At 66.3% G+C, this 225433-nt stretch carries 195 protein-coding genes, 13 pseudogenes and 1 CRISPR repeat array (2 of these 209 only partly in view); of the genes and pseudogenes, 111 read left to right on the top strand and 97 right to left on the bottom strand.

Going from position 1 to position 225433, the window contains the following annotated elements; genetic code table 11:
- A protein-coding gene (locus P4826_RS12900; protein WP_317700779.1) for an alpha-hydroxy-acid oxidizing protein crosses the window boundary here: on the bottom strand, positions 1-527 show its 5' portion. Its footprint begins 82 nt before the window's first position; 527 of the gene's 609 nt are visible here — the first part of the coding sequence; its start codon is at positions 525-527; its stop codon lies off the left edge, out of view.
- A gap of 127 nt (positions 528-654) precedes the next feature.
- Here P4826_RS12900 and dinG point away from each other — a divergent pair, with 127 nt between their 5' ends.
- The 3 genes from dinG to P4826_RS12885 are packed head-to-tail and all read left to right on the top strand — an operon-like array spanning position 655 to position 3820.
- Positions 655-2835, top strand: a complete 2181-nt coding sequence (gene dinG, locus P4826_RS12895; protein WP_317700778.1) for an ATP-dependent DNA helicase DinG — start codon at positions 655-657, stop codon at positions 2833-2835.
- Positions 2832-3185 carry a zinc ribbon domain-containing protein YjdM gene (locus P4826_RS12890; RefSeq protein WP_317700777.1) on the top strand — a complete coding sequence of 118 codons (354 nt, stop codon included), beginning with the start codon at positions 2832-2834 and terminating at the stop codon, positions 3183-3185. The genes dinG and P4826_RS12890 overlap by 4 nt, the downstream gene beginning before the upstream one ends.
- Positions 3186-3190: 5 nt before the next feature.
- On the top strand, positions 3191-3820 hold the full coding sequence (locus tag P4826_RS12885) for a 3'-5' exonuclease (RefSeq protein WP_317700776.1): 630 nt from the start codon (positions 3191-3193) through the stop codon (positions 3818-3820).
- Positions 3821-3965: 145 nt separating this feature from the next.
- Here P4826_RS12885 and P4826_RS12880 read toward each other — a convergent pair whose 3' ends face one another.
- Positions 3966-5270 (bottom strand): aminotransferase class I/II-fold pyridoxal phosphate-dependent enzyme, encoded by a 1305-nt coding sequence (locus tag P4826_RS12880; protein WP_317700775.1) that lies wholly within the window; start codon positions 5268-5270, stop codon positions 3966-3968.
- A 209-nt stretch (positions 5271-5479) separates the two neighbouring features.
- Between P4826_RS12880 and P4826_RS12875 the strand changes: the two genes are divergently transcribed.
- The 3 genes from P4826_RS12875 to P4826_RS12865 all read left to right on the top strand — a co-directional run bounded on the left by P4826_RS12875 (position 5480) and on the right by P4826_RS12865 (position 10986).
- Entirely contained in the window at positions 5480-5953 is a 474-nt protein-coding gene (locus tag P4826_RS12875) for a C40 family peptidase (protein ID WP_317700774.1), read from the top strand.
- Between the two features lie 36 nt (positions 5954-5989).
- Positions 5990-7096, top strand: a complete 1107-nt coding sequence (locus tag P4826_RS12870; protein WP_317700773.1) for a 3-deoxy-7-phosphoheptulonate synthase — start codon at positions 5990-5992, stop codon at positions 7094-7096.
- 335 nt (positions 7097-7431) lie between these two features.
- Positions 7432-10986 (top strand): bifunctional diguanylate cyclase/phosphodiesterase, encoded by a 3555-nt coding sequence (locus tag P4826_RS12865; RefSeq protein ID WP_317700772.1) that lies wholly within the window; start codon positions 7432-7434, stop codon positions 10984-10986.
- A 221-nt stretch (positions 10987-11207) separates the two neighbouring features.
- Here P4826_RS12865 and P4826_RS12860 read toward each other — a convergent pair whose 3' ends face one another.
- Positions 11208-11825 carry an acyloxyacyl hydrolase gene (locus P4826_RS12860; protein WP_425605169.1) on the bottom strand — a complete coding sequence of 206 codons (618 nt, stop codon included), beginning with the start codon at positions 11823-11825 and terminating at the stop codon, positions 11208-11210.
- 110 nt (positions 11826-11935) lie between these two features.
- Positions 11936-12493, bottom strand: coding sequence for a Spy/CpxP family protein refolding chaperone (locus tag P4826_RS12855; RefSeq protein ID WP_317700771.1), 558 nt, complete (start codon positions 12491-12493; stop codon positions 11936-11938).
- Positions 12494-12690: 197 nt separating this feature from the next.
- Here P4826_RS12855 and P4826_RS12850 point away from each other — a divergent pair, with 197 nt between their 5' ends.
- Positions 12691-13659: a recombination-associated protein RdgC gene (locus tag P4826_RS12850; protein WP_317700770.1), complete on the top strand. Its 969-nt coding sequence runs from the start codon at positions 12691-12693 to the stop codon at positions 13657-13659.
- A gap of 56 nt (positions 13660-13715) precedes the next feature.
- On the opposite strand, the gene P4826_RS12845 is transcribed toward P4826_RS12850, so the two are convergent.
- Positions 13716-15038, bottom strand: coding sequence for a dicarboxylate/amino acid:cation symporter (locus P4826_RS12845; RefSeq protein WP_317700769.1), 1323 nt, complete (start codon positions 15036-15038; stop codon positions 13716-13718).
- 146 nt (positions 15039-15184) lie between these two features.
- Between P4826_RS12845 and P4826_RS12840 the strand changes: the two genes are divergently transcribed.
- Complete coding sequence (locus P4826_RS12840) at positions 15185-17854, top strand: PAS-domain containing protein (protein ID WP_317700768.1); 2670 nt, start codon at positions 15185-15187, stop codon at positions 17852-17854.
- A 163-nt stretch (positions 17855-18017) separates the two neighbouring features.
- Here P4826_RS12840 and P4826_RS12835 read toward each other — a convergent pair whose 3' ends face one another.
- Complete coding sequence (locus P4826_RS12835) at positions 18018-18662, bottom strand: response regulator (RefSeq protein ID WP_317700767.1); 645 nt, start codon at positions 18660-18662, stop codon at positions 18018-18020.
- 55 nt (positions 18663-18717) lie between these two features.
- Here P4826_RS12835 and P4826_RS12830 point away from each other — a divergent pair, with 55 nt between their 5' ends.
- From P4826_RS12830 to P4826_RS12815, 4 genes are all read left to right on the top strand, one after another.
- Positions 18718-19971 (top strand): nucleoside recognition domain-containing protein, encoded by a 1254-nt coding sequence (locus P4826_RS12830; RefSeq protein ID WP_317700766.1) that lies wholly within the window; start codon positions 18718-18720, stop codon positions 19969-19971.
- A gap of 421 nt (positions 19972-20392) precedes the next feature.
- The gene (locus P4826_RS12825) at positions 20393-20677 is read left to right on the top strand and encodes a DUF3297 family protein (RefSeq protein WP_425605168.1); all 285 of its coding nucleotides are present in this window, start codon (positions 20393-20395) and stop codon (positions 20675-20677) included.
- A gap of 45 nt (positions 20678-20722) precedes the next feature.
- Positions 20723-20848 (top strand): PEP-CTERM sorting domain-containing protein, encoded by a 126-nt coding sequence (locus P4826_RS12820; RefSeq protein ID WP_317700764.1) that lies wholly within the window; start codon positions 20723-20725, stop codon positions 20846-20848.
- 313 nt (positions 20849-21161) lie between these two features.
- On the top strand, positions 21162-22127 hold the full coding sequence (locus tag P4826_RS12815) for a PEP-CTERM sorting domain-containing protein (protein ID WP_317700763.1): 966 nt from the start codon (positions 21162-21164) through the stop codon (positions 22125-22127).
- A 54-nt stretch (positions 22128-22181) separates the two neighbouring features.
- Here P4826_RS12815 and P4826_RS12810 read toward each other — a convergent pair whose 3' ends face one another.
- The 4 genes from P4826_RS12810 to P4826_RS12795 form a co-directional block, all read right to left on the bottom strand.
- Positions 22182-22961, bottom strand: coding sequence for an enoyl-CoA hydratase/isomerase family protein (locus tag P4826_RS12810; RefSeq protein ID WP_317700762.1), 780 nt, complete (start codon positions 22959-22961; stop codon positions 22182-22184).
- A 172-nt stretch (positions 22962-23133) separates the two neighbouring features.
- A complete protein-coding gene (locus P4826_RS12805; RefSeq protein ID WP_317700761.1) occupies positions 23134-25014 on the bottom strand; it encodes a beta-galactosidase in 1881 nt (626 codons plus the stop codon).
- Between the two features lie 158 nt (positions 25015-25172).
- Positions 25173-25604 (bottom strand): Cu(I)-responsive transcriptional regulator, encoded by a 432-nt coding sequence (gene cueR / locus P4826_RS12800; protein ID WP_317700760.1) that lies wholly within the window; start codon positions 25602-25604, stop codon positions 25173-25175.
- Positions 25601-25798: a heavy-metal-associated domain-containing protein gene (locus P4826_RS12795; RefSeq protein ID WP_317700759.1), complete on the bottom strand. Its 198-nt coding sequence runs from the start codon at positions 25796-25798 to the stop codon at positions 25601-25603. Before P4826_RS12795 ends, cueR begins: the two co-directional genes overlap by 4 nt.
- Before the next feature lie 144 nt (positions 25799-25942).
- Between P4826_RS12795 and P4826_RS12790 the strand changes: the two genes are divergently transcribed.
- The 7 genes from P4826_RS12790 to P4826_RS12760 all read left to right on the top strand — a co-directional run bounded on the left by P4826_RS12790 (position 25943) and on the right by P4826_RS12760 (position 33974).
- Complete coding sequence (locus P4826_RS12790) at positions 25943-28186, top strand: heavy metal translocating P-type ATPase (RefSeq protein ID WP_317700758.1); 2244 nt, start codon at positions 25943-25945, stop codon at positions 28184-28186.
- 119 nt (positions 28187-28305) lie between these two features.
- Positions 28306-29964 (top strand): methyl-accepting chemotaxis protein, encoded by a 1659-nt coding sequence (locus P4826_RS12785; protein WP_317700757.1) that lies wholly within the window; start codon positions 28306-28308, stop codon positions 29962-29964.
- A 358-nt stretch (positions 29965-30322) separates the two neighbouring features.
- On the top strand, positions 30323-30826 hold the full coding sequence (locus P4826_RS12780; protein ID WP_317700756.1) for a hypothetical protein: 504 nt from the start codon (positions 30323-30325) through the stop codon (positions 30824-30826).
- Between the two features lie 21 nt (positions 30827-30847).
- A complete protein-coding gene (locus tag P4826_RS12775) occupies positions 30848-32011 on the top strand; it encodes a patatin-like phospholipase family protein (RefSeq protein WP_317700755.1) in 1164 nt (387 codons plus the stop codon).
- Positions 32012-32162: 151 nt separating this feature from the next.
- A complete protein-coding gene (locus tag P4826_RS12770) occupies positions 32163-32978 on the top strand; it encodes a 3-hydroxybutyrate dehydrogenase (RefSeq protein WP_317700754.1) in 816 nt (271 codons plus the stop codon).
- 27 nt (positions 32979-33005) lie between these two features.
- Complete coding sequence (locus P4826_RS12765) at positions 33006-33563, top strand: DUF1269 domain-containing protein (RefSeq protein WP_317700753.1); 558 nt, start codon at positions 33006-33008, stop codon at positions 33561-33563.
- A gap of 72 nt (positions 33564-33635) precedes the next feature.
- Positions 33636-33974: an HdeA family protein gene (locus P4826_RS12760; protein ID WP_317700752.1), complete on the top strand. Its 339-nt coding sequence runs from the start codon at positions 33636-33638 to the stop codon at positions 33972-33974.
- 4 nt (positions 33975-33978) lie between these two features.
- Here the strand turns inward: P4826_RS12760 and P4826_RS12755 are convergent, their stop codons facing one another.
- Entirely contained in the window at positions 33979-34680 is a 702-nt protein-coding gene (locus P4826_RS12755; RefSeq protein ID WP_317700751.1) for a response regulator, read from the bottom strand.
- Positions 34681-34743: 63 nt separating this feature from the next.
- Here P4826_RS12755 and P4826_RS12750 point away from each other — a divergent pair, with 63 nt between their 5' ends.
- Positions 34744-36582 (top strand): sensor histidine kinase, encoded by a 1839-nt coding sequence (locus tag P4826_RS12750; protein ID WP_317700750.1) that lies wholly within the window; start codon positions 34744-34746, stop codon positions 36580-36582.
- 34 nt (positions 36583-36616) lie between these two features.
- Here the strand turns inward: P4826_RS12750 and P4826_RS12745 are convergent, their stop codons facing one another.
- The 4 genes from P4826_RS12745 to P4826_RS12730 all read right to left on the bottom strand — a co-directional run bounded on the left by P4826_RS12745 (position 36617) and on the right by P4826_RS12730 (position 39323).
- Positions 36617-37729, bottom strand: coding sequence for an alkene reductase (locus P4826_RS12745; RefSeq protein WP_317700749.1), 1113 nt, complete (start codon positions 37727-37729; stop codon positions 36617-36619).
- Positions 37730-37795: 66 nt separating this feature from the next.
- The gene (gene gstA / locus P4826_RS12740; RefSeq protein ID WP_317700748.1) at positions 37796-38404 is read right to left on the bottom strand and encodes a glutathione transferase GstA; all 609 of its coding nucleotides are present in this window, start codon (positions 38402-38404) and stop codon (positions 37796-37798) included.
- 37 nt (positions 38405-38441) lie between these two features.
- On the bottom strand, positions 38442-38735 hold the full coding sequence (locus tag P4826_RS12735; RefSeq protein WP_317700747.1) for a YkgJ family cysteine cluster protein: 294 nt from the start codon (positions 38733-38735) through the stop codon (positions 38442-38444).
- 9 nt (positions 38736-38744) lie between these two features.
- Positions 38745-39323: an NADPH-dependent FMN reductase gene (locus P4826_RS12730; protein ID WP_317700746.1), complete on the bottom strand. Its 579-nt coding sequence runs from the start codon at positions 39321-39323 to the stop codon at positions 38745-38747.
- 124 nt (positions 39324-39447) lie between these two features.
- On the opposite strand from P4826_RS12730, the gene mnmG reads away from it, so the two are divergent.
- From mnmG to P4826_RS12675, 11 genes are all read left to right on the top strand, one after another.
- Positions 39448-41403 (top strand): tRNA uridine-5-carboxymethylaminomethyl(34) synthesis enzyme MnmG, encoded by a 1956-nt coding sequence (mnmG, locus tag P4826_RS12725; protein WP_317700745.1) that lies wholly within the window; start codon positions 39448-39450, stop codon positions 41401-41403.
- Positions 41400-42056, top strand: coding sequence for a 16S rRNA (guanine(527)-N(7))-methyltransferase RsmG (gene rsmG, locus P4826_RS12720; protein WP_317700744.1), 657 nt, complete (start codon positions 41400-41402; stop codon positions 42054-42056). The genes mnmG and rsmG overlap by 4 nt, the downstream gene beginning before the upstream one ends.
- 38 nt (positions 42057-42094) lie before the next feature.
- Positions 42095-42709 carry a LysE family translocator gene (locus P4826_RS12715; RefSeq protein ID WP_317700743.1) on the top strand — a complete coding sequence of 205 codons (615 nt, stop codon included), beginning with the start codon at positions 42095-42097 and terminating at the stop codon, positions 42707-42709.
- 15 nt (positions 42710-42724) lie between these two features.
- Positions 42725-43495 (top strand): ParA family protein, encoded by a 771-nt coding sequence (locus tag P4826_RS12710; protein ID WP_317700742.1) that lies wholly within the window; start codon positions 42725-42727, stop codon positions 43493-43495.
- Positions 43496-43748: 253 nt separating this feature from the next.
- Positions 43749-47138: an IPTL-CTERM sorting domain-containing protein gene (locus tag P4826_RS12705; RefSeq protein ID WP_317700741.1), complete on the top strand. Its 3390-nt coding sequence runs from the start codon at positions 43749-43751 to the stop codon at positions 47136-47138.
- 163 nt (positions 47139-47301) lie between these two features.
- Positions 47302-47874, top strand: coding sequence for an RBBP9/YdeN family alpha/beta hydrolase (locus P4826_RS12700; RefSeq protein ID WP_317700740.1), 573 nt, complete (start codon positions 47302-47304; stop codon positions 47872-47874).
- Positions 47874-48470, top strand: coding sequence for an exosortase H (xrtH, locus tag P4826_RS12695; RefSeq protein ID WP_317700739.1), 597 nt, complete (start codon positions 47874-47876; stop codon positions 48468-48470). Before P4826_RS12700 ends, xrtH begins: the two co-directional genes overlap by 1 nt.
- A 14-nt stretch (positions 48471-48484) precedes the next feature.
- Positions 48485-49156 carry an exosortase H-associated membrane protein gene (locus P4826_RS12690; protein ID WP_317700738.1) on the top strand — a complete coding sequence of 224 codons (672 nt, stop codon included), beginning with the start codon at positions 48485-48487 and terminating at the stop codon, positions 49154-49156.
- Between the two features lie 24 nt (positions 49157-49180).
- Positions 49181-50101: a ParB/RepB/Spo0J family partition protein gene (locus tag P4826_RS12685; RefSeq protein WP_317700737.1), complete on the top strand. Its 921-nt coding sequence runs from the start codon at positions 49181-49183 to the stop codon at positions 50099-50101.
- A gap of 12 nt (positions 50102-50113) precedes the next feature.
- Positions 50114-50869 carry a class I SAM-dependent methyltransferase gene (locus P4826_RS12680; RefSeq protein WP_317703762.1) on the top strand — a complete coding sequence of 252 codons (756 nt, stop codon included), beginning with the start codon at positions 50114-50116 and terminating at the stop codon, positions 50867-50869.
- Positions 50870-50985: 116 nt separating this feature from the next.
- Entirely contained in the window at positions 50986-52026 is a 1041-nt protein-coding gene (locus P4826_RS12675) for a peptidoglycan-binding protein (protein WP_317700736.1), read from the top strand.
- A 128-nt stretch (positions 52027-52154) separates the two neighbouring features.
- Here P4826_RS12675 and P4826_RS12670 read toward each other — a convergent pair whose 3' ends face one another.
- Positions 52155-53045: an AraC family transcriptional regulator gene (locus tag P4826_RS12670; RefSeq protein ID WP_317700735.1), complete on the bottom strand. Its 891-nt coding sequence runs from the start codon at positions 53043-53045 to the stop codon at positions 52155-52157.
- Positions 53046-53092: 47 nt separating this feature from the next.
- Between P4826_RS12670 and P4826_RS12665 the strand changes: the two genes are divergently transcribed.
- The 3 genes from P4826_RS12665 (at position 53093) to P4826_RS12655 (ending at position 55793) form a co-directional block, all read left to right on the top strand.
- A complete protein-coding gene (locus P4826_RS12665) occupies positions 53093-54352 on the top strand; it encodes an MFS transporter (RefSeq protein WP_317700734.1) in 1260 nt (419 codons plus the stop codon).
- Positions 54353-54421: 69 nt separating this feature from the next.
- Positions 54422-54880: a BON domain-containing protein gene (locus P4826_RS12660; RefSeq protein ID WP_317700733.1), complete on the top strand. Its 459-nt coding sequence runs from the start codon at positions 54422-54424 to the stop codon at positions 54878-54880.
- Between the two features lie 187 nt (positions 54881-55067).
- Positions 55068-55793 carry a hypothetical protein gene (locus tag P4826_RS12655; protein WP_317700732.1) on the top strand — a complete coding sequence of 242 codons (726 nt, stop codon included), beginning with the start codon at positions 55068-55070 and terminating at the stop codon, positions 55791-55793.
- Between the two features lie 21 nt (positions 55794-55814).
- Here the strand turns inward: P4826_RS12655 and P4826_RS12650 are convergent, their stop codons facing one another.
- Positions 55815-57227 (bottom strand): FAD-binding oxidoreductase, encoded by a 1413-nt coding sequence (locus tag P4826_RS12650; protein WP_317700731.1) that lies wholly within the window; start codon positions 57225-57227, stop codon positions 55815-55817.
- 129 nt (positions 57228-57356) lie between these two features.
- Complete coding sequence (locus P4826_RS12645) at positions 57357-57584, bottom strand: hypothetical protein (RefSeq protein WP_317700730.1); 228 nt, start codon at positions 57582-57584, stop codon at positions 57357-57359.
- Positions 57585-57739: 155 nt separating this feature from the next.
- Between P4826_RS12645 and P4826_RS12640 the strand changes: the two genes are divergently transcribed.
- Positions 57740-58309, top strand: coding sequence for a cob(I)yrinic acid a,c-diamide adenosyltransferase (locus tag P4826_RS12640; RefSeq protein WP_317700729.1), 570 nt, complete (start codon positions 57740-57742; stop codon positions 58307-58309).
- Positions 58310-58565: 256 nt separating this feature from the next.
- Here the strand turns inward: P4826_RS12640 and P4826_RS12635 are convergent, their stop codons facing one another.
- Together P4826_RS12635 and scpC are read right to left on the bottom strand one after the other, a co-directional pair.
- The gene (locus P4826_RS12635; RefSeq protein WP_317700728.1) at positions 58566-58988 is read right to left on the bottom strand and encodes a hotdog fold thioesterase; all 423 of its coding nucleotides are present in this window, start codon (positions 58986-58988) and stop codon (positions 58566-58568) included.
- A 63-nt stretch (positions 58989-59051) separates the two neighbouring features.
- A complete protein-coding gene (gene scpC / locus P4826_RS12630) occupies positions 59052-60587 on the bottom strand; it encodes a succinyl-CoA:acetate CoA-transferase ScpC (protein ID WP_317700727.1) in 1536 nt (511 codons plus the stop codon).
- 187 nt (positions 60588-60774) lie between these two features.
- On the opposite strand from scpC, the gene P4826_RS12625 reads away from it, so the two are divergent.
- Entirely contained in the window at positions 60775-61512 is a 738-nt protein-coding gene (locus P4826_RS12625; RefSeq protein WP_317700726.1) for a zf-TFIIB domain-containing protein, read from the top strand.
- A 175-nt stretch (positions 61513-61687) separates the two neighbouring features.
- Here P4826_RS12625 and P4826_RS12620 read toward each other — a convergent pair whose 3' ends face one another.
- Positions 61688-65956, bottom strand: a complete 4269-nt coding sequence (locus tag P4826_RS12620) for an Eco57I restriction-modification methylase domain-containing protein (protein ID WP_317700725.1) — start codon at positions 65954-65956, stop codon at positions 61688-61690.
- 28 nt (positions 65957-65984) lie between these two features.
- On the bottom strand, positions 65985-67271 hold the full coding sequence (locus P4826_RS12615) for a solute carrier family 23 protein (protein ID WP_317700724.1): 1287 nt from the start codon (positions 67269-67271) through the stop codon (positions 65985-65987).
- Between the two features lie 171 nt (positions 67272-67442).
- Here P4826_RS12615 and P4826_RS12610 point away from each other — a divergent pair, with 171 nt between their 5' ends.
- The gene (locus tag P4826_RS12610; RefSeq protein ID WP_317700723.1) at positions 67443-68333 is read left to right on the top strand and encodes a LysR family transcriptional regulator; all 891 of its coding nucleotides are present in this window, start codon (positions 67443-67445) and stop codon (positions 68331-68333) included.
- A 1-nt stretch (position 68334) separates the two neighbouring features.
- On the opposite strand, the gene P4826_RS12605 is transcribed toward P4826_RS12610, so the two are convergent.
- The 3 genes from P4826_RS12605 to ubiM all read right to left on the bottom strand — a co-directional run bounded on the left by P4826_RS12605 (position 68335) and on the right by ubiM (position 71529).
- Positions 68335-69312: a tripartite tricarboxylate transporter substrate binding protein gene (locus tag P4826_RS12605; RefSeq protein WP_317700722.1), complete on the bottom strand. Its 978-nt coding sequence runs from the start codon at positions 69310-69312 to the stop codon at positions 68335-68337.
- Positions 69313-69327: 15 nt separating this feature from the next.
- Complete coding sequence (locus tag P4826_RS12600; RefSeq protein WP_317700721.1) at positions 69328-70185, bottom strand: amidohydrolase family protein; 858 nt, start codon at positions 70183-70185, stop codon at positions 69328-69330.
- Between the two features lie 99 nt (positions 70186-70284).
- A complete protein-coding gene (ubiM, locus tag P4826_RS12595) occupies positions 70285-71529 on the bottom strand; it encodes a 5-demethoxyubiquinol-8 5-hydroxylase UbiM (RefSeq protein WP_317700720.1) in 1245 nt (414 codons plus the stop codon).
- Between the two features lie 212 nt (positions 71530-71741).
- On the opposite strand from ubiM, the gene P4826_RS12590 reads away from it, so the two are divergent.
- Positions 71742-73823: an acetoacetate--CoA ligase gene (locus tag P4826_RS12590; RefSeq protein ID WP_317700719.1), complete on the top strand. Its 2082-nt coding sequence runs from the start codon at positions 71742-71744 to the stop codon at positions 73821-73823.
- 44 nt (positions 73824-73867) lie between these two features.
- Here P4826_RS12590 and P4826_RS12585 read toward each other — a convergent pair whose 3' ends face one another.
- Positions 73868-74782, bottom strand: a complete 915-nt coding sequence (locus P4826_RS12585) for a LysR family transcriptional regulator (protein WP_317700718.1) — start codon at positions 74780-74782, stop codon at positions 73868-73870.
- Between the two features lie 101 nt (positions 74783-74883).
- Here P4826_RS12585 and P4826_RS12580 point away from each other — a divergent pair, with 101 nt between their 5' ends.
- The 8 genes from P4826_RS12580 to minE all read left to right on the top strand — a co-directional run bounded on the left by P4826_RS12580 (position 74884) and on the right by minE (position 81629).
- Positions 74884-75870, top strand: a complete 987-nt coding sequence (locus tag P4826_RS12580; protein ID WP_317700717.1) for a Bug family tripartite tricarboxylate transporter substrate binding protein — start codon at positions 74884-74886, stop codon at positions 75868-75870.
- A 13-nt stretch (positions 75871-75883) separates the two neighbouring features.
- The gene (locus P4826_RS12575; protein WP_317700716.1) at positions 75884-77041 is read left to right on the top strand and encodes an acyl-CoA dehydrogenase family protein; all 1158 of its coding nucleotides are present in this window, start codon (positions 75884-75886) and stop codon (positions 77039-77041) included.
- Between the two features lie 11 nt (positions 77042-77052).
- Positions 77053-78090, top strand: coding sequence for an acyl-CoA dehydrogenase family protein (locus P4826_RS12570; protein WP_317700715.1), 1038 nt, complete (start codon positions 77053-77055; stop codon positions 78088-78090).
- Positions 78091-78195: 105 nt separating this feature from the next.
- Positions 78196-78984 (top strand): crotonase/enoyl-CoA hydratase family protein, encoded by a 789-nt coding sequence (locus P4826_RS12565; RefSeq protein ID WP_317700714.1) that lies wholly within the window; start codon positions 78196-78198, stop codon positions 78982-78984.
- 37 nt (positions 78985-79021) lie between these two features.
- Complete coding sequence (gene pssA, locus P4826_RS12560) at positions 79022-79645, top strand: CDP-diacylglycerol--serine O-phosphatidyltransferase (protein WP_317700713.1); 624 nt, start codon at positions 79022-79024, stop codon at positions 79643-79645.
- A gap of 92 nt (positions 79646-79737) precedes the next feature.
- Positions 79738-80487, top strand: a complete 750-nt coding sequence (minC, locus tag P4826_RS12555) for a septum site-determining protein MinC (protein ID WP_317700712.1) — start codon at positions 79738-79740, stop codon at positions 80485-80487.
- A 56-nt stretch (positions 80488-80543) separates the two neighbouring features.
- Positions 80544-81359, top strand: coding sequence for a septum site-determining protein MinD (minD, locus tag P4826_RS12550; RefSeq protein ID WP_317700711.1), 816 nt, complete (start codon positions 80544-80546; stop codon positions 81357-81359).
- A 6-nt stretch (positions 81360-81365) separates the two neighbouring features.
- Positions 81366-81629, top strand: coding sequence for a cell division topological specificity factor MinE (gene minE / locus P4826_RS12545; RefSeq protein ID WP_317700710.1), 264 nt, complete (start codon positions 81366-81368; stop codon positions 81627-81629).
- A gap of 18 nt (positions 81630-81647) precedes the next feature.
- Here minE and P4826_RS12540 read toward each other — a convergent pair whose 3' ends face one another.
- Entirely contained in the window at positions 81648-82205 is a 558-nt protein-coding gene (locus P4826_RS12540) for a flavin reductase family protein (RefSeq protein WP_425605266.1), read from the bottom strand.
- 93 nt (positions 82206-82298) lie between these two features.
- Between P4826_RS12540 and P4826_RS12535 the strand changes: the two genes are divergently transcribed.
- Complete coding sequence (locus tag P4826_RS12535) at positions 82299-83081, top strand: alpha/beta fold hydrolase (protein WP_317700708.1); 783 nt, start codon at positions 82299-82301, stop codon at positions 83079-83081.
- A gap of 73 nt (positions 83082-83154) precedes the next feature.
- Positions 83155-83790, top strand: coding sequence for a TetR/AcrR family transcriptional regulator (locus P4826_RS12530; RefSeq protein WP_317700707.1), 636 nt, complete (start codon positions 83155-83157; stop codon positions 83788-83790).
- A gap of 159 nt (positions 83791-83949) precedes the next feature.
- Here P4826_RS12530 and P4826_RS12525 read toward each other — a convergent pair whose 3' ends face one another.
- Positions 83950-84372: a universal stress protein gene (locus P4826_RS12525; protein WP_317700706.1), complete on the bottom strand. Its 423-nt coding sequence runs from the start codon at positions 84370-84372 to the stop codon at positions 83950-83952.
- 90 nt (positions 84373-84462) lie between these two features.
- Positions 84463-85308, bottom strand: a complete 846-nt coding sequence (locus P4826_RS12520) for a metallophosphoesterase (protein WP_317700705.1) — start codon at positions 85306-85308, stop codon at positions 84463-84465.
- Between the two features lie 150 nt (positions 85309-85458).
- On the opposite strand from P4826_RS12520, the gene P4826_RS12515 reads away from it, so the two are divergent.
- Positions 85459-85899, top strand: a complete 441-nt coding sequence (locus tag P4826_RS12515) for a hypothetical protein (protein WP_317700704.1) — start codon at positions 85459-85461, stop codon at positions 85897-85899.
- 138 nt (positions 85900-86037) lie between these two features.
- Here P4826_RS12515 and P4826_RS12510 read toward each other — a convergent pair whose 3' ends face one another.
- From P4826_RS12510 to P4826_RS12465, 10 genes are all read right to left on the bottom strand, one after another.
- A complete protein-coding gene (locus tag P4826_RS12510; RefSeq protein ID WP_317700703.1) occupies positions 86038-87903 on the bottom strand; it encodes a phosphoenolpyruvate carboxykinase (GTP) in 1866 nt (621 codons plus the stop codon).
- A 319-nt stretch (positions 87904-88222) separates the two neighbouring features.
- Entirely contained in the window at positions 88223-88381 is a 159-nt protein-coding gene (locus P4826_RS12505) for a hypothetical protein (RefSeq protein WP_317700702.1), read from the bottom strand.
- Between the two features lie 90 nt (positions 88382-88471).
- Complete coding sequence (locus P4826_RS12500) at positions 88472-89671, bottom strand: threonine ammonia-lyase (RefSeq protein ID WP_317700701.1); 1200 nt, start codon at positions 89669-89671, stop codon at positions 88472-88474.
- Between the two features lie 78 nt (positions 89672-89749).
- Positions 89750-91408 carry an isovaleryl-CoA dehydrogenase gene (locus P4826_RS12495; protein WP_317700700.1) on the bottom strand — a complete coding sequence of 553 codons (1659 nt, stop codon included), beginning with the start codon at positions 91406-91408 and terminating at the stop codon, positions 89750-89752.
- A gap of 37 nt (positions 91409-91445) precedes the next feature.
- The gene (gene mgtA, locus P4826_RS12490) at positions 91446-94166 is read right to left on the bottom strand and encodes a magnesium-translocating P-type ATPase (RefSeq protein WP_317700699.1); all 2721 of its coding nucleotides are present in this window, start codon (positions 94164-94166) and stop codon (positions 91446-91448) included.
- Between the two features lie 123 nt (positions 94167-94289).
- Positions 94290-95324, bottom strand: coding sequence for a homocysteine S-methyltransferase family protein (locus tag P4826_RS12485; protein WP_317700698.1), 1035 nt, complete (start codon positions 95322-95324; stop codon positions 94290-94292).
- Positions 95321-96211, bottom strand: a complete 891-nt coding sequence (locus tag P4826_RS12480) for a LysR family transcriptional regulator (RefSeq protein ID WP_317700697.1) — start codon at positions 96209-96211, stop codon at positions 95321-95323. The genes P4826_RS12485 and P4826_RS12480 overlap by 4 nt, the downstream gene beginning before the upstream one ends.
- A 187-nt stretch (positions 96212-96398) precedes the next feature.
- Positions 96399-97562, bottom strand: coding sequence for an acyl-CoA dehydrogenase family protein (locus P4826_RS12475; RefSeq protein ID WP_317700696.1), 1164 nt, complete (start codon positions 97560-97562; stop codon positions 96399-96401).
- Complete coding sequence (locus tag P4826_RS12470) at positions 97559-97942, bottom strand: cupin domain-containing protein (protein WP_317700695.1); 384 nt, start codon at positions 97940-97942, stop codon at positions 97559-97561. The genes P4826_RS12475 and P4826_RS12470 overlap by 4 nt, the downstream gene beginning before the upstream one ends.
- A gap of 9 nt (positions 97943-97951) precedes the next feature.
- Positions 97952-98914, bottom strand: coding sequence for a Bug family tripartite tricarboxylate transporter substrate binding protein (locus P4826_RS12465; RefSeq protein WP_317700694.1), 963 nt, complete (start codon positions 98912-98914; stop codon positions 97952-97954).
- A 215-nt stretch (positions 98915-99129) separates the two neighbouring features.
- Here P4826_RS12465 and recQ point away from each other — a divergent pair, with 215 nt between their 5' ends.
- On the top strand, positions 99130-100986 hold the full coding sequence (recQ, locus tag P4826_RS12460) for a DNA helicase RecQ (protein ID WP_317700693.1): 1857 nt from the start codon (positions 99130-99132) through the stop codon (positions 100984-100986).
- Positions 100987-101178: 192 nt separating this feature from the next.
- Here the strand turns inward: recQ and P4826_RS12455 are convergent, their stop codons facing one another.
- Positions 101179-101925: a fibro-slime domain-containing protein gene (locus P4826_RS12455; RefSeq protein ID WP_317700692.1), complete on the bottom strand. Its 747-nt coding sequence runs from the start codon at positions 101923-101925 to the stop codon at positions 101179-101181.
- A 221-nt stretch (positions 101926-102146) separates the two neighbouring features.
- On the opposite strand from P4826_RS12455, the gene P4826_RS12450 reads away from it, so the two are divergent.
- Positions 102147-102377 carry a Uma2 family endonuclease gene (locus P4826_RS12450; RefSeq protein ID WP_317700691.1) on the top strand — a complete coding sequence of 77 codons (231 nt, stop codon included), beginning with the start codon at positions 102147-102149 and terminating at the stop codon, positions 102375-102377.
- Between the two features lie 19 nt (positions 102378-102396).
- Positions 102397-102735 (top strand): Uma2 family endonuclease, encoded by a 339-nt coding sequence (locus P4826_RS12445; RefSeq protein WP_317700690.1) that lies wholly within the window; start codon positions 102397-102399, stop codon positions 102733-102735.
- Between the two features lie 17 nt (positions 102736-102752).
- Here P4826_RS12445 and P4826_RS12440 read toward each other — a convergent pair whose 3' ends face one another.
- The 7 genes and pseudogenes from P4826_RS12440 to P4826_RS12410 form a co-directional block, all read right to left on the bottom strand.
- Positions 102753-103757 (bottom strand): CBASS cGAMP-activated phospholipase, encoded by a 1005-nt coding sequence (locus tag P4826_RS12440; RefSeq protein ID WP_317700689.1) that lies wholly within the window; start codon positions 103755-103757, stop codon positions 102753-102755.
- Positions 103754-104212, bottom strand: a complete 459-nt coding sequence (locus P4826_RS12435) for a hypothetical protein (RefSeq protein WP_317700688.1) — start codon at positions 104210-104212, stop codon at positions 103754-103756. Before P4826_RS12435 ends, P4826_RS12440 begins: the two co-directional genes overlap by 4 nt.
- Before the next feature lie 103 nt (positions 104213-104315).
- The gene (locus P4826_RS12430) at positions 104316-104684 is read right to left on the bottom strand and encodes a hypothetical protein (protein ID WP_317700687.1); all 369 of its coding nucleotides are present in this window, start codon (positions 104682-104684) and stop codon (positions 104316-104318) included.
- An 80-nt stretch (positions 104685-104764) separates the two neighbouring features.
- Positions 104765-105439 (bottom strand): anaerobic ribonucleoside-triphosphate reductase activating protein, encoded by a 675-nt coding sequence (locus P4826_RS12425; protein ID WP_317700686.1) that lies wholly within the window; start codon positions 105437-105439, stop codon positions 104765-104767.
- Positions 105436-105618, bottom strand: a complete 183-nt coding sequence (gene nrdD / locus P4826_RS12420) for an anaerobic ribonucleoside-triphosphate reductase (RefSeq protein WP_317700685.1) — start codon at positions 105616-105618, stop codon at positions 105436-105438. The genes P4826_RS12425 and nrdD (P4826_RS12420) overlap by 4 nt, the downstream gene beginning before the upstream one ends.
- Positions 105619-105694: 76 nt before the next feature.
- Positions 105695-106824, bottom strand: a pseudogene (nrdD, locus tag P4826_RS12415) (anaerobic ribonucleoside-triphosphate reductase).
- Positions 106825-107067: 243 nt separating this feature from the next.
- On the bottom strand, positions 107068-109374 hold the full coding sequence (locus P4826_RS12410) for a nitric-oxide reductase large subunit (protein WP_317700684.1): 2307 nt from the start codon (positions 109372-109374) through the stop codon (positions 107068-107070).
- Positions 109375-109511: 137 nt separating this feature from the next.
- Here P4826_RS12410 and norR point away from each other — a divergent pair, with 137 nt between their 5' ends.
- A complete protein-coding gene (norR, locus tag P4826_RS12405) occupies positions 109512-111131 on the top strand; it encodes a nitric oxide reductase transcriptional regulator NorR (protein WP_317700683.1) in 1620 nt (539 codons plus the stop codon).
- Positions 111132-111631: 500 nt separating this feature from the next.
- Here norR and P4826_RS12400 read toward each other — a convergent pair whose 3' ends face one another.
- A complete protein-coding gene (locus tag P4826_RS12400) occupies positions 111632-112042 on the bottom strand; it encodes a hypothetical protein (RefSeq protein WP_317700682.1) in 411 nt (136 codons plus the stop codon).
- Between the two features lie 120 nt (positions 112043-112162).
- Positions 112163-112465: an excalibur calcium-binding domain-containing protein gene (locus tag P4826_RS12395; RefSeq protein ID WP_317700681.1), complete on the bottom strand. Its 303-nt coding sequence runs from the start codon at positions 112463-112465 to the stop codon at positions 112163-112165.
- Between the two features lie 144 nt (positions 112466-112609).
- On the opposite strand from P4826_RS12395, the gene P4826_RS12390 reads away from it, so the two are divergent.
- Complete coding sequence (locus tag P4826_RS12390; RefSeq protein ID WP_317700680.1) at positions 112610-113638, top strand: IS110-like element ISPa29 family transposase; 1029 nt, start codon at positions 112610-112612, stop codon at positions 113636-113638.
- Between the two features lie 337 nt (positions 113639-113975).
- On the opposite strand, the gene P4826_RS12385 is transcribed toward P4826_RS12390, so the two are convergent.
- The 5 genes from P4826_RS12385 to P4826_RS12365 all read right to left on the bottom strand — a co-directional run bounded on the left by P4826_RS12385 (position 113976) and on the right by P4826_RS12365 (position 117888).
- Positions 113976-114308 carry a DUF1010 domain-containing protein gene (locus P4826_RS12385; RefSeq protein ID WP_317700679.1) on the bottom strand — a complete coding sequence of 111 codons (333 nt, stop codon included), beginning with the start codon at positions 114306-114308 and terminating at the stop codon, positions 113976-113978.
- 488 nt (positions 114309-114796) lie between these two features.
- Positions 114797-115129 (bottom strand): hypothetical protein, encoded by a 333-nt coding sequence (locus P4826_RS12380; RefSeq protein WP_317700678.1) that lies wholly within the window; start codon positions 115127-115129, stop codon positions 114797-114799.
- A 311-nt stretch (positions 115130-115440) separates the two neighbouring features.
- The gene (locus P4826_RS12375; RefSeq protein ID WP_317700677.1) at positions 115441-116685 is read right to left on the bottom strand and encodes an nSTAND1 domain-containing NTPase; all 1245 of its coding nucleotides are present in this window, start codon (positions 116683-116685) and stop codon (positions 115441-115443) included.
- A 378-nt stretch (positions 116686-117063) separates the two neighbouring features.
- Positions 117064-117618: an aminoglycoside N-acetyltransferase AAC(6')-IIa gene (locus P4826_RS12370; RefSeq protein ID WP_023622803.1), complete on the bottom strand. Its 555-nt coding sequence runs from the start codon at positions 117616-117618 to the stop codon at positions 117064-117066.
- 21 nt (positions 117619-117639) lie between these two features.
- Entirely contained in the window at positions 117640-117888 is a 249-nt protein-coding gene (locus tag P4826_RS12365) for a DUF1010 domain-containing protein (RefSeq protein ID WP_317700676.1), read from the bottom strand.
- 743 nt (positions 117889-118631) lie between these two features.
- Here P4826_RS12365 and P4826_RS12360 point away from each other — a divergent pair.
- The 7 genes from P4826_RS12360 (at position 118632) to P4826_RS12330 (ending at position 126013) form a co-directional block, all read left to right on the top strand.
- Positions 118632-119657, top strand: a complete 1026-nt coding sequence (locus P4826_RS12360) for an integron integrase (protein ID WP_317703761.1) — start codon at positions 118632-118634, stop codon at positions 119655-119657.
- A 30-nt stretch (positions 119658-119687) separates the two neighbouring features.
- The gene (locus tag P4826_RS12355) at positions 119688-121076 is read left to right on the top strand and encodes an L-serine ammonia-lyase (protein ID WP_317700675.1); all 1389 of its coding nucleotides are present in this window, start codon (positions 119688-119690) and stop codon (positions 121074-121076) included.
- A gap of 533 nt (positions 121077-121609) precedes the next feature.
- On the top strand, positions 121610-123178 hold the full coding sequence (locus P4826_RS12350; protein WP_317700674.1) for a class I adenylate-forming enzyme family protein: 1569 nt from the start codon (positions 121610-121612) through the stop codon (positions 123176-123178).
- A 158-nt stretch (positions 123179-123336) separates the two neighbouring features.
- On the top strand, positions 123337-124329 hold the full coding sequence (locus P4826_RS12345; RefSeq protein WP_317700673.1) for a tripartite tricarboxylate transporter substrate binding protein: 993 nt from the start codon (positions 123337-123339) through the stop codon (positions 124327-124329).
- A 123-nt stretch (positions 124330-124452) separates the two neighbouring features.
- Positions 124453-124830: an antitoxin Xre/MbcA/ParS toxin-binding domain-containing protein gene (locus tag P4826_RS12340; RefSeq protein WP_317700672.1), complete on the top strand. Its 378-nt coding sequence runs from the start codon at positions 124453-124455 to the stop codon at positions 124828-124830.
- Positions 124830-125540, top strand: a complete 711-nt coding sequence (locus tag P4826_RS12335) for an RES family NAD+ phosphorylase (RefSeq protein WP_317700671.1) — start codon at positions 124830-124832, stop codon at positions 125538-125540. The genes P4826_RS12340 and P4826_RS12335 overlap by 1 nt, the downstream gene beginning before the upstream one ends.
- A 26-nt stretch (positions 125541-125566) precedes the next feature.
- Positions 125567-126013 (top strand): PaaI family thioesterase, encoded by a 447-nt coding sequence (locus tag P4826_RS12330; RefSeq protein WP_317700670.1) that lies wholly within the window; start codon positions 125567-125569, stop codon positions 126011-126013.
- A 52-nt stretch (positions 126014-126065) separates the two neighbouring features.
- On the opposite strand, the gene P4826_RS12325 is transcribed toward P4826_RS12330, so the two are convergent.
- From P4826_RS12325 to P4826_RS12310, 4 genes are all read right to left on the bottom strand, one after another.
- The gene (locus P4826_RS12325; protein ID WP_317700669.1) at positions 126066-127076 is read right to left on the bottom strand and encodes a Bug family tripartite tricarboxylate transporter substrate binding protein; all 1011 of its coding nucleotides are present in this window, start codon (positions 127074-127076) and stop codon (positions 126066-126068) included.
- 123 nt (positions 127077-127199) lie between these two features.
- Positions 127200-128183, bottom strand: coding sequence for a Bug family tripartite tricarboxylate transporter substrate binding protein (locus P4826_RS12320; protein WP_317700668.1), 984 nt, complete (start codon positions 128181-128183; stop codon positions 127200-127202).
- Between the two features lie 24 nt (positions 128184-128207).
- Positions 128208-129350 (bottom strand): acyl-CoA dehydrogenase family protein, encoded by a 1143-nt coding sequence (locus P4826_RS12315; RefSeq protein WP_317700667.1) that lies wholly within the window; start codon positions 129348-129350, stop codon positions 128208-128210.
- Positions 129351-129651: 301 nt separating this feature from the next.
- Positions 129652-131211 carry an AMP-binding protein gene (locus P4826_RS12310; protein WP_317700666.1) on the bottom strand — a complete coding sequence of 520 codons (1560 nt, stop codon included), beginning with the start codon at positions 131209-131211 and terminating at the stop codon, positions 129652-129654.
- Positions 131212-131420: 209 nt separating this feature from the next.
- Between P4826_RS12310 and P4826_RS12305 the strand changes: the two genes are divergently transcribed.
- The 5 genes from P4826_RS12305 to P4826_RS12285 all read left to right on the top strand — a co-directional run bounded on the left by P4826_RS12305 (position 131421) and on the right by P4826_RS12285 (position 136502).
- Positions 131421-132599 (top strand): thiolase family protein, encoded by a 1179-nt coding sequence (locus P4826_RS12305; RefSeq protein ID WP_317700665.1) that lies wholly within the window; start codon positions 131421-131423, stop codon positions 132597-132599.
- Positions 132600-132747: 148 nt separating this feature from the next.
- The gene (locus tag P4826_RS12300) at positions 132748-133515 is read left to right on the top strand and encodes an SDR family NAD(P)-dependent oxidoreductase (protein ID WP_317700664.1); all 768 of its coding nucleotides are present in this window, start codon (positions 132748-132750) and stop codon (positions 133513-133515) included.
- 252 nt (positions 133516-133767) lie between these two features.
- Positions 133768-134571 carry an SDR family oxidoreductase gene (locus P4826_RS12295; protein WP_317700663.1) on the top strand — a complete coding sequence of 268 codons (804 nt, stop codon included), beginning with the start codon at positions 133768-133770 and terminating at the stop codon, positions 134569-134571.
- Between the two features lie 32 nt (positions 134572-134603).
- Positions 134604-135374, top strand: a complete 771-nt coding sequence (locus P4826_RS12290) for an IclR family transcriptional regulator (protein ID WP_317700662.1) — start codon at positions 134604-134606, stop codon at positions 135372-135374.
- Positions 135375-135386: 12 nt separating this feature from the next.
- Positions 135387-136502, top strand: a complete 1116-nt coding sequence (locus tag P4826_RS12285; RefSeq protein WP_317700661.1) for a CaiB/BaiF CoA transferase family protein — start codon at positions 135387-135389, stop codon at positions 136500-136502.
- 113 nt (positions 136503-136615) lie between these two features.
- Here P4826_RS12285 and P4826_RS12280 read toward each other — a convergent pair whose 3' ends face one another.
- The 9 genes from P4826_RS12280 to P4826_RS12240 form a co-directional block, all read right to left on the bottom strand.
- Complete coding sequence (locus P4826_RS12280) at positions 136616-138025, bottom strand: PEP-CTERM sorting domain-containing protein (protein ID WP_317700660.1); 1410 nt, start codon at positions 138023-138025, stop codon at positions 136616-136618.
- Between the two features lie 221 nt (positions 138026-138246).
- Complete coding sequence (locus P4826_RS12275; protein ID WP_317700659.1) at positions 138247-139437, bottom strand: MFS transporter; 1191 nt, start codon at positions 139435-139437, stop codon at positions 138247-138249.
- 362 nt (positions 139438-139799) lie between these two features.
- Positions 139800-140666 carry an HpcH/HpaI aldolase/citrate lyase family protein gene (locus P4826_RS12270; RefSeq protein WP_317700658.1) on the bottom strand — a complete coding sequence of 289 codons (867 nt, stop codon included), beginning with the start codon at positions 140664-140666 and terminating at the stop codon, positions 139800-139802.
- Between the two features lie 11 nt (positions 140667-140677).
- Positions 140678-141664 (bottom strand): tripartite tricarboxylate transporter substrate binding protein BugD, encoded by a 987-nt coding sequence (locus P4826_RS12265; RefSeq protein WP_317700657.1) that lies wholly within the window; start codon positions 141662-141664, stop codon positions 140678-140680.
- Between the two features lie 49 nt (positions 141665-141713).
- On the bottom strand, positions 141714-143087 hold the full coding sequence (locus P4826_RS12260) for an MmgE/PrpD family protein (protein ID WP_317700656.1): 1374 nt from the start codon (positions 143085-143087) through the stop codon (positions 141714-141716).
- Between the two features lie 184 nt (positions 143088-143271).
- Positions 143272-144453: a CaiB/BaiF CoA transferase family protein gene (locus tag P4826_RS12255; RefSeq protein ID WP_317700655.1), complete on the bottom strand. Its 1182-nt coding sequence runs from the start codon at positions 144451-144453 to the stop codon at positions 143272-143274.
- A 77-nt stretch (positions 144454-144530) separates the two neighbouring features.
- The gene (locus P4826_RS12250) at positions 144531-145697 is read right to left on the bottom strand and encodes an acyl-CoA dehydrogenase family protein (RefSeq protein WP_317700654.1); all 1167 of its coding nucleotides are present in this window, start codon (positions 145695-145697) and stop codon (positions 144531-144533) included.
- A gap of 72 nt (positions 145698-145769) precedes the next feature.
- On the bottom strand, positions 145770-146654 hold the full coding sequence (locus P4826_RS12245) for an HTD2 family dehydratase (protein WP_317700653.1): 885 nt from the start codon (positions 146652-146654) through the stop codon (positions 145770-145772).
- 11 nt (positions 146655-146665) lie between these two features.
- Positions 146666-147679 carry a Bug family tripartite tricarboxylate transporter substrate binding protein gene (locus P4826_RS12240; RefSeq protein ID WP_317700652.1) on the bottom strand — a complete coding sequence of 338 codons (1014 nt, stop codon included), beginning with the start codon at positions 147677-147679 and terminating at the stop codon, positions 146666-146668.
- Positions 147680-147902: 223 nt separating this feature from the next.
- Here P4826_RS12240 and P4826_RS12235 point away from each other — a divergent pair, with 223 nt between their 5' ends.
- The 8 genes from P4826_RS12235 to P4826_RS12200 all read left to right on the top strand — a co-directional run bounded on the left by P4826_RS12235 (position 147903) and on the right by P4826_RS12200 (position 156892).
- The gene (locus P4826_RS12235; protein ID WP_317700651.1) at positions 147903-148820 is read left to right on the top strand and encodes an SDR family NAD(P)-dependent oxidoreductase; all 918 of its coding nucleotides are present in this window, start codon (positions 147903-147905) and stop codon (positions 148818-148820) included.
- A gap of 10 nt (positions 148821-148830) precedes the next feature.
- Positions 148831-149721 (top strand): MaoC family dehydratase, encoded by an 891-nt coding sequence (locus P4826_RS12230; RefSeq protein ID WP_317700650.1) that lies wholly within the window; start codon positions 148831-148833, stop codon positions 149719-149721.
- Between the two features lie 132 nt (positions 149722-149853).
- Positions 149854-150651: an enoyl-CoA hydratase/isomerase family protein gene (locus P4826_RS12225; RefSeq protein WP_317700649.1), complete on the top strand. Its 798-nt coding sequence runs from the start codon at positions 149854-149856 to the stop codon at positions 150649-150651.
- Complete coding sequence (locus P4826_RS12220) at positions 150648-151925, top strand: acetyl-CoA hydrolase/transferase family protein (RefSeq protein ID WP_317700648.1); 1278 nt, start codon at positions 150648-150650, stop codon at positions 151923-151925. The genes P4826_RS12225 and P4826_RS12220 overlap by 4 nt, the downstream gene beginning before the upstream one ends.
- Positions 151926-151997: 72 nt before the next feature.
- A complete protein-coding gene (locus P4826_RS12215; protein WP_317700647.1) occupies positions 151998-153206 on the top strand; it encodes an acetyl-CoA C-acetyltransferase in 1209 nt (402 codons plus the stop codon).
- Between the two features lie 105 nt (positions 153207-153311).
- Positions 153312-154289 (top strand): Bug family tripartite tricarboxylate transporter substrate binding protein, encoded by a 978-nt coding sequence (locus P4826_RS12210; protein WP_317700646.1) that lies wholly within the window; start codon positions 153312-153314, stop codon positions 154287-154289.
- Between the two features lies 1 nt (position 154290).
- A complete protein-coding gene (locus tag P4826_RS12205) occupies positions 154291-155799 on the top strand; it encodes a class I adenylate-forming enzyme family protein (protein WP_317700645.1) in 1509 nt (502 codons plus the stop codon).
- A gap of 106 nt (positions 155800-155905) precedes the next feature.
- Complete coding sequence (locus P4826_RS12200) at positions 155906-156892, top strand: tripartite tricarboxylate transporter substrate binding protein (RefSeq protein WP_317700644.1); 987 nt, start codon at positions 155906-155908, stop codon at positions 156890-156892.
- Positions 156893-156974: 82 nt separating this feature from the next.
- On the opposite strand, the gene P4826_RS12195 is transcribed toward P4826_RS12200, so the two are convergent.
- Both P4826_RS12195 and P4826_RS12190 read right to left on the bottom strand, forming a co-directional pair.
- Positions 156975-158429, bottom strand: a complete 1455-nt coding sequence (locus P4826_RS12195) for an NAD-dependent succinate-semialdehyde dehydrogenase (RefSeq protein ID WP_317700643.1) — start codon at positions 158427-158429, stop codon at positions 156975-156977.
- 33 nt (positions 158430-158462) lie between these two features.
- Positions 158463-159685, bottom strand: a pseudogene (locus tag P4826_RS12190) (ABC transporter substrate-binding protein).
- Positions 159686-159912: 227 nt separating this feature from the next.
- Here P4826_RS12190 and P4826_RS12185 point away from each other — a divergent pair.
- The 11 genes and pseudogenes from P4826_RS12185 to P4826_RS12135 form a co-directional block, all read left to right on the top strand.
- Complete coding sequence (locus P4826_RS12185; RefSeq protein ID WP_317700629.1) at positions 159913-160299, top strand: Zn-ribbon domain-containing OB-fold protein; 387 nt, start codon at positions 159913-159915, stop codon at positions 160297-160299.
- Positions 160296-160637: pseudogene (locus tag P4826_RS12180) on the top strand (thiolase); the annotation flags it as partial. The gene P4826_RS12185 and the pseudogene P4826_RS12180, both read left to right, overlap by 4 nt.
- A pseudogene (locus P4826_RS12175) lies at positions 160609-160944 on the top strand (HNH endonuclease); the annotation flags it as partial. The pseudogenes P4826_RS12180 and P4826_RS12175, both read left to right, overlap by 29 nt.
- A 293-nt stretch (positions 160945-161237) precedes the next feature.
- Positions 161238-161558, top strand: a pseudogene (locus P4826_RS12170) (dihydrolipoyl dehydrogenase); the annotation flags it as partial.
- A gap of 108 nt (positions 161559-161666) precedes the next feature.
- A complete protein-coding gene (locus P4826_RS12165) occupies positions 161667-163214 on the top strand; it encodes an IS91-like element ISCR8/ISPps1 family transposase (RefSeq protein ID WP_008328818.1) in 1548 nt (515 codons plus the stop codon).
- A 165-nt stretch (positions 163215-163379) separates the two neighbouring features.
- Positions 163380-163610, top strand: a complete 231-nt coding sequence (locus P4826_RS12160; RefSeq protein WP_317700642.1) for a hypothetical protein — start codon at positions 163380-163382, stop codon at positions 163608-163610.
- A 14-nt stretch (positions 163611-163624) separates the two neighbouring features.
- Entirely contained in the window at positions 163625-165085 is a 1461-nt protein-coding gene (locus P4826_RS12155; protein ID WP_317700641.1) for a coniferyl aldehyde dehydrogenase, read from the top strand.
- Between the two features lie 57 nt (positions 165086-165142).
- Positions 165143-167119 carry an alkyl/aryl-sulfatase gene (locus tag P4826_RS12150; protein ID WP_317700640.1) on the top strand — a complete coding sequence of 659 codons (1977 nt, stop codon included), beginning with the start codon at positions 165143-165145 and terminating at the stop codon, positions 167117-167119.
- A 16-nt stretch (positions 167120-167135) separates the two neighbouring features.
- The gene (locus P4826_RS12145; RefSeq protein WP_317700639.1) at positions 167136-167714 is read left to right on the top strand and encodes a hypothetical protein; all 579 of its coding nucleotides are present in this window, start codon (positions 167136-167138) and stop codon (positions 167712-167714) included.
- A 12-nt stretch (positions 167715-167726) separates the two neighbouring features.
- Positions 167727-169316, top strand: coding sequence for a GMC family oxidoreductase (locus tag P4826_RS12140; RefSeq protein ID WP_317700638.1), 1590 nt, complete (start codon positions 167727-167729; stop codon positions 169314-169316).
- 89 nt (positions 169317-169405) lie between these two features.
- A pseudogene (locus tag P4826_RS12135) lies at positions 169406-169987 on the top strand (roadblock/LC7 domain-containing protein); the annotation flags it as partial.
- Between the two features lie 416 nt (positions 169988-170403).
- Here the strand turns inward: P4826_RS12135 and P4826_RS12130 are convergent.
- Positions 170404-170697 (bottom strand): annotated as a pseudogene (locus P4826_RS12130) (FAD-dependent oxidoreductase); the annotation flags it as partial.
- 75 nt (positions 170698-170772) lie between these two features.
- Between P4826_RS12130 and P4826_RS12125 the strand changes: the two are divergent.
- Together P4826_RS12125 and P4826_RS12120 are read left to right on the top strand one after the other, a co-directional pair.
- A complete protein-coding gene (locus P4826_RS12125; protein WP_057391498.1) occupies positions 170773-171993 on the top strand; it encodes a sterol desaturase family protein in 1221 nt (406 codons plus the stop codon).
- Positions 171990-172580 carry a hypothetical protein gene (locus tag P4826_RS12120; RefSeq protein WP_057391497.1) on the top strand — a complete coding sequence of 197 codons (591 nt, stop codon included), beginning with the start codon at positions 171990-171992 and terminating at the stop codon, positions 172578-172580. Before P4826_RS12125 ends, P4826_RS12120 begins: the two co-directional genes overlap by 4 nt.
- Here P4826_RS12120 and P4826_RS12115 read toward each other — a convergent pair.
- On the bottom strand, positions 172577-172816 hold the full coding sequence (locus tag P4826_RS12115; protein WP_220805761.1) for a VOC family protein: 240 nt from the start codon (positions 172814-172816) through the stop codon (positions 172577-172579). The two genes, P4826_RS12120 and P4826_RS12115, sit on opposite strands and share 4 nt — an antisense overlap.
- A 167-nt stretch (positions 172817-172983) precedes the next feature.
- Between P4826_RS12115 and P4826_RS12110 the strand changes: the two genes are divergently transcribed.
- The 3 genes and pseudogenes from P4826_RS12110 to P4826_RS12100 all read left to right on the top strand — a co-directional run bounded on the left by P4826_RS12110 (position 172984) and on the right by P4826_RS12100 (position 177646).
- On the top strand, positions 172984-173976 hold the full coding sequence (locus P4826_RS12110; RefSeq protein ID WP_105749641.1) for an IS5 family transposase: 993 nt from the start codon (positions 172984-172986) through the stop codon (positions 173974-173976).
- A 238-nt stretch (positions 173977-174214) separates the two neighbouring features.
- Positions 174215-177126: pseudogene (locus tag P4826_RS12105) on the top strand (Tn3-like element IS1071 family transposase).
- A 187-nt stretch (positions 177127-177313) separates the two neighbouring features.
- Positions 177314-177646, top strand: a complete 333-nt coding sequence (locus tag P4826_RS12100) for a hypothetical protein (protein ID WP_317700637.1) — start codon at positions 177314-177316, stop codon at positions 177644-177646.
- A 77-nt stretch (positions 177647-177723) separates the two neighbouring features.
- Here P4826_RS12100 and P4826_RS12095 read toward each other — a convergent pair whose 3' ends face one another.
- Together P4826_RS12095 and P4826_RS12090 are read right to left on the bottom strand one after the other, a co-directional pair.
- A complete protein-coding gene (locus P4826_RS12095; RefSeq protein ID WP_317700636.1) occupies positions 177724-178728 on the bottom strand; it encodes a hypothetical protein in 1005 nt (334 codons plus the stop codon).
- 169 nt (positions 178729-178897) lie between these two features.
- Positions 178898-179953, bottom strand: a pseudogene (locus P4826_RS12090) (transposase); the annotation flags it as partial.
- Between P4826_RS12090 and P4826_RS12085 the strand changes: the two are divergent.
- Positions 179834-180286 carry a M48 family metalloprotease gene (locus tag P4826_RS12085; RefSeq protein WP_068595586.1) on the top strand — a complete coding sequence of 151 codons (453 nt, stop codon included), beginning with the start codon at positions 179834-179836 and terminating at the stop codon, positions 180284-180286. The pseudogene P4826_RS12090 and the gene P4826_RS12085 sit on opposite strands and share 120 nt — an antisense overlap.
- A gap of 3 nt (positions 180287-180289) precedes the next feature.
- Here the strand turns inward: P4826_RS12085 and P4826_RS12080 are convergent, their stop codons facing one another.
- A complete protein-coding gene (locus P4826_RS12080) occupies positions 180290-181324 on the bottom strand; it encodes an AraC family transcriptional regulator (RefSeq protein WP_054258074.1) in 1035 nt (344 codons plus the stop codon).
- A gap of 86 nt (positions 181325-181410) precedes the next feature.
- On the opposite strand from P4826_RS12080, the gene P4826_RS12075 reads away from it, so the two are divergent.
- From P4826_RS12075 to P4826_RS12065, 3 genes are all read left to right on the top strand, one after another.
- Positions 181411-182322, top strand: coding sequence for a sterol desaturase family protein (locus P4826_RS12075; protein WP_317700635.1), 912 nt, complete (start codon positions 181411-181413; stop codon positions 182320-182322).
- A 90-nt stretch (positions 182323-182412) separates the two neighbouring features.
- Positions 182413-183117 (top strand): SDR family NAD(P)-dependent oxidoreductase, encoded by a 705-nt coding sequence (locus P4826_RS12070; RefSeq protein WP_008645848.1) that lies wholly within the window; start codon positions 182413-182415, stop codon positions 183115-183117.
- Positions 183117-183551, top strand: coding sequence for a nuclear transport factor 2 family protein (locus P4826_RS12065; RefSeq protein ID WP_008645849.1), 435 nt, complete (start codon positions 183117-183119; stop codon positions 183549-183551). The genes P4826_RS12070 and P4826_RS12065 overlap by 1 nt, the downstream gene beginning before the upstream one ends.
- Positions 183552-183657: 106 nt before the next feature.
- Here P4826_RS12065 and P4826_RS12060 read toward each other — a convergent pair whose 3' ends face one another.
- Positions 183658-185199 (bottom strand): ISCR element clade Ia family transposase, encoded by a 1542-nt coding sequence (locus P4826_RS12060; RefSeq protein ID WP_317700634.1) that lies wholly within the window; start codon positions 185197-185199, stop codon positions 183658-183660.
- A gap of 70 nt (positions 185200-185269) precedes the next feature.
- On the opposite strand from P4826_RS12060, the pseudogene P4826_RS12055 reads away from it, so the two are divergent.
- Positions 185270-185833: pseudogene (locus P4826_RS12055) on the top strand (transposase); the annotation flags it as partial.
- A 191-nt stretch (positions 185834-186024) separates the two neighbouring features.
- Here the strand turns inward: P4826_RS12055 and P4826_RS12050 are convergent.
- Positions 186025-186486, bottom strand: a pseudogene (locus tag P4826_RS12050) (sensor histidine kinase N-terminal domain-containing protein); the annotation flags it as partial.
- 61 nt (positions 186487-186547) lie between these two features.
- Complete coding sequence (locus P4826_RS12045; RefSeq protein ID WP_317700633.1) at positions 186548-187231, bottom strand: response regulator transcription factor; 684 nt, start codon at positions 187229-187231, stop codon at positions 186548-186550.
- A gap of 143 nt (positions 187232-187374) precedes the next feature.
- Here P4826_RS12045 and P4826_RS12040 point away from each other — a divergent pair, with 143 nt between their 5' ends.
- Both P4826_RS12040 and P4826_RS12035 read left to right on the top strand, forming a co-directional pair.
- Positions 187375-188418 (top strand): porin, encoded by a 1044-nt coding sequence (locus tag P4826_RS12040; RefSeq protein WP_317700632.1) that lies wholly within the window; start codon positions 187375-187377, stop codon positions 188416-188418.
- Between the two features lie 409 nt (positions 188419-188827).
- A pseudogene (locus P4826_RS12035) lies at positions 188828-190035 on the top strand (transposase); the annotation flags it as partial.
- Between the two features lie 180 nt (positions 190036-190215).
- On the opposite strand, the gene P4826_RS12030 reads toward P4826_RS12035, so the two are convergent.
- Entirely contained in the window at positions 190216-193419 is a 3204-nt protein-coding gene (locus tag P4826_RS12030; protein ID WP_317700631.1) for an aldehyde dehydrogenase family protein, read from the bottom strand.
- A gap of 33 nt (positions 193420-193452) precedes the next feature.
- Positions 193453-194676: an ABC transporter substrate-binding protein gene (locus tag P4826_RS12025; RefSeq protein ID WP_317700630.1), complete on the bottom strand. Its 1224-nt coding sequence runs from the start codon at positions 194674-194676 to the stop codon at positions 193453-193455.
- 227 nt (positions 194677-194903) lie between these two features.
- Between P4826_RS12025 and P4826_RS12020 the strand changes: the two genes are divergently transcribed.
- The 5 genes from P4826_RS12020 (at position 194904) to P4826_RS12000 (ending at position 200697) form a co-directional block, all read left to right on the top strand.
- The gene (locus P4826_RS12020) at positions 194904-195290 is read left to right on the top strand and encodes a Zn-ribbon domain-containing OB-fold protein (RefSeq protein ID WP_317700629.1); all 387 of its coding nucleotides are present in this window, start codon (positions 194904-194906) and stop codon (positions 195288-195290) included.
- Positions 195287-196495: a thiolase gene (locus P4826_RS12015; RefSeq protein WP_317700628.1), complete on the top strand. Its 1209-nt coding sequence runs from the start codon at positions 195287-195289 to the stop codon at positions 196493-196495. The genes P4826_RS12020 and P4826_RS12015 overlap by 4 nt, the downstream gene beginning before the upstream one ends.
- Before the next feature lie 10 nt (positions 196496-196505).
- Positions 196506-197663 carry an acyl-CoA dehydrogenase family protein gene (locus tag P4826_RS12010; protein WP_317700627.1) on the top strand — a complete coding sequence of 386 codons (1158 nt, stop codon included), beginning with the start codon at positions 196506-196508 and terminating at the stop codon, positions 197661-197663.
- Complete coding sequence (locus P4826_RS12005) at positions 197660-198082, top strand: PaaI family thioesterase (RefSeq protein WP_317700626.1); 423 nt, start codon at positions 197660-197662, stop codon at positions 198080-198082. Before P4826_RS12010 ends, P4826_RS12005 begins: the two co-directional genes overlap by 4 nt.
- Before the next feature lie 170 nt (positions 198083-198252).
- The gene (locus P4826_RS12000) at positions 198253-200697 is read left to right on the top strand and encodes a S8 family serine peptidase (protein ID WP_317700625.1); all 2445 of its coding nucleotides are present in this window, start codon (positions 198253-198255) and stop codon (positions 200695-200697) included.
- Between the two features lie 35 nt (positions 200698-200732).
- Here P4826_RS12000 and P4826_RS11995 read toward each other — a convergent pair whose 3' ends face one another.
- Positions 200733-201647: a LysR family transcriptional regulator gene (locus tag P4826_RS11995; protein ID WP_317700624.1), complete on the bottom strand. Its 915-nt coding sequence runs from the start codon at positions 201645-201647 to the stop codon at positions 200733-200735.
- Positions 201648-201771: 124 nt separating this feature from the next.
- On the opposite strand from P4826_RS11995, the gene P4826_RS11990 reads away from it, so the two are divergent.
- Positions 201772-203043 (top strand): CaiB/BaiF CoA transferase family protein, encoded by a 1272-nt coding sequence (locus P4826_RS11990; protein WP_317700623.1) that lies wholly within the window; start codon positions 201772-201774, stop codon positions 203041-203043.
- Between the two features lie 120 nt (positions 203044-203163).
- On the opposite strand, the gene P4826_RS11985 is transcribed toward P4826_RS11990, so the two are convergent.
- Entirely contained in the window at positions 203164-204456 is a 1293-nt protein-coding gene (locus tag P4826_RS11985) for a Glu/Leu/Phe/Val family dehydrogenase (protein WP_317700622.1), read from the bottom strand.
- Between the two features lie 186 nt (positions 204457-204642).
- Here P4826_RS11985 and P4826_RS11980 point away from each other — a divergent pair, with 186 nt between their 5' ends.
- The gene (locus tag P4826_RS11980; RefSeq protein ID WP_317700621.1) at positions 204643-205107 is read left to right on the top strand and encodes a PACE efflux transporter; all 465 of its coding nucleotides are present in this window, start codon (positions 204643-204645) and stop codon (positions 205105-205107) included.
- A 54-nt stretch (positions 205108-205161) separates the two neighbouring features.
- Here the strand turns inward: P4826_RS11980 and ccoG are convergent, their stop codons facing one another.
- Complete coding sequence (gene ccoG, locus P4826_RS11975) at positions 205162-206571, bottom strand: cytochrome c oxidase accessory protein CcoG (RefSeq protein ID WP_317700620.1); 1410 nt, start codon at positions 206569-206571, stop codon at positions 205162-205164.
- A 194-nt stretch (positions 206572-206765) separates the two neighbouring features.
- Between ccoG and P4826_RS11970 the strand changes: the two genes are divergently transcribed.
- Positions 206766-208133, top strand: a complete 1368-nt coding sequence (locus P4826_RS11970) for a sigma-54 interaction domain-containing protein (RefSeq protein WP_317700619.1) — start codon at positions 206766-206768, stop codon at positions 208131-208133.
- On the opposite strand, the gene P4826_RS11965 is transcribed toward P4826_RS11970, so the two are convergent.
- The 11 genes from P4826_RS11965 to P4826_RS11915 form a co-directional block, all read right to left on the bottom strand.
- Entirely contained in the window at positions 208123-208620 is a 498-nt protein-coding gene (locus tag P4826_RS11965) for a hypothetical protein (protein ID WP_317700618.1), read from the bottom strand. The genes P4826_RS11970 and P4826_RS11965 overlap by 11 nt on opposite strands.
- 10 nt (positions 208621-208630) lie before the next feature.
- Complete coding sequence (locus tag P4826_RS11960) at positions 208631-208876, bottom strand: GlsB/YeaQ/YmgE family stress response membrane protein (RefSeq protein WP_317700617.1); 246 nt, start codon at positions 208874-208876, stop codon at positions 208631-208633.
- Between the two features lie 393 nt (positions 208877-209269).
- A complete protein-coding gene (locus tag P4826_RS11955) occupies positions 209270-209974 on the bottom strand; it encodes a macro domain-containing protein (protein ID WP_317700616.1) in 705 nt (234 codons plus the stop codon).
- A 2-nt stretch (positions 209975-209976) separates the two neighbouring features.
- Positions 209977-210666: a DUF4433 domain-containing protein gene (locus P4826_RS11950; protein ID WP_317700615.1), complete on the bottom strand. Its 690-nt coding sequence runs from the start codon at positions 210664-210666 to the stop codon at positions 209977-209979.
- A 48-nt stretch (positions 210667-210714) separates the two neighbouring features.
- A CRISPR array of direct repeats spans positions 210715-213940; the repeat unit is 36 nt; unit sequence GTCTTAATCCCTTTGAATTCAGGGCTGGCTTGGAGC.
- Positions 213941-214103: 163 nt separating this feature from the next.
- A complete protein-coding gene (gene cas2, locus P4826_RS11945; protein WP_317700614.1) occupies positions 214104-214403 on the bottom strand; it encodes a CRISPR-associated endonuclease Cas2 in 300 nt (99 codons plus the stop codon).
- The gene (cas1, locus tag P4826_RS11940) at positions 214400-215425 is read right to left on the bottom strand and encodes a CRISPR-associated endonuclease Cas1 (RefSeq protein ID WP_317700613.1); all 1026 of its coding nucleotides are present in this window, start codon (positions 215423-215425) and stop codon (positions 214400-214402) included. Before cas1 ends, cas2 begins: the two co-directional genes overlap by 4 nt.
- Before the next feature lie 39 nt (positions 215426-215464).
- Positions 215465-215743: a CRISPR-associated endonuclease Cas2 gene (locus P4826_RS11935; RefSeq protein WP_317700612.1), complete on the bottom strand. Its 279-nt coding sequence runs from the start codon at positions 215741-215743 to the stop codon at positions 215465-215467.
- Between the two features lie 372 nt (positions 215744-216115).
- Positions 216116-217360, bottom strand: coding sequence for a CRISPR-associated ring nuclease Csm6 (gene csm6 / locus P4826_RS11930; protein ID WP_317700611.1), 1245 nt, complete (start codon positions 217358-217360; stop codon positions 216116-216118).
- Entirely contained in the window at positions 217357-218511 is a 1155-nt protein-coding gene (locus P4826_RS11925; protein WP_317700610.1) for a Card1-like endonuclease domain-containing protein, read from the bottom strand. The genes csm6 and P4826_RS11925 overlap by 4 nt, the downstream gene beginning before the upstream one ends.
- Positions 218508-218816: a CRISPR-associated protein Csx16 gene (csx16, locus tag P4826_RS11920; RefSeq protein WP_317700609.1), complete on the bottom strand. Its 309-nt coding sequence runs from the start codon at positions 218814-218816 to the stop codon at positions 218508-218510. Before csx16 ends, P4826_RS11925 begins: the two co-directional genes overlap by 4 nt.
- Complete coding sequence (locus P4826_RS11915; RefSeq protein WP_317700608.1) at positions 218813-219076, bottom strand: hypothetical protein; 264 nt, start codon at positions 219074-219076, stop codon at positions 218813-218815. Before P4826_RS11915 ends, csx16 begins: the two co-directional genes overlap by 4 nt.
- A 174-nt stretch (positions 219077-219250) precedes the next feature.
- Between P4826_RS11915 and P4826_RS11910 the strand changes: the two genes are divergently transcribed.
- From P4826_RS11910 to vapC, 4 genes are all read left to right on the top strand, one after another.
- Complete coding sequence (locus tag P4826_RS11910; RefSeq protein WP_317700607.1) at positions 219251-219541, top strand: type II toxin-antitoxin system prevent-host-death family antitoxin; 291 nt, start codon at positions 219251-219253, stop codon at positions 219539-219541.
- The gene (locus P4826_RS11905; RefSeq protein ID WP_317700606.1) at positions 219541-219966 is read left to right on the top strand and encodes a type II toxin-antitoxin system VapC family toxin; all 426 of its coding nucleotides are present in this window, start codon (positions 219541-219543) and stop codon (positions 219964-219966) included. The genes P4826_RS11910 and P4826_RS11905 overlap by 1 nt, the downstream gene beginning before the upstream one ends.
- Before the next feature lie 184 nt (positions 219967-220150).
- Positions 220151-220381 carry an antitoxin gene (locus P4826_RS11900; protein WP_317700605.1) on the top strand — a complete coding sequence of 77 codons (231 nt, stop codon included), beginning with the start codon at positions 220151-220153 and terminating at the stop codon, positions 220379-220381.
- Positions 220382-220795 (top strand): type II toxin-antitoxin system tRNA(fMet)-specific endonuclease VapC, encoded by a 414-nt coding sequence (gene vapC / locus P4826_RS11895; protein WP_317700604.1) that lies wholly within the window; start codon positions 220382-220384, stop codon positions 220793-220795.
- Positions 220796-220906: 111 nt separating this feature from the next.
- Here vapC and P4826_RS11890 read toward each other — a convergent pair.
- The 3 genes and pseudogenes from P4826_RS11890 to P4826_RS11880 all read right to left on the bottom strand — a co-directional run.
- A pseudogene (locus tag P4826_RS11890) lies at positions 220907-221242 on the bottom strand (TA system VapC family ribonuclease toxin); the annotation flags it as partial.
- Position 221243: 1 nt separating this feature from the next.
- Positions 221244-221507, bottom strand: a complete 264-nt coding sequence (locus tag P4826_RS11885) for a hypothetical protein (protein WP_317700603.1) — start codon at positions 221505-221507, stop codon at positions 221244-221246.
- Between the two features lie 41 nt (positions 221508-221548).
- A complete protein-coding gene (locus P4826_RS11880) occupies positions 221549-222697 on the bottom strand; it encodes a hypothetical protein (protein WP_317700602.1) in 1149 nt (382 codons plus the stop codon).
- A 206-nt stretch (positions 222698-222903) separates the two neighbouring features.
- On the opposite strand from P4826_RS11880, the gene P4826_RS11875 reads away from it, so the two are divergent.
- Together P4826_RS11875 and P4826_RS11870 are read left to right on the top strand one after the other, a co-directional pair.
- Positions 222904-223200 (top strand): toxin-antitoxin system TumE family protein, encoded by a 297-nt coding sequence (locus P4826_RS11875; protein ID WP_317700601.1) that lies wholly within the window; start codon positions 222904-222906, stop codon positions 223198-223200.
- Positions 223197-223571, top strand: a complete 375-nt coding sequence (locus tag P4826_RS11870) for an HVO_A0114 family putative DNA-binding protein (protein WP_317700600.1) — start codon at positions 223197-223199, stop codon at positions 223569-223571. Before P4826_RS11875 ends, P4826_RS11870 begins: the two co-directional genes overlap by 4 nt.
- Before the next feature lie 375 nt (positions 223572-223946).
- Here P4826_RS11870 and P4826_RS11865 read toward each other — a convergent pair whose 3' ends face one another.
- Positions 223947-225433: the 3' end of an ATP-binding protein gene (locus tag P4826_RS11865; RefSeq protein ID WP_317700599.1), read on the bottom strand. 2020 nt of this gene lie beyond the right edge of the window; only the last 1487 of its 3507 coding nucleotides appear in the window; its start codon lies off the right edge, out of view — the gene reads right to left on this strand; it ends in the stop codon at positions 223947-223949.

The following is a 225433-nucleotide window of genomic DNA, read 5'->3' as shown; positions in this document are numbered from 1 at the left end:
TCGGGGCAGCCAAGCAGGCCCAGGTTGCGGTCGATCTCCGTGCCCAGGATGTCGATCACACGCGCCACGCCGGCCTGGCCGGCCACGGCCGCGCCATAAAGCATGGCACGCCCCAGAAACACCATGCGCGCGCCCAGGGCCATGGCCTTGAGGATATCGGTGCCACGGCGAAAGCCCCCGTCGATCAGCACCGGAAAGTCGCGCGGCACGGCGGCCAGCACCCGGCCATGGCGTGCGGCGGCCAGATCCTGCTCACAGCGATGGCGGCACATGGCCGTCACGCCCATGGGGGCGATGCCAAACGGGTGGGCATAACTGCGGCCCCACAGCGTGACCCGTTGCGAGCGCTCGGCCACGCCCACCAGCCCCTTGGGGCGAAACTGCACGGCGCGCAGGGCATCGCGGTTGGCCTGCAAGGTCAGGCCATCCTCGGTGCCGCCATTCAGGTAACCGAGCACGGCGCGCGGCAGCAGGGCTTGTGCGCGGCGTTCAAAGTCGGCAACCGACAGCAAGGTGTGCAGCTTCATGACGCGCGATTGTTGCCCGTTTCGGTGCAATGCCCCTGCGGCCGCGGGCAGGCAACGCAATCGACTACCATAACTGGACGAAATCACAGCATCCGGTGCGCCACGGTTGAAGCGCCCGCCCCCATCCATGTCCGCACAAGAATGGGCCGATCAGGCCCTGCAATCCTTTGAGTCGGTGGTTCAGGCCAGCGCCGGCTTTCGCGTGCGCGAGGGCCAGCACCTGATGGCCCGACAGGTGGCCGAGACCTTCGCCCGGGCGCAGCTGGGCAAGCCCGAGGACGATGTCGATGAACCCGAGCGCGCCATCGCCGTCATCCAGGCCGGCACCGGCGTGGGCAAGTCGCTGGCCTACAGCGTGCCGGCGATTGCCATGGCGCTGGCGCGCGGCACGCGGGTATTGATCTCCACGGCCACGGTGGCGCTGCAGGAGCAGCTGGTGCACAAGGATCTGCCGCAGCTTGCGGCGCGCATGGAGCAGCCCTTTGCCTTTGCGCTCGCCAAGGGGCGCGGACGCTATGTCTGCAAGCTGAAGCTGGAGCGCCTGGCCGGCGGCGGCAGCGGCGGCGGCGATGACGATCTGCCCGACGACGACCTGTTCCCCGACGAGGCCGCGCAAGCACGGCACCCGCGCCACGACGCCGAGGCACGCCTGCGCTTCTACGCCAGTCTGGCCGACGCCCTGGCCCAGGGCGGCTGGGACGGCGACCGCGACAGCCTGGACACCCCACCCGAGCCCGAGGTCTGGAGCCCCGTGGCGGCCGAGGCCAGCTCCTGCACCGGCAGACATTGCCCGCTGTTCAACCAGTGCAGCTACTTCGAACGGCGCAAACAGCTGGTGGCGGCCCAGGTCATCGTCGCCAACCATGACCTGCTGCTGTCCTCGATTGGCGCGCGCCTCTTGCCCGAGCTGGACAACTGCCTGCTGGTCATTGACGAGGCGCACCACCTGCCGGCCACGGCGCTCGATCAGTTCGCCTGCGAGATGGATCTGTCGCGCCTGACCTGGCTGGACAAGCTGGCCAGCCGCGCGCTGCGCATAGGCCAGCTGGTGGAGGTGGAAGAGATAGCCGACATCCCCAACCACACCGCACGCCTGCGCGCCGCGCTGCAGGACCTGGCGCGGCTGGTAATGGATGTGTATGGCGAGCAGCTGCGCGCGCCGCTGCCCGGCCGGCGCTCATTCAACTCATCCATGCCCACGCGCGCCCGCGTGAGCGGCGGCCTGCTGCCCGATGCGCTCGTCGGGCCCCTGGGTCAGGCTGCGCACCATGCGGACGGCTTTCTGCAGGCCCTCAGCGCCATCGCCAAGGCGCTCAAGAGCGAGATGCGCGACAAGCCCGACGAGGCGCGCCGCCTGTCCCAGCTGTATGCCCAGATCGGCAGCCTGGCGCCACGGCTGGAGGGCGTGCACGCTTGTGCCCAGTTGCTGCTGCAGGACGCGCCCGAGGGCGCGGTGCCGGCGGCCAAGTGGTTCACGCTGCAGGTCGAGGGCGACTTCATCGTCGTGCGCGCCCACGCCAGCCCGGTGCTGCCCGGCAACACGCTGAAGAACCACCTGTGGTCGGCCGTGCGCGGCGCGGTGCTGACATCGGCCACGCTGACGAGCTGCGGGCATTTCGACTTCTTTTTGCGCGAGTCGGGCCTGCATGGCGACGCCGCCGTGACCATGCTGGCCGTGGCCAGCCCCTTCGACTATGCGCGCCAGGGCCTGCTGGTGGCCACCGAAACACAGGCCGAGCCACGCGACGCCCAGACCTTCACGGCCGAGATGGTGGACGCGCTGCTGTCCGACCTGGCGCTGGTCGAGGCCGGCGCGCTGGTGCTGTTCACCTCGCGCGAGCAGATGCGCCAGGCGGTAGATGCCATGCCGACCGCCATGCGCCCCGTGGTTCTGGTGCAGAACACCCTGCCGCGCCAGCAGCTGCTGGCGCGCCACCGCGAGCGCGTGGCCCAGGGCCTGCCGTCCATCATCTTCGGCATGCAGTCCTTTGGCGAGGGGCTGGACCTGCCGGGCAGCCTGTGCGAATCGCTGTTCATCACCAAACTGCCCTTTGCCCCGCCCGACGACCCGGTGGGCGAGGCGCGCGCCGAATGGCTGCGCGGCGCCGGGCGCGACCCGTTCAGCGAGCTGGTGGTGCCGGCCACCGCCATCCGCCTGGCGCAATGGGTGGGCCGGGCCATCCGCACCGAGGACGACCAGGCCCATGTCTACTGCTACGACAAGCGCCTGGTGCGCACCGGCTATGGCCAGCGCCTGCTGGCCGGGCTGCCGCCGTTTGCGCTGCAGCGGCGACAATCGGCGGCATGAGCCAGCACAGCATTCCACCCTGCCCGCAATGCGGGCTGACCAACACCTACCCCGACGGTACCAGCTACATCTGCCCCGACTGCGCCTTTGAATGGCCCATGCAGGCCGAGGCGGCGCCGGCCGATGCCGAAGACAGCCGCGTGCGCGACGCCAACGGTAACGATCTGGCCGACGGCGACGCCGTGATCCTGGTGAAGGACCTGAAGGTCAAGGGTTCGTCATCGGTGCTCAAGAAGGGCAGCAAGATCAAGGGCATACGCCTGGTGGACGGCGCCGACGGCCACAACGTGGACTGCAAGACCGAGCTGGGCAGCATGCTGCTCAAGTCCGAGTTCCTGAAAAAGGCCTGAACCCCGTGGCCGCACCCATCGCCGTCATCGACTTCGAGACCACCGGCATGGCGCCGGCCCAGGGCGCCCGTGCCACCGAGGTGGCCATCGTGCTCATGGAAGGCGAGCAGGTCGTCGATCGCTTTGACAGCCTGATGCGTACCGGCGTAACCATCCCGCCGTTCATCGAACAGCTCACCGGCATCAGCAATGCCATGTTGGCCACGGCGCCGCCCGCCGAGGCGGTGATGCGCGAGGCGGCGCGCTTTGTAGGCAGCGCGCCCATGGTGGCGCACAACGCTGCGTTTGACAGCAAGTTCTGGCAGTCCGAACTGCAGCACGCCGGCCTGGCCGCGCCCCAGCCCTTTGCCTGCACCGTACTGCTGTCGCGCCGCGTGTTTCCCGACGCGCCCAGCCACAGCCTGGGCCGCATCACCGACCACCTGGGCCTGCCGCGCACCGGCCGCGCCCACCGCGCGCTGGCCGACGCCGAAATGGCCGCCGCCCTGCTGGCACGCATGCAGCGCGAGCTGTGCCAGCGCTTTGGCGTCCCCTGGCCCGATCACGCCCTGCTGATGCAGCTGCAGCGCTGCGCGCGCCAGTCCATCGGCAAGCTGCTGGACAGGCTGTCAACGGGCGCGGCTCACACCTCATAGCTATTGTTTTAATAGCTATTTGCGCTTACCGTACAAGCGATACAGGCCGTTTTTATCTAATTCTTGGCGCCACTCAAACTACTTCCCTCACTGGAGGAAGGTAGCGGCCGAAAGCATAGACAGCGCACCCGCCGCCTGCGGGACATCAGGACACCGCCCGCAGCGCCGCCGCCAGATCGCGCGCGAGGCGCCCCATGTCGCGCAGGCCCAGGGCCGCCAGGTTGATGCGGATCGCCGGGCCACTGCCCAGGCGCAGCGGCGCGCCCGCCTGCACGGCCCAGCCGTGCGCGGCCATGTGCTGCGCCACGGCGGCCTCGTCGGCCACGGGCAGCCATGCATGCAGGCCCTCGCCACGCTCCCAGTCGCCCGCCACGCCGTGGCGGCGCAGCGCCTGGGCCAGCGCCGCACGGCGCGCGGCGTAGCTGCCGGCCATGTGCTGCCAGGAGCCACGCCCCCTGCCCCGGCTGGCCTGGCGCCACAGCTGCGCCACCAGGCCCTGCAGCCAGCGGCTGACGGCACGCGGGCCCAGCGCCTGGTGCGCGCACATGCCCTGCACCAGCCCTGGCGTGCCGCTGACCACGGCCACGCGGCAGTCCGGCCCCAGGCTGCTGGTGACGGACAGCACATGCAGCCACAGCGGCGGCAGCGTGCCGGCCATGGCCAGCGGCGCGGCGCTCAAGGGGCCCCAGTGGTCGTCCAGGATCAGCAGTGTGTGCGGGCAGGCACGCAAGGCGCGGCGCAGCGCCCTCCAGCGCGCCGCCGTCATGGCCACGCCCGTGGGGTGCTGCGCGCGCGGCGTGAGCACCACGGCGGCGCAGTCCCTCAGCACGCCATCGGCCGGCACGCACATGCCCTGCGCATCGACGGCCAGCGCCACCGGCACCAGGCGCAGGCTGTGCAAGAGCGCCAGCAGCGGCGGCCACAGCGGGTCTTCCACACCCACGCGGTCACCGGGACGCGCATGCTGGCGCAGGGCGCGCTCGATGGCGTCGAGCGCGCCCGAGAAACAACCCAGGTCTTCGCCCGGCAGACCCTGGCCCTGCAGCCAGTGCGCGGCCTGAGCCAGCAGCGGTGCATCGCCAGCCACGCCATCCAGGGGTTGGGCCAGCGCCTGCGTCCAGGCCTGGCCACGTAGGCGCGGCAGCAGGGCGGCGTCGACCTGGTCGCCGGCCAGGTCGCGCAGCCCCTCGGGCGCGGCATAGACCGGGGTGGGGGAGGGCGGCGCGCCGGCCACGCGCGTGCCCTTGCGCCCCGCCGTGAGCACGCGGCCGGCGGCGCGCAGCCGCGCATAGGCGGCCGCGACGGTGTTGGGATTCACGCCCAGCTCAACGGCCAGCTGGCGTACCGGGGGCAGGGCAGAGCCGGGTGGCAGGGCGCCGCTGCGCATGGCATGTTCAAGGCTTGTGGCAATGTCTCTGGCATTGCTTCCTTCGACGAACAAAGATGTCATAGGTACATTGTATTGTTTGTACTAGTACGATTTTTTGTACTGCCATGCGCGCGATATGCCGCCGAATCGGTCAAGAAAACTGGCGCCCGTCACAGCCGGAAACAGAAATAGGGCCATACAACCCGAAATGCCGCTGAAAAAGTAGCTGAAAGCCGGGGCCTTGGCGGCGGCTGCACCAACGGCGGTGGCAGGCTGCTAGGCTTGCAGCCATGCGCAAGCTCGTTCCCCCTGTTTTGCTGCTCGCGGCCGGCCTGTTGCTGGCGGGCTGCGGCACGGCGCCCGCCGCGCGCTCCAGCGCCTATGCCCGGCTGTCTGCCGAGCAATCGAGCGACATCGCCATCCACGCCCTGGGCCTGGTGGGTACGCCCTACCGCTTTGGCGGCAACACACCCGAGGGCGGCTTTGACTGCAGCGGCCTGATCGGCTATGTCTACAACAGCCGCGCCGGTGTGGCCCCGCCGCGCACGGTGGCGCTGCTGAGCGGTTTTGGCGCGTCGGTGCCGGAGGACGAGCTGCGCACCGGCGACCTGGTGTTGTTCGGCGGCGGCCGGCCCACGCATGCCGGCATCTATGTGGGCGAAGGGCGCTTCGTGCACGCACCATCGAGCGGTGGCACGGTGCGGCTGGATCATTTGCGCTCGCGCTACTGGGCGCAGCAGTCCGCCAGCTACCGGCGCCCCTGAACGGGCGCGCCGCGCAGGGGCGACAATCGGGCCACCATGACACTCATCGACCGCCCCATCCCCACGCCCAGCACGCACGACACCACGCGCATCGACGACCTGCGCATCAAGGCCGTGCGCCCCCTGATCACACCCGCCATCCTGGAGGAATGGCTGCCCGCGCCCGACGCCGCGCAGGAGCTGGTGGAGGCCAGCCGCCTGCAGCTGTCGCGCGTGCTGCACGGCCAGGACGACCGGCTGATCGTCGTCGTCGGGCCCTGTTCCATCCACGACCATGACCAGGCCATGGAGTACGCGCGGCTGCTGAAGCAAGAGGCAGACGCGCTGGCGCAGGATCTGCTTGTCGTGATGCGCGTGTACTTCGAGAAGCCGCGCACCACCGTGGGCTGGAAGGGCTATATCAACGACCCGCACCTGGACGGCAGCTTTGCCATCAACGAGGGGCTGGAGCGCGCGCGCCTGCTGCTGCTGGACGTGCTGGCGCTGGGCCTGCCCGTGGGCACCGAGTTCCTGGATCTGCTCAGTCCCCAGTACATCAGCGACCTGGTGAGCTGGGCCGCCATCGGCGCGCGCACCACCGAGAGCCAGAGCCACCGCCAGCTGGCCAGCGGCCTGTCCTGCCCGGTGGGCTTCAAGAACGGCACGGACGGCGGCGTGAAGGTGGCCGTGGATGCCATTCAGGCCGCGCAGGCCGAGCATGCCTTCATGGGCATGACCAAGATGGGCCAGGCCGCCATCTTCGAGACGCGCGGCAACCACGATTGCCATGTGATCCTGCGCGGCGGCAAGGCACCCAACTACAGCGCCGCCGACGTGCAATCGACCTGCGAGCTGCTGCAAAAGTCCGGCCAGCAAGCGCAGGTGATGATCGACCTGTCGCACGCCAACAGCAGCAAGCAGCATGCACGCCAGATCGCCGTGGCCGAGGATGTGGCGGCACAGATCGCGGGCGGCGATGCGCGCATCACCGGCGTGATGATCGAAAGCCACCTCGAGGAAGGCCGCCAGGACATCGTGCCCGGCCAGGCGCTCAGGCATGGCGTCTCGGTGACCGATGCCTGCATCAGCTTTGCGCAGACCGTGCCAGTGCTGCGGCAGCTGGCCGCTGCCGTGCGCGCGCGGCGCGAGCGCAACACCCCATAGCGGAGCGGGCGGGGGCGTGGAAATCCGGGGGCCGTGGCAAGCCTGACCCGATGGATACTTTGCTGCAGCAAGGAGTTGGCATGCCTGCTTGTTACAAACACAAGGCGCCCGCCTCGGCGAAACTGCGGGCACCCCATCCTGCAAATGAGGGTTCAGCCCCATGGTGGATTGGCTGTAACCTCAGGTAAACCATGGTTTCCGCCGTCCCCTCACCATGCCCTGCCACACCATGCCGTTGAGCCCACCTGTCCTGCCACCGTCGGCCGCTTGCGCCGCATTGCCTTGACCTAGGGCATGAGCGCAAACCCCTGCCCACTGCCACCCGCCTGCCGCCCATGCAGGGCGGCCAGGGGCGGGGTTTTGCGGGTGCGGGCATGACGCACAGGCCCGACATGGCTGCGGCGGGCGCGCTGACATTTCGCGCCATGACCTCCGCCTTCTGGGATCGGGATCTGCAGTCCGACACCATGCGCTGGAACGACGGCATGGAAAGGCTCTTTGGCGTGCCCCTGGCCAGCCTGCCGCCGGACGGCAGCTCGTGGACGCTGCGCCTGCACCCCGACGACGCGCCACAGGTGCAGCAAAGTCTGCGGCAAGTCATAGCCGGCACTGCTGAGTTCTGGTGCGCCCAGTACCGCTTTCGCCGCCAGGACGGCAGCTACGCCTGGGTGGACGACCGCGGCTTCGTGCTGCGCGACGCCAGCGGCCGTGGCCTGCGCATGGTCGGCGGCATGATCGACATCAGCCTGCACTGGCAGGCCGGGCAGCAGTACCGCAGCCTGTTCACCGAGCACCCGCAGCCGATGTGGGTCTGTGACCAGGGCAGCCTGCGCCTGCTGGCCGTGAACCCGGCCATGGCGCGCCACTATGGCTATGACGAGCAGGAGCTGCTGGGCATGGACATGCGCCTGCTCTGGCCCCAGGCACAGCGCGCCCAGGCCGACAGCGCCCTGGCCATGTGCAGCGACGCGCGCGCCGCGCACACGCTGGCCACGGCAGCTACCACCTGGCGCCACGCACGCAAGGACGGCACGCTGATGGACATGGAGGTATTCGTCGGCGTCACCGATTTCGACGGTCACCCGGCTTGGCAGATACTGGCCCATGACATCACCGAGCGCAGCCGCATAGACGCCGAACTGGCGCGCCTGAGCCGGGCCCAGCGCATGCGCAGTGCCTGCAGCGAGACCCTGCTGCGCGCCAACACCGAGGCCGAGCTGCTGCACGCCGTGTGCGCGGTGGCGGTGCAGGTAGGCGGTTACCGCATGGGCTGGGTGGGCCTGGCGCGTGATGACGAGCGCAAGCGCATAGAACCCGTGGCCCATGCCGGAGGCTCGCCCGAATACCTGGCGCAGCTGCGCCTGAGCTGGTCGCCCGACGAGCCCGGTGGCCAGGGGCCGGCCAGCATCTGCGTGCGCAGCGGCCGCACCGTCGTCCTGCGCGACATGCGCGCCAACCCCACCTTCGACAAGGTGGCCGGGCTGCTGGACGCGCTGGAGTTTCATTCCGCCATCTACCTGCCGCTGCGCGGCGCAGAGCGCAACCTGGGCCTGCTGTGCCTGTATGCCCCCGAGGTGCTGGAGCCGGGTGCGCAGGAGACGCAGCTGCTCGAAGCCATGGCCGCCGACCTGGCCTTTGGCCTGGAAAACCTGCGCACCCGCGCCGAGCAGCAACGCCTGCAGGCCGCCATCGTGAAGGTGGCCAAGGCGGTATCGGCAGGAACGGGCGTGGCCTTCTTCGACCACCTGGCGCAGCATATGGCAGACGCGCTGTCGGCCCAGGTTGCCTGCGTGGTGCGCCTGCAGCCGCCCGTGGATGGCCAGAGCCTGCAGGCCGTGACGCTGTCGCATATCAGCGATGGCGTGGTGCAGCCCACGCTCGAATACGCGCTGTCGGGCACACCCAGCGCGCAATTGCTCACCCAGCCCCTGGTCGTGATCGAAGACCGCGTGGCCCAGCTGTTTCCGCATGACCCCGTGCTGGCACGGTGCAGGGTGCGCAGCTATGTCGGGCGGCAACTCACGGGCAGCGACGGCACGCCCCTGGGCATGATCCTGGTGATGTACCGCAAGCCGTTGCGGCGAGCGCATCTCGTTGACACCGCACTGCAAATCTTCGCGGCCCGCGCCGCTGCCGAACTGCAGCGCCAGGCGGACGACATGCGCATACGCCAGCAGGCATCGCTCTTGAACAAGGCCAGCGACGCCATCATCGTGCGCGACCTGGAGCATCGCATTACCTTCTGGAACGAGGGCGCAGAACGGCTGTACGGCTGGAGCCGCGCAGAGGCATTGGGGCACAACGCCGCCAGCCTGCTCTACCAGGATGCACAGTGCTTCCACCAAGCCAGCGCCCAGGTGCTGCGCAACGGCGAATGGACGGGTGAGCTGCAGCAATATGCGCGCGATGGCCGCGCCATCGAAGTCGAAGGGCGCTGGACCCTGGTGCGCAGCGAACAGGGCGAGGCCGAGGCCATTCTGGCCATCAACTCCAACATCGGCCAGCGCAAGGCCAGCGAACGGGAGATCCAGCGCCTGGCGCTGTTCGATGCCCTTACCGGCCTGCCCAACCGCGCGCATTTCATGCAACGCATGGGCCAGGCCCTGGCCGCGGCCCAGCGCCAGCGCCAGGGTGGGGCGCTGCTGTTCATCGATCTGGACAACTTCAAGCAGCTGAACGACACCCTGGGCCACGACCAGGGCGACCTGCTGCTCAAGAGCGTGGCCCAGCGCCTCAACACCTGCGTGCGTGCCATGGACACGGTGGCGCGGCTGGGCGGAGACGAGTTCGTGGTGTTGCTCGAACAGATAGGTGCCCAGCCCGCAACCCTAGCCGAACATGCGAACAAGGTGGGCGAGAAGATACTGAACGCGCTCTCCCTTCCCTATGCCCTGGCGGGCCACCAGTACCGCAGCACGCCCAGCATAGGCGTGGCCTTGTTCGATGATCAGTCCACCACCGTGGGAGAGCTGCTCAAGCAGGCCGACCTGGCCATGTACCAGGCCAAGATGGCCGGGCGCAGCACGCTGCGCTTTTTCAACCCGGGCATGCAAAAGGCCGTGGACGAGCATGTGGCGTTCGAGGCCGACCTGCGCTCCGCCCTGGCGCAGCAGGAGTTCTCACTGCACTACCAGCCGCAACTCAACGCGCGCGGCCAGATCCTGGGCGTGGAGGCATTGCTACGCTGGACGCAGCCACGGCGCGGCATGGTGTCACCCGCCGAGTTCATACCCGCGGCAGAAGAGACCGGTCTCATCCTGCCACTGGGGCGCTGGGTGCTGCACACCGCCTGCACGCGTCTGGCGGCGTGGCAAAAACAGCCCGATCTGGCGCCTTTGACCATGGCCGTGAACGTCAGCCCGCGCCAGTTTCGCGATGCCGGCTTCGTGGCCGACGTGCTGCGCGTGCTGGCCGTCACCGGCGCCCCGGCGGCGCAGCTCAAGCTGGAGCTGACGGAAAGCCTGCTGGTCGAAGACATGGCCAAGACCATCGCCACCATGGAGGCGCTGCGCGCGCATGGCGTGAGTTTTTCGCTGGACGACTTTGGCACCGGCTATTCCTCGCTCACCTACCTCAAACGCATGCCGCTGGGCCAGCTCAAGATCGACCAGGGCTTTGTGCACGACCTGTTGTCCGACCCGAACGACGCCGCCATCGTGCGCACCATCGTCGCGCTGGCCGACAGCCTGGGGCTGGAGGTGATTGCCGAGGGCGTGGAAACCGAGGAACAGCGCCACTGGCTGGCCCAGGCCGGCTGCCAGGCCTACCAGGGCTATCTATTCAGCAAGCCCTTGCCCGCGCAGGAGGTCGAGCAGCTGATGCAGTCCCATATCAGCGCAAAAAACGCCGCTGGCACCGGCGCCGATGGCCTCCTGGCTTATTCCATATAGGTATTCATCAATACATAGTGGTAGTAGTAGAGCCCGCCATGCGCTGTGGATAAGCCTGTTTTCTGTAATGCCCACAGATAGTTAGGATGCTGCCAAGGGTGTGGCTTCAGGCCGGTGCAAGCGCGCCGCGAATCTGGAACAACTTGCGCCAAGCGCCGCTGGCTGTGGATAAGCCACCATTTGCCAGCCTTTCATGCACAGCCTTGCCCACAGGAGGCAAGTCAAAAATGCCAGGCGTAGCGCAGCTGCAGGATTTCCAGCCCCGGGTTGGGTTTCTTGATGCCGGCGTTGGAGACATGCTGCAGCCGCAGCAGCAGCTCATGCTGGCGTCGTGCCCCAAAGTTGATGCCGATGCCCAGGTGCGAGGCAAAGTTAAAGCGCGTGCTGAACTCTTCCTGTCCCGCCGGGTGGTAGCGTTGATCGGCCAGCGTGACACCTATGCCGGCCTCCCAGAACCAGGCAGAGCTGCCGCCATCGGGCCGCAGGCGCAGGGTGGGCGTGACGCCCAGCACAAGGGTGCCGCCATGCCTTGCGGCACCCTTGAAGAACCAGCGGCTGAGATACAGATCCCAGTGGCCGCGCAGCTCGCCACCCCACAGCGGCATGCGCCATTCGCGCCAGGGCAGGGTCAGACCCAGGGTCAGGGCCTCGGTGTCGTGCTCCGCTATGGCCCCCTGCAGGTAGATGCTGGGCGCGTGCGACAGATCGGTCATGGCCTGCTGTGCAAAGGCGGGCAGGGCGGCAAGCCAGCCCGCTGCAACCAGGGCATGCCAATGGCGCTGGCTGGCGCCGCGGGCGCCACGAAAAGGGGAGGGGTGCGGCAGACAAGGATGGAACATGACGTTTATTCGTTAGTTTGTGCAGGGCAAATGTAACGAATGTAGACCCCCTCCAACCCTGGGCCTTGTAGGCCAGGGCCGCAGCATGCAGCCCTGGCTGTCGCCGTCTATTACTGGCCCATGGATGCGCCAGGGCCAAAGCCATGGTGGTGGCCGTGGCGATGCATGCCCCACCCCTGCTTGGCACCGCGCTGGCCAACCATGCGCGCGCCCTGGTCGTCGAAGGTCTTTTGCTGTGCCGGCGTCAGCTGGGCGTAGAAGGCCTTGACCGCCTCGCCGCGGCGTTCCATCTCGGCGCCACGCTGGGCGTGCATGGCGCGCATGCGGTCTATGCGCTCGGGCGTGGTCAGCTTGTCCATGCCCTGCCAGTCAAGGCGGGCATGGCGCGGCTCGGCATTGGGCTGCATGGACTGCACAAAGCCGTTCCAGGCCGGCTCCTGCGCGGGCGTGAGCTGCAGCTTCTGCTTGAAGGCCTCCAGGCGCTGGCCCATGCGTTCCTTCATGAACTGCTGGCGCTGCTCGGGTGTCATGGCGCGCGGGCGCTGGGCCTGCTCGGCCACCGGGCCGGCACCGGGTGCGGGCTGGGCGAAGGAGGGAGCGGCAATGCCGGCCAGGGCGGCCACCAGGGCGGTGGCGGCCAGGCGTTGGGTGATACGGAAACGGGTCATGGTGAATTCCTTTCTTGCGTGACCAAAACCATGGACGCCAGTGTCCGGCGCCCGTGTAACGCCACCATGTGGGAACACTGCGCCTGTGTAAAGTTCTGCCAGGCCGTGCCGCGCATCTGCAGCATTTTTATGAAGAAAATAGCGCTTTTGCGCTTTACCATCAAGCGTTGACAGCTATCAAATCAGGAATAACCCAAGTGTTCAAGAACCTCATCGTGTACCGCATTGCCCCGGGCTGGCAGGCGGATCTGACCCAGCTGGAGGAGGCCCTGGCCAAGACCCCGTTCCAGGAATGTGGCGCCACGCAGGAAAAGGCCGTTGGCTGGGTGCCGCCGCGCGGCGATGCCCACGGCCCGCTGGCCGAGAGCGTGGGCGGGCAATGGATGCTGCGCTTCATGGCCGAATCCAAGATGCTGCCGGCCACGGTGCTGGCACGCAAGGTCAAGGAGAAGGCCGCGCTCATCGAGCAGCAGACCGGCCGCAAGCCCGGCAAGAAGGAGGCCAAGGAGCTCAAGGACGAGGCCAGGCTGGACCTGCTGCCCATGGCCTTCACCAAGCAGGGCTCGACCTGGGTGTGGCTGGACCGCGAAGCCGGCCTGCTGATGCTGGACACCGGCGCCCAGGGCCGCGCTGACGAGATCACCAGCCTGCTGGTGGAGCAGCTGCCCGGCCTGTCGCTGGCGCTGCTGGACACCCAGACCAGCCCCCAGGCCGCCATGGCCCACTGGCTCAAGAGCCAGGAGCCGCCGGCGGGCTTTTCCATAGACCGCGAATGCGAGCTGAAGAGCGCCGGCGAGGACAAGGCCGTGGTCCGCTACGCGCGCCACCCGCTGGACATCGAGGAGGTGCAGGCGCATATCGAGGCCGGCAAGCTGCCCACCAAACTGGCCATGAGCTGGGACGACCGCGTCAGCTTTGTGCTCACCGAGGGCCTGCAGCTGAAGAAAATCGCCTTCCAGGACACCGTTTTCGAGGGTCAGAAGCAGGACGATGCCGGCTTTGACGCCGACGTGGCGATTGCCACGGGCGAACTCTCCAAGCTCATCCCCGACCTGATCCTGGCCCTGGGCGGGGAAGGGCGCGGCGAGATCGGCGGGGCAGCGACGCCCGTAAACGGCGCCCTGCACGCCCCGACCAGCGGCCCGGACGACGACGCGCCGTTCTGAGGCCGCAAATGACAACGGCCCAGGCGAACCTGGGCCGTTGCTTCAAGCGCGAAGGCTTAACCCGCCAGCGTTTCCTTCATCGGGGCCGCGGCTTCGCCGTCCAGCGCCGCATGCAGGCGCTGGTAATCCAGCCCGTTCTCCCAGCGCGAGACGACCACCGTGGCCACGGCGTTGCCAACGAAGTTGGTGAGAGAGCGGCATTCGCTCATGAAGCGGTCCACGCCGAGGATCAGCGCCATGCCGGCCACCGGCACCTCGGGCACCACGGCCAGGGTGGCGGCCAGGGTGATGAAGCCCGCGCCGGTGACGCCGGCCGCACCCTTGGACGACAGCATGGCCACCAGCAACAGGGCCAGTTGCTGGCCCAGGCTCAGGTCGATGTCGGTGGCCTGGGCGATGAACAGCGCGGCCAGCGTCATGTAGATGTTGGTGCCGTCCAGGTTGAAGGAGTAGCCCGTGGGCACCACCAGACCAACCACCGATTTGCTACAACCGGCCTTCTCCATCTTTTCCATCAGCGAGGGCAGGGCGGATTCCGACGACGATGTGCCCAGCACCAGCAGCAGTTCGGCCTTCAGGTAGCGCATCAGCTTGACCACGGAGAAGCCGCACAGCCGCGCCACCGCGCCCAGGATGATGAGCACGAAGACCAGCGAGGTCAGGTAGAAGGTGGCCACCAGCTCGGCCAGATTCACCAGCGAGCCCAGGCCAAACTTGCCGATGGTGAAGGCCATGGCGCCAAACGCACCGATCGGGGCGGCCTTCATGACGATGTTCACCAGCTTGAACACCGGCTTGGTCAGCGCCTCGAAGAAGTTCAGGGCCGGCTTTCCGGCGTCGCCCGCCATGGCCAGGGCCACGCCGAACAGCACGGCCACGAACAGCACCTGCAGGATGTTGTCGCCGACGAAGGGGCTGACCAGGGTCTTGGGGATGATGTCCATGGCAAAGCCGACCAGGCTCAGGTCATGCGACTTGGCGACGAAGCTGTCCACCGCCTTGGTGTCCAGATCCGCCACGCGGATGTGCATGCCGGCGCCGGGCTGCAGCACGTTCGCCACCACCATGCCGACGATCAGCGCCAGGGTGGAGAAGCACAAAAAGTAGGCCATGGCCTTGCCGAACACGCGGCCCACGGTGCGAAGGTGCGTCATGCCGGCGATGCCGGTGACTATGGTCAGGAAGATCACCGGGGCGATGACCATCTTCACCAGCTTGATGAAGGCGTCGCCCAGCGGCTTGAATTGCGCGCCGTACTGCGGCTCGAAATGCCCCAGCAGCACGCCCAGCACAATGGCCAGCACCACCTGGAAATACAGCTGGCGGTAAAAGGGCAGGCGCTCGGGCGCGGCGGTGTCTTGCAGGGGAATGGCGTGCATGGCGGGTCTTTCGTGGGCCAGAAAATGACGCGCTCGCATGGCGCATCGTTGTGGTGAATTGGACATCGCCAGCTTTCTTTTGCCGATAACCTATTGGTATTAGGCGACGCATCCCGCGCCGGCCCAAGCGCGCACACTCCAGGCCCATGAACCAACGCCGCCAACTGCTGTGGACCGTGCTCGTCGTGCTCGCCGGCATGGCGCTGTGCATGCTGCTGGTCGGCCAGATCGTGCAGCGGCGCGCGCTCAATGAGGAAAGCCAGGATGTGCAGCGCCGGCTGTCGCTCTACGCCCAGGCCCTGGTGCAGCGCATAGACCGCTTTCGCACCCTGCCCGAGGTGCTGGCGCTGGACAGCGAGCTGCGCACCGCGCTGGCGCAACCGCTCACGCCGGCGGCGGTGCAGGCGCTGAACCACAAGCTGGAACAGGCCAACGGCGCCAGCCAGTCCTCCACGCTGACCCTGATTGCCCGCGACGGCCTGGCGCTGGCCGCCAGCAACTGGCGCGACGCGCACAGCAACGTCGGCGAGAACTACCACTTCCGCCCCTATGTGCAGCAGGCGCTGCAGCACGGCCAGGGGCGCTTCTACGGCATAGGCCTGACCACGGGGGAGCCGGGCTACTTCCTGTCCACCGCCATCCGCGACGCGCAGGGGCGCGCCCTGGGCCTGGTGGCCGTGAAGATCGTCTTCACCGAGCTGGAGCGTGAGTGGCGCAATGGGCCCGACATCGTGCTCGCCTCGGACACCCATGGCGTGGTCTTCCTGGCCAGCCGCGACGCCTGGCGCTACCGGCTGCTCAACCCGCTCACGGCGCAGGACCGCGGCGAGCTGGCCGCCACGCGCCAATATGCCGACCAGCCTCTGGCGCCCTTGCTGTACCGCAGCGAGCGCCCGGTAGCCGGCGGCGGCGTGGTGGTGCGCCTGCAAGACCCCGCCGAGCACCGGCCGCTGCTGTGGCAGACCCTGGAGCTACCCGGCAGCGACTGGAGGCTGCACCTGCTGCACGACACCCGCGCCGTGGCCAGCGCCGGCCGCTGGGCCGCCGTGGCCGCTGGCGGCCTGTGGCTGGCCCTGGCGCTGCTGGTGCTGATCCTGCGCCAGCGCCGGCGCCTGGCCCTGCTGCGCCAACGCAGCCGCCAGGAGCTGGAGACCGTCCTGCAACAACACGCCCAAGAGCTGCGCACCGCCCAGGGCGCCATCGTGCAGGCCGCACGCCAGGCCGACACCGGCCTGTCACGCAGCCTGCAACACCTGCCGCAGGGCGTGGTGGTGGTGGACAAGGAGCTGAACCTGGTGGCCTGGAACTCGCGCTACGTCGAGCTGTTTCGCTTCCCCGCGGAGCTGGTGCGCGTGGGCGCCCCGATAGAGGCCCTGCTGCGCTACAACGCGCGCCGCGGCCTGCTTGGGCCGCCGCCGGCCGACGACGCCGTGCAGCGGCGCCTGCGCCACCTGCGCGAGGGCACGCCCTACCTGCACGAAAGCTCCAAGAGCGACGGCCAGGTGCTGGAGATTCGCGGCAACCCGCTGCCCGAGGGCGGCTTTGTCACCAGCTATGCCGACATCACCAGCTACAAGAACGCCGCGCGCGAGCTGCGCTCGCTGGCCGACGCGCTGGAGCTGCGCATCGCCGAGCGCACGCGCGACCTGGACGCCGCCCGGCGCGAGGCCGTGGAGGCCAATCGCTACAAGACGCGCTTCGTCGCCGCCGCCGTGCACGACCTGCTGCAGCCGCTGAACGCGGCGCGCATGTTCAGCTCGCTGTTGCGCGGCCATGCGCTGGATGAGGCCGGGCGCCAGGTGGCCGACAGCATTGACGGCGCGCTGGCCGCGCAGGACGGCATCCTGGCCAGCCTGCTGGACATCTCGCGCATGGAGTCGGGCCAGCTGGAGGTGCGCCTGCGCGACTTCGCGCTCGGGCCGCTGCTGCAGGTGGTGCAGCACAACTTCGGCATCATCGCCAAGAGCCGCGGCCTGCGCCTGGACTGCGTGGGCTCGCGCTACACGGTGCGCAGCGACGAGGCGCTCTTGCGCCGCATCTTGCAAAACCTGCTCTCCAATGCCATCCGCTACACGCCCGGCGGCAAGGTGCTGATCGGCTGCCGGCGCCATGGCGATCAGCTGCGCATCGAGGTGCACGACCAGGGCCCAGGCATACCCGAGAGCCTGCAGCGCGAGATCTTCGAGGAGTTCCGCCGCCTGGGCGAGGGCCATGACGATGACCGCGGCGCCGGCCTGGGCCTGGCCATCGTCGAGCGCCTGGGCCGGCTGCTGGGCCATGAGATCGGCCTGCGCTCGGAGCTCGGGCGCGGCAGCATGTTCTGGGTCAGCGTGCCCATCGTGGCCACCGTGGGCGCCGCGCCATCGCTGGCGCCCACCGAGAGCGAGCCCGCACAGGATCAACCCCTGCAAGGCACCACGGCCTGGTATGTGGACGACGACGCCCCCAGCTGCGCCGCCACCGGCGCGCTTTTGCAGCGCTGGGGCTGCGACGTGCCCCTGGCCGGCGGCCCGCAGGCGGCGCTGGATCTGGCGGCGCCCGGCAACGCGCCGCGCCTGGTGCTGCTGGACGTGCGCATGGGCGCCTTCCACGGCCCGGATCTGTACGGCGACCTGTGCGCGCGCTGGCAGCAGCACCCCCTGGTGGTGCTGGTCACGGCCGAGCGCGATACCGCCCTGCGCCGCCAGGCCGCCGAGCGCGGCTGGGGCTTTCTGCTCAAGCCCGTGCGCCCATCGGCGCTGCGCGCACTCATCAGCCAGATGCTGCTGCGCCAAAGCGAGGCCGAACCGAGCGACACAGGAAAACTACAAAATTAGTAGCTGCCAGCGCTTTACCAACATTCGGTAAAGCCATATTTTGTTGGATACTGGCGCGACCAAAGCCAGGGCCGCCGTGCAAGGGCCGCCCCGCCGCACTGAGCAAAGTCCCCCTTCCCGTAGCGCGCAGCGCGTAGAGGGAAGGGGGAAGCGGCGAAGCTGCTCAGGGGGTTGTTCCTTGTTCCGGCTCCAGGCCCTTGACCAGCACCGCCGCCTGCGTGCGGCTGTAGCAGTCGAGCTTTTTCAATATCGCCGTGACATGCACCTTGACGGTGTTCTCGGCCAGGCCCAGCTCGTGCGCTATCTGCTTGTTCAGCAGGCCATCGGCCAGGCACAGCAGCACGCGAAACTGCTGCGGCGTCAGCTGCGCCAGGCGCGCGGCCAGGGCGGCGTCGGCCTCGGAGCGTTCGGCCGCCATGGCCGGGAACCAGCTGCCGCCGTCCAGCACCGTCTGTATCGCCAGCGCCATGTCCTCGGCCGCGGCCGACTTCGGTATGAAGCCGGCGGCGCCAAACTGCTGGGCGCGCCGGATCACGCGCGGGTGGTCATTGGACGAGATCACCACCACCGGCACCTGCGGATACTCGCCGCGCACATGCAGCAGGGCCGAGAAACCATGCGCACCCGGCATGCTCAGGTCCAGCAGCACCAGCTCTACGTCCGGATGCTCGCTCAGGGCCTGGCCCAGCGTGGCGGCGCTGGCCGCCTCCAGCGTCTGGAACGGCGCAAAACGCTCGCGCAGCAGCCCGATGATGGCCGCGCGGAACAGCGGGTGGTCGTCGGCGACCAGCAGGGTGGCTTGGGACATGGGCCGCAGTCTGCCACGGCCGCCTGCCATGACCCTTGCACTACCATCAAGCTCCATGGCATTGAACTGGGTCTGGACGGGTTTCTTCATCGTGGCCTTTGCCACCGCCGTGGTGCGCTGGCTGCTGGGTGAGGTCGGCATCTTCCAGGCGCTGCTGACGGCGATGTTCGACGGTGCGCGCGCCGGCTTCGAGATCTCGCTCGGCCTGGCCGGCATCATGGCCCTGTGGCTGGGCCTGATGCGGGTGGGCGAGCGCGCCGGCATGGTCGAGCTGCTGGCGCGCCTGGCCGGCCCACTATTGCGCCGCCTGTTCCCCGCCGTGCCCGACGGCCACCCGGCCCAGGGCGCGATGACGCTGAACATCAGCGCCAACCTGCTGGGCCTGGACAACGCCGCCACGCCCCTGGGCCTGAAGGCCATGCAGGAGCTGCAGACGCTGAACCGCGAGCCCTCGGGCACTGTCAGCAACGCCCAGATCATGTTCGTGGTCATGAACACCGCCGGGCTCACCTTGATCCCGACCTCGGTCATCGCCATACGCCAGAGCGTGGCGCTGAAGCAGGGCCTGGGCGCGGGCTTCAACGCGGCCGACATCTTTCTGCCCACGCTGCTGGTCACCTTTGCCTCACTGCTGGCCGGCGTGCTGGCCGTGGCCGTGGCCCAGCGCCTGCCGCTGTGGCGCGCACGCCTGTGGCTGCCGCTGCTGGCCGTCGGCGGCCTTCTGGCGGCGGCCGTGGCCGGCTTGGCGCGGCTGCCGGCTGAACGCGCGGCCCAGGTGGCGGGCACCACGGGCGCGGCGGTGATCCTGGGCGTCGTACTTCTGTTCCTGCTGGCCGGCACCTGGCGCCGCGTGAACATGTACGACGCCTTCATCGACGGCGCCAAGGAAGGCTTTGGCGTGGCGGTGCAGATCATTCCCTATCTGATCGCCATCCTGGTGGCCATTGGGGTGTTCCGCGCTGCTGGCTGCATGGACGCGCTGCTCTCGGCCATAGGTGCGGGCGTGGCGGCTTTGGGCTGGAACACCGACTTCCTGCCGGCCCTGCCCGTGGGGCTGATGAAGGTGCTCTCGGGCGCGGGCGCGCGCGGTTTCATGATCGACGTGCTGCAGGCGCATGGCGTGGACTCCTTCGTCGGCCGCCTGGCGGCCATCATCCAGGGCTCCACCGAGACCACCTTCTACGTGCTGGCCGTGTACTTCGGCAGCGTGGGCGTGAAACACCACCGCCACGCCCTGGCCTGCGCCCTGCTGGCCGACGCCGTGGGCTTGGTGGCGGCCATTGGCGTGGGCTACGCCATGTGGCGCTGAGCCCGGCCCCCTCACTTGCCCCAATCAAGCGCCGACGATGGCGGTTTTTTTTACATGGCGGCCTCGGCCGGATTTCGCCCCCTGGTTGTTCATTGATGTTCTTATAAAAAACTAGTGGTAGTAGTAGAGGCCGGCCCTGCCTGTGGACAAGCCGTTTATTCGTTGTCATATCAATGGTTTGGACTGTCCTGAAGCATGGGGACGGGTATGCGCCGACGGCGTACCCGAAATGGGGACAAACCGGGCGTGACGCCTGCCGCTGTGCATAAGCCGGCGCTTGTACCGGAATGCTCCGCAGACTTATCCACAGCGTGGCTGAGGTACGAGTTTCACATTGAAATATGGCTTTTGCGCCCTGTGGGTAAGCGCAAACAGCTATTGTTTTAGTAGTGAATGTGTGCCGGGAGAAAGATGCGGGACAATGCGGCCCCTGTTCTTTTTGCAAGGCCTTGCCGTGACCGATTCCGCCCAGATCCCCCTGCCCGACCACCTGGCCGTTGACCCGCGCAGCCCGCACCATGTGGCGGCGGTGTTCCAGCAGGACGCCGAGATAGGCATACGCTTCAATGGCAAGGAGCGCTTCGACGTCGAGGAGTACTGCGTCAGCGAGGGCTGGATCAAGGTGCCCGCGGGCAAGACACGCGACCGCAAGGGGCGGCCGTTGCTGATCACGCTCAAGGGCGTGGTGGAGGCGTTCTACAAGTAGGCCGGCCGCAGAGCGGCCGTGATTTGTCGGGATTTTTTACAGCGCGTGAGACTCATCGGTGGTACGGGCGGCTCCATCACCAACCCCGGCACGGTACCCGAACCCTCGACCCTGGCCCTGCTTGGCATCGTCGCGCTCGGCTTGGTGGCACGCCGGCGCATGAGGGCCTGAGGGCAGTCATTGGCACGCAAGACGCCGGCATTAGTCGGCGTTTTTTCTGGCGCCGGCCGCCATGTGGTTCGGTAAGCGACAGCAGCGAGCAACGGCACCGATGCTTTTGGGTGAGCCGTGATTCCAACTACGTTTTGTCAGGTTTTCTTACAAGTGAGGATGCCGCTAAACTTAATTTATCGCCACCTTGTTGATTTTAAATAAGTTTATTTTTAGGCATGATGTTTGCTTAATGTTTCATACAAAGCCTCGTGAGTCTCACGAGGCCACCGAAGCCGATCCTTGATCACGTAGACATCAGAAGTTTGCAGCCATGAAAAAGCCCATGTTGAAGATTGCGCTGGCCGTTGCCGTGGTGCTTGGCGCCGGCTCCATCGCGACCGGATCGGTCATCCTGGCGGGCAGATCCGCACCCGACCAGCGGCTTGCGGCGGCGCCTGAGAAGGCGAGCGCTACGCAGCAGGGGTCGTCAAAGACGCCCGACCGCGAGGCAGGCCGTGGCAAGCGGGCAGTGCCCACGTCGAGCGACCCGGGCACGGTTGCGACCATCGTCGGCCTTGCGCCCGCGCCCTCAGCGCCTGTTGGCAGCGGCGGCGCAAGCCGGGGTGAGGCTACAGGCGCGGGTGCTGCCCGTGTTGTCGGCGCTTCGGGGGCGGGCGCTGCCCCGGCAAGCAGTGGCGGCGCATCGGCTGCCTCGGGCCGCCATGCGCAGCAGGCCGCCAGTGCCATGCCATTGCCTGGCATGCAGCGGTCGCCATCGGGTGCGCCGTCGCCGGCAGCGGGCTCTTCGGCCAAGCCACCGGCAATCAGCGGCCCTGGTGCTTCGCCGGCTGACAAGCCGGCAACCCCCGCAACCGGCACTGGCAGCACGCCTTCCGAGGTTGCCAAGGTGGCTCCTTCCGGCCCTGGCGGCAACACCCCTGGCAATACCCCTGCGAGTACCCCTGGCAGCACCCCTGAAAGCGCACCGCAGAACCCCGGCCCCAGCAACCCGCAAGCCGTCCCGCCGGTGCTGGACCTGGATGCTCCCAAGGGCGACCCGGTGATCACCGCCGACGCCATCCCCCCCGGCAGCGCGCCGGACAACTTCGGCCCCAATGATCTTCCGACCACCCCGCCATCGCTGAACCCGGATGACTCCCTGAGTGACCCGGTGATCCCCGTCGGCGCGCAAGACCCCGTCGCCGGCCCGAAGAACACCGTGGCCGAGCCATCGTCCCTGGCCCTGCTTGGCATCGCCGCCCTGGGCCTGGTGCTGCGCCGGCGCAGGCGGGCCTGAGCGCCATCACCCTGATGTCAAAACGCCGGCAATTGCCGGCGTTTTGACTGGTTCTCATTTTCCGCTGAACTGCGGCCTGCGTTTGGCCAGGAAGGCGTTGATGCCTTCGCGCAGGTCGTGGCTGTGGGCGCAGGCATCAAAGGCGTGGGCCTCGGCCTGCAGCTGGGTGGCCAGGTCATGATCCAGCCCGGCGCGCAGCAGGCGGCGCATATGGCCGTAGGCCAGGGTGGGGCCGCCGGCCAGGCGCTCGGCAAAGGCCTGGGCGGCGGCCTCCAGTTCGGCGGCGGGCAGCACGCGGTTGATGAGGCCCAGGCGCAGCGCCTCGTCGGCGCCGAAGGTTTCGCCCAGCATGGCGATCTCCAGTGCCTGGCGCAGGCCCACCAGGCGCGGCAGCGCCCAGGATGCGCCCAGATCGCAGCTGGTGCCCAGGTTGATGTAGGCTAGGTTGAACTTGGTTTCCTCGGCGGCGAGCACGAAGTCGCACATCAGCATCAGCGACAGGCCGGCGCCGGCGGCCGCGCCATGTACCTGGGCGATCACCGGAGCGTCCAGGTCTTGTAACAGCAGCAGCGCCTGGTTCAGCGGTTCCAGCAGATCCCGCGCGCCCCTCACCGGGTCAGCCTGCAACGTGACCAGGTCGCCACCGGCGACGAAGGCGCGGCCCGCACCCTTGAGCACCACGGCACGCACGCTGTCGTCCTGTGCAATGTCCTGCACGGCTGCCAGCAGCGCCTGGGCCGTGGCCAGATCCAGCGCATTCATGGCCTCGGGACGGTTGAACTGCAGGGTGACTATGGCGTCCTGGCGCGAGGTGAGCAAAGGGGATTGGGTCATGGGGTTTAATATAAAATCTATAGCAATCTACGCTTTACAGAAAAGGATTTAAGGCTAATAAGGCTTAAACCCGCTCAAACATGGGCGCAATACCTTGGTCGCATCCCGATGCGCAGTGTCACCAGGGCGTTGCATCCGCCACAACGGCCGCCGCCGCTGCTGCTGCTCACGCTCAAGGGCGCGGTGCAGGCGTTCTACAGGTGGCCGGCGTGGGGCACAGCATGGCGTTGGTGATTTCGCGCACGAAAATCTGTTGCCACATGGCTTGGGTGGCGTCGTCCACCAGCTGTGGCGTAAAGCCGAATGCCAGCGTGCGCTCACCACGCACCATGATGCCTTGGCGCTTGTTCAGCAGGTCGGTGGCCAGCAGGCGAAAGCCGGGGCGCGGGATCATGGCGGCGTAGCCTGTGTACAGTTTGCGCGCCGATCTCAGGCGCAGGATTTGGCCGTCGGCAGTCATGAAGATGCCGCCGCGCGGCTTCCACGTAACGTGCTCGATGCCGAAAACCTCGTGCATCCAGTCGAAGACGGGTTTGCCGTTCTCATCGAACTCACCCAGGCGCATGTCCTGGACGAGCGTGCCGCCGTTCTTCCAGTATGCTGTGAGCTGTTGCTTGACGGATGCGGGCAGCGCGGCCTGGTGCGGCACCACGATGGCGTTCAGGCGCTGCAGCAGCGGGTCGCCCTCTTGCAGGTTTTTTTCACCAATGACGTGCACCTGCATGCCTGGCTGCTTGCTCAGGAGGTTGTAGGCCTCCAGCAGCGCCTCACGGTGCACGTTGACGCCGCCGCTGCGATCGCCGTGCCATACGTAGTAATTGCTGGTGGCGGCAAGGATGCCCACGGTGAGCTTTTGCGCTGTGTTTGCCGTTGCGGGTGCGGGTGGCTGCACGCGCAGGGTCTGGAGCTTTGCCAGATCCAGCGTGCCCGCGAGGTGTGGGTCGAGCTGGCGTTGCAAGCCACCCACCTCGTAGCCGATCACGTTCGGCTGCGCCAGCGAGGTGGACAGGGTGCGGCTGATGACGGGCAGGAGATCGGCGGACTTTTTCACGCGTTCCCATTGCTCGGCATAGGCGCCCACCATGATGTGCTTGTAGCCCACCGAGGCCATGTAGTTGGCCAGCATGGGCAGCACGCGCGCGTCGGGCGACAGGCTGTAGCCGTCGAAAAAGTTGTAGTCGATGACGGCAATGTCCAGGCAGTCGGCGAGTTGTTCGACCACGCTGGTGGCGTAGATGGCATCGTGCGCGGTGAAGAGTTCGCCAAAGTAGCTCATGGCGCGCCCACCCTGGCTGCGGATGGCGTCGGCGTAGAAGCAGGTGGCATCCTTCAGGCGCGCTTCGCGGAATTGCTTGTGCGTGTGCAGCAGCGGCTCCGTCCTGGGCAGGCCCAGGGCAATGTCGTTGGTGTAGTTGATGACGGGTAGCGGCGCCCCCGTTTGCTGGCGGAATGCTGCCTGCGCGGCGTCGGCGTAGTCGCGCCATTGGTAGCCGGTCTGGCCGTATTTGATTTCATGCTCTTCCTGCAGGCCAATGGCGTAGGCCGTGATCTTGCCGGGATAGCGCTGCGAGAGATGGGCCACGGCATTGCGCACGAACCGGGCCGAGTACTGGCGCACCGTGGGGTTCATGAAGTCGGGCTGCGGCGTGAACTGGCCCGAGAAGTTTTTCATGATCCCTTCGGGCACCTGCTTGTACAGCCAGTCGGGCACGGTGGTGCGGCCGGGAAACTGCTTGCCCGTGGCATCGAAGTAGGTACGCCCACCCATGTCGAGTACGACGATGAGCGACAGCCCGCCCTGGGTGAGCTGGTCGAAGTACGGCTCGTAGGCCGAAAAGTCAAACTGGCCCGGCTGGGCCTCGACATCGGCCCAGGTGAAGTACACCGTGGCGTGGTTGATGCCCCGGGCAGCCAAATCGCTGATGATTTGCGGGTTCTGGCGCAGATCCTGCGGCATGACGATGAGCGTGGCCACCTGCAGCTTGGCCATCGCCGTGCTGGCGAAAAACAGGGCGCACAGCAGTGCTGCGGCTGAGCGGAGAAGACGGTTCATGTACGTTCTTGCGTGGCAAAAGCGTGCATTTGAGCATGGCGGGATAAGGCCGTGGCAGAGCCTGGGAGGCCGGCACGAGGCCGACGGGGCGCAAAAGTATCAGTTAATTTTGGCCTTTTCCCTTATGCATCAAGCGTAAACAGCTATTGTTTTTGGCGTTACTTCGCCGCTAGGTCGTCCAGAATCGGGCAATCAGGCCGCTCGTCCCCATGGCAGCAGCCGACCAGCGCCTGCAGGCTGCGCTGCATGGCCTGCATGGCGGCGATGCGCTCGGACAGGTTGGCTATATGCCTTTGCGCGATCTGCTTGACCTGGGCGCTGGCGCGCGCCTTGTCCTGCCACAGGCCCAGCAGCTGGGCGATTTCTTCCATCGAGAAACCCAGGTCGCGCGCGCGGCGGATGAAGCGCAGGGTGTGCACGTCGGCCTCGCTGTACTGGCGGTAGCCGCTGTCGGTGCGCGCCACGCCATTGAGCAGGCCCAGGCCCTCGTAGTGGCGCACCATGCGCGGCGACACGCCCGCGCGTTCGGCCGCCTGGCCTATGGCGACCGGCCAGCGCTGGGTGGCCCGGGCCGGGGCGGCGGTGGTCATGCGGCGACCTGGTAGCCTTCCTCGCGGATGGCGGTGGCGATTACGTCGCGTGCCTTGTCGCTTTCCACCGTCACCTGGCCCGTGGGCAGGTCTACCTTGACGATGGCCTCTTCGTCGATGTTGCGCACGGCGTGCACCACGGCGCGCTCGCAGTGGCCGCAGGTCATTCCGGTGACGTGAAACTGGTATTGCATGGTGATCCTTTCGGGGGTGGCTATGAATGAGGCCTCATCATGAAGCCTGACATGGTGTCAAAGTCAAGCGCCTCATGATGCCCTTGACTTTGTCATGATGTGAGGGTTTAAGGTGGCAAGCATTGTTGATTACCAGGTGTTGCAATGACCACTGCCTCTCTTTTATCGGCCGCATCGGTCGCTACCCCGGACACGCTGGACCTGGGCGTGGGCGGCATGACCTGCGCCAGCTGCGTGGGCCGCGTGGAGCGCGCCCTGCGCAAGGTGCCGGGCGTGCAGGACGCCACGGTGAACCTGGCGACCGAGCGCGCGCACATCGTCTACGATCCGACCACGGCGCCCGGCATGGACGCCGTGCTGCGCCGCGCCGTGCGCAACGCCGGCTACGAGCCGCGCAGCGCCGCCGAACAGGAGGCGGGCGAGGCGCAGGAGCAGTCGCCCTGGGCCGGCTTCATGCCCGTGGCCGTGGGCTTGCTGCTGTCGGCGCCGCTGGTGCTGCCCATGTTCGGCGATCTGTTCGGCCAGCACTGGATGCTGCCGGCCTGGGCGCAGTTTTTGCTGGCCACGCCGGTGCAGTTCTGGCTGGGCGCGCGCTTTTACAAGGCGGGCTGGCATGCGGCCAAGGCGCTGACCGGCAACATGGACCTGCTGGTGGCCCTGGGCACGAGCGCGGGCTATGGCCTGTCGCTGTGGCTGTGGCTGACGGCCCACCCTGGGCATGAGCCGCACCTGTACTTCGAGGCCTCGGCCGTGGTCATCACCCTGGTGCTGCTGGGCAAATGGCTGGAGGCGCGCGCCAAGCGCCAGACCACGGCGGCGATCCGCGCCCTGCATGCGCTGCGCCCCGAGCTGGCGCACCTGCTGGGCCGTGACGGCGAGGTGGACGTGCCGGTGGCCGAGGTCATGGCCGGCGACCGCCTGGTGGTGCGGCCCGGCGAGCGCATCCCCGTGGACGGGCTGGTGGCCGAGGGCCAGACCCAGGTGGACGAGTCCATGCTGACCGGCGAGCCCCTGCCCGTGCCGCGCGAGGCCGGCGGCCAGCTCACGGGCGGCTCCATCAACGGCGATGGCCGCATCGTTATGCAGGTGACGGCCGTGGGCGGCGAGACGGTGCTGGCGCGCATCATCCGCCTGGTGGAGGACGCCCAGGCCGCCAAGGCGCCGATACAGCGCCTGGTGGACCAGGTGTCTGCCGTGTTCGTGCCCACGGTGATCGCCATCGCCCTGGTCACGCTGCTGGGCTGGCTGTGGGCCGGCGTGGGCGTGGAGACGGCATTGATACGGGCCGTGGCGGTGCTGGTCATCGCTTGCCCCTGCGCGCTCGGCCTGGCGACGCCGGCGGCCATCATGGCCGGCACGGGCGTGGCGGCCAAGCACGGCATCCTGATCAAGGACGCCGAGGCGCTGGAGATCGCGCACCGCGTGCGCACCGTGGCCTTCGACAAGACCGGCACGCTGACCGTGGGCCGGCCCCGGCTGACGGCGTTTCACGTGGAACCAGGCTCGGACGAGGCCGGCGTTCTCGCCGCCGTGGCCGCGGTGCAAAGCGGCAGTGAGCACCCGCTGGCCCGCGCGGTTGTCGCCGCGGCGCAGGAGCGCGGCCTGAGCGTTGGGCAGCCCGAGGGCGTGCGCGCCGTGCCCGGCCGTGGCACCGAGGGCGAGGTCGCGGGCCGCAGCTACCTGGTCGGCAGCCTGCGCTGGATGCAGGAGCTGGGCGTGGACCTCGGCCCGCTGGCCGCCGATGCCACCGCGCTGCAGGGGCAGGGCGCCACCGTGTCCGCCGTCGCCGAGCGGGTAACAGTTGGATTGGCCGCGCGCGCTCTGCTGGCCTTTGGCGACGAGCCCAAGCCGGGCGCGCGCGAGGCCCTGGCCCGGCTCAAGGCCCAGGGCGTGCGCTGCGTGATGATCTCGGGCGATAACCGCGGCGCGGCCGAAGCCATGGCGCGCCGCCTGGGTCTGGATCCCGAGGCCGGCGAAGTCATGGCCGAGGTGCTGCCCGGCGACAAGGCGGCCGTCGTCACGGCCTTGAAGAAAGATGGACAGATCGTGGCCATGGTGGGCGACGGCGTGAACGACGCGCCGGCCCTGGCCGCCGCCGACGTGGGCATGGCCATGGGCAACGGCACGGACGTGGCCATGCACGCCGCCGGCGTGACGCTGATGCGCGGCGACCCGGCGCTGGTGGCAGCGGCGCTGGACATCTCGCACCGCACCGTGGCCAAGATCCGGCAGAACCTGTTCTGGGCCTTTGCCTACAACGTGGCCGGCATACCGCTGGCGGCCCTGGGCTATCTGAGCCCGGTGGTGGCCGGCGCGGCCATGGCGCTGAGCTCGGTGAGCGTGATGACGAATGCCTTGTTGCTCAAGCGCTGGTCGCCAGATAAGTAATCGCCACAAGTAATAATTTGTCAATCAACTGTCAATCTGGCCAATAATCTGCAGCAATTTGTTGCAGATAGGCGCCCCGGCACCGCACCCAGTGCCGCTTGAACGACAGGAAGACAGCAATGGATATGTACGCGCTCATGCGCTGGTTCTCGATTCGCATGCGCATGGTGGGCGCCATTGGCGTGGTGCTGCTGCTGCTGGCGCTGCTGGGTGGGGCGGGCATGCTGGGCATGTTCCGCATCCAGGGGGCAAGCCAGGACTTCGTTGCCCAGCCCCATGCCGCCGTGCGCCTGCTGGGCGAGCTGCGCGGCGAGATGGGCCAGATACGCCAGCTCGAGAAGGACATGATCATCCACTACGAAAAGGTGGATGCCGTGCGCGCCGCGCATGCCCAGTGGCTGGCGGCCCTGGGCCGGGCCAAGGACCTGGCGGCCGGCTTTGAAGGCTTGGGGCTGGCCGGGCCGCAAACCCTGGCCCAGGACATCGCCAGGCTGCTGGACGGCTACCGCGCGCAGTTTGCCCATGTGGCGCGCCAGCTGGAGGAGGGCGGTTACGACTCGGCCACCATTGCCAACCGCATGAGCACCAAGGCCGTGGCGCAGTTTGACGAGGCGGCGCAGAAGCTGCAGGCGCTGGACCAGGCCCTGGGTGCCGAGGCCGATGGCGCCATTGCGCGCCAGGCCGGCATTGCCGAGCAGACCCAGTGGCTGTTCGGCCTGGCGGTGCTGATCACCGTGGTGGTGGTGGTGCCGTCGACGATGCTGAACATGGTCTCCATCTGCCGCCCGCTGGAGGCCGCGCGCGCCCTGGCGCAGTCGATCGCCAGCGGCGACCTGTCGCGGCGCATGGCGGTCGAGGGCCGCGACGAGGCCGCCGACCTGCAGCGCGCGCTGCTGGACATGCAGGCTGGCCTGGGCGCCATCGTGGCCCAGGTGCGCGATGCCGGGGGCAACATCTCGGTGGCCAGCCAGGAGATCGCCAGCGGCAACCAGGATCTGTCGGCACGCACCGAGCAGACCGCCAGCAACGCCCAGCAGGCCGTGGCCGCGCTGTCGCAGCTGACCACCACGGTGCAGCAGACGGCGTCTTCCTCGCAGGTGGCGAGCCAGCTGGTGGCATCGGCCTCGGGCCAGGCCACGCGCGGCGGCCAGGTGGTGCAGCAGGCCGTGGCCAGCATGCGCGACATCGCCGCCTCCAGCCACAAGATCGGCGACATCATCGGCCTGATCGACTCCATCGCCTTCCAGACCAACATCCTGGCGCTGAACGCCGCCGTCGAGGCGGCGCGCGCCGGCGAGCAGGGCCGCGGCTTTGCCGTGGTCGCCGGCGAGGTGCGCTCTCTGGCGCAGCGCAGCGCCCAGGCGGCCAGCGAGATCAAGGGCCTGATCCAGTCCAGCGTGCAGGCCGTGGACGGTGGCGTGCGCCATGTGGAGGACGCCGGCGCCGCCATGCAGGAGATCGTCGGCAGCGTGCAGCGCGTGACCGACATCATTGGCGAGATCAACTCCGCCGCCAGCGAGCAGGCCAGCGGCATAGGCGCGGTGAACGCCTCGGTGGCCGAGATCGACCGCATGACGCAGCAGAACGCCGCCCTGGTGGAAGAATCCGCCGCCGCCGCCGATTCGCTGCGCGAACAGGCAGCGCGGCTGTCGCAGGTGGTGCAGCAGTTCCGGCTGGCGGACGGGGCGCGGGGCGCGGCGGCGCAGCAGCCGGGCGCCATCGCGCTGGCCCCGGCCCAGTCCGGGCAGACCGCACGGCCCCGCCTGGGGATGGCCTGACGACGAATCATGGCGCTGGCCCGGGCCAGCGCAGCAGTCCCCTCTTGGCGCACCCTCGGGTGCGCTTTTTTTACTCCGTAATTCATAGCTGTTGGCGCTTGTTGGACGGGCGCTGGAACCACTTTTTTCTTGACAAAAAACATATCTCAGACTGGGCCGCGAGCCCTCACCCCCACCCTCTCCCAGAGGGAGAGGGAGTAAAGCCGCCGCACAGCGTGCCGGCGCCGAAAGTGACCTGCGCCACCGCCACGGCGTGACCTTTGGCACTGTGCGCGGGCGCGCCCCGGGCCTATCGTGCATTCCATGCCTGGTGACCGATCACGGGCATCCCCTCGGGGGCTTGAACAAGGAGTGCACCATGACTACCGCCAAATACCGCCGCACCCTCAGGCACGTCGCCGCCAGCGCCATGGCCCTGGCCCTGGGCGCCACCATGGCCCTGCCCGGCTGGGCTGCCGGGCCGGCCGCGGCCCCGGCAACATCCGGCCAGGCCAAGGCCGGCCAGCCGGTGATCGTGGAGGAAGACGTCACGCTGTTCGAACTGGTGCCGGGCACGCTGTACCTGAACGGCGGCATTGGCAAGGACGAGCAGGCGCGCATGCACCAGGACGCGCACCACTGGCGGCTGCGCATGACGTTCTCGGACCGGTCGGACAACGAATTCGTCGCCGGCGTGCAGCTCAAGGTCTTTGACAAGGCCGGCCAGTTGGTGCTGCGCCTGAAGGACGCCGGCCCCATGACCTATGTGCAGCTGCCCCAGGGCGACTACCGCGTCACCGCCAGCTACAAGGGCAACCGGCTGGAGCGCATGGTGCATGTGGGCCCCAAGGGCCTGGATGCCAACTTCCACTGGGCTATCTGAAACGCCGTGGGAGTGCTTGACATGCCCCGTCGCACACAGACCGGCCCGGCGCCTTTGAGCGCCCTGGTGCTGCAGGGCGGCGGGGCGCTGGGCGCCTACCAGGCCGGCGCGTTTGAGGCGCTGGATCGCTGGTCGCAAGACCTGGACTGGGTGGCGGGCATCTCGATTGGCGCCATCAACGCGGCGCTGATCGCCGGCAACCCACCCGGGCGGCGCGTGCAGCGCCTGCATGCCTTTTGGGAGCGCGTCAGCCTGATGCTGCCGGTGCGCCCCGATGCGCAGCTGCTCTCGTCCGTGCGCAGCTGGTGGGACGATGCCATGGCCCTGTGGGGCGCCAGCCTGGGCGTGCCGGGCTTTTTCACGCCGCGCCCGCTCATCGCCTGGTGGCCGCAGCCGCCGGCCAGCTGGTATGACACCACGCCGCTGCGCGAGACGCTGCTGGAGCTGGTCGATTTTGGCTACCTCAACAGCGGCGCGATGCGCTTTTCGGTGGGCGCGGTGGACGTGCAAAGCGGCAACTTCACCTATTTCGATAACCGGCGCGAGCGCATCGGCCCCGAGCATGTGATGGCCAGCGGCGCGCTGCCGCCGGGCTTTGGCGCCGTGCCCATAGGCCAGCGCTGGTACTGGGACGGCGGCCTGGTCTCCAACACCCCGCTGACCTATGTGATGAACCAGCTGGAAGGCAGCAGCGAGCGGCCGGTGACGGTGTTCCAGATCGACCTGTTCCGCGCCCGCGGCAAGCTGCCGGAGACGCTGGCCGACACCGAGGAGCGCCAGAAGGACATCCGCTTTTCCAGCCGTACGCGCCTGGTCAGCGACCAGGTGCGTGATCGCCACCTGCTGCACCAGCGCCTGCGCGCGCTTGCCGAGCATCTGCCGCCCGAGCAGCGCGCCAGCGCCGAGGTGCAGGCGCTGCTGGCCGGCACCACAGACGCGCCGATCACGCTGGTGCATGTCATCCACCGGCGCAAGAGCTACGAGACGCAGACCAAGGACTATGAGTTTTCGCGCCTGTCCATGGTCGAGCACTGGCAGGCCGGCAGCGCCGACATGGGCGCCTCGCTGCAGCTGCTGGCGCACAGCGGGCCGGCCCGGCCCGGCGAATTTCGCGTCTTCGACCACGAACCCGACGCCAGCGACGCGCGCACCCTGCCGCCGCTGCACCAGGAGGGCAAGCCATGAACATCAGCCAAGTACGCGCCCAGGCCTGGGCCAGGCTGGCGGACGGCGTGCACCCTGCCCACCCGCCTGGGTGACTATCAAAACAATAGCTGTTTGCGCTTGTCAGGAAAGCGCTAGCGCAGGTTTTCGTTCACAAATACAGGAGAGCACCATGAACAACACAGCAGTACATGCCAGCACCACGCTCAGCCTCAAGGGCAAGACGGCGCTGGTCACCGGCTCGGCCAGCGGCATAGGCAAGCGCATCGCCGAGGTGTTTGCCGACGCCGGCGCCAACATCGTCATTGCCGACCTGAAGCTGCAGGAGGCCCAGGCCACGGCCGCGGCGATTGCGCTGCGCGGCGTGAAGACCCTGGCGGTGGCCATGGACGTGACCGACGAGGCGGCGGTGGACGCCGGCTTCGCGCAGGTGCAAAACGCCCTGGGCGCGGTGGACATCCTGGTGAGCAACGCCGGCATCCAGATCGTCGCGCCCATCGAGGACTTCCAGTTTGCCGACTGGAAGAAGCTGATTGCCGTGCATCTGGACGGCGGCTTTCTCACCTCGCGCGCGGCGGTGCGGCAGATGATCGCCTCGGGCCGTGGCGGCAGCATTTTGTTCATGGGCTCGGTGCACTCCAAGGAGGCCTCCAAGCTCAAGAGTCCCTACGTGGCCGCCAAGCATGGCCTGGAGGGCCTGGCCAAGGTCATCGCCAAGGAGGGCGCGACGCACAACATCCGCAGCAACGTGATCTGCCCGGGCTTTGTGCGCACGCCGCTGGTTGAAAAACAGATCCCCGAGCAGGCGCAGGAGCTGGGCATCAGCGAGGACGCGGTGGTCAAGACCGTGATGCTCAAGGACACCGTGGATGGCGAATTCACCACCGTGGACGACGTGGCCCAGGTGGCCCTGACCTTTGCCGCCTTCCCCAGCAATGCGCTCACCGGCCAGTCGCTGGTGGTGAGCCATGGCTGGTTCATGCAGTGATTGCATCCACAGCGACCGGAGACCGTCATGACTTCATCCAACACTGACACCAAGGCCCTGGGCAACCAGATCGTGCTCGGGCTGTTCGGCATGCACGAGGGCGCCGACGCCGCCGTGCGCCAGCTGGCCGCTGCCGGCATCGCGCTGCCGGCCATCTCCATCATCGGCAAGAACTACCACAGCGAGGAGCAGGCCGCCGGCTTTGTCAACGTCGGCGAGCGCGCCTGGTACTTCGGCAGGTACGGCGCCTTCTGGGGCGGCCTGGCGGGGCTGCTGGTGGGCTCGGGCTTTTTCTTCGTTCCCGTGGTCGGGTCGCTGGTGGTGCTGGGGCCGCTGGCCTCGATGCTGGTTGGCGGCATCGAGGGCGCGGTGCTGGCCGGCGGCGCCTCGGCCCTGGTGGGCGCGCTCACCGGCCTGGGCATACCCAGGAACTCGGTGGTGCGCTACGAGGAGGCCCTGAAGGCCGACGCCTTCCTGGTGTCCGTGCATTGCACCGAGGACGAGGCGCCGCGCGTGCAGCAACTGCTGGCCGAGGCCGGCGGCACCGAGGTGCAAAGCCATGGACTGGCCGGCGCCCAGGCTTGACTATTTAGCGCATCGCGGGGGCGCTAGGTCGCTGTGCAGGCCCCGCTGTTTTCATGCATCAAGGAGTTCGCGATGAAAGTCATTCCCACCCTGTCCGCCCTGGCCCTGGTGTTCGGCGCCGGCATGTCCATGGCCCATGCCGCGGCCCCGGCGGCGGCCCAGCCCGTCGTCAAGACCACTTGCCAGGACTATCTGGCACTGGATGAGACGATCAAGCCCAAGTTCATCTACTACGCCGTCGGCCATGGCGCCAAGGGCAAGCGCGACGCGATCCTGGACATCGAGGGCACGGAGACCATACAGCCCGAGCTCGACGAGTTCTGCAAGCTCAACCTGAGCAAGTCGGCCTACGACCATGTGATGCAGAGCAGCATGGCCTCGGAGAAGGGCAAGGCGAAGGCCAAGAAATAAAGGCTCACTCGTGCCGACCGGCCGCCAGCACGGCCAGCTCGGTGCGGTTGCGCGCATGCAGCTTCTCCATGATGCGGCTGACGTAGTTCTTGATGGTGCCCTCGGCCAGGAACATCTGCGCCGCAATCTCGCGGTTGGGCAGGCCCTCGGCGAGCAGCGTCAAGACGCGCTCTTCCTTGTCCGTCAGCGGCTCCTGTGCCAGGTCAGCGGTCGGTGGCGCGGGCTTGTCCGGCGCCGGCCCGGGCGGCGCGGCCACGGCCTGCGCCAGGGCGCGGAACTGGTTCAGCACCTTGCGCGCCACGGTGGGCGACAGGCGCGATTCGCCGCGGTGCACGGCGCGCACGGTCTCCAGCAGCTCGGCCTCGGTCGCGTCCTTGAGCAGATAGGCCTGGGCGCCGGCCAGCACGGCCTCGAACACGCGCTCGTCGTCGTCAAAGGTGGTCAGCACCACCACCCGCGTCTGCGCCAGCGCCTGGGTGATCTGGCGCGTGGCGGCCACGCCGCCCATGTGCGGCATCTGCAGGTCCATCAGCACCACGTCGGGGTGCAGTGCCAGGGCCAGGTCCAGCGCCTCCTGGCCGTCGGCGGCCTGGCCCACCACGCGGATGCCCGGCTCGGCGCCCAGCATCAGCGCCAGGCCGCGGCGGATGATGGGCTGGTCATCGACCACCAGCAGGCGCAGCGGGGTATCGGTGTCTGGGTTCATGGCCATTGCCTCCTGGCGGCGTGGCTGCCGCACAATGCCTCGATCGGATAGACCTTGTCTCGCATGCGCCGCAGCTTAATCCAGCCCACCGACCCCGATGGCGTGCCGCCGCCGCGCGAGCCCTGGTGGCGGCGCCTGAACCCGTGGCGCCACTTTGCCGCGGCGCTGGGCTGGGCCATGTTCTCGTTGGTGGTCGTGGGTGCGCTGCTGGCCGCCGAATGGGCTGCCAGCGAGGCCGAGCGCCAGGTGGCAGCCGCCGCCAGGGTGCGCCTGCAGCAGACCGCCAACCAGGCCGCCGATGCGCTGCTGACTCAGCTGCAGCTGCGCCTGGCGGCCATGCGCGCCACGGCCGCGCAATGGCCGCTGCAGCCCGAGCGTGGTGCCGACTGGCAGGCGCGGCTGGCCGCGCTGCAGATCCAGCAGCCCGAGCTGGGTTGGCTGGGCGCCATCGACGGCCAGGGCCGCTGGCTGGCGGCCACGGCCGCGTTGCAGGACGCCGACCTGCTGCCGGGCCAGGCTTGGCTGGCACGCGCGCGCCTGGCGCCGGTGGTGGTGCTGCACCGCAGCCATGCACAAGGGGCGCTGGACACGCTGGTGCTGGCCGTGCCCATGATGGCGCGCGAGGGCGCCGCCCCGGGCGTGCTGCTGGCGCAGTTGCCCTGGCTGTGGCTGCAGGCCGAGCTGGATGCGCAGCTGCGCGCCATCGGTGATGGCACGCCGGTGGAGCTGCTGCTGACCGGCCCTGGTGGCCAGGTGCTGGCCGGGCCAGCATCGGCGCGCGCGCTGCCCCCGGGCGGTGACCTGAGCGCCGCCGGCCGCTATCTGCTGGGCCATGCCAGCGCGGCGCCTGCGGCCGATGCCGGGGCAGGGCAGGCCAGCCCCGAGGCCGTCTGGCAGCTGTGGGTGCGCGAGGCGGCCGCGCAGGCGCTGGCGCCGGCACGGCAGACGCACCGGGCGGTGCTGATGGGCGTGCTGGTCGTGGGCCTGCTGGCGGCGCTGGCGGCCGTGGTGGTGGCGCGCTGGCTGCTGCGCCGGCTGGACGCGCTGGCGCGCCAGGCGCAGCAGGTAGGCCAGGGCCGGCGCCAGGCCGTGGACATCCCCACCGGGCGCGATGAGGTGCACGTCATCGGCGTGACGCTGGCCCAGCTGATTGGCCATTGGCAGGACGAGAAGGCCGCGCTGACCCGGCTCAACGCCGATCTGGACGCGCGCGTGGCGGCGCGCACCGCGCGCATCGAGCGGCTGGCGCAGGATGCGCGCCATGCGGCCGTGACGCGCGAGCGCCTGCGCCTGGCGCGCGGCCTGCATGACACGCTGGCGCATTCGCTGATGGCGCTGCTGACGCAGATCCGCCTGATGCGCAAGCTGGGCCCAAGCTGGAGCCGCGAACAGCTGGATGCCGAGCTGGCGGACACCGAAACCCTGGCCGCCAGCGGCCTGGCGGAGGCGCGCGCGGCCATAGGCCAGATGCGCGACGCCGGCGTGCACGACAACGGCCTGGGGCCCGAACTGCAGGCCTTGTTGCAGCGCTTTGCCGAGCGCAGCGCAGCGCAGGTGGAGGCGCATATCGATGCCGCCGCCGCCGACCTGGTGGACGAGCGCGCCGCCATGGTGCTGGCCATGGCGCGCGAGGCGCTGCGCAATGTGGAGCGCCATGCCGGGGCGCATCAGGTGAGCTTGTCGCTGGCGCCCCTGGATGCGCCCGATGCCGGTGGCGACGCCCCCGCGCCCTGGCGGCTGGTGCTGCGCGACGATGGCTGCGGCTTTGACCCCGGCGCTATACCGGATGGCCATTTCGGACTCGTCGGCCTGCGCGAACAGGCCCAGCAGCTGGGCGCCACGCTGCATATAGACAGCGCGCCGGGGCAGGGCTGCCGCGTGCAGCTGGACTTTGCCGGCTGAAGCCGCTCCTACGCGCGCGTGGCAACCGTCGCTGCTACCCGAGGGCGGGGTAGTCGATATAGCCCTTGGCGCCGCCGCCGTAGAAGGTGGTTCGATCCCATTCGTTCAGTGGCTCGTCACGGTGCAGGCGCAGCACCAGGTCGGGGTTGGCAATATAGGCCCGGCCAAAGGCCACCATGTCGGCATGGCCGCTGGCCACGGCCTGCAGGGCCAGGGCGCGGTCATAGCCGTTGTTCACCATCCAGGCGCCGCGCCCGCCGGCATTGCGGTAGGCGGCCTTGAAGGCGGCGTAGTCGAAGGGGCGGTCAGCGATCTCGCGCGGGCCGCCGGTCGAGCCCTCGATCACGTGGAGATAGGCCAGGCCCAGGGGCGCCAGCTGTTGCGCCAGGTGTTCGAACAGTGGTTGCGGATGGCTGTCATAAATGTCGTTGGATGGAGTAACCGGCGACAGGCGTATGCCCACGCGGCCGCCACCCACGGCCTCGACCACGGCGCGCACGACTTCCAGCGTCAGGCGTACACGGTTGGCAATGGCGCCGCCGTAGTCGTCGCGGCGCTGGTTGGCCCCGTCCTTGAGGAACTGGTCCAGCAGATAGCCATTGGCGCCGTGCAGCTCCACGCCGTCAAACCCGGCAGTGTGCACGGCATTGCGCGCCGCGGCGGCATAGTGGTGCACGATGTCGGGCAGCTCTTGGGCCTTCAGCGCGCGCGGGGACGATGTGGGCACAAACTGACCCTGGCCGGTGGCGGCATCCACCACATAGGTCTTGGCCTGGGCGCGCAGGGCCGATGGCGCCACGGGTGCGGCGTTGCCCGGCTGCAGGCTGCAGTGCGACACGCGCCCCACATGCCAGAGCTGGGTGACGATTTTGCCGCCCTGGGCATGCACGGCCTGGGTGACTTTCTTCCAGCCCTGCAGCTGCTCGCTGTCGTACAGGCCTGGCACATCGGAATAGCCCTGGCCCTGCTGGCTGATGGCCGTGGCCTCGGTGATCAACAGACCGGCGCTGGCGCGCTGGGCGTAGTAGGTGACCGCCATGTCGCCCGGCACCGCCTGCGGCGAGCGGTTGCGCGTCAGCGGCGCCATGGCGATGCGGTTGGCCAGATGCAGGTCTCCAGCCCGGATGGGATCAAACAAGGTGGTCATGCGTGTGGCGGCAGAGGGGAAAGACAAAGGCCCCTGTTTCACGTGAAACAGGGGCCGGTGGGGCACTTACTTCAGCAGGCCTTCGGCCTTCATTGCCGCCTGCACGGCTGGGCGGGCGGCAATGCGTTCGCGGTAGGCGACGAGGTTTTTCAGCTGTGAAATGTCCAGGCCGACGTACTGCCCCCAGTTGGTTACGGTGAACAGATAGGCATCGGCCACGCTGAACTGCTCGCCCATCAGATAGGGTTTGCCGGCGAGCTCGCTATCCACCCATTGCAGGCGTGCCAGCAGCCGTTGCTTGACCTGGGGTTTGTAATCCTCGGGCGTGCTGGGCACGAAGAGCGGGCTGAAGCTCTTGTGGATCTCGGTGCCTATGAAGGTCAGCCACTCCTGCAGGCGGTAGCGGCCCAGCGTGCCATGGGCTGGTGCCAGGTTTTTGTGCGGCGCCTGGTCGGCCAGGTATTGCACGATGGCCGGGCCTTCGCGCAGGCGGGTGCCGTCGTCCAGCTCCAGCACCGGCACATAGCCCAGGGGGTTGATGGTGTAGAAATCCGTGCCGTCGGCCAGCTGGTGCGTCTTGGTGCTGGCCAGCACCGGCTCGTAGGCCAGGCCGGCTTCGTGCAGCACGATGTGGGGCGAGAGCGAGCAGGCGCCGGGGGAGTAGTACAGCTTCATTCGGTGGTTCTCCTGTGGTTGACGAAACCTGTCGATCCTATGCCTTGTGCGCCGTCCTTGCAGGGGTAGGCGGATCAGCGGGCAGGGTTAACTGCTCCAGCCGCAGAAGATAGGCCTCGGCTTCCTGGCGTGAGTCGCCGCACATCTGTGCATGCGGGTGCAGCGAACGGCAAACCTCTGGGCGCTCGGGCTGGCCGAAGAGGCGGCAGCGCAGCTGTTCGTCGAGCTGTACGCAGGGTACGCCTGCCGGCTTGCCGTCCGGCATGCCCGGAATCGGCGACGAGATGGACGGCGCGGTGCAGCAGGCGCCGCAGCCGGGGCGGCAGTCCATGACCAAGACTCAATCGGTGAGCCGCCGTGCCGCCCACAGCACCTGCTCCACCACGCCGCGCACCTGCTCGCGCTGGGCTGCGTCGGTGAGCTGGCCATGCTCATCGAAGGCGCTGGCCGCGCGCGCCAGTGCGTAGTTGCGCGGCGCCAGCCAGCAGCCCAGGTTGACCAGCATGGGTGCCAGGTGACTTTGCGAGCGCAGGCCGCCCAGTGCGCCGTTGGAGGCGCTCAGCACCCCCACCACCTTGCCGGCGAAGGGGCGCGTCACATCGGTCCACACCGGGTGGCCGGCCACGGGGCTGGAGGCCCAGTCTATGGTGTTCTTCAGCAGGCCGGTGTAGCTGCCGTTGTATTCGGGCGAGCAGATGATCCAGGCAGGGTGCGCGTCCAGAACTTCCTTGAGCCGGATCACGTCGGCAGGGGTTCCGCGTGCCTCCAGATCGGCGTTGTACATGGGGATGTCCAGCTCCGACAACTCCAGCAAGGTGGCCTCGGCGCCGGCCTCGCGGCCCAGATCGGCGGCGATGCGCGCCAGGCGCCGGTTGAACGATTGTTGGCGGGTGCTGCCCGCGAAGACGAGTAGTTTCATGGGGTGGATTGGAGCACAGCCACCGTGCCGGACTGCGGCGAGGGTTTCACGTGAAACATCGCAACCGGGCAGGGCTGTGGCAAAGATGGGAAAATTGCGGGTTTTCCCGTCACCGAGCCCCCTCATGCTGTACCCCCAGGAATTTGATGTCATCGTCGTCGGCGGTGGCCACGCCGGCACCGAGGCCGCGCTGGCCGCCGCGCGCATGGGCTGCGCCACGCTGCTGCTCACGCACAACATCGAGACACTGGGGCAGATGAGCTGCAACCCCAGCATTGGCGGCATTGGCAAGGGCCATCTGGTGAAAGAGGTGGACGCGCTGGGCGGCGCCATGGCGCTGGCCACCGACGAGGCAGGCATCCAGTTCCGCATCTTGAACAGCAGCAAGGGCCCGGCGGTGCGCGCCACGCGGGCGCAGGCCGACCGCATCCTGTACAAGGCGGCGATTCGCCGCATGCTGGAGAACCAGCCGAAGCTGTGGCTGTTCCAGCAGGCGGTGGACGACTTGATGGTGGAGGGTGACCGTGTGGTGGGCGCCGTCACGCAGATTGGCCTGCAGTTCCGCGCCCGCACCGTGGTGCTGACGGCCGGCACCTTCCTGGACGGCAAGATTCATGTCGGCCTGAACAACTATGCGGCCGGGCGGGCAGGGGATCCGCCGGCCGTCTCCCTGTCGGCGCGGCTCAAAGAGCTGCGGCTGCCCCAGGGGCGCCTCAAGACCGGCACGCCGCCGCGCATCGACGGACGCAGCATCGACTTTGCCCAGTGCGAAGAGCAGCCCGGCGACGGCATGCCCGGTGGCGTGAACGAGGGCCAGGTGCCGGTGTTCAGCTTCATGGGCAGCAGGGCCATGCACCCGCGCCAAGTGCCCTGCTGGATCACGCACACCAACGCGCGCACCCACGAGATCATCAAGAGCGGCTTTGACCGCAGCCCCATGTTCACCGGCAAGATCGAGGGCGTGGGCCCGCGCTATTGCCCCAGCGTGGAGGACAAGATCAACCGCTTTGCCGACAAGGAGAGCCACCAGATCTTCCTGGAGCCCGAGGGGCTGACCACGCACGAGTTCTACCCCAACGGCATCTCCACCAGCCTGCCGTTCGACATCCAGCTGGCGCTGGTGCGCAGCATGAAGGGTTTGGAGAACGCCCATATCCTGCGCCCGGGCTACGCCATCGAGTACGACTACTTTGACCCGCGTGCGCTCAAGAGCAGCTTCGAGACGCGGGCGATCCAGGGCCTGTTTTTTGCCGGCCAGATCAACGGCACCACGGGCTACGAGGAGGCCGCCGCCCAAGGCCTGTTTGCCGGCCTGAATGCCGCCCTGCAATGCCGCGGCCAGGCGCCCTGGCTGCCGGCGCGCGATGAGGCCTACCTGGGCGTGCTGGTCGATGACCTGATCACCAAGGGCGTGACCGAGCCCTACCGCATGTTCACCAGCCGTGCCGAGTTCCGCCTGCAGCTGCGCGAGGACAACGCCGACATGCGCCTGACCGAGGCCGGGCGCCGCATGGGCCTGGTGGACGACGCGCGCTGGGATGCATTCAGCCGCAAACGCGATGCGGTTTCACGTGAAACCGAGCGCCTGAAAGCCACCTGGGTGAACCCGCGCATCCTCGCCGCGGCCGAGTCCGAGCGCGTGCTGGGCAAGGCCATAGAGCATGAGTACAACCTGTTCGACCTGCTGCGCCGCCCGGACGTGGGCTACGCCAGCCTCATGAGCCTGGACGGTGGCAAGTACGCCAGCAGTGCTGTTTCACGTGAAACCCTGGGCGATCTGAGCGCGCCGGTGGTTGAGCAGGTGGAGATTGCCGCCAAGTATTCCGGCTACATAGACCGGCAAAAGGACGAGGTGCAGCGCGCCGCGCATTTCGAGAAGCTGTGCCTGCCCGATGATCTGGACTACATGCAGGTGGCGGCCCTGTCCATTGAGGTGCGCCAGGCGCTGCAGAAGTACCGCCCCGAGACGCTGGGCCAGGCCTCGCGCATTGCGGGCGTGACGCCGGCTGCCATCTCGCTGCTCATGGTGCATCTGAAAAAGGGCGGCTTCAAGGGCTTTGCCACAGAGGTTGCGGCATGAGCGCGGAACTGGGGGAGCGGCTGCACGCCGGCTGCCAGGCTCTGGGCCTGGCGCTTGACGAGACGCAGCGCGTCAAGCTGCTGGACTTCATGGGCCTGCTGCAAAAGTGGAACAAGGTCTACAACCTGACAGCCGTGCGCAACACCGAGGAAATGCTGACGCACCACCTGCTCGACAGCCTGGCCGCCGTGGCGCCGCTGCAGCGCCATCTGGCGGCGGGGCAGGGCGGCGCCGCGCCGCGCCTGTTGGATGTGGGCAGCGGCGGCGGCCTGCCGGGGGTGGTGTTTGCCATCTGCGGCCCGGGCCTGGACGTGAGTTGCGTGGATACCGTGGCCAAGAAGGCGGCCTTCATCCAGCACGCGGCAGCGGCGCTGCAACTGTCAAACCTGCACGGCCTGCATGCCCGGGTGGAAAACCTGGATGGCCCGTTCGACGTTGTGAGCTGCCGCGCCTTCGCCGCGCTGGCGGACTTCACCGCCTGGTCGCGCCAGGCGCTGGCGCCACATGGCGTGTGGCTGGCCATGAAGGGGCGGCACCCGCAGGACGAGATCGACGCGCTGCCCGGTGACGTACAGGTGTTTCACGTGGAACAGCTCACAGTTCCGGGTTTGCAGGCAGAGCGCTGCATCGTCTGGCTGCGACCCGTCGCTTAAACTCGAGCGTTTCCTTCTTCGCTCGCAGCGCTCTTCCCATGTTTGGCATTGCTGACTACGGCGCTTTCGTCGCCGCCATCGTGTTGTTTCTGGCGATTCCCGGGCCGGGCAACCTGGCAATCATCACCTCGACGGCCAAGGGTGGGGTGCGCGCCGGCATGGCTGCATGCTTCGGGGTCATTGCGGCAGACCAGGCACTGATGTGGCTGGCCGTGGCCGGCGTGGCTGGCCTGCTGGCGGCCTACCCGGCGGCGTTTGCGGCCGTGCAATGGCTGGGCGCGGCGTACCTGGGCTGGATGGGCTACAAGATGCTTACCGCCAAGCCCGGCCAGGCGCCGGTCGTGAACATCAAGCCGCGACATTATTTTCGCCAGGGGGCGGTGATCACGCTGCTCAACCCCAAGGCCATCGTGTTCTACATGGCCTTCTTCCCCTTGTTCGTGAACCCGGCGACGCACCGTGGGCTGGTGACCTTCGCCGCCATGGCGGCCACCATCGCCGTACTCACTTTTTTGTATTGCCTGGTGGTGGTGCTGCTGACCCAGCACATGGCCGAGCGCATGCGCGCCAACCCCACGGTGGTGCGCACGCTGGAGAAGCTGGCGGGCGTTTTCCTTATCGGCTTTGGCGTCAAGCTGGCCATCTCCAAGTAAACCGGACGGGACTGCATGGCCAAGATCTTCTGCATTGCCAACCAAAAGGGTGGCGTTGGCAAGACCACTACCTCCGTCAACCTCGCCGCCGGGCTGGCCAAAATCGGCCAGCGCGTGCTGCTGGTGGATCTGGATCCGCAGGGCAATGCCACCATGGGCTCGGGCGTGGACAAGCGCGCGTTGGCGCTCAGCGTGTACGACGTGCTGCTCGAATCCGCCTCCATCAGGGAGGCTGCCGTGCTGGCCGAACAATGCGGCTACCACGTGCTGGGCGCCAACCGCGAACTGGCCGGCGCCGAGGTCGAGCTGGTGCCATTGGAGCACCGTGAAAAGCGCCTCAAGGCGGCGCTGGCCGAGGTGGATCAGGACTACGACTTCGTGCTCATCGACTGCCCGCCGTCGCTATCCATGCTGACGCTCAACGGTCTGTGCAGCGCCAACGGTGTCATCGTGCCCATGCAGTGCGAGTACTTCGCGCTCGAAGGCCTGACGGATCTGGTCAACACCATCAAGCAGGTGCACGCCAACCTGAACCGCGACCTGCAGATCATCGGCCTGCTGCGCGTCATGTTCGACCCGCGCATCACGCTGCAAAGCCAGGTCAGCGCCCAGCTCAAGGACCATTTTGGCGACAAGGTGTTCGACACCGTCATCCCGCGCAACGTGCGCCTGGCCGAGGCGCCGAGCTACGGCCTGCCCGGCGTGGTGTTCGACCCTGGGGCCCGCGGCAGCAAGGCCTTTGTGGACTTTGCCCACGAGATGGTCGAGCGCATTCGGCGGATGTAGCGTTTTTCCTACGGGGAATATAAAAGAATTGTCAATTGCGTTTGCGATTGAAATCACCAGCAGGGATGTTTGGTAAGGTTCGGTAACTAATTTGTCGCCGCGCAAATCGGGCGCTTCGTCCATCAACCTTTCGCTGATCCTGCTGATGTCCATCAAACAAAGTTCTACCAATTGGCGTATGCCCCGCAGGTGGGGTGCATGGTTGGCCGCCCCGTTATTGTGTGCTGCGGGCGGGGTGCATGCGGCCGCCGACATGGTGCTGTCGCAACACACCGTGGCCCCGGATCCCGTGCCTGCCGGTGGCACGGCCACGGTGACCGTGGTGTTGAGAAACAATGGGCCAGATGCCGCCCAGGGCGTGAAGTTGACGGACGTGATTCCGCCGGGCTCGACCTTTGTCAGCATGAGCGCCACGGACAGTGGCGTTTGCACTACTTCGGCACCCTATGAATGTACCTGGGCGGCCGATGTGCCCAATGCCGGGCAGCGCACCGTGACTCTGCGGCTGGTTCTGCCCACTGCCGCAGTGTGGCCCAACAATGCATCGGTTTCAACAACGTCCACCGACAGCAACAACGCCAACAACTCGCTGACGCGCAACATCACGGCCGTGGCCGCCGCTGACCTGCAGGTGACTGCAAGCCACAATGCGGGCGGCGGAGCGGTGGCAGGCACGCCTTATGCCTACACCGTCAACGTAAACAACAATGGCCCCGATGGCCTGCCCGCGGGGCAGTCGCCCAAGGTCACGTTCAGCGTGCCATCCGGATCCACGATTACCGCCATACCCACCGGGGCGGGCTGGGCCTGCTCCATCGCACCCGCGGGCGCCTACCCGCGCAGTTCGGGCACCATCACCTGTGACCGCAATGACGCCTTGCCCACGGGCAACAGTTTCCCCGCCATTACCGTTCCTGCCGTTGGAAACCTGGACGGTACGGTGTCGGCCAGTTTTGGCGTGGGCTCCAACTTCCAGGATGCCGACCTGGCAAACAATACCGCCCTGGTGAACGTGCCCTTCTCAAGCGGCACCGACATGGCCCTTACCAAGAGCGCCAACCCATCCGGTACGGTCGCGGTTGGAGCGCCGGTGGCATTCACGCTGCAGGCAACCCGCCGGGGAGGGGTGAACCCCAGCAACATCGTGGTCACCGACACCTTGCCGGCTGGCCTGACCTATGTCAGCCACAGCGCCGCTGCACCCTGGAACTGCGCATTTGCCGCGCCCACGTTGACCTGTACCTACTCAGGTACTTACACCGGCCAACCATTCTCCAATCTGCCGGCAATCACCTTGAACGCCACGGTTGGCCTGGGTGCCAACAATAACGTGGGCACCGTCACGCTGCCGGCAGGCCAGACGGATCCGGTGTCAGGCAACAACAGCAGCAGCACCGTCACCGTCACGGGCAGCAACGATGCCGACCTGTCGATCAACAAAGCCCCCAGCATCGCGCCGGTACTGCCGGGACAAGCCTACAACTGGGTCATCACCGCACGCAACAATGGCCCGGTCTCCGTTGCGGCTGGCCAGACCATGACGGTGACTGAAGTCATTCCCGCAGGCATGCAACTCAATGCATTGCCAAGCGGGTCGGGTTGGGCCTGCAATTCATCTGGTGGCGCCAGCTTTCCGCAGGCAGGGGGGGTCACGGTGACCTGTACGCGTAGCGGTCCATTGGCTTCGGGCAGCACCTCCTCCATCACCGTACCTGTTCAGCACACGGGTACCGGCTCGTTGACCAACAACGTCTGCGTCGCTTTGACGGGCACCGGGCCTGCCGACCCCAACGTCGTCAATGATTGCGCCAACGTCAACAACACCAGCACCGGCACCAGCGCCGATCTGTCCATCACCAAATCGGCCTCTGGCACAGTGGTTGTCGGCCAGCCGCTGACCTATCGCCTGACGGTGAGCAACGCCGGCCCTAATGCCGCAACCAATGTCACCGTCACCGACGCCCTGAGCAATCTGTTGAGCAGTGCAGGTGCGCCAGGTTTGGCATCCATCTCCCCCAGCCAGGGCAGTTGCACACCGTCAGCACCTGCCAATGTGGGGTCCGCCACTGTTTCGTGCAACCTGGGGGCGCTGGCTTCCGGTGGATCAGCCACGGTGGACATCACCGTGCGCCCCGACAACACCGGCTCCACCATCCTCAGCCGCGGCAACATGGCAAGCGTGACCTCTCCAGACGTGGGTGATCCGGACCGAAACAACAATTCGGTCACCATCTCCAGCGACGTCACCCCACTGGTGGATTTGACGGTGGCCAAGACCGTGACGCCCAACCCCGTGAAGGTGGGCGAGCCGCTGGTGTACGTGGTTACCGCACGCAACAACGGCCCTTCGCAGGCGAGCAACGTCAAGATCACCGACGTGCTGCCCGCCAACACGGCGATGCTGGGCACTGCGACGGCGACCAACGGCGGAACCTGCACCGCACCCGCCGACGGCGCCACCACCGGCACCATCGAATGCACCTGGCCGACGATACCCCGGAACACGCAATACACCGCAACCTTCCGGCTGCGCCCGCTCAAGGCAGCGTTGGGCACGACCATCCACAACGTGGTGAATGTGACCAACGACGTCACTGAAACCGATCTGTCGAATAACTCGAACTTTGCCGACGCCACGGTGACGGCCGCGGATCTGGACATCCTGGTTCACAAGACCGACAGCGCTGACCCGGTACCCTTGGGTGGGGTGACGGAGTACACCATCACCACCACCAACGTGGGGCCGTCGATTGCCACCAACCTGGTGGTCACCGACACCTTCCCGGCAGCGGGCAGCACGCCCACGGCGCGCTTCAGCTATCAGGGCGATCTGGCCATCAGCATTGCCGGCACCCCGGTGCCAACGGCGAATGTGACCAACTACTGCACCACGGTGCCGGCGATTGGCGACCTCAGCGGTACGCTGGAATGCAACTTCCCGACGATCGGCGTGGCGGCGGGCAATAGCATTCAGATCAAGTACAAGATGCGCGCCGAAAGCATCACCGTGGCCGGCGCCTATGCCGGTACGCAGCGCAATCACGTCGAAGTCAAGGTCGATGAAACGGAGCGTGAGGCTTCGAACAATCTGGTGGACGAAGACACCACCACGAACCGCACCGCGCCGCCGCTTGGCAGCACTATCGACCTGGGCATCAGCAAGACGACCAGCACAGGCCAGGCACTGCCGGGCACCGAGTTTGACTACACCCTCACGGTGACCAACCACCAGGCAGCCGGCAGTGGCCGGGACGTGGTGCCTGCCCATGGTGCGCAGGTCACCGACACACTCCCTGCAGGCCTGACGTTTGTGTCGGCACCAGGTTGCTCGTATGCCGCAGGCCCGCGCCAGGTGGTGTGCGTCGTCCCCAATCTGGCCGCCGGGGCATCCACCGCCTTCACCCTGCGCGTGCGGGTTGACAGCCCCTACACGGGCGCCGCCACCATCAGCAACACCGCCACGGTGGACATGCCAGGCGACCCGGTGAGCGGCAACAACTCCTCCACGGCGACCAAGAGCGCGGGCAGCCCGCAAACGGCGGCCATCCCCACGCTGTCCGAATGGGGCCTGATCATCCTGTCGATGCTCCTGGGCGCATTTGCCCTGCACCGCATGCCCAAGCAATCACGCCGCCGGATGTAAGCGCCGCAGGCTTGCCGCTCTCTGCATCGCCGCCGCCTCGCCCGTCAGGGCATGGCGGCGGCGATGTGCTTTGTGGAATACGGCAAAATACCGCCGTGAATCTCAATCAAATTGGCCGTTAGCGCGCATTGGTAAAGCGCAAACAGCTACAAATATCATAGTAATGAATCCATCCAGCGTACTGCTCCTGCCCGGCTGGCAGAACTCCGGCCCTGGCCACTGGCAGACTGAATGGGAGCGCCTGCATGGCTACCAGCGCGTGCAGCAGCATGACTGGATGCGCCCGCTGCGCGGCGACTGGACTGCGCGGCTGGAAGAGGTGGTGGCCGACGCGCCCGGCCCGGTGGTGCTGGCGGCGCACAGCCTGGGCTGCATCCTGGTGGCCTGGTGGGCGGCGCACACGCACCACGCACACAAGGTGCGCGGCGCGCTGCTCGTGGCGCCGGGTGATGTGGAGCGGCCCGACCTGGCCACGCAGATCCGCGGCTGGGCGCCCATTGCGCTCCAGGCGTTGCCGTTTCCTGCGGTGCTGGTGGGCAGCCACAACGATCCCTATTGCAGCTTCGAACGCGCCGGCGCCCTGGCGGCAGACTGGGGGGCGCGCCTTGTCGATGGCGGCGCGCTCGGGCATATCAATGCCGAATCGGGCCTGGGCGCCTGGCCCCAGGGGCAGGCGCTGCTGCTGCAGCTGCTGGCGCCAGGCCTGGAGCAAGAGCAGCAGAAGGAGCAGGGCTGATGCTGCGTTTCTTTCTGATCTTCCTGGCCTGGCAGATGTCGCTCTTCGGCCTGAACATGCTTGGCTGGGTACAGCAGCACCTGGTGTTGCCGTGGACGGCCTTGCTGGCGCGCGTTTGTGCCCATCTGGTGCTGTGGTTCGACACCACCGCGGCGGCGGCTGGCAAGGTGCTCTGGAACACGGTCTCCGGCTTTGGCGTCTCGATAGAGCCGGGCTGCAATGGTATTGAGGCCTGCATCGTGCTGTTTGCCGCCATCATGGCCTACCCGGCGTCCTGGCGGCACAAGGTGATAGGCATCGTTGCCGGCTTTGCCGCGGTGCAGGGGGTGAATGTCCTGCGCGTGATCAGCCTGTTTTACCTGGGGCAGTGGCGCACCGACGTTTTCAACTTTGCCCACGAATATCTCTGGCAGGGCCTGATCATGCTCGACGTGCTGGTGGTGTGGCTGCTGTGGGTGCGCGTGGTGGTCAGAAGCCGGCCCGAAGAGTCCGACCCGCCAGAACAGCCACCCGCGCCGCCGGTACTGCCCGTGGCGCCACGCGGCAACCCGGGCAAGGGCGCGGTCAGCAGCTCGCTGGATCTGTCGCCGCGCTGATGGAGAGGCATTTGATGGCGGATGACAACGCACAACACGGCGCGGCGCCGCAAAACCAGCCCCGGCGCAAGGCGGTCACGCGCTTTGCGCTGATCGCCATCGGCGGCTTCATCGTTCTGATGCTGGCGTGGGTCAAGCTGTCGCCCTGGCTGTCGTACCCGGTGGCGGTGCTTTCGCACACGGTGCTGGAGCAATCCACCCCCATGTGGATACGCAGCGTTGACAAGCAGCCTGGCAAGATCGCGGTGGACACCACGGTCGAGATTGTCGTGCCGAACTCGGGTGGTCACCGCGCCGAGGTTCTGCTGGAGGCCAACCCGGGGCGCTATGCGTTCGGTCTGCCGATACTGGGTGCGCTGCTGTTTGCCGCCTGGGCGGTCAGGCGCGCGCCGGGCCGGCTCTGGCGCCTGGGCCTGGGCTATGTGCTGCTGCTGCCATTCCAAAGTTTCAGCCTGGTGATGTATTTGCTGATGGAGTTGGCGAGCGCCAGCCAATTCAATATCCGCACGCTCAGAATAGAGCAGTGGCAGCTGGAGGCCATCGTGTACGGTTACCAGTTTGGCGTGCTGGTCGTGCCAACGCTGGTGCCGGTGCTGGTGTGGTTGTTGCTCGATGGCAAGTTTTTCAGCGCATTTGCGCATGACTGGAAACAGTCCACACGCCGCGCAGTGTGGCCATCGGCCTAGATTTGATAGAAAGCTTCATCACTTATGGTGACAAAAAAACCCAAGGGCCTGGGCCGCGGCCTCGAAGCCCTGCTCGGCCCCAAGGTCGCAGAACCGGCCGAGCAGGCCCAGGCGGCGGCCGCCGGTCTGCCCAGCGCGCTGGCGCTCGATGATCTGGTGCCCGGCATGTACCAGCCGCGCACGCGCATGGACGAGGGCGCGCTGTACGAGCTGGCCGAGAGCATCAAGGCCCAGGGCGTGATGCAGCCCATCCTGGTGCGCCGTCTGCAAGAAGGCGAGCACGCCGGCAAGTACGAAATCATCGCCGGCGAGCGGCGCTTTCGCGCATCCCGCCTCGCCGGCCTGAATGAAGTCCCGGTGCTGGTGCGCGACGTGCCTGACGAATCGGCCGCCGCCATGGCGCTGATCGAGAACATCCAGCGCGAAGACCTGAACCCGCTGGAAGAGGCCCAGGGCCTGCAGCGCCTGGTGAAGGAGTTCGGCCTCACGCACGAGCAGGCGGCGCAGGCCGTGGGACGTTCGCGCAGTGCCGCCAGCAACCTGCTGCGCCTGTTGAACCTGGCCGATCCGGTGCAGACCATGCTCATGGCAGGCGACATCGACATGGGCCACGCGCGCGCGCTGCTGGCGCTGGATCGTGCCACGCAGATCACCGCCGGCACCCAGATCGCGGCCAAGAAGCTGTCGGTGCGCGAGGCCGAGAGCCTGGTGAAGAAGCTGGGTGCCGAGTTCAACCTGACGCCGCAAAAGCCCAAGAAGGACAAGTCGCGCGACCTGAAGCGGGTGGAAGAGGAGCTGTCCGACCTGCTCATGGCAGAGGTCGAGGTGCGCGTGAAAAAGCGCGTCAAGCGGGGTAGCCGCGTCGAGGAAATGGGCGAGCTGGCGATTGCATTCGGCTCGCTGGAGGCGCTCAACGGGTTGATCGAGCGCCTGCGCGGCGACTGAGCCACACTCATGATGCGCCTGCCCTGGCCCCTGCCGGCCTTGGCTGTCTGGGCCGGTGCCTGGCTGGTGTTTGTCGGCCTGCGCGCGGTATTGCCGCCGCTGCCGGCACTGCTGCTGGCCTGCGCCCTGGGGGTGGTGGGCAGCCTGCTGGCGGCCACCTGGTGGCGGCGGGGCTTGATTGCGCTCGGCTTTCCGCTGTCCGCGGCGCTGACGGGCGCGGTGGCGCTGCCGGCCTGGGCCTGGCTGTTGCCGCTGGCATTGCTGCTGCTGGTCTATCCCATCAATGCCTGGCGTGATGCGCCCCTGTTTCCCACGCCGCCGGGGGCCTTGCGCGGGCTGGAGGCGCATGCCGCGCTGGCCGATGGCGCCCCTGTGCTGGACGCCGGCTGTGGCCTGGGCGATGGCTTGAAGGCCCTGCGCGCGGCCTACCCGCGCGCGCAGCTGCATGGGCTGGAATGGAGCTGGCCGCTGGCCCTGCTGTGCCGTCTGCGCTGCCCCTGGGCCAGGGTGCGCCGCGGCGATATCTGGGCCGCGGACTGGAGTGCCTATGCGCTGGTGTATCTGTTCCAGCGCCCGGAAAGCATGGCCCGCGTGGCCGCGAAGGCCAGCGCCGAAATGGCTCCGGGCAACTGGCTGGTCAGCCTGGCGTTCGAGCTGCCCGGCGTACGCCCCAGCATGCGCTTGCAGTCCTTTGCGGGCCATGGGGTGTGGGTGTACCGCCTGCCATTGCAGCCAATGGCTGGAGGCGCGCCGGCTGGCGAGCTGTAGGCGGGCCGATTAATGTTGTTGCAACTCAAGGCAAGGCGTTAATATTTTGTCCCTTGCGCGCGGGTTCAGGCCCCAGCTTCGCAGATCCATGACACAACAACCGAAGGAGTTCCTCCATGCACCTGAAAACCAAGCCCCTGCTGGCGGCCGCCTGCGCCGTGATCGCGCTGACGGGCTGCGAAACCACCAACATGAAGATGGGCAGCGCCGAGTCCAAGACCGTGGCCACGGGCGCGGCCGCGGGTGGCACGGCCGCCAACGCCAGCAGCCAGCTTGAGCATTGCCAGTCGCCATTGGGCACGGTGTCGCTGGTCGAGAACCAGGACGCGGGCTGGTACACCATTTTGCGTAACGAATACAAGCTGCCGCCCACGGCCAACCTGCTGCGCCTCTTGATCCAGCAGTCCAACTGCTTCATCGTGGTCGAGCGTGGCGCGGCAGGCATGGGTGCCATGGCGCGCGAGCGCCAGCTGATGGGCTCGGGCGAGATGCGCGGCGGCAGCAATTTTGGCAAGGGCCAGATGGTGGCCTCTGACTATGGCATGTCGCCCGAGATCATCTTCAGCAACAACGACGCCGGCGGCATTGGCGGCGTGCTTGGCGGCCTGATCGGCGGCGGCAGCGGCCGCGCCGTGGCGGCCATTGGCGGTGGCCTGAAGACGCGCGAGGCCAGCGCCATGCTGACCCTGGTGGACAACCGCTCGGGCGTGCAGGTGGCGGCCTCCGAGGGCAGTGCCTCCAAGAGCGACTTTGCCGGCTTTGGCGGCATCTTCGGCGGTGGCGCCGGCGGCGGCCTGGGCGGCTACCAGAACACGGCCCAGGGCAAGGTGATCACGGCCGCGTTCATGGACGCCTACAACCAGATGGTCGTGGCGCTGCGCAACTACAAGGCGCAAAGCGTGCAAGGCCAGGGCCTGGGCGGCGGTGGCAAGCTGGGCGTTGACGGTGGCGTGGCACCCTCGCAGACCAAGGCCGGCGCCGCCATGTCCATGCGCGAGGCCCAGGAACGCCTGAACGGCCTGGGCTACAACGTCGGCACGCCCGACGGCGCCGCCGGCCCGAAGACGGCCAAGGCGCTGCGCGAATTCCAGCAGGCCCAGGGCCTGCCGGTGACGGGCAAGCTGGACACGGCCACGGCCGGCGCGCTGTCGCGCTGATCGTTTTTTTGCCCTCTGGCATGAGCGCGGCCCCCGGGGCCGCGTTTTTGCTTGAAACGGGCTGTAGCGCCCATTTGACAAGCGCAACAAGCTATAAAAATAATAGTTATTGGGGGTGTGTTTCGGCATCAACAAGAGCCGAGAAACTGCCCCGGCGCCAGCCCCACCGTGCGGCGCACCATTGCGCTGAAGGCGCTGGGGCTGTTGTAGCCCAGTTCGGCGGCAATCTGGTTGATGGGCCGGCGGCCCGCGGCCAGGGTCACGGCGCGCGCCAGGATGACCTGCTGGCGCCATTGGGTAAAGGTGCAGCCCAGCTCCTGGCGGAACAGCCGCGCCACGGTGCGCGGGCTGGCGCCGGTGTCGCGCGCCCAGTCGGCCAGGGTTTCGTGGTGCGTGGGGTCGGCCAGCACGGTCTCGCACAGGTGGCGCAGGCGCTTGTCGCGTGGCAGCTCCACGCCCAGGCGCACGCTGTTGGCGCGGCGCAGCTCGTCGAGGATCAGGGCGCTCAGGTGGCGCTCACGGTGCAGGGCCTCGGGTGCCAGCGGGGCGCCGTCGTCGGGCTCGGCCGGCATCTCGCGCACCAGGGCGCGCAGCAGGTCGGAGACCTCCAGCACGCGGCACTGGCGCCAGGGCTCCTCCTGTGCGCGCGCCACGGCCGGGCCGCAGCGCCCGGGCGGCTGGTGGAAGTACAGCGTGCGCAGGTCGGCGTCCTCGACCATGGTCACGGCATGCTCCACGCCGGGCGGAATCCACAGCGCGCGCGAGGGCGGCACGATGTAGGCGCCATGCGGCACCGTCAGGCGAATCACGCCGGTGGTGGAGATCGCCACCTGCGCCCAGGGGTGGCTGTGCGGGCGCACATGGGTGTCGGCCGTCAGCTCGCGGTGCTTGGCGCGCACCGGCCGCGCGCGGCTGGGCACGAACAGGTGGGGCGTGAGCGCCTCCACATAGGACGGCACGCGCACCGGTCTGGGGGGCGGTGGGGCAGGGGTGGCGTCCGGTGCGGGTTGGTTTGGCATGTTTGCGACAGCAATTGGCCGGCTATCGTATATCGGCCGTCGCCGGCATGACTACCATCATGGCCATGACGACCGCTACCCCCACCCTGCGCCAGGACGCGCGCACCATAGGCCTGATCGGCCTGGCGCATGGCTCCTCGCATTTCTTTCACATGCTGCTGCCGCCGCTGTTTCCGTTCCTGATAGCGGATTTCGGCTTCAGCTATTCCGAGCTGGGCCTGCTGCTGTCGGTGTTCTTCGTGGTCTCGGGCACCGGTCAGGCCATGGCCGGCTTTCTGGTGGACAAGGTGGGCGCGCGCCCGGTGCTGTTCGCCGCCCTGGCGTGCTTTGTCGCCGCCGGCCTGGTGGCGGGGACGGCTGGCGGCTACGCCGGCCTGGTGGTCGCGGCGGTGCTGGCCGGTCTGGGTAATGCGCCGTTTCACCCGGTGGACTTCACCATTCTCAACAAGCGCGTGTCGCCCCAGCGCTTGGGCCATGGCTTCTCGGTGCATGGCATCTCGGGCAACCTGGGCTGGGCCACGGCGCCGGTGTTCATGGCCGGCATTGCCACGGCCAGCGGCTCCTGGCGCGTGGCCTGTCTGGCTGGCGCGGCGCTGGCGCTGCTGGTGCTGGCCATCATGGTGTGGAACCGCGACGCACTCGACGACCGCCAGGGCAGTTGGGCGCACCACGGCGCCAAGGGAGCGGCCGCAGTCCCCGAGCACCCCATGGCCTTCCTGAAGCTGCCGGCTGTGTGGCTGTGCTTCTCGTTCTTCTTCTGGAGCACCTGCTCGCTCAGCGCCATCCAGAGCTTTGCCGCCCCGTCGCTGCAGAACATGTATGGCATTCCCCTGTCGCTCACCACCATGGTGGTCACCGGCTACATGCTGTGCGGCGCCATGGGCATGGTGATCGGCGGCTTCCTGGTGGGCCGCGTGGAGCGGCTGGAGAAGACCATCAGCGTCTGCCTGCTGGCCTCGGCCCTGCTGCTCACGCTGGTGGGCCTGGGCGTGCTGCCCGGCATGCTGGCGTTGGCCGTGGCCGCGCTGGCCGGCATGGGCATAGGCATCGCCGGCCCGTCGCGCGACATGCTCATCAAGCGCGCCGCCCCGCCGGGCGCCACCGGGCGCGTCTACGGCACCGTGTACTCGGGCCTGGATCTGGGCTTTTCCATCGCCGCGCCCATTTTTGGCGCCATGCTGGACGCGCAGATGAATTCCAGCATCTTCTACGGCTCGGCGCTGGCCCTGGTGCTGGGCGTGGTGTCGGCGGGCTTTGTGGGGGCGGATGTGGCGGCGCGGTCGCGGCCCGCGGCGGCCGCAGCTTAGTTTTACTATATAAATAGTAGCTTATTGCGCTTTATGTTAGGGCGATGCGGCCGATTTTAATGCCTTGTTTTGCTGTCGCTGGCGGCGGCTGTGGACGCCCAGCCGCGCAGCAATGCCTTTGACGACCCCTTCGTCCAGGCCACGGCCGCCATGCCCGGTTGCCCCGTGCCCGAGGGACCGCTCTACAGCGCGCAGGAGGTGCGCGAGCTGGCTCATGAACGCGCCCAGCATGGCGGCAGCTGCTATCGCTCGGGTCGTTGCCGGTTGCCCAACTCCTACCTGTACGACGCAGAGATCGTCCCGCGCGTGCGCCAGTTCATACGCGAGGACGGGCGCTTCGATGACACCAGCGTCTGGGTGCTGGGCCAGCGGCGCATAGTCACGCTGACGGGCTGCGTGCGCTCGGTGGAGCAGGGCCGCGCGCTGGAACAAGCCGTGGGGCTGGTGGACGACGTGATCGGCGTGGTCAATCTGTTGCATGTTCCGGGTGAGGGGGTGGCGCCGCGCTACCCGCTGGCGCGCCCCTGAGCGCCCGCGTCTACAGTGAGCAGCATGGGCTCCTCGCGCAGCGCGAGGCGGCTGTGGGCGTTGACCATGCGCATGGCGGCGCGGCGGGTGCAGATGGCGTGAAGCAGGCCTTGCCTACAATCGCCGGGCCTTGTGCCACCGCCGGGCCGGGTGGGCGCAAGATCATCCGGCCCCTCTGCTGCTGACCATGCACTTTTACATTCCCGCGCCGCGCATGCCGGCGCGTTACCTTGCCTGCCTGGGCCTGACCATGCTGGGGGCGGTTGCCACCCCGAGCCATGCCGCCAGCCCCATGGTCACCGACGATGCACGCATCGTCGATGCCAGGGCCTGCCAGGTGGAGAGCTGGGCCACGGGCCGCCGGGGCAGTACCGAGTATTCGATGCAGCCGGCCTGCAATATCACCGGCAATCTGGAGCTGGCCCTGGGCAGCACGCGCACCAATGCCCATGGGCACAGCCAGACCACCGATGTGGTGCTGCAGGGCAAGATGGTATTGCGGCCCCTGCAAGCCAATGGCTGGGGCCTGGCCCTGGCGGCCGGCAGCGTGGGCCATCCACAAGCAGCCGCACGACGCGATTGGTACGCCTATGCGCCGGTCAGCTTCTCACTGCGCGATGACGCCTTGCAGGTGCATGCCAATGTCGGCTGGCTGCGCGATGGGGCGGCTCGGCGTGATCGTCTGACCTGGGGCCTGGGGACGGAGATCCAGCTGAGCGCCAGAGCCTGGCTGCTGGCCGAGACCTTTGGCCAGAACCAGGGCCGCCCCATGCATCAGCTGGGGCTGCGCTATTCGCTGGTGCCCGATCGCGTGCAGCTCGATGCCACCTATGGAAATCGCAATGGCACGCACCTGCGCGAGCGTTGGTTTTCCATCGGCCTGCGCCTTTTGACCCCCGCCTTCCTGCCGTAGCGGGAGTAGGGCAGGCAGGCGTCACAGCGTAAAGATCTTCCCTGGATTGAGGATGTTCTGCGGGTCGAGCGCGCGCTTGATCGCGCGCATCATGTCCACCGCGCCGGCGCCGGCCTCGTCCAGCAAAAAGCCCATCTTGTGGATGCCCACGCCATGCTCGCCCGTGCAGGTGCCGCCCATGGCCAGGGCGCGCGTCACCAGTTGGTGGTTGAGCCGCTCGGCGCGTTCGCGTTCGCCGACGTCGTTGGGGTCGATCAGGTAGCCGAAGTGGAAGTTGCCGTCGCCCACATGGCCGACCAGGAAGTAGGGGATGCCGCTGGCGTCGGCCTCGGCCACGGAGTCGAGCAGGCAGTCGGCCAGGCGGCTGATGGGCACGCAGGTGTCGGTACTGATGGCGCGGCAGCCGGGGCGGCTTTGCACCGCGGCAAAGTAGGCGTTGTGCCGCGCCGTCCACAGGCGCGTGCGCTCCTCGGGCGTGCTGGCCCACTCGAAGGCCTGGCCGCCATGCTCGCTGGCCAGTGCCTGCACCGTCTCGGCCTGCTCGCGCACACCGCTGGGCGAGCCGTGGAACTCCATCAGCAGCATCGGCTCCTCGCGCAGATCCAGCTTGCTGTGGGCGTTGACCATGCGCACGCTGTTGGCGTCGATCAGCTCCACGCGAGCGATGGGCACGCCCAGCTGAATGGTCTGTATCACCGTGCGCACCGCGGCCTCGATGCTGGGGAAGGAGCAGATGGCCGCGCTCACCGCCTCGGGCAGCGGGTACAGGCGCAGCGTGACCTCGGTAAAGATGCCCAGCGTGCCCTCGCTGCCCACCATCAGGCGCGTCAGGTCGTAGCCGGCGCTGCTCTTCTTGGCGCGCGTGCCGGTGCGTATCGCCTCGCCGCTGGCCGTCACCACCTCCAGCGCCAGCACGTTCTCGCGCATCGTGCCGTAGCGCACGGCATTCGTGCCGCTGGCGCGCGTGGCGGCCATGCCGCCCATGCTGGCGTCCGCGCCCGGGTCTATGGGGAAGAACAGGCCCCTGTCCTTGATGGCCTCGTTGAGCTGCTTGCGCGTGATGCCGGGCTGCACGGTGACCGTGAGGTCATCGGCATCGATGCTCAGCACGCGGTTCATGCGGTTCACGTCGATGCTGATGCCGCCCTGCACGGCCAGCAGATGGCCTTCGAGCGAGGAGCCGGCGGCGTAGGCGATCACCGGCACGGCGTGCTGCGCGGCCAGGCGCACGGCATCCTGCACGTCCTGCCGGCTCTCGGCAAAGACCACGGCGGCCGGCGGTGGTGCTTCGATGGAGCCCTCGTCGCGTCCATGCTGTGCGCGCACGGCCAGGGCGCTGGAATATTGCGTGCCAAAGCGCTGGGACAACGCATCCAGCAGGGCCTGAGGCACGGGGCGGGCAAGCAGTTGGGTGGTATGGGCGGGGGCGTTCATGGGGCTGCGACGGGCTGGATGGAAGCGCTCATTCTAAAAGTTGAGCCACCGCCCAAGGCGCAGGCAAAAAAAGCCCGCCAAGGCCCTGGAGTACAGCCTTGGCGGGGGAAGGTGCCTGGCGCCTGGCGCTCAGGCAGGGCGCTTCAACGAGGCTTCTGCGCCGCGGGCGCTGCTCCCGATGATGAGCTTGAGCCCGGTGGGTGCGGGGCTGCGGCTGGCCTGGTGCTTGGACTGCGCTGCCGGCGTGGATGAGGTCTGGGCCTGTGCCAACGCACCGCCCATGGTAAGGGCTGCGAACAGCATCACGCTGCGTGCGTCGAACGGGGAGATGGGGCGTCGCTGCTGTGTTGTCGGCATCGATTCGGTCTCCGGCAAGAGTTGAACAGGGCCGCATTGCACCGCAGCAAAAAAGACCAGGCCAGCAATTTTTCCCGCTGTTGCCCTGCTCAACAATTGGTCGGCAGGTGTAACGCACAATCGCCGTTTCGACCCCGAAACTGAAGGAATGCGCCATGGGAAACAGACTGACACAGATCGCCACACGCACCGGTGACGACGGCACCACCGGCCTGGGCGACAACACGCGCGTATCCAAGGCCAGCGGCCGCCCGCACGCCATGGGGGATGTGGATGAGCTGAATTCGCACATCGGCCTGCTGCTGTGCGAGAGCCTGCCAGCCGACATGCGCGAGCTGCTCATCGACGTGCAGCACCAGCTGTTCAACTTAGGGGGCGAGCTGTCCATGCCCGGCTATGAGCTGCTCAAGGACGACGGCCTGCTGCAGCTGGACAACGCCCTGGCGCGCTACAACGCCGAGCTGCCGCGCCTGCAGGAATTCATCCTGCCCGCCGGTACGCGCGCTGCCTGCCAGGCCCATGTCTGCCGCACGGTGGCGCGCCGCGCCGAGCGCGCCGTGGTGGCGCTGCAGGAGGGCGAGGCCATGCGCGCTGCGCCGCGCCAGTACCTGAACCGCCTCTCAGACCTGCTGTTCGTGCTCTCGCGCGTACTCAACCGGCTCGATGCCGGCAGCGAGGTGTACTGGAAGAGCGAGCGCCTGGCGCGGCAGAATGCTACTGAATAAATAGCTGTTGACGCTTGATTGATAAGCGCTGCAGGCCAATTCGCCTGCCTATGCACATATCGCAGAGGCCCCTCACCCCTCCCTCTCCCCAAAGGGGCGAGCGCGACCGGTTGCGCCGGCTTTACTCCCTCTCCCTCTGGGAGAGGGTTGGGGTGAGGGCTCGCGGCACAGTCTGAGGTATGTGCCTAATCAGACCAATTCGACTTGAACCTGACGCAAGCTAGGCCAGCGGCGCAGCCGCTCAGGGGGTTGTTCTTTATTTCGGCGCCAGCACCGCCATGGTGATGCGCGAGACGCAGGTCAGCTGTCCCTCGTCGTTCACCATGTCGATCTGCCAGACCTGGGTGGTCCTGCCGATGTGCACCGGCCGCGCCGTGCCCGTGACCCAGCCGCTGGTGGCGGCGCGCAGGTGGTTGGCGTTGATGTCCAGGCCCACGGCGCGCTGGCCTGCCGGGCAGGAATAGAAGGCGCCCATCGACCCCAGGGTCTCGGCCAGCACCACGCTCACGCCGCCATGCAGCAGGCCATAGGGCTGGCGCGTGCGCTCGTCCACCGGCACCCGGCCGCGCAGAAAGTCATCACCAATCTCGGTGATCTCTATGCCCAGGTGCGCTATGGCTGTGTTGGCATGGGCACTGTGCAGCAGTTCAAGGGTCAGGGGTTTTTTCCAGATCGGCATGGTGCAAGGCAATGTGGGTTGCAAAGCCTGCATCATGCCCACTGTGGTTCGCCCCTGCAGCGCTTAGGCGACAGCCGCCAGCTCGTCCTCGGTGGCGCGCATGCTGCCGGTCTCCAGGCAGCGCTGGTGCCAGCTAAGCGCCTCGCTGAGCAGGTGCGGCGTGTGCTGCGCGCCCTGGCGGCGCGCGCGGTCGAAGTAGTCCTGCAGCATGGGGCGCCAGTCCGGGTGGGCGCATTTGTCGATGATGACCTGCGCGCGCTGGCGCGGCGACAGGCCGCGCAGGTCGGCCAGGCCCTGCTCGGTGACGATGATCTGCGTGTCGTGCTCGGTGTGGTCCACATGCGAGACCATGGGCACGATGCAGCTCACGTCGCCGCCCTTGGCCACCGAGGGCGTGACAAAGAACGACAGGTAGCCGTTGCGCGCGTAGTCGCCCGAGCCGCCTATGCCGTTCATCATGCCGCTGCCCATGATGTGCGTGCTGTTCACGTTGCCGTAGATGTCGGCCTCGATCATGGCGTTCATGGCGATCACGCCCAGGCGGCGCACCAGCTCCGGGTGGTTGCTGATCTCCTGCGGGCGCAGCACGATGCGCTGGCGGTAAAAGTCAATGTTGTCGGTGAAGTCCTTGAGCGCCTCGCGGCTCAGGGATATGGCGGTGGCCGAGGCGGCCGCCATCTTGCCTCGCTTGATCAGCTCCAGCATGCCGTCCTGCAGCACCTCGGTAAAGCCCAGCAAGTCCTCGAACGGGCCGTCCAGCAGCCCGGCCAGCACGGCATTGGCCACATTGCCCACGCCCGACTGCAGCGGCAGCATGGCCTTGGGCAGGCGGCCCAGCTTCACCTCATGCGCCAGAAAGTCGATGATGTGCGCCGCAATCTGGTTGCTGACCGCGTCGGGCCGGGCAAAGGCCGTGTCGCGGTCGCCGTGGTGCGTCTCGACCACGGCGATCACCTTGTTTGGGTCCACGCGCAGATAGGGCTCGCCGATGCGCTCTATCGGCTGCGTCAGGTGGATGGGCTGGCGCCGCGGCGGAATGGCCGTGCCGTAGTAGATGTCATGCATGCCCTCCATCTCCTTCGGGGGCAGGCTGTTGACCTCCAGGATCACCTTGTCGGCAATATCCAGCCAGGTCTTGTTGTTGCCCACGGCGGCCGAGGGGATCAGGCGCCCGTCGGGCAAGATACCCAGCACCTCCACCACCGCCACATCCATGCGGCCCAGAAAGCCGAACCAGGCCTGCTGCGCCACATGCGACAGGTGGATGTCCAGGTAATGCAGCTCGCCGGCGTTGATCTTGTTGCGGCATAGCGGGTCGGACTGGAAAGGCAGGCGCTGGTGCATGCCGCCCACCTTGGCCAGCGCGCCGTCCAGCTCGGGCGCGGTGGAGGCGCCCGTCCACACATTCACCTGAAAGGGCTTGCCCGCCGCATGCTCGGCCGCTATGCGCTGGGCCAGGGCCTGCGGCACCAGCTTGGGGTGGCCCGAGCCGGTGAAGCCGCTCATGCCGACGGTGGCGCCGGCCGGAATCAGCGCCGCGGCATCCGACGCGCTCATGATTTTCTGGGCCAGGCCCGGGTGCTGGATACGGGAAGACATCGTTGGGGACACACACACTCCAGAGAAACAATCGCGGCGCGCGGCATCTGCGGGCGCCTGCGGCCGCTGGTAAGAAAGACAGCAAATTTTAACAGTCATGCAAGGGTTAACCCTTGTCTCCAGAGTGTGGCGAATGGCTGTACGGCCGCTCATGGCATGGCCGTGCAGGCGCTACCATCCCCCATTCATGCCATCGACCTCACTTTGCCCCTCCTGCCGCCAGCCGGCCGACAAGCGCCGCTTTGCCGCCGCCGACGGCAGCATGCTGGAGCTGGATCTGTGCTTTGCCTGCCAGGGCCTGTGGTTCGACCCGCAGGAGAACACGCGCCTGGCGCCGGCCGCCGTGCTGCAGCTCTTCGCGCTGCTGCATGAACACCATGGCGACGCGCACCACCCCCTGTCCGACCGACTGCGCTGCCCGCATTGCCGCAAAGACCTGGTCAAGGGCTACGACCTGGCCCAGGGCGGGCGCTACGTCACCTACCGCTGCGCGGCACGGCACGGGCGCTTCTCCACCTTTGGCTCCTTCATGGTCGAAAAGGGCTTTGTGCGCCACCTCTCCACGCTCGAGATCGAGGCCCTGGCGCGGCGCGTGGGCAGCATCGCCTGCACCAGCTGCGGGGGCACGGTGGACATACGCAACGACCACGCCTGCCCGTACTGCCGGTCGGCCCTGGCACTGCTCGACCCCCAGGCGGTGGACAAGGCCCTGCAGCGCCACGGCCAGGCCGCCAGTCAAGCAGCCAGCCAGGCGGCCAACGGCCAGTCGCCCGAGGCCCTGGCCGACGCCCTGATCGCCCTGGAACGCAACCGCACGCGCGAGGAACGCGAGCGCCAGCGCGAACGTTTCGAGGGCAGGCGGGAGGATCAGTTCGACCTGGTGGCAGCGGGCATAGAGTTCGTGTGGTCGCTGCTGCGGCGCTGAGGCCGGACTTTCTCCCTCTCCCGCTGGCGGGAGAGGGCAGGGGTGAGGGGCTCAAAAAGGGCTCGGCAGCCAATCACCCCTCACCCCCACCCTCTCCCACAGGGGGCGAGGGAGTGAATACCAGTGACAATATCAGGCTCCAGCGCTTATCCATAAAGCGCAAGCAGCTATCTTTTTAGTTAGCCCCCAGCAGTGCCAGTGCCGCCAGCACGTCGTCCCGCGTGCGCCAGCGGCCGAAGGCGCGTTCGTCCTGCGTGCGCACGATGGGGAAGGTGTCCAGCACGTAGGCCGCGTCGTCCGCGCCCAGGCCGTAAAGCCAGAAGAACACTGCGTCCAGCGCCGCCAGGCGGGCGCGGCGCTGTTCCTCGTCCCACGCGATGGGCGGCAGCACCTGACCGGCGGCGTCCACATAGCCCAGGTCGCGCGCGAACGGCGCCAGGTCGTGCGCGGTGTAGGACAGGGCCAGTACCTGGGGGATGACGAAGTCGGCCACCGTGGGCTGGGGGTGGTGGCCGTTCATCAGCCCGGCGGCGCGCATGGCGGCGGCGAAGGGGGCGGGCAGGGGGGCGTCAAAGCGCTCAGGGGCGATGACGGGGAGTTGTTCGACGATGTACCAGTTCAAGTGCGTGGACTGCGTCTTCTGGCGTGCCACATAGTCAAACGCCAGCGCGTTGAAGTTCGCCAACAACAAAGAGGCTTCGCGCGGCCCCATGGCCGGGTCTATCAGCAGGGGCAGTGTGTTGCCCGCGCAGACGCCGGGCACGATGGCGGCAATCATGGTGCGCACATCGGTGGCGCGTGCAATGTCGCGAAAGCCCAGCGCCCATGCGCGGCGCTGCGGCGCGGGCACGGCGTCTGCGTCAATCCAGTACTGCGGCTGCGGGTAGTAAGAGGGGCTGGCCTTGTCGCTGATAGAGCTGCGATCCGAAAGGCTGGCCACCTTGAGGTTTTCTTCGTTCACCGCGACGCTGGCGGCGCGGTGGTCGTACTGGTGCACCATGCGGCCGGCATACAGCGGATACGCCTGCCGCCCGGCGGCATCCACCCAGCGGTTCAGCTCCGCCCGCCGCCAACCGCGCTTCTCCAACTCGCTTTCCTTGAAGAACAAGCGCGAGTCGTTGGTCATGTCAAACATGCGCGCGTACTTCACCGGCCACACCGCCGCATCGGGCTGGGCGCCCGTGCTGGCGCTGCTGCCGCCGTGGCGTACCAGCACCGGGTGCTGCGCGTACAGGCCCAGGGTGATGTCGGCGTCGCGCCGGGCGCGGAAGATGGGCGCCGCGCCGGTGTTGGGGTTGACGCGCGCGAAGTCCTCGGCGGTGAGCACCAGGGTGCGCGCCGGGTCGGCGTCCAGCTCGTCCAGCGAATGCAGGTAGAAGGCGCAGCGCGTCTGCGCAAAGCGGCGCTCATGGCTGCCGAACAGCAGCACGCAGAACTTGAAGCGTGAATCCACGTCGGGAAACAGGCCCTTGCGGTTCTCGAAGTCGAACAGCGCCCCCAGCCGCCCGCTGGCCGAGATGGAGCGGAAGAACTCCGCCGCCCCCTTGTCGGCCGCGATGCCGCTGGGCGTGACCAGGGCCACCAGGCCCTGCGGGTGGGTCAATGCCTGGGCGCGCTCGACGAACAGGCTGTACAGGTTCACGTCGCCCCCGCCCAGCAGCGGGTAGTCGCCCGCGCCCTGCTTGCCGTTGCCCAGCACCCGGGCGTTGGTCTCGGCGCGCGCCACGGCCTGCTGGTAGCTGGCCCACAGGGGCGATTGCTGCTGCTGCAGGCGGGCGATCAGCGCCTTGCGGTCGGCGGCGCGGGCTTGGGCGGCAATCTTCAGGTCGCGCTCGGCAAACCACTCCACCTCCTGTAGCTTGATGCGATCCCAGGGCGGGTTGCCGATGACGGCGTCAAACCCGCCCGGCCCGCCAGCGCCGAACACCGTAGGGAAGGCCGTCCACCAGTGAAAAAAGCTTTCGCCACGCGCAAGCGCGCGCGCCTGCTGCATCAGGTCGTTGGCGGCCTGCACGGCCGCGCCGCTGCCCGGCAACTGGCCCGCGCCCAGCACGGCCACCAGGTTCACGCCGGGGTTGAGTAGTTGGGCAATGCCTTGCAGCCAGGGGTGGGGCTGGCCGTCCACGTTGGGCAGCAGCTTGGCCAGTTTGGCGGCCTTGTCCACGGGCCAGCCGGGGATCAGCCAGCGCAGCGCGCGCCAAAAGTCCAGCACCGCCTGCAATGGCGCCATGTCGGCGGCGGCGGCCTCGGCCAGCTCTTTGGACAGGCGCGCCTCGGCAATGTCCACGTCGGTCAGGTCGGCCACCTGGGCCAGGTTGCGCGCGGCGCGGCCCAGGCGGTCGAACTCGCTTTGCAGCAGCAGCGCGCCCAGCTGCTGCAGGCCGCGCTGCACCGTGGGCAGGCGCTCGCCGTGCAGGCTGTCGCCCACCTGCAGGTGGTGATCCAGAAAGGACAGCGGCGCGCCCACGGTGAAGGTGTGCAGCCACAGCGCGGTCTTGGCCAACTCCACGGCCATGGGGTTCTTGTCCACGCCGAAGATGGCTTTCTTCAGGATCATGCGGCGCACGATGTGGCGGTCGTCCAGCTGCGCGTCGGTCACGGCCCAGCCGCGCTCGCGTGCCTGCGCCTTGATGGCCGCGCGTATGCCGGCCACGCGCTGCAGCACCGGGCTTTGCCAGGGGCGGCCGGCCTCTTGCAGGTGGGCGGCCCAGGGCGCGGCGTTGACCTGGGCGGTGGCCAGGGCGATGGCTTCCAGCACGCGGTCAGCCAGGTCGTCCACCAGCGCCACCAGAAAGTGGCCGCTGCCCATGGCGGGGTCGCAAATCTTCAGCTCCAGAATGGCGCTGGCCGGGTCCTTGGCATCCAGCGCGTCCCAGTCACCGGGGTTCAGCGCGGTCTTTTTGCCCAGCTTGTGGATATGCGCGTCGAAGGCCTCCAGGCGCTCGCGCGCCAGCAGGCCGACGGACTCGCGCAGCACCAGGCGCACCAGGTCGTCGTGCGTGTAGTAGCTGCCCGAGAGCTTGCGCGCAAAGCTGGCGGGCTGGGCGCTGACGCGGTCGATCTCGGGCTTGTCACGATAATCGTCGCGCGCCTGCACCTCGTGCACCAGGGTGTACTCCAGCAGGCGCTCGTAGATGCCGCCCAGGTGGGCCACGGACAGGTCGCGGTAGTTGATCCAGCCCTTCAAGAGGTCTTCGGTGCGGCGCGACAGGGCGTCGATCAAGGGCGCCATGATCTTGTCGGGCACGGTCACGCGTTCGAGCAGCGGGGCGCGGGCGCGGGCGAACAGGCCGCCGTTGTAGGCGGGCATGCCTATGGTGTCGTCGCCCACGTTGATCAGGGTGAAGGCACCGCGCAGGTCGAGCCAGATGCGCGGCACGGTGGCCGAGAAATGCGCGCCGGCGTCGATCTTGCCCTGCACCTCCTGGCGTATGCGGCGCACGCTGTAGGGGGCGTAGCGCTCGTCATGCACGGGCAGCAGGCGCCTGTCCTCGGCGTAGAACAAAAACAGCAGGCGGTAGAGCAGCACCAGCGTGGCCTCGCGCACTTCGTCGAGGTAGGCGGGGGTGAACTGCGGGCGGGTGTAGTGGCCGTAGCCCACCTTGTGGCTTTGCGCCTGCAGGTCCCAGCGCGTGAGCGCGTCGGCCAACTGCGGAAAGACCTCACCAAACACACGCGCGCCCAGGTCTTGCGAGACCCTTTCCTGGTACAGCCGCGCCTCGGCCAGCGCATAGGCGTGCAGGCTGCGGCCGGCGTCGTCCCAGTCCTGCGGCAAAAAGGCGGCGCGCTGGAACAGAAGGTAAAAGAGGCGCAGCGCATGCGCGGGCGCCACCTCGTCCAGCGTGGGCTGCATGCCGGCCAGGCCCAGGGCACAGGCCACGTCCACCTCAAAAAACTCTTCCGAGCGCGAGCGCGCGTCCTGCCAGTACAGGCGCCAGACGCAGCCGTTGGTCAGCATGCCCCATTTCACGGCGCGGTCGCTGACCACGTCGGCGCGGCTGAGATACCGCAGCATTTGCGACGAGGGCGCATCGGGGTCTTGTGCTTCGGTGATGTCGCCGCGATCCAGCGGGCGCAGCCAGCGCTTGGCCTCCAGCAGGGCGATGCCGTGGCGGTAGCGCTGGTCGTCCTTGAGCGGCAGGGCGGCGGCCTTTTTGTCGGCGCTGGCAAACAGCAGCACGTCGGGCACGTCCTCGCGGCGCTTGCCCGACAGGTTCACCTGGGGCAAGAAATCCTCGCCCCAGCCCAGGGCGGTGAGCACCTTGGTGATCACCAGGGCCTCGGTCTGCGCCTCGTTGATGGTGCTGCTGGCGTCCAGCCCCTGGTAGATGTCGCGCAGGACGGCGCAGAAGCCATCAAACGGGGCGCCGTCGAGCTGCTGGAAGGGCGGCGTTTCCAGAATGCCCCGCGCGAGAAAGTCCTGGGAGAAGAGTTGGCCCTGCATGGGGCGTGAGTGTAGGGCCGGGGCTGTTTCAGTCGCGCCGGTTCAGCAGGGCATACAAGGCAATCGCGCCAAAGGTGGCCGTGCCGATTCCGCCCAGGGCGAAGTCGCCAAACTTCAGCGTGAACTCGCCCGTGCCCAAAATCAGCGTGATGGCGGCGACGATCAGGTTCTTGTTCTGCGAAAAGTCCACCCGGTTGTCCACCCAGATCTTGGCGCCGGCAATGGCGATCAGGCCAAACACGACGATGGACACGCCGCCCATCACCGGCAGCGGAATGGCCTGGATCAGCGCGCCGAACTTGGGCGAAAAGCCCAGCAGCACCGCGATCAGCGCCGCGACCAGAAACACGGCGGTGGAGTAAATGCGCGTGGCCGCCATCACGCCGATGTTCTCGGCGTAGGTCGTCACGCCCGTGCCGCCGGCGGCGCCGCTGACCATGGTGGCGATGCCGTCACCGATGAAGGCGCGGCCCATGTACTGGTCGAGGTTCTTGCCGGTCATGGCCGTCACGGCCTTGATGTGGCCCAGGTTCTCGGCCACCAGGATGATGACCACGGGCACGATGAGCAGCATGGCCGGCGCGCTGAACACCGGCGCGTGGAACTGCGGCACGCCCAGCCAGGGCGCGGCCAGCACGCCCGACAGATCCACCGGCTTGCCCCAGCCCAGGCCGTTGGTGAAGGCGGCGTAGGCGATGCTGGCCAGGATCAGCCCGACCAGAATCAACAGGCGCTGCACCATGCCGCGCGTGAACACCGCCACCAGGGCCACGCTGACAAAGGTCAGCGCCTGCATCCAGGCCTCGAAGTTGTTGGCCGCCATGTTCTTGATGGGGATGGCTGCCAGGTTCAGCCCGATCACCGCCACCACCGCGCCGGTGACCACCGGTGGCATGAAGCGCTCTATCCAGCCGGTGCCGACCAGATGCACCACCACGCCCACGGCGGCATACACCGCGCCGCAGGCAATGATGCCGCCCAGCGCCAGGCCAATGTTGGCGTTCGCCCCCTTGCCGGCGTAGGCCGTGGCGGCGATCACCACGCCGATGAAGGCGAACGACGAGCCCAGGTAGCTGGGCACGCGGCCAGCGGTGATCAAAAAGAAGATCAGCGTGCCTATGCCGCTCATGAACACCGCCAGGTTCGGATCGAACCCCATCAGGATGGGCGCCAGCACCGTCGAGCCGAACATGGCGATGACATGCTGCACGCCCATCAGCCCGGTCTGGCCCCAGGGCAGGCGCTCATCGGGGCCGATCACCCCGCCACCCGCCAGCGCCTGCGCCGGGCGCTCGTTCCAGTCAAAAAAACCCATTTATTCGCTCCTGTTGTTTGGGGTGGGGCGATGGTAGAGGGTTTGGCCAGGTTGTGAATTGTTTGAGCCAAAAATGGCTTTGGCGCTTTACAGTCGTGCGCATACAGCTATCAAAACATGAGTTTCAACAGGCCTCGCTTTGGGTGTATCTTTGCGCGCCATCATCCCTTTATGAACGCCAATCCATTCGACACCCGCACCATGCGCTACTTGCTCGCGGTGGCCGAGCTGGGCAGCATGACTGCCGCCGCGGCGCAACTGGGCGTGGCCCAGCCGGCTTTGAGCCAGGCCTTGCGTCGGCTGGAGTCGCAGCTGGGTGTACGCCTGTTCGAGCGCTCGCGCCGTGGTGCCGAGCTCAGCTGCGCGGGGCGGGCGGTGATCGACGATGTGCGCGCCAGCCTGGCCCTGGCGGCATCGGCCGAGCAGCATGCGCGTGCCATCGCGGATGGCAAGAGCGGACAGCTGCACATCGGCTTTGTCACGCATGCCGTGTATGAGGCGCTGCCCGCAGCGCTGAAGCTGCTGCAGGCCGAGTTTGTTGGTACGCGAGTGGTGCTCTCGGAGATGGGCAATGCCGACCTCATGCAGGCCCTGGCCGAGGGGCGCATCGACCTGGCCATGTTGCACACGCCGGTGGCGTTGCAGGGGCGGGTGCGGCAAAAGCTGGTGCGGCGTGATCCGCTGGTGGCGGTGCTGCCGGCGGGCGAGCCCCTGGGCGTGGACGGGCGTGCCTGGCTGGCCGACGTGGCGCGGCTGGGCCTGGTGTGGTTTCCCCAGGCGCAGCTGCCCGCGCTGCGCGCCGGCATCGCCAGCGCGTTTTCACGCGCGGGGCTGGAGCTGCGCGTGGTGCAGGAGGCCAACCGCTCGCTGACCGTGCTGTCCTGCGTGGCGGCCGGTATTGGTGCCTCGCTGCTGCCCCAGTCCGCGGCCGTGCTGCAGCATCGCGGCGTGCAGTTCGTGCCCCTGGCCGACGGTGAGCGCCTGCCGCACTTCGAGCTCAGCGTACTGTGGCAGGCGTCGGGCCGGCCCACGATTGCCAGCCAGCTCGCGGATCGGCTGTAGGTCAATCCAGCGAGATGTTGGCCTGCTTGCCCAGTGCCGTCCACTGGGTGATCTCGGCGCGGCGGTACTGGTCCAACTCCTTGGGCGTGGAGCCAATGACCTCGGCGCCCAGCGCCATCAGCCGTGCCTTCACCTCGCGGTCGGACAGGGCGGCGGCCACGTCCTTGCTGATCTTGTCCACCAGCGCGGGCGGCACGCCAGCGGGGGCAAACAGGGCGTTCCATTCATAGACATCCACACCGCTCACGCCCGCCTCGGTGAAGGTGGGCGTGTCGGGCAGCACCGGCGAGCGCCGCTGGCCGGCCACGGCCACGGGTTTCAGCTTGCCGCTCTGGATGTAGGGCAGGGCCGAGGCCAGGCTGGCGAAGAACACGGGCACGGTGCCGGCCATCACGTCCACCATGGCGGGGCCGCCACCGCGGTAGGCCACATGGGTCATGGGGGTACCGGTTTTCAGCGCAAACAGCTCGCCCGCCAGGTGCTGGGCCGAGCCGTTGCCCGAGGAGGCGAAGTCCACCTTCCCGGGGTTGGCCTTGGCGTAGGCGATGAGCTCCTTGGGCGTGCTCACGGGGAAGTTCGGGTTCACCACCAGCACGCTGGGCACCTTGAGCACCAGCGATACCGGCGCGAAGGCCTTGAGCGTGTCGAACGGCATGCGCTTCTTGAGGGCAGGGTTCTGCGCGTGGTTGGACGCATCCATCATCAGCGTATAGCCGTCGGCGGGGGCGGACAGCACGGCCTGCGCGCCGATGATGCCGCCGCCGCCGGCACGGTTGTCAACGACCACGGACTGCCCCCAGATCTGCGTGAGCTTGGGGCCCAGGATGCGAGCCACCGCGTCCACGGTGCCGCCCGGCGGGTAGGTCACCACCAGGCGCACCGGCTTGTTGGGAAAGCCTGTTGTGGCGTTGGCCTGGGCATGCACGGCCGGCGCAAGGGCCAGGGCCAGGGCAGCGAGGGCGATGGAACGTCGTTGCATGGGGATCTCCTATGGTTATGACTGCGGAAAAGCGGGAAGGTGGAACAACTCGGCGGCCGTGGCGCCCAGAATGCGGGCGCGTTGTGCCGCGTCCGGCACCCAATCGGTCAGCGCGGCCAGGCTGGTGCCGTAGTCGGCCAGTTGCTCGTGCTGGGTGTGCGGCCAGTCGCTGCCCCAGACCAGGCGCTCCGGCCCGAAGGCCGTGAGCAGCTGGCTGGCACAGGCGCGGGCGGCGTTCGCATCGGGCCCATTGCGATAGGCGGCCGACAGCTTGACCCAGACGCGGCCCGAGGCGGCGCGCTGCAGCAGCGCGGCAAAGCCCGGATCGGCCTGCGCCTGCCCGGCATCGGGGCGCCCGAAGTGATCGACCACGATGCGGCAGCCCGCGCGCAGCGCCGCGTCCAACAGCGGCGGCAGGTCGGCCGCCTGACGGTGCAACTCCAGGTGCCAGTCCAGTGCCTTCAGGCGTGCCAGAAAGCCCTGCCACTGCGGTGCATCAAGGTCGGGCAGCGGCTGGCCCACGAGGTTCAGCCGCACGCCGACCACGCCGGCGGTGTTCAGTGCTGCCAGTTCCACTTCGTCCGTCTGCGGGTCAAGCATGACCACGCCGCGCAGGCGCTGTGGATGGGCGCGCAGCGCGGCCAGCAGGTAGTCGTTGCCGGTACCCAGAAAGCTGGGCTGCACCAGCACGCCATGTGTGACGCGGTGCGCATCCAGCAGACCCAGATAGTCCGCAGGCGTGGCGTCATGGCTGGGCGCATAGCGGCGCGTGCCGGCCAGCGGCATGTCCTTGAGGAAGACATGGGCGTGGCCGTCCACCACCATGGGGGCGGCAGCTGTCGAAAGCGGTGAACTGGGTGGTGAATGGGGCATGGCCGACCGGTGTTGTCAAGGCGATGCCCCCACTGTAGGTGGCCATGAGCCTGCCTGGTAGACGCGCGTCGGCGTCTATCCATAAGCTGCGGTTATGGCTCAGCGTGGCAACGTCGGCCAGGCCGGGCGCCGCCCGGTGAGCTGGCTGACGATCAGGGCCTTGAGCGGCGGCAGCCGGGTGGAGCCGGCCAGCACTGCGCGGCGCAGCAGTTTGGGCAGCGGCCGGGTGTCGGTGTACAGGCCGACGACGGTGTTCGTGCCCTGGTAGATGGGCCAGGCGTGCAGGCGGTGCTGGCGTTCGTAGCGTGCCAGCACCGCGGCATCGCCAATGTCCTGGCCGCGCGCTTGCGCCGCGTGCAGCGTGGCGGTGAGGCTTTCCACGCCGGCCAGGCCCAGGTTGTAGCCATGGGCCGTGACTGGGTGCATGCCCACGGCGGCATCGCCTATCAACGCGCAGCGCCGGCCGACGAAGCGCTGCGCCCACACGGCCACCAGCGGGTAGGCATGGCGCTCGCCCACCAGCTCCATGGCACCCAGCCGGTGCTGGAACTGCGCCTGCACGGCGGCGGCAAAGTCTGCCGGGCTGAGCGCCAGCAGCGCCTGCGCCTGCGCGCTGTCGGCCGTTACCACGGCCGAGCACATGGGGCTGCCGTCCACCACGTCGTCGGGCAGCGGCAGTATGGCCAGCGTGCGCTCGTAGCCAAAGCATTCGTGCGCGGTCTCGTGGTGCGGCAGCTCGTGGCGCATGCGGCAGACGATGACCGTGCGGCCAAAGTCGTTCATGGATGCGCCAATGCCCAGCTGGCGCCGGATGCTGGAAAAGCGGCTGTCGGCGGCCACCAGCAGCGGCGCCTGCAGCTGCTGCGCCGGCGCGTCGGGGCGGTCGGCGCTGGTGTAGCTCAACTGGGCCTGCTCGGGCGTGATGCTGACCTGGCCCACGCGCGCGCCGGTGATCAGCTTGATCCCTGGCGTGCGGCTGGCCACGGCCCAGGCGCTGCGGCGCAGCGCGTGGTTGGGGACGATCCAGCCCAGGTGATCGACGCCGCTGCCGCCGGCGTGCAGCTGCATGGCGCCAGACTGGCCCACCGGGCCGTCATGCACCTGGGCCTCGCGCAGCAGGCCCACCTCGTGCGCGTCCAGCTCTTGCCAGCTGCCCAGGCTCTGCAGCAGCGCCACGCTGGGGTGGGTCAGGGCGATCTCGCGCCCGTCCGGCGCGGGCGCGGCCAGCTGCTGCGCGCCTTGCTGCTCGACCACGGTGACGGCAAAGCCCGCCTGCGCCAGGGAGATGGACAGCGACAGGCCGGCCGGGCCTGCGCCAACGATGAGAACGTCGCTGTGTTGCATGGGCCGTATGGTACGGCCGGCCCGGCGCAGGGTTATTGCGTTTCCAAATCACCCGTGTCGTTGTTGCTTCGCCTTGTCGTGCGACAGCACTGCCTGCGGCTTCGCGCCTAGACACGCATGATTTGGAAACGGAATTTTTGCGCGGCGGCAACTGTCCGGCGCGCGACCGATGGAGGCTGACGCCCCTCGGGCCGCGCTGCTACGCTGGCGCGATGGAGACAAACAACACCCCACCCTATGTGCCGCGCATGCGCCTGTACCAGGACTGGCTGCGCGCCGAGCGCGGCCTGGCGTTTGCCGACTACCCGGCGCTGTGGCGCTGGTCGGTGACCGAGCTGGACGCCTTCTGGCAAAGCATCTGGGACTACCACGCGCTGGCCTCGCCCACGCCGCACCGCGCGGTGCTGGGGCGCTACCGGATGCCGGGGGCCGAGTGGTTTCCGGGCGCGCAGGTCAACTACGCCCGGCAGGTGCTGCGCCATGTGGATGCGGCGCACGGCGCGGGCCTGGCGGCGGTGATCAGCGAGGACGAAAAGGGCCGCGTGCGCGAACTGTCCTGGCCCGAGCTGAAGCGCCAGAGCGCGGCGCTGGCCCTGCACCTGCAGGCCCAGGGCGTGCAGCCGGGCGACCGCGTGGCGGCCTACCTGCCCAACATGCCCGAAACCATGGTGGCCTTTCTGGCCTGCGCCAGCATAGGCGCCGTGTGGAGCGTGTGCGCGCCCGACATGGGCACCAGCGCCGTGCTCGACCGCCTGCGCCAGATAGAGCCCAAGGTGCTGATCGCCGTGGACGGCGTGACCTGGGCCGGCGTGGACATGGATCGCACCCCGGTGCTGGCCGAGCTGCGCGCCGAGCTGCCCAGCCTGCGCCACCTGCTGCTGGTAAACAACCTGGATGCCGCAAAAACCATAGCTGGCAGCGCCCGCTACACGGACGTTGTGGCCCGAAATGATGCCGAAGTGGCGGCCTTCGAGCCGCTATGGCTGCCATTCGACCACCCGCTGTGGATCGTCTATTCCAGCGGCACCACGGGGTTGCCAAAGCCCATCGTGCATTCGCATGGCGGCATCGTGCTCGTCGCCATGGTTACCGGCTTGCACATGGACCTGGGCGCCAGCTACGCCGCCAACAGCCTGGGCGAGCGTTTTTGCTGGTACAGCTCCACCGGCTGGGTGATGTGGAACTGCCAGGTGGCGGGCCTGCTGTCGGGCACCACCTGCGTGATCTTCGACGGCAGCCCCGGCGGGCCGCGCCAGGCGCCCGACTGGGGCACCCTATGGCGCTTTGCGGCGCGCCACCGCGTTACCTTCCTGGGATCGGGCGCGGCCTTCTTTGCCGGCTGCATGAAGGCGGGTGTGGATCTGGCCCGCTGCGGCGACCTGTCGCGCATACGCGCGCTGGGCAGCACCGGCTCGCCGCTCTCGGCCGAGGTGCAGGAGTGGGGCAGCGCGCAGTTCGCAGCCATTGCCGCCACCCCGGCGCAAGAGGACATCTGGTGGCTCAACATCTCGGGCGGCACCGACTTTGCCGGCGGCTTCATCGCCGGCACGCCCGAGCTGCCGCAGCGCGCCGGCCTGATGCAGTGCCGCATGCTGGGCGCGGCCGTCGAGGCCTGGAACGAGGCCGGCGCGCCCGTTACCGGCCAGGTGGGCGAGCTGGTCTGCACGCAGCCGATCCCGTCCATGCCGCTGGCCTTCTGGAACGACCCCGGAAACGCACGCTACCTGGCCAGCTACTTCGAGATGTACCCACCCGGCCACGGCCGCCGGCCCGGCGGCGGCGACCTGGGCCCCGAGGCCGGCAGCGTCTGGCGCCATGGCGACTGGCTGCGCATAGGCGACGAAGAGGGCCGGGGCGAGTGGTGCGTGATCTATGGCCGATCAGACGCCACCATCAACCGCCATGGCCTGCGCATGGGCACCAGCGAGATCTACAGCGCCGTCGAGGCCCTGCCCGAGGTGCTGGACTCCATGGTCGTCGATCTGGAATACCTGGGCCGCGAGAGCTTCATGCCGCTGTTCGTGGTGCTGCGGGCGGGGGCGGTGCTGGATGACGCCCTGCGCGGGCGCATCAACACCGCCATCCGCCAACGCTTGAGCCCGCGCTTCGTCCCCGATGCCATAGAACAGGTGCCCGAGGTGCCGCGCACCCTGAGCGGCAAGAAGCAGGAGCTGCCCATCAAGAAGCTGTTGCTGGGCCAGCCCCTGGCCAGGGTGGTGAACCAGGAGGCCATGGCCAATCCCGGCTGCCTGGCCTGGTATGTGGACTATGCGGAGCGGCGGAGTGCTTCATAAATAATAGCTGTATGCGCTTGTTGCAACTGTGCTGCAGCCATTTTTCATTGGAGCGCCGGCGCTCCCGTGCTTGCACCGCATTCCAGCGCATGCTCGGTAAAGCGCTGCACCACGCGGCTCGTGTCACCCGCCAGCCGCGCCAGCGCAATGCTGATGTGAAAGCCCGGCGGGTTGTCGGTCAGCGCCAGGCAGACCACGCCGCGCGGCACCGCCTGGCGCGCCACGCCGGCCACCAGGCCCACGCCCAGGCCCGAGGCCACCAGGCTCATGATGGTCTGCACCTGCGAGGCCTCCTGCGCCACGCGCGGCGCAAAGCCCGAGGCCTGGCAGCGCATCATGGCCAGGGCCGCCAGGCCCGGCACCTTGGCGCGCGGGTACATGATGAAGGGCTCCCGCGCGGCCTCGTGCAGGGCAATCGCCCCGCGCGCGGCCAGCGGGCTGCTCTCGGCCACGGCCAGCACGAAATCGTCGCGGTCCAGCGGCGTCAGGTCGAAGCCGCTTGCGTCCAGTACGGGAAAGCGCAGCAGGCCGGCGTCAAAGCGGCGCGCGAGCAGACCTTCCAGGATCTCGGACGAGGTGGCTTCGGTCAGCTCCAGCGCGATCTGCGGGTAGCGCGCGCGCAGCGACGGAATCAGCCGCGGCAGCAGCGCATAGGTGGCCGAGCCGATGATGCCCAGGCGCAGCCGCCCGCCGGTGCCCGCGCGCGCGTGCTGCACTGCCTGGCGGCATTGCTCCGCATGCTGCAGCGCGCGCCGTGCATCCTCCAGCATGGCCTGGCCGGCCGGGGTCAGCAGCACGCCGGTGCTGGTGCGCTCGAACAGCGGGGCGCCCAGCTCGCCCTCCAGCTTGCGGATCGACACCGACAGCGGCGGCTGCGCCATGTGCAGCCGCTCGGCCGCGCGGTGAAAGTTACCCGTCTCGGCCAGCGTGACGAACTGGTGCAGTTGGCGCAGGTTCATTTGATATTCATCGGATATTGCGATCAATATTTTTAATATTAGACAGCATGGCACCAGCGGCCTAAAGTGTCCCGAAAGCGCATTGCCAGGAGACATCACCCATGCCATTGCACCGCAGAAGCACGCTGCGCGCCCTCGTGGCCGCCGGCCTCGTGGCCCTGGGCGCCGCCATGGCGCCCGCCGCCCAGGCGCAGGCCTTCCCGTCCAAGACCATCAAGTTCGTGGTTCCCTTCGGGCCCGGCAGCGGCACCGACACCTCGGCGCGCTACTTCGCCAAAAAGCTGCAGGACCTGACGGGCCAGGCCGTGGTGGTGGAGAACAAGCCCGGCGCCAATGGCTTTCTGGCCGTCAAGCAGGTGCTCACGGCGCCGGCCGATGGCTACACCGTGTTCATAGGCAGCAACTCCACGCTGGCCGTGAACGCAGCGCTGTTCAAGGAGCTGCCCTACGACCCGGCGAAGGACTTTGCGCCGCTGACCATGATGATGCGTGCGCCCGCCATGCTGGTAGTGCCGCCGGGTTCGCCCAATGGCGACCTGAAGAGCCTGATTGCGTATGCCAAGGCGCATCCGGGCAAGGCCAACTTTGGCGCCGGCTCGGCCGGCTACCAGCTGATGGGCGAGCTGCTCAACGACCGCGCCGGCCTGCAGACCGTGCATGTGCCCTTCAAGAGCGCCGGCGAGACCATGACCGCCGTGGCCTCGGGCACGGTGGACTTTGCGTTTGCCGAGGTCACCGCGGTGCTGGAGCTGGCCAAGGGCGGGCGCGTGAAGATCCTGGCCGTGGCCGCCGACCAGCGTGTGCCCAATGCCCTGGACGTGCCCACCATGAGCGAGGCGGGGTTGCCGGGCTTCGAGGCCTATACCTGGGTGGGCGCCATGGTGTCGGCCAAGACCCCGACGGCCGAGACGGCGAAGCTGGCCGCGCTGTTCACCACCATCGCCAAGATGGACGAGACGCGCGCCTTCTACGAGCGCCTGGGCGCCACACCGATGACGGGCGGGCCGGCGCAGATGCATGAGTTCCAGAAGGGCGAGATCGCGCTGTGGAAGCGCATCGTGCAGCAGGCCAAGGTGCCGCTGCAGTAAAGGAGGCGGGGACATGAGCACCCTGGATTCACTCGCGCTCACGCGCATTCCGCCCGCAGACGAGGCGCTGCGCCCCGAGGTGCGCGCCTTTCTAGCCGAGGCCATCCAGGACTTGCCGGCCCATGTGCGCGCCCGCTCCTGGGGCGGCTACAGCGCCGAGCTGAGCCGCAAGCTGGGGGCCAAGGGCTGGATAGGCGTGACCTTGCCGAAGGAGTACGGCGGCGGCGGGCGCAGCGCCTTCACGCGCTATGTGCTGGTGGAGGAGTTTCTGGCCTGCGGCGCGCCCGTGGGCTCGCACTGGATCGCGGATCGGCAGAGCGCGCCGCTGATCCTGAAGTACGGCACCGAGGCGCAAAAGCGCTTCTACATCCCGCGCGTGTGCCGCGGCGAGGCATTCTTTTGCATCGGCATGAGCGAGCCGGGCTCGGGCTCCGACCTGGCCAGCGTTAAGACGCGCGCCACGCCCAATGAAAAAGGCTTTGTGCTGAATGGCCAGAAGATCTGGACCACCAACGCCCACCACTGCCAGTACATGATCGCGCTGGTGCGCACTTCCGGCAGCAGCGAGGACAGGCACAAGGGCCTGTCCCAGGTCATCGTCGATCTGTCTTTGCCGGGCGTCACCGTGCGCCCCATCGAGGATCTGTCGGGTGACAGCCATTTCTGCGAGGTGTTTTTCGACAACGTGCAACTCAGCGCCGACGCGCTGATCGGCGCCGAGGGTCAGGGCTGGGAGCAGGTGACGGCCGAGCTGGCCTTTGAGCGTAGCGGCCCGGAGCGGCTGTTCTCCTCCATCGTGCTGTTCGACCAGTGGCTGGATTACTTGCGCACGCCGCAGGGCCGCAGCGCGTCAAGCGTGCGCCTGGCGGGCAAGGTGTTGACGCAACTAAGCCCCCTGCGCGCCATGTCGGTGGCGATACAGGACAAGCTGGTGCGCGGCGAGAGCCCCATCGTCGAGGCGGCGCTTGTGAAAGAGCTGGGCACGACGCTGGAGCAGATGATTCCTGCGGCCATTGCCGACGACCTGTTCGCGCGCGAGGGCGAGGATGTTCCCGTCGAATTGCTGCTGACGCTGAAATACGTGACCGAGGCCGCGCCCTCGTACTCGCTGCGCGGCGGCACGCGCGACATCCTGCGCGGCATGATCGCGCGCGGCCTCGGACTGCGTTGAAAGGAATGGGCATGGACAACGATTTGTTTGCCGACGCCGCGCGCCAGCTGCTGGTGGGCGAATGCACCCCGGCCGTGGTGCGCGCCATCGAGGCCGGCGGGCTGGGCGCGCCGCAGGCCGAGGCACTCTGGGCCCAGATCGAGGCCGCGGGCCTGGCCGATGCGCTGCTGGATGAGGCAGAGGGCGGCGCCGGCCTGGGCCTGTCCCAGCTGTTCGGCGTGCTGGAGCAGGCCGGCGCCCATGCCCTGCCGCTGCCACTGGGCGACACCCTGCTGGCGCGTGCGCTGCTGGCGCAGGCCGGCATGGCGCGGCCCGCGGGCGCCATCGCGCTGGCCAGTGGTGAGCGCACCCAGGACGGTGGCCTGCGCTGCGCCCTGGTGCGTGGCGGCCGGGTGGCCGCCAGCGTGCTGGTGCAGGCGGGCGATGGCTGGCATCTGCTGGCCGTTCAAGCTGCCCAGACCACGCCCCAGGCGCTGGCGCTGGATGCGGCCTTCGCCTGGTCGCCCAGCCAGATGCTGGCCGCGCCCGTGGTACCCGTCGCCCAGGGGCTGGATGCGCGCACGCTGCAGGCCGCGCTGCTGGCGCCGCAGATGGCCGGCGCGTTGATGCATGTCTTTCAGCGCACGCTGCAATACGCCAACGAGCGCCAGCAGTTCGGCCGGCCCATCGGCAAGTTCCAGGCCATACAGCACCAGCTGGCGGTGATGAGCGAGCATGTCTTCGCCGCGCGCATGGCGGCGCAGCTGGGCTGCAGTGGCGCGGGCCTTGCGGCCGACCGCCTGCCTGATCGTTTGAGGGTCGCCACGGCCAAGGCGCGCTGCAGCGAGGCGGCGCTGGTGGTGTCCGAGCTGGCGCATGCCATCCACGGCGCCATCGGCTTCACGGCCGAATACGACCTGCAGCTCTACACGCGCCGCCTGCACGCCTGGCGCCAGGCGGCCGGCAGCGAGTCCTACTGGCACGACGTGGCCGGCAGCGCCCTGCTGGAGCACCAGGGCCTGACGCTGGACATGGTGCGGCGCATCACCGATGTAGAGACAGCGCATTAAAAACCATAGCTGCTTGCGCTTGTAGTTATTGAGTTTCAACATGAAAATGCTTGAAACCAATGAGAAACAAGCGCTGACGGCTCCTCTTTTTGAAATGGAGTTCCCATGGCCTTTCTGACCATCGAGCGCGACGGCGCCATCCTCACCGTCACCATGAACCAGCCCGAGACGCGCAACGCGCTCACCGGCAACACGGCGGTGGCCGAGTTCGTGCAGCTGTGCGCCGACGTGCGTAAGGACGCCGGCGTCAAGGTCGTCATCCTCACCGGTGCCGGCCCCATCTTCAGCTCGGGCGGCAACGTCAAGGACATGAAGCGCTTCTTCGACGACGCGCTCACGCCCGACCTGATCCGCGAGGAATACCGCCAGGGCATACAGCAGATCCCCTTGGCGCTGTACGAGCTGGACGTGCCCGTGATCTGCGCCGTGAATGGCCCGGCGATCGGGGCCGGGCTGGATCTGACCTGCATGTGCGACATCCGCATCTGCAGTGAGACGGCGACCTTTGCCGAGAGCTTCGTGCGCGTGGGCATCGTCCCCGGCGACGGCGGTGCCTGGTTGCTGCCGCGTGCTGTGGGCATGGCCAAGGCTGCCGAGATGAGCTTCACCGGCGAGGCCATCAGCGCCCAGGAGGCGCTGGCCTGTGGCCTGGTGAGCCGCGTGGTGCCCGCTGATCAACTCTTGCCCACGGCACGCGCCCTGGCCGAAAAAATAGCCGCCAACCCCGGCGCCGTGATGCGCATGACCAAGCGCTTGCTGCGCGAGGGCCAGGGCGCCACGCTGGCCACGCTGCTGGAGCTGTCGGCCGGCTACCAGGCCATCGCCCACAAGACGGCGGACCACCGCGAGGCGGTCACCGCCTTCATCGAGAAACGCGCGCCGCGCTTTCAGTAAGGCGCCCGCGGGCAGGGCGGGCGCGGATAATCGCGCCATGCCTTCTCCGCACAAACGCTTCGCAATGATCCGCGAGTTCCACCTCGCGGACTGGTTCACGCTCGGCAACGCCGTGTGTGGTGTGGGGGCGCTGTTCTCCTGCATGACCTATCTGGAGACGCATGACCTGCGCCACATCTACTTCGCCTGCACGCTGGTGCTGGCGGCCCTGGTGTTCGACGTGCTCGACGGCCGCATCGCGCGCTGGCGGCAGAAAAGCTCGGCCATGGGACGCGAGCTCGACTCGCTGGCGGATGTGATCTCGTTTGGCGTGGCGCCGGCCATCATTGCCTACGCCTGCGGCATGCAGGGGCTGTACGACCGCGTGGTGCTGGCCTTCTTCGTGGCCTGCGGCGTCTCGCGCCTGGCGCGCTTCAACATCACGGCCGAGGCCCTGGCCGAAGGGCCGTCGGGCAAGGTCAAGCACTTCGAGGGCACGCCGATTCCCACCTCCATCGTGCTCGTCGGCCTGCTGGCGCTGGCCGCCTCCATGGGCGCGGTGCGCGAAGAGCTGTGGTTGGGCAAGCTGATGCTGGGTGGCTTCACGCTGCACCCGCTGGTGCTGCTGTTCGCGCTGTCGGGCTCGCTGATGATCAGCCGCATCCGCATTCCCAAGCTTTGACACAGGCTGATGCAGGCCGTTATGGCTGCATTGGTACACTTTGCGGCTTTGAGGCGCCGCCTGTGGCGCCTTTTTTCGATCCCCATCGTTTCATGGCCGTTGACACGGCGGGCCAGGCCCGCACCCCTCTAGACCTCAAGAGCGCGCAGCTGTCCGTGGTGGCCATGGTGCTCAAGACGGTGGACGTCGCCGCCGTTGCGGCCGAGCTGGCCGCCCGCAGCGCCGACGACCCCGAGTTTTTCGACAACGACCCGGTGCTGATCGACCTCTCGGCCGTGCAGGCCGAAGAGCAGCCCATCGACTTCGCCGCGCTGGTGCAGCTGCTGCGCAGCCACCGCATCCAGCCGGTGGCCGTGCGTGGCGGCAATTCCGCGCAGATGCAGGCGGCCCATGCGGCCGGCCTGGTGGCCGCGCCCGACATGCCGGCGGCGCGTGCGCAGCCGCGCGAGGTCATCCGTGAGGTGGTGCGCGAGGTGCAGGTGCCGGTCGAAGTGCCCGTGCCGGCACCGGCGCCCGGCGCGCTGGTGGTGGACAAGCCGCTGCGCTCGGGCCAGCAGGTGTATGCGCGCGGCTCGGACCTGGTGGTGCTGGCCATGGTCAGCTTTGGCGCCGAGGTGATTGCCGACGGCAACATTCACGTTTATGCCCCGCTGCGCGGCCGCGCCATTGCCGGCGCGCGCGGCGACACCAGCGCGCGCATCTTCAGCACCTGCCTGGAGCCGCAGCTGGTCTCCGTGGCCGGCATTTACCGCACCACCGAGACCGAGCTGCCAGCCGACGTGCGCGGCAACCCGGCCCAGGTGCGGCTTGATGGCGAAAAGCTGCTCATCGAGCCGTTGTAAGCCGTTTTCCTCAGATTCATATCCGCAAGACAAGCAACGCAAGGACCCATCAGAACATGGCCAAAATCGTCGTCGTGACCTCCGGCAAGGGGGGAGTGGGCAAGACCACCACCAGTGCCGCCTTCGCATCGGGCCTGGCGCTCGCCGGCCACAAGACCGCCGTCATCGACTTCGACGTCGGCCTGCGCAACCTGGATCTCATCATGGGCTGCGAGCGCCGCGTGGTGTATGACCTGATCAACGTTATCCAGGGCGAGGCCAACCTGAACCAGGCGCTGATCAAGGACAAGCAGTGCGAGAACCTGTTTGTGCTCGCCGCCAGCCAGACGCGTGACAAGGAAGCGCTGACGCAGGACGGCGTGGGCAAGGTGCTCAAGGATCTGGCCGAGATGGGCTTTGACTACATCGTCTGCGACTCGCCCGCCGGCATCGAGAGCGGTGCGCTGATGGCCATGCACTTTGCCGACGAGGCGCTGCTGGTGACCAACCCGGAGGTGTCCTCGGTGCGCGACTCCGACCGCATCCTGGGCATGCTGAGCAGCAAAACCAAGCGCGCCATCGAGGGCAGCGATCCGATCAAGGAGCATCTCCTGATCACGCGCTACAACCCGAACCGCGTGGAAGATGGTCAGATGCTGGGCCTGGAGGACATCCAGGACATTCTGCGCATCAAGCTGATCGGCGTGATCCCCGAGTCCGAAAGTGTGCTGCAGGCCTCCAACCAGGGCCTGCCGGCCATCCACCTGGGGGGCACCGATGTCTCCGAGGCCTACAAGGACGTGGTGGCGCGCTTTCTGGGCGAGGACAAGCCCCTGCGCTTCACCGAGGCCGTCAAGCCCGGCTTCTTCAAGCGCATCTTTGGTGGGAGGTAAGCGGCCATGTCCCTGCTGTCCTTTCTGCTTGGCGAGAAGAAGAAGACCGCCGCGGTCGCCAAGGAGCGCCTGCAGATCATCCTGGCCCACGAGCGCAGCGGCCGCAGCGCAGGCAAACCGGACTATCTGCCCGCGCTGCAGCGCGAGCTGGTGGCGGTGATCTCCAAGTACGTGAAGATCAACCCCGAGGATCTGAAGGTGCACTTCGAGCGCCAGGATGACCTGGAGGTGCTGGAGGTCAAGATCGAGCTGCCCGAGGCGGCCAAGTAGGCGCCTGCGGCCAGTCCATCACCGGTCCATGGGGCCGGTCGCCTTGGGTGACAGGCGGCCCAGCGCGTGCTCGGTATAGAACATGCCGCCGTGGTACAGCAGGGGCGACAGGCCCTGGCGGTGGCCGCAGCGCAGCACCTCGCCGACGAAGATGGTGTGGTCGCCCTCGGCGTACTGGCTGCGCACATGGCATTCGAACACTGCCGCCGCGCCCGCGATCACCGGCACACCCTGCAAGCCCAGCTGATGCTCCACCCCGGCCCAGCGGTCGATGCCGCGCGTGGCAAAGCGCTCGGCCAGCGGGCGCTGCGCGGCCGTCAGCACATGGATGGCGCAATGCCGCGTGAGCGTCAGCGCCTGCAGCAGCGATGAGCGCTGCGCCAGGCTCCACAGCACCAGTGGCGGCTCCAGCGACACCGAGTTGAACGAGTTGATGGTCATGCCCAGCGGCTGGCCATTCTCGCTGCGCGCCGTGACGATGGCCACGCCGGTGGCAAACATGCCCAGCGCGTCACGAAACTCGCGTGGTGAAAACTGGGGCGGGTGGGCGGCGGTGCGGGGCAGGGAGCTGTTCACGAAAGACATGCGGCGCTCGGGGCGCGGCAGCGGATGACAAGGGGGCTATTATCGGCCGGCGGGTTCGCCCACGCCTGCACCCAGCCACAAGCCATGTCGTTGCTACCCACCTTTTCCCTGCTGGGCTCCGGCCCCACGGTGCTGCTGCTGCACGATGCCGATGGCGATCACCTGAGCTTTGCCCCGCAACTGGAAACCCTGGCCGCCGCCGGCTACCGCGCCGTGGCCTGGGACATGCCGGGCTACGGCCGCAGCGCGCCGGTGGAGCCCTACGGCTTCAAAGGTCTGGCCCAACGCTGCCTGCTGCTGCTGGATGCCCTGCAGTGCGACGAGGCGACGCTGGTCGGCCACGGCCTTGGCGCCATGCTGGCGCTGGAGCTGGCCTTGCGCGCCCCGCTGCGCGTGCGGCGCCTGGTGCTGTGCGCGGGTGGGCCGCCTCTTGACGCCGCCGCCATCGCCGCCTGGGTGGCGCCGCGCCTGGAGGCACTGGATGAGGGCCTGTCCATGAGCGAGCTGGCCGCTCGTCTGGTGGTGCATGCGGCAGGCGACGCCGCGCTGCCCGAGGGGCTGCACCTGGCGCGCCACGCCATGGGCCGTGTCCATGCCGCCACCTATCGCCGGGCGTTGCAGGCCCTGGCCAGCTTTGCACGCCGCGCGCCCGAGTTGATGCGCCTGCATCAACCCACGCTGCTCATCGGTGGCGAGCAGGATCGCTGCACCCCTCCCGAGGCGCTGCAGGCCCTGGCCCATGTGCTGCGCGATGCACGCCTGGTGCAGCTGCGCGGCGTGGGCCACTGGCCGCAACTCGAAGACCCCGAGGGTTTTGAGGCGGAGCTGCTGGATTTCTTGGCCGAACCGGGCCAGGCGCCCCATTGAAAGACCGCCCTGCCGATGGGCCGTCGCCAAGCAGGGTTTTTGGGGTTATCGCGCCCTGGCTAACATGGGCCGCATGAACATGCTGTCGCAGCCCAGGCCCTCGTTCAAGGCGCAGATGCACCAGGCACGAGAGGAGGCCATCGTCGAGGCCACCAGCCGCTTGCTGGGCATCAAGGGCTTCGAGACCATGACCGTCGATGAGGTGGCCGCCACGGTGGGCATTGCCAAGGCCAGCCTGTACAAGCATTTTGCCGGCAAGGATGATTTGTGCGCCGCCGCCATGGTGCATGGCGTGGGGCGGCTGCAGCGCTTCCTGGCCGAACTGTCCGCCGAACTGAGCCCCCTGCAGCGCCTGCAGGCCCTGCTGCACTGGCTGCTGGAACTGCAGCTGGGCGACGATACCCCGCTGCTGCCCGAGCGCAACTCGGCCCTGGCCCAGGCGCTGCGCGGCTGCGATGTGTACCACGCGTCCATGCAGGAAGTGAGCGCCTGCATTCTTGGCTGGATAGTCCAGGCCCAGGCGGCCGGGCAGCTGCGGCGCGAGCTGCCACCCGATGTGGTGTTGTGTGCCCTGCTGGCACGCTCGGCCGATCCCATGTTGGCCATGCTGCGCGAGCGTGGCTACGGCAACGCCGAGATTCTGGCCTGGGCCATGGACACCTGCCTGAGCGGCCTGGTGCCGCAGCCCGCTGCCGAGCTGAGAGCGTGAGAGGCAATCTCCCATGCCCGCTTGGCACGCCAGAACACACCCCATCGTCGTTGCAAATACTCGCCATAGCCTGAGCTATGGCTGCGTTTTGCGCCTAAATGGGGCGCGTTTTGACGCACCCCTCGGGCACGGTCAATTTCCTCCCACCCTCTGAGCTGATCAGCGCACCAGCAGCACCGGCACCTGGCAGTTGGCCAGCACCTGGGTGCTGACCGAGCCCATCACCAGCTTGCCCAGCGAGCCATGGCCATGTGTGCCCATGACGATGAGGTCGTACTTGCCGGATTCGGCCACCTTGGCGATGGTCTCGCCGGCCGGGCCGACCTTGGTCACGGTCTTGAGCTGCACGCCGTGGCGGGCGAGGAACTTCACTACCGGCGCCAGCACCTTCTCGCCCTCTTCGGCGTAGTAGCTGTCCACCGTCTCCTTGCCCAGGGCGGCGCGGGCGCGCGGCGGCAGCGCCGCCTGCACGGTAATGGCCGTGTAGCTGTGCGAGGTGCCCAGCATCTCGTCATGCGCGGCCAGATAGGCCAGCATCTTCTTGGTGTAGGGGCTGCCATCGACAGCAAGCAGGATGTTCATGCGAGGTTCTCCGTAAACAGGGTGACAGACTAATCCGCGACGGCGCCTTTGATCTTGACCTGAATCACGCGCTCGGCGCAGGCCGGGCAATCATACGGTGAGCACGCACTGGGGCAGGAAGGCATCCTGCTCCCCCTTGCGCGCATAGCCCAGCGGGTTGGCCACCACGCGGCAATGCCAGGCCCGGCCGTCCCTATGCACGCCCTGGGCCAGGTAGTCGCTGGGTGCATGCAGATGGCCGTGCAGCCAGAGGCGGGCCCGGGGCAGCAGCTCGTCCATGGCGTTGCAAAAACCGGCCGTGCCGGGCGTCAAGCCATACCGTGGGTCGGCACTGCGCAGGCTGGGCGCAAAGTGTGTAATCACTACTGTTGTGCCGTCAAATGGCTGGCTCAGTGCCTGGCGCAACCAGGCCTGGCAGGCCAGGCCCTGCTCGCGCAGCTGCGCCGCCAGAAAGGGCTCGCCGCGCCTGGTGCCACCGGTCTTGGCCAGGTAGAAGTCGGCGGCGCGAAAGGCCTTTTCGCGCCGCTTCAGGCGCTGGCCCAGGTCGGTGATGCCATGGTGGTCGGCCAGGGCGTCAAAGTCGCTCCACAGCGTGGTGCCCACCAGGCGCACGCCGTCCAGTACCAGGCTTTCGCGTTCCAGCCAGATCAGCCCCAGCCGGTCGCAGACGTGGCGCAGGCGCGCGTGGGCGGCATCAAAGTCCTGGCCGTCGTACTCATGGTTGCCCGGAACAAAGACCACCGGGGTGGGCCAGCCGGCGTACTGCGGCAACGGCGAAAAGCGCGCCAGACCGAAGTCATCATCCGCCAGCAGGGAGCCTGGCTGGTAGGAGCCTATGTCGCCGGCCAGCACCAGCAGGTCGGCACCTGGGGCCGGGCTGGGCCGGAAATGGGGGTGAATCTCCAGGTGCAGATCGGACAGCAGTTGCAGCTTCATGGTGTGTGGTGGATGGCGAACCCGCAGGATGGGTCATTACGCATACCGGCAAGGGTGATTCCAACAATGCATTGGACAGAATTCAGGGTTAACCCTAGTATTACTCCAGTCGCCCGGCAAGCTCGCCGTCCGTGACATTCTGCTTTCATCATGACTACATCTGCATCCATCGAGCTTTATACCCAACACCGTGGCCTGGCCCGCATGCGGGGCGCCGCGCGCTATCTGCGCCAGGCCGCCGCCCGTTCCAGCGGTGCGCGTGGTGCCACATCCCTGGCCCTGGCGGCGACCGTGGCAGCGTTGATGGTGGCCGCGAATACGCTCATCGACAGCTGGAGCGACGGCCACCTGCTGGCGGCCTGGCTGGTGCTGTGGGGTATCGCCTTCGCCGGCATGGCCCTGCTGGCCGGACCGGTGCGCAAGCTGGTGTCGCTGGTGCTCTCGGGTACCGAGGCCTGGACCGAGGCCTACCGACGCGCCCAGGAAGATGAAAAGACCTGGAACGCCGCGCTGCACGACGCGCGCATCCTGGCGGACCTGAGCCGCGCCATGAATGGCATCGCGGTCGAGGACATGCGCCGCTATCGCTGACTGCCCCGGCCCGTACCGGGTCAGGCCGCAATCCAGGGGCACCTCAGGGTGCCCTTTTTTGCGCCCGTACTTGCAGTAGCAAACAGCAAGGCCCCGCAGCACGGACATGCTGCGGGGCCTTGGTGGTCAGGCACAGTTTTAGGCGCTCAGGCGCTGCTCCAGATCGGCCTTGGCGTTCAACAGCTCTCGCGGCAGGCCCTGAGCGAGCATGGCGAAATGCTCGTCATGCAGCTTCAGCTCGTCGATCCAGGCGGCCTTGTCGATGCTGGTCACGTTCTGGAACTGCTCGGCGCTGAAGTCCAGTCCACCCCAGTTGATCTCGGCGTACTGAGGGGCAATGCCGAAGGCGGTTTCCTGCCCCTGGGCCTGGCCCTCGATGCGATCGATCATCCACTTGAGCACGCGCATGTTCTCTCCATAGCCGGGCCAGACGAACTTGCCATCGGCGTTCTTGCGGAACCAGTTGGTGGTGTAGATGCGCGGCAGCTGTGCGCCCTGGGCGCTGATCTTGGCGCCCAGGTTCAGCCAGTGCTGGAAGTAGTCGCTCATGTTGTAGCCCATGAAGGGCAGCATGGCGAACGGGTCGCGGCGCACCACGCCCTGGGCGCCAAAGGCGGCGGCGGTGGTCTCGCTGCCCATGGTGGCGGCCATGTACACGCCTTCGGTCCAGTTGCGCGCCTCGGTCACCAGCGGCACGGTGGTGGAGCGGCGGCCACCGAAGATGAAGGCGTCGATCTTCACGCCGGCCGGGTCGTCCCAGGCCTCGTCGAGCGCCGGGTTGTTGGTGGCGGCCACGGTGAAGCGGGCGTTGGCGTGCGCTGCCTTGCGGCCGGCCTTGCCGTCCTCGGGCGTCCAGTCCTTGCCCTGCCAGTCGATCAGGTGCGCGGGCATGACGCCGGTGTCCTTTTCCATGCCCTCCCACCACACGTCGCCGTCATCGGTCAGCGCGACGTTGGTGAAGATCACGTCCTTGTTCAGGCTGGCCATGCAGTTGGGGTTCGTGTGGTAGTTGGTGCCGGGGGCCACGCCGAAGTAGCCGGCCTCGGGGTTGATGGCGCGCAGGCTGCCGTCGGCCTGGGGCTTGATCCAGGCGATGTCGTCGCCGATGGTGGTCACCTTCCAGCCATCGAAGGCCTGGGGCGGCACCAGCATGGAGAAGTTGGTCTTGCCGCAGGCGCTGGGGAAGGCGGCGGCGACGTGGTACTTCTTGCCCTCGGGGTTGCTCACGCCCAGGATCAGCATGTGCTCGGCCAGCCAGCCCTGGTCACGCCCCATGGTGGAGGCGATGCGCAGCGCCAGGCATTTCTTGCCCAACAGGGCGTTGCCACCGTAGCCCGAGCCGTAGCTCCAGATCTCGCGCGTCTCGGGGTAGTGCACGATGTACTTGGTCTTGGCGTTGCAGGGCCAGCTGGTTTCGTCCTTCTGGCCGGCGGCCAGCGGCGCGCCCACGGTGTGCATGCAGGGCACGAATTCGCCATCGGCGCCGATCACGTCGTACACGGCGCGGCCCATGCGCGTCATGATCTTCATGTTCACGGCCACGTAGGCGCTGTCGGACAGCTCCACGCCCACATGGGCGATCGGGCTGCCCAGCGGGCCCATGGAGAAGGGCACCACGTACATGGTGCGGCCGGCCATGCAGCCGTCGAACAGCGGCGCCAGCGTGGCGCGCATCTCGTTGGGCGCCATCCAGTTGTTGGTCGGGCCGGCGTCTTCCTTCTTTTCGGAGCAGATGTAGGTGCGGTCTTCCACACGCGCCACGTCGGACGGGTCGGACCAGGCCAGGTAGCTGCCGGGGCGCTTGGCAGGGTTGAGCTTCTTGAAGGTGCCGGCATCGACCAGCTGCTGGCAAAGCTGGTCGTACTCTTCTTGCGAGCCGTCGCACCAGTGGATCCTGGCGGGCTTGCACAGGGCGGCCATTTCGGCGACCCAGGCGATCAGCTTGGCGTTCTTGACGTAGGCGGGGGCCTGAATGGTCAGGCCTTGCAGGGTGGGAGCGTTCATCGCGGGCTTCTCTACAAGTTGAAAAACAGTTTTTTCAAAGAGAGCGCACCGGGCTTGCTTGGCACAGGCTGGCGCACCATGAGCGCTGCCTTTGAAAAAACGGCTTGGGTTGAAAGTAGGCCGGGCGGCTGCGACAGGCACCAAGGCTGGGCGGGTATGGCGCAGTCAGACCGGAACCCTTGATTCTATGAAGCACCCCGGAATTTGTCTGTGGGCCAGGGGGTAAAACTATGCAAACTGCGCATGACAATATGCACAGAATGTCGGAGAAACAACAAGGCCCCGCATTGCGGGGCCTTGTCAGTGGGGGCGCAGCCGGTCAGCCCATGGACACGGCAATGAAGGCCAGCAGGAAGATCACCAAAGCGCCCGCGGCCGGGATCACGAAGGGAATCACGTCCACTACGGTCTCGATGGGGTCGGTGGCGGTGGCCACCTCCACGTCGGCGGCATTCGGGGCGATGGGGCGGTGGGTCATGTGCCTGGTCTCCTGTGTCTGGTGGCGTGGTTCGGGCCAGTGTAGTCGCGCGCCGGTTTGCGGTTCTGAGGCCTAACCCGTATCAGCCTCTCAGCGCAGCTCGGCTTCCATATGGGCGGCGCGCAGCTGATCCAGCACCTGCTGCACATGGGCCTTGCCGCGCGTCTGCAGCACTAGCTCGATCTCCACGTTCTGCGCCGCCAGCATGGTGAAGGCGCGCTGGTGGTGCACCTCCTCGATGTTGGCGCCGGCCTCGGCCACGGTGGCGGTGATGCGCGCCAGCACGCCGGGAATGTCGCGCGCGCTGACCAGGATGCGCGCCAGGCGCCCGCTGCGCACCATGCCGCGCTCGATGATGGCCGCCAGCAGCAGCGGGTCTATGTTGCCGCCCGAGAGCACCAGCCCCACCTTCTTGCCGCGAAAGCGCTCGGGGTAGCGCAGCAGGGCGGCCAGGCCGGCGGCGCCCGCGCCCTCGACCAGGGTTTTCTCGATCTCCAGCAGCATCAGCACGGCCTGCTCGATGTCGCCCTCCTGCACCAGCAGCAGATCGTCCACCAGGCGGGAGATGACCTCGCGCGTCATCTCCCCGGGCTGGCCCACGGCAATGCCCTCGGCGATCGTGGACTGGCCCTGCGGGTGCTGCGTGCCTTGGATGGCATTCACCATGGACGGAAAGCGCGCCGCCTGCACGCCGACGATGTCCAGGCCGGGTTTCAGCGCCCGCGCGGCCGTGGCAATGCCCGCCAGCAGACCACCGCCGCCGACGGCGATGACCAGCGCGTCCAGATCGGGCTGTTCGGCCAGCATCTCCAGCGCGATCGTGCCCTGGCCGGCGGCGATGGCCTCGTCGTCGTAGGGGTGGACGAAGCACAGCTGCTGCTGCTCGGCCAGCTGGTAGGCATGCTGGCGCGCCTCCTCCAGCGTGTCGCCGTGCAGCACCACCTCGGCGCCAAAGCCGCGCGTGCGCTCCACCTTCACGCCGGGCGTGAAGCGCGGCATGACGATCACCGCGCGCAGGCCCAGGCGCTGCGCGTGGTAGGCCACGCCCTGGGCGTGGTTGCCGGCGCTCATGGCCACCACGCCATGGGCGCGCTCCTCGGCTGTGAGCTGGGCCAGCTTGTTGCAGGCGCCGCGCTCCTTGAACGAGGCCGTGAACTGCAGGTTCTCGAACTTGAGGAACACCTGCGCGCCGACGATCTGCGACAGCGTGCGCGACTCGACGCAGGGCGTGTCCAGCACCTGGCCGCTCAGGCGGGCGGCGGCATCCTGTATGTCTTGGAGGGTGAGCATGGTGAGTACTATCAATAAGTGAGCTATTGGCGCTTTATACGATTGCGCTAAAGCCTGTTTTTACTGTAAGTGTTCTTGTCAGGCGGGAAAGGCCCGCGCCAGGATGGCGGCGACGTCCAGGCCGCGCATGTCCATGGCACCGGCCACGCGGCCCGCGCCGCCATCGGCCAGGCGCGTGGCGATGAAGGCGTCGGCCATGGCGCTGGGCGCATGCCGGCGCAGCAGGCAGGCCTGGGCCAGCAGCACCAGGCGCTGGGCCAGCAGCCGGCCCAGGGCTTGCTGCTGCTCGGGCGGCAGGGCCAGCAGGGCCAGCAGCTCGCGCAGGGCCACGGCCAGTCGTGGTTCGCCCGCGGCTGCCGACTGCAGCTCGGCCAGCAGGGCCTGGGCGGCGTCGCCATCGCGTTGCAGGGCGCGCAGCACATCCAGGCACATGACGTTGCCCGAGCCCTCCCAGATGGAGTTCACCGGCGCCTCGCGGTACAGCCGGGCCAGCACGCCGTCCTCGACATAGCCGTTGCCGCCCAGCACCTCCATGGCTTCGCCGGTCAGCTCCACGGCGCGCTTGCAGACCCAGAACTTGGCGGCCGGCGTCATGATGCGGCGCCAGGCGCGTTCGCCCGGCGAGCTGGTTTCATCCTCGCAGGCCTGGGCCAGACGCATGGCCAGCTGCAGCGCGGCCTCGCTCTCCAGCGCCAGGTCGGTCAGCACGGCGCGCATCAGCGGCTGATCCGCCAGCGCCTTGCCGAAGGCCTGGCGCCGGCGCGCGTAGGCAATGGCCTGCACCGTGGCCTGGCGCAGGATGGCGGCGCTGCCCACCACGCAGTTCAGGCGCGTATAGCCGGCCATCTCGATGATGGTTGGAATGCCCCGGCCCTCCTCGCCGATCAGGATGCCCCAGGCATCCTCAAATTCGACCTCGGCACTGGCGTTGCTGCGGTTGCCCAGCTTGTCCTTCAGGCACTGCACGCGCACGGCGTTGCGGCTGCCGTCGGGGCGCCAGCGCGGCACGTAGAAGCAGGCGAAGGGGCCATCCGCACCGACGCGCGCCGTCACCAGGTGCGCGTCGCACTGCGGCGCGGAGAAGAACCATTTGTGGCCGCGCAGCAGGTATTCGCCGCCGCGCCCCCCGGCGCCCATGGCCGTGGCCACGGTGGTGTTGGCGCGCACGTCCGAGCCGCCCTGCTTCTCCGTCATGCCCATGCCCAGCCAGATGCCGGCCTTGTCCGCAGCCGGCATATCGCGCGCGTCGTAGGTGTCGCTGTACAGCTTGTCCTTGAGCTGCGCCCACAGCGCGTCCTCGCGCTGCAGCAGCGGAATCGCCGCCTGGGTCATGGTGGCCGGGCACAGCGTGCCTTGCTCCACCTGGCCGTGCAGGTAAAAACCGGCGGCCCAGGCAGTCCAGCGGCCCGGCTGCTGCTCTCGAAAAGGGAGCGACACCAGGCCCTGGCCGCGGTACAGCGCCATCAGCTGGTGCCAGGCCGGGTGGAACTCGATGGCGTCGATGCGCCGACCGCGCGTGTCAAAGCGGTGCAGCTCGGGCGCATGGCGGTTGGCCTGTTGCGCCAGGGTGTAGGTGTCGGCCCGGCCCAGCCGCCGCGCATAGCTGTCCAGCGCTGGCCTGGCCCAACCGGCATCGGCGCGCGCCAGCGCCTCGCACAGCGCCGGGTCGCTGGCCAGCGGGTCGTAGTCGCCCAGTTCGGGGAACTGGTTGAAGACCTGGTGGGTGGTCCAATCCATGGGCTTGTCCTCCGTGCGAGGGGGTGAGAAGTGCAGCTTACTGCCAACCCCAGCGGCGTCGGTAAAAACCCTTCATGGCCTGGGTCAGCGCCATATAACCCAGCATGGTGAGGGGCAACAGCGCGAAGTACAGCGGCGGCAGGGCCTGCAGCTTGAAGTAATGCGCCAGCGGCCCCATGGGCAGGAACAGCCCCACGGTGACGATGGCGAGCGTCATCGCCATCAGCGGCAGCGAGGCGCGGCTCTCGATGAAGGGCAGCTTGGGGCTGCGGATCAGGTGCACGATGAGTGCCTGCGTGAGCAGGCTGACGACGAACCAGCCCGACTGGAACAGCGTCTGCTGCGCCGGCGTCTGCGCGCCGAACACCCACCACATCATGGCGAACGTGAGCATGTCGAAGACCGAGCTCAGCGGCCCGAAGAAAACCATGAAACGGCCGATGTCGCCGGGCTGCCAGCGCAGCGGCTGGCGCAGCATTTCTTCGTCCACGTTGTCGAACGGTATGGCGATCTGCGAGATGTCGTACAGCAGGTTGAGCACCAGCAGGTGCATGGGCAGCATCGGCAAAAAGGGCAGCAGCGCGGCCGCGATCAGCACCGAGAACACGTTGCCGAAGTTGGAGCTGGCGGTGATCTTGATGTATTTGAGCATGTTGGCGAAGGTGCGCCGCCCCTCCTGCACGCCTTGTTCGAGCACCATCAGGCTTTTCTCCAGCAAGATGATGTCGGCCGCCTCCTTGGCGATGTCCACCGCGCTGTCCACCGAGATGCCGATGTCGGCCGCGCGCAGCGCCGGTGCGTCGTTGATGCCGTCGCCCATGAAGCCCACCACATGGCCATTGGCCTTGAGCCGGTGCACGATGCGCTCCTTGTGCAGCGGCGTGAGCTTGGCGAACAGGTTGTGGTTCTCCACGGCCTCGCCAAGCTGCTGGTCGTTCATGGCCTCGATGTCGCGCCCCAGCAGCACGCCCTGCTGCGCCAGGCCCACCTCGCGACAGATCTTGGCGGCCACCAGCTCGTTGTCGCCGGTCAGCACCTTCACCGCCACCTGGTGCTCGGCCAGGGCCTTCAGGGCCGCGGCCGTGGAGTCCTTCGGCGGGTCGAGAAAGGCCACATAGCCGATGAGGGTCAGGGCGCTTTCGTCGGCCAGGCCATAGACCTCCTGCGTCGGCGGCCCTTCCCGGGCGGCCACGGCCACCACGCGCAGGCCTTCCTCGTTGAGATCGGCCGTCACCGTGCGAATGCGTTGCAGCAGTTCGGGCGTCAGTGGCTCGACCGCTTCGCCATGGCGCACCTGGGTGCACACGGCCAGGATTTCCTCCACCGCGCCCTTGGTGATGAGCAGATGGTGCGCATCGTGTTCGGCCACCACCACCGACATGCGCCGGCGTGTGAAGTCGAACGGGATTTCATCGACCTTGCGGAAGTTCTTGGCGGGCTCGAGTTCGCGGGACACCTCGGCGTGCTCCAGCACGGCGACGTCCAGCAGGTTCTTCAGGCCGGTCTGGTAATAGCTGTTGAGATAGGCCAGCTCCAGCACATCGCTGGACTCCTCGCCCCAGGCATCGACGTGGCGCGCGAGGAAGATCTTGTCCTGCGTCAGCGTGCCGGTCTTGTCGGTGCACAGGACGTCCATGGCGCCGAAGTTCTGTACTGCGTCCAGCCTTTTCACGATGACCTTCTTGCGCGAAAGAAACACGGCGCCCTTGGCCAGCGTCGAGGTCACGATCATCGGCAGCATCTCGGGCGTCAGGCCCACGGCGATGGCCAGGGCAAACAACAAGGCCTCCATCCAGTCGCCCTTGGTGAAGCCGTTGATGAAGAACACCAGCGGCGCCATCACGAACATGAAGCGGATCAGCAGCCAGCTGACCTGGTTCACGCCAGCGTAGAACGCCGTGGGCGCGCGGTCGGTGGCGACGACGCGGTTGGCCAAGGCGCCGAAATAGGTGTTGTTGCCGGTGTGAAGCACCACGGCCCTGGCCGAGCCCGACACCACATTCGTGCCCATGAAGACCAGGTTCTCCAGATCCAGTGCGTTGATGGTCTGGGGGCCGCTGTGGGCGGCGGACTTTTCCACCGGCATGGATTCGCCCGTCATCGCTGACTGCGACACGAACAAATCCTTGGCGGTGAGCACGCGGCAGTCCGCTGGAATCATGTCGCCGGCCGACAGCCAGATCACATCGCCGGGTACCAACAGCCTGGTAGCCAGCTCCACCTGCTGAGCCACGGTGCCAGCGTCCGCGCCGCGGCGCAGCACCGTGGCCGTATTGCTGACCATGGCCTTGAGCGCGTCGGCGGCCTGGTTGGACTTGCCCTCCTGCCAGAAGCGCAGCACGGTGGACAGCACCACCATCGTGCCGATGACGAGGGTGCCCTTCATGTCATGGGTCAGGTAGGAGACGATGGCCAGCAGCGTGAGCAGCAGGTTGAAGGGGTTGCGGTAGCAATGCCACAGGTGCATCCACCGCGGTAGGGGCTTTTCATGCTCCACCTCGTTGGGGCCCACGCGCTCGCGTATGCCTTCGGCCTGCGCCTCGGACAGCCCGTCTTCGTGGCTACCCAGCTGCTCCAGCAGCGCCTGGGCGTCGGCGATTGCAGCCGCGGCCAGGGGCTGGGTCAGCGCGGCGGGTATTTCCCGGCTGACGCCGGTGCGTGTTAGCGTCTCCAGCAGCGCCCGGCGGCGAAAGTGCCGCACGATGCGGCGCGTGCGCAGAAATCCGGCAAACACTTCTCTCAGGATGGTGGGGCGCATGGGGTACTCCTGACGGCCACTACACCTGAATCAGCGGGGGCCGTCTATAAGCGCGGGCCCATGGCCAGGAGGGCCGGCGTGTGCGGTGTCGCAGGGGAGTGCCGCAGCATGCCGGGCGCGGGCTTAGGCGGGGGCGTGCTGGAACAGTCGGCGCGTGCCCACCGGCGCCACGGCGCGGGCGATGGCGCTTATGTGGTCGGGGGTGGTGCCGCAGCAGCCGCCCAGGATGTTCACCAGGCCCTCGGCGGCGAATTCATGCACCAGGCGGCTGGTGACCTCGGGGGTCTCGTCGAAGCCGGTGTCGCTCATGGGGTTGGGCAGGCCGGCGTTGGGGTAGCAGCTGATGAAGGTGTCGGGCGCGGCCTTGGCCAGCTCCTGGATGTAGGGGCGCATCAGCGCCGCGCCCAGGGCGCAGTTCAGGCCTATGGACAGCGGATTGGCATGGCGTACGCTGTGCCAGAAGGCGGTGACGGTCTGGCCCGACAGGATGCGGCCCGAGGCGTCGGTGACCGTGCCGCTGATCATGATGGGGAGAATCTCGCCGGTCTGCTCGAAGGCTTCATCGACGGCAAACAGCGCGGCCTTGGCGTTCAAGGTGTCGAAGATGGTCTCGACCAGGATCACGTCGGCGCCGCCCTCAATAAGGGCCAGCGTCTGCTCCAGGTAGGCCGCGCGCAGCTGCTCGAAGCTGATGTTGCGCGCGCCGGGGTCGTTCACGTCGGGGCTGATGCTGGCCGTCTTGGGCGTGGGGCCGAGGGCGCCGGCGACGAAGCGCGGCTTGTCTGGCGTACTGAATTTGTCACAGGCGGCGCGCGCCAGCTTCGCGCTCTCCAGGTTCATCTCGTAGGCCAGATCGCCCATGGCGTAGTCGTCCTGGGCGATGGAAGTGGCGCCAAAGGTGTTGGTCTCGATCAGGTCGGCGCCGGCGGCCAGGTAGCCCTCATGGATGTCGCGGATCACGTCGGGGCGGGTGAGCGAGAGCAGCTCGTTGTTGCCCTTCACGTCGCGCGCAAAGTCCGCAAAGCGCTCGCCACGGTACTGCGCCTCGGTCAGCTTGAAGCGCTGGATCATGGTGCCCATGGCGCCGTCGAGGATGGCGATGCGCTGGTGAAGGATGGCGGGCAGCGCCTGGGCGCGGGTGTAGTGGGGCAGGGTCATGCGCCCGATTGTAGGAAGGGCGCCGCGCAATCCAGAAAGATCCGCAGCGCGGGATTGTCGGCCTCCTCATGCCAGGCCAGAACGCCCACCGCCGGGTGGCGCAGCCCGACGATGGGCAGGAAGCGCACGCCCTGCACGCCCGCCTGGGCCAGCGACGCCGGCACCAGGGCCACACCCATGCCCAGCGCCACCAGCGACACCACCGTGAGCCATTGCCGCGCCGCATGGCGCGTGCGTGGGTGGATGCCGGCGCGCTCGAACAGCGCGATCACGTTGTCGTGGTTGGCCGGCGCCACGTCGCGCGCGAACATCACGAAGCCCTCCTGCGCCAGCGCCGGCAGGGCCACGGCTGATTCACGCGCCAGTGGGTGCGCCTCGGGCAGGCAGCAGACGAAATGGTCGGGGATGAGCGGCCGGCATGCCAGGCGCGGGGGCACGGCGGCGGCGTTGATGAAGCCGGCGTGCAGCTGGCGGTGCAGCAGGGCGTCCAGCTGCTCGGCCGACGACAGCTCGCGCAGGTTCACGTCTATGCCCGGCGCACGGGCGCCGAAGGCGCGCACGATGCGCGGCATGTCGCGGTACACCATGGAGCCGGCAAAGCCGATCTCCAGCCGCCCCTGCAGCCCTGCGGCCACCGCGCGCGCTGTCTCGGCGGCGCTGGCCACGCGGTCCAGCACCACGCGCACCTCGGCCAGATACGCCTGGCCGGCGGCCGTGAGCGCCACATGCTTGCTGCTGCGCTCGAACAGGCGCACGCCCAGCTCCTCCTCCAGCGCCTTGATGCCCGAGGACAGCGGCGGCTGCGTGATGGCCAGGCGCTCGGCCGCGCGGCCGAAGTGCAGCTCCTCGGCCAGCACGGCGAAGTAGCGCAGCTGGTGCAGTTTCATGCCGGCATGATGCCCCAACACAGGCTCCCATATGGACGTTTTGCGAGACTCACACCGCTCGCAACTGGCGCGACCCCATGCCAGCGGCAGCCGAGCAAGGGCCGCCCCGCAGCGAGGGCTGCGTCCCCCTTCCCACGCGAAGCGTGAGAGAAGGGGGAAGGCGCGTAGCGCCACAGGGGGTTGTCTCTCAGTACGACTTGGGCAGCCCCAGCACTTTCTCGGCGATGAAGCACAGGATGAGCTGCGGGCTCACCGGCGCCAGGCGCGGGATCCAGGACTCGCGCATGTAGCGCTCGACGTGGTATTCCTTGGCGTAGCCCATGCCGCCATGGGTGAAGATGGCGCGCTCGCAGGCGCGGTAGCCGGCCTCGGCGCCCAGGAATTTGGCGGCGTTGGCCTCGGCGGCGCAATTCTTGCCCTGGTCGTACAGCCAGGCGGCCTTTTGCACCATCAGGTGCGCGGCCTCCAGGTCCATCCAGGCCTCGGCCAGCGGGTGCTGTATGGCTTGGTTCTTGCCGATGGGGCGGCCGAAGACCTCGCGCTCGGCGGCGTAGCCGGCCGCGCGCGCCAGGGCCGCGCGGCCCAGGCCGACGGCCTCGGCGGCGATCAGGATGCGCTCGGGGTTCATGCCGTGCAGGATGTAGGAAAAGCCCTTGCCCTCCTCGCCCACCCGGTCCTCCACGGGGATGCGCAGGCCGTCGATGAAGAGCTGGTTGGTGTCCACGCAGGCGCGGCCCAGCTTGGCGATTTCATGTACCTCGATCTTGCTGCGATCCAGGTCGGTGTAGAACAGCGTCAGGCCCTCGGTGCCGCGCGCCTGCTCCACCGGCGTGGTGCGTGTCAGCAGCAGGATCTTGTTGGCCACCTGGGCGGTGGAGATGTAGACCTTCTGCCCATGCACCACGTAATGGTTGCCTTCGCGCACGGCGCGTGTCTGCAGCTTCAGCGTGTTCAGGCCGGCGTTGGGCTCGGTCACGCCAAAGCAGGCCTTGTCCTTGCCCTCGATCAGCGGCGGCAGCCAGCGTTTTTTCTGCTCCTCGGTGCCGAAGACCACCACCGGGTGCAGGCCGAAGATGTTCATGTGCACGGCCGAGGCGCCCGACAGGCCCGCGCCGGTGGCGGAGATGGTGTGCATCATCAGCGCGGCCTCGCTGATGCCAAGGCCGGCGCCGCCATATTCCTCGGGCATGGCGATGCCCAGCCAGCCCGATGCCGCCAGCGCCTGGTGGAAGTCGTGCGGAAAGCCGCCATCCTGGTCCTTCTTCAGCCAGTAATCGGCGTCAAACGGGGCGCAGACGCGCTCGATGGCGGCCTTGATTTGCTCCTGCTCGGGGGTGGGGGCGAAGTTCATGGTCGGATTACCTTGTCGGGCGATTCGCCATAGGGCGGGCTGTAGATCACCAGCAGCTTGACGGGCGTATCGCTGGTGACGGTAAAGGTGTGCATGCGGTCGGCCGGAAAGAAGCACATGTCGCCCGGCAGCATGTCGAAGGCCTCGCCCTCGACCGAGGCGCGGGCCTGGCCCTCCAGCAGGTAGCAGGCCTGCTCTATGCCCGGGTGGGCGTGGGGCAGGGCGCCGCCGCCCTTGTGCAGCGTGCCCAGTAGCACCTCCATCTGCCGCGCGCCGACGGTCTCGGGGCCGATCAGGCGCTGGTTGAAGGTGTGCTCGTGGTTGGCGGGCTGGTAGCTGGGCACGCCGGCGGCGCGCACCAGGTAGCGGGATGTGGTCATGGGGTGGCCTCACTCGGGTTGTATGCCGGCCTGCTGGATCAGGGTGCGCCAGTGGGTCAGCTGGCCGGCGACGTACTGCGTGAATTCCTCCGGCGTCTTGCTGGGCCAGACCTGAAAGCCGATTTGCGCCAGCTTGTCCTGCAAGTCTTTGTCGGCCAGCACGGCTTGCAGCTCGGTGTTCAGCCGCTGCACCATGGGCTGCGGCAGGCCGGCGGGGCCGAAGATGCCGTTCCAGGATGTCAGGTCAAAGCCCTTCACCGTCTGCCCTATGGGCGGCACGCCCGGCAGCATGGGCGTGGGCTGGGCCGTGGTCACGCCCAGCGCGCGCACCTTGTCGGTCTTGAGCATGCCCATGCCGGAGCCCAGGTCGGCCACGTAGATCTGCACCTGGCCGCCCACCAGGTCGGTCATGGCCTGGGGGCTGGACTTGTAGGGCACGCCCAGCACGTCGATCTTGGCGATGTGCTTGATGCTCTCCATGGCCACCAGCGATGTGCTGTTGGGCGTGGCGTAGCTCAGTTTGCCCGGGTTGGCGCGCGCGTAGTCCAGCAGTTCGGCCAGGGTCTTGGCGGGGACGGCGGGGTTCACGGCCAGCGCGAAGGGCAGCTCGCCCACGCGCGCCACGGGCGTGAAGTCCTTGATCGGGTCGTACTTCAGGCTCTTGTACAGCGCCGGGTTGGCCGAATGCGAGGTGTTGGTGGTCATGAACAGCGTGTAGCCGTCGGGCTTGGCCTTGGCCACATACTGCGCTGCCACCTGGGCGCTGGCGCCGGGCTTGTTGTCCACGATGACCGGCTGCTTGAGCCGCGCCGCCAGGCCCGAGGCCACGGCACGCGCCACCGAGTCCGTGCCGCTGCCGGCTGCAAAGGGCACGACCAGGGTCACGGGCTTGTCGGGATAGGCCTGGGCCAGGGTCGCCGTGGCGCTGAAGGCCAGGGCAGCGGCGAGGGTGCCGCGCAGCAGAGTCTGCATACATGTCTCCTATATGGGTATGGTTGTGCGCGGCATCTTGCGCCGATCAATCATTCATGTCCAATTCAATCGTCGGACTGATCAATAGGCATTGCAAATGATTGACCGGGCGCACAATAGGCGCCCGTTGCCCGTTGTTGCGGAATTTGAGTCAAATAAGCACTTTGCGCTTATCCATCAAGCGCTGATAGCTATTAAAAAGAGAGTTTTCCGGTTTGTCCCCCGCGCATTTCGTCCTGCATGACGTCTTCGGCTACGAGCAGTTCCGTGGCCCGCAGCAGGCCATCATCGAACATGTGATCGCGGGCGGCGACGCACTCGTGCTCATGCCCACGGGCGGCGGCAAGAGCCTGTGCTACCAGGTGCCGGCCATCGTGCGGCGCGATGCGGGCCATGGCGTGACGGTGGTGGTTTCGCCCCTGATCGCCCTCATGCACGACCAGGTGGGCGCGCTGCACGAGGCCGGGGTCGAGGCGGCCTTTCTCAACTCCACGCTGGACTGGCAGCAGACCCTTCACGTCGAGCGGCGCCTCTCGCGCGGCGAGATCACGCTGCTTTACGCCGCGCCCGAGCGGGTGACCACGGAGCGTTTCATCGGCCTGCTGGACGAGCTGCACGCGCGCGGGCAACTGAGCCTGTTCGCCATTGACGAGGCGCATTGCGTGAGCCAGTGGGGCCACGACTTCCGGCCCGAGTATCGCCAGCTGAATCTGCTGCACGACCGTTACCCCGGCGTGCCGCGCATCGCCCTCACCGCCACGGCCGACGGCCTGACGCGCGCCGACATCGTTGCCGGCCTGCAGCTTTCCGACGCGCGCCAGTTCGTCAGCAGCTTCGACCGGCCCAACATCCGCTATCGCATCGAGGAAAAGAAGGAGCCGCTGGCCCAGCTCCTGCGCTTCATCACGCGCGAGCACCTGGGCGACGCCGGCGTCGTCTATTGCCAGTCGCGCAAGCGCGTGGAGGAAATGGCCCAGGCGCTGCAGGACGGCGGCATCAACGCCCTGCCGTACCACGCCGGCCTGCCGGCGGACCTGCGCCAGATGCACCAGGACCGCTTCCTGCGCGAGGACGGCATCGTCATGGTGGCCACAATTGCCTTCGGTATGGGCATAGACAAGCCCGACGTGCGCTTCGTCGCCCATGTGGACATGCCGAAAAACATCGAGGGCTACTACCAGGAGACCGGCCGCGCCGGGCGCGACGGCCTGGCCGCCGACGCCTGGATGGTTTACGGCCTGCAGGACGTGGTGAACCAGCGCCGCATGATCGACGACGGCGACGCGGCCGAGGAGTTCAAGGCCGTGCTGCGCGGCAAGCTCGACGCCCTGCTGGCCCTGGCCGAGGCCACGGACTGCCGGCGCCAGCGGCTGCTGGCCTACTTTGGTGAAGAATCCCAGCCTTGCGGCAACTGCGACAACTGCCTGAACCCGCCCGCGGTATGGGACGGCACGGACGCGGCGAGGAAGCTCCTGTCCACCATCTACCGCGTGCACGAGGTGAGCCGCCTGACCTTTGGCGTCGGCCATTTGATGGACATTGTGCGCGGCAAGGCCACGGACAAGGTGCGGCAGTTTGGCCACGACCAGCTGTCCACCTTCAACCTGGGCGCGCAGTATTCAGAGCAACAGCTGCGTGGCGTGCTGCGCCAGCTGCTGGCGCTGGGGGCGGTAGGCGTGCACCGCGTGGCGACCGAGGGTGGCCACAGCTTCGACACGCTGACGCTCACGCCCGGCTCGCGCGCCGTGCTGCGCGGTGAGCAGCAGGTCCAGCTGCGCGAGGCCCAGGCCAAGGCCGCACCCAAATCCAAACGCCGCGCCGGCCAACCCAGCGCCGCCGCTGCCGAACTGGGGCCGGACGCCCAGGTGCGCTTCATCAACCTCAAGGCCTGGCGCGCCGAGGTGGCGCGCGCGCACAACCTGCCGGCCTACGTGATCTTCCACGACGCCACGCTGGCGGCGATTGCCGAACGCAACCCGGCCAGCCTGGGCGAGCTGGAGGGCATCAGCGGCATGGGGGCGAAGAAGCTGGAGGCCTACGGGGACGAGGTGCTGCGCGTGTGCGGGGCATAGCGCAGCGGTGCCAAGTAGCAGATGCGACTCCATCTCTAAATCACTCGTGTCATTGTTGCTTCGCCTTGTCGTGCGACAGCACTGCCTGCGGCTTCGCGCCTGGACACGAATGTTTTGGAAACGGAATGGCGATGCGCCCGCATACGACAACGGCGCCCAAAGGCGCCGCTGCGTGGTTGGGGTAGGAATCAATCAAGCCGTCTTGCGGCGACGGACAAAGGCCAGGCCAACCATGGAAAGACCCATCAAGGCCAACGAACCAGGTTCGGGCACGTTGGTCGGGGGCGACTTCAAAACCAGCGATGTCGTAATCATCAGGTTCGATTGTGTGGTGTGTCGTTCGGCGAAGAAGAAATCAAAGCTGTAGTCGCCGGAGGTCTTGCCGGCCATCAACGTATCGAGGTTCACCGTTTGACTTTGGGCGGCATGAACACCTCCCAGGTCAATGCCGAGTTTGTGGTCGAAAAACACCCAGACGTCATCATCCCCGGTGAACGTGAAGGTCTGGCCGGTGCCTTGGACATAACTGAATACCGAGGAGATGTTGTACGTAAAGTGGTAGTTGTGCGAGCGGCCCTGGTTGCCCAGCAGTGCACCGTCGATGGGGAAGAAGTTGCTGTTGCTGTACTGATAGATGCCGCTGCCTGGAGATGTCTCGTTCAGCGTCAGCGAATAAGACATGCTGTCGGTGGTCTTGGTGTACCAATTGCTGAATGCCCCGGGGCCGCTGTTGCTGATCTGGCTGCTTCCCAGTGCCGTCAGGGTCGGCGATGAACCGCTCAGGGTAGTGTTGACATAGCCCGTGCCAGAGCCGCCGCTGCCTTCAAAATTCACCCCGTCAGCATTGAAGTCACGCACAGTACCGGTCAGCGTGATGGGGGCGGCAAGCGCAGCCAGACAGGAGAGGCTGGACAGGGTCGCGATGAGCAGAGATTTCATGGTAACCATCCGGGTGAATAAGATCGACCAAGTAAAGCATTTTTTGTGCCATTCATGTAACGCGTTGATTTATAGGGGTGTTTTTAATTTTCCGTGGTCGATGTGTAAAATTTTCCGACGACCCTGGGGGTGCACGGAGCTGCCCGATGGCGCCGATGCGCCGCCCGTGGTGTACGCCTGAATGAAGCTGTGCTGCAATGCGGTACATCGAGGAGCCAATCATGGCCTTGCCTGCAGCCCAGCCGCGCTGTGATGCCCAGACCTTCCTGGATTGGGAAGAGGGTCAGGCCGAGAAGCACCAATATCTGGATGGCGAGGTGTTCGCCGTGGCTGGGGCCTCGGACGCCCGTGTGACCATTGCCCTGAATGTCGCCATGGCCCTGCGCCAGCATCTGCGTGGCGGCCCCTGCAGCGAGTTCATCACTGACATAAAGCTGCGCCGAGGAAAGTAACGCCTTCTTCTACCCCGACGTGTTCGTCACCTGGGCCGCCGCCGACCGCGAGCAGGGTCAATACAAAAGCGCCCCCAGCCTGGTCGTGGAGGTGCTTTCGCCCTTCACCAGCGCCTATGACCGCGGCGCAAAGTTTGCTGCCTACCGCAAGCTGCCCAGTCTGAGTGAGTACCTGCTCATCGACAGCGAGCGCCTGAGCGCGGACCTGTTTCGCCGCGACGAAACCGGGCGCTGGGTGCTCTACCCCTTCGACACCGCGGCGCAGCAGGTGGAACTGGCCAGCGTGGGGCTGCAACTTCCGCTGCAGGTCTTGTACGAGGATGTGCGGCTGGAGAAGAGCGCCAGCGCCCACCCCTGAGCGCGCAGGAGTCCCGGCTAGCCGACGATGGCCTTGAGCCGGTGCCAGTCGGCCGGCTGCAACGATGCCAGGCAGTCATCTGCCAGCGACAGCAGCAGATCGGTGCTGGTCTGGTCGGCCACGTCAAAGTCCAGCTGCTTTTGCTGTGCGCTGCTGGGCGGCATGTTCAGCCGCAGGTAGCGGTGCGTTCCCATGCGGGCGGCGCATTCCTGCACGGCCAGCATCTCCTGGGCGCTGGTGACGAGTTCTATCACCGGGCCGGCCCACATCAGGCCGCGCCCCGGCACGGCCGATGGGTCGCGGCCGTGCAGCGGGTTGGCCGTGCCTATGCTGAGCATGTGCACTTCGGCGCCCGGGTACATCTGCTGCGCGCATTGCAGCGCGTGCAGGTCGGGCGCGTTGGCCGCCAGGCCGCCATCGACGAAGCGGTGGTGCTGGAAGCTGTGCACCGGAAAATGCGCCGGCGCCGCCGAGGTGGCCAGCATGGCGTCCATCAGCGTCAGGCCCAGCTGGTCGCGCTGCCCAAGGGTGGGCCGGCTGCCCAGCAGCTGCAGCTTGGAGGTGGTCCAGTTCACGGTGGTCAGCAGCAGGGCGGGTGCATGTTCGCCCAGCAATTGCTGTTCTGCGTCGGGCAGCAGCTCGCAGATGGCGCTGCGCAGGCGCTGCGGGTCGTAGGGCGCGCGTCCCAGCAGCTTGCGCAGGCCACGCAGGCGCATGGGTGGGAAGATGCTGCTGCCGCGCCGCTGCAGCAGTGCCTGCAGGGCGGCGCCCGTGGCCCTGCAGCTCAGGGCCGTGGCCAGGATGCCGCCTATCGAGGTGCCGGCGATCAAGTCAAAGCGCTGCCCAAAAGGCGTGGGCCGGGCAGGGTCGGGGCCGAGCCTGGCCTCCAGTGCCCGGATCAGCGCCGCCGTGAACAGGCCTCGGTAGCCGCCGCCCGACAGGCTCAGCACGCGCACGCGGCCGGGCGCGGCGCGCGGCAGGCCGGCCGGCAGGGTGAAGGGCTCGTCTTCCGGCGCGCTCACAGTGCCTGCACCCTGACATTGGTGCCGCTGCGCAGCTGCTCCATGTAGAGGTCGTCATACTCGGCATAGACCAGATCCATGACGGCGGCGGTGGTGATCAACAGGCGCACGTCCTGGGCCAGCGGCGCGCGGCCCTTGGGCGTCTTGAAGTCCAGCGGGGCATGGGTGCGGTATTCGTGAAAGCGCTCGAGCACGGTCTCGTTCAGATCGACCAGGGTGGCCCCGCCGGCCTCCATGCGCGAGACGGTGGCGGCCAGCGCCTGGTGCCAGTCCTGGCGCTGCACCTCGGAGCGGGCCCCGCTGTTGATGACCGAGCGGGCGATGGCGATCGCCAGGCGGCTGAGCACGCATTCACCATCCTGCACCGTGGCCGCCCATTGCACGGCGCGGGCCTGCTTGCCGCACAGGCCCAGCAGCAGCTGCGGGCCGAGTAGGTAACGGTTGGGGCGCGCCATGTCATTCCATTTCTAGATCATCCGTGTCGTTGTTGCTTCGCCTTGTCGTGCTACAGCACTGCCTGCGGCTTCGCGCCTAGACACGAATGATTTGGAAGCGGAATCAGGCCCGGGGCAGGGTGAACGGATCGTGCCGCTCGCCGGGCAGCAGGGCGGCGCCGGCATCGAGCGCACCGGACGGCGCCTGCACCGAGGCCAGCGTGTCCGCCAGGCTGCGCTGCTGGCTGCTGGAGCGTTCCATGGCGATGACCTGCGCCTCGCTCAGCACCAGGTAGCGCTCGCCGCCGCGCGAGATCTGTTGCAGCTGGCCGGCCCGGGCATCGCGCAGCAGCCCGCTGTAGTCGGACTTGAACTTGGAAATGGGCATGGGCGTTTCGCTGGCTGCCACGCCCAGCTTGCGCGCCAGGCTCTCCACCGCCTGGGTGAAGATATCGATGCGGGCGCTCTCGGGGGACTTCAGGGCGGTGGACATGGGGCGGCTCCGGGTCTGGTCAATCTGGTCAGGTCAGGCCTTGATATTTAGGCCAAGCTGACCAGATGTCAAGAGAATCCCTACAGGCCGCTCCGCAGCACAAAGCCCGGAAACTGCGCCTGTAACAGGGTCTGTTGCGCGGGTGTCAGCCCCCAGGTCGGTGGGCCGTCCGGTGTACGGCATTCCTGCAGTGCCCAATGCACCACGCCGGCACGCGCCAGCTGCTCGGCCAGCCCCAGCAGGCCCGGGGTGTCGAACAACCCCTCATGCCAGGTGGTGCGGCATTCGTAGTCCACGCCGCTGGCCAGCAGCAGCTGCAGCGACTGCCAGGCGCGCGCGCCGCTGCCCGGCGTGCGCGTGATGGCGTCGTAGCCGGCCTGTGGGCCCTTGATGTCCAGGCCCACCCAGTCGAGCAGTGGCAGAACGGCGGCCAGGCGATCCGGGTACATGCCGCCGGTGTGCAGGGCCGTGGCAAAGCCCATGGCGCGCACCTGGGCCAGGGCTTGGGGCAGGGCGGACTGCGCCAGCGGCTCGCCGCCAGAGAAAACCACGCCGTCGAGCAGGCCGCGGCGGCCGTGCAAAAAGGCCAGCACCGACTCCCAGGCGATGGCGCCGCCCGCACTGGCGTCGAGAAGCTCCGGGTTGTGGCAATAACCGCAGCGCCAGGGGCAGCCCTGGCAGAACACCACGGCCGCCAGGCGGCCGGGGAAGTCGATGGTGGTGAGCCGGGTCAGCCCACCCACGCGCAAGGTCATTGCTCGGCGAAGAACTGGCGCTCGGCGTGCTCGCCCTGCTTGCCGATGTTGAAGCTGGCCACCGGGCGGTGGTAGCCCATGACGCGGGTCCAGACCTCGCAGGGCTGGCGCTCGGCGTTGCTGAGCTGCACGTCGGCGGCGGCCAGGGCGGTGGATTCGATGGCGGAGAAATGGGTCATGGATAGCTCCTTTGGGGGTGGTTGAAATGGGGGTATTTCTCCCTCGCCCCCCTTGGGGGAGAGGGAGAAACGGCGCTCACGCCGCTTGCAGCTGCCGGCGCTTCTCGGCCAGGCGCTCGGCGTCGCAAGTCGGGCAGAAGCGGTGCTCGCCCGCCAGATAGCCGTGCGTCGGGCAGATGGAAAACGTCGGCGTGACGGTGATGTAGGGCAGGCGGAAGTTGGAGAGCGCGCGTTTGACCAGTTCGCGGCAGGCCGCGCCGCTGCTGATGCGCTCGCCCATGTAGAGGTGCAGCACCGTGCCGCCGGTGTACTTGGCCTGCAAAGCCTCTTGCCGCTCTAGCGCCTCAAAGGGATCGTCGGTAAAGCCCACAGGCAGCTGCGAGCTGTTGGTGTAGTAGGGCTGGGCGGGCGTCCCCGCTTGCACGATGCCCGGCCACCGCTTTTTGTCTTCCTTGGCAAAGCGGTAGGTCGTGCCATATAGGTGTCGAAGGACGAAAACGCCTGCGCGCCGGCCCACTCGTTCTGCAGCGTGCCCAGAAAGTTGACGATCTGCCCCACGGCCGAGCTCATGTGCCTGGGCGGGCTCGCCTCCACCTTGCCCGGCACGCCGTTCAAGCCTTCGTGCAACAGCGTGCGCAGCGACCAGCCCGCGCAGTAGCCGCTGAGCATGTCCAGATCGTGGATGTGCAGGTCGCCGCTCCTGTGCGCCTCCCCGATCTCGGGCGCGTAGACATGCGAGAGCCAGTAGTTGGCCGTCACCTTGCCCGCCACGTTCAGGATCAGCCCGCCCAGCGAATAGCCCTGGTTGGCGTTGGCGTTGACGCGCCAGTCGGCGCGCGTGAGGTATTCGTTGATGGAGGAGTCCACATGCACCAGTGTCTGGCGGTCGGCACGCAGGGTGGCGTGCCGATCGCGGTAGGCGATGTAGGCGCGCGCCGTCTGCAGGTGGTTGGCGGCGATCAGTGTTTGCTCGACCACATCCTGGATCTGCTCTATGGCCGGCGCCGCCCCGTGGAAGCGGTGGATCAGCACCTTGGTGACCTGCGCGGTGAGCAACTGCGCCTCGTCAGCACCGAACTCGCCGGTGGCGGCCCCGGCACGCGCGATGGCCGAGGCAATGCGTCCGGCGTCGAACGCAGCGCGCTCGCCGCTTCTCTGGATAACGTCGCGCGGCAGCGTGGCGAGGGAAGGTGAAATGGAAGTCATTGCAAGAACTAAACACTATATGTAGTTTGATGCAACACAAGCTTGCGCTCTCCGTCTGGTTTCCACCAGACCCCACAAACGAAAAAAAGCCGGCTTGAAGCCGGCTGAAAAAGCAAGGCGCCAGAGAACCTTGCTTGCGGAGTAAATCAGGCTGTAGAGCTTGATGGATAAGCGTTAGTAGCTATTAAATTAATTGCAGCCTGGCAATGCGCCGCATGCCTGAGACACGCGGCGCAAGGCAGCTTAGCGCGTGGCGCCGGCCAGCACGCCGCCCCGCGGGGTGGCCGTGGCGCTTGGGCTGAACAGCACGCCGCTGACCACCTGCCAGCTCACGCACAGGGCACCGGTGATGAACACCAGGTCACCAAAGGTGCGCACCCAGCGCAGCGTCTCCATGAAGGGCTGCTGCATGAACTCCTCGCTGCGCGCGTACCACAGGCCCTCGGTCACGCTGGCGTGGAACTGGAACAGGCCGATGGGCAGCAGGCTGGTCGCAATCATCAGCACCAGGCCGGCGTTGAGCCACCAGAAGCCGGTCTTCATCAGGCGCTCGTTGAACTGCAGTTCAGGGCGCACATAGCGCAGCACCAGCAGCGTGAAGCCCAGCGCCAGGAAGCCATAGACACCGAACAGCGCGGCGTGGGCGTGCACCGGCGTGGTGTTCAGGCCCTGGATGTAGTACAGCGAGATGGGCGGGTTGATCATGAAGCCGAAGACGCCCGCGCCCAGCATGTTCCAGAACGCCACGGCGACGAAGCACATCAGCGGCCAGCGCAGCTTCTTCATCCACTCGGTCTTGTGCTGCAGGCGCCAGTGCTCCCAGGCCTCGTGGCCCAGCACCACCAGCGGCACCACTTCGAGTGCGCTGAACGATGCGCCCACGGCCATCACCGGGGTGGTGGTGCCGGCAAAGTACAGGTGGTGGAAGGTGCCGGGCACGCCGCCCAGCATGAAGAGCGACGCCGACGCCAGGCTGGCGGCCGTGGCCATGCGGTAGGAAACCAGGCCCAGGGTCGAGAAGATGAAGGCCAGCGCCGTGGTGGCGAAGACCTCGAAGAAGCCTTCCACCCACAGGTGCACCACCCACCAGCGCCAGTACTCCATCACCGAGATATGCGTGCGCTCGCCGTAGAACAGGCCGGCGCCGTAGAACAGGCCGATACACACGACCGACGAGGTCAGCAGGGCCAGCAGGTTCTTGTCCTGGCCGTTGGGGGCCAGCAGCGCGGGGAAGATGGCGCGCGCCATCAGCACCAGCCAGAAGGCAATGCCGGCAAACTTGCCGATCTGCCACAGGCGGCCCAGGTCAACGTATTCGTAGCCCTGGTGGCCCAGCCAGAAGTTCCACTCCTGCGGCATGACATGGGCGATGGTCAGGTAGTTGCCGATGAACGAGCCCACGCAGACCACCACCAGCGCCCAGAACAGCACGTCCACGCCCAGTTTTTGGTACTTGGGGTCCTTGCCGCCGTTGATCACCGGCGCCAGGAACAGGCCGGCGGCCAGGAAGCCGGTGGCAATCCAGAACAGCGCCGCCTGCAAATGCCAGGTGCGCACCAGGGCGTAGGGGAACCACTTGGAGACATCGATGCCGTAGAACTCCTGACCTTCCACCGTGTAGTGGGCGGTAAAGCCGCCCAGGAAGACCTGGGCGCAGAACAGCGCCACCACCAGGAACAAATACTTGCCCAGGGCGCGCTGCGAGCCGGTAAGGGCGACGCGGGTCAAGGGGTCATGCTTCGGGGGCACCGGATCCTGCTCGTCATGGTCGCGCAGGAAGGCCCAGCCCCAGACCAGAAAGCCCACGCCGGCCATCATGATGATGATGCTCATGATGGACCAGACCATGTTCTCGCCGGTCGGGGTGTTGCCGATCAGCGGCTCATGTGGCCAGTTGTTGGTATAGGTGGCGCCACTGCCCCCCACATCGGCCGGGCGCTCGGTGGCGGCGGCCCAGGCGGTCCAGAAGAAGAAGCCCGCCATCTGCGCACGGCGCTCGGCGCTGGGCAGGGTGTTCTCCTTCATGGCGAAGCTCTCGCGCGACTTCTGCAGCGACGGATCGTCGCTGAATAGCTTGTCGTAGTAGGCTGCGGTCTCGGCGATGGCCTGGGCACGCAGCGGCGTGATGGTCATCGTGTCCGTCGCCTTGTCGAAGGTGTTGGTGCGGTACTCGGTCTTCAGCCGGTCGCGCAGCACCGCCTGCTGGCCCACATCCAGGTCGGCAAAGGCCTTGCCGTGATCCTGTTGCGCGGCAAGATCCAGCCAGGCCACCAGCTCGCGGTGCAGCCAGTCGGCCGTCCAGTCCGGCGCCTGGTAGGCACCGTGGCCCAGGATGGAGCCCAGCTGCATGCCACCCGTGGACTGCCAGGCGGTCTGGCCGTCCAGAATGCTCTCCTCGGTATAGAGCGGCTTGTCGCTGCCCTCAACCAGCACCTTGCCCGGAATCGGCGGTGCGGTGCGATAAACCTCGACACCGTAATAGCCCAACAGGCTGAAGGTGACGATCAACACGCCTATCAGCGTGTACCAATACTTGGCGTACTTACCCATCCAGGGCCTCCGTCGTTGTGATGTGACGCAAGCGGTTACGCAAAAGCCGGGCCAGATGCTGCATTGCCGCGAATCAAGGGTTTATACGAGCATGGGTAAAATAAACCCTGATTAAAACGGGTAAAAAACACCTTTTCATGGTATTTATGACCACAAACGCCCACCCGCTCACCGTCGCGCCCGAGGGCTTGCTGCCCCTGTGCGCCGACATGGCCACCGATCTGCCCCAGGCCGTGCGCCTGCAGCGGCTGGTGGACTTGACGCGCGCCCAGTTCAACTGCGGCGCCGTGGCCCTGCTGCGGCTGGAGGAAGACCGCCTGCGCCCCGTGGCCGTCACCGGCCTGGTCAGCGACGCGCTGGGCCGGCGCTTTGCCGTGGGCCAGCACCCGCGCCTTGCGGCCATCCTGGCGCGGCGCGAGGTCACCTGCTTCGAGCACGACAGCCAGCTGCCCGACCCCTACGACGGCCTGCTCGACACCCTGGTGGGCGAGCCCCTGCCCGTGCACGACTGCATGGGCGTGGCCCTGCATGTGGAGGGCCGCCCCTGGGGCGTGCTGACGCTGGACGCGCTGACCACCGGCACCTTCAGCCCGGCGGCGCGCCAGCGCCTGGCGCGCTGCGTGCCCATGGCCGAGGCCGTGGTGCGCATGGCCCGGCTGGAGCACGAGCTGCGCACCCTGCGCATGGCCGGCACCGCCGCCACTGAGGGAGACGACGTCCTGCGCGCGCAAGACCGCGCCGGCGCCGGCGAGGCCGAGATCGTCGGCGAAAGCCCGGCCCTCAAGCGCCTGCTGCACGAGCTGGCCGTGGTCGCCACATCCGACCTGCCGGTGCTGCTGCTGGGCGAGACCGGCGTCGGCAAAGAGCTGTTCGCGCGCCTGCTGCACCAGCAGTCGGGGCGGCGCAGCCGGCCCATGGTGCATGTCAACTGCGCGGCCCTGCCCGAATCGCTGGCCGAGAGCGAACTCTTCGGCCATGTGCGCGGCGCGTTCTCGGGCGCCGTCAGCGACCGGCCCGGCCGCATCGAAGCCGCCGAGGGCGGCACGCTGTTCCTGGACGAAGTGGGCGAGCTGCCCCTGTCCGTGCAGGCAAAACTGCTGCGCACGCTGCAAAACGGCGAGATCCAGCGCCTGGGCGCCGACCGCCCGCGCCGCGTGCATGTGCGCGTCATAGCCGCCACCAACCGCAACCTGCGCGAAGAGGTCGCCAGCGGCGCCTTCCGCGCCGACCTCTACCACCGTCTGTCGGTCTACCCCGTGCCCATCCCCCCGCTGCGCGAGCGCGGCAACGACGTGCTGCTGCTGGCCGGCCGCTTTCTGGAGCTGAACCGCGCCCGCCTGGGGCTGCGCAGCCTGCGCCTGTCGCCCGACGCCCAGGCCGCCCTGCGCCGCTACGCCTGGCCGGGCAACGTGCGCGAACTGGAGCATGTCATCAGCCGCGCCGCCCTCAAGGCCCTGAGCCGCGGCGCCGACCGCAACGCCATCCTCACGCTGGAGGCCGGCCTGCTGGACCTGGACGCGCTCGAAGCCCCCGCCGCCGACAACACCCCAGCGCCCACCGCGCGCGCTGCCCCTGCTGCCGCACCGGCCACCACCACCACCACCACCCTGCGCGACGCCATTGACGCCTGCCAGCGCCAAGCCATCACCACCGCCCTGGACAGCCACCAGGCCAACTGGGCCCAGGCCGCCCGCGCGCTCGACGTGGACGCCAGCAACCTGCACAAGCTGGCGCGCCGCCTGGGGCTCAAGGGCTGAAGTGGCGGGGGGATTTGCTCCTTCCCCCACTGGGGGAAGGTTGGGCTGGGGGCCAGCGACGCTCGCATCCTCATGCCGGCAAGATGCCGGCGCTCCCGGCCCCCATCCCTGCCTTCCCCAGAGGGCATGAGTACCTACACAAGTCGCAGCTCTGTGCTTTTCTCCCCTCTCCCGCAAGGGAGCAAAACCAGCGCCGCTTTGCTGCTGCTTCTCCCTCTCCCGCTGGCGGGAGAGGGTAGGGGTGAGGGCCGTAAAAGTGGGCGCCGCACTCAATCACCCCCTCACCCCTACCCTCTCCACCAAGGGGGCGAGGGAGTTGAAGCCTGCGTCAAACAAGCGTTCTGCGCTACAAAAAGATGTGTAACTACCCAGTCCCAGAGCGGGAAGGAGTCAAAAATACGATGAAAATCCAGCCCTAGCAATCGTGAATAAAGGGCAAACAGCTATAAATACAATAGTAAAAATCACCGGAGCCGCCGCCCCACCGTTGGCGGCCAAGCTTACACAAGCTCAATGCCATGCTCGGCACACCACGCGCGCAGGCGCGCCTCGGTGGCAGCGCTCTCATAGTCATACCAGGCCTGAATCCGACCCCGGCGCTCCAGAAAATCCTTGAAACGCCGGTACGCGCCGCGCTTGCTGAAAAACCCCCAAACGGTGTCCACGTCGTCGGGCAGCTGCTCCCGCGCAAACTCCATCACCAGCTCGCGCCCCAGCCCAAGCACCGCCTTGTCCGGCAGGGCAAGGTAATCGCCACTGTCCAAATCCTCCGGGGCATCTTCTTCCAGCTCGCTGGAGACAAAATGAACCGTACCCCGCTCCAGGCTGATGAATGCCTGGTTGGTGGGCATGGCCCCGAAGGCGCCAAATTCGAAGCCATCGAGAACCTCGGTGAACTTGGCGACCGTCATGATGGCCTGCTCCGTGTGTCAAAAAAAGGGGGGTTATGGTTCCAGATAGCGTCGAACGCTCTGAGTTCAGCCGCCGCCGTAGGCGGTCGGCTGCGACGAACTGTTAGCCCCTAGTTTGATTTATTTGCACCACTGCTGCTCGCATGGAACGCCATCATTGTTTCCATCCATTTTCGTGCCAGGGCAGTTTTTAAGAAAGAAGGTGGCTTCTTCGCACGAAGTCATCTGAGAGCAATGGGTTCGTCCGTCGCACTGAAATTTTGGAGTGACATCAATACTTCGGTTGCGTCTAGAAGAACCACTTGAAATATCAATTTCTTGAGATATTCCTTGAAATTGTTGTGCCGTACGTTGAGATTGATATTTTTCATAACCCTTCCAGGCGCCAAAGGCGAGTAGGGCAATGAGAAGGATGCGAAACACACTCTCTCCTGTTGATTGGCTAACGAATGAAAGGGACTTCCCCGTCCCAAGCGCAGCGCGTATTTGCGCAGAACGGCATCAAAGTGCCACGATGGGAAGTGCAATCTCTCATCAACACGCTTGTTTCATTGGAAGGGGAAGTCCATGACCATCGTAACCGTAGGAATCGACCTGGCAAAGAACGTCTTTGCCGTACACGGCGTGGATGCGGCAGGCAAGCCAGCCCTCGTGCGCCCGAGCGTAGCGCGCAGCAACCTGCTGGAACTCATCGCCACCTTGCCCCCGTGCCTGATCGGCATGGAGGCATGCTCCGGCGCCCACCACTGGGCCCGGGAATTCGAGAAGCTCGGCCACACCGTGCGGCTGATGGCCCCCAAGTTCGTCGCCCCCTACCGCCTCTCGGGCAAACGCGGCAAGAACGACGCGGCCGATGCCGCAGCGATCTGCGAAGCCGTCACCCGCCCCCAGATGCGTTTCGTGCCCCACAAGAGCATCGAGCAGCAAGGCCAGCTCATGGTGCACCGCACCCGCCAGGGATTCGTGGAACAACGCACCGCCACGCTCAACCGCATTCGGGGTCTGCTCTCGGAGTTGGGGCTGGTGCTGCCCCTCAAAGCCGCCACCGTGCGCCGTGAAGCGCTGGCACGCCTCGAAGAGCTGCCCGGCTGGGCCAACACTGTCATCGGCGATCTCTTGAGTGAAGTCACCCGGCTTGATGAACGCATCGCCGAGTACGACCGCCACATCGCCCTCATGGCCCGCCACAGCACCCAGGCGCAGCAGTTGATGCAACTCGGCGGTATTGGCCAGACCACCGCCATGGCACTCATCAGCACCGTGGGCAATGGCCACGACTTCGCCTGCGGGCGCAGCTTCAGCGCCTGGCTGGGCCTGGTGCCCGGGCAATACAGCTCGGGCGGCAAGCAGAGATTGGGACGCATCACCAAAGCCGGAGACGCCTACCTGCGCAGCCTGCTGGTGATGGGAGCCAGAGCGGTGCTTGCCGCTGCCATGAACACCCGCACGCCCAAGCAAGACCCCATCAGCCGCTGGGCCCGCAGCCTGGCCGAGCGCCGGGGCTACTGGCGCGCCGTGGTGGCCATTGCCGCCAAGAACGCCCGCATGTGCTGGGCCGTGCTGCAGCGCGGGGAGGCCTTCAAGATGCCCGCGTGAGCTGGGCCGGCTACGCAACAGACACCAGAACAAGCTGACAGATCAGAAATCCGCCGCGTGAAGGCAGTCGTTGATGTGCAAAAGGCAGGGCCTGCGCCGGGGAATGCTCGGTTAACTCAAGGGGACTCATGGGAGCCATCCCAAAGCCCGACTAACGAATGGAGCCCCCGGCGCGCGTCTTTCATCAGGGTTTGCTGCCAACCAGAAGGCAGCGTAATGACCGTTTGTAGTCACGCCGTCCGCACCGTTTGCCAAGAAGCATCGACGCGCTGCATGCACAAGGCTGGGAGCTGATCTGAAATTGACGAAAACCATGCCTGGGTTGATCGCTGTGCGATCAACCCAGGGAGAGGTATTGCTTGCAAAGGTGGGGAAGCCCTTGTAGGGCGAGGTAAGCCGACCGCCGAAGGCGGGTCGGCTTGACCGAAATGTTAGAGCCAGAAGCCAAAACGGGTAACCTGAATTTGGCGACGGGCACGAACTGCGAAAAAGCACAGCGCCACCGAGGCGGCACAGCGCTTGCAAAACGATAGCTGCTTGCGCTTGTTACACAAGGGCTAGAGGCCAAAAAGACTGGAAACCTGCGCAGCCCATGCAGGCGAAGCCCGGAAAAACGGCAACCCCAGCGCTGCACAACGCTTGAGAAACTGAATGCCGTTTGAATAAACATGGCCTTGAATAAAGCGGGTTTTCAGTGGTGCTAACGTTTGAATTCAGTGGACCAGCCAGCGAAGCTGGCGCAGGTCGGCTGCAATGACCAGTTAGAGATTCTTCCGCACCGCGCCTTTGCGCACGGGCTCCCAGTATCCGCCGCTGCCGTGATAGGTTTCAGCGTGAAGGCCAAACTCCTCTCCACATTGTTGACACTTGAATCTCCAGGCAACGATGTCATCCCAGGATTGGTTGGCAGCCATTTCCGCGAAGCTAGCTGAGTGGGCTCCCGGCTCCGTAATGTCGACTAGCGTGCCGTCACTGATGTTCTCCCTAGCGATAGACATTGCTTTGCGCAAGTCATTGGGCGATCGAACTTGGTAGCGCACGCACAGGCCATCGCACTTCTCGCAAGACATGACGATCTCTAACGTTTAGCTTGAGGGGCGCGGAAACAGGCGGCGAAGCCGGCTGTTGGAGCGTCCCACTCGAAGCGCAGGTTGGGCGTCATTTCCAGAAGCGCCACCAAGGTTTGGAATCGGCAGACGAAGGGCCCTTGCGGAGAACCTCGAATCCTTCGTAGTCGACGCCAGGAATGTCTTCATCGTGTTTGAAACCGATTACTTCTTTGGCTGCGTTTAGTGGGATTTCGAAGTAGTGGTCGACGCCCGCCTTTTCGCCACCGTCTGCCTCTTGTGCTCTCTTGTGCTCCGCAGCCATGGCTTCGAACCCGCCTGGCAGGGCGCCAGAAGTCTTTAAGTGGATGGGGCCATTTTCACCGACATGTTCCGCACGCCATACCTGATTGCCGTCGGCCCAATACTCAGCGGAGCTAAACATCACGTGCTCCTCGATTGAGCATGCGACAACGGGAAAGTGTTCAGACAACGGCGCCAGAATCTTCGGTTGGCGGAAGCGGCTGTCGCACCCACGTGCAACGATGAGGAACCAATTTGCGGGGAGCTCATAGCTCGATAGCGGTTCCCGCGCGTATTCGCACGATTGACCAGTGCGGAGGTAACCGAGCTGCCGGAGTGCCTCGGCCGCGGCGGAGGTTGGAACTGCAAGTAAGGATAACGAGTAGCCCATGTTATGAGGCCCAACGCCTGAATTAAGCCGCGCCGCGAAGCGGCGTCGGCTTGAATGAATTGTTATACGGCGCTCTGCGCGTCTGCTCCGTGAAGCATTTTTACAAAACTAGGCATTCGAGGGTCCACGAAGCGGTAGTATCCCCGTCCGCACTTTTCCATGATGCTGTCTGCTCTAGCCGCAATTGCTATCAATCGCCGAGAGACAACTTTCTGGTCCACATCAAATTTGACGAAAACCTTGATTTGCTGTTGGATGTCGGAAGCGCGAAATTCCACTCCTTTGCAATGCGCGGCGCCCTGAACGATTATTTTGTACTCATGCGGTTTGTTGAAATTATGGAGGCAGTTAGTGTAGCTGTCCTTTAGCGCATTCTCTGAGTCTTTTACGGACTCATTTAATGCTGCCTTGAGAACATCGGTGCCGACATGCTTGTTTCCACTAATTACGCTTGCTTCTGCGCACTTTAGGCAGATGAGGTGGGTGAAATGAGGAAGTCCGGCGCTAATATCGGTGATTGTTTTGACAACATCTTCGGTTGGGATTTGTCCAATTTTCTTAAAGCCGTTGTGTATGATTTTCCTGACATCGTCGTCGTTCATTCTTTTTAAATGTACCTCTTTGAGGCAACGCTGAATTGAAGGATGTCCTGCAGTTAGATCGGCGCCAGTACTGGCAATACCGACTAAGACGATTTTCAACTGCGACTTGTTGTCGCTCAGCAATTTTACGAGTTCCGCAAGTTTCTTTCGATCTTCTTTATCAGCAACTGCGTCAATCTCATCAATCAGAAAAATCCCGGCTTTGGATTGAATTTGCTCGGCAACCCAAGACGGCGACGAAAGGTTGACCTGATGCAATATCTTGACTGCACTCTGTCGGTGTGAATCTACTTCTGCCCCCACTATCGGAATCTTTACAGAGGCTTTTCCGCCCTCATTTGTTGTTTGCGTCGTTTCACGGTTTTGATGATTGATCTCAAGCGCCTGTAGAACCTTCAAAGCGATCGACTCGAAGGTATCGCTTGAGTCGCATCTTTTCTCTATGTACTTGCCGCCTTTCATTATCCCTTGCAGAAGCACGCGACAAGTCGTGATCGCAAGCGATGTTTTTCCTACGCCGCGGTCGCCATAGACCAAGACATGTAAGCCATCGGTATTAATTACGCTGACAAAACGAGAGGCTTCTTCCTCTCTTCCGAAAAAATGTGAGATATCGTCAACAGGTGCGTGCGGCGTAAAAACCTTTCTTGCGCCGCTACTAATGATCTTCTTCTCGCGCGTGATCCCAAATGTTCCGCTGCTCATGCTTCCCCTAATGTTTAGATGAGTGCCGTATAACGAAAGTAGTTGAGCAATGTGGTGCGAAGCGCCACGTTGCTCGAACGAAGGGTTCTGCGACGTTGGAGCGGGGCACCCAAAAAACCTGAGTTTTGTAAACAGACGATGTGCACCACTGACCCAAACAATGCCTGATGCTCATGCTGCGCTGTAAAGATGCGTCCACATAAGCTCGCTTATGTCGCGCGCTTGAAAGCGCAGCACACGCTATCAGATTTTTCTTGTTTTATAAATACCCGTCGTTTGTGTTATCAGTCGCATATTTCAATTATGCGGCGCAGCTCTAATGTCGAAGAACACCTGAATTAAGCCGCGCCGCGAAGCGGCGTCGGCTTGAATGAGTTGTTAGGCAACACCGCGCTTTCTCTCGAAGGCTTGTCGTGTTTGAACCATGTAAACCGCCGGCCCGTCAGGCGTGGTGATGATCTTCTCCCGCACGAATCCTGCCTTCTCATAGCAGCGTATGGCTCGATGGTTGTTCGGAGTCGGGTCGGTCTGAATCTTCGTCACGGTGGGGTCCGAGAACAGTAGTTCAACGAGAGCGCGGACAAGCCTTGTTCCTAGGCCTTTGTTCAACTGTGTCGGGTCAGCCAGAGACTGGTCTATTCCTCGCACTCCTGGATCAGTTTCATCTTCCCACCAGCCATCACCGCTTCCGAGCGCGACGTACGACTGAGCATAGCCGATCGGTTCCTCGCCCAGCATTGCGATGTACGGTGTTACGGACTCTTCCGCCATCGCTCTGGGCAGGTAGTGTTCCAGCACTTCATCAAGAGTCGGTCGCTCTTCGTCACCACCCCACCACTCAACGATGTGCGGCCGGTTGAGCCAATCATGGAGCATCGGCAGGTCGCGCTCGGTCATGAGGCGAAGAGTTATGGGGGGGGTGCTCGCGGACATGAAATGGTCGCTCTGTGCTGCCTAACGGACTAGGTAAGCCGCCCGCAGTATGCGGGTCGGCTTGAGCGCCGGGTTAGACCCAAAGCGCAAAAACGAAAGTGACCGCACGCGCCACGGACTACGAAAAAAATAGCTACTAGCGCTTACTGGACAAGGGCTATAGGCCAAAAAGGCTTGAAACTGGCGCAACCCATGCAGGCGAAGCCCGAGCAAACGCCAAACACCCAGCGGACGAACGCTTGCGAGGGTAAATGGCGTTTGAATATTCATGGGCTGAAATGGGCAGGAATAAAAGGCGGGCTAACGAAAGTAGTTGAGCAATGTGGTGCGAAGCGCCACGTTGCTCGAACGAAGGGTTCTGCGACGTTGGAGCGGGGCACCCAAAAAACCTGAGTTTTGTAAACAGACGATGTGCACCACTGACCCAAACAATGCCTGATGCTCATGCTGCGCTGTAAAGATGCGTCCACATAAGCTCGCTTATGTCGCGCGCTTGAAAGCGCAGCACACGCTATCAGATTTTTCTTGTTTTATAAATACCCGTCGTTTGTGTTATCAGTCGCATATTTCAATTATGCGGCGCAGCTCTAATGTCGAAGAACGAAAGTAGTTGAGCAATGTGGTGCGAAGCGCCACGTTGCTCGAACGAAGGGTTCTGCGACGTTGGAGCGGGGCACCCAAAAAACCTGAGTTTTGTAAACAGACGATGTGCACCACTGACCCAAACAATGCCTGATGCTCATGCTGCGCTGTAAAGATGCGTCCACATAAGCTCGCTTATGTCGCGCGCTTGAAAGCGCAGCACACGCTATCAGATTTTTCTTGTTTTATAAATACCCGTCGTTTGTGTTATCAGTCGCATATTTCAATTATGCGGCGCAGCTCTAATGTCGAAGAACTAGAATTAGACGAGGGGCATCTTAACTCGGGTAGTCGGAAAGTTCAATATGTTTCGTTACGTCTACAGGCAAACCCCATCACGCAGCCGTTTAGCCAAACCTAAAATTTTGCGGATGACACAGGATGCCGCCGTCCCTCCTGACCTCGTCACCGCCCCCGTGCAACCGCCCAAGTTGCTGGAGCGCATGCGCATTCATCTGCGCACGCGGCACTACAGCATTCGTACCGAGGAGGCGTACATAGACTGGGCGCGGCGCTTCATCCTGTTCCATGACAAGCGCCACCCGCAGGACATGGGCGCGGCCGAGGTCGAGGCTTTCTTGAGCCACCTGGCGGTGGACAGGCAGGTGTCGGCATCCACGCAGAATCAGGCCAAGGCGGCGCTTCTTTATTTGTACAAGCAAGTGCTCGCTATCGATCTGCCCTGGCTGGACGAGGTGATCCAGGCCAGGCGTCCGCGCAGGTTGCCGGTGGTGCTGACGCCATCCGAGGTGCGCCAGTTGCTGATGCACATGGATGGCACGACAGGCTTGATTGCGCAATTGCTGTACGGCACCGGCATGCGGCTGATGGAGGCCTTGCGCCTGCGCGTGAAGGATGTGGAGTTTGAGCGGCGCGAGATTGTGATTCGCGAGGGCAAGGGGAATAAGGACCGTATTACGGTATTGCCAGAAAATCTGATCGCCCCTTTGAAAGATCAATTGCAAAAGGCCCGTGTCTTGCATGAGAAGGATTTGGCCTTGGGCCTGGGTTGCGTATATTTGCCGCATGCGCTGGCGGCCAAATATCCGCAGGCGGATATCAAATGGGCGTGGCAATGGGTTTTTCCGTCGCCCGTGCGCTCCATTGATCCCAGGCCGGATGCGCGCACCGGCCAGAATATCCAGCGCCGCCACCATGTTTACCCCGAATCGGTGCAGCGCGCCGTGCGTGATGCGGCGCGGCTGGCCAATATCCATAAAACGGTGTCGCCCCATGTGCTGCGCCATTCATTTGCCACGCATTTGCTGCAGGCGGGTTATGACATTCGCACGGTGCAAGAGTTGCTGGGCCATGCCGATGTGAGCACGACCATGATTTACACCCATGTGCTCAACAAGGGCGGGCGGGGTATTTTGAGCCCGCTGGATGCGCTGTAGCATTCCCCGACATCAGACAGGAGGTTGGCCATGGCCGTCAGCGTTTTCGACCTTTTCAAGATCGGCATAGGCCCGTCCAGCTCGCACACCGTGGGGCCCATGCGCGCGGCGCGGCTGTTTGTGCAGCGCCTGGCGCGCGGCGGGCGCATGGCGCAGGTGGCGCGCGTGCGCAGCACGCTGTATGGCTCGCTGGGCGCCACGGGTCGGGGGCACGCCAGCGACCGGGCGGTGCTGCTGGGTCTGTGCGGCCATGCGCCGGATACGGTGGATGTGGCCCTCATCGATCCGCTGATCGCGCGCATCCGCGGCCAGCACCGGCTGCCGCTGGAGGGCGGCCCCGAGATTGCCTTCGACTGGAACGCCGACCTGCCGCTGATTGCCGACGAAAGCCTGCCGCTGCACGCCAACGGCATGCGCTTCGAAGCCTTCGATGCGGCCGGCAACCTGCTGGACGCGCAGGTGTATTACTCGGTGGGCGGCGGCTTCATCGTCAGCGAAGAGGCGGCCCAGGACGCGCAGCGCCAGGCGCAGATTGCGCCGGATACCGAGGTGCTGCCGCTGCCGTTTCACAGCGGCGCGCAACTACTGGCGCAGGCGCAGGCCCAGGGCGGAAGCATTGCCCAGGTGATGCGCATCAACGAGCGCCATTGGCGCAGTGACGCCGAGATCGACGCCGGCCTGCTGGCCATCTGGCGCGTGATGCAGGACTGCGTGGCGCGCGGCTGCGGCGCCGAGGGCGAGCTGCCCGGCGGCTTTCGCGTGCGCCGGCGCGCCCCCGCGCTGCACCGGGCGCTGCAGGCGTCGCAAAGCCTGCAGCAAGACCCGCTGCAGGTGATCGATTGGGTGAACCTGTTTGCCCTGGCGGTCAACGAAGAAAACGCCGCCGGCGGGCGCGTGGTGACGGCGCCGACCAACGGCGCGGCGGGGATCGTGCCGGCGGTGCTGCATTACTACTGGCGTTATATCGACGGCGCGACCGAGGCGGGCGTGATCGACTTTCTGCTCACCGCCGGCGCCATCGGCATTCTGTACAAGGAGAACGCCTCCATCTCGGGCGCCGAGGTTGGTTGCCAGGGCGAGGTGGGCGTGGCCTGCTCCATGGCCGCCGCCGGTCTGTGCGCCGTGCTGGGCGGCACGCCCGCGCAGGTGGAGAACGCCGCCGAGATTGGCATGGAGCACCACCTGGGCCTGACCTGCGACCCGGTGGGCGGGCTGGTGCAAATCCCTTGCATAGAGCGCAACGCGCTGGCATCCGTCAAGGCCATCAACGCCGCGCGCATGGCGCTGCACGGCGACGGCACGCACCATGTGAGCCTGGACCAGGTCATCAAGACCATGCGCGAGACGGGCGCCGACATGATGACCAAGTACAAGGAGACTTCGCGCGGCGGGCTGGCGGTGAATATCGTGGAGTGCTGAGGCACGACGCTTATATTTTCATAGCGCGTTGCGCTTTGAGTATGCCGGTTTTGGCTGCTTTTCCCTCCCCATTCGTGGGGGCAGCGACGTTCACCCCCTCATGCCGGCAAGATGCCGGCGCTCCCGGCCCCCATCCCCACCTTCCCCCAGAGGGGGAAGGAGTCTGAGACAGCTTGCTGATCAAGCATATTTCTATAGCGCGCTGTGCTGTCATCGTGCCGCTGTTGGCTGTTTCTCCCTCTCCCGCCAGCGGGAGAGGGCAGGGGTGAGGGGGCATAAAAGAGCACTGATCCCCCCTCACCCCCACCCTCTCCCCCAGGGGGGCGAGGGAGTTGAACCCCGTGCCAAACCAGCGGTGTGCGCTAACAAAAGGTGTGTGCATGCACGCAAGGCACGCGGCAACGTATTCCCGCGGGACTGGCAGCCAGAGCCACAACCGCCCTTTGAGTGCGCCAAAGCCGGGGTTGCCCAATCACGAAACCCATGACACGCTGGCCGCCTTATCGTGACGCCTCCACCGACCGGCAAGACCCATGCACCCCGATATCGAACACCTGCTGTCCCAACCCTTCGGCTCGCTGCCCGAATTGATCGCGCGCCAGGCCGCGCTGCGGCCCGGCCACAAGGCTGTGATTTTTGAAGGGCAAAGCCTGGACTACGCCGCCCTGTGCGCCGGGATGAACCGGGTGGCCGCCAGTCTGCAGCGTGACGGCCTGGGGCCGGGCGATGTGCTGGCGATCTGCGCCGGCGCCAGCATCGAATATGTGCTGGCCTACCTGGGCGCGCTGCGCGCCGGGGTGGCCGTGGCGCCGCTGGCGCCCTCGGCCACGGCCGGGCACCTGAGCGCCATGCTGGACAACTGCGGCGCACACCTGGTGCTGCGCGACCGCGAGGTGGCTGCGCAGTGGCCGCTGCACGAGGGCGCCGCGCTGCACTGCGTGGCGCTGGACGATGTGCCCGAGGCCGGCCAGCCCTGGTCGCAATGGCTGGCCGCGGGCGATGCCGCGCCCGACGCCATCACGCCCCGGCCCGACTGGCCGTTCAACGTGATCTATTCCTCGGGCACCACGGGCGTGCCCAAGGGCATAGTCCAGTCCTGGGCCATGCGCTGGGCCCATGTGCAGCGTGCCGTCGGCAATGGTTATGGGCCCGATGCCGTGTCGCTGTGCGCCACGCCGCTGTACTCCAACACCACGCTGGTGGCGGCCCTGCCCACGCTGGCGCTGGGCGGCACGCTGGTGCTGATGCGCAAGTTCGACGCCGCGCATTACCTGCGGCTGGCCGAGCAGCATGGCGCCACGCACAGCATGCTGGTGCCCGTGCAGTACCAGCGCCTGCTGGCCTGCCCCACGTTCGACACCACGGATCTGAGCCGCCTGCAAAACAAGTTTTGCACCAGCGCGCCGTTCAGCGCCAAGCTCAAGGCCGAGGTGCTGCGCCGCTGGCCGGGCCGGCTCATCGAGTACTACGGCCTGACCGAGGGCGGCGTGCGCTGCGAGCTGCATTGCCATGACTTTCCGAACAAGCTGCACACCGTCGGCCGCCCCGCCGATGGCGCCGACATGCGCTTCATTGACGAACAGGGGCGCGAGCTGCCCGCCGGCGAGCAGGGCGAGATCGTCGGACGCTCGGCCGGCATGATGAGCGGCTACTACCGCCTGCCCGAGAAGACCGCCGAGGTCGAATGGTTCGACGGCGAGGGCAACCGCTTCATCCGCAGCGGCGACGTGGGCCGGCTGGACGAGGACGGCTTCATCGTGCTGGGCGACCGCATGAAGGACATGATCATCAGCGGCGGTTTCAACATCTACCCCAGCGACATCGAGGCCGTGCTGGCGCAGCACCCGCAGGTGGCGGAATGCGCGGTGATAGGCGTGCCCTCCGAGCAATGGGGCGAGACCCCCGTGGCTTACGTGGTGGCGCGCGCGGGGGCGCAGCCTGACGCCGCCGAGCTGCGCGTCTGGCTCAACGAGCGCGTCGGCAAGACCCAGCGCGTGGCCGACCTGCGCATCGCCGCCAGCCTGCCGCGCAGCGAGATCGGCAAGGTGCTCAAGCGCGCCCTGCGTGATCAGTATGTGCAGGCACCGCCTGCAAGCACCTGACGCGCGGGCCAGGAGCGCCGGCGTCCCGCCGGCAGGGCCTGATTTTGCTGCCGCTACCGCCAGCGGGAGAGGCAGCACCGGTGCGCATGCCTTGGTGCCGGCGGGACGCCGGCGCTCCCAGCCTTTGTGCCAGTGAATTTTCAAAATAGGAGACCGCCATGCCGATGTATTTCTCGCGACTGCGCCGCACCTTGGTCGCCAGCCTGCTGCTGCCCGCCGCCGCCCTGCTGGCGCCTGCAGCCCATGCCGCCGACCCCTGGCCCACCAAGCCTATCCAGCTGGTGATTCCCTACCCGCCTGGCGGCAGCGCAGACCTGCTGGGCCGGCCGCTGGCGGTGCAGCTGCAGCAGCAGCTGGGCCAGCCTGTGGTGCTGGAATACAAGCCCGGCGCGGGTGGAACGCTGGCCACGCAGTACCTGGCGCGCGCCAAGCCCGATGGCTATACCGTGCTGATGGTGCTGGCCGCCCATGCCATCAACGACAGCCTGTACCCCAAGCTGCCCTACGACACACGCAAGGACTTCGCGCCCGTATCCTGGGTGGCCAACCTGCCCATGGTGGTGGCGGGTAGCAGCAAGCTGCCCGCGAAGAATATTCAGGAGCTGATCCAGGCAGCCAAGGCCGCACCGGACAAGCTGACGTTTGGCTCGGCCGGCAACGGCAATACCGGGCACCTGGCGGCCGAATATTTCAGCAGCATCGCCGGCATCAAGATGACCCATGTGCCCTACAAGGGCAGCGCCGGCGTGGTTAATGCCATGCTGGCCGGCGATATTGACCTGACCTTCGACAGCATCTCCACCTCCATGCCGCACATACGCAGCGGGCGCATGCATGCGCTGGCGGTCACCAGCGCGCAGCGTTCGGCACTGGCGCCAGATGTGGCGACGGTGCAGGAGCAGGGCGTGGCCGGTTTTGACGTGACGGGCTGGTATGCGCTGATCGCCCCCGCCGGCACCCCGTCGGAGGTCACCCAGCGCCTGAGCAGCGAGATTGCCAGCGCGCTGCGCCAGCCGCAGCTGCAAACGCAGCTGGCTGCCGGCGGCTACGTGCCCGTGGGCTCCACGCCCGAGGCGCTGCAGGCACATATCGAGCGCGAAATCACGCGCTGGGCCGCCGTGGTCAAGTCCACTGGGGCCAAGGTGGATTGACCGCGCGCTGTGAGGTGACGTCAGTCACCGGGCCTTGCGTGGTGCCGGGTCACGAACTGGTTGAATAATTAAGATACATAGCTAAAATATTTCATCAGAAATATCTAACAACCAGGGTTCGCCATGCAACGCGCCGCCACCACACCCCAACCCGACCCCGCCGCCGTGCTGGCCAAGGCCACGGCCCGGGCCAGTGAGCTGCTGGGGCTGACGGGCGTCGCCCTGGCCCGCACCATTGGTCTGAGCGAGCCCACGGTCTCGCGCATCCTGCGCGGCGAGAAGACCATAGCCCCCACCTCCAAGGAGGGCGAGCTGGCCCTGCTGCTGGTGCGCGTGTACCGTTCGCTGGATGCGCTGGTGGGCACCGACGACGCCAGGCGCCGAGCCTGGATGGACACCTACAACCAGGCCCTGGGCGGGCGGCCGCTGCAACTGGTGCAACGGGCCGACGGTCTGGTGGCCACGCTGAACTACCTGGACGGCATGCGGGCGCCCGCGTGATGACTTTGGCGGCCGACTGGGAGCGCTTCTGGCTGGAGCCTGGCATAGGTGCCCAATCCATGCTGGCCTGGCGCGGGGTAGAGGCGCAGCACGTGGTCTCCACCATGCGTCTGGTGGACAGCGCGGCCGAGCAGGATTTGCTGGAGCAATTGCTTGAAGCCAGCAAGCCCGCGCTGCCTGCAACACGCCAGCCCCGGCACTACCTGCTGCTGACGCCGTTCCGCTACCGCCCTCATCACCCCAGCCGCTTCCGGCCGGCGCACGCGCGCGGGCAGTGGTATGGGGCCGAAGCACTGTACGCGGCCTGTGCCGAGGTGGCGTACTGGCGCCGGCGGTTCATTCTGGACAGCACCGGTTTGCAGGATCAGACGCTACTGACCGAGCACAGTTTTTTTCAAGCGGCCATCGATGGCCAGGCCATGGACCTGATGGCGCCGCCCTGGAACCAGGCGCGCGCGCTGTGGACGCAGGGCGACGACTACGCCGCCACGCAGGCCGTGGCCGCAGGCGCGCAGCAACGCGGCGTGCAGTGGCTGGCCTATGAGTCGGCACGCGCAAGCGGCCAGCGCTGCGCCGTGGTGTTCGACCCGGACTGCCTGGCCGAGACTGCGGGCGGGCTGGATCACACCCTGCAGACCTGGCACTGCAAGGCCACGCGCGCCAGCGTGATGTTCACGCGCGGGCGCGAGCGCCATGAATGGCATTTTTGAATTTTGAACCTACAGGAACCAGAACCATGAGCAGCAACGACATCCCCCTGAGCCCCTTTGCCGGCGAGGCCCCCGGCCTGCTGTTTGGCCTGCCCATGCCCATGTCGCGTGCCATGGCGCTGCGCGGCGAGCGCATAGGCAACGACCGGGCCCAGGTGCGCATGGGCTTCCAGGCCGAGCAGTCCAACAGCCGCGGTGACGTGCATGGCGGCGCCATTGCCTCGCTGCTCGATTGCACGCTGGCCGGCGCCGCGCGCGCCCATGACCCTGCCGCCTATGGTGTGGTCACCATAGACCTGACGCTGCACTTTGTCTCCGCCGCCAGCGGCGACCTGATTGCCACCGCGCATTGCGAGCGGCGCGGGCGCTCCATCAGCTTTGTGCGCGGCGAGGTGCGCGCCGAGGATGGCACCCTGGTGGCCCTGGCCACGGGCACCTTCAAGCTGGTGGCGCGGCAGCCGGCGCGGGGCTGAAACCAGCGGCGCCCGTGCCCCCCATGCCGGCAAGGTGCCCGCGCCGTCGGGTTCAGTTGGGCTGCACGCCGGCGGCCTGCAGCAGGCGGCCCCAGATCGGCCCTTCCTGCGCCCACAGCCTGCCAAAGCTCTCGGGCGTGTCGTCGTCCACCGGCACGAAGCCCGCGGCGATGATGCGCGCCATGCCTTCGCGGCTGGCCACGGCCTGGTTGGCGGCCTGGGCCCATTGGCGCGCCACGTCCGCGCTCATGCCCTTGGGCCCGGCGATGGCCAGCCAGCCGACCAGGGCCAGGGCCTCCTGCTTGAAACCGCCCTCGGCAAATGTGGGCACATCGGGCAGCAACGGTACGCGGCGCGGGCCGGTCACGGCCAGGGCGCGCAGGCGGCCGCTGTCTATATGCGCCTTGATGGACAGCAGGCTGCCCATGCCGATCTTGATCTGCCCACCCAGCAGGTCCTGGATCATGGGCGCTTCGCCCTTGTAGGCCACATGCGCCATGTCGGCGCCGGCAACGTCGCTGAGCGTGGTGCAGGCCAGCTGGCCGTGCGAGCCTATGCCGTAGGAGCCGTAGGACAGCTTGCCCTTGTTGGCGCGGAGCCAGGCCATGAACTCCTGCAGGTTCTGCGCCGGCACATCGTTGGTCACCACCAGCGCAATCGGCGCCAGGCATACGCGCACCAGCGGGGTGAGGTCGGCCAGCGGGTCGTAGGGCGGCTTCTTGTAGAGATATTTGTTGGTCAGCATGGACGAGGTCGTGCCCAGCAGCACCGTCATGCCATCAGGCGGCGACTTGACCACCATCTCACCGGCGATCAGGCCGGCGCCGCCGGGCTTGTTGTCCACCACCACCGGCTGGCCAAAGCGTTTGCCCATGTGCTCGCCCAGCACGCGCGTGATGACGTCGGTGGCGCCGCCGGCGGCAAAGGGCACGACCACTTTGACCGGGCGCGTGGCAAAGCCGGTTTGCGCCCGCGCGGCGAGCGGGCCGGCGGCTGCGGCGCCGGCGGCAAGCGCCAGCAGCTGGCGGCGGTTGCATGTGGGGGGCTGCATCGGCTTGTTCATGGTTTGTCTCCTCGTGTTGTCGTGTCGTGACCGTTCAGGTGGGGCGCGCTGTGGTCTGTAGGAGCGGCTTTAGCCGCGAATGACGCCGTTCGCGGCTAAAGCCGCTCTACAAGAACCAGGCGGTCAATCCATGGAGATTTTTGCACCCTCGGCCACGGCCTTCCAGTGGGCGGCGTCTTTTTCTACCTGGGTCTTGAAGTCGTCGGGCAGCGAGCCCACGGCGATCAGGCCCATGTCGGTCAGGCGCTTGTTCAGTTCGGGCGACTTGACGATCGCAGCCACCTCGGCGCCCAGCTTGTCCACGATGGGCTTGGGCGTGCTGGCCGGCAGGAACACGCCAAACCAGCCATTGGCCTCCAGCCCGGGGTAGCCGGATTCGGCCATGGTGGGCACGTTCGGCAGCGAGGGGAAGCGCTGTGAGCCGGTTACGGCCAGGATGTTCAGCTTGTCCGACTTGATGTGCGGGTAGGCGGCCGTGGCGTCCACGAAGGCCAGCGTGAGCTGCCCGCCCAGCAGGGCCGCCATCTCGGGGCCCGAGCCCTGGTAGGGGATGTGGGTCAGGTCTATGCCGGCCTGCTGCTTGAAGCGCTCGCCGTTCATGTGCGACGAGGTGGCGTTGCCGTAGGTGCCGTAGTTCATGGTGCCGGGCGCGGCCTTGGCCTTGTCCACGAACTGCGCCAGCGTGGTCACGCCCGAGCTGCGCGGCACCATCAGCAGGTCGGCCGACTTGGCGATCTGTGACACCGGCGCCAGGTCGGCCAGCTTGTACGGCACCTTCTTGTACAGCGCCGGTATCTGCACCACGGCGGTGATGCCCATGAGCACGGTGTAGCCGTCGCCGGGCGCCTTGGCCACGATGTCGTTGCCCAGGATGCCGCTGGCGCCGGGCTTGTTCTCCACCACCACCGGCTGGCCCCAGCGCTGGGTCAGCTGCGTGCCTATCAGGCGGGCGATGGTGTCGGTGCCGCCGCCGGCCGGGTAGGGCACGATGAAGCGCAGGGGCTTCGCTGGATAGTCGCCCTGTGCCTGGGCGCTGCTGGTGCCGAGGGTGGCGCAGGCGGCGGCCAGGGCCATCAGGGCCAGGGTGGTGCGTCGGTTGCGTGTCATGTCTCTCTCCTTGTACTTGGGGGCTCACAAAGTGCGGGCGATGATCTCTTTCATGATCTCGTCGCTGCCGCCGTAGATGCGGCCTATGCGCGCGTCGGTCCAGGCGCGGCCCACCTGGTATTCGGTCATGTAGCCGTAGCCGCCGTGCAGCTGCAAGAACTCGTCGAGCAGCCGGTTCTGCAGCACCGTGGCGTTGAGCTTGACCATGGCGGCGCGTTCGGGCGTCAGTTCGCGGCGCAGGTGCAGGGCGATGCAGTCGTCCACAAAGACGCGCAGCATGGTGGCCTGGGCCTTGGCCTCGGCCAGCTTGAAGCGGGTGTTCTGGAACTCGAACACCGTCTGGCCAAAGGCCTTGCGTTCGCGCGTGTAGTCCACGGTTTTTTGCAAAAAGGTCTCGACCGAGGCGGCGGCGCGCACGGCGACCACCAGGCGCTCCTGGGCCAGTTCCTTCATCAGGTACCTGAAGCCCAGGTTCTCCTCGCCCAGCAGGTTGCCTGCGGGCACGCGCACGTTGTCGAAGAACAGCTCGGAGGTGTCCTGCGCCATCAGGCCTATTTTTTCCAGCTTGCGGCCCTTGCTGAAGCCCGGCGTGCCGTCCTCGACCACGATCAGCGACACGCCCTTGGCCCCCAGCTCGGGCGCGGTCTTGGCGACGACGATGACGATCTCGCTGTTGATGCCGTTGGTGATGAAGGTCTTGCTGCCGTTCAGGACGTAGTGGTCGCCATCGCGCACGGCCGTGGTGCGCACGGACTTGAGGTCGCTGCCCGCGCCGGGCTCGGTCATGGCGATCGCGCCGATCAGCTCGCCCGCCGCCATGCGCGGCAGCCAGCGGTCCTTCTGCTCCTTGTTGCCGTAGGCGAACATGTACGGCGCGACGATGTCCGAGTGCAGCGGAAACCCGAGGCCGCTGGCGCCGGCGCGGGCGATTTCTTCGAGCAGCACGGCGGCATGGCCAAAGTCGCCGCCGCCGCCGTAGGGCTCGGGCAGCATGGGGTTCAAGAGGCCCTCGCGCCCGGCCTTGCGCCAGACCTCCTTGGGCACGATGCCGTCGCGCTCCCACTGGGCATGGTGCGGCACGACTTCGCGCTCGAAGAAGCGCCGCGCCTGCTCGCGGAACTGCTCGTGGTCTTCGCGGTAGATGCTGCGGGTGGTCAGGTCTTGCATGATGGAACTCGCTGATGGGTTGGGTGAAATTGCCTGGCTTTGCACATGTCGCTGAGGCCCCTCACCCCTCCCGGGGGCACAGCGAGACGCTGTGCTCTTCAGGCTGTCCAGTTCCGCGCATGCGGAACTGGAGCCGCAGCCTTCAGCCCCAAAGGGGGGAGGGCGACCGGTTGCGCCGGTATGACTCCCTCTCCCTCTGGGAGAGGGTGGGGGTGAGGGCTTACGGCCGGTCTGAGACATATCGCTAATCAAGTGAAATTTGCTTGAATCGCTTGATGGATGGGCGCAGACAGCTATTGTTTTAAGAGTCGCGCAGGCCAAACCCGGCCTGCGTCTCGTCGCGGTAGCGCTCCTTGAGCTTGCGCCGCAGCAGCTTGCCCGTCTCCAGGCGCGGCAGGCTCTCGACAAACACCATGCGCTGCGGCAGCTTCAGGCGCGCCAGCACCCCGGCGGCCTGGCCGGCGATGGCGCGCGCCGTGGCCGGCGAGGGCTCTGCCCCTGGGCGCAGCACCACGGCGGCCAGCGGCACCTCGCCAAAGTCGGGGTGCGGCACGCCGACCACGGCCAGCTCCTGCACATCGGGGTGGCGCGCCAGGGCGTTTTCTATCTCCTGTGGGTACAAGTTCACGCCGCCCGAGAGGATCAGGTCGGCGCGTCGGTCGCTCAAGAACAGATAGCCATCGGCATCCACATGGCCGATGTCGCCATAGGTGAACCAGCCTTGCTCATTCAGCGCCTGGCGCGTCTTCTCCGGGTCGTTCAGGTAGCTGAAAGTCCCGCCGCCAGAGAAGAACACCTGGCCGATCTCGCCCGCGGGTAGCTCGCGGCCCTGGTCGTCCACGATGTGCAGCTGGCCCGTGGTCGCGCGGCCCACCGAGCCGGGGCGCAACCGCCATTCGGCGGAATTGATCATGGTCGTGCCGCAGCCCTCGGAGCCGGCGTAGTACTCGATCAGGATGTCGCCCCACCAGTCGAGCATGGCGCGCTTGACCTCCACCGGGCAGGGCGCCGCGGCATGGATGGCCACGCGGTGGCTGGACAGGTCATGGCGCCGGCGCAGCTCTTCGGGCAGCCGGAGCATGCGGGTGAACATGGTCGGCACCCACTGGCTGTGCGTGACGCGGTGGCGCTCTATCAGCTCCAGCGCGCTTTGCGCGTCGAAGCGTTCCATGATCACCGCACTGCCGCCCAGCTCCAGCACGCGCAGCGTGTAGCGCAGCGGCGCGGCGTGGTACAGCGGCGCGGGCGAGAGGTAGACCGTGCGCTCGTCCACTTGCATCAGGCGCGCCGTGCCCAGGGCCTCTGGGTCGCACTGGCCGCGCAGGCTGGCGGGCCACAGGGGTTTGAGCACCCCCTTGGGCCGGCCCGTGGTGCCGGACGAATACAGCAGGTCGCGCCCCAGGGGGCGGTCGCTCAGGTTGATGGCCGGGCCTGGCAGCGCCGCCAGCGCGGCGGGCAGCGATGCGGCCTGTGGCTGGGCTTCGTCCACCGTCCAGCAGGGCAGGGCCAGGGTGCGGGGCAGGTCGGCCAGCTGCGGCAGGGTCTGGCTGGACGCCACGATCAGGCGCGCGTCGCAGTCCTGCACGATGTAGGCCACCTCGTCGGCCGTCAGATGCGTGCTGAGCACGGCGGCGTACACCCCGGCCTCGCGCGCGGCCAGCACCAGGGCCAGGATTTCGGCACGGTTTTCCAGCAGCACGGCAAAGCGCTTGCCCGGCTGCAGGCCCTGGGCCGCCAGCCACTGCGCCATTTGCAGCGCCTGCTGCGCCAGCGCGCCGGCGGTGCAGCTGCGGCCCTGTTCGGCCAAAACTACCACCACCCGGTCGGGGGCCGCCTTGGCGCGGCCAAAGAAGTCCTGCATGCCTGTCACCCTTGGTTCTGCAGGCGCATGGCCGGGATGGCCCTGCGCCAGGAATTGCGAAATATGTGTCTCACAAATCACATCTTGAGCCGGATTCTTTCAGCCATTACATCGACAAAGCATGGGGAAAACACCGCGTTAAGCAGATACTAACGGCGTGATTATTGGTTTTAATGGATCATTTGTTTCATTAACCGCATGGAGTGCACATGAAAAATCCCGTCATCGTCGATGCCATCCGCAGTCCCATGGCCCGGGCCAAGCCCGATGGCGCGCTGGCCCAGCTGCACCCCGTGGATCTGCTGTCGCAGGTGCTGCAGCAGCTGGTGGAGCGCAACAAGATCGACCCCGGCCAGGTCGATGACGTGATCTGCGGCTGCGTCAGCCAGGCCGGCGAGCAGGCCGGCACGCCCGGGCGCCTGGCCTGGCTGGCCGCGGGCCTGCCCACGCATGTGCCGTCGACCACCATCGATCGCAAATGCGGCTCCAGCCAGCAGGCGGTGCATTTCGCGGCCCAGGCCATCATGGCCGGGGTGCAGGACATGGTCATTGCCTGCGGCGTCGAGTCGATGAGCCGCGTGCCCATGGGCAGCTCGCGCATGGGCCAGAACATCAACGGCGCACGCCTGGACGCGCGCTACGCCCCGGGGCTGGTGGGCCAGGGCGTGTCGGCCGACCTGGTGGCCGCCAAGTGGGGGCTGTCCCGCACCGAGCTCGACGCCTACGCCGCCCGCTCGCACCAGCGCGCCGCTGCCGCGCAGTCGGCGGGCCGGTTCGAGCGCGAGATCGTAGCCATCGATACGCCCGCCGGCCGCGTGCTGGCGGACGAGACCATACGCGCCGGCACCACGGTGGAAAAGCTCGCCGGCCTGAAGGCCGTGTTCGAGAGCGAGGAGCTCTCCAAGCGCTTTCCGCAAATCCAGTGGAGCACCACCGCCGGCAATGCCTCGCAAATGACCGACGGCGCCAGCGCCATGCTGATCATGAGCGAGGAGCGGGCGCTGCAGCTGGGCCTCAAGCCCCGCGCGCGCTTCGTGGCCTTCGACGTGGTGGGCGACGACCCGCTCTACATGCTGACCGCCCCCATCCCCGCCACCCAGCGCGTGCTGGCCAAGGCGAAGATGAAGCTGGAAGACATACACCACTACGAGATCAATGAGGCCTTCGCCAGCGTGCCCATGGCTTGGCAGAAGGAGTTGCAAGCCGACGGCGAGCGCTTGAACCCGCGCGGCGGCGCCATCGCCCTGGGCCACCCGCTGGGCGCCTCGGGCATCCGCCTGATGACCACCATGCTGCACGCGCTGGAAGACAGCGGCCAGCGCTACGGCCTGCAGTCCATGTGCGAGGCCGGCGGCATGGCCAACGCCACCATCATCGAACGCTTGTAATTTCCCCCGTCTTCTCCCTCGCCCCCTTGGGGGAGAGGGCAGGGGTGAGGGGGTAGTTCAGGCATGACGGCTGATGTTGCCATCCACCCTCACCCCTGCCCTCTCCCGCCAGCGGGAGAGAGAGTAACCGCCAAAAAATGGAGTCAACATGAAACTGCAACCAGGAATGACCGCCCTCGTCACCGGCGCCGTCTCCGGCCTGGGCGAGGCATCTGCCATCGCCCTGCTGGAGCGCGGCCTGAATGTCGTCGCCGTCGATCTGAACGACGAGCGTGGCGCCGCCATGGAGGCGAAATACCCCGGCCGCCTGCGCTACGTGAAGGCCGACGTCTCCGACGAGGCGCAGATGCAGGCCGCGGTCGCCGCAGCCGAGGCCTTTGGCAACTTCCGCGCCCTGGTGCATTGCGCCGGCATAGGCGGGCCGCTGCGCCTGATCGAGAAGGACGGCAGCGCCGGATCCTTGGAGAAGTACACCAACATCATCCGTGTCAACCAGATCGGCACCTTCAACACCCTGCGCCTGGCGGCCGTCGCCATGGCGAAAAATGAACCGGTGGACGGCGAGCGCGGCGCCTGCGTGCTCACCGCGTCGATAGCGGGCTATGAGGGGCAGATCGGCCAGATCCCCTACGCCTCGTCCAAGGCCGGCGTGATCGGCATGACCATCGTCGCCGCGCGCGACCTGGCGACCAAGCTGATCCGCGTCTGCACCATCGCCCCGGGCCTGTTCGACACCCCCATCCTGGCCAAGCTGCCCGAGAACGTGCGCCAGTCGCTGGGCGCCTCCGTGCCCCACCCGGCGCGCCTGGGCCACCCCAGCGAGTACGCCATGACGGCGCTGCACATCCTGGAGAACCCCATGCTCAACGGCGAGACCATCCGCCTGGACGGCGCCATCCGGATGCAGCCACGCTAAGCAAAAAACCCTGATTAGGCACATACCTCAGACTGTGCCGCGAGCCCTCACCCCAACCCTCTCCCAGAGGGAGAGGGAGTAAAGCCGGCGCAACCGGTCGCCCTCGCACCTTTGGGGAGAGGGAGGGGTGAGGGGCCTTTGCGATATGTGCATAGTCAGGCAAAAAACGGATCTAGCGCTTAACTATCAAGCGCAATAGGCTATCGTTTTTATAGTTCTACCGACAGCAAGCGGCGCGGAAAGAAGCTACCCATGTCTGCATCTCCTTACTTCAGCGGCCGCCATGTCTTCGTTGCCGGCGGCACCAGCGGCATCAACTTGGGGTTGGCCCAGGCGTTTGCGCGCGCCGGTGCCCATGTCACGGTCATCAGCCGCTCGCCGGACAAGGTACAGGCGGCTGCCGATGGCCTGCGTGCCCTGGGCGCCCAGGCGCTCGGCATCAGCGCCGACGTGCGCGACCCGGCGGCGGTGGAGGCCGCGCTGCGCCAGGCCCATGCGCGTTTTGGCGATATCGATGTGCTGATCTCCGGCGCGGCCGGCAACTTCATCGCGCCCGCGGCCGAGCTGTCGCCCAATGGCTTCAAGACGGTGGTGGACATCGACCTCAACGGCACCTTCCATGTGCTGCGCCTGGCCTATCCGCTGCTGAAAAAACCGGGCGCCAGCATCATCAACATCTCGGCCCCTCAGGGCGTGAACCCCACCATGTACCAGGTGCACGCCTGCGCCGCCAAGGCCGGCATCGACATGATGACGCGGGTGCTGGCCATGGAATGGGGCGGGGCGGGCGTGCGCGTGAATGCCATCGCGCCCGGCCCGATCGCCGATACCGAGGGCATGCGCCGGCTTGCCCCATCGCCCGAGGCGCTGGCGAAGGCGGTGGCCAGCGTGCCGCTGCAGCGCATGGGCACGCTGCAGGATGTTGCCCACATGGCGCTGTTCCTGGCCTCGCCCCAGGCCGGCTATGTGACCGGCGCCGTGATTCCGGTCGATGGCGGCGCCGCGCTGGGCGGCGGGCGCGACATGCGCGCGTCTTACCAGCCGCGCGGCGCGTAGGCGAGAATCCCCGACTTTTCCCAAGACCCCCCATGAACATGGAAGCAGATGCCAAACTGGTCAGCGCCCTGGTGCGTGGCGTCTCCATACTGCGCTGCTTTTCCAGCAAGCGCCAGGAGCTCAGCGCCCGGGAGCTGATGGAGCTGACCGGCCTGCCCAAGCCCACCCTGTTCCGCCTGACCGAGACCCTGTGTGAATTGGGTTTGCTGCGTTTTTCGGAGCGCCTGTCCAAGTACGTGCCTGCGCTGGGCCTGCTGCAGCTGTCGTCGCCGGTGCTGGCGCGCATGGCCCTGCGCCAGTTTGCGCGCCCGCACATGCAGGCCCTGGCCGACCTGACCGAGGGCCAGGTGCAGCTGGCCGTGGGCCACCGGCGAGAGCTGTGCCTGGTGGAGCTGGCCAATGGCATGGGCAACACCGTGTTCCGCCCCGAGGTCGGAGTGCGGATGTCGCTGTCGCGCACGGCCACTGGCCGTGCCTACCTGCTGGCCATGGCCGAGGACGAGCGCCGCGCCTACGTGCGCGATCTGCAGGCCAGCGACCCACAGCGCGCTAGCGCGCTGGAGCAGCGCCTGGCGGACGCGCGCGACGACCTGGCGCGCCACGGCTTCTGCCGCAGCCATGGTGACCTGCACAGCGAGATCGAATCCATCGCCGTGCCCATGAGCGCGCCGCAGGACGGCGAGCTGTGGGTGTTTGCCGTGTCGGTGCCGGTGTACAGCCCGCTCTACGCCAAACTGGAAGCCGACCTGGGGCCGCGCCTGCGCACCCTGGTGCGGTCGGTGGAAAGCGTACTTGGTGTTTAGACACGAGACCTTATGAAGGTATTGGACAGCGTTCGCGTGCTCGAGATCGGTGGCCTGGGGCCGGGGCCGTTTTGCGCCATGCATCTGGCGGACCTGGGCGCCGACGTGATCTCGGTGGTGCGCGAGGCGCCCAACGCAGGCCCCACCGGCAACCTGCTCAACCGCGGCAAGCGCTCGGTGTTTGCCGATTTGAAGACCGACGACAGCCGCCGCCTGGTGCTGGATCTGGTCAAGGACGCCGACGCGCTGATCGAAGGCATGCGTCCCGGCGTCATGGAGCGCCTGGGCCTGGGGCCCGCCGACTGCCACGCCGTCAACCCGCGCTTGGTCTATGGCCGCATGACGGGCTGGGGCCAGAGCGGCCCGCTGGCGCCGCGCGCCGGGCATGACAACAACTACGCGGCCGTCAGCGGTGCGCTGTGGGGCAGCAGCCCGGCGGGCGCGCGGCCGGTGTCGCCGTTTGCGGTGCTGGGCGACATAGGCGGCGGCGCGCTCTACCTGATGACGGGGCTGCTCGCGGGCATCGTGCAGGCGCGCGCCACGGGGCGCGGCACGGTGGTGGACGCCGCCATCGTTGATGGCGCGGCGCACATGCTGAACCTGAACCTGAGCGCGCGCGAGAAGGGCCTGGTGGCCGACCAGCGCGGCCACAGCATCCACGACAGCGCGCCGTTCTACGAGACCTATGTCTGCGCCGACGGCGAGCACATCACCATAGGCTCCCTGGAGCCGCAGTTCTACGCGCTGCTGCTGCAGACGCTGGGCCTGGCCGAGGACGCCGACTTTTCCGGCGCGCAATGGGACAAGGCCGCCTGGCCGCAGCGCCGCGCGCGCCTGGCCGCGCTGTTCCTGCGCCAGCCGCGCGCGCACTGGCAGGCATTGCTGGAGCCCACGGACGTGTGCTTTGGCTCCGTGCTCAGCCCCCTGGAGGCCGCGCAGCACCCGCACCTGCGCGCACGCGGCGTGTACGGCGAGCAGGGCGGCGTGCTGCAGGCGGCGCCGGCGCCACGCTTTGATGGCGCGGCCTACGCGCCGGGCGAGATATGCGCCAGCGGCGCGCACACCCGGGCGGTGCTGGAGGGCTTGAACGCCGACGGCGCTTGGCGTGCGCGCTCAGCGCCGCAATAGCGGCGACGCCGGCAGAAGCCTGGACGCCGCTGTGGTCAGCGGCTCCAGTTCAGCACAGCAACCGGCGATCCTTACCGCATCATGAACGCAGTGTGCGGCGCGTCTTGGATGGGTTACTGAACGGCGCCCCGGCGGCGGCGGTTGTGTGAGGCTTGTCTGAAGCCGAATGCTGCCAGTGCCAACCCAACCAACGCCAGCGTCGAAGGCTCAGGCACTTCTGTGGTGATTGGAGTCATCGTGCCAGTGAAGCGTCCGTCTCCGACGAACGACAACCCCGTAATGAAAGCGGTTGTTGACAAAGGGTTGATGCCGGCACTGGTTTCTATGCCCAAGATGCGGAACCGGTCAACACCATTTCCGCCAAAAAAGTGCTGAATGCCGTCTTGCAGAACCGTGGAGAACAGCCAATCCGTTCCGTCCCAAAGATACAGATCAAAAAGACCATCCCCAATATTTGGTAGGGTTACGCTCGCAAAATTTGGATCGCCAGCGCCTATTTGATAGTCGTAACCGATGGCGATGAGAGGGTCAATTAGAACGGTTTCTCCTGCTTTGACCTCGAGGTTGAATTTGAATTCTCCACTCGGCCCAACACTAGGTAGAAACACAGCCACATTACCAGTGGAGTTGGGAAGCGGCATGAATTCAAAAAACGTTCTGGCTCTGCCGGTTAATTCACCGCCAGAGGTGCGGCTTTCAAGAATTACGGCAATCTCATATCTAGAACCCTCTTCCAGTCCAGAAGGGAAGCCAGGGAGTGCATTATTGCTAAACGGGGCACCAAACGTATAGCTGGTGCTACTCAATGGGATATTTTCATTGTGCACCAATCTTGCGGCAGTGATGCGTGAACCGTCGGCAGACTCCGCATCGATGATGCGAACCTGCAACCTCACATTTGTTGGTGCTGTGCCTCCTGCCGGCACCTCCCAGCTGATGGTTGGGGTCAGGCCACCGCCGATTACTTTGACGTCTGTAAGAAACGATGGAAGTGCGTTCTTGTCGTAATCTGGGCCAGAAAATACCAGGGTCTGGGCTGCCGGTGAACTTGGATTTGTTGCCGTTATGGAAAATGGGGTTGCATCGAGTTGATCAAGCCGACTTGCAATCGAAGGATTTGCCCGATTGAAAATGGTGGTGTACTCGTTTTGTCCGCCGCCGCCAGCGGATGTCACGCCAACAAATGTCATGGGTTGACTAAACGAACCAAATGATGAATGAGTGACCGATACGGCCGTCTGCAGCCCATTGGTGGAATAGCATGTATCTGCGCTATTTCCAAGGCATGGCAAACCAATTACATTTGAATCTGGTGAGGGTCGAAGGAATGTTGAGACTCTTATGCTATCAGTGTTCGGATCATTAAAAAACCGACTGTTTCCAATGCGGTCGTTGTAAATCTCCGTGCGCAGATGGGTTAAATTGTAGTTTGTATATACAACATCGGCGCTTGCTGTCAGTGCGCCAATGAGCAAAGCGGCCCCACCAAGAAGGTGGATGCCTATTGGTTTGGTTTTCTTCATAACGCGCTCCTATTGGGTGCATGGCCTGAAGAGCGTGAAACGCAGTTGACAAACCACGCCGAGTTTTTGGGTGCATAAAACGTGCCATATTTTTCATCACAGTCAATTCAATGGGTTATGCATCGACTCCGCGCGGTTGGCCGCAGATGTGTAAATTTATCCGACAGAATGAACGCCACATTCTGTGCGGCATGCGCGTTTGGCGCGGCGTAGCCTGCCCCTCAAGGTCGCCGCAATAGCGGCGACGCCGGCAGAAAGCGAAACGCCAGCGAAGCCAGCGCCAGCCAGCCGGCAATCGCCAGCAGCACGGCGCGGTAGGGCTCCAGGCCCTGCGCACCGGCCCAGGCGGCCACGGCTCCGGTGGCCGACTGCATCAACCCCACGCCCAGGAACATGGACATGGTGTAGAGCGACAGGGCGCGCCCGGTCAGCTCGCTGGGGTAGGAGGAGCGCACGTCGGTGTACTGCAGCACGCTGTAGCCCCACAGCAGCCCCAGTGCAATCATCAGCGCCACCGTAGCGCCGCCATGGCGCAGCACGGCCAGGGCGGCGAACATGGCCGCCATCAGCAGCGAGGCGTTGGCGATCCAGGCGCGGCGCCGGATGGGGCCGGGGTCCATGCGGCCGAAGCTGCCGGGCGCGAACAGCGAGATCAGCGACAGCACCAGGGCCACGTTGCCGGTGTCCACCAGCGAATAACCGAAGCGGTTGATGAGCAGCGGCCCCAGCCACAACCCGCGCAGCGACAGAAAGGCCGCATAGCCCGACATGCCCAGAGCCAGGATGCCCCAGGTATGCGGCAGTGTGAACAGCCCGGCCAGGCTGCGCAGGGACTGGCCCCAGCTCTCCTGGGGACGCGGCGGGGCGTCGGGCCGTTCGGGCTCGTGCACCAGGGCCAGAATCAGCAGCCAGGACAGCACGCTCAACAGCGCCAGGATGACAAAACCCGAGCGCCAGCCCCAGTGCTGCACCACCCAGGCCAGCGGCGTGCCGGTGAGCATCAGGCCCAGGCCCCCCAGGCCCAGGCTCAGGCCCGAGAAGAAGGCAAAGCGCTCGCTGGGGAAATGGCGCGCGATGAAGATGGTGCAGGCCAGAAAGGCCGGCGAGCAGCCCACGCCGATCATGATCTGCCCCAGCATCAGCCAGCCATGGCTGGGCGCCAGGGCCGACAACGCGGCCCCGGCGATGGACACCGGGGCCGAGGCGAGCACCGTGGGGCGCAGGCCGTAGCGGTCCATGGTGATGCCCATGAGCAGCTGCGCCACACCGAAGGACAGGCCGAACAGCCCGGCAAACGCGCCCAGCGCCTGGGCCGACAGGCCAAAGTCCTGCTGCAGGCCCTGGGCCACGATGGCGGTGATGGTGCGGTAGGACTGGCTGAGCGCAAAACCCGACAGCAGGGCCATCAGCATGAGCCAGAGTGGGCGGGGAGGGTGGGGTGTGGTGGCGGCAGTCACATCAAGTTTTATAGCGCATTGCGCTTATAGGTTGGGCGCTGCGCCCATTTTTGGTTGACTGAGCACATATCTCGGACTGCTGTCCTTGCTCCCTCCCCTTTCGGGGGAGGGTGGGGGTGAGGGGGTGTTTGGGTGCAGCGCCCGCTTTTATGACCCTCACCCCCATCCTCTCCCGCCAGCGGGAGAGGGAGAAACAGCCGCAACGCTTTGCTGATATTGCGTGAAACGCTATAAAAATAGATGTGTACATACGGTAGCCCCCTCTGGGGGCCGGCGGCGTTGGCGCCGTCATGCCGGCGAGACGCCGGCGCTCCCAGTCAGCGGCGGTCGCGCTGCTGCGCCCTTGCGTGGCGCGCCAGGGTTTGCTCGGCCTGCAGCAGCACCGGCGCGTCGACCATGCGGCCGTCGAGCACGCAGACGCCGCCGCCCGCATCCCGCAGCGCCTGCTGCACGCGCAGCGCCTGGGCCACGGCGGCATCGTCCGGGTCGAAGGCGGCGTGCAGCGGCGCCACCTGGGCCGGGTGTATGCACAGCTTGGCGCCAAAGCCCATGCGGCGCGCGCGATTGGCGTCGTGCCGCATACGCTCGGGGTCGCGCGTGTCCACGGTCACGCCGTCGACCGGTGCGGCCAGGCCGGCGCGGCGCGAGGCCAGCACCAGGGCCATGCGCACGGGCAGCAGCTCGGCCTCGTCCGCGCCGCAGGCCATGCCGGCGTCCACCTGGAAGTCCAGGTGGCCAAAGGCCAGGCGCGCCACCTGCGGCGCCGTGGCCAGCGTGTCCACGGCATGCAGGCCGGCCACGCTTTCGACCAGCGGCAGCAGCGCGCCCCGCGCGCCCGCCGCTTGGGCCACGGCCTGCAGCGTGGCCGCGCTCTCGGCCTTGGGCACCACGGCGCCGGCGTAGCCCTGGGCCGCCAACGTGGCCAGCGCCTGCAGGTCGTCGGCAAACCAGGGCGTGCCCTCGGCGTTGATGCGCACCAGCAGGCGCGCGCGCTGTGCGGCATCCATTGCGGCCGCGGCCTGCAGCAGGGCGGCGCGGGCGCCGGCCTTGTCGGCCGGTGCCACGGCGTCCTCCCAGTCGGCGATCGCCATGTCGGCGCCGCTGGCCAGGGCCTTCTGAAAACGCTCGGGATGCGTGGCGGGCACGAACAAAAAGGAGCAGGCCTGGGCCACCGGGTTCGACATGGCGGCCTGCCTCATTGCTCGGCCGACACGCCGGCCGCCTTGATGACCTTGGCCCAGCGCGCCGTCTCGCTCTCCAGCTGCTTGCGCAGGCTCTCGGGCGTGGCCTTGTCGGGCGAGACCAGGTCGGAGCTGAGCTCGGCGATGCGCTTCCTGACGTTGTCGTCCTTCAGCGCCATGTTCAGCGCCTTGTTCAGCTGGTCGATGACCTCCTTGGGCGTGCCCTTGGGTGCGTACATGCCGTGCCACACCTTGAGGTCGAAGCCCTTCAGGCCCTGCTCGTCCAGCGTGGGGATATTGGGCATGGACGCCAGGCGCTGCGCCGTGGTCACGCCGAACACCTTGGCGCGCTTGCCGTCCGCAATCACGGGCGCGGTCTGCGTGGTCTGGTCGCACAGCAGATCGACCTGGCCGCCCATCAGGTCGTTCATGGCCGGGCCGGCGCCCTTGTAGGGCACGGTGGTCAGCTTGACGCCGATACGGTCCATGAACAGCATGCCGCACAGCTGCGACACGGCACCTATGCCGGCGTTGGCCAGGCTCACCTTGTCCTGGTTCTTCTTCACATACTCCAGCAGCTCGGAGAAGTTGTTGGCCGGAAAGTCCTTGCGCGACAGCAGGGTCATCGGCACATCCAGCACCTGGCCTATGTACTCAAAGTCGGTCAGCGGGTTGTAGGGCAGCTTCTTGTACAGCGCCGGGGCCGTGGCCATGCCCATGTGGTGAATGAGGATGGTGTAGCCGTCGTTCCTGGCCTTGGCCACGCGCGCCGGCGCGATGGTGCCGCCCGCGCCCACGGTGTTCTCCACCACCACCGTCTGGCCCAGCGACTGGCCCATGGGCACGGCCAGCACGCGCGCCACCACGTCGGTGGGGCCGCCGGCGCTGTAGGGCACGACCAGGGTGACGGGCTTGTCGGGCCAGGCGGCCTGGGCCGTGGTGGCCAGGCCCAGGGCCAGCAGGGCGGCGATGCGGCTGGGCGAGAAGGTAAACGTCTTCATGGCTTTGTCTCCGATGTTGTGGATGTGAGAAATGGCACCACTGTAAGCGTCATGCGTCCGTGGGCAGTAGCTGGCCCACGCGCGGCCATTGCGCCACCTGCCACAGAGAGGCGACGGCGGCCTCGGCCTGGGCCGCGCTCACCGCGCCGCCATAGGCCGCCAGGCGCAGCGCCTTGGCGGTGATCTCGCCGCGCGAGAGCGTGTTGCCGGGGTCGCCCTTGGGTTCGTCCACGCGGCCGTGCAGTGCGCGCCCATCGGTGGTGGCGACCGTGACCTTGCCTATCCAGCGCTGCGGGTAGGCGGCGTCCACCTCCGCGTCCAGCACCATGCTCACCTTGTCGCGCAGGGCCACGGTAGCGGGGGCCAGGTAGTCGGCATCGAATTCGCTCAGGCCCGCATGGCCAAAGCGCGCGGCCAGCGCCAGCACCGTGCCCATCGAGAATTTGCTCTGGTGCACCGTGGCCGGCGAGACCACCGGGCCCAGCACGTCGATGGCGCCCTGGTGCACATGGCAGGTGACCTGGGCGATATCAGCGGTTTGCAGGCCATGCTGGCGCATCACCTGCAACAGCGCGTCGGCCGCGGGGTGAGTGTGGCGGCAGGAGGCATGCCACTTGAAGCTGGTCTCCGCCGTGGCCCAGCGCTGGCCCAGGCCGTCGGTGAGCTTGGCGGGATTGGCATCCGTGGACATGCCGGCGGCCAGGCCTTGCGGCCCGGTGAAGATGTCCTGCGCGCCGGTAAAGCCGTCCTGGGCCAGGTAGGCCGCCATCAGCCCCGCGCTGGCGGCGTGCGCCGTGTGCAGCTGCTTGCTGTCGGCGGCGGTGCGCAAGAACTCCCACAGGCCTGCCGACTGCGTGCCGGCCGAGCCAAAGGCGTGCTGCATCTGCGCCGGCGTCAGTTTGAGCAGCCGCCCCACGGCGGCCGCCGCCGCCAGCGTGCCGGCCGTGGCCGTGGTGTGGAAGATTTTGTAATGACTGCGGCCCAGGAACTCGCCCACGCGTATGCCGACCTCGTAGCCCGCCACGCAGGCGGCCATCAGCTCAGCGCCGCTGGCGCCAATGCTTTGCGCCACGGCCAACGCTGGCGGGAAGACCACCGCCGCCGGGTGGAACACCGAGCCGTTGTGCACGTCGTCCTGCTCGGCAAAGTGGCTGGCGGCGGCATTGGCCAGGGCGGCCATCATGGGCGAGCTGGTGGCGCCATGGGCGATGACCTCGCTGGGGCCTTGTGCCGGGCCTTGCGACAGCGCAAAGCGCGTGATGCTGGCGACGGGACGCGCCTTGCAGCCGGCGAGCACCGAGCCGAACCAATCGACCCACAGGTCTTCGGCGCGGCGCTGTACGGGCTCGGGTACGTCGCTCCACTGCAAGGTGGCGGCGAACTGGGCCAGGGGGTGGATGGTGGCTTGGGTTTTTTGCTTCATTTTGGACTCCAGGACAGGCGGGTCAAGCGCCGGTAGCTATCTTTTTGAAAATGGTTGCCTTGTGCGAGTGGCCCCTCACCCCTCCCTCTCCCCAGAGGGGCGAGGGCGATAGCTTGGCTGTGGCTTTCACTCCCTCTCCCTCTGGGAGAGGGTAGGGGTGAGGGCCGGCTACGGTGTTCATCGGTCAAATCGCCTGCGGAGCCTGCAGCGCGTCGATCTGCTCCGCCGACCATCCCAGCTCGGCCAGGATGGCGGCGTTGTGCTGGCCCACGGCGGGCACGGCCTCCATGCGGTAGTCGAAGGCGCTGTTCACGCCCGGCGGCAACAGGGCCGGCACCGCGCCGGCGGGCGTGCCCACGCTGCGCCAGCGCCCGCGCGCTTTGAGCTGCGGGTGCGCCCACAGATCCGCCATGTCGTTCACGCGGGCGTTGGCTATTGACGCGGCGTCCAGGCGCTCCACCACCTGGGCGGCGGTGAGCGGCGCAAAGGTTTCCAGGATCAGTGCCTGCAGCTCGGCGCGGTGCTGGTTGCGCAGGGCGTTGGAGCAGAAGCGTGGGTCGGCTGCGACCTCGGGGCGTTGGAGGACGCCGTCGCAGAACGCCTGCCATTCGCGCTCGTTCTGCAGGCCCAGCATCACCGTGCCACCGTCTCCGGCCTTGAACGGCCCATAAGGGTAGATGCTGGCGTGCGATGCGCCGGTGCGCGGCGGCGGCGGCGCGCCTTCAAACGCGTAGTACAGCGGGTAGCCCATCCACTCGCCCATGGCTTCCAGCATGGAGACGTCGATCTGGCTGCCCTCCCCCGTCTTGCCGCGCAGCAGCAGGGCCGAGAGGATGTTGCTGTAGGCGTACATGCCGGCGGCGATGTCGGCCACCGAGATGCCGGACTTGGCTGGCGTATCCGGCGTGCCGGTGACGGACAGGAAGCCCGCCTCGCTCTGGATCAGCAGGTCGTAGGCCTTCTTGTCGCGGTACGGGCCGTCGGCGCCATAGCCGCTGATGTCGCAGACGATCAGCTTCGGGTTGTGTTCTTTCAGGGCCTCGTAGGACAGCCCCATGCGCGCCGCGGCGCCGGGCGCCAGGTTCTGCACCAGCACGTCGGCCGTCTTCAATAGCTGCAACAGCGCCTCTTTTGCCTGGGGTTGTTTCACGTCCAGCGCCAGGCTTTCCTTGTTGCGGTTGAGCCAGGTGAAGTGCGACGACTGGCCGTGCACACGCTGGTCGTAGCCGCGCGCGAAGTCGCCGCTGCCGGGGCGCTCGACCTTGATCACGCGCGCGCCCAGGTCGGCGAGCTGGCGCGTGGCAAAGGGCGCGGCGACGGCGTGTTCGAGGGAGATGACGGTGATGCCGTCGAGGGGGCGGGTCATGAAGGGCTCCCGTGCAATATCAAAACAGGGCGGGCTGTTTCTCCCTCTCCCGCCAGCGGGAGAGGGAGTGAAAGCCGTCAGAACGATCGCGGCAGGCCCAGGATGTGCTCGGCCACGTAGGAATAGATCAGGTTGGTGGAGATCGGCGCCACCTGGTACAGCCGCGTCTCGCGGAACTTGCGCTCCACGTCGTATTCGCAGGCAAAGCCGAAGCCACCGTGGAACTGCAGGCAGGCGTTGGCCGCCTCCCAGCTGGCCTTGGCCGCCAGGTACTTCGCCATGTTGGCCTGTGCGCCCATGGGTTCATGCTTGTCGAACAGCTCGCAGGCCTTCCAGCGCATCAGATTCGCGGCCTCGACCTCGATGAAGGCGTCGGCGATCGGGAACTGCACGCCCTGGTTCTGGCCGATCGGGCGGCCAAACACCTGGCGGTCGCGCACATAGTTGGTCACGCGATCCAGGAACCAGTAGCCGTCGCCAATGCACTCGGCGGCGATCAGCGTGCGCTCGGCGTTCAGGCCGTCCAGGATGTACTTGAAGCCCTTGCCCTCCTGGCCGATCAGGTTCTCCTCGGGGATCTCCAGGTTTTCGAAGAACAGCTCGTTGGTCTCGTGGTTGACCATGTTGAGAATCGGGCGCACCGTCATGCCGCTCTTCTCGGCTTCGCGCAGATCCACCATGAAGATCGACATGCCCTCGCTCTTCTTCGTCACCTCGGCCAGCGGCGTGGTGCGCGCCAGCAGAATCATCCAGTCGCTGTGCTGGATGCGGCTGATCCAGACCTTTTGCCCGTTGATGACGTAGCGGCCGTCTTTTTTCACCGCCGTGGTCTTGATCTTGGTGGTGTCGGTGCCGGTGCTGGGCTCGGTCACGCCCATCGATTGCAGGCGCCATTCGCCGGATGCAATCTTCGGCAGGTACTTTTCCTTCTGCGCCGTCGAACCATGGCGCAGCAGCGTGCCCATGTTGTACATCTGGCCGTGGCAGGCGCCCGAGTTGCCGCCACAGCGGTTGATCTCCTCCATGATCACGCTGGCCTCGGTCAGCCCCAGGCCGGAGCCGCCGTATTCGTGCGGGATCAGCGCCGCCATCCAGCCGGCCTTGGTGAGCGCATCGACGAACTCGGCCGGGTAGGCCCTGCTCTCGTCCACCTTGCGGAAGTACTCGTCGGGGAACTCGGCGCACAGCGCGCGGATCGCGTCGCGGATCTCGTGGTGGTTGTTGGAGCCGGTGTGTTGGATCATGGTGGTCTTTCTATGGTTTTGGCCTCTAGCGCCCGTCCATCAAGCGCAAATAGCTATTGATTCAATAGTGTTTCAGGCCAGCGTGGCCTGGCCCTGCATGGTCAGCCAGCCCTCGTGATCCTGGGCCCACAGCTCCACGGTCTTGCCGTCGGCCGAGGGCTTGCCGTGTACGCTGAAGGGCTGCAGGTCGAAGGTCGGCCGCACGGCGCGAAATTCAAAGCGCGCCACCTGGGCATCGGGCAGCTGGCGGCGCAGCAGGTCCAGCAGCAGCGTGGCAATCAGCGGGCCGTGCACGATCAGGCCGGGGTAGCCCTCGACCTCGGTGACGTACTTGCGGTCGTAGTGGATACGGTGGCCGTTGAAGGTCAGGGCCGAGTAGCGAAACAGCAGCACGTCATCGGGCACGATGGTGCGCGACCAGGCAGCCTGGCCGGCCAACGGCGGCTTTTGCGGCGCGGGCGCCGCCTCACCCGGCTGGGCCGCACTGCGATAGACGATGTCGTGCTCCTCTGTCAGCGCCAGGCCATGGGCGTTGAGATACTTATGCTCCACCAGCACGAACAGCAGCTCGCCGGAACGCCCGGCCTTGTGCGAGACGGACTGTATGGTCGAGCGGCGCTGCACCTGCTGGCCCACGCACAGCGGGTTGGCCGGCTCCCAGGACAGGCGTCCACCGGCCCACATGCGCCGCGGCAGCGGCACGGGCGGCAGAAAACCGCCGCGCTTCGGATGGCCATCGGGCCCGATCTCGCTGGCGCGCGCATGGGGCAGGAAGTACAGCCAATGCCACAGCGGCGGCACGGCTGTGCCCAGGGCCGGTTCGGGGTCGTCCCGGTCCAGCGTGGCCGACAGGGCCGCCACGGGCATGGCGGTGAAGCTGTCGCTCAGGGTTTCGCTCTTGCCATGCCAGGTCTGCAGGTGGGCGAGGGCGGCGGGGTCTATGGTGGTGTGGGTCATGTTTCGCCTGGTCAGTTGATGGTGGCGCCGGAGGCCTTGACGATCTGCGCCCATTTGGCAATGTCCTGCTTGAGCAGGGCGGCAAACTCGTCCGGCGTCACGGGCTTGGCTGGGGTGCCTGCCAGTTCCACGCCCTGGGCTTCGAGCTTGTCGCGCATGTCCTTGTCGGCCATGGCCTGGCGCATGCCGTCCTGCAGGCGCGCGACGATGTCCTTGGACACGCCTGCAGGCGCAAACAGGCCAATCCACAGCGTGCCGCTGTAGCCGGGCACGAACTCGGCCAGGGCTGGCACGTCGGACAGCACGGGCGAGCGCTGGGGGCTGCTCACGGCCAGCGCGCGCAGCCGGCCGGCCTTGATGTGCGACAGCGTGGACGGCAGGCTGCCAAACAGCAGCGGCAGCTGCCCGCCCAGCACGTCGTTGAGTGCCGGCGCCACGCCCTTGTAGGGCACATGCTGCAGCTCTATGCCGGCCATCTGGTTCAGCATTTCGCCCAGCAGGTGGTTCAGCGTGCCATTGCCGGCCGAGGCGTATTGCAGCTTGCCGGGCTGGGACTTGGCCAGGGCCAGCAGCTCGGGCACGGTCTTGGCGGGAAACGAGGGGTGGGCCAGCAGCACGTTGGGCACGGCGCCTATCAGGCTGATGGGCTGGAAGTCGGCCACGGGGTCGAAGCCCGGTGCTTTGTACAGCGCCGGGTTGATGGCCTGGCTGCTGCTGATGGTCATCAGCAGGGTGTAGCCGTCCTTGGGCGCCCTGGCCACGGCCTGGGTGCCGATGTTGCCGCCCGCGCCCGGCTTGTTCTCCACCACGGCGCTGCCACCCAGCTTTTCGGCCAGCTTCTGCGCCACCACGCGACCCACGATGTCGTTGGTGCCGCCAGCGGCCTGGGGTACGACCATCACGATGGGGTGGCCCGGATAGGCGGCCTGGGCGAGGGCAGAGGGCGTGGCGCTCAGGGCCCAGCCCAGCGCGGCACCGGCGCACAGGCTGCGGCGGGTGAGGGCGAATAGGAACGGATGGCTCATGCGGGGTTTCTCCGGGTGCCTGGATGGCAATGGGCCCGATGCTCGCCGCTGCCGCGCCGGCGCGCAATCCGCGTTTGTGAAAGCGGCCCTTCCGCGCTCATGAAGGCCAGGGCCTGCTTTCATGCAGCCAAAGCCCGACCTAGCCATTGCCGAATGGCGCCGGCGCGGCTTTGCCGGCATGCTTGGCGCCCATTGATCTACTTACAACGCAAGGATGACGGACATGGCGCAAAAGATGGTGCAGGACAAGGTGGTGGTGGTCACGGGCGCTGGCGGCGGCATTGGGCGCGACATGGCGCTGGCGCTGGCCGCGGCGGGGGCCAAGGTGGTGGTCAACGACATTGGCACCTCCACCAGCGGCGAGGGCCAGGACGCCGGCCCGGCGCAGAAGGTGGTGGAAGAAATCAAGGCCGCCGGTGGCCAGGCCGTGGCCAATACCGACAGCGTGGCCGAGGCCGTGGCCGCCGGGCGCATCGTGCAATGCGCGCTCGACAGCTTTGGCCGCATCGACGGCGTGGTGAACAACGCCGGCATCCTGCGCGACCGCTTCTTCCACAAGATGAGCCTGGACGAGTGGGACGCGGTGCTCAAGGTGCACCTGTACGGCAGCTACTACATGAGCCGCGCTGCGGCCAACCATTTCAAGGAGCAGGAGAGCGGCACCTTCGTGCACATGACCTCCACCTCGGGCCTGATCGGCAACTTCGGCCAGGCCAACTACAGCGCGGCCAAGCTGGCACTGGTGGCGCTGTCCAAGAGCATTGCGCTGGACATGGCCAAGTTCAACGTGCGCTCCAACTGCATCGCGCCCTTTGCCTGGAGCCGCATGATCGGCTCCATCCCCACCGACACGCCCGAGCAGCAGGCGCGCGTGGCCAAGATCCAGCAGATGACGCCCAACAAGATCGCGCCGCTGGCGGTCTACCTGCTGTCGGATGCGGCCAAGGACGTGAACGCCCAGGTGTTCGCCGTGCGCAACAACGAGATCTTTTTGATGAGCCAGCCGCGCCCCGTGCGCTCGGTGCACCGCAGCGAGGGCTGGACGGCGGAGAGCATCGCCGAGCATGGCATGCCGGCTCTGACCCGATCCTTCGTGCCGATGGAGCGTTCCGGCGACGTGTTCTCCTGGGATCCAGTCTGAGGGCGCGCGCATGGCCATCGACTACCACCATCTGAAAAACCGCCCGTTCGCCCCCGTGCACCAGCACTACCAGGCGCGCGACAGCATGCTGTACGCGCTCAGCCTGGGGCTGGGCAACGACCCGCTCGATGCCGCCGCCCTGCCCTTCGTCTACGAGGGCATGGAAGGCGGCCTGCGCGCCCTGCCCACGCTGGCCGTGGTGCTGGGCTACCCCGGCTTCTGGGCGCGCGAGAGCGACACGGGCATTGACTGGGTCAAGCTCTTGCACGGCGAGCAGCGCGTGCGCTGGCACCAGCCGCTGCCGGCCGACTGCGAGGTGGTCGGCAAGAGCCGCGTCACCCACCTGACCGACAAGGGCGAGGGCAAGGGCGCCATCATGATCACCGAGCGCCGTGTGGAAACCGCCGCAGGCGCGCTGCTGGCCACCATGCAGCAGGTGACATTTCTGCGCGGCGACGGCGGCTATAGCCAGCGCGCGGGGCAGGCGAGCGACGAGCCGCTGCCACCGCTCAAGCACACGCCCGAGGATCGCGCGCCCGACTTCACCGACACGCAGGTCATACGCCCCGAGGCGGCGCTCTTGTACCGCCTGATGGGCGACTACAACCCGCTGCACGCCGAGCCGGCGGTGGCCGCCAAGGCCGGCTTCGAGCGCCCCATATTGCACGGCCTGGCCAGCTACGGCCTGGTGGCCTGGGCGCTGCTGCGCCAGTGCGCGGGCTTTGAGCCGGCACGTTTGAGGGCGCTGGACATCCGCTTTGCCGCGCCGGTCTATCCGGGCGAGACCCTCATCACCGAAATCTGGCGCGTGCCGGGCGATGGCAAGCAGTACCAGCTGCGCGCCCGCGTCGCGGAACGCGACAAGGTGGTGTTGAGCCACGGCTTCGCCGAGCTGGCTTGAATTCACTCCCTCTCCCGCGAGCGGGAGAGGGCAGGGGTGAGGGCGACAAAAATGGGCGCTGGACTCAACACCCCCTCACCCCCGCCCTCTCCCCCCCCTCGGGGGGAGAGGGAGTAACAACCAGGAGACTCGATGAGCACACCCCCCGTATTGACCGCCATAGCCGACGGCATAGGCACCATCACCCTGAACCGCCCCGAGGCGCGCAACGCGCTCAGCAAGGACATGCGCCCGGCCCTGGCCGCGGCCGTCACGCAGATGCGCGACGACCCGCAGGTCTACGCCGTGATCCTCACCGGCGCGGGCGGCGCCTTCTGCTCGGGCGGCGACATCTCCGGCATGCTCGACAGCACGCGCACCGGCCTGGTCTTTCGGAACAATATGCGCGAGCTGCACCAGTGGCTGCCCGAGCTGGTGAACATGGAAAAGCCGGTCATCGCCGCCGTCGATGGCCCGGCCTTCGGCGCCGGCCTGAGCCTGGCGCTGGCGGCCGACTTCGTGCTGGCCACGCGCCGCGCCAAGTTTTGTGCGGTGTTCGGCCGCATCGGCCTGGTACCGGATCTGGGCATGCTGCACCAGCTGCCGCGCATCGTGGGCCTGCAAAAGGCCAAGGAGCTGGTCTTCACCGCGCGCACGGTGGAGGCAGAGGAGGCAAAACAGCTCGGCATGGTGTTCGACATCGTGGATGATGGCGCCGCCCTCACCGTGGCCGCGCAGGCGCTGGCCAAGCGCTTTGGCGATGCCTCCACCGCCGCCATCGGCATGGCCAAGACCATCATGAACCAGTCGTTCGAGAGCGACGCGCGCACCCTGGCCGAGATGGAGGCCTACGCCCAGTCCATGTGCCGCGGCTCGCCCTACCACCAGGAAGCGATACGCCGTTTCAAGGCGAAAGAACCGCTGCGCTTCGATTGGGATCGCGCACCATGAGCGCAGACCTGGCCCGGCACCTGCAGCAGCTGATCCGCCCCGGTGACACGCTGTGGTGGGGCCAGGCCACGGCCGAGCCCCTGACGCTGACGCGCGCGCTGGTCGAACACCGGCACGCCATTGCGCAGGGCGGGCGCCTCGGCGTATTCGTGGGCATGGCCGCGTCCGACACGCTCCGGCCCGAGCAGGCCGACGTGCTCGACTTCTTCGGCTACGCCGCCGGTGGCGCGCACCGCCAGCTGGCCGACGCGGGCAGGCTCGACATCCTGCCCAGCCACTACTCGCATCTGCCGGGCCTGATACAGGGTGGCGTGCTGCCGGCCGACGTGCTGCTGCTGCAGGTATCAAAGCCCGACGCCGAGGGCCGGCACAGCCTGGGCCTGGTGCGCGAATACCTGCCCGCCGTGCTCGCCAAGGCGCGCGTGGTGATAGCCGAGGTGAATCCCGCCATCCCCTGGACGCATGGCGGCCCGTATTTGCAGGCCGGCGACTTCGCCCTGCTGGTGGACGCCGAGCATCTGCCGCTGGATCAGCCGCGCGGCGCCATAGGCGCCACCGAGCAGCAGATCGCGCGCCACATCGCCGGCCTGATCGAAGACGGCGCCACGCTGCAGCTGGGCGTGGGCAACCTGCCCGAAGCCGTGCTGGCCGCGTTGCACGGCCACCGTGATCTGGGTCTGCACACGGGCGCGGTGACGGACGGCATTGCCCAGCTGGCCCAGGCGGGCGTGCTGACCAACGCCCAGAAAAGCATCGACCGGGGCGTGGGCGTGGGCGGCATCCTGATGGGCAGCGACATCCTGCGCCGCTGGGCCGAGTGCAATCCGCAGCTGGAGCTGCGCGCCACCGACTACACGCACGACCCCGTGGTGCTGGCGAAGAGCCACAAACTGGCCGCCATCAACGCCGCCATCGAGGTGGACCTGACCGGCCAGATCAACGCCGAGGTGGCGGCCGGCTGCTATGTGGGTGCCGTGGGCGGCGCGGTGGATTTTTTGCGCGGCGCGGCCAGGAGCCGTGGCGGCCTGCCCATCGTCGCGCTGCCGGCCACGGCCAAGGGCGCGAGCCGCATCGTCGCGCAGCTCTCGGGCCCGGTGAGCACGCCGCGCAGCGATGCCGGCCTCATCGTCACCGAGCATGGCGTGGCCGACCTGCGCGGCCAGCCGCTGTCGCGCCGCGTGCGCCGGCTGATAGCCATCGCCGCACCCGAACATCGCGAGAGCCTGGAACGCCAGGCCCATGAACTGCTGCGCCGCTGCGGCGCAGTGCTTTAAAAAAGATAGCTGTTTGCGCTTGTGGGATAAGCGCTAGCGGCCTATTTCATTCAAATCCCAAGGAGAAACACCATGCGCCGAGCCGCCATCGTCACCCCCCTTCGCACCCCCGTCGGCACCTTTGGCGGCAGCCTGCGCCCGGTGTCTGTCGAGGAGCTGGCCGCCACCACGGTGCGCGCCGTGGTGCAAAAAAGCGGCATAGACCCCACGCGCATCGACGATGTGGTGTTTGCCCAGTCCTACGCCAGCAGTGAGACGCCCTGCGTCGGCCGCTGGGCCGCGCTGCAGGCGGGGCTGCCCGTCAGCGTTCCCGGCATGCAGCTCGACAGGCGCTGCGGCGGCGGCCTGCAGGCCATCGTCACGGCGGCCATGATGGTGCAGAGCGGCGCCGCCGACGTGGTGATTGCCGGCGGCGTGGAGAGCATGAGCAACATCGAGTACTACAGCACCGACATGCGCTGGGGCGCACGCTCGGGCAACGTGCGCTTCTACGACCGGCTGGACCGCGGGCGCGAGCGCTCGCAGCCCGTGGAGCGCTTCGGCAAGATCTCCGGGATGATAGAGACGGCCGAGAACCTGGCGCGTGACTACCAGATCACGCGCGAGCAGGCCGACGCCTTTGCGCTGTGCAGCCACCAGAAGGCGGCCGCCGCCTGGGCGGCGGGGCGCTTTGCCGACGAAATCGTCCCGGTGCAGGTGCCGCAGCGCAAGGGCGATCCCATCCTGTTCAGCCAGGACGAGGGTTTCCGCGCCGACGCCACGCCTGAGAGCCTGGGCAAGCTGCGCGCGTTGATGCCGAACGGCACGGTGACGGCCGGCAACGCCAGCCAGCAAAACGATGCCAGCGCCGCCTGCCTGATCGTCGCCGAGGACAAGCTGGCCGAGCTGGGCCTGACCCCCATGGCCACCCTGGTTGGCTGGGCAGCGGCCGGTTGCGAGCCATCCCACATGGGCATAGGCCCGGTGCCGGCGGTGCAGAAACTGCTGGCGCGGCTGAACCTGAAGATCGACGACATGGACCTGGTCGAACTCAACGAGGCCTTCGCCTGCCAGGTGCTGGCCGTGCTCAAGGGCTGGGGCTGGCAGGACCAGGACGCCATCGCACACAAGCTCAACGTCAACGGCTCGGGCATCTCCCTGGGCCACCCCATCGGCGCCACCGGCGTGCGCATCCTGGCCACGCTGCTGCACGAGCTGCAGCGCCGCAAGGGCCGCTACGGCCTGGAGACCATGTGCATCGGCGGCGGCCAGGGCATCGCCGCGGTGTTCGAGCGGGTGTGACGCCTGCCAACGGGTAAACCCCGGCTTTGGCAAAAGCAGATTCCCACGGCGCGGCTTGCGGGCCACCATCGCCGCATTCCATTCCATACCTATAGGAGACACACCATGCCATCTTGCCGCCGCCTCGCCATCGCCGCACTGGCCCTGGCGCCCCTGGCCCTCGCCAGTACGCCGGCCGCTGCCCAGGACGGCCAGCCCGTGCGCCTCATCGTCGGCTATGCCGCGGGCGGCCCGGTGGATCAGGCCGCGCGCCTGTTTGCGCCCCTGCTGGGCAAGGAACTGGGCCAGTCCGTCATCGTGGAGAACAAGACCGGCGCCAACGCCACCATTGCCGGATCCGAGGTGGTGCGCGCCAAGCCCGATGGCCTGACGCTGTGGTACGCCGCCAGCCCCACCATCACCATCAGCCCCAACGTGATGAGCAAGATGCCGTTCGATCCGGCCAAGGACCTGACGCCCGTGGCGCCCATCCTGAGCTACTACAACGTGCTGGTGGTGAACAACAACGAGCCCTACAAGAGCGTGCGCGAGTTGGTGGCCACCGCCAAGTCCAATCCGGGCAAGCTGGCCTACGGCTCGGCCGGTGTGGGCGGCTCCAACCATCTGGGCGCGCTGCTGTTCGCCAAGCGCAGCGGCATCGAGATGAACCACATCCCCTACAAGGGCAACGCCCCGGCGATGACGGACGTGATCGGCGGGCAGCTCAACATGATGCTGGACATCATCAGCACCGCCAGCGCCTACATCCACAGCGGCAAGGTGCGCGCCATTGCCGTCACCTCGCCGCAGCGCAATGCCTCGCTGCCGGACGTGCCCACGTTCGCCGAGTCGGGCATCGACGGCCTCAAGGGCTTCGACGTGGGTGGTTGGTACGGCGTCTATGGCCCCAAGGGCATGTCGCCCGAGCTGGTGGCCAAGCTCAACAAGGCCGTCAATGCCGCGCTGCAGCAACCCGAGCTGAATAAGCGCTACAAGGAACTGGGCTACGACGAGTGGACGGGCGATGCGCACAAGCTGGCCGAGCGCGCCGCCAAGGAGCGCGCCATGTGGGCCACGGTGACGCAGGGCATCACCGTCGATTGACATGGCAGCGCGCATTCATCAACTGCTGGATCGCTGGCTGGCTCAGGCGCCCGATCGGCCCTTCATACACCTGCCGGATGGCCGCAGCCTGAGCTTTGCCGACCTGGGCGCGCTGACCGACGCGGCCGAGGCCGAGCTGCGCCAGCTCGGCGTGCGCGCCGGCGACCGCGTGCTGGTGGTGGCCGAGAACTGCCCCGAGCATGCCGCGCTGATCCTGGCCGCGAGCCGCGTCGGCGCCTGGTCCTGCGGCGTGAATGCGCGCATGGCGCCGGGCGAGGTCGATGCCTTTGCCGCCAAGGCCGATGCGCGCCTGCTGTACTTCACGGCCAGCGGCTCGCGCGCCGCCGCCGGGCATGCGCGCCGCCATGCGGGCGTGGCCAGCGTGTTACCCGGCATGCAGCACGCCGCCGTGCGCGAGCAGGCCACGGTGGAGCCGCCGCCGCTACAGGACGACGTGGCGGCGCTGATCTTCACCTCGGGCACCACCGGGGATCCGAAGGGCGTGATGGTCACGCATGAGGGCTTGATCCACTTCGCCCGCATCTCGGCGCAATCGCGCGCGCTGGGCCCGCGGGACCGCAGCTACGCCTTCGTGCCCATGACGCATATCTTCGGCCTGGCCACGGTGCTGCTGGCCTCGCTCTGGGCCGGCGCGCAGCTGGTGCTGCGCCCGCAGTTCGACCCGGCCGAGCTGCTGGACGCGCTGGCGCACCACGGCGTGACGCAGCTGCAGGGCCCGCCGGCGCTGTTCTCGCGCCTGCTGGGGTACTTGCACGAGCAGGGCATGGAGCACCCCGAGGCGCCGGCGCTGCGCTACGTCTACACCGGCGCCGGGCCGCTGGATCTGACGCTGAAACACCGCGTCGAAGCCACCTTCGGCCAGGCGCTGCACCATGGCTACGGCCTGTCGGAATACGCCGGCTCGGTGCATCTGACGCGCATGGGCGAGCAGCGCTCTGACACCAGCGTGGGCTATGTGGTCGAGGATGCCGAGGTGCAGGTCACCGACCCGGCCACGGGCCAGGCGCTACCAACGGGCGAGCGCGGCGAGCTGTGGATACGCGGGCGCGGCCTGATGCGCGGCTACTTTCGTGACCCGGCCGCCACCGCCGCGGTGATGAAGGCGGGCGGCTGGTACGCCAGCGGCGACCTGGGCGAGCTGCATGCCGATGGCGCGCTGTTCGTCGTCGGGCGCCTGAAGGAGATGATCATCCGCTCGGGCTTCAACGTCTATCCGGCCGAGGTCGAGCTGGCGCTGAACCAGCTGCCCGGCGTGCAGCGCAGCGCCGTCGTCGGCCGGGCGGAGAAGGACGGCAACGAGGAGATCATCGCCTTCATCGAGCTCAGCCCCGGCGCCAGTTTTGACGAGACCGCCGCCCGCGCCCGGCTGCGCGAGCAGCTGGCGCCCTACAAGCTGCCCAGCCACATCGTGACCGTGGCCGAGCTGCCCACCAGTACCAACGGCAAGGTGCTCAAGCGCCAGTTGCAAGAGCAGGCCGCCACCCTTTAGCGTCTACCCCGTCATTCCCGCGCAGGCGGGAATCCAGGAACGCCTCGTCACGGGCATGGATCCCCGCCTGCGCGGGGATGACGCTGTTCATACCTCGGAGACCCATATGACCATGCACCCCATCACCCGCCGCCAACTCGTTGCCGCCGGCCTGCTGGCCGCCGCCACACAACCCTTCGCCGCCCTGGCGAATGACGCCTGGCCCACCAAGCCGGTGCGCTTCATCGTGCCCTTCCCGCCCGGCGGCCCGGTGGACACCACGGCCCGCGCCGCCAGCCTGAAGCTGTCCGAGATCTGGAAGACCCCCACGGTGATCGACAACCGTGCCGGCGCCGGCGGCGTGGTCGGCGCCCAGGCCGCGGCGCGCGAGGCACCGGACGGCTACACCCTGTTCATGGGAGCCATCCACCATTCGGTCAACCCCACGCTGATGGGCAACCTGCCGTATGACATCGAAAAGGACTTCGCCCCCGTCAGCTTCGGCGCCATGTTCCCGGTGTTCGTCGTGGTGCACCCCTCGGTACCGGCCAATACCCTGCAGGAGCTGATCGCCCTGGCGAAGAAGCCTGGCAGCAACCTCAGCTACGCCTCATCGGGCAACGGCGGCGGCACGCACCTGGCGGGCGAGCTGTTCAACATGGAGGCGGGTACCAAACTGCAACATGTGCCCTACAAGGGCAGCGCCCCGGCCATGAACGACCTGCTGGGCGGCCAGGTGCAGATCATGTTCAGTGACGCGCCCACGGCGCTGCCGCACATCAAGAGCGGCCGCGTCAAGGTGCTGGCCGTGGCCAGCCGCAAGCGCTCGGCCATGCTGCCCGATGTGCCGGCCGCCGCCGAGGCCGGCCTGCCCAACTACGAGGCTTATTCCTGGACGGCGCTGTTCGCCCCGGCCAAGACACCGCAGGCCGTGCTGGACAAGATCAACGCCGACTTCAACACTGCCTTCAAGGATCCGGCCGTGCGCCAGCGACTGCTGGACGGCGGCGCCGAGACGGCCCCCGGCACGCAGCAGGAGATGCGCGACTTTCTGCGCGCCGAGATCGCCAAATGGGCCAAGGTGATCAAGACGGCGGGGATCACCACGGGGTAGGGATATGATTGAAAGTAGCTGCTAGCGCTTGTGTGACAAACGCTAGCAGCTACTTTATTTGTAGTAATGGATTGTCGGCGCGTCAATCCTCGCTGATCAGCTTGATGCTGCAATATTCCTGCAGCCCCTCGATGCCGCATTCCGAACCCCAGCCGCTTTCCTTGACGCCGCCAAACGGCGCCTCGGGCATGGAGACATGCAGGCTGTTGATGCCCAGCATGCCGGTCTGCAGACCGCGTGCCAGATGCATGCGCGTGGCGCTGTCGTGGGTGAAGGCGTAGGCGGCCAGGCCATAGGGCAGACGGTTGGCGCGCTCCAGGGCTTCATCCACGCTGTGCGCGCGGTTGATCAGCGCCAGTGGGCCGAAGGGCTCTTCGTTCATCACGCGCGCGTCCTCGGGTACGTCGGTGAGCACCGTGGGTTGCCAGAAATAACCCGGCCCGGCCATGGCATCGCCACCGCATTGCAACTGTGCGCCGCGCTCCAGGGCGTCGGCAATCAGGCTGCGCATGGCCTGCACGCGGCGCGGGTTGGCCAGCGGGCCCATGCTGCTGCCGTCCAGCAGGCCGTTGCCGGGTGTCAGCTGGCGTGCGCGCTCCAGGAAGGCGTGCACGAAGGCCTCGTAGACCGGCTCCAGCACATAGATGCGTGTGGGGGCGATGCACACCTGGCCGGCATTGCGGAACTTGCCGGCGATGAGCATGTCGGCGGCGCGCTCCACCTCGGCGTCGGCGCAGACGATGGCCGGGGCGTGGCCGCCCAGCTCCATGGTGGCGCGCTTGAGGCTGCGGGCGGCCTGCTGCGCCAGCTGCTTGCCCACGGCCGTGGAGCCGGTGAAGGAGAACTTGGCGACGATGGGGCTGTCCAGCAGGTAGGTAGACACCTCGGCGGGCACGCCGAACACGGCGTTCAGCACGCCCGCAGGCAGGCCCGCGTCGTGCAGCGCGCGCACCAGGGCCAGGCCGGTGGCCGGGGTTTCCTCGGCCAGCTTGATGATCAGCGTGCAGCCGGCGGCCAGGGCGCCGGCCATCTTGCGCGCGGGGGTGATGGCCGGGAAGTTCCAGGGCGTGAACGCCGCGCACACGCCCACCGGCTCGTGCAACACGGTGATGCGCTGGTGCAGGTGGCGCCCCGGTACCACGCGGCCGTAGTTGCGCCGGCCCTCTTCGGCATGCCAATCGAAGGTGTCGGCGCTGGCCAGCAGCTCCAGGCGCGCCTCGCGCAGCGGCTTGCCCTGCTCCAGCGTCATGCCGTGGGCGATGGCGTCGGCGCGCTCGCGCAGCAACGCAGCGGCGGCGCGAAGGATGCGCGAGCGCTCCAGCGGCGCTACCGCGCGCCAGCCGCAAAAGGCCCGCTGCGCGGCGGTCAGGGCGGCATCCAGGTCGGCCGGCGTGGCGTGCGGCAGGCGTGCCAGCACCGCGCCGGTGGCGGGGTTGATCACGTCTTCGGCCTGGCGCCCATCAATGCCCAGCCATTGCCCGTTGATATAGAGCTGGGGCTGGGTGTAGGCCAGCTGATCGGCCGATGGGCGTTGCATGGTGGGTTCCCCCCAAAGTTGGACTGTCAGCCCTCAAGTTTGCTTGATGAACTTGCAGGTGCTCTTGGACAGGGGCTTGAAGGCCTGGTCGCCGGGGATGGTGGCCAGCACCTTGTAGTAGTCCCAGGGGTACTGGGACTCGGCCGGCTTCTTCACCTCGACGAGGAACATGTCGTGCACCATGCGCCCATCCTCGCGCAGCTTGCCATTTTGCGCAAACATGTCCTTCAGCGGCATGGCGCGCAGCTGCCTGACCACGGTCTGGGCATCGTCGCTACCGGCGGCCTGCACCGCTTTCAGGTATTGCGTCACGGCGGAATAGTCGCCGGCATGCACCATGGAGGGCATTTTTTCATCTTGCCGAAAAAACGCCGCGCCCAGGCGCGTGTGTCGTCGTTGCGGTCCCAGTAGAAGCCGGTGGTGAACACCATGCCCTGGCCGTGCTTCAGGCCCAGCGCATGGATGTCGTTGATGAACATGATGCTGGGCACGATGGTCTGGCCCTTGGTGATGCCGAATTCGTTCGCCGCCTTGATGGTGTTCACGGTGTCCGAGGTCGCGTTGGCCAGCACGATCACCGGCGCCTTGGAGCCCTGGGCCTGCAGCAGGAACGACGAGAAGTCGCTGGCGTTCAGCGGGTGGTGGCTGCTGCCCACCACCTTGCCGCCGCCGGCCTGCACGAACTCGGTGATGTTGGCCGACATGGCCTTGCCGAAGGCGTAGTCCACGCCCAGGATGAACCATTCCTTCTTTCCCTGCGCCAGCATGCCACGCACCGCACCATTGGCCAGCGCATAGCTATCGTATGTGTAGTGAATGGCGGTGGGTGCGCAATGCTCGTTGGTCAGGATGTCAGAGGCGCCGCCGGTGTTCATCACCAGCTTGTTTTTCTCGCGCGCCAGGTTGTTCACGGCGATGGCGACGGCGGTGTTGTTCAGGTTGACGATCAGGTCCACGCCATCGCGGTCGAACCAGGTGCGCGCATGGGTGGCGCCCACGTCGGCCTTGTTCTGGTGGTCGGCCCAGACGATCTCCACCTTCTTTCCCAATACCTGGCCGCCAAAGTCTTCCAGGGCCCGCTTGGCGGCCTCGACCGAGCCGCGACCCGCCGTGTCGGCGTACAGGCCCGACATGTCCGACAGCACGCCTATGCGCACCACGTCGTCCGAAATCTTCTGGGCCTGGGCGCCCAGGCTCCATGTCAGGCCGCAGGCCAGCAGGCAGGCGAGGGTGCGGGGGGAGGGGCGGCGCAGCATGTTGTCTCCTTGGGTTGTTGCTTGCGGTGCTACCAGCGGCGCATGCTATGGAGGCGCGGACGGGCGCCTCTACGCCATTGCGAAAGCCCGGGTTGACCCCTGCCAAAGCCGGGTTTCCCCGAGGGCTGGCCGGGCGCAAAAGCCGCCCTTTCAAATTGCCGAATTGAAGCCGGTCGCCGCTGCGGGCATGCTGGCGTGCAACAGGCTTATCAACCCCATTCGTGACCATGCACCTGAGCGCACAAACCCATTACCAGGCCGAGCTGGACGCCGGCCGCTTCTGCATACAGCACTGCCCGCAGTGCCAACACCATGTGTTCACCCCGCGCGAGCTGTGTCCGCATTGCGGCGCCGGCGGTCTGCGTTGGGTGCGACCCAGCGGCCTGGGCACGGTCTATTCCACGAGCACCATCGCGCGCAAGGCGGACGCCGGCGGCAGCTACAACGTGGCCCTGATCGACCTTCATGAAGGCGTGCGCATGATGAGCCGCGTCGAGGGCCTGGCGCCCGAAGATGTACGCATCGGCCAGCGTGTGCAGGCCCATGTGGCGCAGAAGGACGGGCGCGGCCTGGTGCTGTTCACCCCGGTGCAGGCGCAAGGAGGTGCCGCATGAGCCGCATTCCCCAATCCCTCTTTGACGCCGCCGCCGTGAACCGCCCGCTGCGCGGGCGCGTGGCCATCGCCGGCGCCGCCACCTATGGCTGCGGCGAGGCGCCCGGCATGGACGACATGACGCTCTTGGTGCGCGCCGCGCAGGCGGCCGTGCAGGACGCGGGATTGAGCATGCAGGACATCGACGGCCTGGCCACCTGCAGCGTCAACGCCAGCATGTGGACCATGCCGGTGATCGAGCATCTGGGCATCAACCCGACCTATGTGGACGGCACCATGATCGGCGGCTCCAGCTTCAAGGGGGCGTTTTGTGAAGGTGCTCAAGCTGTCGGCACAGGGCTTGCCGCAATCGTGGATCACGCTGGAGCAGGCAGTGATCCACTACGCGTCAGAAGATGTGCGCTGGGAGGCGGGCCAGCAGGTGGCGGTGTTTCGCGGCGGGCACAACGCCGTCACCGGCCAGCAGTCGGTCATCACCATCAACAGCATCATCGGCACGCGCGGTGTGCCGGGCATCAACCCGTTTGATCTGCGCCCGAGCCTCACCAACAGCAAGCTTTTCGCGCGCGACCGCAACGTGTGCGCGTACTGCGGCAACCACTTTCACGAGAGCGATTTGACGCGCGAGCACATCATCCCGCAGGCGCTTGGCGCGCCTCGGCCCCTGATGGGCGCAGCGTAACCGCCACCGACCACAATCCGCACCATGTTGCAGAGCGTTACCTGCTGATGGGATCACGATCCGGGCAGTCGCTGCCGGCGCCTGTGCGGGTCACTTCGATCATAGATGCTACCGGGGGTTTGGTCATCGGCCTTTTCTTGCCCAACCAGTGCAGCTTGGCGGCCCGCCGAGAACACCGCATCCAGAAGAAGAACCAGCCGGGCGGCGCCGGGCATACTGCGCGCCATGCCCCGCCTCATCTTCTTCTGCGGCCACGCTTCCCCTGGGCCGCCTCCGGCCGTGCCATTGCCAACGGGCGCGACGAAGGCTTCACCAAGCTGCTGTTCGACGACAGCCCCGAAGCAGGATCAGGAGACGGCCATGCTGGCCGGGGCCACGGCAAGATCTTGGGCGGTGGCATGGTCGGCACCCACGCGGGCGACATGATCGGAGAGATCGCGCTGGCTATCGAGATGGGTGCCGACGCAGTGGACATCGGCAAGACCATCCACCCGCATCCAACCCTTGGCGAATCCATTGGCATGGCGGCGGAAGTGGCGCATGGCAGCTGCACGGATGTGCCGCCTGCGCGCAAGTAAGTCCGCAGCCAAGCTACCCTGACAAGGCCCGAACTGGCGACGGTTCGGGCCTTGTGCTTTGCGTACCCAAACAATCGCCGCAGAATACTGTGCAGTTGTACAGTATTCATGTCAGCCACTTCCAAGCCCAAGCTCTACAACCCACGCCACCCCGAACGCACGCTGCTCTACCAAACGGTAGCCGAGCACTACGAGACCTGGCTAGAGTTGGCCAGCGCGGGTCAGTTCGACGGCCAGGGCGACCACCACACCCCCAAGCCCTTCGTGCGCAAAGCGTTTGCCAAGTATCTTGAGTGCGGCATCTTTGCCCATGGCTTTGCCCGCGCTCGCTGCGGCGACTGTGGGCACGACTACTTTGTAGCCTTCTCCTGCAAAGGCCGGGGAGTCTGCCCCTCGTGCACCACCCGGCGCATGGTGGAGACAGCAGCGCACCTGAACGATCACGTATTCCCCCGCCTGCCGGTGCGCCAGTGGGTGCTCTCCGTGCCCAAGAGGTTGCGGTACTTCATGCAACGCGACGGAGCGGTGCTGAGCATGGTGCTGCGCATCTTTCTGCGGGTGATCGCACAAACTCTGCAGACCCACAGCCCCGGTGCGGCCCATATGGACAAGGCAGGCCTGCACATCGGTGCCATCGCCTTCATTCACCGATTCGGCTCCAGCCTCAATGAACACGTCCACTTCCACGTTTGTGTGGTGGACGGGGTGTTTGAGGAAGTGGAGGGCGAGGGCGATGCTGATGCGACCCCTCGAATCTCATCGCCGGGTGTCATCTTTCACGCGGCCACCGGCATCGATGCGGCTACCGTGGCCCCAGTGCAGACCACACTGCAAAAACGCATCCTGCGCGCCTTCGTTGCTCGGGGCCTGCTGGAGAACTGTGACGCCAAAGACATGCTGGGCTACAAACACAGCGGCTTCTCGGTGGACGCCGGTGTCTGCATCGAAGCCCACGACCGCGCTGCGCTGGAGCGGCTGCTGCGCTATTGCGCGCGTCCACCGTTTTCCATGGAGCGCCTACGCAAAGAGGGAAGCAAACTGGTGTACCGCTGTGCCAAACAGCGCAGCGAGCCCACCAGTGACAAGCGTGGTGCCAAGGCAGATGAGCTGCACCTCACACCGCTGGAACTGATCGACCGCATCGCCGCGCTGGTGCCACCGCCACGCACCCACCGGCACCGCTACTTTGGTGTGCTGGCACCAAACTCGCCGCTGAGAGCGGCGGTAACGGCGCTGGCTCAGCCTGCTGCGTCGCAACCAGCCACGGTGGAGACTGCACAACCTGGCGCGGGCGTACCTGGGGTGGCGGCGCCGGGCAACGCGGCCACACCCACACCCGAACCTGAAGCACGCCCGAAGCGAGCGGCGCATTACTTGTGGGCGGTGCTGATTGCCCGCATCTACGAGGCATTTCCGCTGCTGTGCCCCATGTGCGGTGGGCAGATGCGCATCATTGCCTTCATCACCCACAGCGCCGAAATCCGCCACATCCTGAACCACATCGGGGTGGAGTCTGCCCCCCCGCACATCACCCCGGCACGCGGGCCACCGCTGTGGGAGGGCTGCGACGCGCCGGTGGATGATGGTGCGCAAGGCGAGCCGGATTGGGATCTGGCAGCTCAACCCGACGAGGTAGACCAGCGCGTCAATTGGTGACCCAGTGAAGCGGCGGTATCCATCGCTGCGGGGAAGCAGCTGCGCGCGCGCCAGGCCCAAATGCATACTGCCTCCCAAGCTCTTGCCATTGAGCGGCAAGCGAGCGCTCAACCTTCCTTGGCCGAACGTGTTTCGAGGCCCAAAACTCGTGCCATACTTGGCCTCATGCGGTTGAATTTCCTATCCGTGGTGGCCCTGGAACTGGTGCGCAGCCTGCGCCGGCACGGGCAGGCGCTGCCGGTGGTGGTGCTCGGGCCGCACAGCGCCTTCCGCACGGCGGTGGACGTGGCGCGCCTGGACGGCACCGACTTCCTGGAGCGTCCGGTCAGCGCGCAACGCCTGCGCGCCGCGCTGCACAAGGTGACGGCGGTGGCCGAGGACAGCGCGAAGCGCTGAATGAGGAGACGGGCATGAACGACAACATCCACCCATCGCTGCAGGCGATGGCCGCGGTGGAACGGGTGCAGCGGCTGTTCGCGGCGCAGCGCGCCGCCTGCCTGGCGCAGCCTTGCCCCAGTGCCGACGAGCGGCTCGAGCGGCTGCGCGCGCTGAAGCGCCAGACACAGCGCTACCAGGGCCTGTTGTCCGAGGCGATGAGCACCGACTTCGGTTTCCGCCCCGCGGCCGAATCGAAGATGCTCGACCTGCTGGGCTCGGTGCTCGAAGCCAACCATGCGATCGCGCACGTCAAACGCTGGATGAAGCCCAGCAAGCGCTCGACCGAGCTGCTGTTCCTGGGCAACCGCCTGACGGTGACCTACCAGCCCAAGGGCGTGGTCGGCGTGATCGTGCCGTGGAACTTCCCGATCTATCTGGCGCTGGGCCCGCTGGTCACCGCGCTGGCGGCCGGCAACCGCGTGATGATCAAGATGAGCGAAGTCACTCCCGCCACCAACGCGGTGTTCAAGCGGCTGCTGGCCGAGGTCTACCCCGAGGACCTGGTGGCGGTGGTCGGCGAGGAACTGGCCGACCCCAACGTCTTCACTTCGCTGCCCTTCGACCACATCGTCTTCACCGGCTCGCCCGCGGTGGGCAGGATCGTCATGCGCACCGCGGCGCAGAACCTGACCCCGGTGACCTTGGAACTTGGCGGCAAGTCGCCGGCCGTGGTGTCGCGCCACTATCCGCTGGCCGATGCAGCGCGGCGCATCACGCACGGCAAGTCGGTCAACGGCGGCCAGATCTGCATCGCACCCGACTACGCGCTGGTGCCGCGCGAGAGCGTCGATGCGTTCGTGGCCGCGGTGAGGACCGGTTTCGAAGCCATGTACGGCGGCCACACCGAAGGCAACCCGCACTTCACCAGTGTGGTCAGCGACCGCCAGTTGCATCGGCTGCAGGCCGCACTGGACGACGCACGCGCCAAGGGCGCGACGGTCACCGCCTGCGCGCCGCTGCCGGCGGCCGGCAACCGCCAGCTGCCCTTGCACATCGTCACCGGTGCAACGCCGGACATGACCGTGCTGCAGGAAGAGCTGTTCGGGCCGGTGCTGCCGGTAGTGCCCTACGACCAGCTCGACGACGCCATCGCCTTCATCCACGCGCGGCCCCGGCCGCTGGCGCTGTACTGCTTCAGCCACGACGCGGCCGAGCGCGACGAGCTGCTGCGGCGCACGCATTCCGGCGGCGTCACGCTCAACGACTGGGGCTGGCACGCCATCAACCATGACGCGCCTTTTGGCGGCATCGGCAATTCGGGCATCGGCAACTACCACGGCGAAGAGGGCTTTCGCGAGCTGTCGCACGCCCGCACCGTGTTCGAGCGCCGGCGCTGGTTTCCGACGCAGCTGTTCCATCCGCCGTACGGCAGCTTCGTGCAGAAGCTGGCGCTGAAGTTCTTCCTCGGCCATGGCGACCCGGACCTGCGCTGAGCCGCCCGACCGCTCCACATCGACCCGCCCGACAAACCCCAAAGAAGGAGACCGACCATGAACCCTGCGACCCACCCCCTGGCCGCGCTGATCGGCGCGGCGCTGCTCGTCGGCGGCTGCGCGTCCGCGCCGAACGCGGCCGACATGACACCGAAGCCGGCCACGCCGACCACGGTCAATGCCAACCAGGCCATGCGCCAGGCGGTCGCCGCCTTCGACAAGCGCGATTTCGACGACGCCACGCGCGGCAAGCTGGCCGAGCTGAACGACCCGCTGGTCAAGGCCGCCGACGGCCGCATCGTCTGGGACACGCGCAAGTTCGACTTCCTCAAGAGCGATGCGCCGGCCACGGCCAACCCGAGCCTGTGGCGCAACCAGCAGCTGCAGCATGCGCAGGGCCTGTTCAAGGTGGCCGACGGCATCTACCAGATCCGCGGCTACGACATCGCCAACATGACGCTGGTCGAAGGCAACACCGGCTGGATCGTCATCGACACCCTGCTCACCGCGCCGGTGGCGCGCGCGGGCCTGAAGCTGGCGATGGACACGCTGAAGAGCAGCAAGCCGGTGGTGGCGGTGATCTACACCCACAGCCATGCCGACCACTTCGGCGGCGTGCGCGGCGTGGTCGACGAGGCCGACGTGCGCTCGGGCAAGGTCAAGATCATCGCGCCCGATGCGTTCATGGAACACGCCATCGCCGAGAACGTGCTCGCCGGCAACGCCATGTCGCGCCGCGCCCAGTACATGTACGGCGTGGGCCTGCCGGCCAGCGGCCAGGGCACGCTCGGCACGGGCCTGGGGCTGGCCCTGAGCAGCAGCGTGCCGGGGCTGATTCCGCCCACGCAATACATCAAGAAGACCGGCGAGGAGATGACCATCGACGGCGTGCGCATCCAGTTCCAGATGGCCAAGGGCTCGGAGGCGCCGTCGGAGTTCATGTTCTATTTCCCCGACAAGAAGGCGCTGTGCCTGTCGGAGGTGGCGACCAAGCTGATGCACAACGTCTACACCATCCGCGGCGCGCAGGTGCGCGACGCGCTGCTGTGGAGCAAGTACATCAACGAGACGATGGACCTGTTCCCCGACGCCGAGGTGGCCTTCGCCAGCCACCACTGGCCGACCTGGGGCAAGGAAAACATCCGCGGCTTCCTGGCCAACCAGCGCGACACCTACCGCTTCCTGCATGATCGGGCGCTGAACCTGGCCAACCAGGGCAAGGTGATGGACGAGCTGGGCAGCGAGACCTTCATGCCCAAGGCGCTGGCGGCCGATGCCGCGTCGCGCGGCTACTACGGCACGCTCAGCCACAACCTGCGCGCGGTCTACAACTTCTACCTCGGCTACTACGACGGCAACCCTGCCACCTTGCATCGGCTGCCGCCGGTGGATAGTGCCAAGCGCTATGTCGCCGCGATGGGCGGCGAGGCGGCGGCGCTGGCCGCCGGCCGCAAGGCCTTTGCCGACGGCGACTACCGCTGGGTGGCCGAGATGGTCAACCACGTGGTTTTCGCCAACCCCGCCAATGCCGAAGCGCGCGCGCTGCAGGCCGACGCGCTGGAGCAGTTGGGCTACCAGGCCGAATCGGCGCCGTGGCGCAATGCCTACCTGCTGGGTGCGATGGAGTTGCGCAAGGGCCCGCAGACCGCCAACGTCAGTTCCAGCGGGCCGGACACGGTGCGCGGCATGAGCAACGAGCTGCTCTTCGACTACATCGCGCTGCGCCTGGACCACACCAAGACTGACGGGCTGAAGGCGGCGGTGCAGATGGTCTTCACCGATGTCAACGAGACTTGGGCGCTGGAGCTGTCGAACTCGGTGCTCAACAACACCCAGGGCCGTGTGCTGAAGAACCCCGACGTGACCATCACGTTGACGCGCCCGGCCTTCCTGGCGATGCTGCTGCAGGGCAAGAAGCTGCACGAACTGGTGCAGGCCGGGATGGTCAAGGTCGAGGGCAACCCGCAGGGCTTCGGCACGGTGGTGGCCAACATCGTCGAGTTCCCGCCGTTGTTCAACATCGTCACGCCCTGAAGGCGAGGACGCTGCGATGACCAACTCGGCTCCAATCAACGATCCGCTGTCCATACCTGGCCTGGCGCGGCGCGATTTCCTCAAGGTCGGCGCCGGTTTTTCGCTGGCGCTGGTACTGGCCGGCACGGTCGGCTGCAGTGGCAGTGCCAAGGCGCCGGTGGCCGGCTACGCCTTCCTGCAACCGGGCGATGTCGAGCTGTTCACGGCGCTGGCGCCGGCCGTGGTCACCGAACTGGGCAGCTTTGACGCCGCCAAACGCAAGACCCTGGTCGAGGCGGTACTGCGCAACGTCGACGGTGCCTGTGCCGCGCTCGACCTGGGCTCACGGCAGGAGCTGCGCAAGCTGCTGGACCTGCTGGCCATCGCACCGCTGCGTTACGCGCTGACGGGAGTCGGTGCCTGGAACGACGCCGGCATTGACAAGATGCACGCCTTCCTGGCGCGCTGGCGCGGCAGCCGCTTCGCAACGCTGAACGTTGGCGGCAACGTGCTGGTCAGGCTCACGTCGAGCAGCTTCTACCTGCTGCCCGAGAGCTGGCCGTCCACCGGCTACCCCGGGCCGCTGGAGTACGTGTTCAAGGCCGTCAATTCCTGAGGACGAGAGACCATGGCTCTACCCGACATCTACAGCGAAGGCATCGCCTCGGGCTGGAAGGTCATCGACGGTGCCAAGCTGACGGCGCCGCAGACGATGGAAGCCGACGTGGCCATCATCGGCAGCGGTGCCGGCGGCGGCGTGGCCGCCGAGGTGCTGGCGCTCGCTGGCCTGAAGGTGCTGCTGCTGGAAGAAGGCGCGCTGCGCACCTCGGCCAGCTTCAAGGACATGGACGAGGGCCGCGCGATGCGCGAGCTGTACCAGGAAGGCGGCGCACGCGCTACCTCGGACGGTGCCATCGCGGTGCTGCAGGGCCGCTCGGTCGGCGGCTCGACCACGGTCAACTGGACCTCGAGCTTCCGCACGCCGGCGCCCACGCTGAAGTTCTGGGCCTCGGAGTGCGAGGTGGTCGGCCACAGCGTCGACGAGATGAAGCCCTGGTTCGAGATGATGGAAAAGCGCCTGGACGTGATGCTGTGGGAGGCGCACAACCCCAACAACAGCGTGCTGATGCGCGGCTGCCAGAAGCTGGGCTGGGAGGCGCACGCCATTCCGCGCAACGTGCGCGGCTGCTGGAACTCGGGTTACTGCGGCCTGGGCTGCCCGGTCAACGCCAAGCAGTCGACGCTGGTGTCCACCATCCCCGGGGCGTTGAAACAGGGCGCGACGCTGGTGCACCGCGTGCGCGTGCGCCAGCTGCAGCATGTCGACGGCAAGATCAGCGGCGCGGTCGGCGAAGCCCTGCGCGAAGACGGCCGCACGCCCAGCGGCACGCTGCTGACGATCAAGGCGCGGCACTACATCGCTGCCGGCGGCGCCATCAACACGCCGGCACTGCTGCTGCGGTCGAAAGCGCCCGACCCGCATCAGATCCTCGGCAAACGCAGCTTCATCCACCCGGTGGTGCTGTCGCTGGCGCAGATGCCCGAGCGCATCGACCCGTTCTTCGGCGCGCCGCAGTCCATTGCCTCCGACCACTTCCAGTGGAAGGACGGCGCCACCGGGCCGATGGGCTACAAGCTCGAGGTGCCGCCAATCTTTCCCGGCATCGGTGCGGGCGTGCTCAATGCGTTCGGTGACGATCTGAAGCGCGAGATGGCGGCACTGGCGCACAGCAACGCCGTGCTGGCGCTGCTGCGCGACGGCTTCGTCGAACAAAGCCCCGGCGGCAGCGTGCGCCTGGCCGACGACGGCAGCCCGATGCTGGACTATGACCTGAGCGACTATGTGTGGGAGGGCGCACGCCGCGCCTGGCTGAGCATGGCTGAACTGCAGTTTGCGGCCGGTGCCGAGAAGGTGCGTTCGGCGCACATCGACGCGCGCTACGCGACCAGCTGGAGCGACGCGAAGAGGGCCATCGCCGAACTGCCGCTGAAGAAGTTTCGCGCCACGCTGTTCACCGCGCACCTGATGGGCGGCTGCGCGATGAGCCAGAACCCGAAGCGCGGCGTGGTCGACAGCCGCGGCCGGCATCACCAGCTGGCCAACCTGTCGGTGATGGATGGGTCGGTGTTCCCCACCAGCATCGGCGCCAACCCGCAGCTGTCGATCTTCGGCTTGACCGCGCAGAACGCCACGGCGCTGGCCCAGGACCTGAAGTGAACGAAGACCCGCCGTCGCTGAGCGCCGTGCCGCGCGCGGCGGCCGTGGCCGGTGTCGCCTTCGCGCTGCTGTTCGGCGCGGCCTTGCTGATGGTGCGGCTGTCGATTCCGGGATCGATCGTCGAGCGTGGCGGCTGGCTCGCCGACCCGGCCGGCAACCTGCGCCTGGCCACGCACCTGCTGGCCTGGGGCGGCATCGCCTTCCTGTGGTTCATCGGCGTGGTGCGCACGCACATCGGCGCACGAGAGGACCGCTTCCTGGCGTCGGTGTACTTCGGCAGCGGTGTGCTCTTCCTGGCCATGTGCTTTGTCGCCGCGGCGGGAACGCAGGCGCTGCTGGCGGCGCACGCGCAGTACGGCGAACGCTTCTTCGACAGCGGCACCTACACCTTCGGCAGCCGCTTGACCTACGAGCTGACCAACACCTACGCGCTGCGCATGGCCGGTGTGTTCATGTTCTCGCTGGCCACGCTGTGCCATCGCACCGGCGCTATGCCGCGAGCCATTGTCTGGGGCACCTGGTTGCTCCTGGCCGAGCTGCAGCGCGGGACGCCCGGTGTGCTGAGCGCCACTCTGGCCAGTGCCGATGGGCTGACCGTGGCCTCCACGCTGTCGAACAACCATGAAGCCGACAAGCTCTCGGCCATGTCCGGCTCGCTCAGTGCGCTGGCGGGTGCCATGACGCGCGAGGCCGGGCACGGCGTGCCCGAGCGGCTCATTCTTGAATCCAGCACCGGCCACCCCGCATCTCCCCGGCGCGCGGGCCACCGCTGTGGGATGACTGTAGTGATGCGCAGATGGATGACGGGGCGCAAACCGAGCCAGCAGACTGGGACCTAGCGGCGCAACCGGCACCGGACTTTGAGGTCGATCAGCGCATCAGTTGGTGAATGAACAAAGCGGCGATTTTGACTTGCCGCGAACTGGCTCTGCGCCCGGTACACGCCGAGCGCCGCAAATCACTCTCCTGAACGCCAAACCCTGGTGGTGAACCTGACACCTGGGCGGGAAAATCGAGTGTCTCAGCCGGCTTGATGGCGCTTCCGCGGTGCGATACTTGGCCTCATGCGGTTAAAACGCCTATCCGTCTTGTGCTTTTCATGAAAGGGGATCTGGTGCTTTTGCATCAGCGCCAGAAAGTCGCGCGGCGTGAAGCGGGCCAGCGCCGACTTTGCAAAGCGCGGGTTCTCGCTCAGGAAATTGGCGGCGCTGACGTCGGTGTTGGTGAAGTTGGCCCGGCCGCCGCCCGAGATGCGGATTTTCTCGGCGACTTTTTCGCTGTGGTCCAGCAGCAAAACCTTCAGACCGCGTTGCCCGGCCTGGCCCGCGCAAAACAGGCCGGCCGCCCCGGCGCCCACGATCACGACATCAAAACTGTGCATGGCCTGCAGTGTAGACTGGCCGCTAACGATGACAGCACCCGACAAGAGGTGTTGCACTACGAGAGAGACAAGCCCATGAACCCGATTCTCTTTGCCATTCCCGTATTCCTGCTGACCATTGTTCTGGAGGCCTGGTGGGCCCGGCGCAGGGGACTGGCGGTGTACGACATTCCCGACGCTGTCACCAGCCTGCACCATGGCGTGTTGAGCCAGTTGACCGGCGCGTTCACCAAGGTCGCCACCCTGGGCATCTACATTGCGGTGTACGACACCTACCGGCTCACCGAGTGGTCGATGGGCAATGCCTGGCTGTGGGTGCTGGCGCTGATCCTGTACGACCTGTGCTACTACTGGGCGCACCGCATGGGTCACGAGGTCAACATCCTGTGGGCCTCGCATGTGGTGCACCATTCGTCGGAGTACTACAACCTGTCCACCGCACTGCGCCAGACATCGACCGGCGCGCTGCTGGGCTGGGCCTTCTACCTGCCGCTGGCGGTGCTCGGTATTCCGTGGCAGATGCTGGTGATCGTCGGATTGATTGACCTGCTGTACCAGTACTGGGTGCATACCGAACTGATCGGTCGCCTGGGCGTGCTGGACCGCATCCTGGTGACGCCCAGCAACCACCGCGTCCACCATGGCCAGAACGACTACTGCATCGACAAAAACTACGGCGGCATTCTGATTCTGTGGGACCGTCTGTTTGGCACGTTCGAAGACGAGCGCGACGGTGAGAAGATCGTCTACGGCATCCGCAAACCCTTGAAGAGCTACAGCCCGATCTGGGGCAACCTGCATTACTACGCCGACCTGTGGCGCGAATCCGTCGCGGCCCAAGGTTGGCGCGCCAAGGTCGGTGTGTGGGTCGCGCCGCCCGGTGGCTGGACCGATGAACCCATAGCCCATTTCGAGCCCGCCACATTTCAGCGCTACACGCGCCAGACGCCGGCTGCGATGCGCTGGTATGTGGCGCTGCAGTACGCGCTGTTGGTGCCGCTGGTGGTGCATTTCCTGGGCATCGTCAAAGACATCCCGACAGCCGATGCACTGGTATACGCCGGGGTGATTGCCTTCACCGCTGTGGCCTTGGGCGCGCTGCTCGAAGGATTGCCCTGGGGGCGCTGGCTGGAGATGTTGCGGCTGCTGGCGGTCGGTGCCGTGTTTGCGTTGCTGCCCGACTGGTTTGGCTTTCAGGCCCCGGTCGCGCTGCGCGCTGCGGTGCTGGTTTTTGCCGTCGCCAGTGTGGTCTGGCTGCTGCGCCGCCGTACCGCGTTGGGGCAGGTGGCCGCATGAACCCGGACGCTCTGTCGGATCTGGTGCTCCTGCTGGTGTGCGCCACGGTGGCCTGGCGTGATCTGCGCACACGCCCGGCCATTGCGGTGGGGGCGGGCCTGATTGGCTTGGCCGCGCTCTTGGGCGTACTGCGCTTTTCCGGCGTTGCGATGGTCTATGGGCCGCATCGCTTCTTCAGCTTGCTGGCAGCCTGTGTGGCGTTCACCTTGTTGGCCGCCGGATTGCGCTGGCCCGATGCAGCAATCGCCAGGCGTGCGGCCGCAGTGGGCCGATGTGTGGTGGTCGTCGGCGGTGTCGGTGTCGCGTTGACCGTGATGGGCGTCGGGTTGTGGAGCCAGATCGTGCCGGGCCTGTCGGCGCTGGTGATCGTCTGGACTGCACTGCAGCAACGCCGCGCGCTGGCCATCGTCGGCGCGCTGTTGCTGGTCGGCAGCTTCGCGGTGGCGGCGACCGGCAAGCCGGGCACCCTGTACCTCGACTACTTCAACAGCACCCAGGCGCTGCACTACCTGCTGGCTGCGGGCATCGCCTTGCTGGCCTTGCCCAGGCTGAGCGCGCAGGCAGACGCATCAGCCCCTCCGGCCTAGCCCATGCAAAACACGTTGAGCTTATTGCCGTCCAGATCGCGGAAGTAGCCGGCGTAGAACTGTTCGCCACGCGGGCCATTGGGCCCCTCGTCCTTGGCGCCAAGTGCGATGGCCTTTTGGTAGACGCGGTCCACCATGTCCTTGGACTTCACCACCAACGCCACCATCATGCCGTTGCCCACGGAGGCAGATTGGCCATCGAACGGTTGGGTCAGCACCACGGCGGGCTTGTCCATGGCCGTTTCGACAACGTGATGCTGAATACCAAGACCGTGGCCGCCGAGGCCACGCCCGAGGGCATCAAGGGGTCTCCTCGTTTTCAGTGCAATAAGTGACGGTACGCAAAGCTAGGGATGGTCTGCAAAACCTCCGCATGCAGCCCTGAATGTGAGACAGTGACAGCATGAAGCAGATGAGCCTGAGCACCACTGGATTTGAACGCAAGACCAAGAGAACGCGCAAGCGCGAGTTCCTCGACGAGATGAACCTGGTCGTGCCCTGGGCTGAGCTTGTGGGCTTGATTGCGCCACACGCGCCGGCGCGTGGCGCCAAAGGTGGTCGTCCACCGTTTGCTGTGGAAACGATGCTGCGCATTCACTTTTTGCAGCAGTGGTTCAACTTGTCTGACCCGGCCATGGAAGAAGCCCTTTATGACACGCCGATGTTCCGTGAGTTTGCCCGGCTGGACATGGGAGAGGACCATCTTCCCGACGAAAGCACCATCTTGCGTTTTCGCCATTTGCTCGAAGCTCACGATCTGAGCTTGCAAATCTTGGCAACCGTCAACGCCACGCTCACCGCCAAGGGTTTGCTGCTCAAGCAAGGCACAGTCGTGGATGCGACGTTGATTGCGGCGCCGAGTTCGACCAAGAACAGCACAGGCGCGCGCGACCCCGAGATGCACCAGACCAAAAAGGGCAACCAGTGGCACCACGGCATGAAGGCGCACATCGGCTCGGATGCCGATTTGGGGCTGGTGCACAGCGTGACCACCACGGCGGCCAACGCGCACGACATCACCCAGGCACACGCGCTGTTGCACGGCCAAGAAACGGACGTCTTTGCCGATTCGGGCTACCGGGGTATTGAAAAGCGCGAAGAAATTCAAGCCAAGCACCCGGATGTGAAATGGCACATCGCCATGATGCCTGGCAAGCGAAAGGCCATGGACAAGAGCACGCCCATGGGCAGCATCCTGGAGCGGTTGGAAAAGACCAAAGCCAGCATCCGTGCCAAGGTGGAACATCCGTTTCGTGTCATCAAGCGGCAGTTCGGCTACGTCAAGGTCAAGTACCGTGGGCTGGCCAAGAATACGGCCAATCTGATGACGCTGTTTGCACTGTCCAACCTGTGGATGGTGCGCAAACGACTCTTGAATATGGGGGCGCAGGGATGAGTGCGCCCAAAAACGGCCAAGGGGCCACGACTGGGGCTCAATACGCCCCGTATCTGCCCTTTGAACGCAAAAAAGTGTCGTCATCTGAAATAACAGCCCCAAGCCGCCGCGTCAGCGGTGGTTGTGCAGACCTTCCCTAGCACTGGCGCGGGGGTGGTCTGGGTAGACCGTTGATTTCATTGACTTTCCTGTTCGCTTTGTAAACGGGTATGGTGGCCTCCCACTTTTGAGGTTCACGATGCAGGGTTGGCACACAACGTTTTTGGGGATGCGTGGGCTCCCCCGCGATATCAGCGACTTCGAGATGAAGGCATTTTTCACCTTCGATGGTGCCGAGCGCGACGCAATCAATGCACGCCGAGGTGATTCCCACAAGCTTGGTCTGGCGCTCCATATTGGTTTCCTGCGCATGAGTGGGCGTTTGCTCGGTGCCTTTCGGGTAATTCCAGTAGCCTTGTGGCGCCACCTTGGCAACGAGCTTGGCATTGCAGCACCAGAAGTCGCCTCGCTGAGAGCCATGTATGAACGCGGGCGCACGCTATTCGATCACCAACAAGTAGCCTGCACGGTGTGGATTCCAGTGGATGAGCGAGCACCAGCGCCGCTCACTGGTACGTGAACTGCGCGACGAAGTGGCGCGCTGCGCCGACCGCGATCAGCTACTCGTGCGGGCGCGTCAATGGCTGTACAAGAACAAGCTGGTGATCGTGCACGAGCGGGCAATTCGGACACTGATTGCGGCGGCACTTGCCCAGCTTGAAGTTGAAACAGGCACCGCCATCGCCGCCAGCGTTGATCCAGCAACACTTGATCGCTGGCGAGCCTCAGTTTCAGAGCTGCGCCCAGATGGACAAACCCAGCAGAGTTGGCTATGGGCTGCACCGGCGAAACACTCAACCCGCCAAATCAGCGAGGTACTGGAGCGCATCGACCTGCTTTACACGCTGGACGTTCATAAGCACCTGGCAGACATCCCCGATCTCATCTTGCGCCGCTACGCGCGCCGACTTGTCTCCAGGCCGCCCTCAGCCGGAGCCAAGATCAAAGAGCCAGCGCGCACCGTGGAGGTCGCATGCTTTCTTCGGTATTGCCTGTTCACCACCACAGACCAGTTGATCCTTATGGTGCAGCGCCGGATCGCCGATCTGTGGCGTCAGGCTGCCGCCGATGTCCCCGCTACCGTCAATTGGGCCGCAATGTACAAAACGCTGCTCGGCGAACTTGTTGCCTTGAGCGCGCAAGGTGCGGTGCCAGATGCTGAGTTGCGTGCCCGTCTTGAAGCCTTGATCACCGAAACCCAGAAACGCAAACCACCGAGCAGGGCCTCCCTGGTCCGCGAGGGATTGATTGATGGAATTCGCCCCGTGCGGTCGTTGCTCGTCGCCATTGCAAAGCTGCCCTGGCAGGCCACCGGCGAGCATCCTGCCATCGAGTACCTTGCCAAGCTGCAAGCTTTATATCTCAAAGGATCCAGAAAGCTGCCAGTTGAAGTGGTGGCACCAAGTCTGGGAATGATCTGGCAGGTTTCGATCTCCAGCCCAGACCGGGAACGGGCGTTTCAGGCGTTGGAGGTGGCCACCCTGTTTGCCCTGCGCCGCGCGGTGCGCAATGGCTCGGTCTGGATTGAGCACAGCCTGAGCTTTCGGGGTCGTGCGCGCTTGTTCTTCACGGACGAGCGTTGGCAGGCAGAGTCCAAGAAACACTATGCCCGTCTATCGTTACCCAGCAAGGCTGCCACTTTCTTGAAGCCTTTGCTGGCCAGAGTAACTGCCGGTGTCGATGCGGTGGCCGCTGCAGCCCGCAGTGGCGTACTGCGCGTGGATGATGAACTCCATTTGTCGCCATTGCCCGCAGAGGACGAAGACCCAGAAGTGACCAAGCTGCGCGCGGCTTTGGATCACCGCATCGGTGAGGTTCAATTGCCGGAAGTGATTCTGGCCGTTGACGCCCAGGTGCGCTTTAGCTGGATCATGCTCGGACGTGAGCCGCGCTCTACCGACGAGCTGCTGATGGTCTATGCCGGCATCATGGCCCACGGCACCAGTCTGACTGCGGTCGAATGCGCGCGCATGATTCCGCAATTGTCTGCCACCAGCATTCGCCAGGCCATGCGCTGGGCGCGGGACGAACGGCGTCTGAGCCAGGCCTGCCAGGCTGTGCTGGAATTCATGCAGCGACACCCGATTGCCGCCACCTGGGGGCGGTGATTTGGCATCTTCTGACATGATGAGCATGGAGACCACCAAACGGGTGTGGCAAGCCCGGCTTGATCCTCGGCGCAACACACCTTCCATTGGAATCTACTCCCATGTAAAAGACCGGTGGGGCATCTTCCATGCGCAGCCCTTTGTGCTCAATGAGCGCCAGGCGGGCGTGGCCATTGAAGGTGTCATCCGCCAAGAAAAGCTGGAGACCAGCCAGCTTGCTGTGGATACCCATGGCTACACCGACTTTGCCATGTCACATGCCCGTTTGCTTGGTTTTGATCTTTGCCCGCGGTTGAAGGAACTCAAACAGCGCCACCTCTTTGTGCCACGCGGCACCAAAGTGCCCGCAGAAATCGCTGCGGTGTGCGAAGCCAATGTCGACGTCGCTTTGATCGAAAAGCATTGGGATAGTCTGGTGCACCTGGCAGCCTCGGTCATGAGCGGACATGCCAGTGCGGTGGCAGCTCTTGCGCGGTTCGGTTCTGCCGCCCAGGGCGATCCAATCTATGAGGCTGGCGTGCAATTGGGGCGGTTGCTGCGTACGGCGTTTTTGGCTGACTACTTTGTCAAGGACGCTTTCAGGAACGAGTTGCGCCGGGTGCTCAATCGGGGCGAGGCTGTTAACGCCCTCAAGCGCGCCATTTATACCGGCCGGATCAGCCCGGCGCAGGCCAAACGTGTCGATGAAATGCAGGCTGTGGCCGATGCGTTGAGCCTGATGGCCAACATCGTGATGGCGTGGAATACCTCACAGATGCAGGCGGTCCTGGATCGCTGGTCGAACCGCCGCCAGGTCATTCCACCGGAACTGATCGGGAAGATTGCGCCCACCAGGCTGGAGAGCATCAACTTGCGGGGTGTGTTTCGCTTCCCGGTTGACCGCTATGCTGACCAAATCCTGCCTTCGCGGCCAAATGCATCGATAACTGGCACCAATGGATGAAACCGACCACGGTTTGACGCCACGAATCGCAGATTTGAAAGTGAACAGGAAAGTCAATGAAATCAACGATCTACCAACACCACCTCCGCGCCAGTGCTAGCTTTTCGTACCGTCACTTATTGCACTGAAAACGAGGAGACCCCCTGTCGCGTTCGCACAAGCCCAGGTGAGCAGTCAGGATGCGCACATGGGCGACCCTGCGCACGACTTGCGCCGGAATCTGCGACGGTTCGACTATGTGTTGAGCAAATTCGGCATCACCGTCCGGGACTTGGGCGTCACCGGCCATGGCCTGCGGCACGAAGTGCTGATCGGGCACTATGAAACCTTCGCCGGTTGCCCGCCCCCTGTGCGCGGTGGCGGCGTGGTGCCGCCCGAAGTGGACCGTGCCGCGCGGCGGTCGGTGGCCCAGCTGGCAGGCCATGCACGCACACGCGCGGCAGGTGCGTACCTTGGTGCGGTCCGCGTTCATCGACCAGCACCGCCAGCAGATGGTGATGTGAAAGATGGCCGCGATTGACCTCTGCTTGATCAAGAAAGCAAAGGGGCGCAGGACTCTTGCCCTTGCGCCCCTTGCCAGCGATCACGGTTGCATGACTAGGCCGTCATTTCTGCAACATCCTCTTCGACATCAGCCCCATTCGGTGCAGCCTCGCCGCCTTCCTCGCGCTGCACATTGTTGACGGCGAGCGTGCGCAAGCACCTGGGCAACCAGCCAGATTCGGCGATGGCCTGCTCAGCCCCCGCGACTGCAGCATCCTTCTTGAGCGCGGCCAAAGGTGCAGCGGCATTGATGTCCACCGCCTCGGTCACCACTGTGATCACTTGGTTCTTGGACACATGATTCAGGTAGGACGAACCGCTGGCGGTCCACCACCGGCGCATGTCCAGATCCAAGGCCAAAGCCAAGGCATCGGTGCTTTGCGACCTGGGCTCAATGCCGTAAATGCCGGTGACGGTCGAGGCCACCAGGAAGGTCAGCAGTTGCAGCACGATGGCTTGTTCCTGCACCAGCAACCAGCCCAACACCGCATCGGGCTCCTGTGGCAATTGATCGGCCCAAGCCTTGCGTTCACTGTCCATCTGCAACCATGCCGCACTGGCCTCCATGTCCTCGGCAGCGGACAGCAAGGCGGACTGGCTGTCCGTGACGGAAATCGCCAGGACTTGATCCTCTTGGTGGTAGCGGTAGTCGTGGTTGAGCAAGAGCTTTTGAGCCAGTTGCGCGGTGATGGCGACCAGAGCCACATCGGGGCGTGCCAGCAGTTCGGCCTGCACCGCCGCCACGCGGTGAGCGGTCAGGCGGCGCATCAGCTTGTCGGAATGGACAGGCCGGGTCTTGGGCGATGGCAGAGACACGATATCTGCCTGACCAGCCTCGCCTGCCTGACGTGCAGCCTGCGCCATGTCGTTGCGGTCCTCGGGGCGGATGAGGCCGTACTTCACGGCGACCGCGCCGTTTTGGCCCACATGGACCACGCATCCTGCTTTGTCCATCAGATCGGCGGGCCAGACACTGAGTTCATCCTCGATGGCCTTGGCCTGCATCTGCACGGCAGTCATTTCACGCTCCAGGTCCTCATAGAGGCCTTTCGCCTTCATCAGATCGGGGGTTCATGCGTGGGTTTTCGACATCGCGGGGCCACGCAGCGGCTCAGTGCGTAGCCATTTCTCACCGAATCCCGGCACAGGGCCGAGCGCAGCCCTGCGGGGTCGTGGCCGCATCGGATCGGATTCTGGCTTGGCTGCCGGCTGTGTGGCCGGCACCTCGTCACGCGGCCGGCGGCGGCGCGCGCGCTGCGGGCCGGTAGTGCGCTTGCTCCAGCGCGCCGTGCTTCTCGAAGTGGGCGAGGATGGCGCGGATGGCGGTGGGTTCCTCGATGCTGGCGACGATCCGTACCGCGCCGCCGCAGTGGGCGCAGGTGGTGATGTCGATGGAAAAGACCCGCTTGAGCCGTTGCGCCCAGCTCATCGCACGGCGCTTCTGCTCGGGGCTGCGCGGCTCGTCGTGGGCGCTGACGTCCACCGGCGCCGCATCGCCCGCAGGCCGCTTGCCGCGCCCCGAGGGCGTCAGCTGCGCGCGCAGGTTTGCATTCGGGGCGAATACGCCGTGGAAGCGGGTCAGGTGGGCGCGAGATGGCGGGACCAGTGCGGCCAGTTTCGCGATGAAATCGACCGCATCCCATTCGACATGCGTGGTCCCATTGCGCCACGGCGTCTTGAGCTGATACCGCACCCTACCCTGCGGTGAGATCGATAGCCGCTGCTCGCTGATCGCCGGGCGCGTGATGTAGCGGCACAGCTTTTCGAGCTTGTGGCTTTCGTGTGCTTCCGCGGCCACGCCGGCATGCAGCGAGAAGCCGCCGACCTTGCCGGCATCGCCCTCCAGCGAGCCTGCGTCACCGGGCAATGTTTGCAGCGTGACGACCTTGCGGCCAGCGTCGCGACCGGTGGCGATGCGGTAGGTCATCGAACTCATCCGCAGCCCATCCATGCCGTCGTCGCTACCCGCGCTGTCGGACAGGAACACGGATTCGTCTTCGCCTTCGAGCCAGCCGCGGCGCGACAGGTGCCGGCACACGCGATGCGCGATGGTGTTGGCGAGCTGCGTCAGTTGCGCAGAGGTGGGGGCACGGGCGCGGCGCAGGCGCGGCTTGCGCCGCGGGGGCTCGACGTTCGCGTCGTACACGCCGTCGAGCCACAGCATGTGGAAGTGAACATTCAGGTTCAGCGCGCTGCCGAAGCGCTGGATCAGGGTCACCGCACCGCATTGCGCCGTATCCCGCGGCACGCCGGCCTGATCGGCAAGCCAACCGGCGATCAGCTGGCATTGACCCTGCTGACCGGTAATGCCGGCAGCCTGTCTACGGCCTTTGCCACCGTGGTCCAGCGCGGCTATTCCCGGCAGGCGGAAACGCTCGCCGACGGACATGCCATCGCCGCAGTGAAGAAACTTTATGGTCACGCCGGCGGCGGCGCTTCGGTATTCGAGACTTTTGCGGCTTATCACACCGAACACGGCGGTGAAGCACCGTCCCTGCTCTCGACGCATCCGCTGGACGCCGAGCGCATCGAGCGGCTGCGGCAGGCCGCCGCGGATTGGGACCCTGTCCGTCAACCCCTGCGGCCACTGGCCCTGCCCATGCCGCCCCCTCAGTAAGGCTCAACCGGCCGCCGCCTGTCGCGTACGTGCCGGCGCGTGCCCGGTCCAGCGCTTGTAGGCACGCGCAAAGGCGCTCTGCTCGGAATACCCCAGCAGAAAAGCGATGTCCGTGAGACTCAGCGAGGCATCTTCCAGATAGCGTTCAGCCATTTCCTTGCGCACGCCATCGACCAGCTGGGTAAAACTTTCACCATGCTCCTGGAGCTTGCGCTGGAAGGTCCGTGGCGAGACGTGCAGCGCCGAGGCGACATGACTCAGCTCCAGTTCGCCATCTCCCAGCCGCTGCGCGATCAGGCGGCGGGCGCGGACCAGCGGATCGTCCGTGCGCGTGAGCGTCAGCAATTGCTGCTGGGCCAGGCGATCCATCAACTGGCGCATGGCGGGGTCCGGCTGGATCAGGCCCAGTCCCTGCCACGACTTCGGCACGATCATGCGGTAACTGTCCTGCCGGAAGCGTATCGGGCAGGCGAACACACGGCGCTGCTCGTCCAGGCGCTGCGGCGCCTCGTATGTGAAATCGACGCCCAGCGGAGAGATCGCCTGTCCGGTGATCCAGCGCACAAAAGTCAGCATGCCGGCGAGATTGAACTCCGCAAGCTGGCGGTAGCGGAGATCGGTCGAACGGTTCCAGCTCAACACGATCGCTTCGGCGTCGATCCGCACGTCCACCGGCGCAACGGTGATCACCAGCCCCTGATAGCGCTGCTGGGCGAGCATGGCCTCGCCCAGGGTCGTACAGGCCATGGCGACATAGCCGAGAACGCCGTAATGCCCTGGCCGGATGTGCTCGGCAACATGCACGCCGAGATCAGGATCCTGGGCCAGCACGGCGGCGCGATTGAACAATTCAGCCGCCTCCAGCTCGCTGACGCGCGCATCGCGGTCGTTGAGATCCACGTTCAGGCTCCGCTGCAGTTCGGTCGCATCGATCTGCCGCAGGCGCAAATAGTCGAACAAGGCCAGCAGATAGCTGACCGCGGTGCTGGGCGCGAGGGCCGCAGGGTCGTCGACTCCGGTCTTGGCGCGTGCTGTCATACAGATTGTCGTGCGGGGTCAAGCGGCAAGTGATACACAATGGAGAGAATGCTAACAGTCAATACATCGTGCGAATCGAGGAGCTTATGGAAACGCTGGACTGGTGGGCCAAATACATCTTCTACATCGCCATGCCCTATTTTCTGGTCCTGATGGCCTGGGAGTGGTTCGCCCTGCGCCGCGCCAAGAGCAAGGGCAAAAGGGGCTACGAGATCAAGGACAGCAGCGTCAGCATCTCGCTGGGCCTGATCAAGCTCGGCATGCGGGCCCTGTGCGCAGGCTATACCGGCTGGCTGTTTGCTTTCGTCTATGAACATCGCCTGTTCACGCTCTCGCCCCTCGTCTGGTGGACCTGGGTGCTGCTGTTCTTCGCCGACGACTTTACCTATTACTGGTATCACCGCAGCGCGCACCGTTGCCGCCTGTTCTGGATGGAGCACGTCAATCATCATTCCAGCGAGCACTACAACCTCAGTACTGCGCTGCGCCAGTCGACCCTGGGCCCGGCGTATACCTTCGTGTTCTACCTGCCGCTGGCCTTCGTCGGCTTTCACCCGCTGGCGATTGCGGTGCAATTCGGCATCAGCCTGATCTACCAGTACTGGATCCACACCGAGGCCATCGACCGCCTGGGCTTCCTCGAAAAGTTCATGAACACGCCCTCGCATCACCGCGCCCACCACGGCAGCAACGGCATCTACATCGACAAGAACTACGCTGGCATCCTCATTATCTGGGACAAGCTGTTCGGCACCTTCCAGGAAGAGCGCCGCGACGTCCCGGTGAAATACGGCCTGGTGCACGACCTCAAGACCTTCAGCCTGCCCACCGTGATTTTCCACGAGACCGCCTTCATGCTGCGCCAGGTCTGGAACGCCAAGGGCTGGCGCAACAAGCTGGGCTGGATTTTCGGCCCGCCGGAGTGGTCGCCGGACGGTCCGCAATATCCGCCGGATCACCCCTACTGGCAGACGCAAGCGGCCACCAAGGCAAGCTGAAATCGCCGGCATGCGGGCTCACACGATTGCAGGATTCGCCCGCACATTGCCGTCTGCTTCAATAAACCAGATTCCTCATACGGAAACGCCATGCGCTTCGACAATCAGGTGGTGATGATTACCGGCGCGGCCGGCTCTCTCGGCAAGGCGGTTGCCGCAGGCTTTGCTGCTGGTGGCGCCAGGCTGGCGCTGGCCGACGTCAGCGAGGCCGTGCTGCAACAAGCGTATCCCGGCACCGCCGACACACGCCTGCTGCTGCCGGCCAACCTGCTCGACTCTGCCTCGGCGCAGAATGCGGTTAACGCCGCGATGCAGAAGTTCGGCCGTCTCGACGCCCTCTGCAACATCGCCGGCGGTTTCGCCATGGGCACCCCGGTGCATGCCACTGCGGCAGCCGACTGGCAAAAGATGCAGGACATCAACGTCGGCACCCTGCTCAATGCCGTGCGCGCCGCGGTACCGGCGATGCTGGCGGGCGGCGGCGGGAAGATTGTCAACGTCGGCGCTGGCGCCGGCCAGAAAGGCGTGGCGCAGATGGGGGCCTACAGCGCCTCGAAGAGCGCGGTGATCCGCATCACCGAAGCCATGGCCGGCGAACTGCGCGAGCAGAACATCAACGTCAACTGCGTGCTGCCCAGCATCATCGACACGCCACCGAATCGCGCCGCGATGCCAGACGCCGATCCGAAGAAATGGGTCGCGCCGGGCGATCTGGCGGCAGTCATCACCTTCCTCTGCTCCGAGCAGGCGCGCGCGGTGCACGGCGTCGCGCTGCCGGTCGTGGGATTGAGCTGATGAGCGGCAAGACGCGCGAACAGCAGCTCGACGAACTGCTCGACAAGCAGGCGATTTACGAGCTGATCATGGCCTACTGCAACGCTGCCGACCGCCACGATCACGTCAAGATGCGTACGCTCTATCACGAGGATGCGATTGACGATCACGGCCACTTCGCCAAGGGCCTGGCGATGGAATTCATCGACAAGCTGCCGGAAATCCAGAAGGCCATGGAAATCCTGCATCACAACGTGACGACCGTGAACCTCAAGCTAGCCGGCGACCGCGCCGAGGGCGAGGTCGGGTATAGGAAGTTCAACCGCCCTTTTTTGCGAGTCTGGCAGGTAGGAAGCGGCCGCGCAAGCGCCGCTTTGGGCACAGATCGGGCACAGATCGGGGGTTCATGCGTGGGTTTTCGACATCGCGGGGCCACGCAGCGGCTCAGTGCGTAGCCATTTCTCACCGAATCCCGGCACAGGGCCGAGCGCAGCCCTGCGGGGTCGTGGCCGCATCGGATCGGACTCTGGCTTGGCTGCCGGCTGCGTGGCCGGCACCTCGTCACGCGGCCGGCGGCGGGGCGCGCGCTGCGGGCCGGTAGTGCGCTTGCTCCAGCGCGCCGTGTTTCTCGAAGTGGGCGAGGATGGCGCGAATGGCCTTGGGGTCTTCGATGCTGGCGACGATCCGCACCGCGCCGCCGCAGTGGGCGCAGGTGGTGACGTCGATGGAAAAGACCCGCTTGAGCCGTTGCGCCCAGCTCATCGCACGGCGCTTCTGCTCGGGGCTGCGCGGTTCGTCGTGGGCGCTGACGTCCACCGGCACTGCATCGCTCGCAGGCCGCTTGCCGCGCCCCGATGGCGTCAGCTGCGCGCGCAGGTTTGCATTCGGGGCGAATACGCCGTGGAAGCGGGTGAGATGCGCGCGAGGTGGCGGGACCAGTGCCGCCAGCTTGGCGATGAAGTCCACCGCATCCCATTCGACATGCGTGGTCCCATTGCGCCACGGCGTCTTGAGCTGGTAACGCACCCTACCCTGCGGTGAGATCGACAGCCGCTGCTCGCTGATCGCCGGGCGCGTGATGTAGCGGCACAGCTTTTCGAGCTTGTGGCTCTCGTGTGCTTCCGCGGCCACGCCGGCATGCAGCGAGAAGCCGCCGACCTTGCCGGCATCGCCCTCCAGCGAGCCTGCGTCACCGGGCAATGTTTGCAGCGTGACGACCTTGCGGCCAGCGTCGCGACCGGTGGCGATGCGGTAGGTCATCGAACTCATCCGCAGCCCATCCATGCCGTCGTCGCTACCCGCGCTGTCGGACAGAAACACGGATTCGTCCTCGCCTTCCAGCCAGCCTTTGCGCGTCAGGTGCCGGCACACGCGATGCGCGATGGTGTTGGCCAGTTCCGTCAGTTGCGCCGATGTGGGCGCACGGGTGCGGTGCAGGCGCGGCTTGCGCTGCGGACGCTCGGTGGTGTCCTCGTACACGCCGTCGAGCCACAGCATGTGGAAGTGGATGTTGAGATTCAGCGCGCTGCCGAAGCGCTGGATCAGGGTCACCACGCCGCATTGCGCCGTATCCCGCGGCACGCCGGCCTGATCGGCAAGCCAACCGGCGATCACACGATGCACGATGCCCAGCACCGGGCCGATCGCCTCAGGCTTGCTGGCGAACAGGAAGCGCAACGGGTACGGGAAACTCAGCACCCATTGCCGCACCGGCCGCGGGCCGAACACCTCGTCCACCAGATGCCGCGCCGACTCGGCCATGCGCCGTGCGCCGCAGCTCGGGCACAGCCCGCGCTTCTTGCAGGAATACGCCACCAGCCTCTCGGCACGACAGTGCTCGCAGACCACGCGCAGGAAGCCGTGCTCGAGCACGCCGCAGCGCAGGTAGGTCTCGAACTCCTCGCGCACATACTCGGGCAGCGGGCGGTCTTCGGCCTCAAGACGCGCGATGAAGTCCGGGTAGTGCGCCTGCACTAGCGCGTACAGCAGCGTGCGCTCGGGACGGTGAGGCGCATAGCGAGCCGTGGGCAGATGCGCTGCCGGCGACGTTGCGTGCGCCACGGCATCCTGCAGCTGCGACACGGTCGCGGCGAGGCGCGGCACGAAACACTCCGGTGCAGGGAATGGCTGCTCAGGCTTGCGCCCGCCCCGGCCGGTTCATATCGGCCTTTATGAGCTGCACCTCACACCGCTGGAGCTGATCGACCGCATTGCCGCGCTGGTTCCCCCGCCACGCACCCACCGGCACCGCTATTTTGGCGTGTTGGCACCCAACTCGCCGCTCAGGGCTGCGGTGACGGCGCTGGCGACACCGGCGCAAGCCGCTCCCGTGCTGGGCGCGTCGATCAGCACGGGGGAGTGCGCGCCTGGTGTGGTACCGATGAGCAGCGCGCTGCCATCCCAGAGCGAGCCGGTGCTGCCCAAGCGTGCAGCGCACTACCTGTGGGCGGTGCTGATCGCCCGCATCTACGAGGTGTTCCCCCTCTTGTGTCCGCTGTGTGGCGGGCATATGCGCATCATCGCGTTCATTACGCACAGCGCTGACATCCGGCACATCCTGGACCACATCGGGGCAGATTCAGAGCCACCCCGCATCTCCCCGGCGCGCGGGCCACCGCTGTGGGATGACTGTAGTGATGCGCAGATGGATGACGGGGCGCAAACCGAGCCAGCAGACTGGGACCTAGCGGCGCAACCGGCACCGGACTTTGAGGTCGATCAGCGCATCAGTTGGTGAATGAACAAAGCGGCGATTTTGACTTGCCGCGAACTGGCTCTGCGCCCGGTACACGCCGAGCGCCGCAAATCACTCTCCTGAACGCCAAACCCTGGTGGTGAACCTGACACCTGGGCGGGAAAATCGAGTGTCTCAGCCGGCTTGATGGCGCTTCCGCGGTGCGATACTTGGCCTCATGCGGTTAAAACGCCTATCCGTACGCGCACCGGTCGGCCCTCAAACTGGTCATTGTAAAAATCCACCAGCGCGGCGTACGGCGGGCGTGCCGGAATGGAGCCGCGCCAGACGGGCAGTGCGGCGTAGCCCGATATCAGATCGCCGCGCAAGTTCGAGATGCGGTAGAACATGTGGCTCTGGTTGTCGGCCTCGAAGGCTTCCAGGGCGGAATAGGGCACCGTTGCGCGCAGCTCGGCGGCGTCGTCGTAACCGCTCACGTCCAGCTGCTCGCTGATGCTTTTGGCCGATGCGAGCAGCGTGCGGTCGTAGGCGGTGTGCAGTGAACTGAGCGTTTGCCGGTAGAGGCTGAAGGTGTTGAAGCCGACAAAGAGCAGCACCGGCAACAAGATGCCCAGCAGCAACTCCCCGCGCAGCGACAGCGCGCGCCGCGCCACGGGGTGGCCAGCGACGGGCGTGCGCGGCGTGGTGGGGTTCATTGGCTAACCTCCGTGCTGCGCACTGCGGTGCGAGCCCCCTTCGGAGCGGCCGGGCGGGGGGTCATGCGCCCTCGGCTTTGATCAGGTAGCCCAGGCCGCGCAAGGTCATGAGGGTCAGGCCCGTGTCGGTGAGTTTTTTGCGCAAGCGGTACACCACCACTTCGATGGCTTCGTACTGCACGTCCAGCTGGCCCGGAAACACCAGCTCATACAGCCGCTCCTTGGTGACGGCGTGGCCGGGCCGCGCCAGCAGCGCGTGCACCAGGGCCAGTTCGCGCGGCGTGAGCTCCAGGGCCGTGTCGCCCAGGTACAGTGCTCCACTCTCTTTTTCGTAGCGCACAGCGCCTATCTGTATTGAGTTTGAGCCCGATTTGGCTTGAGTTACATCACTGCGGCGCACCAGGGCGTGCAGCCGCGCTTCCAGTTCGTCCAGGTCGAAGGGCTTGGGCAGGTAGTCGTCGGCGCCGGCGTTCAGGCCCACCACGCGGTCGCCCACCGTGCCGCGTGCGGTGAGGATCAGCACGGGGGTGCGCAAGCCGCGCGCGCGCGCCTGCTCGAGCACCTGCAGGCCGTCGAGCCCGGGCAGGGTGAGGTCAAGCACCACGGCGTCGGGTGGGTGGCTGCTCCAGCGGGCCAGTGCGCCGTGGCCCTCGCCCAGGGCGGTGACCCGTATGCCACGGCGCTCCAGCGCGCGCGTCAGCGTGGTCTGCATGGTGGGGTCGTCTTCAACGAGAAGCAATTGCATGCGCGGCACGATAGCACTGCCGCGCACAGGTGTTTTCCCTGGGTCCGTGGACAGCCAATTGAAAGCTGTGCTTCTTAGCATGAACACCGCAGAAATTTTTCTGCAGTCCCGAAAAATTACCAAAACCCCCAAGGAGATACTCCATGAAGCTTTCCCCTATCGCCATCGGCCTGGCTCTGGCCAGCGTTGGCGTGGCAGCCCAGGCGCAGTCCAGCGTGACTATCTTCGGCCTCATCGATACAAACGTATCGCATTTCTCTGCCAGCGGCAGCGGCTCGGTGAACCAGTTGGGCACCGATGGCAACCTATCCAGCCGCATCGGCTTTCGCGGCACGGAAGACCTGGGGGGCGGCCTGAAGGCTGGCTTCCACCTGGAAGCCGCCATCAACCCTGACGTGGGCACCGGTGGCTCCACCAGCGCCGACAACCTGAAGAACCAAAGCGGCGGCCTGACCTTCGGCCGTCGCTCGACCGTGAGCCTGATGGGCAACTGGGGTGAGGTACGCCTGGGCCGTGACTACACGCCCGGTTTCTGGAACCTGTCCAAGTACAGCGCCTTCGGCACCAACGGCGTGGGCTCTGCCGCCGGCATCTTCTATCCCTTGAAGGCCCGTATCACCCACGTGCGCGCTTCCAACTCCATCGGCTACCACCTGCCCAAGATGGGCGGCCTGTTCGGCCAGGTGATGGTCGCCCGTGGCGAGCAGACCGGCAACAACGACGGTAACGTGGCGGGCGCTCGCGTGGGCTACGCAGCGGGCCCCTTCAGCGTGGCCATTGGCACCACCACCACCAAGATTGCGGCGCTGGGCGACTTCCGCCAGACCAATATCGGCGGCAGCTACGACTTCGGCGTGGTCGAAGTGATGGCGCTGTGGGGTGAGAACAAGATCGGCGACAGCAAGACGCGCTCGCAGTCCATCGGCGTGCAGGCGCCCGTGGGCAAGGCCGGCGAAATCCGCGCGACCATCGGCACGGTGAACGCCACCAACATCGGCAACGATGCGAGCCACTTCGCGGTGGGCTACGTGCACAAGCTGTCCAAACGCACGGTGTTGTACACCACCTATGGCCGCGTGAAGAACAAGGGCAACGGTACGGCCTTCGCCGTGGCGGACGGCATCGGCGCGACCAGCCCAGGCGGCTCCAGCTCCGGTATCCAGTTCGGTATTCGCCACAATTTCTGATCTGGCTCGCCACTATGGCGAAAGCGGGGATGGTCTAAACGCCATCCTGAGCGGTGCAGCCTTTCTGGTGGGGGCGCTGCACCGTTTTTTTTTGCTGCCGGTGCACCACGATCTCAATGGTTTCGTGCTGCACGTACGGCGGAATGCTCTACTTTTAATAGCGCATGGCGCCCATCTATATGGGCTGGATCCCGATTTTTCTTGAACTGCGGCGCACCAGGCCATGGTGTATCCACTCCGTGCGCTGGGGGCGCGTCTGCCTCCGGAGGACGGCGCGCAGCGACGCATACCCCATTGCGTTCAGCATCGGCGCAACACCCGATAAACCGGTCTCGCCGGGCATTACCTCCGGCGCCCAGAGGCCTGCCCTGGGCTTGTCGGTACTACCCAGCGATCCTCGGTTTTCGGTTTCCCCCGCCTGCCGGTGCGCCAGTGGGTGCTCTCCGTGCCCAAGAGGTTGCGGTACTTCATGCAACGCGACGGAGCGGTGCTGAGCATGGTGCTGCGCATCTTTCTGCGGGTGATCGCACAAACTCTGCAGACCCACAGCCCCGGTGCGGCCCATATGGACAAGGCAGGCCTGCACATCGGTGCCATCGCCTTCATTCACCGATTCGGCTCCAGCCTGAACGAACACGTCCACTTCCACGTCTGTGTGGTGGACGGGGTGTTTGAGGAGGTGGCAGGCGAGGGCAGCGCTGATGCCGCAATGCAAGTCTCTGCGTCAGGCGTCGTATTCCACCCTGCCACCGGCATCGATGCGACACCCGTGGCACAAGTGCAGACCACACTGCAAAAACGCATCCTGCGCGCCTTCGTTGCTCGGGGCCTGCTGGAGAACTGTGACGCCAAAGACATGCTGGGCTACAAACACAGCGGCTTCTCGGTGGACGCCGGTGTCTGCATCGAAGCCCACGACCGCGCTGCGCTGGAGCGGCTGCTGCGCTATTGCGCGCGTCCACCGTTTTCCATGGAGCGCCTACGCAAAGAGGGAAGCAAACTGGTGTACCGCTGTGCCAAACAGCGCAGCGAGCCCACCAGTGACCAGCGTGGTGCCAAGGCAGATGAGCTGCACCTCACACCGCTGGAACTGATCGACCGCATCGCCGCCCTGGTACCCCCACCACGCACCCACCGGCACCGCTACTTTGGTGTGCTGGCACCAAACTCGCCGCTGAGAGCGGCGGTAACGGCGCTGGCTCAGCCTGCTGCGTCGCAACCAGCCACGGTGGAGACTGCACAACCTGGCGCGGGCGTACCTGGGGTGGCGGCGCCGGGCAACGCGGCCACACCCACACCCGAACCTGAAGCACGCCCGAAGCGAGCGGCGCATTACTTGTGGGCGGTGCTGATTGCCCGCATCTACGAGGCATTTCCGCTGCTGTGCCCCATGTGCGGTGGGCAGATGCGCATCATTGCCTTCATCACCCACAGCGCCGAAATCCGCCACATCCTGAACCACATCGGGGTGGAGTCTGCCCCCCACACATCACCCCGGCACGCGGGCCACCGCTGTGGGAGGGCTGCGACGCGCCGGTGGATGATGGTGCGCAAGGCGAGCCGGATTGGGATCTGGCAGCTCAACCCGACGAGGTAGACCAGCGCGTCAATTGGTGACCCAGTGAAGCGGCGGTATCCATCGCTGCGGGGAAGCAGCTGCGCGCGCGCCAGGCCCAAATGCATACTGCCTCCCAAGCTCTTGCCATTGAGCGGCAAGCGAGCGCTCAACCTTCCTTGGCCGAACGTGTTTCGAGGCCCAAAACTCGCGCCATACTTGGCCTCATGCGGTTGAATTTCCTATCCGTGATACGCCGCGACCACATTGCCCCAAGAGCCGTCGGTCAGGGCGCCCTCAGGGAAGATCGCCATCAAGAACGCCGGCTTGCCCCCCTGCTTCAGCTGGAAGGCAGTGGTAAAGAACCCCTCCGCGCCGGCTAGCTCTCCGTCCCAGTAGGCGGTTGCTGTTGCGCTCTCAATTGCTGCCATTCCTCCACGGTAATGTATGAAGCCGGATCGTGAAGCTCCTTTATCTCCTCCGGCGAGAGCTTGGAATAGCTCATCCTCACGATATCCTCGTCCGTCAGCGACTCGTCGTCGAAGGTCTCCATAGAAGTTTCCCGCTGCATCCTTGCTTCCTTTCACATCGGCCGTGGTATCGGCCCGTGGGTCAATGGTACCGCGCGCCGCCTGGCGCACATTCGCCCGCGCAATCGCCGCAATGTCGGCAGCGCCCAAGTCGCTCGCCTTCACCAGCACGCCCTTGCCAAACAGCCAGCCGCGCACCGCCGCCAGGAAGTCCGTCACCCAGCGTTTGACGCTGGCCGGGGCATTCACCCGGTCGCGCTCGTACTCCTCGGCGATGTAGGCAGCAGCCTCCTCGTTGCTTGTCTCGCCGGCATCTCGCATGCGCTGGTTCACCCGGTCAAAGAACACATTGCCCCGTCCCAGCTCAAGCAGCTGGCCCGCCCGCTCCACGATCTTGTCGAACGCCGCCTTGCCCTTGTCGCTGCTGGTGTCGGCCGCCATGTGAATGCCAACCTCATGCACCAGCACGCCGGGCGCTGCCTCGTTCGTCAGGCCATCGGCAATCATGAAAGACTGGCCGGATTGCGGGTCGTAGAAGCCTTGGATGGCGCCGTCTGCGCTGCGCTTAATGTCCAGATTCCGTCGCTTCTTGATGGTCACTGTTGGTTGCGGCTTAGCACCTTCGGCGTTAAGATCAAACCTCTCGGATTGAACCTCTAGCCCGGTGCGGCCTTGGCGCAGCTCATTTGCCTTGGTGTCGGTGGTGGAGGGCGGCGCAGCTGCAGCGTCGCGGGTTGGGAAGGTCAGGCGCCCAGCCCATTCCGGGTTCCCCCACAAAGCCACTGAATCACCTTGATACGGGCGCACGGACACTACGGAATAGTGATCCCCGCGCCACTGCGCGATGGCTGCCTGTCTCGCGACAAGATTCACAAATACATAGGCGTTGCCGTCGTTGTGAATGCGGGTCGCCCCGCGCAGCACGGCAACCGCTTGGCGCATCAAGTCCTCGGCAGCATCACCTGTTTCCGCAACAGGTGCGCGTCTTGCATCGCGCTGCATGTTGTCATGCATGTGCTCCATGCCAAAACCGCGATGCGGCCCGAACGCCTGGCCCACGGCCACACGAATGGGGCCGACAGGAACCTTTGCGCCAGCTGGCACGCTCGCCAGGTTTCCCGTCTTGCTGCCGGCATATTCCGTCGTCTCTGGAACCAGCGCATCATTGACTGTGCGCGAACCAACCCACAACCGCATAGCCGAACTCTTGCTGACCGACGCCAGCAGTTCCTCGAGCACCACCTCCAGCGGCTGCCCCGTCTTGTCCGCCCGTGCCTTGGCCGCCGCCTCAATCGCATCATCCTGTGACTGCACCAGCGTCACCAAGCCCTTGGCTTGCAGCTTGTCCAGCACGTTGCCGTAGGCTTTGCGGATGGCGTCGGTGATGGTGGCGACAGTGGCGCCAGTGGTGCTGGGTTGCGGCGCTGAAGAACGCTGCGGATCGTTGGCGCGCCGGTAGCCGGCCAGGTGCTTTTGCGTTAGAATCTTCCCGCGCCGTTTGTTTCCGGGCAAGCCAGTCAATCGCGGCTGGAACGTCCCGGAGATAGAGGGCGCTTTTTGTTGGTCGAAGTAGCGTAGCAACCCTTCGCGCTCCCAGCGCTGGAACGGATTGCGCTCGGCATCGTAGGCATTGACCAGCAGATGCGCATTGATGCTTCCTGCGGCATTTGGCTCCACGATGATGCGTACAGGTGCGCCGTTGACCAGTTCAGGAGCGATGAACACCAGGCGCCCTGGCGTGGTATCGGAATCAAACACCAGCGCCGGGTTATCCAGCCACTGCGGAATCTTCTTCCACATAGCCGCCGTCATATGCGGATGATTGTCTTGCCCTGCGGTCACCTTCCCCTCGGCTAGGTTCACAGGGCCATCGCCCATGCCAAGCAAGGCCAGCATGTCTGAGCGATCCAGCACGCGTACACCGTCCAGAGTGGGCTTGCCGCCGGCAAACAGCGCATCGATGCGCGCCTCATAGGCCGCCTTGGTGCTGGCGCTACGGCTGAAGCCTGGCAGGGTATCCGCATCGGCGTCCTGCACAGCCTCATCCACCTGGCGCAGCAGTTCCATATCCTGCTGCCGAGGATCAACCTCGCGCCCCGTGCGCGCGTCCTCCATGCCCAGGGCGAATTCCTCGGGGGCAGGGGCGGCATTGCGCCGCTGCTGGTCTTGGCCGGCTCGGCGTGCGCGCTCGTCGGCAGCCTGCTGCTGGCTGGTGTTGGGTTTGTCGCCAAGCAAGTCTTGGGCTACACTGCCAGCGGGCGAGTCGGACAGAGAGGGGTTTCCTTGCACCTGTCCGCCTGTCAGGGTTGTGCGTGAAGTCTTGCCCTGCTCGCCCCACCTGCCCTTGTCATCTTGGTGCGCGGTCACAAGCCACGTCTTCTGCTGGCCGTCCCAATCCAAGCGAATCACCGCGACATTCGCCGGATCGGAATCCTGAACGACGAACACACGCGGCAGCGTCGGGTCACGGTCGATCTTCCCAGAGCGCAGAATTTCCGGGATGCGGTTCACCCACTGGATACCGCGCTTGGCCTCAATGTGCTCTTCGGCATGCCAATCGAAGGTGTCGGCGCTGGCCAGCAGCTCCAGGCGCGCCTCGCGCAGCGGCTTGCCCTGCTCCAGCGTCATGCCGTGGGCGATGGCGTCGGCGCGCTCGCGCAGCAACGCAGCGGCGGCGCGAAGGATGCGCGAGCGCTCCAGCGGCGCTACCGCGCGCCAGCCGCAAAAGGCCCGCTGCGCGGCGGTCAGGGCGGCATCCAGGTCGGCCGGCGTGGCGTGCGGCAGGCGTGCCAGCACCGCGCCGGTGGCGGGGTTGATCACGTCTTCGGCCTGGCGCCCATCAATGCCCAGCCATTGCCCGTTGATATAGAGCTGGGGCTGGGTGTAGGCCAGCTGGTCGGCCGATGGGCGTTGCATGGTGGGTTCCCCCCAAAGTTGGACTGTCAGCCCTCAAGTTTGCTTGATGAACTTGCAGGTGCTCTTGGACAGGGGCTTGAAGGCCTGGTCGCCGGGAATGGTGGCCAGCACCCTGTAGTAGTCCCAGGGGTACTGGGACTCGGCCGGCTTCTTCACCTCGACGAGGAACATGTCGTGCACCATGCGCCCATCCTCGCGCAGCTTGCCATTTTGCGCAAACATGTCCTTCAGCGGCATGGCGCGCAGCTGCCTGACCACGGTCTGGGCATCGTCGCTACCGGCGGCCTGCACCGCCTTCAGGTATTGCGTCACGGCGGAATAGTCGCCGGCATGCACCATGGAGGGCATTTTTTTCATCTTGCCGAAAAAACGCCGCGCCCAGGCGCGTGTGTCGTCGTTGCGGTCCCAGTAGAAGCCGGTGGTGAACACCATGCCCTGGCCGTGCTTCAGGCCCAGCGCATGGATGTCGTTGATGAACATGATGCTGGGCACGATGGTCTGGCCCTTGGTGATGCCGAATTCGTTCGCCGCCTTGATGGTGTTCACGGTGTCCGAGGTCGCGTTGGCCAGCACGATCACCGGCGCCTTGGAGCCCTGGGCCTGCAGCAGGAACGACGAGAAGTCGCTGGCGTTCAGCGGGTGGTAGCTGCTGCCCACCACCTTGCCGCCGCCGGCCTGCACGAACTCGGTGATGTTGGCCGACATGGCCTTGCCGAAGGCGTAGTCCACGCCCAGGATGAACCATTCCTTCTTGCCCTGCGCCAGCATGCCACGCACCGCACCATTGGCCAGCGCATAGCTATCGTATGTGTAGTGAATGGAGGTGGGTGCGCAATGCTCGTTGGTCAGGATGTCAGAGGCGCCGCCGGTGTTCATCACCAGCTTGTTTTTCTCGCGCGCCAGGTTGTTCACGACGATGGCGACGGCGGTGTTGTTCAGGTTGACGATCAGGTCCACGCCATCGCGGTCGAACCAGGTGCGCGCATGGGTGGCGCCCACGTCGGCCTTGTTCTGGTGGTCGGCCCAGACGATCTCCACCTTCTTTCCCAATACCTGGCCGCCAAAGTCTTCCAGGGCCCGCTTGGCGGCCTCGACCGAGCCGCGACCCGCCGTGTCGGCGTACAGGCCCGACATGTCCGACAGCACGCCTATGCGCACCACGTCGTCCGAAATCTTCTGGGCCTGGGCGCCCAGGCTCCATGTCAGGCCGCAGGCCAGCAGGCAGGCCAGGGTGCGGGGGGAGGGGCGGCGCAGCATGTTGTCTCCTTGGGTTGTTGCTTGCGGTGCTACCAGCGGCGCATGCTATGGAGGCGCGGACGGGCGCCTCTGCGCCATTGCGAAAGCCCAGGTTGACCCCTGCCAAAGCCGGGTTTCCCCGAGGGCTGGCCGGGCGCAAAAGCCGCCCTTTCAAATTGCCGAATTGAAGCCGGTCGCCGCTGAGGGCATGCTGGCGTGCAACAGGCTTATCAACCCCATTCGTGACCATGCACCTGAGCGCACAAACCCATTACCAGGCCGAGCTGGACGCCGGCCGCTTCTGCATACAGCACTGCCCGCAGTGCCAACACCATGTGTTCACCCCGCGCGAGCTGTGTCCGCATTGCGGCGCCGGCGGTCTGCGTTGGGTGCGACCCAGCGGCCTGGGCACGGTCTATTCCACGAGCACCATCGCGCGCAAGGCGGACGCCGGCGGCAGCTACAACGTGGCCCTGATCGACCTTCATGAAGGCGTGCGCATGATGAGCCGCGTCGAGGGCCTGGCGCCCGAAGATGTACGCATCGGCCAGCGTGTGCAGGCCCATGTGGCGCAGAAGGACGGGCGCGGCCTGGTGCTGTTCACCCCGGTGCAAGCGCAAGGAGGTGCCGCATGAGCCGCATTCCCCAATCCCTCTTTGACGCCGCCGCCGTGAACCGCCCGCTGCGCGGGCGCGTGGCCATCGCCGGCGCCGCCACCTATGGCTGCGGCGAGGCGCCCGGCATGGACGACATGACGCTCTTGGTGCGCGCCGCGCAGGCGGCCGTGCAGGACGCGGGATTGAGCATGCAGGACATCGACGGCCTGGCCACCTGCAGCGTCAACGCCAGCATGTGGACCATGCCGGTGATCGAACACCTCGGCATCAACCCGACCTATGTGGACGGCACCATGATCGGCGGCTCCAGCTTCATCGCCCACCTGCTGCCGGCGATGCGCGCGCTCGAGGCCGGGCAGTGCAAGGCGGTGCTGGTGTGCTACGGCAGCGCCCAGCGCTCGGCCACCTTCGGGCGCAAGGAAAGCGTGGCCGCGCGGCGCTTTCTCGACCCCCAGCCCTACGAGTTTCCCTACGAGCCGGTGCTGCCGGTGACGGCCTATGCGCTGGCCGCGGCGCGCCACATGCATGAGTTCGGCACCACGCGCGAGCAGCTGGCCGAGGTGGCCGTGGCCGCACGCGCCTGGGCGCAGATGAACCCCGAGGCCTTCATGCGCGATCCGCTCACCATCGAGGACGTGCTCGGGGCGCGCCCCATCGCCAGCCCGCTGACGGTGCGCGACTGTTGCCTGGTGACCGACGGCGGCGGCGCGATCGTGCTCACGCGCGCCGACCGGGCACGCGACCTGGCGCGGCCCCCGGTCTATGTACTGGGCAATGCCACGGCGATCTGGAACCGCCAGATCTCCTGCATGCCGGATTTGACGACGACCAGTGCCGCGCAGTCGGGCGCCCAGGCCTTTGCGATGGCGGGCCTGAAGGCGGCCGACATGGACATGGCCCAGGTCTACGACGCCTTCACCATCAACACCATCCTGTTCCTGGAGGACCTGGGCTTCTGCGCCAAGGGCGAGGGTGGCGCCTTCGTGGCCAAGGGCGGCATCGCCCCCGGCGGACGCCTGGCCGTGAACACCAATGGCGGCGGCCTGTCCTGCGTGCACCCCGGCATGTACGGCATCTTTGCGCTCATCGAGGCCGTGCGCCAGCTGCGCGGCGAGGCCGGTGCGCGCCAGCTGAAGCAGCACCGCACGGCCGTGGTGCACGGCAACGGCGGTACGCTGTCGAGCCAGTCCACGGCCATTCTCGGCACCGCCGAAACCCTGTAAGGAGACACCCATGATCCGCGACCCTGAAATTTTGGAAGCCCTGCTGGACAGCGTGCGCCGTTTCGTGCGCGAGCGCCTGGTGCCGGCCGAGAACGAAGTGGCCGAGACCGACGAGATCCCCGAATCCATCGTGCAGGAGATGCGCGAGCTGGGCCTGTTCGGCATGACCATTCCAGAAAAATTCGGCGGCCTGGAGCTGACCATGGAGGAGGAATGCCGTGTGCTGCTGGAGCTTTGCCAGACCGCGCCGGCCTTTCGCTCCGTCATCGGCACCACGGTGGGCATAGGCTCGCAGGGCATCCTGATGGACGGCACACCCGAGCAGCAGGCCGAGTGGCTGCCGAAGCTGGCCACGGGCGAGGTCATTGCCTCGTTCGCGCTCACCGAGCCCGAGGCCGGCTCGGACGCCGCCTCGCTGCGCACCACGGCCATCAAGGATGGCGACCACTACATCGTCAACGGCACCAAGCGCTTCATCACCAACGCGCCGCACGCCGGCATGTTCACGCTGATGGCGCGCACCGACCCGACGAACAAGGGCGCGGGCGGCGTGTCCTCCTTCATCGTCGATGCGAAAAGCCCCGGCATCAGCTTCGGCAAGTACGACAAGAAGATGGGCCAGCGCGGCGCCCACACCTGCGACGTGATTTTTGACAACGTCAAGGTGCCGGCGGCCAACCTGATCGGCCTGAGGGAAGGCCAGGGCTTTAAGACCGCGATGAAGGTGCTGGAGAAGGGCCGCATTCACATCGCCGCCGTGGCCGTGGGCGTGGCCAAACGCATGCTGCGCGACGCGCTGGCTTATTCGCTGGAGCGCAAGCAGTTCGGCCAGGCCATCTGCGACTTCCAGCTGGTGCAGGCGATGCTGGCCGACAGCCAGGCCGAGCTGTACGCCGCCGAGTGCATGACGCTGGACGCCGCGCGCCGGCGCGACGATGGGCAGAACGTGTCCACCGAGGCCTCCTGCGCCAAGATGTTCGCCACCGAGATGTGCGGCCGCGTGGCCGACCGCGCGGTGCAGATCCTGGGCGGCGCCGGCTATATGGAGGAGTACGGCATAGAACGCTTCTACCGCGACGTGCGCCTGTTCCGCCTGTACGAGGGCACGACGCAGATCCAGCAGATCATCATCGCGCGCAACATGGTGCGCGAGGCGCGCGACGCATGAACGGGGCCGCACCGCCCCCCGACCGCAGCGCCTTCATGCGCCTGATTGGCGCGGCCCAGGTGCCGGCGCCGCCGGGCAAGGTGCATGTGCGCCTGCCCCACATGCGTGAAGAGCTGCTGAACCAGCTGCCCGCCGCGCATGGTGGCGTGATCATGACCCTGCTGGACTCGGTCATGTCGCGCGCCTGCGCGCTGCAGCCCGGCGCGCCATCGCAGACCGCCGTGACGGTGGAGATGACGAGCCGCTTTCACCGCCCGGGGCGCGGCGCGCTGCTGGCCGAAGGCTGGGTGGTGCACTCCACCCGCAGCCTGTGTAGTTGCGCGGCGCAGCTGCTGGACGAAGAAGGCCGGCTGGTGGCCACGGCCAGCGGCACCTTCAAGTACTGGCTGGCACCGACCACGCTGGATTCGGCCGAATAGCCCGATTGCCAAATGCAACAGCGGTTGCTGCTGTTGCCGCCTTGGAATACAAAAGCCGTCGGTGGTAGAGCTATGGCGGGGTGGGCGGCAACAAGCGGTGCTCAGCATGCTTGCGGTTTCCAGTGAGACCGGTGCCGGTTCCAGCTCCGCACTGACAAGGAGCAGGAGTCATGGCGACAGCGAAACCGCGTTCACGTACCGGCAAAAGTCCTAAAGCCAACCCCAAGGGGGGCGGCGGCAAATCCCCTGGCACCAACGCCTCCAACCCCTTCAGCGAGCTTGACCGGGCCGCGAGCGGCCAGGTGCAGGCGTTTCCGTCCATCCTCAGCAAGGAAGGCAGTACGCCGGAGATCGGCACCCTGGTGTATGTCCACGGCATAGGCAATAAGCCGGTGGCTTCGGTTCTGAAGTGCCAGTGGGACACGGCGCTGTTCGGCGCCGCCATGGGAGACCGCACTCGCATGGCCTATTGGGTGGATCGCAATCGCTATCCCCGGCCCGTGGAGGGCAGTTGCGCCGACGGCGACAGGCTGCTGGACGCTGCCGATGCCGTCGGCGTGCAGGCCTTGTCCGACATCGGGCTGGAGCAAGAGCTTGAACTCGACGCAGCAGCGCGCAAGCTCATGGCTGCCCTGGAGGCGCGGCTGCGCGGCGGGGAGCAACAGGCCGGTGGCGTGGACGCCAAGCTGCTGCCCTTGCCCCCAGGCATGCGGCTGTGGGTCACGCGCCGCATTACCAGGCTGTTCCTCAAGGACGTGCGGGATTTCCTCTTCGATGCCCACAAGCGCGCTCTGATGGAGCAGGCGCTGCGCGAGCGTCTGGACGCCGGTGGCGGCCCCTTCATCGTCATCGGCCACAGCCAGGGCTCCATGATTGCCTATCAGGTGCTGCGTCAGCTGCAGAAGGCCGACTGCGACGTGCGCCTGTTCGTCACCATAGGCTCGCCGCTGGGCCTGCAGGAGGTCAAGGATGCGCTGGGCAAGATGGGCCCGGGCAAGTCGCTGGCCGTGCCCGAATGTGTCGATCGCTGGCTGAACGTGGCCGAGCGCCTGGATCCCGTGGCGCTGGACGCGCATCTTGCCAACGACTACCAGGCCAACAGCCGTGGCGTGGAAGTGGAAGATGAACCGAAAGATAAGCCTGGCTTGATGATCAATCCAGACTGGAAATCCAATCCACACTCAGGTACGGGCTACCTTTCCATTGACATCGTGCGCCAGAGCGTGCGTGAGACTGCCGGCCCCTCGTTCAGCAACCCGGTGGGCCGCAACATCCTGATGAAGGATCTGGTGGCCGACATCGAGGACGGCCAGCGCGAGCAGCGCCACCCGACCCTGATCCAGCTGGTGTCCGACAGCAGCGATGCCACGCCGCTGGGCGATGTGCGCAGCCGCCTCGAAGGGTTGATCAAGGAGGTGCTGCAATTCAATGGCGCCAAGGCCGAGGATGGGCGCATACAGCTCATGCAGCGCTATATCTCCGCCGACCTGACGCGCAGCGAGATCGAGCAGCTGCGCTCGCACTGCGGCACGCTGAAGATAGACCGTGTCTGGCGCAATGCCGTCAAGCGCGCCCTGCTGAACCAGTCCACGCACACGCTGCAGGTGCGGCCGGCGAATCTGGGCTATGGCGCCTGCGGCAGGGACATCGGCTGGGCCGTGCTGGACACCGGCATTTCTGCCGCCCATCCGCATTTCAAGGAGCATGCGAATGTCGTCGCGCAATGGGACTGCACGCTCACCGGCAGCCCCAGGCCGCTCAAGCCCGGTGACGCCCTGTTTGGCACGCTGGACGGCAACGGCCACGGCACGCATGTGGCGGCCACCATTGCCGGAGGCATGACGCTGCCGAACGATGACGGCGATGCCAGCGCCGTCGCCATGCTGGGCATGGCGCCCGAGGCGCGGCTCTACGGCTTCAAGGTGCTCAAGGACAGTGGCAGCGGCGAGGACGCCTTCATCATCAAGGCGCTGGACCAGATCGCCGAGCTGAACGAGCGCGCCGGCAAGCTTGTCATCCATGGCATCAACCTGAGCCTGGGCGGCAGTTTCGACCCCAGCGTCTTCGGCTGCGGCCATACCCCGATGTGCCAGGAGCTGCGCCGGCTCTGGCGCCAGGGCGTGCTGGTATGCCTGGCCGCGGGCAACGAGGGCTATGCGCTGCTCGACTCCGCCAATGGCGCCATCGCCGCGAACATGGATCTGTCGATTGGCGACCCGGCCAATCTGGAGGAGGCCATCGCCGTCGGGTCGGTGCACAAGACCAATCCGCACACCTATGGCGTGTCGTATTTTTCGTCGCGCGGGCCCACGGCCGACGGGCGCATGAAACCCGACCTGGTGGCGCCGGGCGAGAACATTCTCTCGGCGCGCCACCAATGGCCTAAAGCCAAGCCCACCGTGCGCAACGCCTATGTGCAGATGAGCGGCACCAGCATGGCCACGCCGCATGTCTCGGGGCTGCTGGCGGCCTTTCTGTCGGCGCGGCGCGAGTTCATCGGCTACCCGGAGCGCGTCAAGGCGCTGCTGCTGGCGCATTGCACCGACCTGGGCCGCGACCCTTACATCCAGGGCAAGGGCATGCCGAACCTGGTGCGCATGATCATGAATACGTGAGGGCGCCGCGGACGGCGCCGCCCATCAGCCCAGAGTCAGCCCAGCGCCAGCCGCCCCTGCGCGTCGTCCACCAGCATCTGCACCAGCTCCTGCGCAAAGCTGGGCAGGGCCTCCAGGCTGCGCACGCAGATCTGCATCTCGCGCACCGACCAGGCGTCGGCCAGCGGCACGATGGCGATGTCCATGGACTGCGCATGGCGGCTGGCGGCCGACTCGGGCAGCACGCCCACGCCGACGCCGGCCTCGATCATGCGGCAGGCGGTCTCGAAGTTGCTTACCTGTATGCGCTGCTTGATGGGCCGGTGCAGCTGGTCGCTGGCCTGGCGCAGAAAGGCGTGGATGGCGCTCGATTCGTGCAGGCCCACATAGTCCAGATCCAGCGTGTCGGCAAAGGCGATCTGCATCTGGCCGTCCAGCGTGTGGCCGCGCGGCAGCACCAGCACCAGGCGGTCGCGGCGGTAGGGCAGGGTCTCCAGGTTCTCGGTGCGCACCAGGCCGGCGACGATGCCGATGTCGGTCTGCCCCTCGGTCACGGCGCGCACGATGTCGTGCGACAGGCGCTCGCGCAGGTCTATGTTCACGTCCGGGTGCTGGCGCAAAAAGTGGCGCAGCACCGGCGGCAGAAACTCGCCCGACGAGGTGGTGTTGGCAAACACGCGCACATGGCCCTTGATGCCGCGCACATATTCCTGCATGTCGCCGCGCAGGTGCTCGATCTGCGAGAGCACCATGCGCGCGTGCGTCATGAAGGCCTGGCCCGGTGGCGTCAGCGTCACGCCCTGGCTGGTGCGGTAGAGCAGCTTGGTGCCAATGCTCTCCTCCAGGTTCTTGATGCGCGTGCTGGCCGCGGGCAGGGAGATGAAGGACAGCTCGGCGCCACGCGTCATGCTGTTGGCGTCGGCGATATGCACCATCAGGCGCAAGTCCACAAGGTCGAAATGCATGGCCATGGCGGGCATTGTAGGAAGCGCGGCGAGGGTGGCGGATACGCAAATCCCCGCTTTCACAAAAGCGAAGCCGGCGTGGTGCGGCTCGCCTTACCATGCCGCCTTGTCTGTCCAACGCCATTCGCCCATGTCCCAATCTGATTCCTCCCCCACCGCCGGCGCCCTGAGCCATCTGCGCGTGCTCGACCTGTCGCGCGTGCTGGCCGGCCCCTGGTGCACGCAAAACCTGGCCGACATGGGCGCCGACGTCATCAAGATAGAAAAGCCCGGCGAGGGCGACGACACGCGCCACTGGGGCCCGCCCTTCTTTCCTGACGCGCAGGGCCAGCCCACCAGCAATGCCTGCTACTTCGCGTCCTGCAACCGCAACAAGCGCTCCGTCACCGTGGACATGGCCACGCCCGAGGGCCAGGAGCTGATCCGCGAGCTGGCCCGGCAAAGCGACGTGGTGGTGGAGAACTTCAAGACCGGGGGGCTGGCGCGCTACGGCCTGGATTACGCGAGCCTGTCGGCGCTCAACCCGCGCCTGATCTACTGCTCGGTCACCGGCTTTGGCCAGACCGGGCCATATGCGCCGCGCGCCGGCTACGACCTGCTGATCCAGGCCATGAGCGGCATGATGAGCATCACCGGCCGCGCCGATGGCGAGCCCGGCGGCGGCCCGCTGCGCGTGGGCGTGGCGGTGATCGACCTGTTCACCGGCATGTACGCCACCACCGCCATCCTGGGTGCACTGGAGGCGCGCCACCGCACCGGGCGCGGCCAGCATATCGACATGGCGCTGCTGGACGTGGCCATGGCCATGCTGGCCAACCAGGGCGCGGGCTTCCTGAACGCCGGCAACATCCCGAAGCGCCAGGGCAACACGCACCCCAGCGTCGTGCCCTACCAGGACTTCCCCACGCAGGACGGCAACATGCTGCTGGCCATAGGCAATGACGGCCAGTTCGCGCGCTTTTGCGAGGCCGCGGGCGTGGACTGGGCGAGCGACGAGCGCTTCACGCTGAACGCCGGCCGTGTCATCCACCGCGAAACGCTGATCCCGATGATGGCCGAGCTCACCCGCACCCGCCCCACGGCCGCCTGGATCAAGCTGCTGGAGGACAAGGCCGTGCCCTGCGGCCCCATTAACCATGTGGGCCAGGCGTTTGACGACGAGCAGGTGCGCGCGCGCGGCCTGCGCATCGAGCAGGATCGCTACCCCGACGGCCAGCTGCCGGCCGGCGAGAGCATCAACCGCGTGGTCAGCACGGCCAGCCCGCTGCGCCTGTCCGACACCCCCGTCACCCTGCGCCACGCCCCCCCGGCCCTGGGCCAGCACACGGACGAGGTGCTGGCAGAGCGCCTGGGGCTGGACGCGGCGCGCTTGCAGGAGCTGCGCGCCAAGGGGGTGGTGTGAGGGGGCGTTGAGCGTTTGGCGTCCAGCCAGAGACCACGCTCAACGCAAAACGCTCAACGCTCAACGCTCAACGCTCAACAAAAAAAGCGGCCGAAGCCGCTTTTTTGGGGGGTGAGCCGATCAGGGATACAGGCCGCGCATCTCGCGGGCATGCAGCATGCGCTTGCAGGCCACGATGAAGGTGGCCGTGCGCAACGACACCTTGTTGTCCTGTGCCACCTGCCAGACGCCGGCGAAGGCCTCCTTCATGATGCGCACCAGGCGGGCGTTGATCTCCTCCTCGGTCCAGAAGAAGCTGGAGAAGTCCTGCACCCACTCGAAGTAGCTCACCGTCACGCCGCCGGCGTTGGCGATCACGTCGGGCACCACCAGCACGCCCTTGTCGTGCAGGATGTCGTCGGCCTCGGGCGTGGTGGGGCCGTTGGCGCCCTCGATGACCATCTTGGCCTGGATCTTGCCCGCGTTGTCCTGGGTGATTTGGCTCTCCAGCGCGGCGGGGATCAGGATGTCGCAGGCCACGCCCCAGAACTCGTCATTGGCCATGGCGTCGGCGCCGGCAAAGCCGCCCACGCCGCCGGTCTGCTGCACATGCGCCAGCAGAGCCGGCACGTCCAGGCCCTTGGCGTTGTGGATGCTGCCAGTGTGGTCCTGCACCGCCACCACCTTGGCGCCGGCCTCGGCAAACAGCTTGCCGGCCGTGCCGCCCACGTTGCCAAAGCCCTGCACCGCCACGCGTGCGCCTTCAATGGCCATGCCGGTCAGGCGCGCGGCCTCGCAGCCCACGGTGAACACGCCGCGGCCGGTGGCTTCCACGCGGCCCAGCGAGCCGCCCAGGTCCACGGGCTTGCCGGTGACCACGCCGGTGGAGGTGGCGCCGACGTTCTGCGAATAGGTGTCCATCATCCAGGCCATGACCTGGGCGTTGGTGTTCACGTCGGGCGCGGGGATGTCCTTGGACGGGCCGATGATGATGCCGATCTCGCTGGTGTAGCGGCGCGTCAGGCGCTCGAGCTCGCTGCGCGAGAGCTTCTTGGGGTCAACGCGGATGCCGCCCTTGGCGCCGCCGTAGGGCACGTTCACGGCCGCGTTCTTGATCGACATCCAGGCCGACAGGGCCATCACCTCGGACAGCGTCACGTCCTGGTGGAAGCGCACGCCGCCCTTGCCCGGGCCGCGGCTCAGGTTGTGCTGCACGCGGTAGCCCTCGAAGTGGGCGATGGTGCCGTTGTCCATCTCGATCGGCACGTCGACGATCAGCGCGCGCTTGGGGCGCTTGAGCGTCTCGACCCAGCGCGCCAGGCTGCCCAGGTAGGGCGTGACGCGATCGACCTGCTGCAGGTAGACGCCCCAGGGGCCGAGGTGGTTGGGATCGAGGTAGGAGGGCAGGGCATGTGTGCTGGCGGGGGTGGTCATGGTTTTGTCCTTGTGAAACAAATCAAGAAGCGAGACTGTATGCCTGTGGTGTCGCGCTGTCCAACACCCATCTGTATGCCTGTAATGCGTGGCACGCATAGACCCTGATACCGGCCCTGGAAATTGCATGGCCCGGGTTAACCCTTGGCCAGCAAGGCGTGGCGCCCCCTACCTATACTGCCGGCCATGAAAACAAGCCCTTCGGCCACCGGCCTGCAAGGCCCGGTGCGCCGTTTCGTATTTGTCACGCTCTACGAGCTGATCGCCATCATCGTCTCCAGCGTGCTGTTCATGGCCATTGGCCTGGAGGCGGGCGCCTCGGGCGTGATGGCGGTGGTCGCGTCCACGCTGGCCATTGTCTGGAACATCACCTTCAACCACCTGTTCGAGCGCTGGGAGGCACGCCAGACGGTCAAGGGCCGCTCGGTGCGCCGCCGCGCGGTGCATGCCATGGGCTTCGAGGGCGGGTTGGCGCTGATGCTGATTCCGCTGATGGCCTGGTGGTTCGAGGTCAGCCTGTGGCAGGCGACATGGATGGAGGCCGGGCTGCTGCTGTTCTTCCTGGTCTACACCTACGCCTTCAACTGGGCCTTCGACCATATCTTCGGCCTGCCGGCCTCGGCGCAGCCAGCAAGCCTGCCAGCAGCATGATATTTTGATAGCTGTCAGCGCTTGATGGATAAGCGCTACAGCCTGTTTTGATGCCTATCTTGGCACCAAAAACACTGACTTCTCCGACACCTGCGCCCCGTCGCCCAGCGCCTGCACATCAAAGTGCACGGTGTGCGAACCCTGGGGCGCCGCGCCGAAGGGCAGCTGCAGCCGCACCACCACCCAGCGCGATTCGGCCGGGCCTATCTCCACCTCGTTGTCGGTGGCCACATGCAGGCCCTCCAGGCCGCGGGTCGCTATGCGGTAGCGCTGCACGCCCTCGGTGGCATTCATGATCTGCAGGCGGTAGATGTTCTCCAGCTGGCCGCCGGCGACGATGCGCGCCAGCGCCGCGCGGTCGCGCACCACGTCCACCTTCAGCGGGATGCGCGTGGCCAGGCTGATGAGCATGGCAATGCTCAGCGCCAGCAGCACGCTGCCATACAGCAGCACACGCGGGCGCAGCACGCGGCGCAGCATCTGCGCGCTGCTCCAGCGCTGGGTCATGCCGTTCTGCGTGGCAAAGCGGATCAGCCCGCGCGGGTACTGCACCTTGTCCATGACCGAGTCGCAGGCGTCCACGCACAGGCCGCAGCCTATGCACTCGTACTGCAGGCCGTTGCGAATGTCTATGCCCGTGGGGCAGACCTGCACGCACAGCGAGCAGTCGATGCAGTCGCCCAGGCCCGCGGCCTTGTAGTCCACCACCTTCTTGCTGCGCGCGCCGCGGGGCTCGCCACGCTGGCTGTCGTAGGTGACGACCAGCGTGTCCTTGTCGAACATGGCGCTCTGAAAACGCGCGTAGGGGCACATGTATTTGCACACCTGCTCGCGCATGTAGCCGGCAAAGCCATAGGTCGCCAGGCTGTACAGCCCGATCCAGAACAGCTGCCAACTGCCGTGCAGGGCCAGCAGCTCGGCGCCGAGCTGGCGTATGGGCACAAAGAAACCGACAAAGCTGAAGCCCGTCCACAGCGCCACGCTGATCCAGGTGAACTGCTTGAGACCCTTGCGCCAGAGCTTCTCCCCGGAAGTCCAGGGCGCCTTGTCCAGGCGCATGCGCGCGCTGCGGTCGCCCTCGATATGTGTCTCCAGCCACATGAAGAGCTTGGTGTACACCGTCTGCGGGCAGGCAAAACCGCACCACAGGCGCCCAGCCACGGCGGTGAACAGAAACAGCGACAGCGCCGAGATGATGAGCAGCCCGGTCAGGTAGATGAAGTCCTGCGGGTACAGCACCAGGCCAAACAGGTAGAAGCGCCGCGCCCCCAGGTCGAACAGCACCATCTGCCGCCCACCCCATTGCAGCCAGGGCAGGCCGTAGAACACCAGCTGGGTGACCACCAGCAGCACCCAGCGCCAGCGGTTGAACACCCCGTCGATGGCGCGCGGATAGACCTTCTGCTTGGCCTCGTACAGGCGTATGTACTTGGCGGGCGTGGAGGGCGGCGGAGGTGTGGTCATGTGGAGCCTGTATGGCGGGCAAGCGCGTTGCGGTTGCTTGTCATGAATCAAGACTCGTGCCAGCCCGGCGCTGTCAGGGCTTTGAGAAAAAACACTGCGGCAGCAAGCACTTAGCCATCGGCCGTCCGTGTATGAGTGACATGAATGGCAGGAGACGCTGACATTTGCTGTCATGTATGTCACCATCTGACACCATGAACGACAGCACCAGCGACGACTCCACCCCCACGCAACCCGCGCTGCTGGCAGCGTGGCTGGAGGCCCTGCCCGAGCCGCACATCGTCTTTGATCACGATTACCGCATCGTTGCCGCCAACAGCGCCTACCGGCGCCAGTTCGGCCATGGAGCGCAGGTCGTGGGGCGCACCTGCCACGCGGTGTCGCACCACTCGCCCGTGCCCTGCGACCAGGCGGGCGAAACCTGCCCGCTGGCGCGCGCCCGGCTCAGCGGCCAGCGCGAGCGCGTGCTGCACCTGCACCACACGCCCGCGGGCGAGGAATATGTGCAGATCGAGCTCGTGCCGCTGCGCGGCGAATCCGGCCAGCCCATGTACTTCATGGAGAAGATGGAGCCGCTGCGCATCGCCCAGGGCCGATCCGGCGCCCAGGGAATGATCGGGCGCGCGCCAGCCTTCAAGGCCCTGCTGGCGCTGATTGCCCGCGTCGGCCCGTCGCAGGCCAGCGTGCTGCTGCTGGGCGAATCGGGCACCGGCAAGGAGCTGGCCGCGCGCGCCGTGCACCAGGCCAGCGCGCGCGCAGCACGCCCCCTGGTGGTGGTGGACTGCGCCAGCCTGCCCGAGACCCTGTTCGAAAGCGAGCTGTTCGGCCACGAGCGCGGCGCCTTCACCGGCGCCCACGCGGCGCGCGCCGGCCTGGTCGAGGCCGCGCATGGCGGCACCCTGTTTCTGGACGAAGTGGGCGACATCCCCCTGACCATGCAGGTCAAGCTGCTGCGCCTGCTGGAGAGCGGCACCTACCGCCGCGTGGGCCAGAGCGAGTTGCGCCGCGCCGACATCCGCCTGGTGGCGGCCACGCACCGCGACCTGCAGGCCATGGTGCGCGAGGGGCGCTTTCGCCAGGACCTGTACTACCGCCTGAGCACCTTCCCCATACGCCTGCCGGCACTGCGCGAGCGTGTGCAGGACATTGCGCTGCTGGCCGAGTCGCTGCTGGCGCGCGTGGCGCCGGGCCGGCAGCTGGCGCTGGCGCCCGCGGCCCTGCGCCGCCTGATGCAGCACCCCTTTGCCGGCAACGTGCGCGAGCTGCGCAACGTGCTGGAGCGCGCCGCATTGCTGACCGACGGCAGCACGATCACGCTGCAGACGGTGGAGCAGGCGCTGGCCATCGACGCGCAGCCGGACACATCGGTGGCCACGCCTGCGGGCACGCCGGCCACCGGGCGCGCCACGCTGCGCAGCATGGAAGACGACATCCTGCGCACCGCCCTGCGGGCCCCGGCCGGCACACGCCAGGAACAGGCACGCGCCCTGGGCATCAGCCCGCGCACGCTGTACCGCAAGCTGCGGCAGCTGCAGGAAGGCGAAACCAGGTTCAGTCAGTAGGCGGCGGCAGCGCCAGCCCCGCCTGGCGCACCACGCGCACGCAGTCCTGAATATGCTGCTGCCCCAGAAAGCGGATCGCCCCGTAGCCAATGGCGGCCGACGCCGCCTGCCCCACCAGCGGCACAAAGCGCGCCACCTGCACCGTGGTCAGGCGCACGCCGATCAGCCTGGCCGAGCGCAGCAGCAAATCCTGCGTGATGAACTTGCCCACCAGCAGCGCGCCCACCTGGGCGATGGCCTTTTGCAGCTTGTCGCGCTCGCGCGGATCCAGCCGGTCGATCTGCTGCGGGGTCAGGCCAAAGTGGTGATTGATGGCCGGAATCAAACGCGACAGCAGGGCCGCGTCCACCGCCCAGTCCAGCCCCGGCACCGGCAGGGCACTGGCCGCGCCGGCCACCAGCGCGCGCCGGTGCAGCAGGCGCTGGCTGCGCTCTATGGCCGCCAGCAGGCCCGGGTCGCCCTGGGCCAGGCGCCGTGCCGACAGCATGGCGCCGGCCCTACTTGAGCACCTTGGTGGCGACGAGCAGCAGCACGAACGCACCCACCACCGAGGCGATGAAACCCGCCGCCGCCCCCGCCGGGTACAGGCCCAGGAACTGGCCCGCATAGGTGGCGATGAACGACCCCGCCACGCCCAGCAGCGAGGTCATGATCAGTCCCAGGGCCTGCTTGCCGGGCAGCAAAAAGCGCGCAACCCAGCCCACGATCAGGCCGATGAACAGGGTGCCAAGGAGGTTCAGCATGGGAGACCTTCTGTCAAGAAGAATGAATGGGAACGGCAATGTAATGCTACGAACGGGGCGCCAATGTCAACCATTGCCAGCGGGAGGCCTGGTTGCCTGGGCAACAAAGGTTGATCGTCATCCCGGCGACGGCAGAGTCCAGCGACACCCCTTGCCACTTTGCGGCTGCTTCTTCCGCTGGCGGGCTTGTGCATGCACATCTTTGTAATAGCACGCAGCGCTTATTTGGCGGCGGTTTTACCTCCTTCCCCCTCTGGGGGAAGGTTGGGATGGGGGCCGGGAGCGCCGGCATCTTGCCGGCATGAGGGCGTGAACGTCGTTGGCCCCCACCCCAGCCCCGAAAGGGGAGGGAGAAACAGCCACAACGCAGCGTGGCCGCCACCGATCGCCCCCTCAAAAATCAAACAACGACTGCTCGGCCTGTGCCTTGACCGAAGCGTCTTGCGTCACCAGGCGAAAGCACTTCTCCAGCGTCTTTTCGCCCACGCCGGGAATGGCCAGCAACTGGCTCATCTGGCAAATGCCCGGGTTGTCCAAGGCGCGGCGCAACCGGGCCAGGGCATCGCTGCGCAAGCCGACCGACGTTTTCAAAGCAACATCGGAATGCGCGGTCAATGACTGCTTGAAGGTGTCAAACAAATCATCGCTCGCCTGCGGGTCGTATTGATAAATTTCGACAGGAATGGTGCAGTGCTTTAAATATGACTGCATCAGGTCAAGCGCAACCACGGGGTCAATACCGCCATTTTGTGCGCCCAGCAGCGGAAAAGCGATGGATGTAATGCCACGCCCCTGGTAGGTGGCCATGAACTTCTGCAAGCCAAGATGCAGATATTCCAGCTTGCTGGGGTGCTTCCAGTCGCGCTTGGTAGGAAAATTCAGCACCCACCGCGAATCTTCTTTGTATATCCAGAGGCGGCCTACGTCCAATTTTTTATCGGCACACAGCTGCGCATACTGCTGAAACATGACCGGGTAACGCAACCTGCATTCAAACGCCAGCCCCGTCCCCATTACACCGACGCAATTAACGGTATTAACCAGGGTCTGACAGGAAGAGCGAAAGATATTTCCGCGAATCACTGGAGCAGGCTGCATGATCAGAAATAAATAGAAGAATCAACATCCGCCTGCAGTGCAAGCGTGGCCTGAATGTGGCGTGCCAGGCGCTGATTGGAGCACACAATCTTCTCAATGAAGTGCGGCGCCACATGTTCATGCACCAGCACCTCCGCGCAGCGATGGCGGCGGCCGTCGGGCAGGTCGCTCCAGCGCAATGCCTTAAGCGCGCGCATGGCATTGCGCAAGACGGCCGAGTTGTTGGAAAACTGTGTATCCCGCGAGGCTGCATTGCCATCAGTGAAAAGATGCACCGTATCGTCCAGCACCGAAGTGGCAACGCACAGAATCACAATCTCATCCTGCATGGCGCGGCGGGTGTACAGCATGGGGTTTTTGGGCGTCAAGTAAAGCGGGGCGTAGTCATGCACCGCATGGCCATACACCGGCTCGGCACGGCTGCGCCAGCATTGCACCGCCGGGTCTGAAATATCACGATGCCCAATGCGATCGCGCCGCACCTTGGTATGCGAGAAAATGCCACGCGCCATGATGGAGCGCAGGTTGCTCACATGCGTCAGGTGATAAAAATACTGAAACAACTCCGCCGCCATGGTGCCACTGCAGATCGCCTGCAAATCCTCCTGAAACCACCCAAGCGATAAAACCACAACGCTGTGTGATTCTTGGGTGGTGGGAGTGTGGCGGCAGCACCGTGCGTGCGGCATCATGGCAAGCTTGCGATCCTCAGCGGCATCCAGCAGGCGGGCGCCATCATCGTCTTAGTCCCTTTGAATTCAGGGCTGGCTTGGAGCCTGAAAGGTTCGCCATGTCCATCGCTAAGACCCTGTCTTAATCCCTTTGAATTCAGGGCTGGCTTGGAGCCTCCAGATAGGCGAGCTGCATTTCTTTCAGTGTCTTAATCCCTTTGAATTCAGGGCTGGCTTGGAGCCAGGATGTCACTCAGCCTCAAGCCGCCGACCCGTCTTAATCCCTTTGAATTCAGGGCTGGCTTGGAGCCGGCGCACGAGCGCGATACGCTGCGCGCGCGCATCGACACAGGGGTCTTAATCCCTTTGAATTCAGGGCTGGCTTGGAGCGACCTGACGTCGGAAACCATCGGCTCCCTCTGTCTTAATCCCTTTGAATTCAGGGCTGGCTTGGAGCCCGCAGATACAGCCAGGAGCGCCGAATGACACCGTCTTAATCCCTTTGAATTCAGGGCTGGCTTGGAGCGGTTCTACCGTGGTGGCCAGCTCTGGGAAAAGACGGTCTTAATCCCTTTGAATTCAGGGCTGGCTTGGAGCCACGCCGGCCAGCTTGGTGGCTGCGGCGCTGTCAAGTCTTAATCCCTTTGAATTCAGGGCTGGCTTGGAGCGCGCTTGCGCATCCAGATAGAACGCCGTGCGGGTCTTAATCCCTTTGAATTCAGGGCTGGCTTGGAGCTCATGTCCATCGCTAAGACCCTCGGTTCCGCCACGTCTTAATCCCTTTGAATTCAGGGCTGGCTTGGAGCGCTACGTTCACGAAAAATACGCGGCCGATTATGCGTCTTAATCCCTTTGAATTCAGGGCTGGCTTGGAGCTTGTGCGGCGATCTTGCCGCGCTTTGTTTGGAGGGTCTTAATCCCTTTGAATTCAGGGCTGGCTTGGAGCGCGCCGATGGGCTCCGACATCGAGGCTGGTTCACGGGTCTTAATCCCTTTGAATTCAGGGCTGGCTTGGAGCGAGTTGACCGTGGACGCCTACGACGATGAAGACTGTCTTAATCCCTTTGAATTCAGGGCTGGCTTGGAGCCAAGTCTGCGTGCGGCATCCAGTAAGCCAATTTGGTCTTAATCCCTTTGAATTCAGGGCTGGCTTGGAGCCTGCTGTGGGTATCCCCGACAGTGATGTTACGTCTTAATCCCTTTGAATTCAGGGCTGGCTTGGAGCTTTGACATCCGCAGCAGCCACACGATACGCCGGTCTTAATCCCTTTGAATTCAGGGCTGGCTTGGAGCCGTAAGGATCATCGCCAATGACCAATCCCAAAAGTCTTAATCCCTTTGAATTCAGGGCTGGCTTGGAGCCGGCTCCTCCGCCGCATACGCCAAGCACGGCGTGTCTTAATCCCTTTGAATTCAGGGCTGGCTTGGAGCTCAATGTGCTGTTCGAGTTCGTGCTGTTGTGCATGTCTTAATCCCTTTGAATTCAGGGCTGGCTTGGAGCAATCGCTGAACTGAACATGATCCGTGATGAATGGTCTTAATCCCTTTGAATTCAGGGCTGGCTTGGAGCTCGGCGGAACCTGATCCTGGTACTGCCTTTGAGTCTTAATCCCTTTGAATTCAGGGCTGGCTTGGAGCACAATCCGCACCCTTAAGCGTTGCGGAATACCAGTCTTAATCCCTTTGAATTCAGGGCTGGCTTGGAGCAAAGCGCCCAGGCTAAAACTATGCATGTCAACCTGTCTTAATCCCTTTGAATTCAGGGCTGGCTTGGAGCGCCGCTGGATCTGGCAAAAGTGGCAACCACGTCTTAATCCCTTTGAATTCAGGGCTGGCTTGGAGCCAATAGAGGGCTTCGACTCATGGGATGGTGTGATGTCTTAATCCCTTTGAATTCAGGGCTGGCTTGGAGCCGCGACAGGTACGAACTCTACCATCGGGCCGTGTCTTAATCCCTTTGAATTCAGGGCTGGCTTGGAGCATGTGTGATGTGGCCTTTGAGCACAAGACATTGTCTTAATCCCTTTGAATTCAGGGCTGGCTTGGAGCAGCGAGCCCCCGGCCATTCGTACGCCGGCGTGGCGTCTTAATCCCTTTGAATTCAGGGCTGGCTTGGAGCTAAGGCCGAGGAGGGTCTCGTCGAGACGTTCGCACGTCTTAATCCATTTGAATTCAGGGCTGGCTTGGAGCGCGTATATCTGCAGTTTGTCACAAGGAATCAGTCTTAATCCCTTTGAATTCAGGGCTGGCTTGGAGCGGCGTCGCGCCGGTGGAAGGCACCGGGGTTGGCGCGTCTTAATCCCTTTGAATTCAGGGCTGGCTTGGAGCGAGCAATCGTGCTCAACGTAGCTGGCACTGAAAGTCTTAATCCCTTTGAATTCAGGGCTGGCTTGGAGCTCAAGCCGGGTTGAATATGTCCCAAGGATATGTCGGTCTTAATCCCTTTGAATTCAGGGCTGGCTTGGAGCGCGGGGTCAGCCGGAAAGCGTGCAAAAGCAGATTCGTCTTAATCCCTTTGAATTCAGGGCTGGCTTGGAGCCAAGCTGGAATTCGACTTCCAGCTGTCCGGGGGGTCTTAATCCCTTTGAATTCAGGGCTGGCTTGGAGCAACTCTCCCATTCCGATACCTTCCCGATACACGTCTTAATCCCTTTGAATTCAGGGCTGGCTTGGAGCGGACGCCAGATTGGTAGAGCTTAAGGCTCGCCTTGGTCTTAATCCCTTTGAATTCAGGGCTGGCTTGGAGCCCATGGCCCGTTTCAATACCAACACCGCAGATAGTCTTAATCCCTTTGAATTCAGGGCTGGCTTGGAGCTGCTGAATGGTGCTGGCTTCACCCAGGAGGAAGGTCTTAATCCCTTTGAATTCAGGGCTGGCTTGGAGCCGTATCAAAGTGAATAATACAATCCGCGATTTGTGTCTTAATCCCTTTGAATTCAGGGCTGGCTTGGAGCTGGGCGGCTGTCCAGAAAGAGGAGAAGGCGGGTCTTAATCCCTTTGAATTCAGGGCTGGCTTGGAGCACTTGCGAGCAGTGTATAGAATCATCATCGCGTCTTAATCCCTTTGAATTCAGGGCTGGCTTGGAGCGCGGCCAAGGTGGCAACAACGGTCGCACGCTTTGGTCTTAATCCCTTTGAATTCAGGGCTGGCTTGGAGCGTCCATACATCTCCCGTTCTAACAATTGTTGCCAGTCTTAATCCCTTTGAATTCAGGGCTGGCTTGGAGCGATGGCCGATAGGAATTAAGACAAAACACCGTCTTAATCCCTTTGAATTCAGGGCTGGCTTGGAGCTCCAAGGTCGAAAAAACCCTTGCCTGACAAGCACTTGCAGAGTGCCTTATGGACGTTGGGCGTTGGGGCCCGAGATGTCTTTCCAGGGTGCGGGCTGGGCATGGGGCAAGGTGGCTTCGACGTTGTCTATTGTAAATGTCGGCCCCTGCGACTCGGCGGGGGGCTACACGATGACGCCGTTCCACGGGGCTGGAAGGTCGCCCAGGTGGATGCCTTCGGGCAGGGTGGCTTTGCCCAGGCTCCAGCGCAGGCCGCGTTGTGGCAGGGGGTAGGCGCGGATGTCGTCGTGGCGCTTGTCCATGAGGCGCTCCAGTTGCGCCAGGCAGCGGTCGAGTTGCAAGGCCGTTCCGGTGAACAGGAACACCGAGTATTGCAATGGCAGCGCCTGTTTCTTCAGCAGTCGGTGTATGCGCGCCAGGCGGCGCGGGCAGGTGATGTCGTAGCAGATGATGGTTTCTTTCATGGCGTGGCCTCCGCGGCTTCGGCGCTGCTGTCGGCCAGCGCGCCGTAGATGTCGCCGTCGTAGTCGGGGCGGGTGCATTCAAATTCCGGCATGTCGGGCGCAATGCGCTGGCGCAGGGATCTGACTTCTTGTTGCACGGCGTGGCGCAGCGGTTGGGCGTGTTCTTCGTAGGCGCCGTAGTAGCGGCTGCGCCCGGCCTTGCCCAGCAGGCAGCCGGCGTCGCTTTGGCTGAAGTGTTCGGCCGTCAGCACCTGCTGTGCCACCAGCTTCAGGCACAGGCGGTCGGCCAGGGGGCGGATGGTTTCCATGATGTCGCAGGCCAGCGATTCGCGCGAGTGGCTCAGTTGGTGGTAGTAGCCGATGCAGGGGTCGAGCCCGGCGGCGTGCAGGGTAAAGGCGGCTTCGGCGTGCGCCAGGGTGTAGGTGAGCGACAGCAGGGCGTTGAACGGGTCGCGCGGCGGGCGGCGGTTGCGTTCATGAAAGCCCAGGCTGGCGGGCACCACGGCGCGCAGGCCGGCAAAGTAGCCGCTGGCGGCGGCGCCCTCCAGGCCGCGCAGGCTGTCCAGGCGCCGGGTGTGGGCGATTTGCGGCAGCTGTTCTTGCAGCTGGCGCAGCGCCTGGCTCAAGGGGTAGCGCTGGGCGGGGTAGTGCTCGCGCGCTGCATCGATCCATTGGCATTGGCGTTCGAGCTTGCGCTGCACCAGGCGTTGCGCATACGCCAGACAAAAGTCGTCTTGCAGGCTGCGCCGGGTTTGCTCGACGCGCAGGCGTGCGTCGTTGTGCGGGCGGCCAAAGAACAGGCTGGGCTTGCCCTGGCGGCCGGTGAGCACCAGCACGCCAATGCCGCGCTCGCCCAATGTGGCGAGCAGACTGGCCGTGAGCTGGGCATTGCCGCGCAGCACGACGCGGGTAATGGGCGCCAGGGGTACGGTGGCGATACGCTCGCCGCCGTCGCGAATGATGAGGGCGCCGCTGTCGTGCTCCAGTGCAATGTCGCGGCGGTCAACGAAGAGGGTGCTCATGTCTGTCCTTTGGCGATGTTTAGCGGTGTTGTTCGGCTCTCAGGTCACGCAAAAGTGCGTGGCCTTGAAGCTTTCGGCCTGGCCCATGCAGCGCGGCGTCATGCGCGGATCGAGGGCGATAAGTTGCAACCGGTCTTCGCCCTCTTGCAGCAGGCGGCGCAGGTCGGCCTGGATGTGCGCCAGCTCGGCGGGCGTGACCCAGATTTCGGGCACTGACTTTTGCCCCGCCACGCGGTAGCTGTGAAAGTAGCGCGTGACCCGGGCCAGCCGCCTGGGGTTGCATACGTCGTAGGCGACGAGGTAGAGGCTGCGGGCCATGGGGTGGGTGCAGCCTTGGGTGGTGGGCTCAGCGCTTTTCGCTGAGGGCTTCGGCCAGCGCTGCAGCGGCGGCGACGAGCGCTGCTGCTGCTGCCTTGGCGGCCACGGAAGGCCAGTTGATGGTCGTGGGGTGTCCTTTCAAGAATGTGCCGGTGGGGTGGCGATGAAAGGATTGTGTTGCGCGTGCTTGCCTGGCGGTGGGCGGGCAAGCTTGCCAAAGCGGTTGGTGCAGGCGTTTCTCCCCCTCTCCCCAACCCTCTCCCGCAAGGGGAGAGGAAAAACAGCCGTTAACCCTTATCTGTATTGCGTGAGGCGCTATTAAAAGTAGATGTGCGGTTGCCTATGCACCATTGAGGACATGCTGGCGCGACATCAACGCTGGGGCATGTCCACGATGCGGATTTGGTGGGGCTCCAGGTGCAGGCCGTAGCCGCCTTTTTTTGGGGTTTTGTCGATCGCTTCGCGTCCCAGACGCTGGCCGTCTTCGTCCCAAATGGTGGCCGGCTGCACCCAGCGTGCCAGGCTGGCGGGTAACTGCTGCAGGAATAACGTGAGGAGCTGGTTTTTGCGCTGGTCAAACCAGGTATCAGAGATGCCGTTGCGCAGCGCTTCGAGCGTGCTGTCCTTGAGCTGCCCTTGGGTAACGTTCCAGTCCTCCAGCGCCGCCAGGTTGTCGCTCAGGCGGTCTTTGCAGGCCAGGCCGCACAGGGGCAGCAGCTCTTGCAGTAAAGAGGCAGACAGGCCGATTTCCGGGTTGCCCTTGAGCGGGCGGGTCAGGTCGCTCTCGCCGCCCACGGTGCAGCGCGCCATGAGGGTGAAGAACGCCATCTCCAGCAGCTTGGGCGCAAACACCAGGTGCAGGTCTGAATCGACGGTGCTCAGGCGAATGCAGGCCGCCGGCAAATCGACCTCCAGGCGCAGCGCTGCGGGGTTCTCGCCCAGGTTGATCAGCTGCACCAGTTGCGCAAAGTTGACCGCCGTGCCGGTTTGCAGCAGCACCTGGGGCAGGTCGTGGCGGTGGCGCACAAAGGGGATGGGCGCCAGCGTGACCTGCGCCAGGCTGGCGTCCAGGGTGGTGTCACGGCTGGTGATGTGGCGGTGCGGCGCATCCGTGGTGGGGAACCAGAAGCCGGGGATGTTTTCGTAGCCCTCGCTCACCAGCACATGGCTCAGGCTGTCTTGCGCGCGGCCAAACAGGCTCATGGCGTAGCCGATGTAGAACGTCATGGTCTTGCGCCCGCCGGCCAATGAGGCGTGCAGGCTGCCCTGGCTGGCCTGGGTGCGGTCGCGCACCACGGTCATGATGAAGTTGGCCAGCGCCTCGTGGTCGGCCACGGAGCGCGCGTCTTCCACCGGCTGGCCGTCGGCACCTGGTGCGACGAGTATATGGCTGGCGTCAAAGGCGGGCAGCGGGCGTTGCAGCTGCGTACACAGGCGCTGCAGGTGGCCTTCTTCGAGCAGACCTTGCACGGCCTTGCGCTTGCCAAAGCTGGTGGTGATGAGAAACAGCGCATCGGGCCACTGTGCATTGCTGTGGTGGATGGCGTAGAGCGTTTCGGTGATGACCTGGGGTGAGGCGCCGGTGGTGGCGAGCAGGGTGTGGGGGTGGGGTTTCATGCGCGGGCGTTGTCTTTCCATTGGCGCAGGTAGTCACTCAGGGTGGCCAGTTCTTCACCAGCGAGCACGTCCACACCGTATTCCCGAGCGCGGGCGCGGTCGGTGTCACTCACCTGGCGGGCGCTGACGTACAGGCCGCGTGCCATCAGGCCGCCCACCTGCTTGACGAGCTGGCCGAGCTTGTAGATGGCGTCTTGTGCCTGGTCTTGCTTTTTGGCCTTGCACTCAATGATGAGGGCGCGGTTGTGGGCTACGGCAATGCCGTCGATTTCGTTGCTGGTTTTGCTTACGCTGTGCGTGATTTGCGCGCCCAGGGTGTATTGGGCGGGTGCCAGGGTGCCGGTGAATTTGAGGAACACGTATTCCTCGACCCAGCCGCCGCAGAAGTATTCCGCCACCTCGGCGCTGGCGAAGGTGATTTGGTTATAGTTTTCATCGATGCTGAGCAGCCCTTGCAGCTGGGCCAGCTCCAGTAGCTTGCCTGCGGGGCTGTGGGTATTGGGCAGGTAGTCGAACTCACGCACCAGGCTCTTGCCGTCAGCGGCTTGGCGAGCGTGGAAGTTGAGCGCTCCTAAAAAACCTTTGATCTGTGCAGATTTTTCGCCCATGAGGCGGGTGACCTTGGCGCGCTCGCTGGCGCGCTGCTGGATGGCGGCAGGGCGGGTGTCGTTGCTGCTGCGGTAGCCGCGCAGCAAGAGCTGCTCGTTGAGCGTGAGCACGTCGGCCATGGGCTCCTGGCGGGGCTCATCGCCCATCCAGCTGAGCGTTTGGTGTGCGGTGTCGGCGTAGAGCAGGCGGTAGCTGCCCTGGCCAGCGGCGAGGTTGAGCAGCTGCTGGTGGATGGCCAGCACCATCAGCTTGGTCCCGCCGGTGGCGTGAAACACCACGTCCTTGCCGTCGAGCTCGTCGCAGGCCAGTTGCAGAGCGGCGGCCTGCATGGCCTGGGGCGTGCTGTCGTCAAACGCCAGGGTGCGGATCGGCGCCTCGGGCAGCGCTGACTTGAGCGCGGTGCTCAAGGCCTTGGCGCTTTGCTGCTTTTGCATGTCGGGCGTTTCCAGAATCCAGATGGTGTGCGCCGCCAGTTGCTTGAGCGGAATGAAGTTGGCGGCGTTCTGGCCGGTGGCAATACACAGGTGCAGGGTTGTGGTCATGGTGCAGGTTTGAATTTGTGAGATTGAACGTTAAAACGTTGCAGCGTAGCACCCAGGGCCAGCAGTTCATCGGCACTCAGCTCACGCCCACGGCTTTGTGCCGGCACACCCAGCGCCAAATGCCAATACGCCGCGCCGCGCGCGCACACCTGCGCCGCCAGGTTCACGGGCAGCGTGCCGATGACGGCATCGCCCGGCTGCACCTGGGCGGGGTCGAGGTGCGGCACATGCTGGTCAAAGGCGGGGCCGTGGCGCTGCATCCAGTGCAGGGCGCCGGGGTGGCGGCTGACGAACCAGGTGGTCACTCGAACAGGCTGCACAGCAAACCAATGCCGCCGGCGACGATGGCGACTGGGACGGCCACCGGTGCGGCCACGGTAGCCACGGCGGTAAGGCCAACCGCGCCGGCACCCACCGATAGCGCGCCCGCGCCGGCCGCACCCAGGGCGGCGCCGGCACCCGTGGCAATGGTGCTGCGGGTGACGCTCACCTCGTTGGTGCCCGTGATCTTGCGCGAGAGTTTGTCGCCGGCGGTGCCGAAGGCGATGGCTTGGGGGAGAGTCATGGTGTGTTTCCTTCTGGTGTGTTGTTGCGATGGATGGATTGTTGGCCCACATCGACTCTCCGAGATGCATCGCAAGCTTGCCGTACGCGCGACCTCGCATGGCAGGTTTCACGGCTGTTTGCTGGCGCCGTTTTTTTGTCGTAACATACAGACAACCAATTTGAGGAGGCGGTCATGAGCATTGCCACCATGAACAGCCGCACCTTTGCGCGCGATGCGGCGGCAGTCAAGCGTGCGGCGCAGCAGGGGCCGGTGATCATTACCGAGCGCGGCAAGCCCTCTCTGGCGGTGCTCAAGATTGAGGACTATTACCGCCTGACCGGGCAGGTGGGCGGCGAGAGTTTGTTGCAGGCCATGCGGGGGGTGGATGCGCCCTCGGGGGGCGAGTTGCCTTTGCCCGAACGCCCGGGCGCCGCTGACATCACCCTGCGCATTCCCGAATTTGGTGAACACGAGCCGCGCTGATGTATTTGCTCGACACCAACGTGATCTCCGAGTTGCGCACCGGCAAGCCGCAGGCGGATGCGCGCGTGCTGGCCTGGGCGGCCAGCGTGCCTTTGGCGGCCCAGTACGTGAGCGTGCTGACGTGGCTGGAGATTGATATCGGAATTTTGCGGTTGCAACGGCGCGATGCCGCGCAAGCACAGGCTTTGCGGGCATGGTTGGATGGCGTGCGCGCCTTGTTTGCCGAGCGCAGTTTGCCCGTGGACGACGCGGTGGTGCAGTGTTGCGCGCCGCTGCATGTGCCCGACCCGGCGCCACCGCATGATGCGCTGATTGCCGCCACGGCCTTGCAACATGGCCTGACGCTGGTGACGCGCAATGTGCGGGATTTTGTGCACATGGGGGTGGCGCTGTTCAACCCTTGGGAGTTTGTTGGGCAGGGTTGAGATGCAGTGAATGGACGAGCTTTGAAGAGCCAGGCTCAGCAAGCCTGTTGTCCGGCAATTTTGGCGGGATGGGAGCGGTTCGCTGGAAGGTGAAATTGGATCAGCACCTCAGGCCATGCAGATGTCCACGTTTGACACACAACACCCAATGTATATACTTTCCGGATATCTATGAGGGAATTCCATGACCTACGCTCGTGTTTTCCAGTCCGGCAACAGCCAGGCCGTGCGCCTGCCCAAGGAATTTCGCTTCAACGCCGAGCAGGTGGAGATCTTCCGCCAGGGCAATGACATCGTGCTGCGCGAGCGCCCGGCCAGCGCGGCGGCCATTTTTGATGCGCTGGCCAGCTTGCCGGCGGACTTCATGCAAGATGGCCGGGGCGACGCCCTGCCCCAAGAGCGCGAGGCGTTTTGAATGGCCATCCGCTACCTGCTCGATACCAACATCTGCATCTACATCGCCAAGCACAACCCGCCCGCCGTGCGCGCGCGGTTCGAGCAGCTCAGTTCTGATGCGCTGGCCATGTCGGTGGTCACCCTGGGCGAGTTGCAGCACGGCGCAGAAAAAAGCCAGGCCCGGGACAAGGCGCTGGCGGTGCTGCAGCAGTTGCAAGCTGCCATTCAGGTTATGCCCCTGGCACCCACTGCCGGTGCACATTACGGCCAGATCCGCGCCGCCCTGGAGCGCGCCGGGCAGCCCATTGGCAACAACGACCTGTGGATTGCCGCCCATGCACGCGCCGAGGGCTGGGTGCTGGTGACCAACAACGAGCGTGAATTTTGTCGGGTGCCTGGCTTGGCGGTGGAGAACTGGGTGGCTGCCCTTTGAGGCGATTGCTTGAGAGCCCGTGTTGACGCGCCGGGCGCGACGCCACCTGCACAGGCGAGAGAACCCTTTCAGATGATGATCAGATGTGACCAAGCGCCCGCCGTGGTGCAAGGCCAGCGCCAGCAGGTACATGTCGGTCAGCTGGCGCGGGCCGTGGATGTGGGTGTGGTTGAAGTGCCTGCTATCGAGCAGGCTGATGTCGTCGGGCCAGAACTGGTGAAAACGCGTGGCCGTGGACTGCGCCAGCATGGCCGTGAGTATGGGCAAGGGCTGAGGGTTGGCGTAACCCGGTTGGCCCATGATGCGCAGGCAACCGTTTTGCGTCAGCGGGCAACTGGCCCAGCCTTGTTCGGCATGCGTTTGCAGCCAGCGGGCGGCTTCGGCGTGATGGATGTGGTTGCTGTCGTGCAGGGCAATCAGCACGTTGACGTCGAGCAGCGCCCGCATGTCAGACGCCCTCTTCGTCGCGCAGGCGGTCGATGTGTTCGTTGCTGACGATCACGCCGCACGGCGGCAGGGGGTGAATGCCGAGCGCCGCCAACGGGCTGTCCGCGTTTTTTGCCGTACCGGCCGCCGCGCTGTGGTCATCGGGCAGCGTGAAGGCTTTGCGCGCCAGTTCGCTGATGACCTGTCCCAGCGGCTTTTTGCCACGCCGCGCCAGCTCTTTGGCCGCCAGCAGCACGTCGTCGGAGATGTCGAGGGTGGTGCGCATGTCTTCCTCTTTTTGATGCTTGAAGCAGGGATCTGTTTGCATCAAGGCTGAAACAGCGCTTCCAGCTGCGCCGCGCTGGCCTGCCCGGCGACCTCGAAGGCTTGCAGCTTTTGCACCGGCACGCTTTGCACGCGGATGTCCTGGGGCTGGCTGGCGTCGGGCTTGATGACGTAGCCCGTGCCCTGCCCTTCTTGCCAGACCACGGCGTAGCGTGGCTGACCGTGCGTGGCGTAGTCGATGCGCACCTTGCCCCGGAACAAGGCGGCGGCTCCGTTGGCGCCATGGATGGCGCTGTCCAGGGAGGCGTGCCCGCCGGCTTTGCGCCACAGGGTTTTTTCGTGGATGGCGCGGTAGCGAATGGGGCCACCGTTGGATGCAGGGAAGGTGGTGGTCATGGTGGGTTGGTTGCGTGCAAAGGCAGGTGGGGTGAAGGCGGGCGTGCGCGTCGTTGGTGTGGCGGCCATGGGGGCAGCCACGGCGCGCGGGGTGGTGGGTTCGGCAATGGAGGTTGCGGGAGCCGCAGGTAGTGCCGGTGCGGCGTTCACGGCGCTGACGCCAGTGCTCCTGGCGGCAGGACGCACCAGCTGCGGGAACCCGGGGTATTCGCTGGCATGCGTGCCGCCATGGTTGGCCATGCCCGGGCGAGTCAGGCAGCCCTTGGGCGGGGCGTAGCTGTCGATACGGCGCTCGGGCGCTTCGTGCCAGCCAATGTTGAAGGCGCCCAGCTTGGCAAAGAAGTACAGGCTGGCGTAGGGCAGGTGGTCGTGAATCCACCAGGCCATGGCTGTCCAGGAGCTGCCTTTTTGCATGTAGTCCACCAGCCAGGGCACGACGATGCAGGCCATGGCGCCGTGCTGGCCGTTGGCATCGGGCTGATCCCAGATGTGGCGCGCGCAGTTCTTCTCGTTGCTGGCGCAGTTGAGGTTGTTGCGGTTGCCCAGGTCGTTGACCTCGGGCGAGCGGTAGCCGGAGCGGATGTGGATGCGCCCGAAGGTGGTCTGCAGCGGCTCCAGCAGCTGCTCGCACAGCATGCGGCCGTTGCGCACCGCCAGATCAGGGTTGACGGGCACATTGCGCAGGCCATGCCAGACGGCAATCTCGCTGTGCAGAAAGTCGCGCATGAAAAAATTGCGCGAGAGGCGAATGCGGCCGAAGTCTTCGAGTTGGGTGTAGGTGGTGATGGGGGGCATGCTGTTCTCCATTGGGGTGAATCGTGGCACTGTGTCAGTGGATCAACCCAGGAATGCCATGCGGCCATTGTCTGGCGGCTCGGCGCGTGGCGGCAGCGTCGCAAGCTTGCCGACGGATTGGGGCGGTTCCGATCAGGAGCTTCAGTGGGCCTTCGCTGTGCACTGAAGTCGGAGCCATAGACGGGTCAGGGGTGATACGATGAATCATGCCTGAGGTAAAAATTCACGACGAATCGCACAAGATTCCCGACAAGCGTGGAAATGGGCGCCTGCGGCGGGAAGTATGGATTGATGACCAGGGGCGGATTACGCGCTACAACCTCGCCTATATCAATCACAACCTTCATGCCGGAGACAACGGGCGGGTGGTTGGCTATGACAACGCCCATGGCTTTCACCATCGGCATTACTTTGGCGCTGTCGAAGCCATCGACTTCATCAGCTATGAAGACGTTGAAGAGCGCTTTGAACTGGATTGGACTGCATTGAAAGGCCGCAAATGACCAAGCTCATCATTAAGACCGGCACCGAAGAAGATTTCTTCGCACGAGGCCGTCGATTGGCCAAGGCGGCTGACCGTGGCAAAGCCCTCGAAGCGGTGCGCACCATCAGCTTTGAAGACCCTGCCGACGTGATGAAGCTCATCACCGAGACCCGCTTGGCCTTGTTTCGAGCGGTCAAGGAGGCGCCTGGGTCGATTACGGATATTGCTGCGCGACTGCAACGAGACCGCAGCGCAGTCAAGCGTGACCTGGATGAGTTGGAGCAAGTCGGGCTGGTGACCATTGCGGAAAAGGTGCTGCCTGGACATGGACGCATGAAGGAAGTGCGCGCCACTGCGGCCCGGGTTCAATTGGTGGCTGAGGTTTTCTGACTGTGTACCTGCCGCCAACGCCCCTCACCCCCTCGGTATGCACACATTTTTATAGTGCGTCATGCAACATCAGCAACGCTTTGCGGCTGTTTCTCCCTCTCCCGTTGGCGGGAGAGGGTGGGGTGAGGGTCGTAAAAGCGGGCGCTGCACCCGATCACCCCCTCACCCCCACCCTCTCCCCCAAGGGGGCGAGGGAGTTAAAGCCGTTGCCAAATAAGCGTTGTTTGCTATCAAAGTGAGTTGACAGGGGCAGCACCACGCGTTCGTCGATGTCGCCACGTCGCCGTCACATCAGCCCCCATCCCTGCCTTCCCCCAGAGGGGGAAGGAGTCTGAGACTCCTTGCTAATCAAGCAAAGTGATTAGCACCACACCACTACAGCCGCACCACATTCAGATCTTTGCCCAGCGCCTGCTGCGCCAGCGGCAGCAGGTGCTCGTGGTGTGTGAGCACGATGATTTGCAGGTGGCGCGAGAGCTCGCCCAGCACCTTCAGGCCGGCCAGCGTGCGGCCGTCGTCGAAGTTGATGAACAGGTCGTCGGCGATGAAGGGTAGGGCCTGGCCTTGCGCGGTTTGCAGTTGCAGGGCCGCCAGGCGCAGCGCCAGGTAGAGCTGGTCGCGCGTGCCTTCGCTCATGCCGGTGACGTCCACCGGCGCGCCCGAGCTGCGCACGCCGATCAGGCGCGGGCTGTGGCCTTCGGCATCCACCAGCAGGCGGTCGAACTGGTCTTGGGTGAGCGTGCGAAAGATGCTGGAGGCCTGCGCCAGCATAGGGCCTTGCCGGGTTTGGCGAAACTTTTCGATGGACCAGCGCAGCAGCCGTGAGGCGTTGTTCAGCCGGGTGTAGCGCTGCACGGCATCGGCCATGGTGGCGATGGCCTCTTGCCGCCGCGCCTCGGCCTGGGCGGCATGGCTGGCGCCGTCGAGCGCGTCCAGCGCGGCCTGCTGGCTGCCGTGGCGGCTGCTCAGGGCTTCGATCTGCTGCAGCAGCGCGCCCGACTGCTGGGCCAGGGTGTGCAGCTCGGCCTTGACGGCGTCGGGGTCGGCGTGGCTGGCCTGCGCGCGCAGTTCGGGCTCGGGGTAGCCGTCTGCGGCGTGGGCCAGTTCTTGCGCGGTGGTGTGGATGTGCTGGTCGATGTGCCGGCGCTGGTCTGAGCGATCGATGGCGCTGGCCAGGCTGTCCAGGTCGCTGCAGCCAGCGGCCGCCAGCAGGGGCGCCAGGCCGGCATCGATGGCCTGTTGCTTGTTGTGTGCTGCGTGGAGTTCTGCCTCGGCCTTGTCGAGCCGGGCCTGCAGCTGGTCGGCGCGCTCCTGGGCCTGCCGGGCGCCTTCCAGCTGCTGCGCCAGAGCCAGCGCGATCTCCGGCGCGGGTTGGGTGGCCAGCTCCGGGGCCAGGCGCGCCGCCAGTGCCTGGGCACTGATGGCCAGGCCGTCGAGGTCGGCCTGCATGGCGTCGATGCGGTCGCTGCGGGTACTGCGCATGCTGCCCAGCAGCCGGTCGATGTCTTGCAGCGTGTCGATCTCGGCTTCGATGCTGTCGGGCTGCGCGCTGGCGGGGTAGGCCGCATCCACCAGCGCCGCCTGCCAGCGGCTTTGCCATTGCTGCCAGGCCTGCTGGGCTTTGTCCACCGCGCTTTGCAGGGTAGGCAGGCTCGCTTGCCAGTCGGCCAGCTGGCGGGACAGGGTGTCGCGCTGCCCCTGGGCCTGGTCTGCCGCCTTGATGAGGGCGCGCGCCTGGCGCAGGCATTCGGCCAGGGGGGCGGAGGGAGGCGTCGAGGTGCTGTTGTCGCTGCCGGCGTGCAGCGCAGCCCACAGCTTGCGGTGTGCCGCGTCGGCGGCCTGCTGGCTGGCGTGGGTTTGCT

It is taken from the genome of Diaphorobacter limosus, from assembly GCF_033100095.1.
Taxonomy (GTDB): domain Bacteria; phylum Pseudomonadota; class Gammaproteobacteria; order Burkholderiales; family Burkholderiaceae_C; genus Alicycliphilus; species Alicycliphilus limosus.
The sequence above is the reverse complement of the archived record's forward strand: the minus strand, read 5'-3'. Positions and strand labels throughout refer to the sequence as shown.

Bases quoted from the DNA above. Each gene is read 5' to 3' on its own strand.
- dinG (WP_317700778.1), top strand. From the start codon at position 655: ATGTCCGCACAAGAATGGGCCGATCAGGCCCTGCAATCCTTTGAGTCG.
- P4826_RS12890 (WP_317700777.1), top strand. From the start codon at position 2,832: ATGAGCCAGCACAGCATTCCACCCTGCCCGCAATGCGGGCTGACCAAC.
- P4826_RS12880 (WP_317700775.1), bottom strand. From the start codon at position 5,270: ATGACATCTTTGTTCGTCGAAGGAAGCAATGCCAGAGACATTGCCACA.
- P4826_RS12875 (WP_317700774.1), top strand. From the start codon at position 5,480: ATGCGCAAGCTCGTTCCCCCTGTTTTGCTGCTCGCGGCCGGCCTGTTG.
- P4826_RS12870 (WP_317700773.1), top strand. From the start codon at position 5,990: ATGACACTCATCGACCGCCCCATCCCCACGCCCAGCACGCACGACACC.
- P4826_RS12865 (WP_317700772.1), top strand. From the start codon at position 7,432: ATGCAGGGCGGCCAGGGGCGGGGTTTTGCGGGTGCGGGCATGACGCAC.
- P4826_RS12860 (WP_425605169.1), bottom strand. From the start codon at position 11,825: ATGTTCCATCCTTGTCTGCCGCACCCCTCCCCTTTTCGTGGCGCCCGC.
- P4826_RS12855 (WP_317700771.1), bottom strand. From the start codon at position 12,493: ATGACCCGTTTCCGTATCACCCAACGCCTGGCCGCCACCGCCCTGGTG.
- P4826_RS12845 (WP_317700769.1), bottom strand. From the start codon at position 15,038: ATGCACGCCATTCCCCTGCAAGACACCGCCGCGCCCGAGCGCCTGCCC.
- P4826_RS12840 (WP_317700768.1), top strand. From the start codon at position 15,185: ATGAACCAACGCCGCCAACTGCTGTGGACCGTGCTCGTCGTGCTCGCC.
- P4826_RS12835 (WP_317700767.1), bottom strand. From the start codon at position 18,662: ATGTCCCAAGCCACCCTGCTGGTCGCCGACGACCACCCGCTGTTCCGC.
- P4826_RS12830 (WP_317700766.1), top strand. From the start codon at position 18,718: ATGGCATTGAACTGGGTCTGGACGGGTTTCTTCATCGTGGCCTTTGCC.
- P4826_RS12825 (WP_425605168.1), top strand. From the start codon at position 20,393: ATGCGGCCCCTGTTCTTTTTGCAAGGCCTTGCCGTGACCGATTCCGCC.
- P4826_RS12815 (WP_317700763.1), top strand. From the start codon at position 21,162: ATGAAAAAGCCCATGTTGAAGATTGCGCTGGCCGTTGCCGTGGTGCTT.
- P4826_RS12810 (WP_317700762.1), bottom strand. From the start codon at position 22,961: ATGACCCAATCCCCTTTGCTCACCTCGCGCCAGGACGCCATAGTCACC.
- P4826_RS12805 (WP_317700761.1), bottom strand. From the start codon at position 25,014: ATGAACCGTCTTCTCCGCTCAGCCGCAGCACTGCTGTGCGCCCTGTTT.
- cueR (WP_317700760.1), bottom strand. From the start codon at position 25,604: ATGACCACCGCCGCCCCGGCCCGGGCCACCCAGCGCTGGCCGGTCGCC.
- P4826_RS12795 (WP_317700759.1), bottom strand. From the start codon at position 25,798: ATGCAATACCAGTTTCACGTCACCGGAATGACCTGCGGCCACTGCGAG.
- P4826_RS12790 (WP_317700758.1), top strand. From the start codon at position 25,943: ATGACCACTGCCTCTCTTTTATCGGCCGCATCGGTCGCTACCCCGGAC.
- P4826_RS12785 (WP_317700757.1), top strand. From the start codon at position 28,306: ATGGATATGTACGCGCTCATGCGCTGGTTCTCGATTCGCATGCGCATG.
- P4826_RS12780 (WP_317700756.1), top strand. From the start codon at position 30,323: ATGACTACCGCCAAATACCGCCGCACCCTCAGGCACGTCGCCGCCAGC.
- P4826_RS12775 (WP_317700755.1), top strand. From the start codon at position 30,848: ATGCCCCGTCGCACACAGACCGGCCCGGCGCCTTTGAGCGCCCTGGTG.
- P4826_RS12770 (WP_317700754.1), top strand. From the start codon at position 32,163: ATGAACAACACAGCAGTACATGCCAGCACCACGCTCAGCCTCAAGGGC.
- P4826_RS12765 (WP_317700753.1), top strand. From the start codon at position 33,006: ATGACTTCATCCAACACTGACACCAAGGCCCTGGGCAACCAGATCGTG.
- P4826_RS12760 (WP_317700752.1), top strand. From the start codon at position 33,636: ATGAAAGTCATTCCCACCCTGTCCGCCCTGGCCCTGGTGTTCGGCGCC.
- P4826_RS12755 (WP_317700751.1), bottom strand. From the start codon at position 34,680: ATGAACCCAGACACCGATACCCCGCTGCGCCTGCTGGTGGTCGATGAC.
- P4826_RS12750 (WP_317700750.1), top strand. From the start codon at position 34,744: ATGCGCCGCAGCTTAATCCAGCCCACCGACCCCGATGGCGTGCCGCCG.
- P4826_RS12745 (WP_317700749.1), bottom strand. From the start codon at position 37,729: ATGACCACCTTGTTTGATCCCATCCGGGCTGGAGACCTGCATCTGGCC.
- gstA (WP_317700748.1), bottom strand. From the start codon at position 38,404: ATGAAGCTGTACTACTCCCCCGGCGCCTGCTCGCTCTCGCCCCACATC.
- P4826_RS12735 (WP_317700747.1), bottom strand. From the start codon at position 38,735: ATGGACTGCCGCCCCGGCTGCGGCGCCTGCTGCACCGCGCCGTCCATC.
- P4826_RS12730 (WP_317700746.1), bottom strand. From the start codon at position 39,323: ATGAAACTACTCGTCTTCGCGGGCAGCACCCGCCAACAATCGTTCAAC.
- mnmG (WP_317700745.1), top strand. From the start codon at position 39,448: ATGCTGTACCCCCAGGAATTTGATGTCATCGTCGTCGGCGGTGGCCAC.
- rsmG (WP_317700744.1), top strand. From the start codon at position 41,400: ATGAGCGCGGAACTGGGGGAGCGGCTGCACGCCGGCTGCCAGGCTCTG.
- P4826_RS12715 (WP_317700743.1), top strand. From the start codon at position 42,095: ATGTTTGGCATTGCTGACTACGGCGCTTTCGTCGCCGCCATCGTGTTG.
- P4826_RS12710 (WP_317700742.1), top strand. From the start codon at position 42,725: ATGGCCAAGATCTTCTGCATTGCCAACCAAAAGGGTGGCGTTGGCAAG.
- P4826_RS12705 (WP_317700741.1), top strand. From the start codon at position 43,749: ATGGTGCTGTCGCAACACACCGTGGCCCCGGATCCCGTGCCTGCCGGT.
- P4826_RS12700 (WP_317700740.1), top strand. From the start codon at position 47,302: ATGAATCCATCCAGCGTACTGCTCCTGCCCGGCTGGCAGAACTCCGGC.
- xrtH (WP_317700739.1), top strand. From the start codon at position 47,874: ATGCTGCGTTTCTTTCTGATCTTCCTGGCCTGGCAGATGTCGCTCTTC.
- P4826_RS12690 (WP_317700738.1), top strand. From the start codon at position 48,485: ATGGCGGATGACAACGCACAACACGGCGCGGCGCCGCAAAACCAGCCC.
- P4826_RS12685 (WP_317700737.1), top strand. From the start codon at position 49,181: ATGGTGACAAAAAAACCCAAGGGCCTGGGCCGCGGCCTCGAAGCCCTG.
- P4826_RS12680 (WP_317703762.1), top strand. From the start codon at position 50,114: ATGCGCCTGCCCTGGCCCCTGCCGGCCTTGGCTGTCTGGGCCGGTGCC.
- P4826_RS12675 (WP_317700736.1), top strand. From the start codon at position 50,986: ATGCACCTGAAAACCAAGCCCCTGCTGGCGGCCGCCTGCGCCGTGATC.
- P4826_RS12670 (WP_317700735.1), bottom strand. From the start codon at position 53,045: ATGCCAAACCAACCCGCACCGGACGCCACCCCTGCCCCACCGCCCCCC.
- P4826_RS12665 (WP_317700734.1), top strand. From the start codon at position 53,093: ATGACTACCATCATGGCCATGACGACCGCTACCCCCACCCTGCGCCAG.
- P4826_RS12655 (WP_317700732.1), top strand. From the start codon at position 55,068: ATGCACTTTTACATTCCCGCGCCGCGCATGCCGGCGCGTTACCTTGCC.
- P4826_RS12650 (WP_317700731.1), bottom strand. From the start codon at position 57,227: ATGAACGCCCCCGCCCATACCACCCAACTGCTTGCCCGCCCCGTGCCT.
- P4826_RS12645 (WP_317700730.1), bottom strand. From the start codon at position 57,584: ATGCCGACAACACAGCAGCGACGCCCCATCTCCCCGTTCGACGCACGC.
- P4826_RS12640 (WP_317700729.1), top strand. From the start codon at position 57,740: ATGGGAAACAGACTGACACAGATCGCCACACGCACCGGTGACGACGGC.
- P4826_RS12635 (WP_317700728.1), bottom strand. From the start codon at position 58,988: ATGCCGATCTGGAAAAAACCCCTGACCCTTGAACTGCTGCACAGTGCC.
- scpC (WP_317700727.1), bottom strand. From the start codon at position 60,587: ATGTCTTCCCGTATCCAGCACCCGGGCCTGGCCCAGAAAATCATGAGC.
- P4826_RS12625 (WP_317700726.1), top strand. From the start codon at position 60,775: ATGCCATCGACCTCACTTTGCCCCTCCTGCCGCCAGCCGGCCGACAAG.
- P4826_RS12620 (WP_317700725.1), bottom strand. From the start codon at position 65,956: ATGCAGGGCCAACTCTTCTCCCAGGACTTTCTCGCGCGGGGCATTCTG.
- P4826_RS12615 (WP_317700724.1), bottom strand. From the start codon at position 67,271: ATGGGTTTTTTTGACTGGAACGAGCGCCCGGCGCAGGCGCTGGCGGGT.
- P4826_RS12610 (WP_317700723.1), top strand. From the start codon at position 67,443: ATGAACGCCAATCCATTCGACACCCGCACCATGCGCTACTTGCTCGCG.
- P4826_RS12605 (WP_317700722.1), bottom strand. From the start codon at position 69,312: ATGCAACGACGTTCCATCGCCCTCGCTGCCCTGGCCCTGGCCCTTGCG.
- P4826_RS12600 (WP_317700721.1), bottom strand. From the start codon at position 70,185: ATGCCCCATTCACCACCCAGTTCACCGCTTTCGACAGCTGCCGCCCCC.
- ubiM (WP_317700720.1), bottom strand. From the start codon at position 71,529: ATGCAACACAGCGACGTTCTCATCGTTGGCGCAGGCCCGGCCGGCCTG.
- P4826_RS12590 (WP_317700719.1), top strand. From the start codon at position 71,742: ATGGAGACAAACAACACCCCACCCTATGTGCCGCGCATGCGCCTGTAC.
- P4826_RS12585 (WP_317700718.1), bottom strand. From the start codon at position 74,782: ATGAACCTGCGCCAACTGCACCAGTTCGTCACGCTGGCCGAGACGGGT.
- P4826_RS12580 (WP_317700717.1), top strand. From the start codon at position 74,884: ATGCCATTGCACCGCAGAAGCACGCTGCGCGCCCTCGTGGCCGCCGGC.
- P4826_RS12575 (WP_317700716.1), top strand. From the start codon at position 75,884: ATGAGCACCCTGGATTCACTCGCGCTCACGCGCATTCCGCCCGCAGAC.
- P4826_RS12570 (WP_317700715.1), top strand. From the start codon at position 77,053: ATGGACAACGATTTGTTTGCCGACGCCGCGCGCCAGCTGCTGGTGGGC.
- P4826_RS12565 (WP_317700714.1), top strand. From the start codon at position 78,196: ATGGCCTTTCTGACCATCGAGCGCGACGGCGCCATCCTCACCGTCACC.
- pssA (WP_317700713.1), top strand. From the start codon at position 79,022: ATGCCTTCTCCGCACAAACGCTTCGCAATGATCCGCGAGTTCCACCTC.
- minC (WP_317700712.1), top strand. From the start codon at position 79,738: ATGGCCGTTGACACGGCGGGCCAGGCCCGCACCCCTCTAGACCTCAAG.
- minD (WP_317700711.1), top strand. From the start codon at position 80,544: ATGGCCAAAATCGTCGTCGTGACCTCCGGCAAGGGGGGAGTGGGCAAG.
- minE (WP_317700710.1), top strand. From the start codon at position 81,366: ATGTCCCTGCTGTCCTTTCTGCTTGGCGAGAAGAAGAAGACCGCCGCG.
- P4826_RS12535 (WP_317700708.1), top strand. From the start codon at position 82,299: ATGTCGTTGCTACCCACCTTTTCCCTGCTGGGCTCCGGCCCCACGGTG.
- P4826_RS12530 (WP_317700707.1), top strand. From the start codon at position 83,155: ATGAACATGCTGTCGCAGCCCAGGCCCTCGTTCAAGGCGCAGATGCAC.
- P4826_RS12525 (WP_317700706.1), bottom strand. From the start codon at position 84,372: ATGAACATCCTGCTTGCTGTCGATGGCAGCCCCTACACCAAGAAGATG.
- P4826_RS12520 (WP_317700705.1), bottom strand. From the start codon at position 85,308: ATGAAGCTGCAACTGCTGTCCGATCTGCACCTGGAGATTCACCCCCAT.
- P4826_RS12515 (WP_317700704.1), top strand. From the start codon at position 85,459: ATGACTACATCTGCATCCATCGAGCTTTATACCCAACACCGTGGCCTG.
- P4826_RS12510 (WP_317700703.1), bottom strand. From the start codon at position 87,903: ATGAACGCTCCCACCCTGCAAGGCCTGACCATTCAGGCCCCCGCCTAC.
- P4826_RS12505 (WP_317700702.1), bottom strand. From the start codon at position 88,381: ATGACCCACCGCCCCATCGCCCCGAATGCCGCCGACGTGGAGGTGGCC.
- P4826_RS12500 (WP_317700701.1), bottom strand. From the start codon at position 89,671: ATGCTCACCCTCCAAGACATACAGGATGCCGCCGCCCGCCTGAGCGGC.
- P4826_RS12495 (WP_317700700.1), bottom strand. From the start codon at position 91,408: ATGGATTGGACCACCCACCAGGTCTTCAACCAGTTCCCCGAACTGGGC.
- mgtA (WP_317700699.1), bottom strand. From the start codon at position 94,166: ATGCGCCCCACCATCCTGAGAGAAGTGTTTGCCGGATTTCTGCGCACG.
- P4826_RS12485 (WP_317700698.1), bottom strand. From the start codon at position 95,324: ATGACCCTGCCCCACTACACCCGCGCCCAGGCGCTGCCCGCCATCCTT.
- P4826_RS12480 (WP_317700697.1), bottom strand. From the start codon at position 96,211: ATGAAACTGCACCAGCTGCGCTACTTCGCCGTGCTGGCCGAGGAGCTG.
- P4826_RS12475 (WP_317700696.1), bottom strand. From the start codon at position 97,562: ATGAACTTCGCCCCCACCCCCGAGCAGGAGCAAATCAAGGCCGCCATC.
- P4826_RS12470 (WP_317700695.1), bottom strand. From the start codon at position 97,942: ATGACCACATCCCGCTACCTGGTGCGCGCCGCCGGCGTGCCCAGCTAC.
- P4826_RS12465 (WP_317700694.1), bottom strand. From the start codon at position 98,914: ATGCAGACTCTGCTGCGCGGCACCCTCGCCGCTGCCCTGGCCTTCAGC.
- P4826_RS12455 (WP_317700692.1), bottom strand. From the start codon at position 101,925: ATGAAATCTCTGCTCATCGCGACCCTGTCCAGCCTCTCCTGTCTGGCT.
- P4826_RS12450 (WP_317700691.1), top strand. From the start codon at position 102,147: ATGGCCTTGCCTGCAGCCCAGCCGCGCTGTGATGCCCAGACCTTCCTG.
- P4826_RS12435 (WP_317700688.1), bottom strand. From the start codon at position 104,212: ATGGCGCGCCCCAACCGTTACCTACTCGGCCCGCAGCTGCTGCTGGGC.
- P4826_RS12430 (WP_317700687.1), bottom strand. From the start codon at position 104,684: ATGTCCACCGCCCTGAAGTCCCCCGAGAGCGCCCGCATCGATATCTTC.
- P4826_RS12425 (WP_317700686.1), bottom strand. From the start codon at position 105,439: ATGACCTTGCGCGTGGGTGGGCTGACCCGGCTCACCACCATCGACTTC.
- nrdD (WP_317700685.1), bottom strand. From the start codon at position 105,618: ATGACCCATTTCTCCGCCATCGAATCCACCGCCCTGGCCGCCGCCGAC.
- P4826_RS12410 (WP_317700684.1), bottom strand. From the start codon at position 109,374: ATGGGTAAGTACGCCAAGTATTGGTACACGCTGATAGGCGTGTTGATC.
- norR (WP_317700683.1), top strand. From the start codon at position 109,512: ATGGTATTTATGACCACAAACGCCCACCCGCTCACCGTCGCGCCCGAG.
- P4826_RS12400 (WP_317700682.1), bottom strand. From the start codon at position 112,042: ATGACGGTCGCCAAGTTCACCGAGGTTCTCGATGGCTTCGAATTTGGC.
- P4826_RS12390 (WP_317700680.1), top strand. From the start codon at position 112,610: ATGACCATCGTAACCGTAGGAATCGACCTGGCAAAGAACGTCTTTGCC.
- P4826_RS12385 (WP_317700679.1), bottom strand. From the start codon at position 114,308: ATGTTTATTCAAACGGCATTCAGTTTCTCAAGCGTTGTGCAGCGCTGG.
- P4826_RS12380 (WP_317700678.1), bottom strand. From the start codon at position 115,129: ATGTTTAGCTCCGCTGAGTATTGGGCCGACGGCAATCAGGTATGGCGT.
- P4826_RS12375 (WP_317700677.1), bottom strand. From the start codon at position 116,685: ATGAGCAGCGGAACATTTGGGATCACGCGCGAGAAGAAGATCATTAGT.
- P4826_RS12370 (WP_023622803.1), bottom strand. From the start codon at position 117,618: ATGTCCGCGAGCACCCCCCCCATAACTCTTCGCCTCATGACCGAGCGC.
- P4826_RS12365 (WP_317700676.1), bottom strand. From the start codon at position 117,888: ATGAATATTCAAACGCCATTTACCCTCGCAAGCGTTCGTCCGCTGGGT.
- P4826_RS12360 (WP_317703761.1), top strand. From the start codon at position 118,632: ATGACACAGGATGCCGCCGTCCCTCCTGACCTCGTCACCGCCCCCGTG.
- P4826_RS12355 (WP_317700675.1), top strand. From the start codon at position 119,688: ATGGCCGTCAGCGTTTTCGACCTTTTCAAGATCGGCATAGGCCCGTCC.
- P4826_RS12350 (WP_317700674.1), top strand. From the start codon at position 121,610: ATGCACCCCGATATCGAACACCTGCTGTCCCAACCCTTCGGCTCGCTG.
- P4826_RS12345 (WP_317700673.1), top strand. From the start codon at position 123,337: ATGCCGATGTATTTCTCGCGACTGCGCCGCACCTTGGTCGCCAGCCTG.
- P4826_RS12340 (WP_317700672.1), top strand. From the start codon at position 124,453: ATGCAACGCGCCGCCACCACACCCCAACCCGACCCCGCCGCCGTGCTG.
- P4826_RS12335 (WP_317700671.1), top strand. From the start codon at position 124,830: ATGACTTTGGCGGCCGACTGGGAGCGCTTCTGGCTGGAGCCTGGCATA.
- P4826_RS12330 (WP_317700670.1), top strand. From the start codon at position 125,567: ATGAGCAGCAACGACATCCCCCTGAGCCCCTTTGCCGGCGAGGCCCCC.
- P4826_RS12325 (WP_317700669.1), bottom strand. From the start codon at position 127,076: ATGAACAAGCCGATGCAGCCCCCCACATGCAACCGCCGCCAGCTGCTG.
- P4826_RS12320 (WP_317700668.1), bottom strand. From the start codon at position 128,183: ATGACACGCAACCGACGCACCACCCTGGCCCTGATGGCCCTGGCCGCC.
- P4826_RS12315 (WP_317700667.1), bottom strand. From the start codon at position 129,350: ATGCAAGACCTGACCACCCGCAGCATCTACCGCGAAGACCACGAGCAG.
- P4826_RS12310 (WP_317700666.1), bottom strand. From the start codon at position 131,211: ATGCAGGACTTCTTTGGCCGCGCCAAGGCGGCCCCCGACCGGGTGGTG.
- P4826_RS12305 (WP_317700665.1), top strand. From the start codon at position 131,421: ATGAAAAATCCCGTCATCGTCGATGCCATCCGCAGTCCCATGGCCCGG.
- P4826_RS12300 (WP_317700664.1), top strand. From the start codon at position 132,748: ATGAAACTGCAACCAGGAATGACCGCCCTCGTCACCGGCGCCGTCTCC.
- P4826_RS12295 (WP_317700663.1), top strand. From the start codon at position 133,768: ATGTCTGCATCTCCTTACTTCAGCGGCCGCCATGTCTTCGTTGCCGGC.
- P4826_RS12290 (WP_317700662.1), top strand. From the start codon at position 134,604: ATGAACATGGAAGCAGATGCCAAACTGGTCAGCGCCCTGGTGCGTGGC.
- P4826_RS12285 (WP_317700661.1), top strand. From the start codon at position 135,387: ATGAAGGTATTGGACAGCGTTCGCGTGCTCGAGATCGGTGGCCTGGGG.
- P4826_RS12280 (WP_317700660.1), bottom strand. From the start codon at position 138,025: ATGAAGAAAACCAAACCAATAGGCATCCACCTTCTTGGTGGGGCCGCT.
- P4826_RS12275 (WP_317700659.1), bottom strand. From the start codon at position 139,437: ATGCTGATGGCCCTGCTGTCGGGTTTTGCGCTCAGCCAGTCCTACCGC.
- P4826_RS12270 (WP_317700658.1), bottom strand. From the start codon at position 140,666: ATGTCGAACCCGGTGGCCCAGGCCTGCTCCTTTTTGTTCGTGCCCGCC.
- P4826_RS12265 (WP_317700657.1), bottom strand. From the start codon at position 141,664: ATGAAGACGTTTACCTTCTCGCCCAGCCGCATCGCCGCCCTGCTGGCC.
- P4826_RS12260 (WP_317700656.1), bottom strand. From the start codon at position 143,087: ATGAAGCAAAAAACCCAAGCCACCATCCACCCCCTGGCCCAGTTCGCC.
- P4826_RS12255 (WP_317700655.1), bottom strand. From the start codon at position 144,453: ATGACCCGCCCCCTCGACGGCATCACCGTCATCTCCCTCGAACACGCC.
- P4826_RS12250 (WP_317700654.1), bottom strand. From the start codon at position 145,697: ATGATCCAACACACCGGCTCCAACAACCACCACGAGATCCGCGACGCG.
- P4826_RS12245 (WP_317700653.1), bottom strand. From the start codon at position 146,654: ATGACCCACACCACCATAGACCCCGCCGCCCTCGCCCACCTGCAGACC.
- P4826_RS12240 (WP_317700652.1), bottom strand. From the start codon at position 147,679: ATGAGCCATCCGTTCCTATTCGCCCTCACCCGCCGCAGCCTGTGCGCC.
- P4826_RS12235 (WP_317700651.1), top strand. From the start codon at position 147,903: ATGGCGCAAAAGATGGTGCAGGACAAGGTGGTGGTGGTCACGGGCGCT.
- P4826_RS12230 (WP_317700650.1), top strand. From the start codon at position 148,831: ATGGCCATCGACTACCACCATCTGAAAAACCGCCCGTTCGCCCCCGTG.
- P4826_RS12225 (WP_317700649.1), top strand. From the start codon at position 149,854: ATGAGCACACCCCCCGTATTGACCGCCATAGCCGACGGCATAGGCACC.
- P4826_RS12220 (WP_317700648.1), top strand. From the start codon at position 150,648: ATGAGCGCAGACCTGGCCCGGCACCTGCAGCAGCTGATCCGCCCCGGT.
- P4826_RS12215 (WP_317700647.1), top strand. From the start codon at position 151,998: ATGCGCCGAGCCGCCATCGTCACCCCCCTTCGCACCCCCGTCGGCACC.
- P4826_RS12210 (WP_317700646.1), top strand. From the start codon at position 153,312: ATGCCATCTTGCCGCCGCCTCGCCATCGCCGCACTGGCCCTGGCGCCC.
- P4826_RS12205 (WP_317700645.1), top strand. From the start codon at position 154,291: ATGGCAGCGCGCATTCATCAACTGCTGGATCGCTGGCTGGCTCAGGCG.
- P4826_RS12200 (WP_317700644.1), top strand. From the start codon at position 155,906: ATGACCATGCACCCCATCACCCGCCGCCAACTCGTTGCCGCCGGCCTG.
- P4826_RS12195 (WP_317700643.1), bottom strand. From the start codon at position 158,429: ATGCAACGCCCATCGGCCGATCAGCTGGCCTACACCCAGCCCCAGCTC.
- P4826_RS12185 (WP_317700629.1), top strand. From the start codon at position 159,913: ATGCACCTGAGCGCACAAACCCATTACCAGGCCGAGCTGGACGCCGGC.
- P4826_RS12165 (WP_008328818.1), top strand. From the start codon at position 161,667: ATGTCAGCCACTTCCAAGCCCAAGCTCTACAACCCACGCCACCCCGAA.
- P4826_RS12160 (WP_317700642.1), top strand. From the start codon at position 163,380: ATGCGGTTGAATTTCCTATCCGTGGTGGCCCTGGAACTGGTGCGCAGC.
- P4826_RS12155 (WP_317700641.1), top strand. From the start codon at position 163,625: ATGAACGACAACATCCACCCATCGCTGCAGGCGATGGCCGCGGTGGAA.
- P4826_RS12150 (WP_317700640.1), top strand. From the start codon at position 165,143: ATGAACCCTGCGACCCACCCCCTGGCCGCGCTGATCGGCGCGGCGCTG.
- P4826_RS12145 (WP_317700639.1), top strand. From the start codon at position 167,136: ATGACCAACTCGGCTCCAATCAACGATCCGCTGTCCATACCTGGCCTG.
- P4826_RS12140 (WP_317700638.1), top strand. From the start codon at position 167,727: ATGGCTCTACCCGACATCTACAGCGAAGGCATCGCCTCGGGCTGGAAG.
- P4826_RS12125 (WP_057391498.1), top strand. From the start codon at position 170,773: ATGAACCCGATTCTCTTTGCCATTCCCGTATTCCTGCTGACCATTGTT.
- P4826_RS12120 (WP_057391497.1), top strand. From the start codon at position 171,990: ATGAACCCGGACGCTCTGTCGGATCTGGTGCTCCTGCTGGTGTGCGCC.
- P4826_RS12115 (WP_220805761.1), bottom strand. From the start codon at position 172,816: ATGGACAAGCCCGCCGTGGTGCTGACCCAACCGTTCGATGGCCAATCT.
- P4826_RS12110 (WP_105749641.1), top strand. From the start codon at position 172,984: ATGAAGCAGATGAGCCTGAGCACCACTGGATTTGAACGCAAGACCAAG.
- P4826_RS12100 (WP_317700637.1), top strand. From the start codon at position 177,314: ATGGGCGACCCTGCGCACGACTTGCGCCGGAATCTGCGACGGTTCGAC.
- P4826_RS12095 (WP_317700636.1), bottom strand. From the start codon at position 178,728: ATGAAGGCGAAAGGCCTCTATGAGGACCTGGAGCGTGAAATGACTGCC.
- P4826_RS12080 (WP_054258074.1), bottom strand. From the start codon at position 181,324: ATGACAGCACGCGCCAAGACCGGAGTCGACGACCCTGCGGCCCTCGCG.
- P4826_RS12075 (WP_317700635.1), top strand. From the start codon at position 181,411: ATGGAAACGCTGGACTGGTGGGCCAAATACATCTTCTACATCGCCATG.
- P4826_RS12070 (WP_008645848.1), top strand. From the start codon at position 182,413: ATGCGCTTCGACAATCAGGTGGTGATGATTACCGGCGCGGCCGGCTCT.
- P4826_RS12065 (WP_008645849.1), top strand. From the start codon at position 183,117: ATGAGCGGCAAGACGCGCGAACAGCAGCTCGACGAACTGCTCGACAAG.
- P4826_RS12045 (WP_317700633.1), bottom strand. From the start codon at position 187,231: ATGCAATTGCTTCTCGTTGAAGACGACCCCACCATGCAGACCACGCTG.
- P4826_RS12040 (WP_317700632.1), top strand. From the start codon at position 187,375: ATGAAGCTTTCCCCTATCGCCATCGGCCTGGCTCTGGCCAGCGTTGGC.
- P4826_RS12030 (WP_317700631.1), bottom strand. From the start codon at position 193,419: ATGCAACGCCCATCGGCCGACCAGCTGGCCTACACCCAGCCCCAGCTC.
- P4826_RS12025 (WP_317700630.1), bottom strand. From the start codon at position 194,676: ATGCTGCGCCGCCCCTCCCCCCGCACCCTGGCCTGCCTGCTGGCCTGC.
- P4826_RS12020 (WP_317700629.1), top strand. From the start codon at position 194,904: ATGCACCTGAGCGCACAAACCCATTACCAGGCCGAGCTGGACGCCGGC.
- P4826_RS12015 (WP_317700628.1), top strand. From the start codon at position 195,287: ATGAGCCGCATTCCCCAATCCCTCTTTGACGCCGCCGCCGTGAACCGC.
- P4826_RS12010 (WP_317700627.1), top strand. From the start codon at position 196,506: ATGATCCGCGACCCTGAAATTTTGGAAGCCCTGCTGGACAGCGTGCGC.
- P4826_RS12005 (WP_317700626.1), top strand. From the start codon at position 197,660: ATGAACGGGGCCGCACCGCCCCCCGACCGCAGCGCCTTCATGCGCCTG.
- P4826_RS12000 (WP_317700625.1), top strand. From the start codon at position 198,253: ATGGCGACAGCGAAACCGCGTTCACGTACCGGCAAAAGTCCTAAAGCC.
- P4826_RS11995 (WP_317700624.1), bottom strand. From the start codon at position 201,647: ATGGCCATGCATTTCGACCTTGTGGACTTGCGCCTGATGGTGCATATC.
- P4826_RS11990 (WP_317700623.1), top strand. From the start codon at position 201,772: ATGTCCCAATCTGATTCCTCCCCCACCGCCGGCGCCCTGAGCCATCTG.
- P4826_RS11985 (WP_317700622.1), bottom strand. From the start codon at position 204,456: ATGACCACCCCCGCCAGCACACATGCCCTGCCCTCCTACCTCGATCCC.
- P4826_RS11980 (WP_317700621.1), top strand. From the start codon at position 204,643: ATGAAAACAAGCCCTTCGGCCACCGGCCTGCAAGGCCCGGTGCGCCGT.
- ccoG (WP_317700620.1), bottom strand. From the start codon at position 206,571: ATGACCACACCTCCGCCGCCCTCCACGCCCGCCAAGTACATACGCCTG.
- P4826_RS11970 (WP_317700619.1), top strand. From the start codon at position 206,766: ATGAACGACAGCACCAGCGACGACTCCACCCCCACGCAACCCGCGCTG.
- P4826_RS11965 (WP_317700618.1), bottom strand. From the start codon at position 208,620: ATGCTGTCGGCACGGCGCCTGGCCCAGGGCGACCCGGGCCTGCTGGCG.
- P4826_RS11960 (WP_317700617.1), bottom strand. From the start codon at position 208,876: ATGCTGAACCTCCTTGGCACCCTGTTCATCGGCCTGATCGTGGGCTGG.
- P4826_RS11955 (WP_317700616.1), bottom strand. From the start codon at position 209,974: ATGCAGCCTGCTCCAGTGATTCGCGGAAATATCTTTCGCTCTTCCTGT.
- P4826_RS11950 (WP_317700615.1), bottom strand. From the start codon at position 210,666: ATGATGCCGCACGCACGGTGCTGCCGCCACACTCCCACCACCCAAGAA.
- cas2 (WP_317700614.1), bottom strand. From the start codon at position 214,403: ATGAAAGAAACCATCATCTGCTACGACATCACCTGCCCGCGCCGCCTG.
- cas1 (WP_317700613.1), bottom strand. From the start codon at position 215,425: ATGAGCACCCTCTTCGTTGACCGCCGCGACATTGCACTGGAGCACGAC.
- P4826_RS11935 (WP_317700612.1), bottom strand. From the start codon at position 215,743: ATGGCCCGCAGCCTCTACCTCGTCGCCTACGACGTATGCAACCCCAGG.
- csm6 (WP_317700611.1), bottom strand. From the start codon at position 217,360: ATGAAACCCCACCCCCACACCCTGCTCGCCACCACCGGCGCCTCACCC.
- P4826_RS11925 (WP_317700610.1), bottom strand. From the start codon at position 218,511: ATGACCACAACCCTGCACCTGTGTATTGCCACCGGCCAGAACGCCGCC.
- P4826_RS11915 (WP_317700608.1), bottom strand. From the start codon at position 219,076: ATGACTCTCCCCCAAGCCATCGCCTTCGGCACCGCCGGCGACAAACTC.
- P4826_RS11910 (WP_317700607.1), top strand. From the start codon at position 219,251: ATGAGCATTGCCACCATGAACAGCCGCACCTTTGCGCGCGATGCGGCG.
- P4826_RS11905 (WP_317700606.1), top strand. From the start codon at position 219,541: ATGTATTTGCTCGACACCAACGTGATCTCCGAGTTGCGCACCGGCAAG.
- P4826_RS11900 (WP_317700605.1), top strand. From the start codon at position 220,151: ATGACCTACGCTCGTGTTTTCCAGTCCGGCAACAGCCAGGCCGTGCGC.
- vapC (WP_317700604.1), top strand. From the start codon at position 220,382: ATGGCCATCCGCTACCTGCTCGATACCAACATCTGCATCTACATCGCC.
- P4826_RS11885 (WP_317700603.1), bottom strand. From the start codon at position 221,507: ATGCGCACCACCCTCGACATCTCCGACGACGTGCTGCTGGCGGCCAAA.
- P4826_RS11880 (WP_317700602.1), bottom strand. From the start codon at position 222,697: ATGCCCCCCATCACCACCTACACCCAACTCGAAGACTTCGGCCGCATT.
- P4826_RS11875 (WP_317700601.1), top strand. From the start codon at position 222,904: ATGCCTGAGGTAAAAATTCACGACGAATCGCACAAGATTCCCGACAAG.
- P4826_RS11870 (WP_317700600.1), top strand. From the start codon at position 223,197: ATGACCAAGCTCATCATTAAGACCGGCACCGAAGAAGATTTCTTCGCA.